At 64.8% G+C, this 225,825-nt stretch carries 204 protein-coding genes, 2 tRNA genes and 5 pseudogenes; 93 read left to right on the top strand and 118 right to left on the bottom strand.

Annotated features, from left to right (window positions below):
* Positions 1–175: 175 nt before the first annotated feature.
* From BRAD3257_RS01085 to xth, 7 genes are all read left to right on the top strand, one after another.
* Entirely contained in the window at positions 176–514 is a 339-nt protein-coding gene (locus BRAD3257_RS01085; RefSeq protein ID WP_008142813.1) for a P-II family nitrogen regulator, read from the top strand.
* A 37-nt stretch (positions 515–551) separates the two neighbouring features.
* On the top strand, positions 552–2,000 hold the full coding sequence (locus BRAD3257_RS01080) for an ammonium transporter (RefSeq protein ID WP_122400277.1): 1,449 nt from the start codon (positions 552–554) through the stop codon (positions 1,998–2,000).
* Between the two features lie 206 nt (positions 2,001–2,206).
* On the top strand, positions 2,207–2,611 hold the full coding sequence (locus BRAD3257_RS01075; RefSeq protein WP_122406312.1) for a GFA family protein: 405 nt from the start codon (positions 2,207–2,209) through the stop codon (positions 2,609–2,611).
* A 222-nt stretch (positions 2,612–2,833) separates the two neighbouring features.
* Positions 2,834–4,048: an aminotransferase class I/II-fold pyridoxal phosphate-dependent enzyme gene (locus BRAD3257_RS01070; protein WP_122400276.1), complete on the top strand. Its 1,215-nt coding sequence runs from the start codon at positions 2,834–2,836 to the stop codon at positions 4,046–4,048.
* A 9-nt stretch (positions 4,049–4,057) separates the two neighbouring features.
* Positions 4,058–6,535, top strand: a complete 2,478-nt coding sequence (locus BRAD3257_RS01065; protein ID WP_122400275.1) for a DNA translocase FtsK — start codon at positions 4,058–4,060, stop codon at positions 6,533–6,535.
* A 152-nt stretch (positions 6,536–6,687) separates the two neighbouring features.
* Positions 6,688–7,443: an outer membrane lipoprotein carrier protein LolA gene (locus BRAD3257_RS01060; RefSeq protein ID WP_122406311.1), complete on the top strand. Its 756-nt coding sequence runs from the start codon at positions 6,688–6,690 to the stop codon at positions 7,441–7,443.
* A gap of 132 nt (positions 7,444–7,575) precedes the next feature.
* On the top strand, positions 7,576–8,391 hold the full coding sequence (gene xth / locus BRAD3257_RS01050) for an exodeoxyribonuclease III (RefSeq protein WP_122400273.1): 816 nt from the start codon (positions 7,576–7,578) through the stop codon (positions 8,389–8,391).
* A 66-nt stretch (positions 8,392–8,457) separates the two neighbouring features.
* Here the strand turns inward: xth and BRAD3257_RS01045 are convergent, their stop codons facing one another.
* Together BRAD3257_RS01045 and BRAD3257_RS01040 are read right to left on the bottom strand one after the other, a co-directional pair.
* Positions 8,458–8,901, bottom strand: a complete 444-nt coding sequence (locus tag BRAD3257_RS01045; protein ID WP_122400272.1) for a cyclic nucleotide-binding domain-containing protein — start codon at positions 8,899–8,901, stop codon at positions 8,458–8,460.
* A 58-nt stretch (positions 8,902–8,959) separates the two neighbouring features.
* Positions 8,960–9,646, bottom strand: a complete 687-nt coding sequence (locus tag BRAD3257_RS01040) for a response regulator transcription factor (RefSeq protein WP_008142830.1) — start codon at positions 9,644–9,646, stop codon at positions 8,960–8,962.
* Between the two features lie 201 nt (positions 9,647–9,847).
* Here BRAD3257_RS01040 and BRAD3257_RS01035 point away from each other — a divergent pair, with 201 nt between their 5' ends.
* Positions 9,848–10,417, top strand: a complete 570-nt coding sequence (locus BRAD3257_RS01035; RefSeq protein WP_162500053.1) for a L,D-transpeptidase family protein — start codon at positions 9,848–9,850, stop codon at positions 10,415–10,417.
* 261 nt (positions 10,418–10,678) lie between these two features.
* Here BRAD3257_RS01035 and BRAD3257_RS01030 read toward each other — a convergent pair whose 3' ends face one another.
* Positions 10,679–11,368 carry a YggS family pyridoxal phosphate-dependent enzyme gene (locus BRAD3257_RS01030; RefSeq protein WP_122400270.1) on the bottom strand — a complete coding sequence of 230 codons (690 nt, stop codon included), beginning with the start codon at positions 11,366–11,368 and terminating at the stop codon, positions 10,679–10,681.
* Between the two features lie 107 nt (positions 11,369–11,475).
* Between BRAD3257_RS01030 and BRAD3257_RS01025 the strand changes: the two genes are divergently transcribed.
* A complete protein-coding gene (locus tag BRAD3257_RS01025) occupies positions 11,476–13,179 on the top strand; it encodes a diguanylate cyclase domain-containing protein (RefSeq protein ID WP_122400269.1) in 1,704 nt (567 codons plus the stop codon).
* Here the strand turns inward: BRAD3257_RS01025 and BRAD3257_RS01020 are convergent.
* Positions 13,176–14,222: a GGDEF domain-containing protein gene (locus tag BRAD3257_RS01020; protein WP_174221621.1), complete on the bottom strand. Its 1,047-nt coding sequence runs from the start codon at positions 14,220–14,222 to the stop codon at positions 13,176–13,178. The two genes, BRAD3257_RS01025 and BRAD3257_RS01020, sit on opposite strands and share 4 nt — an antisense overlap.
* 190 nt (positions 14,223–14,412) lie before the next feature.
* On the opposite strand from BRAD3257_RS01020, the gene leuS reads away from it, so the two are divergent.
* The 4 genes from leuS to BRAD3257_RS01000 all read left to right on the top strand — a co-directional run bounded on the left by leuS (position 14,413) and on the right by BRAD3257_RS01000 (position 20,014).
* Positions 14,413–17,037: a leucine--tRNA ligase gene (leuS, locus tag BRAD3257_RS01015; protein ID WP_122400268.1), complete on the top strand. Its 2,625-nt coding sequence runs from the start codon at positions 14,413–14,415 to the stop codon at positions 17,035–17,037.
* Positions 17,024–17,575: an LPS assembly lipoprotein LptE gene (gene lptE, locus BRAD3257_RS01010; RefSeq protein WP_122400267.1), complete on the top strand. Its 552-nt coding sequence runs from the start codon at positions 17,024–17,026 to the stop codon at positions 17,573–17,575. Before leuS ends, lptE begins: the two co-directional genes overlap by 14 nt.
* Before the next feature lie 126 nt (positions 17,576–17,701).
* Positions 17,702–18,730 carry a DNA polymerase III subunit delta gene (gene holA, locus BRAD3257_RS01005; protein WP_122400266.1) on the top strand — a complete coding sequence of 343 codons (1,029 nt, stop codon included), beginning with the start codon at positions 17,702–17,704 and terminating at the stop codon, positions 18,728–18,730.
* A 117-nt stretch (positions 18,731–18,847) separates the two neighbouring features.
* Positions 18,848–20,014, top strand: coding sequence for an IS110 family RNA-guided transposase (locus tag BRAD3257_RS01000; protein ID WP_122406309.1), 1,167 nt, complete (start codon positions 18,848–18,850; stop codon positions 20,012–20,014).
* Positions 20,015–20,564: 550 nt separating this feature from the next.
* Here the strand turns inward: BRAD3257_RS01000 and BRAD3257_RS00995 are convergent.
* The 7 genes from BRAD3257_RS00995 to hemJ form a co-directional block, all read right to left on the bottom strand.
* Positions 20,565–21,452, bottom strand: a complete 888-nt coding sequence (locus BRAD3257_RS00995) for a ParB/RepB/Spo0J family partition protein (RefSeq protein ID WP_162500052.1) — start codon at positions 21,450–21,452, stop codon at positions 20,565–20,567.
* Positions 21,453–21,596: 144 nt separating this feature from the next.
* Positions 21,597–22,463, bottom strand: coding sequence for a ParA family protein (locus tag BRAD3257_RS00990; protein WP_027574116.1), 867 nt, complete (start codon positions 22,461–22,463; stop codon positions 21,597–21,599).
* Between the two features lie 29 nt (positions 22,464–22,492).
* Positions 22,493–23,125 (bottom strand): 16S rRNA (guanine(527)-N(7))-methyltransferase RsmG, encoded by a 633-nt coding sequence (gene rsmG, locus BRAD3257_RS00985; RefSeq protein ID WP_174221620.1) that lies wholly within the window; start codon positions 23,123–23,125, stop codon positions 22,493–22,495.
* Positions 23,126–23,275: 150 nt separating this feature from the next.
* Positions 23,276–25,156, bottom strand: coding sequence for a tRNA uridine-5-carboxymethylaminomethyl(34) synthesis enzyme MnmG (gene mnmG / locus BRAD3257_RS00980; RefSeq protein ID WP_122400263.1), 1,881 nt, complete (start codon positions 25,154–25,156; stop codon positions 23,276–23,278).
* A 539-nt stretch (positions 25,157–25,695) separates the two neighbouring features.
* Entirely contained in the window at positions 25,696–27,054 is a 1,359-nt protein-coding gene (gene mnmE / locus BRAD3257_RS00975; RefSeq protein WP_122400262.1) for a tRNA uridine-5-carboxymethylaminomethyl(34) synthesis GTPase MnmE, read from the bottom strand.
* A gap of 305 nt (positions 27,055–27,359) precedes the next feature.
* Positions 27,360–28,625: a transcription termination factor Rho gene (gene rho, locus BRAD3257_RS00970; protein ID WP_122400261.1), complete on the bottom strand. Its 1,266-nt coding sequence runs from the start codon at positions 28,623–28,625 to the stop codon at positions 27,360–27,362.
* Between the two features lie 256 nt (positions 28,626–28,881).
* Positions 28,882–29,316: a protoporphyrinogen oxidase HemJ gene (gene hemJ, locus BRAD3257_RS00965; protein WP_122400260.1), complete on the bottom strand. Its 435-nt coding sequence runs from the start codon at positions 29,314–29,316 to the stop codon at positions 28,882–28,884.
* A gap of 458 nt (positions 29,317–29,774) precedes the next feature.
* On the opposite strand from hemJ, the gene BRAD3257_RS00955 reads away from it, so the two are divergent.
* Genes BRAD3257_RS00955 through dnaQ form a run of 4 tightly spaced genes read left to right on the top strand, consistent with a single transcriptional unit; the run spans position 29,775 to position 32,606 of the window.
* A complete protein-coding gene (locus BRAD3257_RS00955; protein WP_122400259.1) occupies positions 29,775–30,614 on the top strand; it encodes a pyruvate, water dikinase regulatory protein in 840 nt (279 codons plus the stop codon).
* Between the two features lie 8 nt (positions 30,615–30,622).
* The gene (locus tag BRAD3257_RS00950) at positions 30,623–31,231 is read left to right on the top strand and encodes a Maf family nucleotide pyrophosphatase (protein ID WP_122400258.1); all 609 of its coding nucleotides are present in this window, start codon (positions 30,623–30,625) and stop codon (positions 31,229–31,231) included.
* Between the two features lie 23 nt (positions 31,232–31,254).
* Complete coding sequence (coaE, locus tag BRAD3257_RS00945; protein ID WP_122400257.1) at positions 31,255–31,854, top strand: dephospho-CoA kinase; 600 nt, start codon at positions 31,255–31,257, stop codon at positions 31,852–31,854.
* The gene (dnaQ, locus tag BRAD3257_RS00940) at positions 31,854–32,606 is read left to right on the top strand and encodes a DNA polymerase III subunit epsilon (protein ID WP_283809979.1); all 753 of its coding nucleotides are present in this window, start codon (positions 31,854–31,856) and stop codon (positions 32,604–32,606) included. The genes coaE and dnaQ overlap by 1 nt, the downstream gene beginning before the upstream one ends.
* On the opposite strand, the gene secB is transcribed toward dnaQ, so the two are convergent.
* The gene (gene secB, locus BRAD3257_RS00935; RefSeq protein WP_122400255.1) at positions 32,597–33,082 is read right to left on the bottom strand and encodes a protein-export chaperone SecB; all 486 of its coding nucleotides are present in this window, start codon (positions 33,080–33,082) and stop codon (positions 32,597–32,599) included. The genes dnaQ and secB overlap by 10 nt on opposite strands.
* A gap of 397 nt (positions 33,083–33,479) precedes the next feature.
* Here secB and BRAD3257_RS00930 point away from each other — a divergent pair, with 397 nt between their 5' ends.
* Genes BRAD3257_RS00930 through BRAD3257_RS00920 form a run of 3 tightly spaced genes read left to right on the top strand, consistent with a single transcriptional unit; the run spans position 33,480 to position 36,281 of the window.
* Positions 33,480–34,187 (top strand): Tim44/TimA family putative adaptor protein, encoded by a 708-nt coding sequence (locus BRAD3257_RS00930; RefSeq protein WP_122400254.1) that lies wholly within the window; start codon positions 33,480–33,482, stop codon positions 34,185–34,187.
* Complete coding sequence (gene mltA / locus BRAD3257_RS00925) at positions 34,165–35,694, top strand: murein transglycosylase A (protein ID WP_162500051.1); 1,530 nt, start codon at positions 34,165–34,167, stop codon at positions 35,692–35,694. The genes BRAD3257_RS00930 and mltA overlap by 23 nt, the downstream gene beginning before the upstream one ends.
* Positions 35,691–36,281, top strand: coding sequence for a Smr/MutS family protein (locus tag BRAD3257_RS00920; RefSeq protein ID WP_122400253.1), 591 nt, complete (start codon positions 35,691–35,693; stop codon positions 36,279–36,281). Before mltA ends, BRAD3257_RS00920 begins: the two co-directional genes overlap by 4 nt.
* A gap of 83 nt (positions 36,282–36,364) precedes the next feature.
* On the opposite strand, the gene BRAD3257_RS00915 is transcribed toward BRAD3257_RS00920, so the two are convergent.
* The 5 genes from BRAD3257_RS00915 to hslV form a co-directional block, all read right to left on the bottom strand.
* Positions 36,365–37,489, bottom strand: coding sequence for a hypothetical protein (locus tag BRAD3257_RS00915; RefSeq protein WP_122400252.1), 1,125 nt, complete (start codon positions 37,487–37,489; stop codon positions 36,365–36,367).
* A 28-nt stretch (positions 37,490–37,517) separates the two neighbouring features.
* Positions 37,518–38,822, bottom strand: a complete 1,305-nt coding sequence (hslU, locus tag BRAD3257_RS00910; RefSeq protein ID WP_122400251.1) for an ATP-dependent protease ATPase subunit HslU — start codon at positions 38,820–38,822, stop codon at positions 37,518–37,520.
* A 49-nt stretch (positions 38,823–38,871) separates the two neighbouring features.
* Positions 38,872–39,489, bottom strand: coding sequence for a DUF2585 domain-containing protein (locus BRAD3257_RS00905; RefSeq protein WP_122400250.1), 618 nt, complete (start codon positions 39,487–39,489; stop codon positions 38,872–38,874).
* Positions 39,486–39,971 (bottom strand): GNAT family N-acetyltransferase, encoded by a 486-nt coding sequence (locus BRAD3257_RS00900; RefSeq protein WP_122400249.1) that lies wholly within the window; start codon positions 39,969–39,971, stop codon positions 39,486–39,488. Before BRAD3257_RS00900 ends, BRAD3257_RS00905 begins: the two co-directional genes overlap by 4 nt.
* A 91-nt stretch (positions 39,972–40,062) precedes the next feature.
* Positions 40,063–40,623 carry an ATP-dependent protease subunit HslV gene (gene hslV / locus BRAD3257_RS00895; protein WP_122400248.1) on the bottom strand — a complete coding sequence of 187 codons (561 nt, stop codon included), beginning with the start codon at positions 40,621–40,623 and terminating at the stop codon, positions 40,063–40,065.
* 191 nt (positions 40,624–40,814) lie between these two features.
* On the opposite strand from hslV, the gene hisB reads away from it, so the two are divergent.
* From hisB to BRAD3257_RS40670, 8 genes are all read left to right on the top strand, one after another.
* Complete coding sequence (hisB, locus tag BRAD3257_RS00890) at positions 40,815–41,408, top strand: imidazoleglycerol-phosphate dehydratase HisB (RefSeq protein ID WP_027561673.1); 594 nt, start codon at positions 40,815–40,817, stop codon at positions 41,406–41,408.
* A gap of 66 nt (positions 41,409–41,474) precedes the next feature.
* Positions 41,475–42,005 (top strand): DUF2628 domain-containing protein, encoded by a 531-nt coding sequence (locus tag BRAD3257_RS00885; RefSeq protein ID WP_122400247.1) that lies wholly within the window; start codon positions 41,475–41,477, stop codon positions 42,003–42,005.
* A complete protein-coding gene (gene hisH, locus BRAD3257_RS00880; protein WP_122400246.1) occupies positions 42,002–42,652 on the top strand; it encodes an imidazole glycerol phosphate synthase subunit HisH in 651 nt (216 codons plus the stop codon). The genes BRAD3257_RS00885 and hisH overlap by 4 nt, the downstream gene beginning before the upstream one ends.
* Positions 42,649–43,383 carry a 1-(5-phosphoribosyl)-5-[(5-phosphoribosylamino)methylideneamino]imidazole-4-carboxamide isomerase gene (hisA, locus tag BRAD3257_RS00875; RefSeq protein WP_122406307.1) on the top strand — a complete coding sequence of 245 codons (735 nt, stop codon included), beginning with the start codon at positions 42,649–42,651 and terminating at the stop codon, positions 43,381–43,383. Before hisH ends, hisA begins: the two co-directional genes overlap by 4 nt.
* A 10-nt stretch (positions 43,384–43,393) precedes the next feature.
* Complete coding sequence (hisF, locus tag BRAD3257_RS00870; RefSeq protein ID WP_100233257.1) at positions 43,394–44,167, top strand: imidazole glycerol phosphate synthase subunit HisF; 774 nt, start codon at positions 43,394–43,396, stop codon at positions 44,165–44,167.
* 89 nt (positions 44,168–44,256) lie between these two features.
* Positions 44,257–44,580: a phosphoribosyl-ATP diphosphatase gene (locus BRAD3257_RS00865; protein WP_122400245.1), complete on the top strand. Its 324-nt coding sequence runs from the start codon at positions 44,257–44,259 to the stop codon at positions 44,578–44,580.
* 36 nt (positions 44,581–44,616) lie between these two features.
* The gene (gene coaA, locus BRAD3257_RS00860; protein ID WP_122400244.1) at positions 44,617–45,573 is read left to right on the top strand and encodes a type I pantothenate kinase; all 957 of its coding nucleotides are present in this window, start codon (positions 44,617–44,619) and stop codon (positions 45,571–45,573) included.
* 106 nt (positions 45,574–45,679) lie between these two features.
* Complete coding sequence (locus tag BRAD3257_RS40670; RefSeq protein ID WP_244607846.1) at positions 45,680–46,057, top strand: cupin domain-containing protein; 378 nt, start codon at positions 45,680–45,682, stop codon at positions 46,055–46,057.
* Positions 46,058–46,106: 49 nt separating this feature from the next.
* Here BRAD3257_RS40670 and BRAD3257_RS00850 read toward each other — a convergent pair whose 3' ends face one another.
* The 3 genes from BRAD3257_RS00850 to BRAD3257_RS00840 form a co-directional block, all read right to left on the bottom strand.
* Positions 46,107–48,350 carry a PAS domain-containing hybrid sensor histidine kinase/response regulator gene (locus tag BRAD3257_RS00850; RefSeq protein WP_122400243.1) on the bottom strand — a complete coding sequence of 748 codons (2,244 nt, stop codon included), beginning with the start codon at positions 48,348–48,350 and terminating at the stop codon, positions 46,107–46,109.
* Positions 48,351–48,466: 116 nt separating this feature from the next.
* Positions 48,467–48,934, bottom strand: a complete 468-nt coding sequence (locus BRAD3257_RS00845) for a hypothetical protein (RefSeq protein WP_122400242.1) — start codon at positions 48,932–48,934, stop codon at positions 48,467–48,469.
* Between the two features lie 98 nt (positions 48,935–49,032).
* Entirely contained in the window at positions 49,033–50,535 is a 1,503-nt protein-coding gene (locus BRAD3257_RS00840) for a YifB family Mg chelatase-like AAA ATPase (protein ID WP_122400241.1), read from the bottom strand.
* Positions 50,536–50,798: 263 nt separating this feature from the next.
* Here BRAD3257_RS00840 and BRAD3257_RS00835 point away from each other — a divergent pair, with 263 nt between their 5' ends.
* A complete protein-coding gene (locus BRAD3257_RS00835) occupies positions 50,799–51,044 on the top strand; it encodes a PilZ domain-containing protein (protein ID WP_122400240.1) in 246 nt (81 codons plus the stop codon).
* 80 nt (positions 51,045–51,124) lie between these two features.
* Positions 51,125–51,910 carry a tetratricopeptide repeat protein gene (locus tag BRAD3257_RS00830; protein WP_122400239.1) on the top strand — a complete coding sequence of 262 codons (786 nt, stop codon included), beginning with the start codon at positions 51,125–51,127 and terminating at the stop codon, positions 51,908–51,910.
* Between the two features lie 19 nt (positions 51,911–51,929).
* Here the strand turns inward: BRAD3257_RS00830 and BRAD3257_RS00825 are convergent, their stop codons facing one another.
* From BRAD3257_RS00825 to rsmI, 7 genes are all read right to left on the bottom strand, one after another.
* Entirely contained in the window at positions 51,930–53,219 is a 1,290-nt protein-coding gene (locus BRAD3257_RS00825; protein ID WP_122400238.1) for a CpaE/TadZ family protein, read from the bottom strand.
* Positions 53,216–53,947, bottom strand: a complete 732-nt coding sequence (locus BRAD3257_RS00820; protein ID WP_122400237.1) for a CpaD family pilus assembly protein — start codon at positions 53,945–53,947, stop codon at positions 53,216–53,218. Before BRAD3257_RS00820 ends, BRAD3257_RS00825 begins: the two co-directional genes overlap by 4 nt.
* Positions 53,948–53,999: 52 nt before the next feature.
* Positions 54,000–55,514 (bottom strand): type II and III secretion system protein family protein, encoded by a 1,515-nt coding sequence (locus BRAD3257_RS00815; RefSeq protein WP_122400236.1) that lies wholly within the window; start codon positions 55,512–55,514, stop codon positions 54,000–54,002.
* A gap of 10 nt (positions 55,515–55,524) precedes the next feature.
* The gene (cpaB, locus tag BRAD3257_RS00810) at positions 55,525–56,343 is read right to left on the bottom strand and encodes a Flp pilus assembly protein CpaB (protein ID WP_122400235.1); all 819 of its coding nucleotides are present in this window, start codon (positions 56,341–56,343) and stop codon (positions 55,525–55,527) included.
* Between the two features lie 495 nt (positions 56,344–56,838).
* Positions 56,839–57,783: a glutathione synthase gene (gshB, locus tag BRAD3257_RS00805; protein WP_122400234.1), complete on the bottom strand. Its 945-nt coding sequence runs from the start codon at positions 57,781–57,783 to the stop codon at positions 56,839–56,841.
* A 10-nt stretch (positions 57,784–57,793) separates the two neighbouring features.
* Entirely contained in the window at positions 57,794–58,195 is a 402-nt protein-coding gene (locus BRAD3257_RS00800; protein ID WP_122400233.1) for a YraN family protein, read from the bottom strand.
* Positions 58,182–59,132, bottom strand: coding sequence for a 16S rRNA (cytidine(1402)-2'-O)-methyltransferase (gene rsmI, locus BRAD3257_RS00795; protein WP_122400232.1), 951 nt, complete (start codon positions 59,130–59,132; stop codon positions 58,182–58,184). The genes BRAD3257_RS00800 and rsmI overlap by 14 nt, the downstream gene beginning before the upstream one ends.
* 330 nt (positions 59,133–59,462) lie before the next feature.
* On the opposite strand from rsmI, the gene BRAD3257_RS00790 reads away from it, so the two are divergent.
* The gene (locus BRAD3257_RS00790; RefSeq protein ID WP_174221540.1) at positions 59,463–60,695 is read left to right on the top strand and encodes a penicillin-binding protein activator; all 1,233 of its coding nucleotides are present in this window, start codon (positions 59,463–59,465) and stop codon (positions 60,693–60,695) included.
* A 42-nt stretch (positions 60,696–60,737) separates the two neighbouring features.
* Here the strand turns inward: BRAD3257_RS00790 and hemW are convergent, their stop codons facing one another.
* From hemW to rph, 3 genes are read right to left on the bottom strand one after another with little or no spacing between them, the layout of a single operon-like run.
* Positions 60,738–61,892 carry a radical SAM family heme chaperone HemW gene (gene hemW, locus BRAD3257_RS00785; RefSeq protein ID WP_122400230.1) on the bottom strand — a complete coding sequence of 385 codons (1,155 nt, stop codon included), beginning with the start codon at positions 61,890–61,892 and terminating at the stop codon, positions 60,738–60,740.
* Positions 61,879–62,514, bottom strand: a complete 636-nt coding sequence (gene rdgB, locus BRAD3257_RS00780; RefSeq protein ID WP_122400229.1) for an RdgB/HAM1 family non-canonical purine NTP pyrophosphatase — start codon at positions 62,512–62,514, stop codon at positions 61,879–61,881. The genes hemW and rdgB overlap by 14 nt, the downstream gene beginning before the upstream one ends.
* 10 nt (positions 62,515–62,524) lie before the next feature.
* Entirely contained in the window at positions 62,525–63,238 is a 714-nt protein-coding gene (gene rph / locus BRAD3257_RS00775; RefSeq protein ID WP_122400228.1) for a ribonuclease PH, read from the bottom strand.
* A gap of 168 nt (positions 63,239–63,406) precedes the next feature.
* Here rph and hrcA point away from each other — a divergent pair, with 168 nt between their 5' ends.
* Together hrcA and grpE are read left to right on the top strand one after the other, a co-directional pair.
* A complete protein-coding gene (hrcA, locus tag BRAD3257_RS00770) occupies positions 63,407–64,495 on the top strand; it encodes a heat-inducible transcriptional repressor HrcA (RefSeq protein WP_122400227.1) in 1,089 nt (362 codons plus the stop codon).
* 96 nt (positions 64,496–64,591) lie between these two features.
* A complete protein-coding gene (gene grpE / locus BRAD3257_RS00765) occupies positions 64,592–65,212 on the top strand; it encodes a nucleotide exchange factor GrpE (RefSeq protein ID WP_122400226.1) in 621 nt (206 codons plus the stop codon).
* 116 nt (positions 65,213–65,328) lie between these two features.
* Here grpE and pncA read toward each other — a convergent pair whose 3' ends face one another.
* Together pncA and BRAD3257_RS00755 are read right to left on the bottom strand one after the other, a co-directional pair.
* Positions 65,329–66,051 carry a bifunctional nicotinamidase/pyrazinamidase gene (pncA, locus tag BRAD3257_RS00760; protein ID WP_122400225.1) on the bottom strand — a complete coding sequence of 241 codons (723 nt, stop codon included), beginning with the start codon at positions 66,049–66,051 and terminating at the stop codon, positions 65,329–65,331.
* 258 nt (positions 66,052–66,309) lie between these two features.
* Entirely contained in the window at positions 66,310–67,251 is a 942-nt protein-coding gene (locus BRAD3257_RS00755; RefSeq protein WP_162500050.1) for a hypothetical protein, read from the bottom strand.
* Between the two features lie 393 nt (positions 67,252–67,644).
* Between BRAD3257_RS00755 and dnaK the strand changes: the two genes are divergently transcribed.
* The 8 genes from dnaK to BRAD3257_RS00710 all read left to right on the top strand — a co-directional run bounded on the left by dnaK (position 67,645) and on the right by BRAD3257_RS00710 (position 75,039).
* Complete coding sequence (gene dnaK, locus BRAD3257_RS00750) at positions 67,645–69,546, top strand: molecular chaperone DnaK (protein WP_122400223.1); 1,902 nt, start codon at positions 67,645–67,647, stop codon at positions 69,544–69,546.
* 245 nt (positions 69,547–69,791) lie between these two features.
* The gene (gene dnaJ, locus BRAD3257_RS00740) at positions 69,792–70,928 is read left to right on the top strand and encodes a molecular chaperone DnaJ (protein WP_122400221.1); all 1,137 of its coding nucleotides are present in this window, start codon (positions 69,792–69,794) and stop codon (positions 70,926–70,928) included.
* A gap of 88 nt (positions 70,929–71,016) precedes the next feature.
* Positions 71,017–71,616 carry a class I SAM-dependent methyltransferase gene (locus BRAD3257_RS00735; RefSeq protein ID WP_122400220.1) on the top strand — a complete coding sequence of 200 codons (600 nt, stop codon included), beginning with the start codon at positions 71,017–71,019 and terminating at the stop codon, positions 71,614–71,616.
* A gap of 56 nt (positions 71,617–71,672) precedes the next feature.
* Complete coding sequence (locus BRAD3257_RS00730; RefSeq protein WP_122400219.1) at positions 71,673–72,251, top strand: NADPH-dependent FMN reductase; 579 nt, start codon at positions 71,673–71,675, stop codon at positions 72,249–72,251.
* 6 nt (positions 72,252–72,257) lie between these two features.
* The gene (gene pyrF / locus BRAD3257_RS00725; RefSeq protein WP_122400218.1) at positions 72,258–72,968 is read left to right on the top strand and encodes an orotidine-5'-phosphate decarboxylase; all 711 of its coding nucleotides are present in this window, start codon (positions 72,258–72,260) and stop codon (positions 72,966–72,968) included.
* Positions 72,969–72,992: 24 nt separating this feature from the next.
* Positions 72,993–73,304, top strand: a complete 312-nt coding sequence (locus BRAD3257_RS00720; protein WP_122400217.1) for a DUF1330 domain-containing protein — start codon at positions 72,993–72,995, stop codon at positions 73,302–73,304.
* Positions 73,305–73,483: 179 nt separating this feature from the next.
* Complete coding sequence (dapB, locus tag BRAD3257_RS00715; protein ID WP_162500049.1) at positions 73,484–74,299, top strand: 4-hydroxy-tetrahydrodipicolinate reductase; 816 nt, start codon at positions 73,484–73,486, stop codon at positions 74,297–74,299.
* Positions 74,300–74,415: 116 nt separating this feature from the next.
* Positions 74,416–75,039 (top strand): 2,3-bisphosphoglycerate-dependent phosphoglycerate mutase, encoded by a 624-nt coding sequence (locus BRAD3257_RS00710; RefSeq protein WP_122400215.1) that lies wholly within the window; start codon positions 74,416–74,418, stop codon positions 75,037–75,039.
* Positions 75,040–75,080: 41 nt separating this feature from the next.
* On the opposite strand, the gene BRAD3257_RS00705 is transcribed toward BRAD3257_RS00710, so the two are convergent.
* Together BRAD3257_RS00705 and BRAD3257_RS00700 are read right to left on the bottom strand one after the other, a co-directional pair.
* A complete protein-coding gene (locus BRAD3257_RS00705) occupies positions 75,081–75,977 on the bottom strand; it encodes a methylated-DNA--[protein]-cysteine S-methyltransferase (RefSeq protein ID WP_122400214.1) in 897 nt (298 codons plus the stop codon).
* A gap of 54 nt (positions 75,978–76,031) precedes the next feature.
* Positions 76,032–76,565 (bottom strand): DUF2244 domain-containing protein, encoded by a 534-nt coding sequence (locus BRAD3257_RS00700; protein ID WP_122406306.1) that lies wholly within the window; start codon positions 76,563–76,565, stop codon positions 76,032–76,034.
* A gap of 22 nt (positions 76,566–76,587) precedes the next feature.
* On the opposite strand from BRAD3257_RS00700, the gene nth reads away from it, so the two are divergent.
* From nth to BRAD3257_RS00685, 3 genes are all read left to right on the top strand, one after another.
* Complete coding sequence (nth, locus tag BRAD3257_RS00695; RefSeq protein ID WP_162500048.1) at positions 76,588–77,340, top strand: endonuclease III; 753 nt, start codon at positions 76,588–76,590, stop codon at positions 77,338–77,340.
* Between the two features lie 136 nt (positions 77,341–77,476).
* The gene (locus BRAD3257_RS00690) at positions 77,477–78,610 is read left to right on the top strand and encodes an HlyD family secretion protein (protein ID WP_122400212.1); all 1,134 of its coding nucleotides are present in this window, start codon (positions 77,477–77,479) and stop codon (positions 78,608–78,610) included.
* On the top strand, positions 78,597–80,225 hold the full coding sequence (locus BRAD3257_RS00685; RefSeq protein WP_122400211.1) for an MFS transporter: 1,629 nt from the start codon (positions 78,597–78,599) through the stop codon (positions 80,223–80,225). The genes BRAD3257_RS00690 and BRAD3257_RS00685 overlap by 14 nt, the downstream gene beginning before the upstream one ends.
* A 6-nt stretch (positions 80,226–80,231) precedes the next feature.
* On the opposite strand, the gene BRAD3257_RS00680 is transcribed toward BRAD3257_RS00685, so the two are convergent.
* The 3 genes from BRAD3257_RS00680 to BRAD3257_RS00670 all read right to left on the bottom strand — a co-directional run bounded on the left by BRAD3257_RS00680 (position 80,232) and on the right by BRAD3257_RS00670 (position 84,086).
* Positions 80,232–80,972: a sulfate transporter family protein gene (locus BRAD3257_RS00680; RefSeq protein WP_122400210.1), complete on the bottom strand. Its 741-nt coding sequence runs from the start codon at positions 80,970–80,972 to the stop codon at positions 80,232–80,234.
* Positions 80,973–81,134: 162 nt separating this feature from the next.
* Positions 81,135–81,581, bottom strand: a complete 447-nt coding sequence (gene nikR, locus BRAD3257_RS00675; protein ID WP_122406305.1) for a nickel-responsive transcriptional regulator NikR — start codon at positions 81,579–81,581, stop codon at positions 81,135–81,137.
* Positions 81,582–81,638: 57 nt separating this feature from the next.
* Positions 81,639–84,086: a heavy metal translocating P-type ATPase gene (locus BRAD3257_RS00670; RefSeq protein WP_162500047.1), complete on the bottom strand. Its 2,448-nt coding sequence runs from the start codon at positions 84,084–84,086 to the stop codon at positions 81,639–81,641.
* A gap of 74 nt (positions 84,087–84,160) precedes the next feature.
* Between BRAD3257_RS00670 and BRAD3257_RS00665 the strand changes: the two genes are divergently transcribed.
* Positions 84,161–84,436 (top strand): metal-sensitive transcriptional regulator, encoded by a 276-nt coding sequence (locus BRAD3257_RS00665; RefSeq protein WP_122400208.1) that lies wholly within the window; start codon positions 84,161–84,163, stop codon positions 84,434–84,436.
* A 273-nt stretch (positions 84,437–84,709) separates the two neighbouring features.
* Here BRAD3257_RS00665 and BRAD3257_RS00660 read toward each other — a convergent pair.
* Positions 84,710–85,675, bottom strand: a pseudogene (locus tag BRAD3257_RS00660) (YiiX/YebB-like N1pC/P60 family cysteine hydrolase).
* A gap of 192 nt (positions 85,676–85,867) precedes the next feature.
* Between BRAD3257_RS00660 and BRAD3257_RS00655 the strand changes: the two are divergent.
* A complete protein-coding gene (locus BRAD3257_RS00655; protein WP_122400206.1) occupies positions 85,868–87,256 on the top strand; it encodes a flavin monoamine oxidase family protein in 1,389 nt (462 codons plus the stop codon).
* Between the two features lie 56 nt (positions 87,257–87,312).
* On the opposite strand, the gene BRAD3257_RS00650 is transcribed toward BRAD3257_RS00655, so the two are convergent.
* The 5 genes from BRAD3257_RS00650 to rpmI all read right to left on the bottom strand — a co-directional run bounded on the left by BRAD3257_RS00650 (position 87,313) and on the right by rpmI (position 92,392).
* Positions 87,313–88,083, bottom strand: coding sequence for a sulfite exporter TauE/SafE family protein (locus BRAD3257_RS00650; RefSeq protein WP_122400205.1), 771 nt, complete (start codon positions 88,081–88,083; stop codon positions 87,313–87,315).
* Positions 88,080–90,488, bottom strand: a complete 2,409-nt coding sequence (gene pheT / locus BRAD3257_RS00645) for a phenylalanine--tRNA ligase subunit beta (RefSeq protein ID WP_122400204.1) — start codon at positions 90,486–90,488, stop codon at positions 88,080–88,082. The genes BRAD3257_RS00650 and pheT overlap by 4 nt, the downstream gene beginning before the upstream one ends.
* Complete coding sequence (gene pheS / locus BRAD3257_RS00640; protein ID WP_122400203.1) at positions 90,485–91,567, bottom strand: phenylalanine--tRNA ligase subunit alpha; 1,083 nt, start codon at positions 91,565–91,567, stop codon at positions 90,485–90,487. Before pheS ends, pheT begins: the two co-directional genes overlap by 4 nt.
* A 184-nt stretch (positions 91,568–91,751) precedes the next feature.
* The gene (gene rplT, locus BRAD3257_RS00635) at positions 91,752–92,111 is read right to left on the bottom strand and encodes a 50S ribosomal protein L20 (RefSeq protein ID WP_027550107.1); all 360 of its coding nucleotides are present in this window, start codon (positions 92,109–92,111) and stop codon (positions 91,752–91,754) included.
* A gap of 80 nt (positions 92,112–92,191) precedes the next feature.
* Positions 92,192–92,392, bottom strand: a complete 201-nt coding sequence (gene rpmI, locus BRAD3257_RS00630) for a 50S ribosomal protein L35 (RefSeq protein ID WP_008539890.1) — start codon at positions 92,390–92,392, stop codon at positions 92,192–92,194.
* Between the two features lie 272 nt (positions 92,393–92,664).
* Between rpmI and BRAD3257_RS00625 the strand changes: the two genes are divergently transcribed.
* On the top strand, positions 92,665–93,069 hold the full coding sequence (locus BRAD3257_RS00625) for a hypothetical protein (RefSeq protein ID WP_122400202.1): 405 nt from the start codon (positions 92,665–92,667) through the stop codon (positions 93,067–93,069).
* A gap of 65 nt (positions 93,070–93,134) precedes the next feature.
* On the opposite strand, the gene infC is transcribed toward BRAD3257_RS00625, so the two are convergent.
* Positions 93,135–93,674 (bottom strand): translation initiation factor IF-3, encoded by a 540-nt coding sequence (gene infC, locus BRAD3257_RS00620; RefSeq protein WP_122406304.1) that lies wholly within the window; start codon positions 93,672–93,674, stop codon positions 93,135–93,137.
* On the opposite strand from infC, the gene BRAD3257_RS39970 reads away from it, so the two are divergent.
* The 3 genes from BRAD3257_RS39970 (at position 93,579) to BRAD3257_RS00610 (ending at position 95,390) form a co-directional block, all read left to right on the top strand.
* Positions 93,579–93,806 carry a hypothetical protein gene (locus BRAD3257_RS39970; RefSeq protein ID WP_162500028.1) on the top strand — a complete coding sequence of 76 codons (228 nt, stop codon included), beginning with the start codon at positions 93,579–93,581 and terminating at the stop codon, positions 93,804–93,806. The two genes, infC and BRAD3257_RS39970, sit on opposite strands and share 96 nt — an antisense overlap.
* A 115-nt stretch (positions 93,807–93,921) precedes the next feature.
* Positions 93,922–94,710 carry an alpha/beta hydrolase gene (locus tag BRAD3257_RS00615; protein WP_122400201.1) on the top strand — a complete coding sequence of 263 codons (789 nt, stop codon included), beginning with the start codon at positions 93,922–93,924 and terminating at the stop codon, positions 94,708–94,710.
* A 212-nt stretch (positions 94,711–94,922) separates the two neighbouring features.
* On the top strand, positions 94,923–95,390 hold the full coding sequence (locus BRAD3257_RS00610; protein ID WP_162500046.1) for a nuclear transport factor 2 family protein: 468 nt from the start codon (positions 94,923–94,925) through the stop codon (positions 95,388–95,390).
* Between the two features lie 221 nt (positions 95,391–95,611).
* Here BRAD3257_RS00610 and BRAD3257_RS00605 read toward each other — a convergent pair whose 3' ends face one another.
* The 4 genes and pseudogenes from BRAD3257_RS00605 to BRAD3257_RS00590 all read right to left on the bottom strand — a co-directional run bounded on the left by BRAD3257_RS00605 (position 95,612) and on the right by BRAD3257_RS00590 (position 99,690).
* A complete protein-coding gene (locus BRAD3257_RS00605) occupies positions 95,612–96,409 on the bottom strand; it encodes an acyl-CoA thioesterase domain-containing protein (protein WP_122400200.1) in 798 nt (265 codons plus the stop codon).
* Between the two features lie 107 nt (positions 96,410–96,516).
* Positions 96,517–97,685, bottom strand: a pseudogene (locus BRAD3257_RS00600) (IS481 family transposase).
* A 188-nt stretch (positions 97,686–97,873) separates the two neighbouring features.
* Positions 97,874–99,049, bottom strand: a complete 1,176-nt coding sequence (queG, locus tag BRAD3257_RS00595; protein ID WP_122400199.1) for a tRNA epoxyqueuosine(34) reductase QueG — start codon at positions 99,047–99,049, stop codon at positions 97,874–97,876.
* Positions 98,998–99,690 carry a glutathione S-transferase family protein gene (locus BRAD3257_RS00590; protein ID WP_122400198.1) on the bottom strand — a complete coding sequence of 231 codons (693 nt, stop codon included), beginning with the start codon at positions 99,688–99,690 and terminating at the stop codon, positions 98,998–99,000. Before BRAD3257_RS00590 ends, queG begins: the two co-directional genes overlap by 52 nt.
* A gap of 169 nt (positions 99,691–99,859) precedes the next feature.
* Here BRAD3257_RS00590 and BRAD3257_RS00585 point away from each other — a divergent pair, with 169 nt between their 5' ends.
* Positions 99,860–100,666 carry an undecaprenyl-diphosphate phosphatase gene (locus BRAD3257_RS00585; protein WP_122400197.1) on the top strand — a complete coding sequence of 269 codons (807 nt, stop codon included), beginning with the start codon at positions 99,860–99,862 and terminating at the stop codon, positions 100,664–100,666.
* A gap of 460 nt (positions 100,667–101,126) precedes the next feature.
* Here the strand turns inward: BRAD3257_RS00585 and BRAD3257_RS00580 are convergent, their stop codons facing one another.
* On the bottom strand, positions 101,127–102,092 hold the full coding sequence (locus BRAD3257_RS00580) for a complex I NDUFA9 subunit family protein (RefSeq protein WP_122400196.1): 966 nt from the start codon (positions 102,090–102,092) through the stop codon (positions 101,127–101,129).
* A gap of 153 nt (positions 102,093–102,245) precedes the next feature.
* Between BRAD3257_RS00580 and BRAD3257_RS00575 the strand changes: the two genes are divergently transcribed.
* Positions 102,246–102,332: transfer RNA gene (locus BRAD3257_RS00575), tRNA-Leu, on the top strand.
* A gap of 1,520 nt (positions 102,333–103,852) precedes the next feature.
* On the opposite strand, the gene BRAD3257_RS00565 is transcribed toward BRAD3257_RS00575, so the two are convergent.
* Positions 103,853–105,124 carry an MFS transporter gene (locus tag BRAD3257_RS00565; RefSeq protein ID WP_122400194.1) on the bottom strand — a complete coding sequence of 424 codons (1,272 nt, stop codon included), beginning with the start codon at positions 105,122–105,124 and terminating at the stop codon, positions 103,853–103,855.
* Between the two features lie 521 nt (positions 105,125–105,645).
* On the opposite strand from BRAD3257_RS00565, the gene BRAD3257_RS00560 reads away from it, so the two are divergent.
* The 12 genes from BRAD3257_RS00560 to BRAD3257_RS00500 all read left to right on the top strand — a co-directional run bounded on the left by BRAD3257_RS00560 (position 105,646) and on the right by BRAD3257_RS00500 (position 118,319).
* On the top strand, positions 105,646–107,163 hold the full coding sequence (locus BRAD3257_RS00560) for a hypothetical protein (RefSeq protein ID WP_122400193.1): 1,518 nt from the start codon (positions 105,646–105,648) through the stop codon (positions 107,161–107,163).
* Between the two features lie 59 nt (positions 107,164–107,222).
* Entirely contained in the window at positions 107,223–108,689 is a 1,467-nt protein-coding gene (locus BRAD3257_RS00555; RefSeq protein ID WP_244607844.1) for a glycosyltransferase family protein, read from the top strand.
* A 148-nt stretch (positions 108,690–108,837) separates the two neighbouring features.
* The gene (locus BRAD3257_RS00550) at positions 108,838–109,452 is read left to right on the top strand and encodes a ribonuclease D (RefSeq protein ID WP_122400191.1); all 615 of its coding nucleotides are present in this window, start codon (positions 108,838–108,840) and stop codon (positions 109,450–109,452) included.
* A 143-nt stretch (positions 109,453–109,595) separates the two neighbouring features.
* Complete coding sequence (gene lptC, locus BRAD3257_RS00545; protein WP_122400190.1) at positions 109,596–110,327, top strand: LPS export ABC transporter periplasmic protein LptC; 732 nt, start codon at positions 109,596–109,598, stop codon at positions 110,325–110,327.
* A gap of 5 nt (positions 110,328–110,332) precedes the next feature.
* Entirely contained in the window at positions 110,333–111,040 is a 708-nt protein-coding gene (locus BRAD3257_RS00540) for an LptA/OstA family protein (RefSeq protein WP_162500045.1), read from the top strand.
* A gap of 222 nt (positions 111,041–111,262) precedes the next feature.
* Positions 111,263–112,273 (top strand): LPS export ABC transporter ATP-binding protein, encoded by a 1,011-nt coding sequence (gene lptB, locus BRAD3257_RS00535; RefSeq protein WP_122400188.1) that lies wholly within the window; start codon positions 111,263–111,265, stop codon positions 112,271–112,273.
* 90 nt (positions 112,274–112,363) lie between these two features.
* The gene (gene rpoN, locus BRAD3257_RS00530) at positions 112,364–113,995 is read left to right on the top strand and encodes an RNA polymerase factor sigma-54 (RefSeq protein ID WP_122400187.1); all 1,632 of its coding nucleotides are present in this window, start codon (positions 112,364–112,366) and stop codon (positions 113,993–113,995) included.
* Positions 113,996–114,076: 81 nt separating this feature from the next.
* Positions 114,077–114,682, top strand: a complete 606-nt coding sequence (hpf, locus tag BRAD3257_RS00525) for a ribosome hibernation-promoting factor, HPF/YfiA family (protein ID WP_122400186.1) — start codon at positions 114,077–114,079, stop codon at positions 114,680–114,682.
* Between the two features lie 218 nt (positions 114,683–114,900).
* Positions 114,901–115,362 (top strand): PTS IIA-like nitrogen regulatory protein PtsN, encoded by a 462-nt coding sequence (ptsN, locus tag BRAD3257_RS00520; RefSeq protein WP_008141251.1) that lies wholly within the window; start codon positions 114,901–114,903, stop codon positions 115,360–115,362.
* A 134-nt stretch (positions 115,363–115,496) separates the two neighbouring features.
* Positions 115,497–115,715, top strand: coding sequence for a response regulator transcription factor (locus BRAD3257_RS39560; RefSeq protein ID WP_122400185.1), 219 nt, complete (start codon positions 115,497–115,499; stop codon positions 115,713–115,715).
* Between the two features lie 274 nt (positions 115,716–115,989).
* The gene (locus BRAD3257_RS00505) at positions 115,990–117,282 is read left to right on the top strand and encodes an O-antigen ligase family protein (RefSeq protein WP_122400183.1); all 1,293 of its coding nucleotides are present in this window, start codon (positions 115,990–115,992) and stop codon (positions 117,280–117,282) included.
* Between the two features lie 14 nt (positions 117,283–117,296).
* Entirely contained in the window at positions 117,297–118,319 is a 1,023-nt protein-coding gene (locus BRAD3257_RS00500; protein ID WP_122400182.1) for a glycoside hydrolase family 5 protein, read from the top strand.
* Positions 118,320–118,741: 422 nt separating this feature from the next.
* Here the strand turns inward: BRAD3257_RS00500 and BRAD3257_RS00490 are convergent, their stop codons facing one another.
* The 9 genes from BRAD3257_RS00490 to BRAD3257_RS00450 all read right to left on the bottom strand — a co-directional run bounded on the left by BRAD3257_RS00490 (position 118,742) and on the right by BRAD3257_RS00450 (position 126,477).
* On the bottom strand, positions 118,742–119,050 hold the full coding sequence (locus BRAD3257_RS00490) for a type II toxin-antitoxin system Phd/YefM family antitoxin (RefSeq protein ID WP_122400181.1): 309 nt from the start codon (positions 119,048–119,050) through the stop codon (positions 118,742–118,744).
* 120 nt (positions 119,051–119,170) lie between these two features.
* Complete coding sequence (locus BRAD3257_RS00485; protein ID WP_035704148.1) at positions 119,171–119,443, bottom strand: BQ00720 family protein; 273 nt, start codon at positions 119,441–119,443, stop codon at positions 119,171–119,173.
* A gap of 50 nt (positions 119,444–119,493) precedes the next feature.
* The gene (locus tag BRAD3257_RS00480) at positions 119,494–119,919 is read right to left on the bottom strand and encodes an Hsp20 family protein (RefSeq protein ID WP_122400180.1); all 426 of its coding nucleotides are present in this window, start codon (positions 119,917–119,919) and stop codon (positions 119,494–119,496) included.
* A gap of 341 nt (positions 119,920–120,260) precedes the next feature.
* Positions 120,261–121,349 (bottom strand): sn-glycerol-3-phosphate import ATP-binding protein UgpC, encoded by a 1,089-nt coding sequence (locus BRAD3257_RS00475; RefSeq protein ID WP_122400179.1) that lies wholly within the window; start codon positions 121,347–121,349, stop codon positions 120,261–120,263.
* Positions 121,350–121,355: 6 nt separating this feature from the next.
* Positions 121,356–122,204 (bottom strand): sn-glycerol-3-phosphate ABC transporter permease UgpE, encoded by an 849-nt coding sequence (gene ugpE, locus BRAD3257_RS00470; protein WP_122400178.1) that lies wholly within the window; start codon positions 122,202–122,204, stop codon positions 121,356–121,358.
* A complete protein-coding gene (gene ugpA, locus BRAD3257_RS00465) occupies positions 122,204–123,085 on the bottom strand; it encodes a sn-glycerol-3-phosphate ABC transporter permease UgpA (protein WP_122400177.1) in 882 nt (293 codons plus the stop codon). The genes ugpE and ugpA overlap by 1 nt, the downstream gene beginning before the upstream one ends.
* A gap of 51 nt (positions 123,086–123,136) precedes the next feature.
* Positions 123,137–124,453: a sn-glycerol-3-phosphate ABC transporter substrate-binding protein UgpB gene (ugpB, locus tag BRAD3257_RS00460; protein ID WP_122400176.1), complete on the bottom strand. Its 1,317-nt coding sequence runs from the start codon at positions 124,451–124,453 to the stop codon at positions 123,137–123,139.
* Positions 124,454–124,673: 220 nt separating this feature from the next.
* Positions 124,674–125,876, bottom strand: a complete 1,203-nt coding sequence (locus tag BRAD3257_RS00455; RefSeq protein ID WP_122400175.1) for a CaiB/BaiF CoA transferase family protein — start codon at positions 125,874–125,876, stop codon at positions 124,674–124,676.
* 175 nt (positions 125,877–126,051) lie between these two features.
* On the bottom strand, positions 126,052–126,477 hold the full coding sequence (locus BRAD3257_RS00450; RefSeq protein WP_018645071.1) for an organic hydroperoxide resistance protein: 426 nt from the start codon (positions 126,475–126,477) through the stop codon (positions 126,052–126,054).
* Between the two features lie 158 nt (positions 126,478–126,635).
* Here BRAD3257_RS00450 and BRAD3257_RS00445 point away from each other — a divergent pair, with 158 nt between their 5' ends.
* Positions 126,636–127,097 carry a MarR family winged helix-turn-helix transcriptional regulator gene (locus BRAD3257_RS00445; protein WP_122400174.1) on the top strand — a complete coding sequence of 154 codons (462 nt, stop codon included), beginning with the start codon at positions 126,636–126,638 and terminating at the stop codon, positions 127,095–127,097.
* Positions 127,098–127,100: 3 nt separating this feature from the next.
* Here the strand turns inward: BRAD3257_RS00445 and BRAD3257_RS00440 are convergent, their stop codons facing one another.
* The 3 genes from BRAD3257_RS00440 to BRAD3257_RS00430 all read right to left on the bottom strand — a co-directional run bounded on the left by BRAD3257_RS00440 (position 127,101) and on the right by BRAD3257_RS00430 (position 128,115).
* Positions 127,101–127,337, bottom strand: coding sequence for a GIY-YIG nuclease family protein (locus BRAD3257_RS00440; RefSeq protein WP_122406301.1), 237 nt, complete (start codon positions 127,335–127,337; stop codon positions 127,101–127,103).
* 201 nt (positions 127,338–127,538) lie between these two features.
* Positions 127,539–127,614, bottom strand: a tRNA-Ala gene (locus BRAD3257_RS00435).
* Between the two features lie 96 nt (positions 127,615–127,710).
* A complete protein-coding gene (locus BRAD3257_RS00430; protein ID WP_122400173.1) occupies positions 127,711–128,115 on the bottom strand; it encodes a TIGR02300 family protein in 405 nt (134 codons plus the stop codon).
* A 158-nt stretch (positions 128,116–128,273) separates the two neighbouring features.
* Between BRAD3257_RS00430 and aroA the strand changes: the two genes are divergently transcribed.
* The 12 genes from aroA to BRAD3257_RS00370 all read left to right on the top strand — a co-directional run bounded on the left by aroA (position 128,274) and on the right by BRAD3257_RS00370 (position 140,422).
* Positions 128,274–129,611, top strand: a complete 1,338-nt coding sequence (aroA, locus tag BRAD3257_RS00425) for a 3-phosphoshikimate 1-carboxyvinyltransferase (RefSeq protein WP_122400172.1) — start codon at positions 128,274–128,276, stop codon at positions 129,609–129,611.
* Entirely contained in the window at positions 129,608–130,246 is a 639-nt protein-coding gene (gene cmk / locus BRAD3257_RS00420) for a (d)CMP kinase (protein ID WP_122400171.1), read from the top strand. The genes aroA and cmk overlap by 4 nt, the downstream gene beginning before the upstream one ends.
* Positions 130,247–130,515: 269 nt before the next feature.
* Positions 130,516–132,222: a 30S ribosomal protein S1 gene (rpsA, locus tag BRAD3257_RS00415; RefSeq protein ID WP_162500044.1), complete on the top strand. Its 1,707-nt coding sequence runs from the start codon at positions 130,516–130,518 to the stop codon at positions 132,220–132,222.
* A gap of 207 nt (positions 132,223–132,429) precedes the next feature.
* On the top strand, positions 132,430–133,410 hold the full coding sequence (gene sppA / locus BRAD3257_RS00410) for a signal peptide peptidase SppA (protein WP_122400169.1): 981 nt from the start codon (positions 132,430–132,432) through the stop codon (positions 133,408–133,410).
* Positions 133,411–133,582: 172 nt separating this feature from the next.
* Positions 133,583–133,888 (top strand): integration host factor subunit beta, encoded by a 306-nt coding sequence (locus BRAD3257_RS00405; RefSeq protein ID WP_008539997.1) that lies wholly within the window; start codon positions 133,583–133,585, stop codon positions 133,886–133,888.
* Positions 133,889–133,959: 71 nt separating this feature from the next.
* Entirely contained in the window at positions 133,960–134,352 is a 393-nt protein-coding gene (locus BRAD3257_RS00400; protein ID WP_122400168.1) for a lipopolysaccharide assembly protein LapA domain-containing protein, read from the top strand.
* Between the two features lie 63 nt (positions 134,353–134,415).
* Entirely contained in the window at positions 134,416–135,087 is a 672-nt protein-coding gene (locus BRAD3257_RS00395) for a phosphoribosylanthranilate isomerase (RefSeq protein ID WP_122400167.1), read from the top strand.
* On the top strand, positions 135,084–136,298 hold the full coding sequence (gene trpB / locus BRAD3257_RS00390) for a tryptophan synthase subunit beta (RefSeq protein WP_122400166.1): 1,215 nt from the start codon (positions 135,084–135,086) through the stop codon (positions 136,296–136,298). The genes BRAD3257_RS00395 and trpB overlap by 4 nt, the downstream gene beginning before the upstream one ends.
* Positions 136,295–137,131 carry a tryptophan synthase subunit alpha gene (gene trpA / locus BRAD3257_RS00385; protein WP_122400165.1) on the top strand — a complete coding sequence of 279 codons (837 nt, stop codon included), beginning with the start codon at positions 136,295–136,297 and terminating at the stop codon, positions 137,129–137,131. The genes trpB and trpA overlap by 4 nt, the downstream gene beginning before the upstream one ends.
* 111 nt (positions 137,132–137,242) lie before the next feature.
* Positions 137,243–138,184 carry an acetyl-CoA carboxylase, carboxyltransferase subunit beta gene (accD, locus tag BRAD3257_RS00380; RefSeq protein WP_122400164.1) on the top strand — a complete coding sequence of 314 codons (942 nt, stop codon included), beginning with the start codon at positions 137,243–137,245 and terminating at the stop codon, positions 138,182–138,184.
* Entirely contained in the window at positions 138,181–139,524 is a 1,344-nt protein-coding gene (locus BRAD3257_RS00375) for a bifunctional folylpolyglutamate synthase/dihydrofolate synthase (protein WP_122400163.1), read from the top strand. The genes accD and BRAD3257_RS00375 overlap by 4 nt, the downstream gene beginning before the upstream one ends.
* Before the next feature lie 157 nt (positions 139,525–139,681).
* Positions 139,682–140,422 (top strand): metallophosphoesterase family protein, encoded by a 741-nt coding sequence (locus tag BRAD3257_RS00370; RefSeq protein WP_122400162.1) that lies wholly within the window; start codon positions 139,682–139,684, stop codon positions 140,420–140,422.
* A gap of 64 nt (positions 140,423–140,486) precedes the next feature.
* On the opposite strand, the gene BRAD3257_RS00365 is transcribed toward BRAD3257_RS00370, so the two are convergent.
* From BRAD3257_RS00365 to ubiE, 12 genes and pseudogenes are all read right to left on the bottom strand, one after another.
* Positions 140,487–141,494, bottom strand: coding sequence for an ATP-dependent DNA ligase (locus BRAD3257_RS00365; RefSeq protein ID WP_122400161.1), 1,008 nt, complete (start codon positions 141,492–141,494; stop codon positions 140,487–140,489).
* A gap of 144 nt (positions 141,495–141,638) precedes the next feature.
* Positions 141,639–141,959: a thioredoxin gene (gene trxA / locus BRAD3257_RS00360; RefSeq protein ID WP_074121876.1), complete on the bottom strand. Its 321-nt coding sequence runs from the start codon at positions 141,957–141,959 to the stop codon at positions 141,639–141,641.
* 70 nt (positions 141,960–142,029) lie between these two features.
* Positions 142,030–145,538: pseudogene (gene addA / locus BRAD3257_RS00355) on the bottom strand (double-strand break repair helicase AddA).
* Entirely contained in the window at positions 145,532–148,678 is a 3,147-nt protein-coding gene (addB, locus tag BRAD3257_RS00350; RefSeq protein WP_122400160.1) for a double-strand break repair protein AddB, read from the bottom strand. Before addB ends, addA begins: the two are co-directional and overlap by 7 nt.
* Before the next feature lie 246 nt (positions 148,679–148,924).
* Positions 148,925–149,647 (bottom strand): nucleotidyltransferase family protein, encoded by a 723-nt coding sequence (locus BRAD3257_RS00345; protein ID WP_122400159.1) that lies wholly within the window; start codon positions 149,645–149,647, stop codon positions 148,925–148,927.
* Between the two features lie 119 nt (positions 149,648–149,766).
* On the bottom strand, positions 149,767–150,084 hold the full coding sequence (locus BRAD3257_RS00340; protein WP_122400158.1) for a PilZ domain-containing protein: 318 nt from the start codon (positions 150,082–150,084) through the stop codon (positions 149,767–149,769).
* An 87-nt stretch (positions 150,085–150,171) separates the two neighbouring features.
* The gene (gene tsaE, locus BRAD3257_RS00335) at positions 150,172–151,704 is read right to left on the bottom strand and encodes a tRNA (adenosine(37)-N6)-threonylcarbamoyltransferase complex ATPase subunit type 1 TsaE (RefSeq protein WP_122400157.1); all 1,533 of its coding nucleotides are present in this window, start codon (positions 151,702–151,704) and stop codon (positions 150,172–150,174) included.
* Positions 151,701–154,205 (bottom strand): sensor histidine kinase, encoded by a 2,505-nt coding sequence (locus BRAD3257_RS00330; RefSeq protein WP_122400156.1) that lies wholly within the window; start codon positions 154,203–154,205, stop codon positions 151,701–151,703. The genes tsaE and BRAD3257_RS00330 overlap by 4 nt, the downstream gene beginning before the upstream one ends.
* A gap of 275 nt (positions 154,206–154,480) precedes the next feature.
* Positions 154,481–154,939, bottom strand: coding sequence for a dUTP diphosphatase (gene dut / locus BRAD3257_RS00325; protein ID WP_122400155.1), 459 nt, complete (start codon positions 154,937–154,939; stop codon positions 154,481–154,483).
* Positions 154,936–156,387, bottom strand: coding sequence for a bifunctional phosphopantothenoylcysteine decarboxylase/phosphopantothenate--cysteine ligase CoaBC (gene coaBC, locus BRAD3257_RS00320; RefSeq protein WP_122400154.1), 1,452 nt, complete (start codon positions 156,385–156,387; stop codon positions 154,936–154,938). The genes dut and coaBC overlap by 4 nt, the downstream gene beginning before the upstream one ends.
* Positions 156,388–156,443: 56 nt before the next feature.
* Positions 156,444–158,018: a 2-polyprenylphenol 6-hydroxylase gene (gene ubiB / locus BRAD3257_RS00315; RefSeq protein ID WP_122400153.1), complete on the bottom strand. Its 1,575-nt coding sequence runs from the start codon at positions 158,016–158,018 to the stop codon at positions 156,444–156,446.
* Positions 158,015–158,776: a bifunctional demethylmenaquinone methyltransferase/2-methoxy-6-polyprenyl-1,4-benzoquinol methylase UbiE gene (gene ubiE, locus BRAD3257_RS00310; RefSeq protein ID WP_122400152.1), complete on the bottom strand. Its 762-nt coding sequence runs from the start codon at positions 158,774–158,776 to the stop codon at positions 158,015–158,017. The genes ubiB and ubiE overlap by 4 nt, the downstream gene beginning before the upstream one ends.
* A gap of 81 nt (positions 158,777–158,857) precedes the next feature.
* Between ubiE and mutM the strand changes: the two genes are divergently transcribed.
* Positions 158,858–159,739, top strand: a complete 882-nt coding sequence (gene mutM, locus BRAD3257_RS00305; protein ID WP_122400151.1) for a bifunctional DNA-formamidopyrimidine glycosylase/DNA-(apurinic or apyrimidinic site) lyase — start codon at positions 158,858–158,860, stop codon at positions 159,737–159,739.
* 504 nt (positions 159,740–160,243) lie between these two features.
* On the opposite strand, the gene BRAD3257_RS00295 is transcribed toward mutM, so the two are convergent.
* The gene (locus tag BRAD3257_RS00295; RefSeq protein WP_162500043.1) at positions 160,244–161,605 is read right to left on the bottom strand and encodes a serine protease; all 1,362 of its coding nucleotides are present in this window, start codon (positions 161,603–161,605) and stop codon (positions 160,244–160,246) included.
* A 123-nt stretch (positions 161,606–161,728) separates the two neighbouring features.
* On the opposite strand from BRAD3257_RS00295, the gene BRAD3257_RS00290 reads away from it, so the two are divergent.
* Positions 161,729–162,532: a HesA/MoeB/ThiF family protein gene (locus BRAD3257_RS00290; protein ID WP_122400150.1), complete on the top strand. Its 804-nt coding sequence runs from the start codon at positions 161,729–161,731 to the stop codon at positions 162,530–162,532.
* Positions 162,533–162,932: 400 nt separating this feature from the next.
* Here the strand turns inward: BRAD3257_RS00290 and BRAD3257_RS00285 are convergent, their stop codons facing one another.
* On the bottom strand, positions 162,933–163,934 hold the full coding sequence (locus tag BRAD3257_RS00285; RefSeq protein ID WP_122400149.1) for a 2-hydroxyacid dehydrogenase: 1,002 nt from the start codon (positions 163,932–163,934) through the stop codon (positions 162,933–162,935).
* Positions 163,935–164,258: 324 nt separating this feature from the next.
* Between BRAD3257_RS00285 and BRAD3257_RS00280 the strand changes: the two genes are divergently transcribed.
* Complete coding sequence (locus tag BRAD3257_RS00280) at positions 164,259–164,789, top strand: SH3 domain-containing protein (protein WP_122400148.1); 531 nt, start codon at positions 164,259–164,261, stop codon at positions 164,787–164,789.
* A gap of 112 nt (positions 164,790–164,901) precedes the next feature.
* Here BRAD3257_RS00280 and irrA read toward each other — a convergent pair whose 3' ends face one another.
* Entirely contained in the window at positions 164,902–165,393 is a 492-nt protein-coding gene (irrA, locus tag BRAD3257_RS00275; protein ID WP_122400147.1) for an iron response transcriptional regulator IrrA, read from the bottom strand.
* A 353-nt stretch (positions 165,394–165,746) separates the two neighbouring features.
* Here irrA and fabA point away from each other — a divergent pair, with 353 nt between their 5' ends.
* From fabA to fabI, 3 genes are all read left to right on the top strand, one after another.
* Complete coding sequence (fabA, locus tag BRAD3257_RS00270; protein ID WP_122400146.1) at positions 165,747–166,268, top strand: 3-hydroxyacyl-[acyl-carrier-protein] dehydratase FabA; 522 nt, start codon at positions 165,747–165,749, stop codon at positions 166,266–166,268.
* 39 nt (positions 166,269–166,307) lie between these two features.
* Entirely contained in the window at positions 166,308–167,531 is a 1,224-nt protein-coding gene (fabB, locus tag BRAD3257_RS00265; RefSeq protein WP_122400145.1) for a beta-ketoacyl-ACP synthase I, read from the top strand.
* A gap of 137 nt (positions 167,532–167,668) precedes the next feature.
* Positions 167,669–168,469 carry an enoyl-ACP reductase FabI gene (gene fabI, locus BRAD3257_RS00260; protein ID WP_122400144.1) on the top strand — a complete coding sequence of 267 codons (801 nt, stop codon included), beginning with the start codon at positions 167,669–167,671 and terminating at the stop codon, positions 168,467–168,469.
* A 113-nt stretch (positions 168,470–168,582) separates the two neighbouring features.
* Here the strand turns inward: fabI and BRAD3257_RS00255 are convergent.
* From BRAD3257_RS00255 to BRAD3257_RS00245, 3 genes and pseudogenes are all read right to left on the bottom strand, one after another.
* Positions 168,583–168,858, bottom strand: a pseudogene (locus tag BRAD3257_RS00255) (glutathione S-transferase N-terminal domain-containing protein); the annotation flags it as partial.
* Positions 168,855–169,319 carry a GNAT family N-acetyltransferase gene (locus tag BRAD3257_RS00250; protein ID WP_122400143.1) on the bottom strand — a complete coding sequence of 155 codons (465 nt, stop codon included), beginning with the start codon at positions 169,317–169,319 and terminating at the stop codon, positions 168,855–168,857. The gene BRAD3257_RS00250 and the pseudogene BRAD3257_RS00255, both read right to left, overlap by 4 nt.
* Positions 169,320–169,326: 7 nt before the next feature.
* Positions 169,327–170,253, bottom strand: a complete 927-nt coding sequence (locus BRAD3257_RS00245; protein WP_122406298.1) for a hydrogen peroxide-inducible genes activator — start codon at positions 170,251–170,253, stop codon at positions 169,327–169,329.
* A gap of 114 nt (positions 170,254–170,367) precedes the next feature.
* Between BRAD3257_RS00245 and katG the strand changes: the two genes are divergently transcribed.
* Positions 170,368–172,533, top strand: a complete 2,166-nt coding sequence (gene katG, locus BRAD3257_RS00240; RefSeq protein ID WP_162500042.1) for a catalase/peroxidase HPI — start codon at positions 170,368–170,370, stop codon at positions 172,531–172,533.
* A 118-nt stretch (positions 172,534–172,651) separates the two neighbouring features.
* On the opposite strand, the gene pnp is transcribed toward katG, so the two are convergent.
* The 8 genes from pnp to rimP all read right to left on the bottom strand — a co-directional run bounded on the left by pnp (position 172,652) and on the right by rimP (position 183,042).
* On the bottom strand, positions 172,652–174,814 hold the full coding sequence (gene pnp / locus BRAD3257_RS00235) for a polyribonucleotide nucleotidyltransferase (RefSeq protein WP_122400142.1): 2,163 nt from the start codon (positions 174,812–174,814) through the stop codon (positions 172,652–172,654).
* A gap of 376 nt (positions 174,815–175,190) precedes the next feature.
* Positions 175,191–175,460, bottom strand: a complete 270-nt coding sequence (rpsO, locus tag BRAD3257_RS00230; protein WP_008540131.1) for a 30S ribosomal protein S15 — start codon at positions 175,458–175,460, stop codon at positions 175,191–175,193.
* 2 nt (positions 175,461–175,462) lie between these two features.
* Positions 175,463–176,578, bottom strand: coding sequence for a tRNA pseudouridine(55) synthase TruB (truB, locus tag BRAD3257_RS00225; RefSeq protein ID WP_162500041.1), 1,116 nt, complete (start codon positions 176,576–176,578; stop codon positions 175,463–175,465).
* Entirely contained in the window at positions 176,575–177,006 is a 432-nt protein-coding gene (gene rbfA, locus BRAD3257_RS00220; protein WP_122400141.1) for a 30S ribosome-binding factor RbfA, read from the bottom strand. The genes truB and rbfA overlap by 4 nt, the downstream gene beginning before the upstream one ends.
* Positions 177,007–177,161: 155 nt before the next feature.
* The gene (infB, locus tag BRAD3257_RS00215) at positions 177,162–179,843 is read right to left on the bottom strand and encodes a translation initiation factor IF-2 (protein WP_122400140.1); all 2,682 of its coding nucleotides are present in this window, start codon (positions 179,841–179,843) and stop codon (positions 177,162–177,164) included.
* A 69-nt stretch (positions 179,844–179,912) separates the two neighbouring features.
* Positions 179,913–180,596, bottom strand: coding sequence for an RNA-binding protein (locus tag BRAD3257_RS00210; RefSeq protein ID WP_122400139.1), 684 nt, complete (start codon positions 180,594–180,596; stop codon positions 179,913–179,915).
* 77 nt (positions 180,597–180,673) lie between these two features.
* Positions 180,674–182,284, bottom strand: a complete 1,611-nt coding sequence (nusA, locus tag BRAD3257_RS00205) for a transcription termination factor NusA (protein ID WP_122400138.1) — start codon at positions 182,282–182,284, stop codon at positions 180,674–180,676.
* Positions 182,285–182,286: 2 nt separating this feature from the next.
* Positions 182,287–183,042 carry a ribosome maturation factor RimP gene (gene rimP, locus BRAD3257_RS00200; RefSeq protein WP_122400137.1) on the bottom strand — a complete coding sequence of 252 codons (756 nt, stop codon included), beginning with the start codon at positions 183,040–183,042 and terminating at the stop codon, positions 182,287–182,289.
* Between the two features lie 358 nt (positions 183,043–183,400).
* Between rimP and BRAD3257_RS00195 the strand changes: the two are divergent.
* A pseudogene (locus tag BRAD3257_RS00195) lies at positions 183,401–184,482 on the top strand (DUF2336 domain-containing protein).
* Between the two features lie 131 nt (positions 184,483–184,613).
* On the opposite strand, the gene trmB reads toward BRAD3257_RS00195, so the two are convergent.
* From trmB to murJ, 16 genes are all read right to left on the bottom strand, one after another.
* Positions 184,614–185,324: a tRNA (guanosine(46)-N7)-methyltransferase TrmB gene (gene trmB / locus BRAD3257_RS00190; protein WP_122400136.1), complete on the bottom strand. Its 711-nt coding sequence runs from the start codon at positions 185,322–185,324 to the stop codon at positions 184,614–184,616.
* On the bottom strand, positions 185,321–186,478 hold the full coding sequence (locus BRAD3257_RS00185; RefSeq protein WP_122400135.1) for a M20 family metallopeptidase: 1,158 nt from the start codon (positions 186,476–186,478) through the stop codon (positions 185,321–185,323). Before BRAD3257_RS00185 ends, trmB begins: the two co-directional genes overlap by 4 nt.
* A gap of 86 nt (positions 186,479–186,564) precedes the next feature.
* Positions 186,565–186,978, bottom strand: coding sequence for a helix-turn-helix domain-containing protein (locus tag BRAD3257_RS00180; protein WP_024338547.1), 414 nt, complete (start codon positions 186,976–186,978; stop codon positions 186,565–186,567).
* Positions 186,979–187,194: 216 nt separating this feature from the next.
* On the bottom strand, positions 187,195–188,808 hold the full coding sequence (gene lnt / locus BRAD3257_RS00175) for an apolipoprotein N-acyltransferase (RefSeq protein ID WP_122400134.1): 1,614 nt from the start codon (positions 188,806–188,808) through the stop codon (positions 187,195–187,197).
* Entirely contained in the window at positions 188,805–189,923 is a 1,119-nt protein-coding gene (locus BRAD3257_RS00170) for a hemolysin family protein (protein ID WP_162500040.1), read from the bottom strand. Before BRAD3257_RS00170 ends, lnt begins: the two co-directional genes overlap by 4 nt.
* A 1-nt stretch (position 189,924) precedes the next feature.
* A complete protein-coding gene (gene ybeY, locus BRAD3257_RS00165) occupies positions 189,925–190,434 on the bottom strand; it encodes an rRNA maturation RNase YbeY (RefSeq protein ID WP_122400132.1) in 510 nt (169 codons plus the stop codon).
* Positions 190,435–190,492: 58 nt separating this feature from the next.
* Complete coding sequence (locus BRAD3257_RS00160) at positions 190,493–191,488, bottom strand: PhoH family protein (RefSeq protein WP_122400131.1); 996 nt, start codon at positions 191,486–191,488, stop codon at positions 190,493–190,495.
* 64 nt (positions 191,489–191,552) lie between these two features.
* Positions 191,553–192,947: a tRNA (N6-isopentenyl adenosine(37)-C2)-methylthiotransferase MiaB gene (gene miaB / locus BRAD3257_RS00155; protein WP_122400130.1), complete on the bottom strand. Its 1,395-nt coding sequence runs from the start codon at positions 192,945–192,947 to the stop codon at positions 191,553–191,555.
* Positions 192,948–193,139: 192 nt separating this feature from the next.
* Positions 193,140–193,820 carry an HAD family hydrolase gene (locus BRAD3257_RS00150; RefSeq protein ID WP_122400129.1) on the bottom strand — a complete coding sequence of 227 codons (681 nt, stop codon included), beginning with the start codon at positions 193,818–193,820 and terminating at the stop codon, positions 193,140–193,142.
* A gap of 4 nt (positions 193,821–193,824) precedes the next feature.
* Positions 193,825–194,280 (bottom strand): Fur family transcriptional regulator, encoded by a 456-nt coding sequence (locus BRAD3257_RS00145; protein WP_027572387.1) that lies wholly within the window; start codon positions 194,278–194,280, stop codon positions 193,825–193,827.
* Between the two features lie 37 nt (positions 194,281–194,317).
* Positions 194,318–194,803: a ribosomal protein S18-alanine N-acetyltransferase gene (rimI, locus tag BRAD3257_RS00140; RefSeq protein ID WP_122400128.1), complete on the bottom strand. Its 486-nt coding sequence runs from the start codon at positions 194,801–194,803 to the stop codon at positions 194,318–194,320.
* Entirely contained in the window at positions 194,800–195,492 is a 693-nt protein-coding gene (gene tsaB, locus BRAD3257_RS00135) for a tRNA (adenosine(37)-N6)-threonylcarbamoyltransferase complex dimerization subunit type 1 TsaB (RefSeq protein WP_122400127.1), read from the bottom strand. Before tsaB ends, rimI begins: the two co-directional genes overlap by 4 nt.
* Before the next feature lie 157 nt (positions 195,493–195,649).
* Positions 195,650–196,219: a NifU family protein gene (locus BRAD3257_RS00130; protein WP_122400126.1), complete on the bottom strand. Its 570-nt coding sequence runs from the start codon at positions 196,217–196,219 to the stop codon at positions 195,650–195,652.
* 182 nt (positions 196,220–196,401) lie between these two features.
* A complete protein-coding gene (locus tag BRAD3257_RS00125; RefSeq protein ID WP_122400125.1) occupies positions 196,402–196,896 on the bottom strand; it encodes a universal stress protein in 495 nt (164 codons plus the stop codon).
* 82 nt (positions 196,897–196,978) lie between these two features.
* On the bottom strand, positions 196,979–198,031 hold the full coding sequence (gene trpS / locus BRAD3257_RS00120; protein ID WP_122400124.1) for a tryptophan--tRNA ligase: 1,053 nt from the start codon (positions 198,029–198,031) through the stop codon (positions 196,979–196,981).
* A gap of 110 nt (positions 198,032–198,141) precedes the next feature.
* Positions 198,142–199,677, bottom strand: a complete 1,536-nt coding sequence (murJ, locus tag BRAD3257_RS00115; protein ID WP_122400123.1) for a murein biosynthesis integral membrane protein MurJ — start codon at positions 199,675–199,677, stop codon at positions 198,142–198,144.
* A 126-nt stretch (positions 199,678–199,803) separates the two neighbouring features.
* On the opposite strand from murJ, the gene BRAD3257_RS00110 reads away from it, so the two are divergent.
* The 3 genes from BRAD3257_RS00110 to BRAD3257_RS00100 all read left to right on the top strand — a co-directional run bounded on the left by BRAD3257_RS00110 (position 199,804) and on the right by BRAD3257_RS00100 (position 203,284).
* The gene (locus BRAD3257_RS00110; protein ID WP_122400122.1) at positions 199,804–200,805 is read left to right on the top strand and encodes an adenosine kinase; all 1,002 of its coding nucleotides are present in this window, start codon (positions 199,804–199,806) and stop codon (positions 200,803–200,805) included.
* 494 nt (positions 200,806–201,299) lie between these two features.
* The gene (locus BRAD3257_RS00105) at positions 201,300–201,620 is read left to right on the top strand and encodes a hypothetical protein (RefSeq protein WP_122400121.1); all 321 of its coding nucleotides are present in this window, start codon (positions 201,300–201,302) and stop codon (positions 201,618–201,620) included.
* 170 nt (positions 201,621–201,790) lie between these two features.
* Positions 201,791–203,284 carry an NAD-dependent succinate-semialdehyde dehydrogenase gene (locus tag BRAD3257_RS00100; RefSeq protein ID WP_122400120.1) on the top strand — a complete coding sequence of 498 codons (1,494 nt, stop codon included), beginning with the start codon at positions 201,791–201,793 and terminating at the stop codon, positions 203,282–203,284.
* 51 nt (positions 203,285–203,335) lie between these two features.
* Here the strand turns inward: BRAD3257_RS00100 and BRAD3257_RS00095 are convergent, their stop codons facing one another.
* Positions 203,336–203,611 carry a hypothetical protein gene (locus BRAD3257_RS00095; RefSeq protein ID WP_122400119.1) on the bottom strand — a complete coding sequence of 92 codons (276 nt, stop codon included), beginning with the start codon at positions 203,609–203,611 and terminating at the stop codon, positions 203,336–203,338.
* A 219-nt stretch (positions 203,612–203,830) separates the two neighbouring features.
* The gene (locus BRAD3257_RS00090; protein ID WP_160118741.1) at positions 203,831–204,454 is read right to left on the bottom strand and encodes a helix-turn-helix domain-containing protein; all 624 of its coding nucleotides are present in this window, start codon (positions 204,452–204,454) and stop codon (positions 203,831–203,833) included.
* A gap of 304 nt (positions 204,455–204,758) precedes the next feature.
* Between BRAD3257_RS00090 and BRAD3257_RS00085 the strand changes: the two genes are divergently transcribed.
* Entirely contained in the window at positions 204,759–205,640 is an 882-nt protein-coding gene (locus tag BRAD3257_RS00085) for an NAD(P)H-binding protein (RefSeq protein ID WP_122400117.1), read from the top strand.
* 32 nt (positions 205,641–205,672) lie between these two features.
* Positions 205,673–206,083, top strand: coding sequence for a nuclear transport factor 2 family protein (locus BRAD3257_RS00080; protein WP_122400116.1), 411 nt, complete (start codon positions 205,673–205,675; stop codon positions 206,081–206,083).
* Between the two features lie 16 nt (positions 206,084–206,099).
* Here the strand turns inward: BRAD3257_RS00080 and BRAD3257_RS00075 are convergent, their stop codons facing one another.
* Both BRAD3257_RS00075 and BRAD3257_RS00070 read right to left on the bottom strand, forming a co-directional pair.
* A complete protein-coding gene (locus tag BRAD3257_RS00075; protein WP_122400115.1) occupies positions 206,100–207,014 on the bottom strand; it encodes a phosphoribosylaminoimidazolesuccinocarboxamide synthase in 915 nt (304 codons plus the stop codon).
* Positions 207,015–207,120: 106 nt separating this feature from the next.
* Entirely contained in the window at positions 207,121–208,038 is a 918-nt protein-coding gene (locus tag BRAD3257_RS00070) for a pirin family protein (RefSeq protein WP_122400114.1), read from the bottom strand.
* A gap of 362 nt (positions 208,039–208,400) precedes the next feature.
* Between BRAD3257_RS00070 and BRAD3257_RS00065 the strand changes: the two genes are divergently transcribed.
* Both BRAD3257_RS00065 and BRAD3257_RS00060 read left to right on the top strand, forming a co-directional pair.
* Complete coding sequence (locus BRAD3257_RS00065) at positions 208,401–209,456, top strand: AraC family transcriptional regulator (RefSeq protein ID WP_122406295.1); 1,056 nt, start codon at positions 208,401–208,403, stop codon at positions 209,454–209,456.
* Between the two features lie 195 nt (positions 209,457–209,651).
* The gene (locus BRAD3257_RS00060; protein ID WP_122400113.1) at positions 209,652–211,079 is read left to right on the top strand and encodes a serine hydrolase domain-containing protein; all 1,428 of its coding nucleotides are present in this window, start codon (positions 209,652–209,654) and stop codon (positions 211,077–211,079) included.
* Positions 211,080–211,321: 242 nt separating this feature from the next.
* Here the strand turns inward: BRAD3257_RS00060 and BRAD3257_RS00055 are convergent, their stop codons facing one another.
* Positions 211,322–212,689, bottom strand: coding sequence for an MmgE/PrpD family protein (locus tag BRAD3257_RS00055; RefSeq protein ID WP_122400112.1), 1,368 nt, complete (start codon positions 212,687–212,689; stop codon positions 211,322–211,324).
* Positions 212,690–212,807: 118 nt separating this feature from the next.
* Between BRAD3257_RS00055 and BRAD3257_RS00050 the strand changes: the two genes are divergently transcribed.
* Entirely contained in the window at positions 212,808–213,923 is a 1,116-nt protein-coding gene (locus tag BRAD3257_RS00050; RefSeq protein WP_122400111.1) for an FUSC family protein, read from the top strand.
* Between the two features lie 102 nt (positions 213,924–214,025).
* On the opposite strand, the gene BRAD3257_RS00045 is transcribed toward BRAD3257_RS00050, so the two are convergent.
* From BRAD3257_RS00045 to dnaA, 9 genes are all read right to left on the bottom strand, one after another.
* Positions 214,026–214,514: a DUF2867 domain-containing protein gene (locus BRAD3257_RS00045; protein ID WP_122400110.1), complete on the bottom strand. Its 489-nt coding sequence runs from the start codon at positions 214,512–214,514 to the stop codon at positions 214,026–214,028.
* Positions 214,511–215,905, bottom strand: coding sequence for an MATE family efflux transporter (locus BRAD3257_RS00040; RefSeq protein ID WP_122400109.1), 1,395 nt, complete (start codon positions 215,903–215,905; stop codon positions 214,511–214,513). Before BRAD3257_RS00040 ends, BRAD3257_RS00045 begins: the two co-directional genes overlap by 4 nt.
* 160 nt (positions 215,906–216,065) lie before the next feature.
* Entirely contained in the window at positions 216,066–217,361 is a 1,296-nt protein-coding gene (murA, locus tag BRAD3257_RS00035; protein WP_122400108.1) for a UDP-N-acetylglucosamine 1-carboxyvinyltransferase, read from the bottom strand.
* 367 nt (positions 217,362–217,728) lie between these two features.
* Positions 217,729–220,164, bottom strand: a complete 2,436-nt coding sequence (gyrB, locus tag BRAD3257_RS00030; RefSeq protein ID WP_122400107.1) for a DNA topoisomerase (ATP-hydrolyzing) subunit B — start codon at positions 220,162–220,164, stop codon at positions 217,729–217,731.
* Positions 220,165–220,472: 308 nt separating this feature from the next.
* Positions 220,473–221,216 carry a hypothetical protein gene (locus BRAD3257_RS00025; RefSeq protein WP_122400106.1) on the bottom strand — a complete coding sequence of 248 codons (744 nt, stop codon included), beginning with the start codon at positions 221,214–221,216 and terminating at the stop codon, positions 220,473–220,475.
* Positions 221,217–221,308: 92 nt separating this feature from the next.
* On the bottom strand, positions 221,309–222,445 hold the full coding sequence (gene recF, locus BRAD3257_RS00020; protein ID WP_122400105.1) for a DNA replication/repair protein RecF: 1,137 nt from the start codon (positions 222,443–222,445) through the stop codon (positions 221,309–221,311).
* 46 nt (positions 222,446–222,491) lie between these two features.
* Complete coding sequence (locus BRAD3257_RS00015; RefSeq protein ID WP_122400104.1) at positions 222,492–222,767, bottom strand: GIY-YIG nuclease family protein; 276 nt, start codon at positions 222,765–222,767, stop codon at positions 222,492–222,494.
* A gap of 64 nt (positions 222,768–222,831) precedes the next feature.
* Positions 222,832–223,950, bottom strand: coding sequence for a DNA polymerase III subunit beta (gene dnaN / locus BRAD3257_RS00010; RefSeq protein ID WP_122400103.1), 1,119 nt, complete (start codon positions 223,948–223,950; stop codon positions 222,832–222,834).
* 379 nt (positions 223,951–224,329) lie between these two features.
* On the bottom strand, positions 224,330–225,739 hold the full coding sequence (dnaA, locus tag BRAD3257_RS00005) for a chromosomal replication initiator protein DnaA (RefSeq protein WP_122400102.1): 1,410 nt from the start codon (positions 225,737–225,739) through the stop codon (positions 224,330–224,332).
* Positions 225,740–225,825 lie beyond the last annotated feature (86 nt).

The following is a 225,825-nucleotide window of genomic DNA, read 5'->3' as shown; positions in this document are numbered from 1 at the left end:
CGTCAACCGCGAAAACGCCCGTTTTCATAATCCGTTAGGCAATGAGGCTGATCTGGCACGGCATTTGATTCTAAGGGGTCCGGCTGTGCCCGCGTAGTGAAAATTCTCCCTCGTGGCGAACCAGTCGAGAAACGCCCGGCCACGTCCGGACCGGGCCCAAGCGGGGATAGGACCCATGAAAATTGTTATGGCGATTATCAAGCCATTCAAGCTTGAAGAAGTCCGTGACGCCCTGACCGCCATCGGCGTTCACGGTCTCACGGTGACGGAAGTCAAGGGATATGGCCGCCAGAAGGGCCATACGGAAATCTATCGCGGCGCCGAATATGCCGTGAGCTTCCTGCCCAAGATCAAGATCGAGGTCGCTGTCGCCTCCGACCAGGTCGACAAGACCATCGACGCCATCACGTCCGCGGCGAAAACCGGACAGATCGGCGACGGCAAGATCTTCGTCATCAATCTCGACCATGCGGTTCGCATCCGCACCGGCGAGGCCGATGCCGCGGCCCTCTGACTTCGCGCTCAACCTTATCCAATCAGGAGTAAACAATATGACGTTCAAGCGTCCCTATGGCGCGGGATTGGCGGCTCTCGCAGTCGGCCTGTTCGCTGCGACCGCAGCCTACGCCGAGCCAACGGTCAACAAGGGAGACAACGCCTGGATGCTGACATCGACAGTGCTGGTGCTGTTGATGACGATCCCCGGTCTCGCGCTGTTCTACGGCGGCCTCGTCCGTTCCAAGAACATGCTCTCGGTACTGATGCAGGTGTTCTACACCGTCTGCGTCGTCACCGTGATCTGGGCCGTGTACGGCTACAGCCTCGCCTTCACCGGCGGCTCCGACTTCATCGGCGGCTTCTCCAAGGCCTTCATGATGGGCGTCACCACCGACTCGAAGGCCGCGACCTTCTCGGTCGACGCCAACATCTCGGAGCTCATCTATATGTGCTTCCAGATGACCTTCGCGGCGATCACGCCCGCCCTCATCGTCGGCGCCTTCGCCGAGCGCATGAAGTTCTCGGCCATCGCTCTCTTCATTCCGCTCTGGGTCACGCTGATCTACTTCCCGATCGCGCACATGGTCTGGTACTGGCCCGGCCCGGACGCGATCCAGGATGCGGCCAAGGCGCTGGCTGCGGCGGGTGATGCGGCGGCGAAGACCGCGGCGCAGGCCAAGCTCGACGAGATCAACGCCGACGCCGGCTGGATCTTCAAGAAGGGCGCGATCGACTTCGCGGGCGGCACGGTGGTGCACATCAACGCCGGCATCGCAGGCCTCGTCGGCGCTCTCCTGATCGGCAAGCGCGTCGGCTACGGCAAGGAGCTGATGGCTCCGCATTCGCTGACCATGTCGATGATCGGCGCCTCGCTGCTCTGGGTCGGCTGGTTCGGCTTCAACGCCGGCTCCAACTTGGAGGCCAACGGCGGCGCTGCGCTCGCCATGACCAACTCCTTCGTCGCCACCGCAGCCGCCGCGCTGTCGTGGATGTTCGCGGAGTGGATCGTGAAGGGTCATCCGTCAGTGCTCGGCGTCATCTCCGGCGCTGTCGCGGGTCTCGTGGCCGTCACGCCCGCTGCCGGCTTCGCCGGCGTGATGGGTGCGATCGTCCTCGGCCTCGTCGTCGGCGTGGTCTGCCTGTTCTTCTGCACCGTCGTGAAGAACGCGCTCGGCTACGACGACTCCCTCGACGTGTTCGGCGTACACTGCATCGGCGGCATCGTCGGCGCCCTCGGCACCGGCATTCTGGTCAACCCGGCGCTCGGTGGTGCGGGCATCATCGACTACACCGCCATCCCGCCCAAGGTTGCCGATTACGACTTCGCGGCGCAGATGATCTCCCAGCTCTGGGGCGTCTGCACCACGCTCGTGTGGTCGGGCGTCGGCTCGGCGATCCTCTACAAGGTCGTCGATGTGATCGTTGGCCTCCGCGCCAATGTCGAGAGCGAGCGTGAAGGCCTCGACATCACCGAGCACACCGAGCGCGCCTACAACATGTAACCGTCTCCTCCCGGGCGCGGTCTCCTCTGGAAGATCGCGTCCACAACTACGGTTCGGGCACATACCCGGCAATGCCCTGACCGTTGAGGGGCTCCAGCGCAAGCTGGAGCCCCTTTCTTTTGATCGGCGCGTTGAAGAAAAAGATTGCCATTCCGCGAAGCCGGCGCAGAAATATCGACCTCAAGAACAACAATCGGGAGGTCGTCATGCGTTTGGAAGGCGGATGCTATTGCGGCGAGGTGCGCTATGTCGCCGAGGGCGACCCGATGATGCAGGCGCAGTGCCATTGCCGCGAGTGCCAATACATCTCGGGCGGCGCACCCAACACCTTCATCGCGATGCCGGCGGCAGGCTTCACCTACATCACCGGCCAACCGAAGCAGTTCAGGCGCAAGGATCTCGAACGCGCCGTCACGCGCGAGTTCTGCGCCGAATGCGGCACGCACCTCGTGACCAAGGTTCCAGGCCTGCCGGCCGCAGTCGTGAAGGTTGGCACACTGGACGAGCCGGAAAAATTCAAGCCGCAGATGGCGATCTACACCTGCGACATGCAGGAGTTCCACACCATCCCCGCAGGCATGAAGACCTTCGAGAAGCTGCCGGGGCACTAAGACCGAGCCGCGAAGGCGGTGCGCCCCCTCCCGCAAGCAAGCGGGAGAGGTGGGAGCCGCCATGCATCCCGTTGCAATCCGGTCCCATTATTCCCGCTCTGGACGGGAGCGGCGGCCGATGGTTAATCGCGTCTTAACCTCGCCCTATCTATGGTGAACTGAACCGCTTCCCGCCGGCGCCTATGGTAGCGACCGGCCGTTCCAAGAGTGCTGGCGTCAAGAATGGCTATGACCGCTTCATCCCGTGCGCCGCAGGCCAGTGGAAGCTCCGATTCCGAGCGCTCGCCTTTCGTCCGGTTGAATGAGCTTTTGGCCCCGCATCAGCCGGGCAAGCCCTTGATTTCGCTTGCGGTCGGCGAGCCCCAGCATCCCGTGCCCGACTTCGTCGGCCCAGTGCTGGCCAAGCACATCGCCGAATTCGGCCGTTACCCCGCGAACAAGGGCACCGACCCGTTCCGCCACGCCGCCGGCGCCTGGCTGTCGTCGCGATTCAAGCTGCCGCGGCCGCTCGACCCCGAGAGCGAGATTCTCGTCCTCAATGGCAGCCGCGAGGGGCTGTTCCTCGCCGCGATGGCGGCCGCGCGCTATGTCGGCCCGCGCCCCGGCAAGCCTGCGATCCTGATGCCGAACCCGTTCTATCCGGTCTATGGCGCCGGCGCGCTCGCAGCCGCTTGCGAGCCGGTCCATCTGCCGACAACGGTCGAGAACGGCTTCCTGCCCGATCTCGACGCCATCGATGAGGCGACGCTGGCGCGCACGGTGGCGTTCTATCTGGCCTCGCCCGCCAATCCGCAGGGCTCGGTCGCGAGGCCCGACTATTTCAAGCGACTGAAGCAGCTCGCCGATCGCTACGGCTTCGTGATCCTGAGCGACGAGTGCTATTCCGAGATCTACACCCGAGAGGCCCCCGGCAGCGCGCTGGAATGTGCCGGTCCCGGTTTCACCCGCGTCGTTGCGTTCCAGTCGCTGTCGAAGCGCTCCAACCTGCCGGGCCTGCGCGTCGGCTTCGCCGCCGGCGACAAGAAATTCATCGGCATGTTCCTCGAGCTGCGCAACATCGCCGCGCCCCAGGTGCCGGTGCCGCTCCAGCATGTCGCGACCGTCGCCTATGGCGACGCGGCGCATGTCGAGGAGAACCGCAGGCTCTACCGGATCAAGTTCGATCTCGCCGACCAGATCATCGGCAATCGTTACGGCTATCGCCGCCCCGATGCCGGCTTCTGCGTCTGGCTCAACACCTCAGAAGTCGGCGACGACGTGTCGGTGACACTCAAGCTCTTCAAGGAAGCAGGCGTGCGCGTGGTGCCCGGCAGCTTCTTGGCGCGACAGCAGCCCGACGGATTCAATCCCGGCGCGGGCTACATCCGCCTCGCGCTGGTGCAGGATGGCGAGACGACGGCGCAGGCGCTGCACCGTCTGGTCGAGACTCTGGGTTAGGCGGGGCCCGTGAGCATGTCGGCAATCGAACGTGTCATTCCACTGGTCGCTCATCTGCCGCCCTCGATCCGCGAGGGGCTGGCGCGGCGCATGCGCGAGCTTACCGGGCTTGGCATGATCGCGCTGGCAGGTGTCGCCTCGGCGGCGCTGATGACGTGGTCGGTGCAGGATCCCAGCCTCAGCCACGCCACCTCGCGGCCGATCCGCAACATTCTCGGCTATGCCGGTGCCATCGGCGCCGACCTTGCGATGCAGATCCTCGGGCTCGGCGCGATCATGCTGGTGCTGACGGTTGCGGTCTGGGGCTGGCGCATGATGACGCATCGCCCGTTCGACCGCGAGGCGCTGCGGCTCGGCTCCTGGATTCTCTGCACGGTGATCGCGGCGGGCTTCGTCAGCTGCTGGCCGCATGGCGGCGCATGGCCGCTGCCGACCGGACTCGGCGGCGTGGTCGGCGATGCCCTGGTGCGCGCGCCCGCCGTGATTTTCGGACCGGCCGGCACGATCTATCGCATGGTGCTGGGCACGATCCTGTTCGCCGCGATGGCCGCGACCTTCCTGATCGCCTGCGGCCTCGGCGCACGCGAGCACGACGACGAGCTTGCGGAGATCGAGAATGACGACAAGCCGCTCGACGAGGACGAGGAGAGCGATCGCGGCTCCGTGTCGCTGGGCTGGCTGTTCCATGCGCTGATGAGCACGAAGGCCCGGCTGATCTGGCTACTGGGCGCTGCCTACCGCGCGCTGGTCTCGAGCGGACCGAAGACCAAGGCCGCTCAGTTCAGCCGCCAGGAGCCGAATCTCGGCGGCGGCCGCGCCGCACCCTCGATCTCGCCGCAGGCCGAGGACGAGGACTACGAAGACGAGCACGAGGAAGAAGAGGTCGAGGAGGAGGAAGAGGAGGAGCCCGCCGCGCGCGCCCCGAAGAAGAGGGCTGCGACGAAGGCCGCTTCCAAGAAATCCTCCGACAAGTTCGATCTTCCGTCCGTCTCCATGTTGGCCGCGCCGAAGGCTGGCGATCGCCAGCCGCTGAGCAAGGCCGAACTGGAGACCAATTCCCGTTCGCTCGAAGGCGTGCTGCAGGATTTCGGCGTGCGCGGCGAGATCGTGAAGGCCAATCCGGGCCCCGTGGTCACGCTGTACGAGCTGGAGCCGGCGCCCGGCATCAAGTCCTCGCGCGTGATCGGTCTTGCCGACGACATCGCCCGCTCGATGAGCGCGCTCTCGGCCCGCGTCGCCGTCGTGCCCGGCCGCAACGCGATCGGCATCGAGCTGCCGAACGCGCATCGCGAGAAGGTTTACCTGCGCGAATTGCTGGTGGCGAAGGAAGCGACCGACACGGTCGCGAAGCTGCCGCTCTGCCTCGGCAAGACCATCGGCGGCGAGCCCGTCATCATCGACCTCGCCCGCACGCCGCACATGCTGATCGCCGGCACCACCGGCTCGGGCAAGTCGGTCGCGATCAACACCATGATCCTCAGCCTGGTCTACCGGCTGCGCCCTGATCAGTGCCGGCTGATCATGGTCGATCCGAAGATGCTCGAACTCTCCGTCTATGACGGCATTCCCCATCTGCTCACGCCCGTCGTGACCGACCCCAAAAAGGCGGTGGTCGCGCTGAAATGGGCCGTGCGCGAGATGGAGGAGCGCTACAAGAACATGGCCAAGCTCGGTGTGCGTAACATCGACGGCTACAACACGCGCCTGCTCGAATTGAAGGCCAAGGGCGAGGAGCCGACGCGCACGGTGCACACCGGCTTCGACAAGGAGACCGGCAAGGCGATCTACGAGGAAGAGAAGCTCTCGCTCGATCCGCTGCCCTACATCGTCATCATCGTCGACGAAATGGCCGACTTGATGATGGTCGCCGGCAAGGACATCGAAGGCGCGGTGCAGCGTCTCGCGCAGATGGCGCGCGCCGCCGGCCTGCACGTGATCCTGGCGACGCAGCGCCCGTCGGTCGACGTCATCACCGGCACCATCAAGGCGAACTTCCCGACCCGCATTGCCTTCCAGGTCACCTCCAAGATCGACAGCCGCACCATCCTCGGCGAGATGGGCGCCGAGCAGCTGCTCGGCCAGGGCGACATGCTCTACATGGCCGGCGGCGGCCGCATCAGCCGCGTGCACGGTCCGTTCGCTTCCGACGAGGAAGTCGAGAAAGTGGTGCGTCACCTCAAGACGCAGGGGCAGCCGGAATATCTCGAAGCCGTCACCGCAGAAGAGCCGACCGAGGACGAGGACGGCGCCGTGTTCGACGCCACCGGCATGGGCGGGGATGGCGGCGGCGATCTATTCCAGCAGGCGGTTGCGATCGTCAAACGCGATCGCAAGGCTTCGACCAGCTACATCCAGCGCCGCCTGCAAATCGGCTATAATCGCGCCGCGTCTCTGATGGAGCGCATGGAACTGGAAGGCATCGTCGGTCCCGCCAACCACGCCGGCAAGCGCGAGATTTTGGTCGAGGAAGAAGACAGCCATATGTGAGGCGAGGAGCCTCTGAAACCTAATTTCACGCAAAATCGATATCTGCTTTTGCCCGAAATCACGCTAAAAGGCGCCCAGCCATACAGGACGACGCGTTGATCAGACATCCGGACATTCGATTCGCTGCCCTCATCGCCGCGCGAAGCGCGCGCGTGGCCGGCGTGCTTCTCGTCACCGCCGCGATGGCGACCGGTGCGACGCTCGCGCAGACCGTGCCGGTGCCGAAGCCTGCGCCGAAGGGCCGCGATGGCGCTCCGGCCGGCGGTGGCCCAGCCGTCACCGGCGCGACGCAGACCCCGCCGAATCCGGTGATTCCGGATCCGCGGCGCAACGTGCCGAGCAGCATCTTCCAGACCTTCGATGCCAACCAGAAGGCACAGGCCGCCAAGGTCAGCGCCTATCTGTCGTCGCTTCAGACATTGGTCGGGAATTTCGTCCAGGTCGGCCCCGACGGCAGCAAGACGCAGGGCGATTTCTACATCCAGAAGCCGGGCAAGGTACGCTTCGAATATGACGCGCCGAGCCCGATCGACATCATCGCCGACGGTTCGTCCCTGGTGGTGCGCGATCGCAAGCTCGCGACCCAGGACGTCTATCCGCTGTCGCAGACGCCGCTGCGCTTTCTCTTGTCCGACCGCATCGACCTGATGAAGGACACCAACGTCGTCAACGTCTCGGCCGACGACGTCTATGTCAGCGTCACCATCGAGGAGAAGCAGGCGCTGGTCGGCACCAGCCGGCTGCTCCTGATGTTCGGTGCCAAGGACGGCCAGCTCAAGCAGTGGACCGTCACCGATCCGCAGGGCTATGACACCACGATCGCGGTCTACAATCTGGATTCGAGCAAGAAGCTCGATCCCAGCATGTTCAAGATCGATTTCACCAATTACGGCCCGTCGCCGGGTTGAGAGCTGATGGGTTGCTCCGACGGTCGTCATGCCCGGGCTTGTCCCGGGCATCCACGTTTTGGGTGCTACAAAAAGGCGTGGATGGCCGGGTCAAGCCCGGCCATGACGGATGGAGTTTGTTAGATCGTCCCCATGCGTCTTTCCCTGACAACCTGGAACATCAATTCGGTGCGGCTGCGCATCGATCTGGTCGCGAAATTTGTCAAGAGCGCGCGACCGGAGGTGCTGTGCCTGCAGGAGACCAAGTGCATCGACGACGCCTTTCCGATGAAGCGCTTCAAGCGGCTCGGCTACGAGCACGTCGCGCTGAACGGTCAGAAGGGCTATCACGGCGTCGCCATCGTCTCGAAGATTCCGTTCGAATCGAAGGACATCCGCACCTTCTGCGATAAGGTGGATTCGCGGCACATCTCGGTGTCGTTCGGCGAGAACGCGGGCATCGCAAAGCCGCTGGTGCTGCATAATTTCTACGTGCCCGCGGGCGGCGACATTCCCGATCCCGCGCTGAACGAGAAATTCGACCACAAGCTTCGCTTCCTCGACGAGATGACGGCGTGCGAGCCGCTGCATCCGCGCGGTGAGGATCGCCATATCCTGGTCGGCGATCTCAACGTTGCCCCGCACGAGAACGACGTCTGGTCGCACAAGCAGCTTCTGAAAGTCGTCTCGCACACGCCCGTCGAAACCGAGAAGCTGAAGGCGGCACTCGCCGCCGGCGAATGGGTCGACGTCGCGCGCGAGCGCATTCCGATGTCGGAGAAGGTCTATACGTGGTGGAGCTACCGCTCCGCCGACTGGACCGTCGGTGACCGCGGCCGCAGGCTCGATCACATCTGGGTCTCGCGCGCGCTGAAAGACGCGGTGCAGGATTTCAGGATTCTGCGCGACGCGCGCAGCTGGGAGCGGCCGTCGGATCACGTGCCTGTCACGGTGACGCTGGAGGTGTGAGGCCCTGTCATTGCGGGGCGCGCGGAGCGCGAGCTGTGGTGCGCCCGGAATGACGAGCGGAGAGAGCTACGACGTCAGCTTCGCGCCCGCCATCAAGATATCGCTGGCGATCTGGCTGGAGCGCACCGCGAATTCGTCGCGCAGGCGTACGGCCGCGGCGGGATCGCTTTCGAGCACACGCTGGAACAGGCTGCGCGCGACGCGGATGACGGAGGAATGCTCCAGCGCGATCGCGCTCGACGGCCGCTTCATCGGCACCACCAGCGCGAGCTCGCCGATCAGCGCGCCGGGACCTGCGATCATCTCGGCGCCGGCGCCGTCCTCAACCCGGAAGGCGCCGCGCTGGACCACGAAGCCGGCATCGGCGGCGTCGCCGAGATTGAACAGGACGTCGCCGCGGACGAAATCGCGCTGCTCGGAACCGATCGCCAGCATGCGCAACGAGGCGTCTCCCAACAGCCGCAGTGTCGGGACACGCTCGAGAAGCGCTACGTCGTCGTCGATTGACATTCAGGTCCGAGGCTCAAGGGCACGCCATCTAAAACGATTCGCGCGCCCCCGAAGCGTATCACGGCACCAGCTTGTAGCCACCGGCTTCCGTGACCAGGATTTCCGGGTTGGCCGCATCCTTCTCGATCTTCTGGCGAAGGCGGTAGATGTGGGTTTCCAGCGTATGGGTGGTGACGCCGGAATTATAGCCCCAGACCTCCTGGAGCAGGGTCTCGCGCGACACCGGCATCTGGCCGGCGCGGTAAAGGAAACGCAGAATGGCGGTTTCCTTCTCGGTGAGGCGGACCTTGCGCGCATTGGCCGCGGTCAGCATCTTCGAGCCCGGGCGGAAGGAGTAGGGGCCGACCGAGAACACCGCGTCCTCGCTGGCCTCGTGCTGGCGAAGCTGGGCGCGGATGCGGGCCAGCAGAACGGCGAAGCGGAACGGCTTTGCCACATAGTCGTTGGCGCCGGATTCCAGGCCCAAGATCGTGTCGGAATCGGTGTCATGCCCGGTCAGCATGATGATCGGCGCCTTGAAGCCGCCCTTCCGCAAGGAGCGGACAACCTCGCGGCCGTCGGTGTCGGGCAGTCCGACATCCATCAGGACGAGATCGGGAGAATTGGCTTTGGCGGCGCTCGCACCCTTAGCGCCGGTATCGACGGCGGAAGCCTCGAATTCTTCGTGTAGCGATAATTGCTCCACCAACGTATCGCGCAGATCGGTATCGTCATCCACGATCAGGATCTTGCGGGCATTGGCCATGGGGGGTCATCCTTTTAGGTCCGGCTCGGCGCGCATCCATGCCGCACCCAGCCGCGAGGGAAAGTTTAGGGTCGCCGTTATTATTATTGTTCGTGTTGAAGTAGTGGGCTGTTACCGATTCACAAGCCAGAACCACTCTAACTCAGAATATCAGGGCGTTTTGATGAATGTCCTGTAATGAATCCGACATTCCACGTTCACATGAAAAATAAAGCAGCATCAGTTGGTTACGCCAGGAATCGAAGCGCCAGGCCGCTCTCCGCGATCCGTGTTAGGCCTGCCGCCGGCAATCCGCGCAGGGGTTGGCTGACGGCCGGAGCACTGACCATCCCGGTGGCGCTGGGGCGGGGCGGCATTCTGGCCAACAAGCGCGAGGGCGACGGCGGCACCCCCAGGGGCAGCTTCCGTCCGATGCGGTTGTGGTGGCGGGGTGACCGGCACAGCCGGCCCCAGACGTTCTTGCCGACGCGGATGATCACCGGCGTGGACGCCTGGTGCGAGGATCCACGGGATCGTCACTACAACCGGAGCATCCGGCTCGGCGAGGGGCAGGGCGGTGACCGGCTCAAGCGGGCAGACCATCTCTACGACTTCATCGTCGAGATCGACCACAACACGCGACCACGCATCGCCGGCCGCGGCAGTGCGGTGTTCTTGCACCTCGCCCGCGACAATTTCGGCCCGACCGCGGGCTGCGTCTCCATGACCAAATCTGCGATGCTGCAATTGCTGCGGCGCTTGGGCCCGCGAACAAAAATCATCATCGGGTGAGGGGCATGCTCGACGAGGATCCACGGGATCGTCACGACAACCAGATGATCCGGCTCGGCGAGGGGCAGGGCGGTGACATTTGTGTAGGCGCGGCACACTCCGCCATCATTGCGAGCCCATCTCTCTCCACACGTCATTGCGAGGCGCCCTTGCGGCGAAGCAATCCAGAATCTTTCCGCGGAGGGACTCTGGTTTGCTTCGCTTCGCTCGCAATGACGAAATCGACAGAGTTAGGGCAACATCGGCCCTCGCCGACGGCAGCTACCGATGCCCGAAGATCGCGCTGCCGACGCGCACATGGGTAGCGCCCAACATGATGGCGGTCGCAAAATCCGCGCTCATGCCCATCGAGAGATTCTTCAACCCGTTGCGCGCGGCGATCTTTGCGGTCAGCGCAAAATGCGCCGCTGGCGGCTCGTCGACCGGCGGTATGCACATCAGTCCGGAGATCGTCAGCCCATAAGTGTCGCGGCAGCTTGCAAGGAACGCGTCGGCCTCGCCGGGCGCGACGCCGGCCTTCTGCGGCTCCTCGCCGGTATTGATTTGGACGAAGAGCTGCGGGTGCTTGTTCTGGGATTCGATTTCCTTGGCTAATGCTTGGCAAATGCTCGGGCGATCGACCGAATGGATGGCGTCGAACAGCGCGACCGCGTCTTTCGCCTTGTTGGATTGCAGCGGCCCGATCAGATGCAGCGCGATATCGGGGTAAACAGACGTTAACGCCGGCCACTTGCCTTTGGCCTCCTGCACCCGATTCTCGCCGAATACGCGCTGCCCGGCGGCGATAACCGGGGTAATTGCATCCGCCGCGAAAGTCTTGGACACCGCAATCAGCGTCACGGCAGCACGATCACGCTGTGCGTCCCTGCAGGCGCGTGCAATTTCGGCTTCAACCGCGGCAAGCGCGTTTGGTGAATGGCCGGTTACCGGCGCGGCATTGGCTTCTGTCATGACGTCTCTTGGCTGTTCGTAGCCCGGAGTTAAGTCCAATTTTACCGAGTTCAAGAAACAGTTTTTGAACCCTTCGCTTTACCTTAGCCCATGGGGTGGTAGCGAAGATGGCAAGCGTCAGTCTCAACCGCAAACGAGCGAAACTCAAGCAGGTTCTCGGAATCCGGGCGCGGCTCGCGTTGCTCGCGGTGATTCTTGTGGCGCCCTTGATGCTCGAGCGCATCCGTTCGCTCGAAAACACGCGCGCGCGGCAGATCGCGCAAGCTGCGGCCGAATTCACCACGGTGGCAAGGCACAGCGCCGATGCGCAGCGTGAGGTGATCTCGTCGGTCGAGACCATCCTGAAATCGGAAGCCTTCATCCGTGCCTCCGCCGGCGGCATCAGCAAGAGCTGCGACGTGCTGCGCGCTAGTCTGCCGTCGAACCTTCCCTGGATCCGCACGCTTCTGATCGCCGGCCAGGACGGGCGCATCCAATGCGCCACCAACAACATGTATGTCGGCCTCGATCTCAGTGACCGGCCGTACTTCCAGCAGGCACAGGAAACCGGCGGCTTCATACTGAGCGACTTCATCATGTCGCGGCCGGTGCCGTCACCGACGGTCATGGCGGTTTATCCGGTCTCCGCCTTCAGCGGGGTACCTGATGCCGTCGTGCTCGCCACCGTCAATCTCGACTGGATGTCGAAGGTCATGAGCAATCTGGGCGGTCGTGCCGGCATCATCGCGGTGCTGGTCGACAGCGCGGGCACCGTGCTGGCGGCTCCGGCCGATCAGCACAGCGCAGTCGGCCGTCCGCTCGACAACATGCCGCTGATGTCCGCGATCGCCGACAAGGCGCTGCGGTCCGACCAGGACGAGGGTTCACTGTCTTTCCTCGCCGCCGACGGCTCCCGCCGTGCGGTCAGCTTTATCCGCATCGCCGGAACCAATGCCCGCCTGATCGCCAGCATCGACGAAGACAAAGTGTCCGCAGCGGTCAGCCGCGACATCCGCACCGCGTATCTGCAGCTCGCTTTCGTCCTCATGTTCGTCCTGCTCGGCGCGCTGATCGCCGCCGAGAAACTGGTGATCAAGCCGATCGAGATGCTCGCCGACATGGCGAAGCGTCTCGGCGAGGGCGACCTGTCGGCCCGTGCGGCACGCAGTCGGCTGCCGGCCGAGTTCGTGCCTCTCGCCCGCGCGTTCAACGCGATGGCCGCCCAGCTCAGTCAGCGCGAGCGCGAGCTGATCGCGAGCAACGACCGCCTGACGGTGATGGCCTCGATCGACATGCTGTCGGGGCTTGCCAATCGCCGCGGCTTCCAGGGCCGACTCGATTTCGAGTGGATGCGCGCGCAGCAGTACGGCAGCGACCTCGCGCTCCTGATGATCGACGTCGATCATTTCAAGCTGTTCAACGATACCTACGGCCATCTCGAAGGCGATTCCTGCCTGACGCGGCTCGGCGAACAGCTGTCCGGCATTGCCGCCGACACGATGGGGTTTGCGGCGCGCTATGGCGGCGAGGAATTCTGCCTGCTGCTGCCGAACACCGACGTGACGCGCGCCGTTGAGATCGGCGAGCAGGTGCGCGCGGCCGTGCTGAAACTCTGCCTGCCGCACATCACCTCGAACCACATGATCGTCACGGTCTCGATCGGCGTTGCCGCGACAAAGCCGAATGAGACCCTGCGTCCCGGCGACCTGATCGAAGCCGCCGACGCCGCGCTCTACGCCGCCAAGCATCGCGGCCGCAACAACGTCGTCGAGCACGGCGTGCAGGCGATCGAGATCGGCCCGACTGAGATGATGCTGGCGGCTAACGCCTAACCCGCAGCCCCGGCCCGCTCGAGCTCGACCTCGGTCACCACGCGATTGCGGCCGCCGCCCTTGGCGAGATAGAGCGCGCGGTCGCAACGCTCGATCAGATCGGTAATCGCCTCGCCCGCTCGGTACTGCGCCACGCCGATCGACACGCTGATGTTGGGCAGGGTCTCGCCGGACGAGCGGCGCGTGATCGTACATTCGGCGATCGCGCGCCTGATGCGTTCGGCGATCCCGGTGCAAGTGGCGAGATCGGCGTCCGGCAGCACCGCGATCAGCTCCTCGCCGCCATAGCGGGCCGGCAGATCCTGCGCGCGAACCTTTTCGCGCAGCACCTTGGCCATCAGGCGCAGCACCTGGTCGCCGACGCCGTGGCCGAAATTGTCGTTGAAGGACTTGAAGTGGTCGATGTCGAGCAAGAGCACGCTGAGCGGCTCGCCCCATTCCGCAGTCGCCTGCGCCTTGCGCAGGAACTCATCGAGCGCCCGCCGGTTCGCCAGGCCCGTCAACATGTCGGTCCGGGCGCGCTGCTCGGACCTCGACAGCGAATCGCGGATCACGTCGAGCTCGCGGGTCTTTTCCGCGAAGCCTGCCTCCAGCCGTGTCGCCCTTGTGGCGGCCCGCGCCAGCTCGTTCATGAGCTGGGCGACCAGCAGTTTTGGATCGACGCCGGCCCTGCCCTGGTCGGCCACCTGGCTGATGACTTGCATCTGCGAATGATTGTCGGCGATCGCAGTCGCCAGAAACTCCTTCGCGGCCCCCATGAGTGCCTGCAGCCGCTCGGAGGTCTCGACCGCGACGGTACCCACCTGGGGCGCGACATAGGTCTCGAACAGACCCTGATTGGTTCGGGCGTCAAAGGGACGATTGTGGTCGATCAGGAAATCGACGGCGTTGCGAAGATCGTCTTGGGTGCCGGCGAAATACTGGAACCAGACGGCAAAATTGGCGGGGGTCGGTGCAATCCGCTGTTCGGCCATGCTCCGCATCGCCCGCCCGGCGACGGACGCGGCATAGTCGTAATCGGGATCGTCGAAGCTGGAATCCATCGCGTTCATGCGGCCTTGTCGGGCCGCAAATTGGCATCGACCCCTTAATCACACCCCAACGCCAGCCCTCGTAGTTATGCGGAGGCGTGGTCAAAGTTTCAAAACGCGGCAACCCATTGACCCCCTGAGGCCTTCTATGGCCTAGTCCGCCGTCTTTAGACGGCCGAACCCAAGAAAACCCAACGATTCCATGACCTCCGAACGCTATAACGCCCGCGACGCCGAACCGCGCTGGCAAGCTACCTGGGACCAGCAGGCGATCTTCGTCTCGAAGAACGACGACCCGCGGCCGAAATATTATGTGCTCGAGATGTTCCCCTACCCGTCCGGGCGCATCCATATCGGCCATGTCCGGAACTACACGCTCGGCGACGTACTGGCCCGCTTCATGCGCGCCAAGGGGTTCAACGTGCTGCATCCGATGGGGTGGGACGCGTTCGGCCTGCCGGCCGAGAATGCCGCCATCGAGCGCAAGGTCGCGCCGAAGGCCTGGACCTACGACAATATCGCCGCGATGAAGAAGCAGCTCCGCTCGATCGGGCTGTCGCTGGACTGGTCCAGGGAGATCGCGACCTGCGATCCCTCCTATTACAAGCACCAGCAGAAGATGTTTCTGGACTTCCTGCGCGCCGGTCTCGCCGAGCGCGAGAAGCGGAAGGTGAACTGGGACCCCGTCGACATGACCGTGCTCGCCAACGAGCAGGTGATCGACGGCCGCGGCTGGCGTTCGGGTGCTGTGGTCGAACAGCGCGAGATGAACCAGTGGGTCTTCAAGATCACGAAGTACTCGCAGGAGCTGCTGTCCGCGCTGGACGGGCTGGAACGCTGGCCCGACAAGGTGCGGCTGATGCAGCGCAACTGGATCGGCAGATCGGAAGGCCTCTTGATCCGCTTCGCGCTGGATGCGGCGACGACGCCGGCCGGCGAGAGCGAGCTGAAGATCTTCACGACGCGCCCGGACACGCTGTTCGGTGCGAAGTTCATGGCGATCTCGGCGGATCATCCGCTGGCACAGGCCGCTAGCGCGAAGAACCCGAAACTTGCGGAGTTCATCGCCGAGATCAAGAAGATCGGCACTGCCCAGGAGATCATCGACACCGCGGAGAAGCAGGGTTTCGACACCGGCATCCGCGCGGTGCACCCGTTCGACCCGACCTGGAAGCTGCCGGTCTATGTCGCGAATTTCGTGCTGATGGAATACGGCACCGGCGCGATCTTCGGCTGCCCGGCGCACGATCAGCGCGACCTCGACTTCGTCAACAAGTACAATCTCGGCAACACGCCGGTCGTGTGCCCCGAAGGCCAGGATCCCAAGTCCTTCGTCATCACCGACACCGCCTATGACGGTGACGGCCGTATGATCAATTCGCGCTTCCTCGACGGCATGACCATCGATCAGGCCAAGGAAGAGGTGGCGAAGCGCCTCGAGAGCGAGCTGCGCGGCAATGCGCCGGTCGGCGAACGTCAGGTGAATTTCCGCCTGCGCGACTGGGGCATTTCGCGCCAGCGCTATTGGGGCTGCCCGATTCCCGTCATTCACTGTCCGAAGTGCGATGTGGTGCCGGTGCCGGATGCCGATTTGCCGGTGAAGCTGCCGGAGGATGCGACCTTCGACAGGCCGGGCAACGCGCTCGATCATCATCCAAACTGGAAGCACGTCGCCTGCCCCAAATGCGGCGGCAAAGCGCAGCGTGAGACCGACACCATGGACACGTTCGTGGATTCGTCCTGGTACTTCGCGCGCTTCACCGATCCCTGGAATGAGGCCGCGCCGACGACGCCTGCGGTCGCCAACCGGATGCTGCCGGTCGATCAGTATATCGGCGGCGTCGAGCACGCGATCCTGCATCTGCTCTACAGCCGCTTCTTCACCCGCGCGATGAAGGCGACCGGACATATTGCGCTGGACGAGCCGTTCGCCGGCATGTTCACGCAAGGCATGGTGGTGCACGAGACCTACCAGAAGGCCGACGGCACCTACGTGCAGCCGGCCGAGGTGAAGGTCGAGGTCGGCGGCAACGGACGCCGCGCAACGTTGCTCACCACAGGCGAAGACATCCAGATCGGCCCGATCGAGAAGATGTCGAAGTCGAAGAAGAACACGGTCGATCCTGATGACATCATCGAGACCTACGGCGCCGACGTCGCGCGCTGGTTCATGCTGTCGGACTCCCCGCCCGACCGTGACGTGATCTGGAGCGACGAGCGCGTCCAGGGCGCCTCGCGTTTCGTGCAGCGGCTGTGGCGGCTGGTCAACGATTCCATCGAAGTCGGTAAAAGTGCGCCGGCAGCCCGGCCGGCCAGCTTTGGCCCGGACGCCACTGCCCTGCGCAAGGCCGCCCACGGCGCGCTGGACAAGGTCACCACCGGTATCGAGCGGCTGCACTTCAATGTCTGCCTCGCCCATATCCGCGAATTCACCAATGCGTTCTCGGAGGTGCTCCAGCGCCCCGGCCAGCCCCCGGCCGATCTCGCCTGGGCGATCCGGGAAGCAAGCCAGATTCTGGTCCAGCTGTTCTCGCCGATGATGCCGCATCTGGCCGAAGAGTGCTGGCAGATTCTTGGACACGAGGGACTGGTTTCGGAGGCCGATTGGCCCCAAATCGAACGCGATTTGCTGGTTGAAGACAGCGTGACCCTGGTGGTCCAGGTCAACGGCAAGAAGCGGGGTGAGGTCACAGTTGCAACAGCGGCCCAGAATCCGGAAATCGAGGCTGCCGTTTTGGCCCTCGATGCGGTAAAGCTGGCCCTGGATGGCAAGCCCGTCCGCAAGGTGATCATCGTTCCCAAGAGGATCGTCAATGTTGTCGGCTAGGATCCGTATCGCAGCCCGCTTGCTGGCAGTGGCCGCGCTGGCGGCGCTGACGGCCGGCTGCTTCCAGCCGATGTATGCCGAACGCACCGACGGCACCCCCGGCCTGCGCGAGAAGCTGATGGGGGTCGAGCTCCCGCCGATCAACAAGCCCAATGCATCCCGAGAGGCCCGCGTTGGCGTCGAAATCCGCAATGCGCTGGCCTTCAAGCTTTACGGCACGGCGACGGGCATGCCGCCGACCCACCGGCTGGACATCCGGTTCACCACCAGCCGCTCCTCGCTGATCGTCAGCGCCGCGACGGGACTGCCGACCAGCGAAAATCTCGGCATCGACGCCCAGTACAATCTGATCGAGGTTGCGACCGGCAAGTCGGTCATGACCGGCTCGACCTTCTCGCGCGTATCCTATGACATGCCGGGATCCTATCAACGCTTCTCGCGCACCCGCGCCGTGCGCGATGCCGAGGATCGCGCCGCCAACGAGATCGCCGAGAACATCACCACCCGGCTCGCCTCGTTCTTCACCGCGGGCACCTAGTTCATTTCCGTCGTTCCGGGGTGTCCGAAGGGCGAACCCGGAATCCAGAGATTGTTGATCGAGATTCTCAGGCGCGCGAACGCGCCGCAGTTCGCGCTTCGCGCGCGCCGGGATGACAGTTAGGCCATGGTCGCGCTGCGTGGAAAAGAGATCGACGCTTTCCTCGCCCGCCCCGATGCGGGCCGTCCGATCATCCTGCTCTATGGTCCCGATGCCGGCCTCGTGCGCGAGCGCGCCGATGCCCTGATCGCATCGGCCGTCGACGATCCCAATGATCCGTTCTCGCTGGTCAAGCTCGACGGCGACGAGCTTGCCGCCGAGCCTTCGCGTATCGTCGACGAAGCCATGACCGTGCCGCTGTTCGGCGGCCGCCGCGCCATCCGCGTTCGCGCCGGCTCGCGCAGCTTTGCTGGCGGAATCGACACGCTGGCCGAGATGAACGTGAAGGATTGCCGCATCGTGATCGAGGCCGGCGAGCTGCGCCCGGAATCGCCGCTGCGCAAGGCTTGCGAGCGCGCCAAGACGGCGGTCGCGATCGGCTGTTATCCCGACACCGAGCGCGACCTTGCCAAGCTGATGGAGGACGAGCTCCGCATCGCGAATTTGCGCATTGCGCAGGACGCCCGCGCGGCGCTGATGTCGTTCCTCGGCGGCGACCGCCAGGCTTCGCGCAACGAGCTGCGCAAGCTGACGCTCTACGCCCACGGCAAAGGCGAGGTCACGCTGGATGACGTGATGGCCGTTGTCGCCGACGCGTCGGAGCTGAAGCTCGACCCGATCGTCGACGGCGCCTTTGCCGGGCGACCCGACATCGTCGAGACCGAATTCGCCAAGGCCATGATCGCAGGCACCTATCCCGGCGTGATCATCTCCGCCGCCCAGCGGCAGGCTGCGTGGCTGCACAAATCCGCGCTCGCGATCGCCGACGGTACGCGGGCCTCCGCCGTGCTCGACGGCGGCTTTCCACGCCTGCATTTTTCGCGAAAGCCCGCAGTCGAAACCGCGCTGCGCAATTTCAGCCCGGCGCGGCTCGCCGCCATCATCGAGCAGCTCGCGACTGCCGCGCTCGACACCCGCAAGCAATCGACGCTAGCCGCCGCCATCGCCCAGCGCACGCTGATGGCGATCGCCGCGAATGCGAGGCGGCGGGGTTAGGCCTCCGATCGCTCGCCACGTCATTGCGAGCGAAGCGAAGATTCCATGGGGAGTGGATAGCGACCAGGTCTGAGGCCAGACTGAGGGTTGCTGAATCCATTCAACCTGGAGACGACGATGTTGCTCGATCATCCTTCCGACGGACTGGCCGCTATCCGCACGCAGTTTGGCGCAATTTTTGTGTCATTGGAACTGAGCCGTTCGACATGGCTGGTCACTTCGCTGTCGCCCTGCAAGGGCGAGAAGATGTCCAAACGCAGCATGAAGGCCGGCGACCTTTCGGAACTGTTGAAGCTGTTTGCGGAGCTGAAGCGCAAGGCGCAGGCGCGAACGGGTGAGAGCTATCCGCTCATCGCGATCCAGGAGGCGGGGCTGGACGGGTTCTGGCTTCACCGCGCCCTGCAGCAGGAAGGCATCGAGAGCCACGTAGTCGATCCGGCCTCGATTGCGACGCCGCGCCGGCGCCGGCGGGCCAAGACGGACCGGCTGGATGGCGAGACGCTGTTGCGGACGCTGCTGGCCTACAAGCGCGGCGAGGTACGGGTCTGCGCCATGGTCGTTGCGCCCTCTCCGGCAGAGGAGGACCGCCGTAGGCTGTGCCGCGAGCGAGAGACCTTGATCGCGGAGCGGATCGAGCATGTGAACCGGATCAAGGGTCTTCTGTTCGCGCAAGGGATCTTCGACTACGCGCCGCTGCGGCGAGACCGGCGGAAGCGGCTGGAGGCCTTGCGGACGGGCGACGGGCGCGCCTTGCTGGCGCATCTGAAGGCGCAGATCAGCCGCGAACTCGACCGGCTCGAACTGCTGCTCGACCAGATCACGGCGGTGGAGCGCGAGCAGGATGCGTTGCTGGCCGCGAGCAAGGCGGCGGGGGAGAAGACCGTATCGAACCCGGTGGCAATGCTGCTCGAACTGAAGAGCCTGGGCCCGAACTTCACGGCCGTTCTCTGGTCGGAGGCCTTTTACCGGCAGTTCGCCAACCGCCGCCAGATTGCATCCTATGCCGGCCTTGCAGCCACGCCATGGCGCAGTGGCGGCATCGAGCGCGAGCAAGGCGTGTCGAAGGCTGGCAATCCGCGCCTGAGAACCACGATGATCCAGCTCGCCTGGCTCTGGGTACGCCACCAGCCTCAATCGGCTTTGACCCAGTGGTTCAAGGTGCACAGCCAACGCGGCCGCAAGCGCGCGATCGTGGCGCTCGCGCGCAAGCTGCTCGTGGCCCTCTGGAAGTACGTGACCGCGGGCGTGGTGATCGAGGGAGCCGAGATAAAGGCCGCCGCCTGACACCACGCTCCTCAGCCTCAAAGCCAATCCGCCGAGATTGATCAGCCTCGGCCGATCCGGGTGGACGAACCGATGGATTGCATGGCTTCAAACGCCGTAACGAAGAATGGTCTCGTCCTCTCGAGCCTGCCCGCCGCAAGCGGAATGTTGGTGCAGCCGCCGCCGCGCGGCGACCGAATGTGAGTTTGATCTGGCAAGCAAACCAGATTGCAAAAACCGGCTCGACCCTTGGATCGCCTGACGAAAAGGAGTTATCCGCCCGCTGCCCCGACTGCCAAAGCCTGATGGCGTGCTCGCTCGAGTCAAGGCCAAGTCGCTTCGCGACGGCCCTACGGGCCGACCTTGACTCGATCTGCGCGCGCCATCCTACGTGCTCCACGGTCGGGACGAAGAGCTGGCCTGCAATCGAACAAAGAGCTGAACAAACCGCCTTGACACACCAAATCCCCATGTGAGCAATCCAGTATCCCTCCGCGGAGACAGTCTGGATTGCTTCGTCGCTGGCGCTCCTTCGCAATGACGCGAGGAGAAACTGGGGTCGAAAAAGGCGCTACAGCGCGCCCTTCGCCAGCCGCTTCATCACCTCATCGAGCTGATCGAGGTTGCGGTAGTTGATCTGCACTGAGCCGCCGGGATCGCGGTGATTGACCGTGACCTTGAGACCCAGCGCATCGCTGACGCGCTTTTCGAGATCGATCGTATCGGGGTCTTTTTGCTTGCCCCCGGTGGCGCGTGCCTTCTGCGGCTTGCGCTCCGGCACGCCTTCCTCGTGCGCGAGCGCCTCGGCCTGGCGGACGTTGAGGCCTTCCTCGACGATGCGCTTGGCGGCGGCGAGCGGATCGGGGACGCCGATCAGCGCGCGGGCGTGGCCCGCCGTCAATTCACCGGTCGCGATGAAGGCCTGCACCTCGGCCGGCAGCTTCGTCAGCCGCATCATGTTGGCGACGTGGCTGCGGCTCTTGCCGACGACTCTTGCGATGTCGTCCTGGCTGCGTTTGAACTCGTTGGCGAGCGCGTGATAGCCCTGCGCCTCTTCCATCGGGTTGAGGTCTTCGCGCTGCACGTTCTCGACGATGGCGAACTCCAGGGCATCGCTGTCGCTGATGTCGACCGGCACGATCGGCACTTCGTGCAGGCCGGCCATCTGCGAGGCGCGCCAGCGCCGTTCGCCGGCGATGATCTCGTAGCGGTCATGCGCGCCCTTCACCGGACGCACCACGATCGGCTGGATCACGCCATGCTGCTTGATGGAGTCAGAGAGCTCCTTCAGCTCCGCGTCGGAAAAGGTGCGGCGCGGATTGCGCGGATTGGCCTTGATGAATTCGATCGGCACCTTGCGCTGCGCGCGCGGACGATCGACATGCTGAGCCTCGCCGCCGACATCACCGATCAGACTTGCAAGACCCCGGCCCAGTCGCGAACGCGCTTCGTCGGCCATCGCCAGCTCCCTTGGATTCACGGTGCAACACTCCAGAACTGAATTTCAAATCGCAGGGTGGACAAAGCGAAGCGTGCCCACCAGTTGTTTATGTGCGGAAGATGGTGGGCACGGCGAAGACGCTTTGCTCACCCTAGGGCACCACTAATGCGTCGTGCGCAGCTCGCGCTCGCGCTGGATTACTTCGGTGGCGAGACGCAGGTAAGCTTCGCTGCCGACGCATTTGAGATCGTAGACCAGCACCGGCTTGCCGTAGGACGGCGCCTCGGAGATGCGCACGTTGCGCGGGATCATGGTCTTGTAGACCTTCTCGCCCATGAACTGGCGGACGTCGGCGACGACCTGGTTCGAGAGATTGTTGCGCGAGTCGAACATGGTCAGCACGATGCCGTGGATCGACAGATTCGGATTGAGCGTCGAGCGCACCTGCTCCACCGTCTGCAAGAGTTGCGACAGACCTTCGAGTGCGAAGAACTCGCATTGCAGCGGCACCAGGATCGCGTCCGACGCCGCCATCGCGTTCACCGTGAGCAGGTTGAGCGAGGGTGGGCAGTCGATCAGCACATAGGTGTAGTCGGCGTCCGGCGAGACGTTGTTGTTGAGCGCGGCGATGGCATCGCGCAGCTTGAAGGCGCGGCCCGGCGTGGTGCCGAGCTCGAGTTCGAGACCGGAGAGGTCCATGGTCGACGGCGCGATGTGCAGCCGCGGCACCGCGGTCGAGACCACCGCTTCACGCAAGGCCGCTTCCCCGACCAGCACGTCATAGGTCGAGCAGGAGCGGTTGCGGCGATCGATGCCGAGGCCGGTCGAAGCGTTGCCCTGCGGATCGAGATCGACGATCAGGACGCGCTCGCCGATCGCAGCGAGCGCCGTGCCGAGATTGATCGCTGTGGTTGTTTTCCCTACGCCACCCTTCTGATTCGCCAGCGCGAGAATGCGCGGGTGACCGTGCGGGACCTCATTGGTCTCCTGGGCGGCCTGTTCTGGCTGCGGCTCGTCAATCACGCTCATCGCAATTCCCCACTCACCCCCTGAACGCCTCAGCTGCGCCGTTCGACGGACGTCAGTTCCACGATCCATCCGTCTCCGGTTCGGCTCGGATGGAGTTGAGGCTGAATACTCCAATATTTAGCGGCTTCGGTCAATTCAGCCTCTACATCTTGACCCTTGAGAAATAGCGCCATTGCGCCTTGACGCATCAGCGGCTCCGCAAAGCCGATGAGTTGATGTAACGGAGCCAGCGCACGCGCGGTGACGCAATCGACAGGGCCAGTGATTCTATCCACATTATCCCCGATCTCAGCGAGATGTACGACTCCCGGAGACGCGGTGATGCGAATTGCTTCACGGAGGAACGCTGCCTTCTTGGCGATTCGCTCGACGAGATGGACGCTGGCGCCGGGCGTCTCGGCCATTGCGCAGGCGAGCACGACGCCGGGGAAACCGCCGCCGCTGCCGAGGTCGGCCCAGCGCTTTGCGGCCGGCGCGAGATCGACGAGCTGGAGCGAATCGGCGATGTGCCGGGTCCAGAGGTTTGGCAGGGTCGACGGCGCGATCAGATTGGTCTTGGCCTGCCACTCGCGGAGCAGCGCGATGTACCGATCAAGGCGGGCTTCCGTTTCATGTGAAACGGGAGCGAGCTTGAGCGCCGCAGCCTTGTCGGCGGCGATAATGGCGTCGAGCGATTGATCGTTGGCGCTTGCCTTGTCGACCTTCGGGCTGGCCGGTGCCGGCTCGCCTCGGCGCCCGCCGCGCTCGCCCGATCCGGATCGTCGCAACAGCGGTCTGTCTCCGCCCGGTCCGCGCTGTTTCACGTGAAACGCCTATGCGATTGCCTTGGAAGTCTTCCTCGCCTCGCGGCGGAGATAGGCCGCGAGGATGCCGAGCGCGGCCGGCGTCATGCCATCGATCCGGCCGGCTTGGCCGACGGTGAATGGCCGCGCCTTCTCCAGCTTGGCGCGGACTTCATTGGAGAGACCGGGGACCAGCTGGTAGTCGACTTCCGACAGCACCATCCCCTCGTCCCGCCGGAAGGCTTCGACGTCGGCGCTCTGGCGCTCCAGGTAGACGTCGTACTTGGCGTCGATCTCGAGGTGGGTGGCAATGATGGGATCGATGGCCGATAGCTCCGGCCAGATCGCACGGACCTGGCTCCAGCCGATATCAGGATAGGCCATCAGCTCGAAGGCGGAGCGGCGCTGGCCATCCCGATTCAGGGACAGCCCGTGCTTGATCGCCTCATTCGGGGTGATCGTCAGTGACTTCGAGAGCGCCCTCGCCGCATTCAGGGCTTCCATCTTGGCACGATGGTGCTGGGTTCGGGCACTGCCGATGCAACCGAGAGCGATCCCCTTCTCAGTCAGCCGCTGATCGGCATTGTCTGCCCGTAGCGTCAGCCGGTACTCGGCCCTGGAGGTGAACATCCGATAGGGCTCGCTGATCCCGCGGGTGACGAGGTCGTCGATCATCACGCCGAGATAGCCATCCGCCCGGTCGAATACGGTCGGCGCGGCGCCGCTGGCAGAGAGCGCCGCATTCAGACCGGCGACGATGCCCTGCCCGGCGGCTTCCTCATATCCGGTAGTGCCGTTGATCTGCCCGGCCAGGAACAGCCCCCGCAAACGCTTGGTCTGCAGGGTCGGATCGAGCTCACGGGGCTCGATGTGATCATATTCGATGGCGTAGCCGGGGCGGACCATCTTCACCCGCTCAAGGCCGGGAATGCTCGCGAGGATCGCGAGCTGGACCTCCTCGGGGAGCGAGGTGGAGATGCCGTTGGGATAGACGGTCGTATCGTCGAGCCCCTCCGGCTCCAGGAAGATCTGGTGGCCGTCACGGTCGCCGAAGCGGACGATCTTGTCCTCGATCGAGGGGCAATAGCGGGGACCGGAGCTCTTGATCTGGCCGGAGTACATCGGGGAGCGGTGGACATTGGCCCGGATCACCTCATGGGTCGCGGCCGTGGTCCGGGTGATCCCGCACTGGATCTGCGGGGTCGTGATCCGCTCGGTCAGGACCGAGAATGGCTCCGGGGGCTCGTCGCCAGGCTGCATCTCGACCGCGGACCAGTCGATCGTGGTGCCGTCCAGGCGCGGCGGAGTACCGGTCTTAAGCCGTCCAAGAGTAAAGCCGGCACGCTCGAAGGAGCTGGAAAGACCCATCGCGGGGGCCTCGCCGACGCGTCCGGCGGGCCAGTTTTTCTCGCCGAGATGGATCAGGCCGCGGAGGAAGGTCCCGGTGGTGACGACCACGGCCCCTGCCTGCAGCTCCCGACGGTCCGCCAGGCGAAGCCCGGTCACCCGTCCCTCGACCACGATCAGCTCATCGGCCTCGCCTTCGACGACGGAGAGGCCCTCAGTGTCCCGGATCGCGGCCTGCATGGCAGCGGCGTAGAGCTTGCGGTCCGCCTGGGCCCGCGGTCCCCGGACTGCGGGGCCCTTGCGGCGATTGAGGACGCGAAATTGGATGCCACCGGCATCCGCCACCCGGCCCATCAGACCATCGAGAGCGTCGACTTCGCGAACCAGATGGCCTTTGCCAAGGCCGCCGATGGCCGGATTGCAGGACATCGCGCCAACAGTCGAGAAACGGTGCGTCACCAGCGCCGTCGCCGCCCCCACCCGCGCAGCCGCAGCCGCGGCCTCGCAGCCGGCGTGGCCGCCGCCAATCACGATGACGTCGAAACTCTCTCGCTCTGTTCGCATGGGCGGACTTCTATCCCAGAGCGGAAAAAGCCGGAAGCGGAAACTCGGCGCGCGCGTGTTTCACGTGAAACAGCGAGGGCTTGCAGCTGAAAGCAATTTGCGAAAACAACCCCATGCACAGTAGGAGGCGCCCTGTTCCGCCTCGTGTTTCACGTGAAACGAGATCAAAGGCTCTCTTGCCACAATGGGATCAAACGGGTGCTACTAAGCCACTGTCTCGTTTACTGGAGGTACCGATTAGATGCGAGGCGGTCGCCCCACGCTCCGTCAATTGCGAGCGGGCGAAGCAATCCAGAATCCCTCTGCGGAGGCTGTCTGGATTTGCTTCGTTGCAAGGGCTCCTCGCAATGGCGAGATTGAGGCGCGGCGGCTGACTCAAACGCGCATCTGCCAGATCGGGCAATGGTGCCTAGACTGACTTAGCAGGGCCGCAGTTTCACCTGAAACCACCGGAACCCGCAAACAGGGACTGCAGGAACCGTCCCTGTTTCACGTGAAACAACGGAGTGGAACAAGAGCTTCCAATAAAGAACTAGCGCCTACTTTCCGATGCAGAACTTCTGGAAAATGGCCCCGAGGACATCCTCGACATCCACCCGGCCGAGCAGCCGGCCTAGGGCATAGGCGGCGGCACGCAGCTCTTCGGCCGCGAGCTCTTCGCCGTCTTCCACAAGCTCCAGACTCCGGCGCAAGCTGTCTGACGCCTGGCGCAACAAATCACGCTGGCGGGCTCGGGTCACCAATGCGCCCTCGGTCGTCCCGAAGAAATTGGCGGCGAATTTCACTAGTGCCTCGACCAGTTCGGGAATGCCGTCGCCCCGGCTCGCCGAGATCCCGAACTCGCCTGCCGGCTCGGTTGCCCCGGCTCCGCCAAGGTCGATCTTGTTGCGCACGATCCAGACCGAGCCGCCGGACTCATCACTTCCGTCTCCGGACGTCCACAGCGAGGGTCTTGCGTCGGGATCGGCAGCCTGCCCGCCCTCCACCAGCCACAGCACCAAATCGGCGTCCTCGGCTCGCGCCCGCGCCCGACGCACGCCCTCCTGCTCGACGGGATCATCGGTCTCGCGAATGCCGGCGGTGTCAATGACAGTGACGGGATAGCCGTCGAGATCGAGCTGCACCTCGATGACGTCGCGCGTGGTCCCGGCATGCGGCGAAACGATCGCGACCTCGCGGCGCGCGAGCTGATTCATCAGCGTCGACTTGCCGACGTTGGGCTCGCCGGCGATCGCAACCACCAGGCCGTCGCGCAGGCGTTCAGAATGTCCTTGTGCGGCAAGGACCTTTGCGATTTCGTCGTGCAGCGCTTTGATCGCCTTCACCGCCGGCGCCCTCAGCTCTGCCGGCACATCGCCTTCATCGGAAAAATCGATACCGGCCTCGATCAGCGCCGAGGCCTCGATGATGCGCTCGCGCCAGTCGCGCGCGCGATCGCCGAGCAGGCCCTGCAATTGGCGCAGCGCCTGACGTCGCTGCCGGTCGGTGTCGGCGTGGATGAGATCGTCGAGGCCCTCGGCCTCGGTCAGGTCGAGCTTGCCATTCTCAAAAGCGCGTCGGGTGAACTCTCCAGGCTCAGCCGCCCGTGTATTCGGAATATTAGAAATCTCAGAAACGAGCGCCGCCAGCACGGCTCGGCCGCCATGGACGTGAAATTCGGCGATGTCCTCCCCGGTCGCGCTGGCTGGTCCCGGAAACCAGAGCACGACCGCCTCGTCGATCGGCTCGCCCGCACTGTTGCGGAGCAGCCGGCGGCTCGCCTGCCGCGGCGCCGGCAGCTTGCCCGCGAGCGTCGTCAGTACCAGACTGGTCTGCGAGCCCGACACGCGCACCACGGCGATCGCGCTGGGCGCCCGGCCGGATGACAGCGCAAAAATGGTCTGGTCTCGCGGATGCATGGCCTATTTGTCCGGCTCGCGGCGAAAAGGCAAACATCCGTTGTTAGCTGCCGGGCTGCGGGATTTTGCTGCACCAGATCTCACAGTGATTAATGTTGCAGTGCAATAAACCTCCCAGCAATTTTGCTGCAAAAATGCACTCTCGCGCGGCGGATAGGCTGGCCAAAATTCAAGTATTACTTTTCTATATCAAAAGATTAAAAGACGTCCCGAATTCGGGTCGCTAGCCATGCTGCACTTCGCTGCAGCAAAGCCGCAACAAAAAGGGCGCCCGAAGGCGCCCTTTTTTCCTTGCTGCACTGCACTCATGTGTTCATGGAGTCGAAGAACTCCGAATTGCTCTTGGTCGAGCGCAGCTTGTCGAGCAGGAAGTCGATGGCGTCCATCGTACCCATCGGATTGAGGATGCGCCGGAGCACGTACATCTTCTTGAGCACCTGCGGATCGGTGATGAGCTCCTCCTTGCGGGTGCCGGAGCGCGAGATATCGATCGCCGGGAAGGTACGCTTGTCCGAGACCTTGCGGTCGAGGATCAGCTCCGAGTTACCGGTACCCTTGAACTCTTCGAAGATGACTTCGTCCATGCGGCTGCCGGTATCAACCAGCGCGGTCGCGATGATGGTCAGCGAGCCGCCCTCCTCGATGTTGCGGGCGGCACCGAAGAAGCGCTTCGGGCGCTGCAGCGCGTTGGCGTCGACACCGCCGGTCAGCACCTTGCCCGATGACGGCACCACGGTGTTGTAGGCGCGCCCCAAGCGCGTGATCGAATCGAGCAGGATCACCACGTCGCGGCCATGCTCGACCAGGCGTTTGGCTTTCTCGATCACCATCTCGGCGACCTGGACGTGGCGCACCGCCGGCTCGTCGAAGGTCGAGGACACCACCTCGCCCTTCACCGAGCGCTGCATGTCCGTGACTTCTTCCGGACGCTCGTCGATCAGAAGCACGATCAAATAGCATTCCGGATGGTTGTGCGTGATCGAATGCGCGATGTTCTGCATCAGCACGGTTTTACCGGTGCGCGGCGGCGCGACGATCAAGGCGCGCTGGCCCTTGCCGATCGGCGCAACGATGTCGATCACGCGCGCAGACAGGTCTTTTCGCGTCGGATCGTCGATTTCCATGCGGAAGCGCTGGTTCGGAAACAACGGCGTGAGGTTGTCGAAATTGACCTTGTGCTTGGCCTTTTCCGGGTCCTCGAAATTGAGCGTGTTGACCTTCAACAGCGCAAAGTAGCGCTCGCCCTCTTTCGGGCTGCGAATGTGGCCTTCGATGGTGTCACCAGTGCGCAGGCCGAAACGGCGGATCTGCGAGGGCGAAACGTAGATGTCGTCCGGGCCCGGCAGATAATTCGCATCGGGCGAGCGGAGGAAGCCGAAGCCGTCGGAGAGCACCTCGACGACACCTTCGCCGACGATATCGGTCTCGGCGAGCGAGAGCTGCTTCAGGATGGCGAACAGCAGCTCCTGCTTGCGCATGGTGCTGGCATTCTCGACCCCGTTCTCTTCCGCGAACGAGACGAGCTCGGCCGGGGTTTTCGTCTTGAGGTCCTGGAGTTTGATTTCCCGCATTGGGGTGGTCCTGTGGGGTAACCTGAAAAAGAGGGGGTGCGAGGAGGCTCTGAAATGCGGACGCGAGCAGGTGCAGGTAAGGTCCGCAGGTCTGGCAAGGTGAGTGCCGGTGAGGCTTCAAACCTGATGCGGTGTCCGGCCTCTGGAAAGCTCGGACACAACCACATCCGCCTGCGTTGGGTGGGATGTCGATAATATAGAAAATCGCCCTCCGCTCCGCAAGCCGAAGCGCTGAGCTAATCGTCGGGCCGCTTGCCTAGAACGGCTTCACGATCACCATGATGACGATGAAAATCATCAGGACGGTCGGCACCTCATTGATAATCCGATAGAATTTCTGGCTGCCGGGGCGCCGGTCGGCGGCGAAATCCTTGCACCAGCGGGAAAAAAAGCCGTGGACCGCGGACAGCACCAGCACCAGTGCCAGTTTTACGTGCAGCCAGCCGAACGTGAACCAATGGCCGGACCAGGCCAGATAGAGCCCGGCGAGCCAAGTGACGATCATGGCCGGGTTGATGATCGCCTTGAGCAGCCGACGCTCCATGATCTTGAACGTCTCCGACTGCTTCGAACCGATTTCGGCTTCGCAATGATAAACGAACAGCCGCGGCAGATAGAGCATGCCGGCCATCCAGGAGATGACGGCGATCACGTGCAGCGCCTTGATCCAGAGATAGACGTCTTCGAACATTTTCGCGGTCCGAATTCCTGACCATCTGAGAACGCTGGGGATAGTAAGAACTCATTAAGGTCTTACCCCGCACACATATCCGTCTGCAGTGCCTTCCTCAAATCTAGAATCTTAGATTCTTAAGGTTTGAGTCTTTGTGACCGTGGATTGGACTCACGCAATTCCGTCCGCGAGTTCACGCGCGCTTGTTCACAGCCATCCACATATCCCGGATGGCCTCTGCCGACGTCCGATAAGTCAGTCGTCTTCAAAGGCTTGCGCATTTCTATCGGCAGCTTATCAAGGGGGTTGTTCGCGCAATCCCGTTTCCGTCTCCGCAGGGTGCCGGACTTGTTCTGACGGGCCGCGGTGTGAAGAAAATCGGCACTTGTCCCGCCCCTGGTGTCGCACATCCCTTTCCGAGGGGTTAAGCTCCACAGAAATCCACAAACCGCCCCACCGAAATTCAAAGGGTTTTTGTGCCGACCTCGAACAATTATTTCCATCTGCACCTGGTCTCGGACTCCACGGGTGAGACGCTCATTACCGTGGCGCGCGCGGTCGCGGCCCAATACGCCAACGTGACGCCGGTCGAGCACGTCTATCCGCTGGTGCGCAGCCAGAAGCAGCTCGACCGCGTGCTCGACGAGATCGAGGAAGCGCCGGGAATCGTGCTGTTCACGCTGCTCGAGAAGGATCTGGTCGCGAGACTCGAAGGCAAGTGCAAGGAGATCAACGTTCCGAGCCTGTCGATCATCGGTCCGGTGATGCAGCTGTTCGAAGCCTATCTTGGCGCTGCGACCACAGGCCGCGTCGGCGCTCAGCACGTCCTCAACGCGGAATATTTCAAGCGCATTGACGCCTTGAACTACACGATGATCCATGACGATGGTCAGCATGTCGAGGGTCTCGACGAGGCCGACGTGGTCCTGGTCGGCGTGTCCCGCACCTCGAAGACGCCGACATCGATCTATCTCGCCAATCGCGGCATCCGTACCGCCAACGTGCCGCTGGTTCCGGGCATTCCGGTGCCCTCGCAATTGGAGACACTGACGCGGCCGCTGGTCGTCAGCCTGCACGCGACGCCGGAACGCCTGATCCAGATCCGCCAGAATCGCCTGCTCTCCATGGGCGCGGAGTCTGGCAGCGACACCTACACCGACAAGCAGTCGGTCACCGAGGAGGTCGCGTTTGCGCGCAAGCTCAGCGCCAAGCATGACTGGCCGCTGCTGGACGTCACGCGCCGTTCGATCGAGGAAACCGCGGCGGCGATCATGAAGCTCTATAGTGATCGCCAACGCAACCGGCCGTCGGAATAGCTTTTGCCATGACACTGTGGCGCGGCACATCCCCGTTGATCCTGGCCTCGCAGAGCAGCGCGCGCAAAATGCTGCTGGCCAATGCCGGGCTCGAATTCGAGGCCGTGACGGCCGATATCGACGAGCGCGGCATTCAGGCCGGCTCGAGACTTTCAAATCCGCGCGAGATCGCCTTGTTGCTGGCGCGAGAAAAGGCCAAGGCCGTTTCGGTGGGTCATCCGGGGAGCTACGTGATTGGGGCCGATCAGACGTTGGCTCTCGGGATGCGGCTCTTCAACAAGCCCGCGGGCCGTCCCCAGGCGATGGCGCAGTTGCGCGATCTCGCCGGCAACAGCCACGAGCTGAATTCGGCGGTGGCCGTGGCGCGTGACGGCAAGATTGTGTTCGAGGACGTTTCGGTCGCTCGCATGACCATGCGAGAGATGACCGACGCCGAGCTTTCGGCCTATCTCGACGCTGCCGGCGATGCCGTCACGACCAGCGTCGGCGCCTATCAGCTCGAAGGGCTTGGCATTCACCTGTTCGAACGGATCGAGGGCGATCATTTCACCATTCTCGGCCTGCCGCTGCTGCCGCTGCTTGCGTTCCTGCGGCGCGAAAGGCTAGTTGCGGTGTGAATGACAGAGATGGCTGGGCGTTGATGCGGATCCTCGGACTGACCGGCTCGATCGGGATGGGCAAATCCACCACTGCGAAGCTGTTCGCGGAGGCCGGTGTTCCCGTCTACGATGCCGACGCTGCCGTGCATCAGCTCTATGAGGGTGAAGCAGCCCCGGCGATCGAGGCGGCCTTCCCCGGCACCACCGTGAACGGCAAGGTCGACCGGCAAAAACTATCGGCGCGCGTCGTGCACGATCCTGCCGCGATCAAGCAGCTCGAGCAGATCGTTCATCCGATGCTTGGCGCCTCCCGGCAGAAATTCTTTGCTGACGCCGAGGCTGCCAAGGCGCCGGTGGTAGTGCTGGACATTCCGCTGCTGTTCGAGACCGGCGGCGAGAAGCGGGTCGACGCCGTCGTCGTGGTCTCGACCTCGCCCGAACTCCAGCGCCAGCGGGTGCTGGAGCGCGGCACGATGGACGAGGCCAAGCTCGACGCCATCATCGCCAAGCAGACGCCGGATGCCGAGAAGCGCAAGCGGGCCGATTTCGTGGTGGATACCTCACACGGACTCGACCCGGTGCGCGACCAAATCAAGCACATCCTGGCCGAGGTCGTTAAGATGCCGCAGCGGCGAGCCTGATTCGCCGTCTCACACGGCTTCTTGACGGCATGCGCGAAATCGTCCTCGACACCGAAACCACCGGCCTCGATCCGCTCCGCGGCGACCGACTGGTCGAAATCGGCTGCGTCGAGATATTCAATCGCATGCCGACGGGACAGAGCTTTCACGTCTACATCAACCCCGAGCGGGACATGCCGGCGGAAGCGTTCGCCGTGCACGGACTATCGTCCGAATTCCTGGCGACCAAGCCATTGTTCCACGAGATCGCCGACGAGTTTCTGGCGTTCATTGGCGATGCGCCGCTGGTGATCCACAACGCTTCGTTCGACATCGGCTTCATCAATGCCGAGCTCGACCGAATCAAGCGCGCCGCGATCCCGCGCGAGCGGCTGGTGGATACGCTGCTGCTGGCGCGTCGCAAGCATCCCGGCGTGTCCAACCGGCTGGACGATCTCTGCTCGCGTTACGCCATCGACAATTCGCACCGCACCAAGCACGGTGCGCTGCTGGACGCCGAGCTGCTGGCTGAGGTCTATGTCGATCTGGTCGGGGCGCGGCAGTCGCAGCTGCTGCTGGCTTCGGACGCCCAGGAGATTCGCGTCAGTGCGGCCGGCGATGCGCCGCGGCGGCAGCGCTTGGAGCCGCTTGCGCCGCGGATTTCGGAGGCCGAGCGCGAGGCCCATCGGGCCTTCATCGCAACGATGGGCGACAAGGCGATCTGGAACGAGTACCTGCCCGCTCCAGCCGCCGTGGCGGCCGCTCAGGCCTGACCAGCTTGACCCTGAGCGGCCATTTGCCGCTCCATGTTCTGGCGATAGAGACCGACGAAGTCGACCGGATCCAGCATCAGCGGCGGGAACCCGCCGTCGCGCACGGCCGTTGCGATGATCTCGCGGGCGAACGGGAACAGCAAACGCGGGCACTCGATCATGACCAGCGGATGCAGGTTCTCCTTGGGCACGTTGGCAATGCGGAACACGCCGGCATAGGCGAGCTCGAACGAGAACATCAGCTTGCTCGCGGCCTCGGCCTTGCCCTCGACCGACAACGTCACCTCGAACTCCTGTTCGCTGAGGTTGTTGGCGCTGACATTGATCTGGATGTTGATCTGCGGCGGTTGGCTCTGCTGCTGCAGCGAGCTCGGCGCGTTCGGATTTTCGAACGAGAGGTCCTTGGTATATTGCGCCAGCACGTTCAGCTGGGGAGCCTGGGCCGCCTCGGGAGGGGTGCCGTTACCGTTGGTCATGAAAGTCTCTCCTTACCCGATTTGGGCTGAATTTCGCGGCGGTTGGCTAACATAGGGCCGCCTCGTTCCACAAGGACGAACGGTCCCGGATCAAGGATTCGGGCCGCGCCCGGAGCTTTGACATTCATCCTGCCTTTTCCGCGAAATTGCGCCTTAAACGATTGAAGATGCGCGATTTCCGGGCAGGATCGGGTTTCCCCTTAAGCATAAAACGCGCTACACTCGGCGCTGTGCCAAAAGGCGCCATTGGCCGGGCAAGATTTCGTGCCTACATCCCGAGGACCTGATGTGGATCCAAAATGGTGATGTAGACTTGCCGTTTCCGCGAGGAACGGTCTACTGGCCGGATTGATTTTCCCGGCAACGACCCCTGAAAAGACCAGAAAGCGAATACGACGTGGACATCTACACCATCATATTCCTGGCGCTGGCAGTCTTCATCTTCCTGAGACTGCGTAGCGTGCTGGGGCAGCGCACCGGCAACGAGCGGCCGCCGTTCGATCGCACCGCCGCCCGCAATGCGCTGGGGGGTGCTCAGGACAACAACGTCGTGACCATGCCGGGCAAGGTGATCGACCAGGCCCCGCTGGCGCCGACGGCCGAGCCGACCGCGCCCTCCGATCGCTGGAAAGGGCTGGCCGAGCCGGGCACTGCGCTGGCGCAGGGGCTCGATGCCATCGTCGAGAAGGATTCCAGCTTCGACCCGCGCCATTTCCTCTCGGGCGCGCGCGGCGCCTACGAGATGATCGTGCTGGCCTTCGCCAATGGCGACCGCCGCGCGCTGCGCGACCTGTTGTCGTCGGAGGTCTATGAGAGCTTCGACGCCGCGATCAGGGAACGCGAGAAGAACGAGCAAAAGACCGAGACGCGCTTCGTTTCGATCGACAAGGCCGAGCTCGTCGGCGCAGAGCTGCGCGACCGCACTGCCCAGCTCACCGTGCGCTTCGTTTCGCAGATGATCTCGGCCACCCGAGACAAGGCCGGCAACATCGTCGATGGCAGTGCCGATACGGTCGCCGACATCACCGACATCTGGACTTTCGCCCGCGACACCTCCTCCCGCGATCCGAACTGGAAGCTGGTTGGCACCGGAAGCGCGAATTAAGCTTTTCCTGAAGACCGGCGCGACGGCGCTTTGCGCAGGTGCCGTCGCGCTGTCGTCGTTTTCGCTCGGCGCCGAGGCGGCGCGGCGCCACCATCGCGGTCAGCACCAGCATCTGTCGCACGTGCCTGCCGCTCCGCCGCGGCCCTTGCCCTATCCGCAGCTCTCCCTGCCGTTCGAAATTCCCGGCGCGCAATATCTGCCGCTGGCCTGGGCGGACGTGAAGGGTTGGGGCGCGGACGATCATCTCGCCGCCTACAAGACCTTCCGCGCCAGCTGCCGATCGATCAATGCGCAGAACGGCGCGGCCGAACCCAAGGCTTTGGGCGCCTCGCTGAGCGAGCCTTGCCGGGTTGCCAAAACGCTCGATCTCACCGACGACGCCAAAGCGAAGACCTTCTTCGAGGAGAATTTCGCACCGCTGCGGATCTCGCGCCTCGGCGAGCCCGATGGCTTCGTCACCGGCTATTACGAGCCGGTGCTGGAGGGATCGCGCACGCAGACCGACGTCTACAACGTGCCGGTCTATCGCCGTCCCTCGAATCTGTTCGTGCGCGGCTACAAGCAGGATTCGATCAGCCTGCCCAACAAAGGCCCGGTCTATCGCAAGATCGGCCGCCGCAAGCTGGTGCCCTATTACGACCGCGGCGAGATCGAGGACGGCAAGATCGCCGGTCGCGGGCTGGAGATCGCCTGGCTGAAGGACCCGACTGATCTGTTGTTCGCCCAGATCCAGGGCTCGGCGCGGATCAAGTTCGAGGACGGCAGCACGGTTCGGCTCAATTACGACGCCTATAACGGCTATCCCTACACGGCCGTCGGTCGCATCCTGATCGAGCGCGGCATCATCCCGAAAGAGGAGATGTCGATGCAGAAGATCAGGGAGTGGATGGCGCAGAACCCCGACGGCGCCAAGGAGCTGCGCCGCCAGAATCGCGCCTACATCTTCTTCCGCGAGGTCAACCTCTCCGACAAGGATGAGGCGATAGGCGCGCAGGGCATTCCGCTGACCGCGGGACGCTCGATCGCGGTCGACAAATCGCTGCATGTCTACGGCACGCCGTTCTTCATCGAGGGCGAGCTGCCGATCGAATCCGAACGCGCCAAGACGCCGTTCCATCGGCTGATGATCGCGCAGGACACCGGTTCGGCCATTATTGGACCTGCGCGCGCCGATCTGTTTTTCGGTGCTGGCCAGGAGGCAGGCCGTATCTCCGGACGGCTGCGCCACCCCATGCATTTCGTGATGCTGATACCGAAGAGCCTCGATCCCGGCCCGCGCGCCGCCAAGCTGCCGATACCTGACCCCAGGCCCTCGGAGAAGATCGCAAAACTGTTTCCGCAAACCGACCCGGCGAAGACGGGCACGCCTGCCGCCGCCGCGGCGCAAGGCAAGAACGAAACGGTTGCCATCGCCGGCCCCGTTCCGCTGCCGGTGCCGCGTCCCGCGATCGAGCCTGCCTCCGAACCGCGTCGACCGGTGAAGAATCGTCCTCATCGGCAGCAATGAAACGATCGTCCCGTCCGCCCGTGCTGGAGTCCCGCCCCTCGCCGCGCCGTCGCGCGCTGAGCGAGGAGGAGCGCGAGCTGTGGGATACGGTTGCAAAGCATGTCAAGCCGCTGAGGAAGCATCGCGTGGCGAAGGCACAGGCCGCGCCGCGCGCTGAGGCGACACCCGCTGTGCCTGCCATGCGACCCGCGTCATCGCAGCGACCCGTCGCCGCCGCGCCGTCGCCGCGTGTCGCAAAACCGTCCGTGCCGCCCTTGGCGCCGCTCGGCAAGCGCGAGCGGACGAAGCTCTCGCGCGGCCGCAGTGAGATCGAGGCGCGACTCGATCTGCACGGCATGACCCAGACGCGCGCCCATCGCGCGCTGTCCGGTTTCCTGCACCGCGCCCACCAGGACGGCCTGACCTTCGTGCTCGTGATCACCGGCAAGGGCCGCAGCGGCGGCGAGACCGGCGTGCTCCGCCGCCAGGTTCCGGAATGGCTGAGCCTGCCCGAATTCCGCGCCTTCGTCGTCGGCTTCGAGACTGCGCATATCGGCCACGGCGGCGAGGGCGCGCTGTATGTGCGGATCAGGCGGGCGAGAGGTTAGCGAGTCTACACCTCTCCCGCTCGCAAGCGGGAGAGGGAGCGCACCGTCTCCGGAGCTGGCCGATCGTCTCAGAGCTGATCGTCTCAGAACGGCCGGACGATTCCGACGCGCGGGATCAAGGTGATGATCAGCCCCAAGATGTTTGTCCTCTGATGCTCCGCCGGAATCAGCGCAGTCTCGCGCTTGGCCGGCAGCATCTTCACTGCATGCAGGATCAGGAACATGCATACCGCCCAGTTCGAGATCCAGCGCGAATAGTCGAACACCATCACGAACATCACGAGATAAGCGAGGCTGATCCCGATCAGCGCTGCGATGATGAGGCGGCGCTGCGTTTCGCTCGCGAGCGCGCCGATCAGGTTCGCAACATAGCGCCAAAGCGGCGTGTGCAGCCAGATCAAGAGTGCGAACACGGGCACGCCGAGGATATTGTGCGGCAGGCGGCCCCAAGTGTCGGCAACCTCCTTCGCCAGCGGCTGGTACCAGATGTAGGCGAATTGCAGCAGGTCGGCGCGCGATGGATCGGCCATCCGGCTCTTCAGATACGCGACGAAATCCGCTTCGGGGATCGGCATCGTTCCCTGGAATTGCGCCGCAAAGAACAATGCGGAGACGGCGGCGAGGGCGACGCTACCGAAAGCAATGTTGGTGCGATTGTAGCCATGGGTCAGGTAGTGCCTGATCACGACGATGGTGATGATCGTCGGCACATACATCAACAGATGAATGTGATGGATCAGCACGAGAATGATCGAGAACAGCGCGGCCGCGGCAACGAACAGCAACGAGCCTGCGGGCATCAGCAGCAGCACGATCGCCAGCGCGCAGCCATAAATGTCGAAATGGCCGAGCGTGTGCATGAAGTTCTTCAGGAAGAACGGCGAGCCTGCGGTGAAGACGAACAGCGGCAGCGTCTTCGCGCTGAAGCCGAACGTCTTCTCGAATAGCTTTGCGTACAGCCCCAGCGTCGCCAGCCACGTCACGCCGCCGAGCGCGAACACCAGCCATACCGGCACCTTGTTCGTGAACAGCGCGACGATCGCCCCGATCAGCGCGCGCTTGATGAAGCCGAAATGGTAGTCGACCAGGAGGTGGATATAGGGGACGTAAGGCGGCAGCTGGATCTTGTGGATGAAGACGCCGACGATGATCGCGGCGTTGATCGCGAGCAGGAGTCGCCAGGGATTTTGCAGGATGCGTACGGTCACGCCGCATCAATAGCGTGACCGGCCCGAATTACAAAATGAACCGGCTCAGATCCGCGTTCTTGGCGAGGTCGCCGATGTGCTTCTGCACGTAATCCGCATCGAGCCGGATGGTCTCGCCGTTACGGTCCGGGGCGGTGAAGGAGATCTCGTCCAGCACCCGCTCCATCACGGTCTGCAGCCGCCGCGCGCCGATGTTCTCGACGGTGGAATTGACGGCCACCGCAATGTCGGCCAGAGCATCGATGGCGCTGTCGCTGATGTCGAGCGTCACGCCCTCGGTCTGCATCAGCGCGACATATTGCTTGATCAGCGAGGCTTCGGGCTCGGTCAGGATGCGGCGCATGTCGTCGCGGGTCAGGGCCTGCAATTCGACTCGGATCGGCAGGCGGCCCTGCAATTCCGGCAGCAGGTCGGACGGCTTGGCGACGTGGAAGGCGCCCGAGGCGATGAACAGGATGTGGTCGGTCTTGACTGCGCCGTGCTTGGTCGAGACCGTGGTGCCTTCGATCAGCGGCAGGAGATCGCGCTGCACGCCCTCGCGCGAGACGTCGCCGCCGACGCGGCCGTCGCGGGCGCAGATCTTGTCGATCTCGTCGAGGAACACGATGCCGTTGTTCTCGACCGCGCTGATCGCTTCCAGCGTCAGCTGCTCGGTATCCAGGAGCTTGTCGGATTCCTCGTTGACGAGGATCTCGTGCGAGCCTTCCACGGTCAGCCGCCGCGTCTTGCTGCGGCCGCCCAGCTTGCCGAAGATGTCGCCGATCGAGATCGCGCCCATCTGCGCGCCCGGCATGCCCGGGATCTCGAACATCGGCATGCCTCCGCCGGACGATTGCGTCTCGATCTCGATTTCCTTGTCGTTGAGCTCGCCGGCGCGCAGCTTCTTGCGGAAGGATTCCCGAGTCGCCGAGCTGGAATTGGCGCCGACCAGCGCGTCGAGCACGCGCTCCTCGGCGGCAAGTTGGGCGCGCGCTTGCACGTCCTTGCGCTTTCTCTCGCGCACCTGCGCGATCGCAACCTCGACGAGATCGCGCACGATCTGCTCGACATCGCGGCCGACATAGCCGACCTCGGTGAATTTCGTGGCTTCCACCTTCAGGAACGGCGCATTGGCGAGCTTGGCGAGCCGCCGCGCGATTTCCGTCTTGCCGACGCCGGTGGGGCCGATCATCAAGATGTTCTTCGGCAGCACCTCTTCGCGCAAGGAGCCTTCGAGCTGTTGCCGGCGCCAGCGGTTGCGCAGCGCGATCGAGACGGCGCGCTTGGCGTCGTCCTGGCCGACGATGAAACGGTCGAGTTCGGAAACGATTTCGCGGGGGGAGAAGTCTGTCATGTCTGATTAGCTAGGGCGGGAGGCGGCCAAGGACAAGCCGCAATTTAGGTCAGATGATCGGCGGGCCGGATTGCCATTGTTTCACGGCCTCGAGCGGCTGGATCAGCATCAGGATATTGAGCGTCAGATTGTCACGAATGTGGAGCGCCAGCATGATTTCGAAGGCAAGTCCGAGCAGCACGGTCGCGCTGACGGGCAGCATGCGAGCGGCAAGGAACCCCAGGACCATGGCCAGATTGTCCGAGACCGAATTGACGATGCTGTCGCCATAGTAATCCAGCGAGATCGTGCCCGCGCGGTAGCGCTCGATGATGAAGGGCGAGTTCTCGACGATCTCCCAGGCGCCTTCGATCACCATGGCGATGATCAGCCGCGCCGGCCAGGACAAAGGCAGGAGCGGCAGCCGTGCGAACAGCAGCCAGGTCAAGCCGTAGAACAGGAAGCCGTGCAGCACGTGCGAAAAGCTGTACCAGTCGGCGATCTGCTGCGAATTCTCCGAGCTGTTCACCACGCCGTGCCAGAGCTTGATGGTGCCGCAGGTGCAGATCGGGACCCGCCCCATCGCAAGCAGGATCGAGGCCTGCAGCGCCAGCAGCAACAGCGCGAGGCCGGCCCAGGCGAGCGGTGGGACCGCGACCTTGCTCTCGCTCGCCTGCGCCAGCGTCACGGTTTGCGAACCATCAGCAGTGCCGGACCGTCCGGCGTCGCGACCATGCGGTCGCGGATGAATCCAGTCCTCTCGTAAGCGCGTATCGCGCGCAGGTTCAGCGGGTCCGGATCGGTGACCATGCGGGCCAGACCATGCCGCAGCTGTTCGTCGACGAATTGGCGGATGAACGCCGAGCCGTGGCCGCGTGCGATCATGTTGCCGTCGCCGATGAACAGGTCGATCCCACGCGTGCCCTCCGGTTGCGGCCCGAAGCCTGTATTCCAGGCGGTCAGGCGGTAGCACTGAAGATAGCCGAATGGCCTGTCGCCGGCCAACACGATGAACTGATCCATCGCGGGCTCATCGAGATCGCCGCTGACAAGCGCAAACTGTTCATCCGGATCGCCCCACCATTCCCGCACATGAGCCTCATCCAGCCACCGCCGGATCAGCGGCAGGTCGGCCGCGGTCATCGGATGGAAGGCATAGCTTGAGGTCATCTAGCAACCACGGCGGTGCTGCGCTCCCTCTGCCGCCTGCAAGCGGGAGAGGTTACACCGACTCTGGAGCTCCGCTGTTCGGTCAAAGCCCCTACCCGCTCGCCAGGCTCTCGATGGTCACATTCCGGTTGGTGTAGACGCAGATGTCGGCGGCAATGTCGAGGGAGCGGCGGACGATGGTCTCGGCGTCCTTGTCGGTGTCGAGCAGGGCCCGCGCCGCGGCCAGGGCGTAGTTGCCGCCGGAGCCGATCGCCATCACGCCGGCTTCGGGCTCGAGCACGTCGCCGGTGCCTGTCAGCACCAGCGAGACGTCCTTGTCGGCCACGATCATCATGGCCTCCAGCCGCCGCAGATAGCGGTCGGTGCGCCAGTCCTTGGCGAGCTCCACGGCCGCCCGGGTCAGCTGCCCCGGATATTGCTCGAGCTTGGATTCCAGCCGCTCGAACAGCGTGAAGGCGTCGGCGGTGGCACCGGCGAAGCCGCCGATCACGTCGCCCTTGCCGAGCTTGCGGACCTTCTTGGCGTTGGCCTTGATCACGGTCTGGCCGATCGAGACCTGGCCGTCACCGCCGACCACCACCTTGCCGCCCTTGCGGACCGTCAAAATCGTGGTGCCGTGCCAGTGAGGTGAGCTGTTCTGGGAATCCTGCATGAAATACCTCGTTGTCCGGCCTGATTTAGGCGGTCAGAGCTGAGGGTACAACGGGCCGTTTCGGGCTCAATTTCGCTCACCATAGGCAGAAGTAGAGGCCCGGCCGGCCGTTCCCGCAGTAGCGAAGGTGTCATTTGGCTGTTAATAGACTGGCGTTTTCGGCTCAAAGCTAGAATGGAAACCGCATTTCAATGCGCACCGCGACGATCAAGCGCAAGACCAAGGAAACCGACATCGAGGTCTCCGTGAACCTCGATGGCACCGGCGTGGCCAATATCGCGACCGGCATCGGCTTTTTCGACCATATGCTCGATCTTCTCGCCCGCCATTCCCGCATCGACCTCACGGTCAAGGCCGTGGGCGATCTGCACATTGACTATCACCATACCACCGAAGACACCGGCATCGCACTCGGCCAGGCGGTCAAGCAGGCGCTCGGCAACATGGCGGGTATCACCCGCTATGCCGGCGTGCACATGCCCATGGACGAGACGCTGTCGCGCGTGGTCATCGACATCTCGGGCCGCCCGTTCCTGGTGTTCAAGGCCGACTTCCCCCGCGACAAGATCGGTGAGTTCGACACCGAGCTGGTGCGCGAATGGTTCCAGGCCTTCGCCATCAACGCCGGCGTGACTCTCCACGTCGAGACCCTATATGGCGATAACAGCCACCATATCGCCGAGTCCTGCTTCAAGGGTCTGGCGCGGGCGCTGCGCACCGCCGTTGCGATCGATCCGAAGGCGGCGGGTGAAATCCCCTCCACCAAGGGCTCGCTGGGCGGCTGACATCTCCGTCTCGCGGCGAACGCGAGCCGGCGGTATCACTGAATTTTCGAGAACGGGGGCATCACCATGCCTGTCTACACAGTTCATGCTCCCACCCCAGGCGGGGCCGATCTGCGCGCGGCGGACAAATTCGTCTTCGTGCGCGACGGCTTCCATTTCTGGGCGATGATCTTCGGCCCGTTCTGGCTGCTGTGGAATCGGCTGTGGCTGGTGCTCATCGGCTGGCTGATTTTCATGGCGGCATTCCATGCAGGCCTCTCCAGCCTGGGTCTCGGCCGGAGCTCGATCTTCTTCGCCGACATCGTCGTCGCGCTGTTGACGGGGCTTGAGGCTCCCAGCCTGCGGCGCTGGACGCTATCGCGCGGCAAGTGGCGGCAGCTCGACATCGTCGTCGCCGAGGACCGTGACACCGCCGAGCGTCGCTTCTTCGAGCGCTGGAGCCAGAAGCAGCACGGCATCGTCAACGATCAATGGGCCGTCGATCGCGGCGGCCCGCCGCCGACCCGCGGCGTGCCGGGTCAGCAATTCTCGAACCCGCCGCCGCTTCCGGCCGGCGGCATCATTGGATTGTTTCCAGAACCGGGACGGTCAAGATGAGCGTCGCCATCATCGATTACGGTTCCGGCAATCTGCATTCCGCCGCCAAAGCGTTCGAGCGCGCTGCGCGCAGTCTGGAGAGCCCGCAAAAGGTCTTCGTCACCAGCGATCCGGACCAGGCCTACGAGGCTGACCGCCTGGTGCTCCCAGGCGTCGGCGCCTTCGCTGATTGCCGGCGCGGCCTTGATGCCGTCAACGGCATGGTCGAGGCGATCACCGAAGCGGTGCGCGTCAAGGCGCGGCCGTTCTTCGGCATCTGCGTCGGCATGCAGCTGATGGCGAGCCGCGGCAAGGAGCACGTCATCACCGAGGGCCTGAACTGGATCGGCGGCGACGTCGAGAAGATCACGCCGCGCGATGAAAGCCTGAAGATCCCGCACATGGGCTGGAATACGCTCGAGGTGCTCAGGGAGCATCCGGTGCTGAACAAGCTGCCGCTCGGCCCCAAGGGCCAGCACGCTTATTTCGTGCACTCCTACCACCTCAACGCCGCCAATGAGGCGGACGTGCTCGCGCGCGCCGATTACGGCGGGCCTGTCACCGCGATCGTCGCGAAGGACACCGCCATCGGTACCCAATTCCACCCCGAGAAGAGCCAGCGTTTCGGCCTGGCTCTGATCTCGAACTTCTTGCGATGGAAGCCGTGATCCTCTTTCCCGCGATCGACCTCAAGAACGGCCAATGCGTGCGCCTCGAGCAAGGCGACATGGCGCGCGCGACCGTTTTCAATCTCAATCCCGCAGCCCAGGCGCAGAGCTTTGCCGAGCAGGGTTTTGAATATCTCCACGTCGTCGACCTCGATGGGGCGTTCGCCGGCAAGCCGGTGAATGCTGAGGCCGTCGTGGCGATGCTGAGGACGATCAAAATCCCGGTGCAGCTCGGCGGCGGCATCCGCGATCTCGCCACCGTCGAGGCTTGGCTCGACAAGGGCATCAGCCGCGTCATCATCGGCACCGCCGCGGTGCGCGATCCCGAGCTGGTGAAGTCAGCGGCGAAGAAATTCCCCGGCCGCGTGGCCGTGGGCCTCGATGCCCGCGACGGCAAGGTCGCGGTCGAAGGCTGGGCCGAGACCTCGCAGGTGACCGTGCTGGAGATCGCCAAGCGCTTCGAGGATGCCGGCGTTGCTGCGATCATCTTCACCGACATCGCGCGCGACGGCCTGCTCAAGGGCCTGAACCTCGACGCGACGATCGCGCTGGCCGATGCCATCTCGATCCCTGTGATCGCCTCCGGCGGTCTCGCCTCGATCGAGGACGTCAAGGCGATGCTGACGCCGCGTGCGAGAAAGCTCGCCGGGGCGATCGCGGGCCGTGCGCTCTATGACGGCCGGCTCGATCCCGCCGCCGCCCTCACCTTGATCCGCAATGCGCGCGCGTAGGAGCTGACCCATGTTCAAGGTGCGCGTGATCCCCTGCCTCGACGTCAAGGACGGCCGCGTCGTCAAGGGTGTCAACTTCGTCGATCTGCGCGATGCCGGCGATCCCGTCGAGGCCGCGATCGCCTATGATGCCGCCGGCGCCGACGAGCTGACCTTCCTCGACATCACCGCGACCCATGAGAACCGCGGCATCATGCTGGACGTGGTCCGGCGCACGGCGGAGGCCTGCTTCATGCCTGTCACCGTCGGTGGCGGGGTGCGCGAGGTGAACGACATCAAGACGCTGCTGCGCGCCGGCGCCGACAAGGTCTCGATCAACAGCGCCGCGGTGGCGCGGCGGGAGTTCGTCAAGGAAGCCGCCGAAAAATTCGGCGAACAGTGTGTGGTGGTTGCGATCGATGCCAAGCGCGTCAAGCGCCCTGGTGGCGACCGCTGGGAGATCTTCACCCATGGCGGCCGCAACTCCACCGGTATCGATGCCATCGAATATGCCCAGGAAGTGGTCGCGCTCGGCGCCGGTGAAATCCTGCTCACCTCGATGGACCGCGACGGCACCAGGCAAGGTTTCGACATTCCGCTGACCCGCGCGATCGCCGACAGCGTTCCCGTTCCCGTGATCGCCTCGGGTGGCGTCGGCAATCTCGACCATCTCGTCGACGGCATCCGCGACGGGCACGCCACGGCTGTGCTGGCTGCCTCGATCTTCCACTTCGGGGAATTCACCATTCGCGAAGCCAAGGAGCACATGGCGCGGCGTGGGCTGCCGATGCGCCTGGATGCCTGACGACTCCGGTTCATAACAATGCTACATTGGCGGACGGGAATGGCCGCCGTGGCCAAATGTATTGCCAAGCGTGTTTCCGAGTAAGTCCGATGCCGCGTTTCACGATCCATGATCTGGCCGAGACCATCGACGCCCGCGCGGCTTCCGGGGGCGAGGCCTCCTATACCCGCAAGCTCCTCGACAAGGGCGCCGAGCATTGCGCCAAGAAGTTCGGTGAGGAAGCAGTCGAAACCGTAATCGCTGCAGTCGAAAACGATCGCGCGCATCTGATCGCCGAGAGTGCCGACCTGCTCTATCATTTCCTTGTCTTGCTCAAGTCCCGCGGCGTAAAGCTGGAGGAGGTCGAAGCCGCGCTGGACAAGCGGACGAACATGTCAGGGTTGGAAGAGAAGGCGTCGCGCAAGGGCGGCTAGGCAAGGGCGAATAGATCGCAACGGGAAGACGACGTCATGGATATCCGCGCACCCGAGCAGCAGTATAATCCGTACCGCGTCTATACGCGCGAGCAGTGGGCGCGCCTGCGGGACGATACGCCGATGACGCTGGAGCCGGGCGAGTTCGACCGGCTGCGCTCGCTGCACGATCGCCTCGACCTGCAGGAGGTCGAGGACATTTATCTTCCGCTGTCGCGCCTCTTGTCGATCTACGTCGATGCGACGCAGCGGCTGTATTACGCGGAGCGCCAGTTCCTCAACATCAGGGATCGCAAGGTGCCCTATATCATCGGCGTCGCCGGCTCGGTTGCGGTCGGGAAATCCACCACGGCACGCGTGCTCCAGGCGCTGCTGGCGCGCTGGTCGCCGCGGCCGAAAGTCGAGCTGATCACCACTGACGGATTTCTCTATCCCAACGCGGTGCTCGAGCGGCACGGCATGATGCAGAAGAAAGGTTTTCCGGAGAGCTACGATCTGCCGCTGCTGCTCAGCTTCCTCTCCGACATCAAGGCCGGCCGTCGCCATGTGCGCGCGCCGGTCTATTCGCATCTGACCTACGATATCGTGCCGAACCAGTGGGCCGAGATCGACCAGCCCGACATCCTGATCGTCGAGGGCGTCAACGTGCTGCAAACCGGCAAGCTGCCGCGCGACGGCAAGGCGGTGCCCGTCGTTTCCGACTTCTTCGATTTCTCGGTCTACATCGACGCCGAGGAAGCGGCGCTGCGGCAATGGTACATCAAGCGCTTCCTGGCCTTGCGCGACACCGCATTCACCGATCCAAAATCCTACTTCAACCGCTACGCGCTGCTGTCGGATGAGGAAGCCACCGCCACTGCGATTGCGATCTGGGAACGCACCAACCTCGCCAATCTCGAGGACAACATCCTGCCAACCCGCCCCCGCGCGACGCTGATCCTCAAGAAGGGCGCCGACCACACGGTGGAGAGCGTGGCGCTGCGGCGGCTGTAATCGCGCCGGTGAGCGTCGCCTTAGACGAATTTAGAAGCTGAGGGTCTTTTGTTGCGGACCAACGAGGGGTATTGGGTTATGGCCTTCGAAAACGCGAGGGCACACCATGGTTGATCGTCTCAGAAGCGCTGCGGAGCAGCTGGAAGCACCGATCTGTCCGGACTGCCACATCGAGATGAAGTGGTTCCGCTCGGAACTGCTCGCAGACGAGCCGACCCCGATCATCGCGCATCTCTTCTTGTGCCCGCATTGCAAGCGCGCGGCTCAGGCGGACACCGTTTTCAAGAGCACCCAAGCGCCGCCGGGCAAGCGCGCGGCGCCGCGTTTTCTTGCTCGTGCCGAAGAGTGGATCGTCCCGCCAGTCGGCCCCAAGGTCCGCTCTGCCCCCGACCTGCCCCGCGCCATCGCTGGTGCGAGCCAGGGACGCGCGGCTCAAGCGCGTTCATGCGCAAATCCTCTATTGCAGATGCGCCGAGGATGGTGATGCGCAGCGCGATCGACTTCAATTGCCAATTGCCTATTGCCGGCTGAACTCAGGTTCTCGTGAGGTTAGGGACGGCCAGATGTCGGGATGCGGCCAACCCGGCCAGCGCCTCTTCCAGTTTCTCGCGGTCGAGCGGCTTGATCAGAAACCCGTTCATGCCCGCCTCGAAGCAGGCATAGCGATCTTCCACCAGCGCGTTGGCGGTGAGCGCCAGGATCGGCGTGTGGTGGCTGCCGCTGGCCGCCTCATGTGCGCGGATGCGCTTGGTCGCTTCGATGCCGTCGAGCTGCGGCATCTGGATGTCCATCAGCACGAGATCGTAGGGCGTGCCGGCGGATGAGGCAGCGAGCCAGGATTCCAGCGCGGCCTCGCCGTGGACGGCGATGACGACGCGGTGGCCGAGTTTCGTCAGCAGCGAGTGCATCAACAGCGCGTTGATCTCATTGTCTTCGGCGACGAGGATCGAGAGGCCTTTCGATGGTGCTGTGCCGGCGGATGCAGCCGGCGGCTCCGGCGCGAGATCGGGAGAAGCGACCTCCGGCGTCCGGGCGAGGCGTGCGGCGAGCGAGGCCGCGCGCAGCGGCTTCACCAGAAAGCCGGTGAAGGCCGGCGACAGCTTCTCGTGGCGCGAGCTCGACGTCAGCAGCACGAGGCGCTGCAATGCATGCGCGCGGGCTGCGTCACCGAGATGGTCGGCGACGGCGGGACCGATCGCGCGATCGATCAGCACCGCGTGCCACGAGCGTTCCGGCAGCAATGCTTCGGCGACGGCCGCGTCGGCAACCATGCAGGTCTGGCCGCCCCAGCGCTCGAGGCGCCGCGCGATCAACGAGGCTTCGATGCCGTCGGCGACGAGGAGCATCGACTTACCGGTGAGATCGGGGCTCGGAAACTGCGTCTGTCCGGCGCCGGCTTGCGACGGCGGAAGCGGCACCGCGACCTCGAAGGTCGAGCCCTTGCCCGGCTCGCTCGTGAGCGTGATCCGGCCGTCCATGCGCTTGACGATTCGCTCGCTGATGGCAAGGCCGAGCCCGGTGCCGCCATAGGTGCGGGCGACGCGCTCGTCGGCCTGCTCGAACTCGCGGAAGATGCGCTGCTGTGCTTCGGCGGCAATGCCGATGCCGGTATCGCGGACCAGGAAGCTGATCTCGTTCGGCCAGATGCCGGGCTCGACGATCAGCGCGACGCCGCCCTTGCTTGTGAACTTGATGGCGTTGCCGGCGAGGTTCAGCAGCACCTGGCGCAGCCGTGCGGCGTCGCCGACCACCTCGAGCGGCAAGCGCTCGTCGACATAGGCGGCGATCTCGAGCGCCTTCGCCTGCGCGCGCGGCGCGAGCAGCTCGGTGATCTCCTCGACCAGGGTCGAGAGCGCGAAGGGACGCTGATCGAGATCGAGCTTGCCGGCCTCGATCTTGGAATAGTCGAGCAGCTCCTCGATCAGCGCCATCAAGGCTTCGCCCGAGGTCTTCACCGCCCTGGCATAGGTCGCCTGCTCCGGCGTCAGCGTGGTGTCGAGCAGGAGGCCGCCCATGCCGATGATGCCGTTCAGCGGCGTGCGGATCTCGTGCGAGGCCATCGCGAGGAAGCGCGATTTGGCGCGGTTGGCGGCATCGGCCTGATCACGTGCGTCGGAGAGGGCGCGTTCGGTCTCAGTGCGATCGGTGACGTCGCGGCCCACGCTCTGCAATTCGGCGGGTTGTCCGGCGTCGACGCGGACATAGCCCTCGCGCCAGGCGATCCAGCGCGCGCCAATCGGGGTTGCAATCTTCTGGTCGTGGATGCGCGTGCCGTTGCTCTCGCGGGCGCTTTCGCCCTGCTCCAGCACGTCGAAGTCGAAGCGCGTGCCGACCAGCGCGCTGCGCGTCTGTCCTGCGAGTGCGCAATAGGCCTCGTTGGCAAAGGTGATGCGGCCGCTCGTGTCGCGCAGCACGATGAGGTCGCCCTGCTGCTCGAACAGGCTGCGGGCGCGTTCTTCCGCTTCCTTCAGCTCCCAATTGCGGTCGATCAGCGCTTCGTTGTGGGCTGCGAGCGTCCGCAGCCGCTTGTTGACGAAACGCAGGCGCATGCTCAGCGTCGCAAGGCCGAGGCAGGCGAGCGCGAACAGGAAGCTCGCACCGATCGCAAAGGCGTGCGGATCGTAGCCGGAATTCTCGGCCCGGCTGCCGGTCACGAAACCATAGGCGCCGCCGAAGGTCGCCGAGAAGATCATGAAGGAGCGGATTGCGAAGGCGACCCTGGGATGCTGCCGCCTGAAGCGGCGCATGCGCACCTTGATCCGGAACGTCCGACCCATCGCCTCCGACCCTTGCCTGAAACCCCGCTGCCGCGAGCGACGATGGCCTGCCGACCTTGCGAACAGCTTGATGCTTCGGCGCTGCCTCCAAACAGGGTTGACGGGGCCTTAACGGTTCAGAGCGAGGCGGCCTGGAAATGGCGCTGGCCGCCGCGGGCGCCGACGATCAGCGCCGCCGCCTCGCGCTGCGAGAACGTCTTAGAGCGCACATAGATGCGGTAATCCGCAGGTCCTTCGCCGGAGAGATAGATCACCTGGCCGCCATCGACCGGCTGCGCGGCAATCGAGACAAGGCGCGTCGACGGATTGGCCTGGCAGGAGTCCGGCTCGTCGCCGAGGCCGTCGTCGACCACGGCGAAATCCGCAGCGCCCGCATCGTCGGTGATCTGGACCCGCACCGTGGCCCGCGCAGGATCATCGGTGAAGGCGACATGCACGCCGGCGGTCCAGAATAGGGAGGTGAGCTCGACCGATGTTTCGCCCAGCGCGATGCAGGGATGCGAAACCGATCCGATCTCGGTGCGGGCGAACACCGCAGCCGCCAATACAGGAACAACCGAGGCCAGGACCTTGAAACGCAACATGACGCTCTACTCGCCGGGCCCTGGGGAGAACTCGTTGGGCCTTATGGTTTGCAGAGCGTAAAGGAAACTCGTTACCGCCGGGTTGACGCGCGCGGCGCTTACGCGATCTGCCGCACATCCTCCGCGAGTGCGCGGTAGGAGAGCGCTTCGGCGAGGTGCAGCCGGCCGATCTTGTCGGCATGGTCTAGGTCGGCCAGCGTGCGCGCCACCCGCAGCACGCGGTGATAGCCGCGCGCCGACAGGCGCATGGTCTCGGCGGCATCCCTCAACAGCTTCTGGCCCTGCGCGTCCGGCTTCGCGATCTCCTCCAGTACCGAGGCTGGCGCCTCGGCATTGGTGCGGACATGGGGCAAGCCTGCATCCGCATAGCGCGCGAGCTGGATGTCGCGCGCCGCCGCAACGCGCGCGGCGACCTCGGCAGAGCCCTCCGCGGGCGGTGGCAGGATCAGGTCGGCGGCGGTCACCGCCGGCACCTCGATGCGCAGATCGATGCGGTCCATCAGGGGACCGGAGATGCGTGCCTGGTAATCGCCGGTGCAGCGGTCGATGCGCCCCCGCTTGCAGGCATAGCCGGGCTCGAACGCATTGCCGCAGCGGCAGGGATTCATCGCCGCGACCAGCATGAAGCGGGCAGGGTAGGTGACGCGGTGATTGGCACGCGACACCGCGACCTCGCCGTTCTCCAGCGGCTGGCGCAGTGAATCCAGCACGCGCGGATCGAACTCCGGCAGCTCGTCGGCGAACAGCACGCCCTGATGCGCCAGCGAGATCTCGCCGGGCTTGGCGCGCGCGCCGCCGCCGGTGAGCGCGGCCATGCTGGCCGAATGATGCGGCGAGCGGAACGGGCGCCGCGCCGTCAGTGCGCCGCCCTCGATCTCGCCGGCGACGGACGCAATCATCGAGACTTCGAGCAGCTCGCCCGGCGACAGCGGCGGCAGGATCGAGGGCAGGCGCGCGGCCAGCATCGATTTGCCGGCGCCGGGCGCGCCGATCATGAGCAGATGATGCCCGCCAGCGGCCGCGATCTCCAGCGCGCGCTTGGCGCTCTCCTGGCCCTTGATGTCGCGCAGATCGAGCGTGGAGGCGGCGGCCTCATGCACCCTAGGCGAGGGCCGCGACAGCACCTGCGTGCCCTTGAAATGGTTGGCGATCTGGATGAGCGAGCCAGCCGCAATGATCTGGATGTCCGGGCTCGCCCACGCCGCTTCGGAGCCGCAAGACGCAGGGCAGATCAGTCCTTCCTCGCGCATATTGGCGCCGATCGCGGCCGGCAGAACGCCGGCCACCGGCGCGATCGAGCCGTCGAGGCCGAGCTCGCCGAGCACGGTGAAGCCGGCCAGCGCATCCGGCGGGATCGCCCCGATCGCCGCCATCAGCCCGAGCGCGATCGGCAGGTCGTAGTGGCTGCCTTCCTTCGGGACGTCGGCCGGTGCCAGATTGACGGTGATCCGCCGCGCCGGCAGCGCCAGCCCCGAGGCGAGCAGCGCCGAACGCACCCGCTCGCGCGCCTCCGACCCCGCCTTGTCCGGAAGGCCGACGATGGCGAAGGCCGGCAGGCCCGGCGCGACCTGCACCTGCACGTCGACCGCGCGGGCCTCGATCCCCTCAAAGGCGACGGTAGAAACCCGTGAACCATGCCCGAACCAGCCTGCCCTTTCCTACAATTAGGGGTAGCAGAGGGCGGCCGTTTTCGCAAGAACAATACAGGAACAATGCTCAGAGCCCGCGCAAGTCCTAATCAGTCGTAAACGCGACGCTGAGACTACGTCTCGAATGCCGGTTTCCGTCCTCAGCACATTCCAACGAATGTCCGCTACTCCTGGGCTCGCGGGATGGGCCGTGATCTAACAAGTGAAGAAGCAAGATGCTGGTAAATCGCCGGAGAAGCGAACGTCGGGTGTGCAGCCGGCTCGCCAAGATCCATCTTGGGGCGGGCTCGCTGCCGCGGGATTGCACGATCACGGATATTTCGGATGGCGGCGTGAAAGTGGTGGCGGAATTCCTGGAAGTGCCGCCGCAATTCACCATCATCTTCGCGCCTGATTATTCCCGCCAATGCCGCCTGCGCTGGCGCATCGGCTGCGAATTCGGTGCCGAATTCGTCGACTGAACCTCAACAGGCGCGCCTCCTTAACGGGACTTTAGCGTTAATGGGTAAGCATCTCTGATCAGTTGCCGAGTGATCAGAGTATGTCCAAGCGTTCGTTCCTCGCTTTTCCCCCGGCGAGATATCTGTGTTCCGCCGTACTGATCCTTGCCCTCGGCGGCTGTCAGACCACCGGCATCGAGGACGTCACCGGTGCGCTCGGCGGCAAGCAGGCGTCCATCGCTGAGGCCGACAGCAAGGCCGACGCCAGGCCGGAGATGGACGCACTTCGCGAGCGTTATCGTGCCAAGCCCAGCGATCCCGCAATCGCGATCGAATACGGCAAGGCGCTGCGCGACAGCGGCCAGCGCGCGCAGGCGGTCGCGGTGCTCGAGCAGGCCGTGCTCGCCCATCCCGGCAACAAGGCGCTGCTCGCCGGCTATGGCCGCGCACTCGCCGACAACGGCAATTTCCAGCAGGCCTTCGACGTTCTCGGCCGGGCGCATTCGCCGGAGGATCCCGATTGGCGCATTCTGTCGGCGCAGGGCGCGGTGCTCGATCAGCTCGGCCGCAACGAGGAAGCCCAGCAATATTACGCCGCGGCGTTGAAGATCGTGCCGAACGAGCCGACCGTGCTGTCCAATCTCGGATTGTCCTATATGCTGCAAAACAATCTGTCGAAGGCCGAACAGGTGCTCGGCCGCGCTTATCAGCGCAATCAGAACGATGCGCGGGTCCGCGCCAATCTGGCCCTCGTGCTGGGATTGCAGGGGCGCGAGGCCGAGGCCGAAATCCTCGTGAAGGCAGATTTGCCGCCGGACCAGGCAGCGGCCAAGGTCGCGGCGCTGAAGCAGCTGCTGGCAAAGAAGCAGCAGCGGGCGGACAAGTAATCCGCCCCTCTGATGTACCCTACGACGCCTTGCGATGCGGGGCCGAGCCGCGCCCTGACCTGCCCTTCAGCTTCTTCAACAGCGGCTCGAGCAGCGAGCGCTTCGGCTTCTTCACGTCGCCGCGGCCGGCGAGGCGGTTCGCCATGTTCTGGAACAGGAGGGTGGTGCGGTGGGTCTTGGAGACCTCCGCGATCATCTGGCCGTTGTTGGCCGCGGTCGAGAACAGTTTCGAATCGAACGGGATCACCGCGATCGGCTGGCTCTCCATGGTCTTGGCGAACGCCTTGACCTCGATCTCCGCGCGCCGGTGCATGCCGACCTGGTTGAGGCAGTACAGCGGCGGCCGGTCGTTCGGCCGCGCTGTCTTCAGAACGGTCAGCATGTTCTTGGTGTTGCGCAAGTTGGCGAGATCGGGCTCGGCCACGATGACGATATCGTCGGCGTTCACCAGCGCGCGTCGCGTCCAGCCGGACCATTGATGGGGAACGTCGAGCACGATGCACGGCGTGGTCATGCGCAACGTGTCGAACACCGCGTCAAAAGCTTCGGCACCGAAATCGTAGACGCGGTCGAGCGTGGCGGGCGCCGCCAGCAGGCTGAGGCGATCGGTGCATTTGGCGAGCAGGCGCTCCATCAGCGCCGTGTCCGGCCGGTCCTGCGACAGCACCGCGTTGGCGATGCCCTGCACCGGGTCCTGGTTGTAGTCGAGACCCGCCGTGCCGAAGGCGAGGTCGAGATCGATCACGACGGAATCGAGCGAAAGGTCTCGCGCGATGGTCCAGGCCAGATTATGCGCGACGGTGGACGCGCCGACGCCGCCCTTGGCGCCGACCACCGCGATGACGCGGCCGGTGATGATGGCCTCGGACGCCGAGAACAGGCTGCAGATCGAGCGGACCACGTCGAGGGTTTCGACCGGTCCGACCACGTAGTCGTTGACGCCGCGGCGCACCAGCTCGCGATAGGGCGCGGTGTCATTGGGGCTGCCGATCACGACCACGCGGGTGCCGGGATCGCAGACGCCGGCGAGGTCGTCGAGTCCCTCCAGGATGTCGCGCGTGCCGTCGGACTCGATGACGATCACGTTCGGTGTCGGCATCGATTCATAGGCTTCGATCGCTGCAGCGAGGCCACCGTCCTTGGCGGTGAGGTGGGCCTTGGCGAGCCGGCGATCCTGGCCCGCCGCGGTCACTGCCTTGAGCGTCTGCTCGGTCTCGCAAAAGGCTTGCACCGAAATGCGAGGAACCGGCGCGATATGTTCGTCGGGGTGCAGCGGATCGTCCGCGTCTTCTTCGTCAAGCCGTGTCATTTGCCGGTATCGCTGAGTTTGGCCTTGTCGGATTCGGGCGAGGGCGTCGCGATCGGCGTGCCCTTGCGGTAACGGTCGAAGGCGATGTCGCGCCGTGCGGTATAGGCGGGTGTCTCGGCGCGCGGCTGCTCGAGGTCGGCCGGGTTGTCGATCATCGCGGCGAGATTGCGCTGGCTGGCGCAGCCCAGATTGAAATAAGGCCGGTTCTCGTTGTAGCCGGGGTCGAGGATGGAGGGGCCGACGTCTTCCGGCCACAGCCCGCACGGCCCGGCGACGGCCGCGATCTTCGAATAACTCAGGCGAATGGTCGGCAGCAGCCCGGGATCCTCAGGACGGTAGGGATGCTGGACGATGGCGCGCGAGGGCACGCCGCCGGACGTGAGCACGGAGCGGATCTCCTGATAGGTCGCAGCAGCCGCGCGCGAATTGGCGGTGTCGGCGGGCACGTCGACGACGACGGAGCCGGTGCCCTCGCGCACCCAGTCCCGCGCGATGCCCGCGACGTCCACATGCTGTGCAGCCGAGAGGCCGCCGCGCGCCTTGCCGACGAAGATCACGATCGACTTCTTGCCTTCCTGCACCGCGATCGGGTGGCGCTGGCGATAATCGGTCGGCACCGTCTGGGTGACGATCTCCGTGGTGTTGCAGGCGCCGAGCATGACGGAGAGCCCCGTCAGTGCCAGCGTGATCCGCAAATTGCGACGTCGATCGGCTGATGTTGTCGTCATCGCCTGGTCCCCTTTGCCCCCGTTTCGCGCCCCGGTCCCCAAACCGTTCGTCTCAGTCGATGATGAAGCCGAAATCACCGGGCGTGCCGGCGACCGGATCGACACGGGTCGCGATGCCGTAGAGGCGATTGACCCGGCCGAGCAGCGCCCTCTGCGCGTCCGAGGCCGGCGCGAAGCCGTCGTCGGGCCGCGACAATTCCTTCTGAGCGACCGCGCGCACCACATAGGGCGTCACGATCACCATCAGCTCGGTCTCGTTGTTGACGAAGTCCTGGCTGCGGAACAGCGCGCCGATGATCGGCACCTGGTCGACACCAGGCAGCCCGTTGATCGCCTGCTTGGTCTGTTGCTGGATCAAGCCGGCCATCGCCATCGAACCGCCCGAGGGAATTTCCAGCGTGGTCTCGGCGCGGCGGGTCTGGATCGATGGAATGGTGATCGAGTTGTTCGCGAACGAGGACACGGCCTGCGTCAACGTGATCGAGTTGGTGTTCGACAGCTCCGAGACCTCCGTCATCACGCGCAGGCTGATACGGCCTTCGCTGAGCACGACCGGCGTGAAGTTCAGGGAGATGCCGAACTTCTTGTAGGTGACCTGGGTGGTGCAGACGTGAGTGACCGGATCGCAGGCATAGCCCCCGGGGATCGGGAATTCGCCGCCGGCGACGAAAGTGGCGGATTCGCCCGAGATCGCGGTCAGGCTCGGTTCGGCCAGCGTGCGCATGACACCGGCGCTCTCCATCGCCCGCATGGTGGCGTTGACGGTGGCAACGCCCTTGGCGAGCCCGGAGACGCCGAGCCCATTGCTGCCGACGATCGGCCCGCCGGAGACCGAGAACGGGTTGGAATTGTTGAAATTCACCACGGCGGTGCCGGCGTTCAGGCTGGCGCTGAGATCGACGCCGAGCTGCTTGACGATATCGCGGCGGACCTCGCCGACCACGACCTTGAGCATCACCTGATCGCGGCCGCGCACCACGATGTTGTTGACGACCTTGTCCGAGCCGCCGACGAGCTTTGCGGCGACGTCGCCGGCCTGCTGAGCCTCGACCGGGCTCGACACCGAGCCGGTCAGCATCACGCTGTCGCCGACGCCTTCGATCTGGACGCCCGGCAGCGACTGGCGCAGAGCGGCGCGCATGCCGTTGAGGTCGCGCTTCACCGCGATGTCGTAGGAGGCGACCTGCTGGCCGTCGGCGGCGAAGAACACGACGTTGGTCTGGCCGACCTGGCCACCGATGATATAGGCGCGCTGGGCCGAGCGGATCACCGCATTGGCGATCTTGGGGTCGGCCACCAGCACGTCCTTGACCTCGCGCGGCAGGTCGATGACGACGGACTTGCCGATGCCGAGCGACAGAAAGCGCGTCCGCGCCAGTGCGATCGTCGCCACCGACGACACGCCGAGATCCGACGCCTGCATCGGCTCCTGGTCGCCGACCGGCGCGTCCGCAGCACTGAGCACGCCGGGGGCCGCGAGCCCCAGAATCAATATCGTCCCCGCCAGGAGCGCGCGCGCGCGCTTCCCCCGAATGCGCAGGCCGGTCCGATCACCCCCGTAGTTCATGCTGTCCCCATCACCTCTGTGACGTCAGTTGCCGTGCCGGCACGCCATAACGGATCACGTTCACGCCGCCCGGGCGCTTGATCGCCTGGTCCTCGGGTGTGCCGTCGACCGCGTTGGCATCGACGATGCTGCGCAATGCGAGTGTCAGAGTGCCGCCCTGGCGTGCGGCCGAGAGCGTGGCGACCTGGTCGGGCCGGAGCTCGAGCGTGACGGTCTTGCCGATCACGGCGTTCTGGCCGTCCTTCTCCTTCGGCGCCTGGTCGATCGCGAGCACGCGGATGTTGGTCAGAATGACCTCGGACAGGACGAGATCGTTGCCGCCGGTCGGACCGTTGGTGTTACCGTCGGGATTCTTCAGGCGGCGGGTCAGGACGATGTCGACGCGATCATTCGGAAGGATGAAGCCGCCGGCCCCGGTTTCGGCTGAAATCTCGGTGGAGACGGCGCGCATCCCGGAGGGCAGGATCGCGGCCATGAAGCCGGAGCCTTCGGCCTTGACCAGCTTCTGCTCGCGGATCGGCTCGCCCTGCATCAAGGGCACGCGCGCGATCGAGCCGGCGATCTGGATCTGCGCCTCGGGCCGGCTGTCGCGGCGAATGAAGGCGCTGCTCGCAGTCGCCGCCGGCCAGGCCTGCCATTGCAGGTCGTCGGGCTTGACGGCTTGGCCGAGCTGGATGTCGCTCTTCGCGACAAGGACCTCGACCGTCGGCAGCTTCTCGGCGGCCGGCAGGGCGGGCGCGGGTGCATTCTGATAGCCGCTCGCCAGATACGCAGCGACGCCGCCGGCGCCGAGAGCGATGACGAGAACGACGATGCGTGCGGTATTCATACGCTTCTACTCTTACGCGGGGCACTCGAACCGCACCTGGCGTGTTCCCCCGCGTCGATGAGTAGGGAGTAAAAGTATAAGGGGTGTTGCGAGGCCGAACGCGATCGCCGGCCAGCGATGCTGGTTTTCGGCAGATGGTGAACGTCGCGTTATCTGAGGCCACGCGGCTCCGTAGATTCACGCATCCCGACGCGCGCATTTGGATGAGACGCGGGGCGTCATGGTGAACGGGTGGTTAGTGAAAGGGCCTGCCTGAAGCCGCGTGATTGTACCGGCGAGACGGCAGCAAGGCACCACAACATCGGTGTCGTCCCGGCGAACGCCGGGACCCATACCGCGTGATATCTCGGCTGTAAAAGATAGAAGTACCAACGGCGAGTTTTCGCCACACCACGTCCTGTGGGAATGGAACCGGATCGGCGCTCCGCTTCGCTGCGCTTGTCCGGGACGGCGTTGGAGAGAGATCATACGCTCTCGCAGCAGCGTGCGCGGAAGCTACTTCTTCCGCTTCTGCTCGATCACGTCCCAGATCTTCGCCGCGACATCAGGGCCGCCGAGCCGCGAGATGGCGCGGATGCCGGTCGGCGAGGTGACGTTGATCTCGGTGAGGTTGCCGTTGATGACGTCGATGCCGACGAACAAAAGGCCGCGCTCGCGCAGCGCCGGGCCGAGGGTGGCGCAGATCTCGCGCTCGCGCGGGGTGAGCTCGGTCTCCTGCGCCGCGCCGCCGCGCACCATGTTGGAGCGCAGGTCGTCGGTGGCCGGCACGCGATTCACCGCGCCGGCGAACTCGCCGTTGACGAGGATGATGCGCTTGTCGCCGTGCTTCACCTCGGGGATGAACTGCTGGATCACCCAAGGCTCCTTGAATGTGACCGAGAACATGTCGAACAGCGAGCCGAAATTCATGTCCTGCGGCATCACGCGGAACACGGCCGCGCCGCCGTGACCGTGCAGCGGCTTCATCACGACGGCGCCGTGCCTGTCGCGAAACGCGTTGATCTCATCCAGGTCGCGCGAGATCAGCGTCGGCGGCATCAGCTGCGGAAAATCCATCACGAACAGCTTTTCCGGCGCGTTGCGCACGGAGGCAGGATCGTTGACGACCAGCGTCTTCGGATGGATGCGCTCCAGGAAATGCGTCGAGGTGATGTAGGCGAGGTCGAACGGCGGGTCCTGGCGCAGCAGCACCACGTCAAAACCGTTCAGCGCTTCGCGCTTGGGCTCGCCCAAGGTAAAGTGGTTGCCGGGCTCGTCGCGCACGGTCAGGAGCTGAACCGGAGCGACCAGCTCTTCGCCGACCATGGAGAGCTTGTCGGGCGTGTAATAAGACAGGCCATGGCCGCGCCGCTGCGCCTCCAGCAGCAGCGCAAAGGTGGAATCGCCCTTGATGTTGATGCGGGCGATGGGATCCATCTGGACGGCGACGTTCAGTTTCATGATCTGCCTTTCAGGTCGAGGCGTCGAATGCCGCCAACACATGGCGCGGAAGCGAGCGCGGCGCAATCAGCATGGCGTCGAATCGCAATTCGAATTCAGCATGCTCGGGATGCGCTACGAGCCAGCCTTGCGCCGCATCGATGATGCGCTGCTGCTGGCGCGGCGTCACGGCGAAAGCAGCCTCATCCAGGCTCGCCCGCGCCTTGACCTCGACGAATGCGATCAAATTGCGGCGGCGCGCCACGATGTCGATCTCGCCATACGGGGTGCGGTAGCGTTTGGCGAGGATGCGATAACCCTTGGCCATGAGGTATGCGGCGGCGCGGCTCTCCGCGGAGATGCCGGTGCGGAACGCGGCGACGCGCTCGGGCGAGGCGACCTTCGGTTCCGCCGGAGGGTCAGTCTTCGCCATCGCCGCCTCGCAGGTCCTTTGCGAGCTCGAGCGCGCGGGCATAGACCTCGCGGCGCGGCCGGCCCGACAGTGCCACCGCATGCGCCACGGCATCCTTGACGCTGTTGGCGGCAAGCTGCTCGCGCAAGAGACCGTCGAGCGCATCCGATGCCAGCACGTCGGCGTCGGCTGCAGGCGGACCGATCACGAGAACGAATTCGCCGCGCGTCTCCGGCGCGTCGGCTTGCCGCGCGAACTCGGCGAGGGGGGCACGCCTGACCTCCTCGTGCAACTTGGTCAGCTCGCGGCAGACCGCGGCCTCTCGTTCACCCATGATTTCGGCGAGATCGGTCAATGTGGCCTGCATGCGATTGCCCGATTCGAACATCACCAGCGTCGCGTCGATGCGCGCAAGCTCGGCCAGGCGTGCGCGGCGCGCTGCCGATTTCGCCGGCAAGAAACCCTCGAAGAAGAAGCGATCGGTCGGCAATGCAGCGACCGATAGAGCTGCCAGCACCGAGGATGGGCCGGGCAGCGCATACACCGGATGGCCCGCAGCGCAGACCTCGCGCACCAGCTTGAAGCCGGGGTCGGAGATCAATGGCGTGCCGGCATCCGACACCAGAGCGACCGAGCCGCCTTGCGCCAGCACTTCAAGAATCTTCGGGCGCGCCGCTTCCGCATTGTGCTCGTGATAGGGCTTGAGCTGCGCCGCAATCGCATAGCGTTCGGTCAGGCGGCGCGTGATGCGGGTGTCCTCGCAGGCGATGACATCGACGCCGGCGAGCGTCTGAAGCGCCCGCAGGGTGATGTCGCCGAGATTGCCGATTGGTGTCGCCACCAGATGGAGGCCCGGCGCGACCTTCGGCGCGGCAAACCGATGGGCATCGATGGAGAAGCCGCGCATGGCGGCGTCTTGAGCTTCAGGCGTATTTATCGGGGCCGGCTTTGCGCGCATAATGAGGTCAACTTAGGCACGATCCGCAGGGCTGGGAACCGGCTGGCGGAAAAAGATCGTGCGGAGGTGAGGGGCGGGGAACGGACGGGAATGTGGATCACGTTGAGAGGTAATCAGGGCGCTTGCGCCATATTCACGACGGAAACGCCGCCTTGATGCTGAATGAGTGATGGCGAACAGCTGCCGGGACGGGGAGGCGGCCGTGTTAAGCGGTTGTTATCCTTTTGTTTTGGTTAACCATTTGCCGACAATATGCCTGAATCCGCGGGCTTGTGCCGCGGAAGCAATGTCATGACCGGCCGGCGCCGGCCGGTCAGAAGAGAAGCTGCCATGGTGGGCCCGCGTCATCCAAAGTCTCCCATTCCGGGGTCCCGATTGTCGGGAGCGACCCGCCGGAGTGCGCTTGGCCTGTTGCTCGGTGCGCCTGTGCTGTCGGCCTGCGCCGGCGTGCAGCAAAGTCTCAGCCAGTTCTCCAACCCGTTCTCAAGCTCCACACCGCCGGCCCAGCCGGCGGGTCCCCAGCAGCAGGCGACGACCGCCGGCACCGGCGGCGTGAAGGTCGGTCTGATCTTGCCGCTCTCGGCCGCCGGCAATGCGGGCCTCGCCGCGCAATCCATGCGCAATGCCGCCGAGATGGCGCTGGCCGAGTTCCAGAACCCGAATATCCAGCTGCTGATCAAGGACGACAATGGCAGCCCGCAAGGCGCACAGGCCGGCGCGCAGCAGGCGGTCGACGAAGGCGCCGAGATCATTCTCGGGCCGCTGTTCGCGCAGTCGGTGCCGGCGGTGGCACAGGTCGCGCGCACGCGCGGCATTTCCGTCCTCGCCTTCTCGACCGATTCCAGCATCGCCGGACGCGGCGTCTATCTGCTCTCGTTCTTGCCGGAGTCCGACGTCAACCGCATCGTCGAATATTCCGCCAGCATCGGAAAGCGCTCCGTGGCCGTGCTGGTACCCGACAATGCCTATGGCAATGTCGTCGAGGCCGCCGTGAAGGCGGCCGTGCCGCGGCGCGGCGGACGCATCGTCGCCTTCGAGAAGTACGGCGCCGATCGCGCCACGCCGGCGCGCACCGTGGCGCCGCAACTCGGCAGCGCGGATGCGCTGTTCATCGCCGATGATGGCGATGCCGTCGTGTCGGTGGCAGATGCCATGACCGCGGCGGGCGCGAACCTGCGCAACATCCAGCTGCTCGGCACCGGCTTGTGGGACAATCCGCGCGTCTATGCCAGCGCGGCGTTGCAAGGCGGCCTCTATGCCGCGCCCGACCCGGCCGGCTTCCGCGCCTTCTCCGGCCGCTACCGCACCAAATATGGCGGCGAGCCGGTGCGAACCGCCACGCTCGCCTATGACGCGGTCGCCCTCGTCGCCGCGCTCGCGCGCACGCAGGGCGGCCAACGCTTCTCCTCCGATGTGCTCACGAATCCTTCTGGCTTCGCCGGCATCGACGGCCTGTTCCGCTTCCGCGCCGACGGCACGAATGAGCGTGGGCTCGCAGTGATGAAGGTGACGCAAGGCGGCGGCGTTGCGGTCGCGGGCTCGCCGAAGAGTTTTGGGGCGTAGCCGGTTCTCCGCCGTCGTCCGGGACGACGACGGGGAGAGAGCTCAGGCCGCCAGATCCGCTACCACGGCGTCCAGCACCGGAAATCCGCTGCTGGTCACGCGCAGCCGTCCCGTTGCATCGACCGTGATGGCGCCCTCCTCGCGCAGGAGCGCGATGCGGCGGGGATCGAGCGGGCGGCCAGAGAGTGCCCTGTAACGCTCGGGGTCGATGCCTTCGGCGAGACGCAATCCCATCAGCAGGAATTCGTCGGCGCGTTCCTCGCTGTTGAGCAGCTCGTCGGTGACGATGCCATCGCCGTTGGTTTCGACCCGCATCAGCCAGGCCTCGGGACGCTTCTCGGTGGCGGTGGCGTGCCTGATGCCGTCGATGTCGAGGCGGCCATGCGCGCCGGGGCCGATGCCGGCATATTCCTCGCCACGCCAGTACACCAGATTGTGCCGGCACTCGGCGCCGCGCCGCGCGTGATTTGAAATCTCGTAGGCGGGCAGGCCGAGCTTGTCGCAGGTCTCCTGCGTGACATCATAGAGCGCGCGTGCGGCGGCTTCGTCCGGCGTCTTCAATTTGCCGGCCTGGTGCAGGCCGAAGAACGGCGTGCCTTCCTCGATCGTCAATTGATAGAGCGACAGATGCTCGGCCGCTTCATCAATGGCGTGCCGCAGTTCGTCGGCCCACATCGCCGGCGTCTGGTCGGGGCGAGCGTAGATCAGGTCGAACGAATAGCGATCGAACGAGCGGCGCGCGATGGCGACGGCATCGAGCGCCTCGCGGGCGCTGTGCATGCGGCCGAGCGCCTTCAGCGAGGCGTCATCGAGTGCCTGCACGCCGAGCGAGACGCGGTTGACGCCGGCAGCGCGATAGCCGGCAAAGCGCGTGGCTTCGACGCTGGTCGGATTCGCCTCCAGCGTGACCTCGACGTCGCCGGCGACGGTCCAATGCTTGCCGATCGCATCGAGCACCGCGCCGACGGTTGCAGGCTGCATCAGCGACGGCGTGCCGCCGCCGAGGAAGATCGAGGTCACCTCGCGGCCCGGCGCACGCCCTGCGGTCGTTTCGATCTCACGTCCGAAGGCGGAGGCGAAGCGCGCCTCGTCGATCGCGGCGTGGCGGACATGGCTGTTGAAGTCGCAATAGGGACATTTCGACAGGCAGAACGGCCAGTGCACGTAGACGCCAAAGGCTTCCTTAGCGCGGCTCAAGGCAGATCTCCGCCAGTTTCACGAAGGCGCGGGCGCGATGCGACAGGCCGAGGCCGAGCGGTGGCAGGCCGTGCTTCTCGACGCTTTCCATCTCGCCGAAGGTACGGCTGTGGCCATCGGGCAGAAACATGGGATCGTAGCCGAAGCCGGCATTCCCGCGCGGCGGCCAGACCAGCGTACCGTCGACGCGCGCCTCGACCTGTTCGAGATGATCGTCGGGCCAGGCAACGCAGAGCGCGGAGACGAAATGCGCTCTTCGGCGGTCGGGCGTGGTGGCGCCGCGCTCCTGCAACAGCCGCTCGATCTGCGCCATCGCCGCCGCGAAATCCTTGTTTGGGCCGGCCCAGCGCGCCGAGAAAATGCCGGGCGCGCCGTCGAGCGCGTCGACGACGATACCGGAATCGTCGGCGAAAGCAGGAAGCTTGGTCGTCCTCGCCGCGGCGCTCGCCTTGATCGCGGCATTGCTACGGAAGTCGTTTCCGGTTTCCTCGGGCTCGTCCAGACCGAGTTCACCGGCCGACACCGCCTCGATCCCATACGGCGCAAGCAGCTCCTTCATCTCGGCGAGCTTGCCGGGATTGTGGGTGGCGATGACGAGCTTGTCCGTGATTCGGCGGTGCATGGCCTATTGACTACGCCACGGCCAGTTTCTGCAAGTCCACCAGACGCGCGACGCCCTTGCGCGCCAGCGCCATCAACGCCAGGAACTCGGTTTCGGTGAACGGCTCGCGTTCCGCGGTGCCCTGCACCTCGATGATGCGGCCATCGCCGGTCATGACGAAATTGGCGTCGGTCTCGGCCTCGGAATCCTCGGCATAGTCGAGATCGAGCACCGGCGTGCCGTTGTAGATGCCGCAGGAGATCGCGGCGACGTTGTCGCGCAGCACGTTGGCCTTCACCATGTTGCGCGCCTTCATCCAGTTGACGCAATCGGCGAGCGCGACCCAGGCGCCGGTGATCGAGGCCGTGCGCGTGCCGCCGTCGGCCTGGAGCACGTCGCAATCGACCGTGATCTGGCGTTCGCCGAGCGCTTCGAGATTGATGATGGTGCGAAGCGAGCGGCCGATCAGGCGCTGGATCTCGACGGTGCGGCCGCTCTGCTTGCCGACTGAGGCCTCGCGGCGGGTCCGTTCCGAGGTCGCGCGCGGCAGCATGCCGTATTCGGCGGTGACCCAGCCGCGCCCCTGGCCCTTCAGCCAGGGCGGCAGGCGGTCCTCGAGCGTGGCGGTGACCAGCACATGGGTGTCGCCGAATTTCACCAGGCACGAGCCTTCCGCATATTTGACCACGCCACGCTCCAGCGTCACGGGGCGCAATTCGTCGGGCGCACGGCGGCTTGGCCGCATGGGAAATCCTCCAAAACTCACGGGAAAAGGCTGTTCGCGGTGCTTGTAGGTGGGGCAGGGGTGGGCGGCAAGGTTTTTTCACCCCTCGCCTTCGAGGCCGCAAACGCCCCGCTTGTCAGAACCGCCCTGGATGGACAAATTATGAGCATCTGAGAGGAGTTACCGTCTGTGGCCCATCACGATCCGATCCATCTGATCGCGCCGCGCGCAGGCCTCGCCCAGCTCAACGAGCGTTCCCGCGACATCTTTCGTCAAATTGTCGAAAGCTATCTCGCGACCGGTGAGCCGGTGGGCTCGCGCAATATTTCGCGCCTGATCGCGATGCCGCTGTCACCGGCCTCGGTCCGCAACGTCATGGCCGATCTGGAACAGCTCGGCCTGATCTATGCCCCGCACACTTCGGCGGGCCGGCTGCCGACGGAACTAGGCTTACGCTTCTTCGTCGATGCCCTGATGCAGGTCGGCGACCTCAATGAGGCCGAGCGGCAGTCGATCCAGAGCCAGCTCTCCTCCGTCGGCGAGGCGCAGTCGGTCGAGGCGGCGCTGGACCAGGCCCTGATGCGGCTCTCCGGCCTGACCCGGGCCGCCGCTGTCGTGTTGACACCAAAATCCAATGCGCGGCTCAAGCACATCGAATTCGTCCGCCTGGAACCGGAGAGGGCGCTGGTGATTCTGGTCGGCGAGGACGGCCAGGTCGAAAACCGCGTGCTGACGCTGCCGCCCGGAGTTCCCTCCTCGGCTCTGATCGAGGCTGGCAATTTCCTCAATGCGCGAATCCGCGGCCGCACGCTGGCCGAGGCGCGGCTCGAGCTCGAAACCGCGCTCGCCGAGGCCCGCGCCGAGCTCGATCAGCTGACGCAAAAGGTGATCTCGGCCGGCATTGCCAGCTGGTCCGGCGGCGAGAACGAGGACCGCCAGCTCATCGTTCGTGGCCATGCCAATCTGCTCGAAGATCTGCATGCGCTGGAGGATCTGGAGCGGGTGCGCCTGTTGTTCGACGACCTCGAGACCAAGCGGGGCGTCATCGACCTGCTCGGCCGGGCCGAAACCGCCGAGGGCGTACGCATCTTCATCGGCAGTGAGAACAAGCTGTTTTCCCTGTCGGGGTCCTCCACCATCATCGCGCCCTATCGGGATGCCGCCGGCCACATCGTCGGCGTTCTCGGCGTGATCGGCCCGACGCGGCTGAATTATGCCCGCGTGATCCCGACCGTGGACTACGCCGCCCGTATCGTCAGCCGCCTGCTGGGGGGCTGACCGGCGTTTCCGCCGATCACGGGCGCTTGATTTTCGTGGCCTCAGGCACGATATCCGGGCCAACAATCCCTGGAAACGAGTTCGAGAATAGAGCCGATGACCGAGCAAGACCGGCAACCCGAAGACACGACTGCAGCGACCGGCGAGCCCGTGGTGTCAAAACCCTACATCATGCCCGACGATCCCGAGCCCGGCTCGGTCGAGACGTTGCAGAAGGAGGCCGCCGAGGCGCGGGACCGCATGCTGCGGACGCTGGCCGAGATGGAGAATTTGCGCAAGCGGACCACCAAGGAGGTCGCTGACGCCCGCCTCTACGGCATCACCGGCTTTGCGCGCGACGTGCTCGACATCGCCGACAATCTCCAGCGCGCGCTCGACGCCGTTCCGGCCGAAGCCCGTGCCGCGGCCGATCCCGGCCTGATCTCGCTGATCGAGGGCGTCGAGCTCACCGAGCGCTCGCTGCTCAACGCGCTGGAAAAGCACGGCGTGAAGAGATTCGATCCGCAGGGCCAGAAGTTCGACCCGAACTTCCAGCAGGCGATGTTCGAAGTGCCCGATGCCTCGGTGCCGGCGGGCACCGTGGTGCAGGTCGTGCAGGCCGGCTACACAATCGGCGAGCGCGTGCTGCGCCCGGCGCTGGTCGGTGTCGCCAAGGGCGGCGCGAAGGCGGCGACCGCGGCCAACAACAACAACGAGTCGAGCGGCGCGCCGAACTGAGCGGTAAGCGACGAGTCATTCCGGGGCGGCTCGCAGAGTCGAACCCGGAATCCGGTGCGCAATTGCGCACCGGAGTTCGATGCTTTGCATCGAACCGGAACGACTGATCGTAAATCTTACGCGCTCACCGCGATATCCGCAGACTGAATCCGCTTCACGCCGGCCTTGGCCATGTCGGCCCAGGCCTTTGCCAGCGAGCCCTGGGTGTCGATGCCGCGGCAGGCGTCTTCCACCACATAAACCTCGAAACCCGCCTTGCGCGCGTCGAGCGCGGTCCAGGCGACGCAGAAGTCCGTCGCGAGCCCTGCAACGAAGACGCGCTTGATCTTGCGTCCCTTCAGGTAGCCGGCAAGCCCCGTCGAGGTCTTGCCGTCGGCTTCGAGGAAGGCCGAGTAGCTGTCGACGTCCTTGTGAAAACCCTTGCGGATGATGAGCTCGGCGTGCGGGATCGACAGGTCCTTCGACAGCGAAGCGCCATCGGTGCCCTGCACGCAATGGTCGGGCCACAGCACCTGCTTGCCGTAGGGCAGGTCGATGGTCTCGAACGGCTTCTTGCCTGAATGAACCGACGCAAACGAAATGTGGCCGGGCGTGTGCCAGTCCTGTGTCATCACCACGTTGGAAAACGCCTTCGCGATTCTGTTGATGACGGGCACCACCTGCTCGCCTTCCTTCACCGCGAGGCTGCCGCCCGGCAGGAAGCAGTTCTGCACGTCGATCACGAGCAGGGCTGATGCGTCGTCCGGCTTGATCGACGCGGCCGCGAACAGCGCACTTGGCGCGAGCGTCGCCAGTGCCGTCGTTCCAAGCATTGCCAAGACGTGTCGCCGATCCAGCATCGTTCGCCTCCCCTTAGGATGATCCAACGGAGGGGAGCGTAGTTCCGTTCGTATACGAACAGAAGCCCGAAAATGCAGCCGGTCTTGGTGAGGGGTTGGGCTCGCGGCGTGCTCGGCGCACCTCTCCTTGCGGGCCCTTGCGGGAGAGGTCGCTGCGCTTGCAGAGCGCGGTCTCGATTGCGGAGACACCCTCTCCCCGACCGCCCGCCCGCGGGTGGGGGCGGGTGGGGAGGGAGCGCATCTCGCGCGTGGACGCGCCTACCCCTTCGGCTGAATCCCGTCGCGCACCGCGCGGAAACGGGTGAAGGCGGCTTGCCATCTGTCGCGCGGGGCGCTGGCGATGATGCGCAATGATGCGCCGCCACTCGAGAAGCGGATCCACTGCACCACGGTCACGGGGACCTTATCCTTGCCGCTGACGCCGTCGATCCGGGTCTCGAAACCCTGCTGGCCGTTGATGCGGATCGGCTCGGACATGGTGATGCGCGACTCGCGCACGCCAGGAATCTGGAGTGCCGCCTCCTGGGCGAAACGGGCGCGGTCGTCGGCGGCTTGCGGGGTGGCGCCAATCAGGCCGAGGATCATGAACGGCCGCGACTCGTAGCCCGTGCTCTCGTCGCCGTCGGCCAGGATGATGCTCGAGCCCGGCGCCAGGGTCCGGATGTCCTTGAAGTCGGCAAGATCGGTGATCTTGAACGGCATCAGCGCGATCTGCTCTTCGGCCGAGACCTGCCTGCGGGTGGTGGCGCTCGCAAACATCTGCCGCACCGCTTCATCGGTGTAGATCTTGGTCGCATTCTCCGGGATCTGCACCGCGACATAGCCGGAGAAGCCGGCACCGGGCACGATCATCGAATAGCGCTTCACCGGGGTGTCGTCGGCCTTGCCGCTTTCGGTCGTGAAATAGGCAAGGCCCGCGGGGGTCTCGATCTTGTCCTGCTTGACGCCATTGGCCCCGGCAGGATTGGAATTGAACGCGCTCACGACCTCGCCATAGGCCGCCGGCGGCAGCTCGGTGATCAGCACCTTGACGCTGCCGTCCTCGCTCTCGAAGCCCGGAAAGGTTTTCGCCGTGCTGAGGCCGACCAGGGGCACCATGCCGAGGCGCAAGCCAGGTGGGAAAACGGCGTCGGCGGCGTGGGCCGGAAACGCGGAGACGGCGAGGAGGGCGAGTGCGGCGAGGGGGCGGATCAGCGTCATGGGCACTCTGATTGGTTCACATTGAGGCCGTTCGATGGTCGGCCGCCGGGCGCTTTGTCGCGCGAAGCAGCTGCGCCGGCTGTCCGGCCGGTCAGCCTTTTAGCGGGTTTGGCCCTGCCGCAACAGGGAGGGGCCGCTCGCGGAAGCGGGGGCTTGCCGAAGCGCGAACCTGTTAATAATTCCTCACCCGCAAGGGCGGTGGAGCCCGGATATGATCTTCCAAAACCCAATGTTTTCGCGGCAGAAACGTAGCCTCGGTCCTTGCGGGCCCCTCCCCCCCTCCTATATGAGCCTCAATCATCGCAATATCGCGGATGTTTGATCTTAGGGGGTTTCGGTTCGGGTGCCTTCTGGGCCCAGCCAACCTGCCGCAAAAAGAAGGATATCAGGACCATGGGAAAGGTCATTGGGATCGACCTCGGCACCACGAACTCGTGCGTCGCCGTGATGGATGGCAAGAACGCCAAAGTCATCGAGAATTCCGAAGGCATGCGCACGACGCCTTCGATCGTCGCCGTCACGGATGACGGTGAGCGCCTCGTCGGCCAGCCGGCCAAGCGCCAGGCCGTCACCAATCCCGAGCGTACCTTCTTCGCAGTGAAGCGCCTCATCGGCCGCCGCTACGACGACCCGATGGTCGAGAAGGACAAGAAGCTCGTCCCGTACAAGATCGTGAAGGCTTCCAACGGCGACGCCTGGGTCGAGGCCGACGGCCAGACCTACTCGCCCTCGCAGGTCTCGGCGTTCATCTTGCAGAAGATGAAGGAGACCGCGGAAGCCCATCTCGGCCAGAAGGTCGACCAGGCCGTCATCACCGTTCCCGCCTACTTCAACGACGCCCAGCGCCAGGCGACCAAGGACGCCGGCAAGATCGCGGGCCTCGAAGTGCTGCGCATCATCAACGAGCCGACCGCGGCCGCGCTCGCCTATGGCCTCGACAAGACCAAGGCCGGCACCATCGCGGTGTACGACCTCGGCGGCGGCACCTTCGATATCTCCATTCTCGAGATCGGTGACGGCGTGTTCGAGGTGAAGTCGACCAATGGCGACACCTTCCTCGGCGGCGAAGACTTCGACATGCGCCTGGTCGGCTATCTCGCCGACGAGTTCCAGAAGGAGCAGGGCATCAACCTGCGCAACGACAAGCTCGCCTTGCAGCGCCTGAAGGAAGCCGCTGAAAAGGCCAAGATCGAGCTGTCCTCGACGACGCAGACCGAGATCAACCTGCCCTTCATCACCGCGGATCAGACCGGTCCGAAGCATCTGACGATGAAGCTCACCCGCGCCAAGTTCGAGGCGCTGGTCGACGACCTCGTGCAGAAAACCATCGAGCCCTGCCGCAAGGCGCTGAAGGACGCGGGCGTCACCGCCGGTGAAATCGGCGAGGTGGTGCTGGTCGGCGGCATGACCCGCATGCCGAAGGTCCAGGAGGTCGTGAAGCAGCTGTTCGGCAAGGAGCCGCACAAGGGCGTCAACCCGGACGAAGTCGTGGCGATCGGTGCCGCGATCCAGGCCGGCGTGCTCCAGGGCGACGTCAAGGACGTGCTGCTGCTCGACGTGACCCCGCTGTCGCTGGGCATCGAGACGCTGGGCGGCGTGTTCACCCGCATCATCGATCGCAACACGACGATCCCGACCAAGAAGAGCCAGGTGTTCTCGACGGCTGAAGACAATCAGAATGCCGTCACCATCCGCGTCTTCCAGGGCGAGCGTGAAATGGCGGCCGACAACAAGATGCTCGGCCAATTCGACCTGATGGGCATTCCGCCGGCCCCCCGCGGCATGCCCCAGATCGAAGTGACCTTCGACATCGACGCCAACGGCATTGTCAACGTCTCGGCCAAGGACAAGGCCACCGGCAAGGAGCAGCAGATCCGCATCCAGGCCTCGGGCGGCCTGTCGGAGGCCGACATCGAGAAGATGGTCAAGGACGCCGAGGCCAATGCGGCGGCCGACAAGAAGCGCCGCGAGGCGGTCGATGCCAAGAACCATGCGGACGCGCTGGTGCATTCCACCGAGAAGGCCCTCGCCGAGCACGGTTCGAAGGTCTCCGAGACCGAGCGCCGCGCCATCGAGGATGCCGTCAGCGACCTCAAGGAGGCGCTGAAGGGCGACGATGCCGAGGCGATCAAGGCCAAGACCAACACCCTGGCCCAGGCTTCGATGAAGCTCGGCGAGGCCATGTACAAGCAGCAGGCCGAGGCCGACGCCAAGAAGGACGCGGCCAAGGACGACGTCGTCGACGCGGAATTCACCGAGGTCGACGACGAGAAGAACAACAAGAAGTCTGCATAAGCCCGAGAGGGTGGCGATGCGGACGGCTTGGACCCCACACGCGCTACCGGCCTCCTCCCTCGCGGGGGAGGCCGTCGTGTCGGGCTCCACGGGCAAGGCGCCCGTTACCATCGATCAATTCCCAGCCGTTATTCTCAGCGCTGCCAGGCTGCCCTCTGCCGCGAGGCGGAAGGGCGCTTATATTGCTGCGTGGCAACGCTGTTTCGCCCCAACTTGAAATCGCGATTGGATAGACCGAGCTGAACATGTCCACGTCCACCAAGCGCTGCTATTACGAGACCCTCGAAGTCGATCGCGACGCTGACGAATCCAAGCTGAAATCGTCGTTCCGCAAGCTGGCGATGAAATTCCATCCCGACCGCAATCCGGGGGACCAGACCAGCGAAGTCAAATTCAAGGAGATCAACGAGGCCTATGAGGTCCTGAAGGACAAGGACAAGCGCGCCGCCTATGACCGCTATGGTCACGCCGCGTTCGAGCAGGGCGGCGGCTTTGGCGGCGGCCCCGGTTTCGGCGCGGGCTTCGCCTCCTCTTTCTCCGACATTTTCGAAGACCTGTTCGGCATGGCCGGACAGCGCGGCCGCGGTGGCCGCGAGCGCGGCGCCGATTTGCGCTACAATATGGAGATCACGCTCGAGGAAGCCTTTGGCGGCAAGACTGCGCAGATCGAGATCCCGGTCTCGGTCACCTGCGAGGCTTGCTCGGGCATCGGCGCCAAGGCCGGTACCAAGCCGAAGACCTGCTCGACCTGCGGCGGCGCGGGCCGTGTGCGGCAGTCGCAGGGCTTCTTCACGCTCGAGCGCACCTGTCCCGGCTGCCAGGGACGCGGCCAGATGATCGAGGACGCCTGCCCCTCCTGCGCGGGCCAGGGCCGCGTCACGCGCGAGCGCACGCTGTCGGTCAACATTCCGCAAGGCGTCGAGGATGGCACCCGGATCAGGCTCGCCGGCGAGGGCGAGGCCGGGGTCCGCGGTGGTCCGCCCGGCGATCTCTACATCTTCCTGTCGCTGGCCCAGCACCAGTTCTTCCAGCGCGATGGCGCCGATCTGCACTGCCGCGTGCCGATCTCGATGGTGACGGCCGCGCTCGGTGGCGAATTCGAGGTGCCGACCATCGACAAGGGCAAGGCCAAGGTGAAAGTGCCTGCCGGAACCCAGTCCGGCCGCCGATTCCGCATCGCATCAAAGGGCATGCCGGTGTTGCGGTCGCGTCAGATGGGCGACATGTATGTCCAGGTCGTGGTCGAGACCCCGCAGAACCTCACCAAGAAGCAACAGGAATTGCTGGCCGAGTTCGACAAGCTCTCCTCCGGCAACACCCAACCGGAATCCGAGGGTTTCTTCGCCAAGGTCAAGGACTTCTTCGGTAATCGGGCGAATTGACTCGTCTTGACCGTGCCGTCTTCGGCCTATACGTCTTTATGACCATTTTCTGACACGCCGCGGTCCTGCGGTCCCGTCCGGTCCCGACATGCCATTGCCATCGTCTGCGCGTGCCTTGAAGAAGCCTCGTCTTGACGACGAGGTGCGCTTTCTCAGGTCGTGGATCGAAAAGCCGCTGCACATGGGCGCGGTGATGCCGTCGGGCAAGCTCTTGGCCCGGACCATGGCTCATTATGTCGATCCGGAGTCCGATGCGCCGGTGGTGGAGCTCGGGCCCGGCACCGGCGCGATCACCTCCGCGCTGATCGAGCGCGGTGTCGACCAGAAGCGTCTCGTCCTCGTCGAATACAATCCCGGCTTCTGCGCGCTGCTGCGCGACCGCTACCCGCAGGCCAAGGTGGTGCAGGGCGATGCCTATCGCCTGCGCGACACGCTCTGGAACGTCCTGAGCGCGCCGGCTAGCGCGGTCGTCTCGGGCCTGCCGCTCGTGACGAAACCGATGCTGACGCGGCTGCGGCTCATTCGCGATGCCTTCACCGCGCTTGCGCCCGGCGCGCCCTTCATCCAGTTCACCTATGCGGTGGTGCCGCCGATCCCGAAATCGCTGCCCGGCGTGTCGACAGAGGCCTCGGAACGGATCTGGATGAACCTTCCGCCGGCCCGCGTCTGGGTGTATCGCAAGGACTAATTCCGCCCGCTCTTCTTTTGCGCGGCGGGCTCGTTTCGCCGAACGCATGGGATTGGATGTCCGCACCCAAAATCCTGATCATTCCCGGCTCGCTGCGCACCGGCTCGCACAATGTGAAGCTTGGGGCGCTGGCGGCCTACGAATTCGCCCAGGCCGGCGTGGACGTCACCCGCATCTCGCTCGCGGATTTTCCGCTGCCGATCTACGACGGCGATCTCCAGGCCAAGTCCGGCGTGCCCAAGCACGCCATCAATCTCAAGCGCATGATCGGCGCCCATCACGGTGTCCTCATCGTCTCGCCCGAATACAATGCCTCGGTGCCGCCGCTTCTCAAGAACGCGATCGACTGGGTCAGCCGCGTGCACGAGCTGCACGAGGCGCGCGGCGAGGTGTTCCGCAACCGCGTCTTCGCGCTCGCCGGCGCCTCCCAGAGCCGGCTCGGTGCCGCCCGCGCGCTCCAGGCCTTGCGGCTGATCCTCTCCTCCTGCCACGCCAACGTGATTGCCAGCCAGCTCACGCTCGCCTTTGCCGACCAGGCCTATGACGATATGGACAGGCTGAAGAACGAGGGTGATATCGCCGCGTTGAAAGAGCTGGTAGCGCAGCTGATCGACGTTTCCCAACGCATGATGTGAGGTGACATGACGCCAGCCGAGATCGCCCCGAAAGACCGCCTGATCGTTGCGCTCGATCTGCCGAGCGTTGATGCTGCGGAGGCGATGATCGCGAAGCTCGGCGACAGCGTCTCGTTCTACAAGATCGGCTATCAGCTCGCTTATGCCGGCGGCCTGCCGTTGATCGGAAAGCTCGCCGACAGGGGCAAAAAGGTCTTTGCCGATCTGAAGATGCACGACATCGGCAATACGGTGAGGCGTGGGGTGGAGAGCGTCGCCAAGCTGGGTGCGACCTTCGTTACCGTCCACGCCTATCCGCAGACCATGAAGGGCGCCGTCGAGGGCCGCGGCAGTGCCGGCCTGAAGATCCTCGCCGTCACGGTGCTGACTTCCTACAACGACGACGATTTGCATGCGGCGGGCTATCGGCTCAGCGTGTCGGAGCTAGTTGAGGCCCGCGCGCAGCAGGCGCAGGTGATCGGCGTCGACGGTCTGGTGTCCTCGCCAGAGGAAGTCGGTGCGTTGCGCAAGATCGTCGGCCATCAGATGAGCCTGGTCACCCCCGGCATTCGTCCGGCGGGCGCCGCCAGCGGTGACCAGAAGCGCATCATGACGCCAGGCCGCGCGATCACCGCGGGCGCGGATTATCTCGTTGTCGGGCGCCCGGTGGTGGAAGCCGCCGATCCGAAGGCTGTCGCCGACGCCATCCACGCTGAGATCGCGCAAGCTCTCGGCTGACCACACACAACAGGGAGAACAACAATGGCAAAAGGCTACTGGATCGGGCGTGTCGACGTGAGCAATGACGAGGGCTACAAGCCCTACGCCGTCGCCAACGGTCCGATCTTCAAGAAATGGGGCGGCCGTTTCGTCGTCCGCGCCGGCAAGTTCACTACCGTTGAAGGCGCCAGCCGCAACCGCAACGTCGTGATCGAATTCCCGGACTACGAAACCGCGCTCGCCTGCTACAACTCACCGGAATATCAGGCCAACATCAAGGTGCGCCAGCCGCACTCGATCGCCGATCTCATCATCATCGAGGGCTATGACGGCCCGCAGCCGCAGGACGGCTGACGCCCGTCATTCCGAGGCGAACTATGGTGCGCAATTGCGCACCTGAGAATCTCGGGATTCCGGGTTCGGCTCTGCGAGCCGCCCCGGAAATGACGGTGAACGTGGCGTCACTGCCCCCGATCCCCTCGGTTGCCGGAACTGCGTCCCCCCGCTACAACGGCTCCGAAGAGGATCACACCATGTCCGACATGCGCTTGATTGTTGCTGGGGCCGGCGGCCGGATGGGCCGCGCGCTGGTACGGGCGATTGCCGAGAGCAAAGGCGCGGTGCTGGCGGGCGCGCTGGAGGCGCCGGGATCCGATCTGCTCGGCAAGGATGCCGGCGTGCTCGCAGGCCTGCCGGCCAACGGCATCAGGCTCTCCGCCGATCTCTGGGCGATGTCGAAGGATGCCGACGGCATCCTCGATTTCACCGTGCCGGCGGCGACCATCGCCAACGTCGCGATCGCCGCCCAGCGCGGCCTCGTGCATGTCATCGGCACCACCGGACTTTCCGGCTCCGACAACGCCGTGATCAAGAGCGTCACCAACCGCGCGGTGGTGGTGCAGTCAGGCAATATGAGCCTCGGCGTCAACCTGCTCGCCGCCGTGGTCAAGCGCGTCGCCAAGGCGCTCGACCAGACCTTCGACATCGAGATCGTCGAAACCCATCACCGTATGAAGGTCGATGCGCCCTCGGGCACGGCGCTGATGCTGGGCCAGGCCGCAGCCAGCGGCCGCGGCGTCACCCTCGATGACCATTCCGAGCGTGGACGTGACGGCATCACCGGCGCACGCCGGCCGGGCAATATCGGTTTCGCTTCGTTACGCGGCGGCACCGTCGCCGGCGACCACAGCGTCAGCTTCCTCGGTCCGTTCGAGCGCCTGACGCTGTCGCATCAGGCCGAGGACCGCATGCTGTTCGCCCACGGCGCGCTCAAGGCGGCACTGTGGGCCCATGGCAAGGCGCCGGGGCACTACACCATGGCCGACGTGCTCGGCCTGTCCGATATCTGAGTCAACGGAATGATTGCCCGTTTCAACTGCAGGCTCCCTTCACCTCTCCCCAACGGGGAAAGGTTGGGCACCGCCGATGCAGCAACCATCAAGCTTAGTTTCATACGGAAGGTAAAATGAGCGAACGTCTTCTCGTGCTCGTGCGCCATGGCCAGAGCGAATGGAATCTGAAGAACCTGTTCACGGGCTGGAAGGATCCTGACCTCACCGAGCTCGGCGTGAGGGAAGCCAAGGAAGCCGGCCGCAAGCTGAAGGCACAGGGTCTCGTATTCGACGTCGCCTTCACCTCGGTCCTGACGCGCGCGCAGCACACGCTCGATCTCATCCTCGCTGAGCTCGGCCAGACCGGTCTGCCGACCTCGAAGAACCTCGCACTCAATGAGCGCGATTATGGCGATCTCTCCGGTCTCAACAAGGACGATGCGCGCAAGAAATGGGGCGAGGAGCAGGTACACGTCTGGCGCCGCTCCTACGATGTGCCGCCGCCCGGCGGCGAAAGCCTGAAGGACACGCTCGCGCGCGCATTGCCCTATTACGTGCAGGAGATCCTGCCCGGCGTGCTCAACGGCAAGCGCACGCTGGTTGCCGCTCACGGCAACTCGCTGCGTGCGCTGATCATGGTGCTGGAGAAGCTCTCGCCCGAAGGCATCCTGAAGCGCGAGCTCGCCACCGGTGCGCCGATCATCTACCGCCTCAATGCGGATTCGACGGTCGCCTCGAAGCTGGACCTGGCGGGCTGAGTTTCTTCGCCTCTCCCCGCGTGCGGGGAGAGGGAGATCAATCACTGCATCCCCAGCTGCCCGGCTTCCCAGCCCAGCATCGCCTGCTTGCGGGTGGTGCCCCAATGATAGCCGGTGAGCGTGCCGCTCTTGCCGAGCGCGCGGTGGCAGGGCACGACGAAGGAGACCGGGTTCTTGCCAACCGCGGCACCGACGGCGCGAGAGGCCTTCGGATTATTGATGTTGCAGGCGATGTCGGAATAGGACACCGCGCGTCCCATCGGAATTTTCAGCAGCGTCTCCCATACCCGCACCTCGAAATCGGTGCCGATCAGGACCACGCGCAGCGGCTGATCCGGCCGCCACAGCTTTGGGTCGAAGATGCGCGCTGCGAGCGGCGCGGTGCCTTTGTGATCTTCCACGTAAGTGGCGTTCGGCCAGCGCCGCGTCATGTCGGCGAGTGCGATCTTCTCTTCGCCGTGATCGGCGAAGGCAAGTCCGGACAAGCCGCGATCCGTGGCGATCACGATCGCGGTGCCGAATGGCGAGGGGTGGAAGCCGTAGCGCAGGGTGAGACCGGCACCGCCGTTCTTCCACTCGCCCGGCGACATCGCTTCGTGGGTGACGAAGAGATCGTGCAGCCGGCCCGGCCCGGACAGGCCGGAGTCGAGCGCCGCATCGAGAATGCTGGCGGAATCCCTGAGCAGATTCCTTGCGTGGTCGAGCGTGAGCGCCTGCATGAAAGCCTTCGGTGTGATCGACGCCCAGCGGCGGAACAGATGGTGCAGCTCATCCGGCGTGACGCCGGCGGCATCCGCCATCGCCTCGATGGTCGGCTGCGCGCGCCAGTTCGCCGAGATGAACGCAATCGCCCGCCGCACCGAATCATAGTCGCGCCACGCGGCGTTCTGGGTGCCCGGCTTGGCCAGGCGCTGGTCATGTATCGCGAGGGTCATCATGTCCGGAAATGTAGGAGAGAGGCGGGTCTGAAACCACCCGATTTCCGACTGGAATCAGCTGATCGGATTGTAGGTCGGTCCACGCTTGGCGGCGTTCAATGCCTCGACCAAGCCATTGTAAAAACTTGCCTTTTCCTCAGGCCCTAAGAACCTCGCGATCTGGATCTGATGACCGCGCGAGATCAGATAGAGATGCTCGATGCCGAAGTCCTCGTCGACTTCCATGTCGAGGCGGACCCAGAGCGGATTGAAGGTCCATTCGGCGACCTGGCCGCGATGGCTGATGCGCCTCACGCGCAGCTCGGAGGTCGTAACGGTGATCTCCTCGCGCGCCCGGGCGCTGCGGAAATTGACTTTGAAGGCCCACCAGACCACGAGCACGTCGAGACCAAAAAAGCCGAACACCGGCCAGGCGCCCATCATCAGGAAAGCGAGGCCCGTGACGAAGCTGACCACGCTCAGGAACAGCATCACGGCGAGGAAGCCCGTACGGTTCAGCGAGCGGTGCGGCGTCAGCAGCGCGGAGAAGATCTGCACCTCGCGCTGATCTTCAAAGTCCTTGCGCTCAATTTCGTTGCCTGTGCTCATCGTCCCTCAGTATATCCCGATCATGGCGAAAATCACCCGCAAGCCGGTCTCCCGCAAAGCGGCGGTGCCGAAGAAAAAGGCAAAGCCGGTCGCGGCCAAACCGAAATCCTCCGCGAAAAAACCACTCAAGGCCACCAGGCCCTGGACGCCGGCCGAGGTCCGCGAGGTCTTCAGCCGTTTCCGCAAGGCCAATCCGGAGCCGAAGGGCGAGCTCGAGCACGTCAATCCGTTCACGCTGCTGGTTGCCGTGGTGCTGTCGGCGCAGGCGACCGATGCCGGCGTCAACAAGGCGACGCGCGCATTGTTCGAGGTCGCCGACACCCCGCAGAAGATGCTCGATCTCGGCGAGGAGCGTCTGCGCGAGTACATCAAGACGATCGGACTCTACCGCACCAAAGCCAAGAATGTGATCGCACTGTCGGCCAAGCTGCTCAGCGAATTCGGCGGCCAAGTGCCGCGCACGCGCGCCGAGATCGAGTCGTTGCCCGGCGCCGGGCGCAAGACGGCCAATGTCGTGCTCAACATGGCCTTCGGCGAGCACACCATGGCGGTCGATACCCATGTTTTCCGTGTCGGCAACCGTACCGGACTTGCGCCGGGCAAGACGCCGCTGGAGGTCGAGCTCGGTCTCGAAAAGGTGATCCCGGCCGAGTTCATGCAGCATGCCCATCATTGGTTGATCCTGCACGGCCGCTATACTTGCCTCGCCCGCAAGCCGCGCTGCGAGGTCTGCCTGATCAACGATCTCTGCCGGTGGCCGGAGAAAACGGTGTGAGCAAGTAATCAACGTCTTTCCGGGGCGATGCGCGGCATCGAACCCGGAATCTCGAGATGCCGGGTCCGTTGTTCGAACCGTCCCGGAAATGACAGCAGTGAGATTTGCGTTCGGACAAGCGCTTTTGGGGGCATCCGTGAGTCAACAAGAACGAGTTCCGTCACCGCCTGCCGCCGCACCTGTCCCGCCGCCCAAGTCAACACAACGGCCGGCCTCACCGCTCTGGAGCCGGCTCGCGATCCCGCTGTTTGCGGTCATCGTTGCGCTCGGCTTCGTCGCGCTGGCGACGCTGCGCTTCGACGAATGGGTCGGCAATGCGGTGATCCAGACCACCAATGACGCCTATGTGCGGGCGGAGCTGACGCGGCTTTCGAGCCGCGTCTCGGGCGAAGTGCTCACCGTAGGCGTCACCGATTTCCAGCGCGTGAAGGCCGGCGACCTCCTGATCCAGATCGATCCGGCCGACTACGAGGCGCAGGTCGCACAGGCCGAAGCCAATGTCGCTGCTGCGCAGGCCACCCTCGACAATCTCGCCAATCAGATCGAGCTGCAATATGCCACGATCGCGCAGGCGCAGGCCGCGCGGCTGTCCGCGGAGGCCATGGAGGTGGAGGCGCGGCAGGAGCAGGAGCGTCAGCAGTCGCTGTCGCAGACCGATGCCGGCACGCGCCAGCGGCTCGAGCAGGCGGTGGCCGCTTATGCCAAGGCGCAGGCCGACGTGCGGGCGAGCCGCGCCGTGATCGCAGCCCAGCAGCACCAGCTCGAGGTCCTGCAAGGCACCAGGAAGCAACGCGCCGCCGATGTCGAGGCAGCCAAGGCGACGCTGGCGGGTGCGAAGCTCAAACTTGGTTACACGAAGGTCACCGCGCCGTTTGACGGCGTTGTCGGCGAGCGGCAGGTGCAGCCCGGCGATTACGTCAATATCGGCACCAATCTCATCAATGTGGTGCCGCTGCCCAACGTCTATGTGATTGCGAACTACAAGGAGACCCAGCTCACGCACGTCGCACCGGGCCAGCCGGTCGAGATCACCGTCGACAGTTTCCCTCGTGAGAGGCTGCACGGCAAGGTCGAGCGCATTGCGCCGGCGACCGGCGCACAGGTGGCGCTGCTGCCGCCCGACAACGCAACAGGCAACTTCACAAAGGTGGTGCAGCGCATTCCCGTGCGCATTCAGTTCGACGACAATCAACCGCTGCTGGCTCGGCTGGTGCCGGGCATGTCGGTGGTCACCAGCATCGATACCAAGGCTGCGAATGGCGGAAAATGACGCTGCCAGCCGCGAGCCGGTCTCGCGCGGCGGCATCGCGCCGCAGCCGCTGTTCGCCGTCGCGGCAGTGATGCTCGGCTCGTTCCTCGCCAATTTCGATAGCCGGCTGACCACGGTCGGCCTGCCCGACCTTCGCGGCGCGTTCTCACTCGGCTTCGACGAGGGCGCCTGGCTCTCCACGGCCGGCATCGGCTCGCAGATCTTCATCGCGCCTGCGGTGGCCTGGCTTGCTACCGTGTTCGGCCTGCGCCGCGTGCTCGGCATCCCCAGCATCGTCTATGCGGCCGTCTCTTTCATCATTCCATTCGTGCACGACTATCCGACATTGCTTGCGCTCAGCGTCGTGCACGGCCTGTTGCTCGGCACCTTCGTGCCGGCGACGCTGATGATCGTGTTCCGCAATTTGCCGATCCGCTGGTGGCTGCCGGCGATCTCGATCTATGCGATCCGCGTCGGCTTCGCCTTGGACACGTCGACCTCGCTGGTCGGCTTCTATGTCGACCATCTCGGCTGGCAATGGCTGTACTGGCAAGGCGTGGTGATCGCGCCCTTGATGGGCCTGATGGTCTATCTGGGCACGCCGAACGAGCCGGTGAACCGTGCGCTGCTGCGCGACGCCGATTGGGGCGGCATGCTGCTGCTCGGCGCCTCAGTCTCGATGATTTATGCCGGGCTCGACCAGGGCAACCGGCTGGACTGGCTCGGCTCCGGCACGGTGATGGCGCTGCTCGCCAGTGGCGCGGTGCTGTTTCTGGCCTTCCTCGTCAACGAGTCCCTGGTGCGGCAGCCCTGGGCACATGTGAATGTGCTGTTCTCGCGCAACATCGGCTTGGGGCTGGTCCTGATCCTGCTCTACACACTGACCAGCCTGTCCAACGCCTCGCTGGTGCCGAACTTCCTCGCAACCATCGCGCAGCTCAGGCCCGAGCAGAGCGGCCTCTTGCTGCTCACCTATGGCGCGTTGCCGATGTTCGTGCTGGTGCCGGTCTCGATCTGGCTGCTCAGGCATTTCGATACACGCACGGTGCTCGTTCTGGGCTTTGCCTGCTTCGCCGCGGCGAATCTCTGGGGCACGCAGCTCACCCATGTCTGGGCGCGCGAGGATTTCATCGGCATCGTGCTGCTGCAGGCGATCGGGCAGTCGCTGACCCTGCTGCCGCTGATCATCACGCTGCTCTCCAACTCCGATCCGAGCCGCGCCACCTCGTTTGCCGCCTATATCCAGATCATGCGGCTCGGCGGCGCCGAGATCGGTGTGGCGTTGATGGGCACCTGGCTGCGCGTCCGCGAGCAGGTCCATTCCTTCTATCTCGGCCAGAACCTCGCGGTCGGCGATGTCGATGTGGTGGAGAGACTGAAGCAGCTCGCCGACCATTTCGCCGCCCATGGCATGGGATCGGCGCAGGCGCGCGCGGTCGGCACGGTGGCGGGCATCGTCCAGCGCGAGGCCAATGTGCTCGCCTACATCGACGGCTTCTGGCTGTGCTTCTGGCTCGCGATGGCCGCACTCGGCGTCGTCGCGCTGGTCACCCGCGCGCCGACGGGCCCATTCACGCCGGCGCCGTTCGGCTTCGCCAAGACGGTCCTGCGCAAATGCGGAATGCCTGTGGCCTGAGCCGGGTTACCGCGCCTGCCGCGCCGGCTCGATCAGCTCGGGCCGCGGGCCTGACAGGCGCTTGTGCATGTGGACCATGAAGGCCATGCCGAAGATCGGCGTCGCCAGGTTGACGATCGGGATCGAGACGAAGGCGGCGATGAACAGGCCGGCGGTGAAGATGGTCGCGGCATTGTCGCGCCGCATCGCCTTGGCTTCCTCCGGCGGGCGGAAGCGCATCGCCGCGAGCTCGAAATATTCGCGGCCGAGCAGCCAGGCGGCGGCGAGGAAGAAGATCAGGAAACCGGCGCCGGCGAACAGCACCAGCGGCAGCGCGGCGAGATAAACCACGATGGTCAGCAGCGCGGTCTTGATGCCCTCGAACGTCGCCTGGGTGAACGGCAGCGCCGTGCCGGGTCGTTCGGCTGGATAATGCTCGCGCTCGACGATGTTGGCGACGTCGTCGACGAACAGGCTCGCCACCAGTGAGGTGATCGCAGGCATCAGGAAAATGCCGCCGAACACGACACCGAGGCCCGCCGCGATCGAGACGATCCAGGACAGGATTTCGAGCGATGAATGCCAGCCCGGTCCAAGCAGGCCTTCCAGCCACACCTCGCCGGAGGTTGCAAACCAGCTGAGCAGCCGCTGCAAGCCGATCGCCAGCACGGTGATCAGCACCAGCGCCAGCCCGATCGATCGCCACAGGATCGAGCGCATCGGCGGCGACATCATTTGCGACAGCGCCTTGATCGCGGCATCAAGCATGGGGCACCCTTTCACGAGACGACCCGCGAGAGGTAGACATGCAGGGCGATTTCGGCAAGGGAGGCTGGCCTGCTGTGGCCAGCGGCTTGACGGTCTCGTGTCCCGGATGCGGCGCTCCGCTGAAGGAGCGCTGCGCCGCGTCCGGGGCACGAGAGCTACTGTCTACCCATGCCGATGTCCGTGCTTGCGCGCCCTCGCCTGCTTCCCTTCCCCGGTCGGGATCATCACCACGCGGCCGTAGCGCACGCCGCGTTCGGCGATGATGTGGTCGGCGAAATGCCTCACCTCGGAGGCCGCGCCGCGCAGCGCCGTCATCTCCATGCAATTGTTGTCGTCGAGGTGGACGTGCAGCGTTGCCAGTGCGAGATCATGGTGGCCGTGGAATTCCTGCACCAGCCGCTTTGATAGATCGCGCGCGGCGTGGTCGTAGACATAGACGAGGCCCGCGACGCATTGGCCGGTCTGGGCGGTGTCCTCGGTGGATTGCTGAAGCCCGGCGCGCGCGAGGTCGCGGATGATCTCGGAGCGGTTCTGATAGCCGCGCGCTTCCGCCGCGGCATCGATCTCCGCCAGGAGGTCGTCCTCGATCGTGATCGTAATCCGCTGCATCAGGTCCCCTCCGCGCATCTCGCCGAATGGACCCCTTCTACACGGATTTTGCGACCCTCACAGCCGCATTGCACGAAGCCGCAGCGCATTGCCGACCACGCTCACCGAGGACAGCGCCATCGCCGCTGCCGCGATGATCGGGGAGAGCAACAGACCGAACGCCGGATAGAGGATGCCGGCCGCGATCGGAATGCCGGCGGCGTTGTAGATGAAGGCGAAGAACAGGTTCTGGCGGATGTTGTTCATCGTCGCCTGCGACAGCTTTCGCGCGCGCACGATGCCGATCAGGTCGCCCTTCAGCAGCGTCACGCCGGCACTCTCCATCGCCACATCCGTGCCGGTGCCCATGGCGATGCCGACTTCGGCCGCTGCCAGTGCCGGCGCGTCGTTGACGCCGTCGCCGGCCATCGCGACGCTGCGGCCGCCCTTTTGCAGCTTTGTCACCACCGCGCTCTTCTGGTCCGGCAGCACCTCGGCCTCGACCTCGGCGATGCCGAGCCGGCGCGCCACGGCCTCCGCCGTCGTGCGATTGTCGCCGGTCAGCATGATCACCTTGATGCCTTCATCGGCCAGCGCTTTCAGCGCCTCCGGCGTCGAGGCCTTGACCGGATCGGCGATCGCGAACAGGCCGGCCAGCCGGCCATCGACGGCCATGTTGATCACGGTCGCGCCGTCGCCGCGCATCCGTTCGGCTTCGGTGTCGAGCGTCTTGGTCTCGATGCCGATGGAGCTCAGATATTTGGCATTGCCGAGCACGACGGTCTTGCCGTCGACCTTGCCGGTCGCACCCTTGCCCGTCGGCGAATCGAATTGCTCGACCTGGCCAAGGGCGAGCTGCTTCTCCTTGGCCGCGCGCACGATCGCATCAGCTAGGGGATGCTCGCTGGCGCGTTCGACGGTGGCCGCAAGCCGGAGGATGTCGTCTTCCGCAAAGCCGGACGCCGGCACGATCGCGACCACCTTGGGCTTGCCCTCGGTCAGCGTGCCGGTCTTGTCGACCACCACCGTGTCGATCTTCTCCATCCGCTCCAGCGCCTCCGCGTTCTTGATCAGCACGCCGCCTTGCGCACCGCGGCCGACACCGACCATGATCGACATCGGGGTCGCCAGGCCCAGCGCACAGGGGCAGGCGATGATCAGAACGCTGACCGCCGCGACCAGGCCGAAGGCGAGCCGCGGCTCCGGTCCGAACCACGACCAGGCGGCAAAGGCGGCGATAGCGACGACGATCACCGTCGGCACGAACCAGCCGGCGACCTGGTCGGCCAGGCGCTGGATCGGTGCGCGCGAGCGCTGCGCGTCTGCGACCATCTGCACGATCTGCGACAGCAGCGTCTCGCGCCCGACCTTGTCGGCACGCATGATGAAGCTGCCCGATTGGTTCAGCGTGCCGGCAATGACCTTGGCGCCGGTGTCCTTGGTGACCGGCATGGATTCGCCTGTCACGAGGGATTCGTCGAGCGAGGAGCGCCCCTCCAGGATGGTGCCGTCCACCGGCACCTTCTCGCCGGGACGGACGCGCAAGCGGTCGCCGGCATGGAGCGTGTCGATCTCGACCTCATGCTCGCTGCCGTCAGCGTCAACGCGGCGCGCGGTCTTGGGCGCAAGCTGGAGCAGCGCCTTGATCGCGCCCGACGTCGCATCCCGGGCGCGCAGCTCGAGCACCTGACCGAGCAGCACCAGCACGGTGATGACGGCCGCCGCCTCGAAATAGACCGCAACCGCGCCTTCATGGCCGCGGAAGGTGGTGGGGAAGATCTGCGGCGTGACGGTGCCGAGGACGCTGTAGACATAGGCAACGCCGGTGCCCATCGCGATCAGCGTGAACATGTTGAGGTTGCGCGTCAGCAGTGATTGCCAGCCGCGAACGAAGAACGGCCAGCCCGCCCACAGCACTACGGGTGTGGCGAAGACGAGCTGGATCCAGTTCGACAGCGTCGGATCGATCCAGTGCGGACCTGCGAGATGGCCGCCCATCTCCAGCACCACCGCCGGCAGCGCCAGCACGCCGCCGATCCAGAACCGCCGCGTCATGTCGGCGAGCTCCGGATTGGGACCTGTCTCCAGGCTTGCGATCTCCGGCTCCAGCGCCATGCCGCAGATCGGGCAGGTGCCCGGGCCGACCTGACGGATCTCGGGATGCATCGGGCAGGTATAGATCGTGCCTGCGGGCATCTCAGGCTCGGGTGCCTTCTCCTTCGCGAGATATTTTGCGGGATCGGCGGCGAATTTGGTGCGGCAGCCGGACGAGCAGAAATGAAAGATCTCTCCGTGATGCTCGAAGCGATGCTTCGAGGTCGCGGGATCGACCGTCATGCCGCAGACGGGGTCTTTCACCTTGGTTGCTGCTTCACCGTGAGGATGGGGATGGCCGGCATGATCGCCGTGGCCGCCACAGCACGCGGAGGCCTCCGGCTTGGCCGCCGGCGGTGTAGCCTTCGTGGAACAGCCGCATCCGGAATGCGTTTCCGCGTCGTGACGATGCTCGTGTGCGTTGTTGTTCATTGCCATGCTCCGGCCTTTTACGCGGGCTCGTTCCTGGGCTTGTAACCTATACCCGGTAGGGGTATATAGAGCCCATGCGCAAGGACATCAAGACATCTGTCGGAAAACGTCTCGGCCGGATCGAGGGCCAGGTTCGTGGCCTCTCGAAAATGGTAGAGGAAGACCGCTACTGCATCGACATCGTCACGCAGATCTCGGCGGTGCGTGCCGCGCTGCGCCGGGTCGAGGAAGAGATCCTGAAAGACCATGTCGCCCATTGCGTCGAGCACGCCATCGCGAGCGGCGACAAGGCCGATCAGCGCGAGAAGATCGCGGAGCTGATGGCGGTGATCGGACGGGCGGAGCGATAGCGCGCGCTCTCTCCACCGTCATTGCGAGGAGCTCTTGCGACGAAGCAATCCAGACTACCGCCGCGGTAACAGTCTGGATTTGCTTCGCTGCGCTCGCAATGACGGTGAAGAGGCGAGATCATCGCGCTACACCCCAGCGGTCGTCCCGGCGCAGGCCGGGACCCATAACCCCAGGGAGGGTTTTGGCGAAGACTGGCTGTTCGATACCGCTATCGCCCGTACTCGATGGATCACGCGGTATGGGTCCCGGCCTGCGCCGGGACGACGGTGGGGCTACGCCGCGATCCCCCGCTCGCGCGCGCGGTAGATCGCGAGCTCGCACAGCAGCACGAAACGCTCGGAGAACGCGGCGGTGATCTCCGCGGGCTATGCGTTCACTTCTTCAGCCGAAATCTCAGCCGACGCCTCTTCGTCAATCGCCTCAGGAACGAGCGGCGGCGCACGGAGCGTTTCTGGAAACACACTGAAAGTGCCCGCCACCTCCTCGAGCGGCTTCTGCTTGTCGGCCCAGTGCAGGGCGGTGTAGTCGAACCCGTGCACGATGGTGGGTTTGACGACTTCGAAATAGGGCGAGATGTCGAAGTCGCGGGGCATGTAGAGCGAGGAATCGCGGATGTGCAGGATCTCGCGACGGGCGGCGCGGCTGCCTGCTTTGGTGATCTTCGGCAGGATCGGATAGCGCACGGCGTCGAAGGCCTGCGCGATCAGCGCCGAGCAGATGATCTTGGTCGGATCGCCCGAGCCGATCGCGATCATGCGCCGACGCCAACGCTGCGGTATCGGCAGCGGGAACAGGTAACGCATGAGATCAATGATGTTCTTGGTATCGTAGCCGAAGCCGATGCGGTTGATCGCATAGCGGCAGACCGTGGTGCGGTCCTCATGGGACAGCCCGACCGGGCGGCAGATGCGGGTGTGATAGGGGAAATATTTCGACAGCGGCGCGGAGGTGACGCCTTCGCCGATATTGGCTTCGATCAGCACATGCGGCTCGCCCTTGGGCTCCTCCGTCCCCTCGATCGGGCCGACATAGAGCGCGGCATGCGACCAGGTCGACTGCGTCAGATATTTGATGATGCCGGAGATTCGGTTGTTGCCTTCGACCAGCAGCACGTCGCCGGGCTCGATGACGCCGCGCAGATGCTCCGGGTCGCTCGGCGTGAACGGCTCATAGCCCGGCACCTCCTTTGAGAGGTACGCGGCAATCAGCTTGCCGACTGAATCCAGGACCGTCCCCATGTCGAACTCCCCCCACGACCTTCCCCGGCCGTCTTTTTCCCTTCTCTATCATGGTCGAAACGTGTTGCAATTCGGTTCATCACTCTGCGAGATCAAGCATGATTGATTCACCATGATGGTTGCTGCGCAACATCAGATACGGCAAGGTTCGCGGGCTGTTCCCGTTCGCCGCAAGTCCCCGGAAACCATGACATGACAATCACGCGCCGCGGTTTCCTTTCGGCGTCGGCGGCTTTTGCGGCGATGCCGGTGCTGCGCGCAACCGCCGCACCCCTGCCACGTGAGGTCGACATCGTCGTGATCGGTGCGGGAGCTGCGGGAATTGCCGCGGCGCGGCGCATCATCGCGGTGGGCCGCAAGGTCGTCGTGGTGGAAGCGGCATCGCAAGTCGGCGGCCGCTGCATCACGGATAGTACGACGTTCGACACGCCGTTCGACCGCGGCGCGCGCTGGATGCACAATCCCGACACGAACCCGATGATCCGGCTGGCGCGCAGTGTCGGGCTCGACGTGCTGCCGGCGCCATCGGGCCAGAAGATGCGCATCGGCCGCCGCAATGCGCGCGCGGGCGAGACGGAGCAGTTCCTGGCGGCGCTGGTGCGCGCCAACCGCGCCATCGACGAGGCCGCGCGCGGCAAGCTGGATACATCCTGCGCGTCCGTGCTGCCCAAAGATCTCGGCGATTGGGCCGGCGCGGCCGAGTTCATGCTGGGCGCGAGCTTCGCCGGCAAGGACCTGAAGGAGCTGTCCGCGATCGACAAGGGGCGCGCGCAGGACCGCAACGCGGCGATCGCCTGCCGTCAGGGCCTCGGCACGCTGATCACCAAACTTGCCGAGCAGGCGCCGGTGGCGCTGTCGACGCCGGCGAGCCGCATCGCCTGGAGCAACCGCGACGTCAGCGTGGAGACGCAAGCCGGCAAGATCGCCGCGCGCGCCGCCATCGTCACGGTCTCGACCAATGTGCTGACATCGGGAGCGATCAAGTTCGCACCCGATATCCCCAAGCGGACGTTGGACGCGGCATCCAAGCTCAGCCTCGGAAGCTACGATCGGATCGTGCTGCAATTGCCGGGCAATCCGCTCGGCCTGTCGCGCGACGACATCCTGATCGAGCAGAGCGATTCGATGCGCACGGCGCTGATGTACGCGAATATCGGCGGCTCCTCGCTGTGCTCGATCGATGTCGGCGGCTCCTTCGGCCGCGATCTCACCGAGCAGGGCGAGAAGGCCATGGTCGCTTTCGCCAAGGAGTGGATCACAAAGCTGTTCGGCAGCGAGGCCGCGGCCGCCGTGCAGAAGACCAGCGCCACGCGCTGGAATGCCTCGCCCTTCGTGCTGGGCGCGATGTCGGCGGCTTCGCCGGGCGGTCAGCTCTCGCGGAAAACCTTGGCCGAGCCGATCGGCAACATGTTCCTCGCCGGCGAAGCCACGCACGAGACGCTGTGGGGCACTGTCGACGGTGCCTGGGAAAGTGGCGAGCGTGCTGCGGATGCAGCCTTGCGCAAGATCGGCGCGCTCAGGGACGAGCCGGCCGACGTGCCGACGCAGTCGACGAAGAAGCGGCGCGTGCCGCGGCAGTAGGGGCAACCAAGCCGCAACAAACTGCGCCGTCGTCCCGGACAAGCGCGGTTGAGATTTCAGCGCAACACCCCGTCCAGCGCTGGCAGCCCCGCAATCACCGCCAGCGCGATCAGCCCGTAACAAATGCCGCGAAACACCTTTTCGCTCGCGCGCCCGAACAGCGAAGCGCCGAACGCGACCCCGAGCGCGTAGACGGGGCCGACGATCAGCGAGAGCACCAGCGATTCGCGACTGATCAAACCCGTTGTCGCATAGCTGATTATCGAGAAGAAATCGGACGCGCCGAAGAACAGTACGATGTTGGCGCGCGCGACGATCGGGGCGATCGGACGGCCGAGCCAGTAGCCGACGATCGGCGGGCCGCCGGTCTGCGCGAGGCCGCTGCAGAAGCCGGAGAGGCTGCCGATGCCGACCGAGAGCCAGGTGTGGTCCTTGCCGCGATAGCGCCAGCCCGACAGCAGCAGAAGCAACAGCGCTGCGACGAAGCAGGAGATGATCCAGCGCGTGGTGACGGGCTCGAGCACGCTGAGAAAGTATGTGCCGGCGGGCACGCCGATCAGGGCACCCAGCACGATCACGGCGGTAGCCTTGCGGTCCGCCTTGCGCCATGCGTCAGGCAGCAGCGGCGCTGCCGCGACGAAATCGATGACGAGCAGCAAGGCGGCAACGAGCCGCGGCGCCGCGATGCTGCTCGCCAGCGGCATGAAAATCAGCGCCGAGCCGAAGCCGGAAAAGCCGCGGGCGGTGCCCGAAACGAAAGCGACGGCGCAGAGCGCCATCGCAATGGTGAGGCTGACGTCCTGCGGGAGAAAGCCGGCGAGACTCATCCCCGCAAGGTGCCACCGGTCTTCTTCGTGACCTCGGCCACGATCTTGGCACCGACGGCCTCGATCTCCTGGTCGGTCAGGGTCTTCTCACGCGGCTGGATCGTCACCGCGATGGCGATAGACTTCTTGCCGTCTTCGATGCCCTTGCCCTCGTAGACGTCGAAGACGTTGACGCCAGTGATCAGCTTCTTGTCGACGCCCTGCGCCGTACGCACGATGTCGCCGGCCTTCACCGTGCGCTCAACGATGAAGGCGAAGTCGCGCGTAACAGGCTGGAACGCCGAAAGCTCGATCAGCGGCTTGGCGCGGGTCGGCTTCTTCTTCGCCTCCGGGATGCGGTCGAGGATCACCTCGAACACCATCAACGGACCGTCGGCGCCGAGCGCCTCGAGCGCACGGGGATGCACCTCGCCGAAACTGCCGAGCACGTTCTGCGGTCCGATCTGGATCGTGCCGGAGCGGCCCGGATGCAGCCAGCCGGGACCGCCGGCGACGATCTGCAGCGCCTGCATCGGCGCGCCGGCCGCAGCCAGCACCGCCAGCGCATCGGCCTTGGCGTCGAACACGTCAGCCTGGGCGGAGCCGGTCCAGTGCCGTCCGAGACCTTCGGACGAAGCAAGGCCGCGGCGCACGCCGCTCGCCGCCATGAACTGGTCCTGCGGGCGATCACCCTTGAACACCTGACCGACCTCGAACAGTGCGACATCGCCGAAGCCGCGATCGGCATTGGTCTGCGCGGCCGCGATCAGGCCCGCGAGCAAGGTCGGACGCATGTCGGAGAGATCAGAGGCGATCGGATTGGCCACTTCGAGCTCGCGCTGACCGCCGCCGAACAATTTTGCCGCAGGCTTGGCGATGAACGACCAGGTCACGGCCTCGACCATGCCGCGGCTCGCCAGCGCGCGCCGCGCGCGGCGGGTGCGCAGCTGGAGCGGCGTCAGCACGGATTTGCGCGCGTCCTCGCCGCGCTCGAACGGCGTCATCGGCACCTTGTCGACGCCGAAGATGCGCACGATCTCCTCGACGATATCGGCCTTGCCGTGCACGTCGGAGCGCCAAGAGGGGACTGCCACCTTCACCACCGGGCCGGGGCCCGCCATCATGAAGCCGAGATGGGTCAGGATACGCTTCATCTCGACCTGAGGCACTTCGATGCCGGACAGGCGCTTCACTTCCGTGACCGGGAAGTCGATCACGCGGTCGTCGGCGAAGGATTTGCCGACCGCGACAGTCTCGGACGGCGTGCCGCCGCACATCTCCATCACCAGCCTGGTCGCGAGCTCCAGCCCCGGCACCATGAAGGCCGGATCGACGCCGCGCTCGAAGCGGTAGCGTGCATCCGAATTGATGCCGAGCTTGCGGCCGGTCTGGGCAATGTTGATCTCGTTCCACAGCGCCGATTCGATCAGCACGTCGGTCGTGGTCTCGTCGCAGCCCGAGGCTTCGCCGCCCATGATGCCGGCGAGCGATTCGACGCCGCGCTCGTCCGCGATCACGCAGATGGCGGGATCGAGATTGTAGGTGCGGCCGTCGAGCGCGAGCAGGCTCTCGCCCTCGCGTGCGCGGCGCACGACGAGATTGCCCTTCACCTTCTTGGCGTCGAACACGTGCAGCGGCCGCGCGCGGTCGAAGGTCATGAAGTTGGTGATGTCGACCAGCGCGTTGATCGGGCGCAGCCCGATCGCGGTCAGCCGCTTCTGCAGCCATTCCGGCGAAGGCCCGTTCTTGACGCCGCGCACGAGGCGCAGTGCGAAGCCCGGACACAGCGTTGCGTCCTCGACAGTGACCTTCACCGGGCACGGGAATTCGCCCTTGATCGGCTTGATCGTCGGGTCCTTGAACTTGCCCATGTCGGCGGCGGCAAGATCGCGCGCGATGCCGTGCACGCCGGTGCAGTCCTGCCGGTTCGGCGTCAGGTTGATCTCGACCACGGGATCGCCGAGGCCGGCCCATTCGGCATAAGCCGCGCCGATCGGTGCATCCGCCGGCAGTTCCATGATGCCGTCATGGTCATTCGAGATCTGGAGTTCAGCCGCCGAGCACAGCATGCCGCGGCTCTCGACGCCGCGAATGGTGCCGACGCCCAGCGTGATGTCCTTGCCGGGAATGTAGGTGCCGGGCGGCGAGAACACGCTGATGAGCCCGGCCCGCGCATTCGGCGCGCCGCACACGACTTGCACCGGCGCGCCACCGTCACCGGTGTCGACCATGCAGACCCGCAGCCGATCGGCATTCGGATGCTGCTCGGCCGAGATCACCCTCGCAATGGTGAAGGGCTTGAGCGCCTTCGCCTTGTCCTCGATGTTCTCGACCTCTAGCCCGATCATGGTGAGCTTGTCGGCGAGCTTTTCGAGCGGCTCGTCGGTGTCGAGATGGTCCTTCAGCCAGGAGAGGGTGAATTTCACGAGCTCAGCCCTCCGGCAAGCGTTGGCACTTCGAGCGGCTTGAAGCCGTAATGGGATAGCCAGCGGACGTCGCTGTCGAACAGCTGGCGCAGGTCGGCGATGCCGTATTTCAGCATGGCGATGCGGTCGATGCCCATGCCCCAGGCAAAACCCTGGTACTCGTCGGGATCGATGCCGCAGGCGCGCAACACGTTCGGATGCACCATGCCGCAGCCGAGGATCTCGAGCCAGTCCTCCCCCTCGCCGAAGCGGATCTCGCCCTTGTCGCGGCGGCACTGGATGTCGACCTCCAGCGACGGCTCGGTGAACGGGAAGAACGAGGGGCGGAAGCGCATGTTGATGTGATCGACCTCGAAGAACGCCTTGCAGAACTCGTGCAGGATCCATTTGAGGTGGCCGAGATGCGAGGTCTTGTCGATGACGAGGCCTTCGACCTGGTGGAATTGCGGCGTGTGGGTCGCGTCCGAATCGATGCGATAGGTGCGGCCCGGGCAGATCACCCGGATCGGCGGCTTTTGGCTCAGCATGGTGCGCACCTGCACCGGCGAGGTGTGGGTTCTGAGCAGCATGCGCGAGCCGTCCTCCTTCGGATGGAAGAAGAACGTGTCGTGCATCTCGCGCGCCGGATGGCCTTCCGGGAAATTCAGTTTTGTGAAGTTGTAGTCATCGGTCTCGATGTCAGGGCCTTCGGCCACCGAGAAGCCCATGTCGGCGAAGATGGTGGTCAGCTCGTCCCAGACCTGGCTCAGCGGATGGATGCGGCCGGTTTCCGCTGCGGCATCGCGCAGCGGCAGGGTGACATCGACGGTCTCGGAGGCGAGCCGGGCTTCGAGCGCTGCCGACTTCAGCACGTCGCGTCGCGCGGCGAGCGCCTGGCCGACTTCGTCCTTGGCCTGATTGATCGCGGCGCCTTGCGTCTTGCGTTCGTCCGGCGACATCTTGCCGAGGGTGGCGAGGAGCGCCGAGATCGAGCCCTTCTTGCCGAGGGCTGCAACACGCACGGCTTCCAACGCAGCCTCGTCGGAGGCGGCGGCGATATCGGCGATGATCTGGGCTTTGAGCTGGGCAAGATCGGTCATGGCAATCCCTTTTGGCCAGGATGCTGAGCCGATGATCCTAGCCCGTCACGCCCGGCATTGTGCCGGACATCCACGTCGGAGAAGTGTATTGGCGCGACAGGTGACGGCCGGGGCAGTAAAGCGCGAGGCGCGCCCCTGACCGGGCCATCACAAGCTGAACGCTGCGAGCACAGTGCAAGACGGCTTACGCCGCCAGCGCGGCCTTGGCCTTCTCGGCGATCGCCTGGAACGCGGCGGGCTCGCGGATCGCGAGATCCGACAGCACCTTGCGGTCCACGGTGATGCCCGACTTGGCGAGGCCGTCGATAAATCGGCTGTAGGTCAGGCCGAACGGACGGACGGCAGCGTTGAGGCGCTGGATCCAGAGCGCGCGGAAAGTGCGCTTGCGACGCTTGCGGTCGCGGAAGGCGTATTGCTGGGCCTTCTCCACGGCCGGCTTGGCGGCGCGGATGGTGTTCTTGCGGCGGCCGTAGAAACCCTTGGCGGCCTTGTAGACCTTCTTGTGCTTGGCGTGGGCGGTCACACCGCGTTTGACGCGAGACATGACGAAATCCTTCAGAGATGACTTTGGTTATCGGATTGCCGCGGGATGCGCGGCGAGGCTGGCAGTGATCGTGGACGCGATCAGGCGTTCGGCAAGAAGTATTTCTTGACGTTGTCGCCGTCGGTCTTGAACAGCACGCGGGTGCCGCGGAGCTGACGGATCTGCTTCTTCGTCCGCTTGATCATGCCGTGACGCTTGCCGCGCTGGGCGTGCATCACTTTGCCGGTGGCAGTCACCTTGAAGCGCTTTTTAGCGCCCGATTTGGTCTTCAGCTTGGGCATTTGGCTCTCCTAATGGCCATAGAGATTCGCCCGCGAAGGCGGCTGGCCGTCAAAAATGCTCGTTAGAGCGTTGATTGTGCTCAGGTTTTACGAACAAGCGCGAAACCCGCACGAAACACCGCCACGGCAGCCCTTAATCAGCCGGGCGATGAAGGCTGGGCTTATGACAGAGGACAAGCCAATTGGCAACGATGAACCGCCGAAACCTGCCCGCCGACTATTGGAGGTTGCCACCCCTCATCTCCAAGCCTTGTGCCTGAAGCAGGACCAAAATGGCCCCTTTCCCGCAATTTCTCTCTTCGCTGGCGAATTTCGCCCGGCCCCGCCATCTGGCGCCGTTCGCCGTGCTCGCCACGGCTGCGCTGCCACAGACCGCCGACGCCCGCGCCCGCGGCTATGACGGCATCTGGAACGTCACCTTCGCCACCACCCGCGGCAATTGCAGCTCGGGCTACAGCGTTCCCTTCGTCGTGACAGGCAGCCGCGTCTCGTCCGCCGGCGGCGGCCGGGTCTCGGGCCGGGTCAACCACTCCGGGGCCGTCGCCGTCCAGGTTTCGGTCGGCGCCTCCCATGCCAGCGGCGGCGGCCGGCTCGCGGGCCTGAACGGCGCCGGTTCATGGAAGGGCGTCATCTCCGGCGACCGGTGCAGCGGCACCTGGCATGCGAGGAGGATCTGACACACAAACGGCCCGCCGGAGATCCGGACGGGCCGCTGAATTCTCAGTCCCCAAAGCGCTTCGCGTCAGCGCGGCGCCAGCACCATGACGACCTGGCGACCTTCGAACCGCGCGTCCTGTTCGACCTTGGCGAGCTCGGCGACGTCGGTCTTGATCTTGTCCAAAAGCTTGGTGCCGATCTCCTGGTGCGCCATTTCGCGGCCACGATAGCGCAGCGTGATCTTGACCTTGTCGCCCTCTTCGAAGAACCGCTGCATGGCGCGCATCTTCACGTCGTAATCGTGGTCGTCGATCATCGGGCGGAGCTTGATCTCCTTGATCTCGACCGTCTTCTGCCGCTTACGAGCTTCCGCGGCTTTCTTCTGCGCGGAATACTTGTACTTCCCGTAGTCCATGATCTTGCAGACGGGAGGGCTGGTATTCGGCGAAATCTCGACCAGATCCATGCCGACTTCCTGAGCCATCCGGATGGCGACGACGGTCTCGACCACTCCTTTGTTGTCACCGGTTTGGTCGATCAGCTGGATCTGCGCATTGCGGATATCATCATTGATGCGTGGCCCGTCTTTGCTGGCAGCGGGCGGAGCTTTATTAGGACGGCGAATGGGTGGTTCTCCAAAGTTGTGAAGGAAGCGGCTATTTTGAAGCAAGATGCGTTTGCCGGCAAGCAAGTCGCTCGTGCGAAACGCGAAAAACCCTCAAATGCGAGGCATTTTGGTCACGCCTGGGCGCGCTGACGACATAGACACCTTGCATCTGTTCCGCAAGCGTCCCAAAGGGCAATGCCGCCACCGAATTGAGCTGCGGGACGCGTCCAAACAGCTCAAACCGCACAGCCAGAGTAAACGTTCCATGTCCGACATAATTCCTGATGCCATGCTCGACTTCATCGATGTGGGCGAGGGCCTGTCCGCACGCAGGATCGCGGTGCGCAGTCGGCGTGGACAGGGACCCGGATTGGTCTGGCTCGGCGGATTCAAATCGGACATGCAGGGCAGCAAGGCCTTGGCGCTGGACGCCTGGGCCCGGGATCACGGCCGCGCAATGGTCCGGTTCGACTATTCCGGCCACGGCGAGTCCGGCGGCGATTTCGCCGACGGAACCATCGGACGCTGGCTGGAGGAAAGCGTCGCGGTGTTCGAGCGGTTTTGCGACGGCCCGCAGGTCCTGATCGGCTCGTCCATGGGCGGCTGGATGGCGCTGCTGCTCGCGCGCGAGATCAAGAAGCGTCCTGGCAAAGCGTCGCTGGCCGGTCTCGTCCTGATCGCGCCGGCGCCCGACTTCACCGAGGAGCTCATGTGGAAGAATTTCTCGCCCGCGGTGAAGAAAGAGATCGAGACCAAAGGCGTCTGGCTTCGGCCCTCGGAATACGGCGACGGCTCACCCTATCCGATCACGCGGAACCTGATCGAGGAGGGCCGCAATCACCTCGTGCTCGGCAGCGCCATCGATCTCGGCTGCCCCGTCCGCATCCTGCAAGGCGCGCAGGATCCCGACGTGCCCTGGCAGCACGCGTTTGCGCTGACCCATCGCCTGCCGGCCGACGACGTCGTCCTGACCATGATCCAGGACGGCGATCACCGCCTGTCGCGTCCGCAAGACATCGCGCGCATTCTTGCCGCGGTGGCCGAGATCGGGTGAAACTGCTGCCCAACATTCGGTGTCATCGCTCGACTTGACAGGGCGATCCAGTATTCCAGCCACGGCTGTGCTTGAACCGAGAAGCCGCGGCGTACTGGATACCCGGTCCCGGCTCCGCCAAGGCTCCGCCGGGGCCATAAGGGTGCTCGGCCGCCGAAGCTTTAGCGAAGGCGGCAAGCCGGGGCATGACGGAGAAATTGGGAGATGCGCCAATGACCACCACCGCCATGCTGCGCGCTTTCTGCGATGCCGTCGAGCAGCGCAACGGCCGTGCCTTCGCCGAGCTGTTCACCGAAGACGGGGTCTATCACGACGTGTTCTACGGCGCCTTCGCCGGCCGCGCGAAGATCGCCGCGATGATCAATGACTGGTTCTATCGTACGGCGACCGATTTCCGCTGGGACATGCACGAGCCCGTCACCGACGGCACCACGCTCTATGCGCGCTACACCTTCAGCTACAAATCAACCCTGCCGGAAGCGAACGGTGCGCGGGCGATGTTCGAGGGCGTTGCCGTCATGACGCTGCGTGACGGCAAGATCGCGAGCTATCACGAGGTCGCCAATACCGCGCCGGCGTTCGTCGATTTGAAGTTCGCACCCGAAAGAATCGCGAAGATCGCGGCCAAGCAGGGCGCCGAGCTGAAGGCGCGCCCCGAGATGCGGCGGCATCTCGTCTAAAGCATGATCCGGAAAAGTGCGAAGCGGTTTTCCGGAAAGATCATGCGTAAACAACAAGCTAAAGCGCGATGACGATTATCCAAATCTCATCGCGCTCTAGCCGTCATTCCGGGGCGCGCGGAGCGCGAACTACGGTGCGTAATTGCGCATCAGAGAATCCAGAGATTGTTGAGCGGGATTCCGGGGTCATCGCTGCGCGATGCCCCGGAATGGCAGCGTGGCTACGGCGGCGGCGCTTTTGCCATCGGCTTGCGCTGGGCCAGCGCTGCGACCGTCGCGGTGCCGATCGGGCCCTGTTCGTCATAGAGCCAGCATTCGCCGATCGCGACGCCGTCGGTGGCGTGGTGGTTCACCACCTCGAAGCCGATCCACTTCGTCACCGGCAGGCGGTGCAGATAGATCGTGACGTCGCTGTTGATGTAGCCGAGTCCCTTGTCGCCGGCGTTGGCAAACGGGCTGGCGAAATCGGCACCAACGGCGACATGGACGAACGGCGTCATCGGGGCGCCGGCGACGAGCTCGCGCACCTCGCTCATCCACAGCCGGCGCGGCCCGAGCGAGCCCATGTGGCCGACGATGGGGCGCGTGGTCCATTTGCCGTTCATGCCGAGCCTGGGATCGGTCGGTTTCGGAATGTCTGATGGCTTCGGCACCTCCCAGTTCGGCGGCGACCAGACATTGCCCTCCGGATTCTGCGTCTTGCGCAGCAGCTGGCAAGAGGCGCGCGCCATGCTGACGCCGCCGGAGACGAATTCCGCCTCGACCACGCGGATGCGCAGACCGTCACGCACGAGGCGTGTCGTCACCTGAATCGGTTTGTCGATCGTCGGCAGCCGAAACATGTCGACCGTGAGCCGCGCCGGCACGAATTCGGGCCCGGAATGGCGTTCCTCGATCGCGAAGCCGAGCAGGCCGACGATGACGCGGCCGTGCAGCGATGTCGGATCCCATGGACCATTGGCGACTTCCGTCGGATGGAATGTATCGCCGTCGCGCGTGAAGAAAGGCATGTTTGTCATGCGCGCGAGATTGCGGGAATGGGTGAGGAAATCAAGGGTGGGCGTCGTAAGAGTGAGGGGGCAAAAGCTCTTGCCAAAATAGCAGGTGTCATCGCCCGACTTGATGTTCAGCCCGGGGACATGACCGACGGGTGTTCGGGGACATAGCCGACACATTCTCCGCTCGCCAAGTCGATGATAGCGACTTGGTGGGCGGCAAAGAAGATCCCGTATTGCGCATCGTTTGCCGAGGGGCGGATGGCGAGGCGCTCGCCACGGAAGGCCTGTGGCACTTTCCAAAGACGTCCCTTGAAGCTGACATAGGCTTTGGTCGTGGAGACGCGGCGCACGATCTCATGGCTGTCGTATTCGACCTGTGGCAATCGATCGGGCATTGGTCGCTGGCTGGGCCGATATCGACTGGCCGGGACCTGTTGTCCGAGCGCCTCGTGTGGCCGTTCGAAGTTGTAGACTTCCCGCCAGGCGTCGAAGGCACGCTGCGTCTCTGCGAGATCGCGGAACTGTCGCAGTGCGAACACCTCAGCCGCGAGGGTGCGGTGGAATCGTTCATTCTTGCCGCGGCTTTGCGGGTGATATGGGCGGCTGTGGATGACGGCGACGCCAAGCTTGAGCAGCCACACCGAGAACCGTGTCCATCGCTCGCCGGAAGGATCACCCCAGGGCGAACCATTGTCGACGAAGAAAGCCTCCGGGAGCCCGTAGTGGCGAAAGGTCTTCTCCAAGCGGCTGCGCACGGTATCTGTGCGTTGATCGGCACAGGCCTGCAGGCACAGATCATAGCGGGAGTGGTCATCCACCACCGTCAGAGGATGGCACTGGGTATCATTGCCGAGCCGAACCCAGCCTTTGAAGTCCATCTGCCACAACAGATTGGGGGCCGGCATCTCGAAACGCTGGCTTGCCGTCGGGCCGCCGATCGGAGGCTTGATGCGGCCAGACCGACGCAAGATCTGATGAACTGTTGAGACTGCTGGCGAACGCAAGCCATTGCGCTCCAGGCAGTGAGCTATCTTGCGAGCTCCCCATGCCGGATGGGCATCGCGTACCGCGAGAATACGTGCCTCAAGCTCGCAATCGGTCTGTCCCGGGCTCGCATGCGGTCGGCGCGAGCGGTCGTCGACATTCTGATCCGCTTGCCATCGTGCAAGCCATTTGTAGCCCGTGTCGGGATGGATATTGAACCGCCGGCAGAGCTCCCGCCGGTCGCTCCCTCCTGCATCGCAAGCCGCACGAACTCCCGCCGCTGATCCATCACCGACACCTCTCGCCAGGGCATGGACTTGGCCTCCTTTACTGCCAAATCCCTGCACTATGATGTGTCGGCTATGTCCCCGAACACCCGTCGGTCATGTCCCCGGGCTGAACACTTGATCGGGCGATCCAGTATGCCGAGACGGCAGTGATTGAGCCGAGAAGCCGCGGCGTACTGGATGGCCCGATCAAGCCGGGGCATGACAGCGAAAATTAGGAGGCGAGCTGCCACTCCTCGCGCACGCTCTCGTCTTGCTCGTCGGCAATCGCATTGGCCCTCATCGCATCAAACTCCTCCCGCGACACCAACTGCGCCAGCGCCCAGACCGCAGCTCCGCGTACCAGCGGGTTGGCATCATCCAGCAATCGCCGCGCCTCTTCCGCCAGGGCAGCTTCGCCCGAGTTGCCGATCGCAATCAGCACGTTGCGCAAGAACCGGTCGCGGCCGATGCGTTTGACCGGTGATTTCGTGAACAGCGCACGGAATGCGGCATCGTCGAGCCGCGCGAGTTCGGCGAGAGAAGGCGCGCGCAATTCGTCGCGCGCGGCGAGCTTTGCCTCGCGCCCCTCCCGCGCAAACTTGTTCCACGGACAGGCCGCGAGGCAATCATCGCAGCCATAGATGCGGTTACCGATCGCCTTGCGGAATTCCTGCGGAATCGGACCCTTGTTCTCGATGGTGAGATAGGAGATGCAGCGCCGCGCATCGAGCTTGTAGGGCGCGGGGAACGCCGCCGTCGGGCAGATGTCGAGACACGCCCGGCACGAGCCGCAATGGTCGATCTCGGCAGCATCGCGCGGCAGATCGAGCGTGGTGTAGATCGCGCCGAGAAACAGCCATGAGCCGAACTCGCGCGAGACCAGATTGGTGTGCTTGCCCTGCCAGCCGAGATGCGCGGCCTGCGCCAGCGGCTTCTCCATCACCGCGGCGGTGTCGACGAACACTTTCACCTCTGACGGGGCGGTCGCGACCAGCCAGCGCGCCAGCGCCTTCAGCCGCTTCTTGATGAGGTCGTGATAGTCGTCGCCTTGCGCATAGACCGAGATCGCCGCGCGCGCGCGCTGCTTCAGGATCGCCAGCGGATCTTGGTCGGGGCCGTAATTGACGCCGAGCATGATCACGCTGCGCACGTCCTGCCACAGTCCGCGCGGATCGACCCGGCGCTCCGGCTGCGCCGCGAGCCAGTCCATGTCGCCATGGCCGCCTGAGGCGATGAATTCGAGGAAGTGTTTCCCGGCGCTCTCGATCGTGCCCGGCACGGTGATGCCGACGCAGTCGAAGCCGAGCGCGCGCGCCTCGCGTTCGAGCGCCGCCTTCAGTTCAGTCGGATCGGAGTTCAGAAATCCAGGTCCACATAGGTCCGCGACGCCGGCACGCCGGCCAGCCATTCGCTCAGCAGCGGACGGAACGACGGGCGGGATTTCACCCGCGCGTACCACGCCTTTGCTGCGTCGTCCTCGCTCCATGGCACGTCGCCCAGATAGTCGATCGCCGAAAGGTGCGCCGCGGCTGCAAGATCCGCGTAAGTGAGCCGGTCGCCGGCGAGGAAATTGCGCGTCTGCGCCAGCCAGCCGATATAGGCCAGATGATAGCGCACATTGGCTTTCGCTGCGCGCATCACGTCGGCCGAAGGCGGGCCGCCGCCGTTCTCCTCGCTCATGAAACGTTTGTAAATGCGCTCGGTGACGAGGGGATGCGAGACTTCCTCGAAGAATTTTTCGTTGAACCAGGCCATCAGCCGGCGCACCTCGACGCGCTCGAAGGTCGTCTCCGGCATCAGGCGCTTGGGTCCCATCCCGGCGCCATAGGCCTCGTCGACATATTCGGCGATGATGGCCGCGCCCGGGATCGGCGGCTGCTCCTCGTCCACCAGAACGGGCGTCGTGCCCGCCGCATTGAGCAGCAAAAACGCCTCGCGCCGCTCCCAGCTGCGTTCCTCGACCAGCTTCAGGTCAAGCCCGTATTCGCCCGCGATCAGGCGGATGAAGCGCGAATGCGGACAGAACGGATGATGAAACAGCGTAAACATGAAACCTTTGACTATTTGATGGTGCTTAAGAATCCATCAATGTTTGTGCGGCGCCACACTAGTCCCTCAAAACCGCGAAGCAAGCGCGTGATTTCGCATTTTGCGATTGCAGCATTGGGGGGAATAGGCGAGAAGAGCCCCGCTTTTCCAGCCGAAATGGACCGTAAATATGTCAGACGCAATACGGGCAGTGATCCTCGGCATCATCGAGGGTGTGACCGAGTTCCTTCCCGTATCCTCGACCGGCCACCTCTTGCTCGCCGAGCGCTTCTTCCATCTCGGTGAAGGCGCGTTCTGGGATTCGTTTACGGTTCTGATCCAGCTGGGTGCGATCCTCGCGATCGTCGGACTGTATTTCAAAAAGCTCTGGGACGTCGCGATCGGCATGTTCACGGGCGATGCCTATGCGCGCCGTTTCGTGATCGGCGTGCTGGTGGCGTTCCTGCCGGCCGTCGTCGTCGGCCTCGTTGCCGGCAAATACATCAAGAGCGTACTGTTCAATCCCTGGGTCGTCTGCTTCACGTTGATCGTGGGCGGCGCCATCCTGCTCTGGGTCGACAAGCTCGACCTCAAGCCGCGCGAGCACGACGCCACCAAATTTCCGCTGCTGATGTATCTCTATATCGGCATCGCGCAGTGCGTGGCGATGATCCCGGGCGTGTCGCGTTCCGGCGCCAGCATCGTCGCCGCGATGCTGCTCGGCGCCGACAAGCGCGCGGCGGCGGAATTCTCGTTCTTCCTCGCCATTCCCACCATGATCGGCGCGTTCGCCTACGATTTCTACAAGAACCGCGCCGAGATGACGATGGACCATATGAACATCGTCGCGATCGGCTTCGTGGTCTCGTTCATCACCGCCGTCATCGTGGTGAAGACATTTTTGACATACGTCACCCGCCACGGCTTCGTGCTGTTCGCCTGGTGGCGAGTCATCGTCGGCACGCTCGGCCTGATCGCGCTGGCGCTCGGTCGTTAAGCTCTACCGCCCGGGCTTCAACGCCATATGAGTTTTGGCACGCGCTTCGTTTCGATCGGCGCGTCATCGCGGCCGACATGCACGGCAAGAACCATCACTGCTAAAGCGCGATGAGATTTGGATGAATCGTCATCGCGCTTTAGCTTGTTGTTTACGCATGATCTTTCCGGAAAACCGCTTCGCACTTTTCCGGATCATGCTTTAGGGCGTTTTCGGCCGCGATGTCGACAGCCTCACGTCGTTACGGTGAAGCCTGGCCGGAGGCGGTGTTCAAGAAGCTGAAGCTTTGACGCCGTTGCCGCACGTTCGGTGCGCTCCCTCGCCCGCTTGCGGGAGAGGGTTGGAGAGAGCGTGTCTCCACAGCGAGGTCCCGATGACGAGAAAGCCCTCACCCGCCGCGCGGGACGATGCTTCGCATCGCCCGGACGCGGCGACCTCGCAAGCGGGAGACGTAAGAACCTCACACGCTCATGCGCTGGAATTGTCCTGCCGCGCGGAAGCGCCACAGATATTGCGGGGCAATCGCTTCCAGCGAATCGGGCGTGATGCCGAGGCCTTCCAGCGTCAGCCCGGCCGCCTTCGCCGCCTCCGACACCACATTGTCGCGCTCGAGCAGCGTGACCTGGTCCGGCGTCAGCTTGAACGCGCCCGGCGCGAATTGCAGGAAGTGAGCCTGGAAGCGGGCGAGGCCGAACGGCAGCGAGATCAGCATCCGCTTCCGGTCAGTGATGTCGAGGATGGTCTGGATGATCTCGCGCATCGTCAGCACCTCCGGCCCGCCGAGCTCGTAGGTCGCGCCCGTCCTGGCCTTGCCGTCGGCAGCATCCGCGATCGCGGTGGCGACGTCGCCGACATAGACCGGCTGCATCCGGGTACTCCCGCCGATCAGCGGCAGCACCGGCGACATCCGGGCCAGCGCGGCAAAGCGGTTGGTGAACTGGTCCTCGGGGCCGAACATCACCGAGGGGCGGAAGATCGTGGCTGAGGGAACCGCAGCCAGGACCGCGGCTTCGCCCGCCGCCTTGGCTCTGGCATAGCGCGAGGGCGATTCGGCGTCGGCCCCGATCGCGGAGACATGCACCAGCTGGGCTCCGGCGGCGGCTGCCGCTTTGGCGACGGTCTCGGCGCCCTTGGCCTGGACGGCATCAAAAGTCTGCGCGCCAGCCTCGGTGAGGACGCCGACGAGATTGATCACGATGTGCGAATCACGCAGCGCCGCCTCGACCGAGGCCGGATAGCGCAGATTCGCCTGCACGGCGTGGACCTGCCCGACCCGGCCAAGCGGCTGGAGGTATCCGGCGAGTTCCGGCCGCCGCACCGCGACCCGGATCCGGTAATCCCTCTTGCACAGGGCGCGGACGACACTGCGGCCCAAAAACCCCGATCCGCCGAAAACCGTGACGAGCGTGTCCAGATTCGATGCCATAGGGGGGTCCATTCCTGCGGAAAGAGTGCGTCTTGTCAGGCTTTTATCGGCCTGGTTTGCGATGCGCAATCGGCATCCCGAACCGGGCTTCAAGCATGAATTGACAACGGCGTCACCGAACCGTAGTAACCCCCTCCGTGCCCCAAACGGCATGCCCAGGTGGTGGAATTGGTAGACGCGCTGGCTTCAGGTGCCAGTGGCTTAACGGCCGTGAAGGTTCGAGTCCTTTCCTGGGCACCATCGCTCCGCGATGTCCTCGATTTCGCTGAAGTCCCTGATACTCAAGGGTGATCGACCGTCTCAACTGGTACACAGAGACGGTACACATGCTTCTGCGAATGGCCTCTCCTATCCGCCGCGACGGCTCCTCCGTTCATTACCTCCGAAAGCGCGTCCCCGCTGACCTGACCGATAAGGCCGCGGGCTTGGTGCTGCGCGTTCCCGTGGGTATGAGACGGCGACGGTGAAGGTCGGTGGCACCGGCACGATCAAAGTGTCGCTGCGCACACATGACCCTCGGGAGGCCAAAGCATGGCAAGCCAAGGCGCTCGCCTATCTCGATGACGCCTGAGGGAACGCGGTGGGTTGTGGCGATGTTCTAAGGGAGTGTGGCCGAGCAGAACTCGGGCGGCTTCCTCTTCCCCGACGGGCAACCTATTGCTCACCGCGCGGCACGGTGCCTGATCGTTTCATCACGTTGATGGTTGCCGATCGTAGATAGTCCACGAACGGCAGAGGGCTTCTACCTCGCACAGGTTCGCAAGGTGGTGGTCGATCATGTCCGCTCAGCCAACAGGAGCGGCGCAATAGCGGACGCGCCAAGATCGACGCGACGGGCCACACTGCGACATTGGGACAAGCCAGGCCACTGAGGCATTTGAGAAACCGCCACAAGCATCGCGCGCAGCCAAATTCGTTCTTCAAATGTGAAGGGCGATGAGTCCGGGAAAGGAACCAGGCGCCTGCAAAAAGTATTTCCACTTCGTGCAGGGCCGAAGCTACGGAACGTATCAGGGCTGGAATGACGCTCCGTCTCCAAACACGAGATGGAACCATACTCCGGCGGGCGGCGAAGCACATTTCTGAGATTTTTGTCTGAGATTTTTGCAGTGCGCCGATCGAGGAGCCTACAGAGAAGCAGTGAGGCCCTAGCTGGTTCCTGAGCGAAGAAAGGACACAATGATGGAAACCTGCACCGAGAAGCATCACGCCAATCATCCCCACAAGCATGGCCCCAACTGCGGGCATACCAGGATCCGTCATGACGGCCACGTGGATTATCTTCACGACGGCCATCTCCATCACATGCACGGGGATCACGTGGACGAACATGTCATTCCGGTCAGCGCAGCAAATCCCGTGAAGTGCACGCCTCAAGTCCACTGTTCACACGTACACGGTCCAAACTGCGGACATGAACAGGTGCCGCATGGCGATCATGTCGACTATCTCGTGGACGGTCGGCTGCACCATCCGCATGGTGATCATTGCGATGACCACGGGCCCGTTCAGTTGGCCTGACAGGCACGACCGTGATCGAATCTCATTAGCCTAGCTGCTGTCTGATCCGGGTCATCCGAAGCTCTCGAGCGCTTCGCCCAGATCAGCACTCACCGCCATGCGATTCTTCCATGCGGTCTAGCTGACCAATAACTATTGTTGATCGGCATTCCTTTTCAATGCGGTCTGAGTCAAACGGCTGCGGACCGTGGTGGGTCGAAGCTGAGCTTGACCATCGGTCGCGATAAGGTGAAGCACCCTCACACCACCCGCCTCCCCGCCGGCTCCGCCACCGCCTTCTGCACGAAATACATCATCACCAGCGTGACGATCGTCGTTGTCACGACGACGTAGCCGATCCGGTCGAAATGGATCAGCGCGCCATCCGGCGCTTGCGCGATGATCGCGCCGGCGAACACGGAGCCGAGCCCGCCGGAGAGCTGCTGGAGCGAGGCGCTGACCGCGCTGAACGAGCCGCGCTGGCTCGGCTCCGGGATCGCCGACATCAGCGCCTGCGATGGGATCATGCGCGAGAAGATGCCGACGAACAGCAGCACGTTGACGGTGATCGCAGTCACCAGCGAGACATGGCCGAGATGGGTGTAGATCAGCACCATGAGGACGGTCATCGCGCAGCCGAACACGAAGGTCGGATACTTGCCGAACGCGTCGCTCGCCCTGCCGACCAGCGGACCCGTGACGATGCTGAACAGGCCGGAGACGAGATAGATCGTCGGCAGATGCGTGATGTCGATGCCGAGATTGTGCACGGTGTAGGCGCTGGAGAACGGCATCAGCATGTAGCCGCCCGTCGCCAGCAGCGTCGTGACGGCGAAGGCGGGCGTGTAGCGCGGCTGACTAATCGTCGCGATCAGATGATGGAACGGGTTTCTGTCCTGCTTCAGCTTCAGATGTGCGTCGACCGGCTCCATCGCGAAGGCGATGACCGCGATTGCCGCGATCGACAGGACGACGATCGCGACGAAGCAGACATGCCAGTTCCAGTGATTGGCGAGAAACAGCCCGGCGGGAATGCCGAGCACCTGGCTCGCGGCGAACGCGGTCTGAATGAAGCCCATCACGCGGCCGCGCATCTGCAACGGGAACAGGTCGGTGACGATGGCGAGCACGACCGAGCCGATCACGCCGCCGAACAATCCGGTCACGATCCGGCCGAGCAGCAGGATGTGATAATTCTGCGCGGCGGCGCAGAGCAGGGTGCCGAGCGTGAAGCCGACATAGAAGAACAGCAAGAGGCGCTTGCGATCGAAGCGATCGGCGAAGCCGGCGGCGAGGATGCCCGATACTCCCGCACTGAATGCGTAGGCCGACACCGCGACGCCGAACTGTCCCGCCGTGATGTTGAGCGATGGCATCAGGATGGCGCCGAGCGGCGACATGATGATGAAGTCGAGGATGATCGTGAACTGCGTGAATGCGAGCAGCGCGATGAGGAGCGCCTGGTAGCGCGAGATGCCGCGCTGGCGTTCCCGTTGGTCGTCGATTGGCGCAGCGAGCGTCTGTTCGGTCATGGCATCCGATTCGGGATGAGCAGGGCGGGGCGCGAGAAAATGGGAGATAAGGTCGGCTGAAGGCGATTTGCAGGGGGCGTGTCTGAAAAACCGGGGCTTGCCTCGGCGGCCTCAGGCCCGCGTGCGATTGCGACGTCCAGGATGGCCGATCGCACCTCGCGCTCCCGCATCAGCCGCATCCTTCGAGTAGCACCTCGCAGCTGGAAGGGGGGTGGGCGGCGCGAAGGCGACGAGTTCGTTCACCACGTTCTCGGTCGTCCTCCCAAATCAGCGCTGACAGCGCCATGTCGGCCGCTCCATCGTCAGCTGCCGTTGGGCGGGAAATATCACGTAAAAACAACCGCTTGGACGTTACACAAGCTCCGGTGCCCTCAGCTTTTCGCCGGCCAAATCCCCTCGATTGCAGCGTCCGGATTTACTCCACTTTAGATAACTTGCCTCTAAGTCAGCGGCGAAGCTCGCATCCGGCGACCAGGCGGGCACGCAAGAGCCCTTGGGGCTCGCTTCGTCGTGAGGGATCGGTGGATCAGCACCAAGTCTGGCGCGAGCCGAAATTCGACAAAGTTGCGAATGCGATCAGCCCGTTCGCGCTGAGGTCGGGAATCTATCTGTTCCTGATCTCGTTCATGTCCCTGTTCTACGTCCTGAACGCGCCGGTCCTGCTCGGTCACTACGATCTCGGCTGGCATCTGGCGGCCGGAGATCTGATCCGGACGAGCAGCAACATCCCCTTGCAAGATCCCTGGTCTTTCACCCACGGCGACAAGACATGGTTCAACCTGTCCTGGCTCTGGGACGCGCTCGCCAGCGTCACGTTTCAATATGCAGGCCTTGGCGGGCTCGTCGTGTTAGCAGTGGCGTGTGGCGCGGCGATCGTCGGCTATCTCACATCCGTCTGTGTCGGCACCGGCGCATCGCCGGTCGCGGTGTGCATCGCCGTGTTCTTGGCGTGCCTGCTCTATCCCCTCTACGAGGCCTCGCCGAACGTATATCTCGCGGTGTCGCCCAACACCTGCACGATGTTGCTCTGCGTCGTGTTCTACCGGGAATGCCTGCGACGCTCGCGATGGTTCCTGCTTCCGCTGCTGATGGTGCTCTGGGCCAATTTGCACGGGGGCTTCCTGCTCGGCTTCTTCGTCATCGGCGTGTTCTTCGCCGTAGCCTTGCTCCGCGGTGCCTGGGCTGATCTCAAGATTTTCGCATGCGCCGGCATCGCGTGTCTTGCTGCGACACTCGTCAATCCGCTCGGCTGGAACATCTACGCCGGCACCGCCGCGACGATGGGGCACTTCGTGCAGGACAATATTGGCGAGTGGCTGTCCTACTATCACAACATGGAAATGCCGGGCAGCATTCCCGGCATTCTTTACATGCTGGCCTTCGTCGTGCTCGAGCTGCGCTTCCGGAATTCAAGGCCGATCCCGCTCGAACCACGATTGATGTCGTGGCTGTTCCTGATCCTGGGCCTGTATCAGTTCAGGTACATCGCATTCTTCTTCATGTTCTCGGCGGTACCGATGGCGCTGCACGTCAGCCGGCTGCTGCCTGAGCGGTTCACCAATATCGACTTCAAGGGACCGCTGCTCGCGGCCGGCATCGTCGGTCTGTGCACCTTGCCGATGGTCTTCCTGCGCGCCGCTCCGGCGTTCGCGATGCCGGACATGTTGTCGAACGAAGACGCCAGCTATTTGCAAAAGAATCTTGCCGGCGCGCGGGTCCTGAACAACTGGAATGTCGGCGGCTACCTGATCTTCAAGGCGCACGGCACCGTCTCACCGTTCGTCGACGGCCGTGCCGCCACCGCCTATCCGGACGATCTGCTGCACGACTATTTCAAGCTGGTGAGCTGGGAAATCGACGAAGCGGCTTGGGACATGGTGCTCGACAAATACCGGATTGACGCGGTGCTGTGGGTCAGGACGCATGAGCAGCTACGGCGGTTTCTGGTTGAGCGGCGTGGCTGGCGCGAGCAATACAGTGGGGCCTATGAAACCGTTTACGTCAGGCCCGATTTTGCCGGCGAGGCCAAGAAACAATGACGGATAGTGCCGCAGTTCTGTTCGTTCCCGCCAGCGCTCCCGCCGGCGAATCCAAAAGCTTGGCAGCGCGATACGGCGTCCTGTGTGCGTTGCTGCTGGTCGCCGCGGCCATCCGGCTGCCGCTCGCCTTCTGGCCGAACATCAATCACAACGACGAGATCTATCAATATCTGGAGCCGGCCTGGCGCCTGCTCGGTCATCAGGGCGTCGTCACCTGGGAATGGCGTGACGGCATTCGAAGCTGGTTCTTGCCGACCTTGTTCGCAGGCCCGGTCGCGCTGGGCGACTGGCTTGCACCCGGCGGCTGGGGTGCCTTCGTCGCGCCTCGCCTGCTCGTCAGCCTTGCGTCGCTGTCGATCGTCGTAACCGCCTGGCATTTCGGCGCGCGGATCTCGCGCGCGCATGCCATCGTCGCGGCGCTTGCCGCCGCAGTCTGGTTCGAGCTCGTCTATTTCGCGCCTCACACGCTGAGCGAACCGCTGACGACGGCCCTCATCCTGCCGGCAGCCTTGCTGCTGACCGGAGAACCCTCGCGCAACCGCCTCTTTGCCGGCGGCGCATTGCTCGGGCTCGCCTTCGTCTGGCGCTTCCAATATGCGCCGGCCTGCGCCGTGTTCGTGCTGGGCGCCTGCTGGCGGGATCTGCGCAACGCAATTGCCCTGATTGCCGGCGGATGCGCCGCTCTGGCGGTCGCGGCTGGCGTCGACCTCGCCAACGGCTCGATTCCGTTCGCGTGGCTCGTCCTCAACATTCAGCAAAATCTCCTGCATGACAGGGCGTCGGAATTCGGCGTCGCGCCGCCGATGGCTTACATCCAGCTGATGTCTATCCTGTGGTCGGGAGCGATGCTGCTGATGCTGATGGCGCTCCGGCGTGGCTGGCAACATGCCCCGCTGCTGATCGTCGCGGCGATCGTGAACGTCGCATTTCACAGCATGATCGCGCACAAGGAATATCGCTTCATCTTCCTGTCGATCCCCTTGCTGATCATCGCTGCGGCGCTTGGCTCGGCGGATTGGGTCCAGTTGATGCGCCAACGCCCTGGGTGGCGGCACTGGAGCCTTCCCGTCGTCTGCGCGGGCTGGGTGCTGCTGTCGCTGGGATTGTCAGGCGCGACCTACACGATGCGCCACAACTGGATGCTCGGCACGGCCGAGGCGAAATTGGCGACGGACCTTGACGTCGATCCGGAATTCTGCGGTCTCGCCCTGTACGGCATGCACGACCCGTTCCTGCCGGGCCGCGGGCAACTCGCGATCGGTCGTCCGGTCTATTCCTTCTATCAGGACGATCCTCTGGCCAATGGACAGCTTCCGGCGCTGGTGCAAAAGCACCAAAGCGAATTCAACCGCATCATCGCCCCGGCGTCGCTGGCCGGAGAACTGCCCCCGGACTTTTCCAAGCGAACCTGTGCCCTCGCGAGCCATGACATCAACACCTGCGTCTTCGTCCGGCGTGGCGCTTGCGATGCGTTCACGACCGGCCCCTTCGGGATCAACGACGTCCTGGTGCGTCTCAATGACTGACTGCGACTGACGCTTGCGCGGTCCGCCGCCAGCAGATAAACGCGGCCGCGGCCGGTTCGCATGGTCTCGTCGGAAAACCGCTTCGCACTCTCCGGATCGTGCTCTAGCCTGCAAAATGCACCGATTCGACCCGAGGTTTTGACCCGCCATGACCGTACGCCTGCACCGCGGCGACCTGCCCGACCTGTCCCGCTACACCGGAGCGGTGGCGATCGATACCGAGACCATGGGGCTGAACCCGCACCGTGACCGGCTCTGCGTGGTGCAGCTCTCGCCCGGTGACGGCAGCGCCGACGTGGTGCAGATCCCCAAGGGGCACACCGACGCGCCGAACCTGAAGGCGCTGCTGGCCAATCCGGCGGTCACGAAAATCTTCCACTTCGCGCGGTTCGATATCGCGGTCCTGTACCAGACCTTCGGCGTCATGACCGGACCGATCTATTGCACCAAGATTGCCTCCCGCCTGACCCGCACCTACACCGACCGCCACGGCCTCAAGGACCTCGTGCGCGAGGTGCTCAACATCGACCTCTCCAAGCAGCAGCAGTCCAGCGACTGGGGTTCCGACAGCCTCAGCGAGCCGCAGCTCGCCTACGCCGCCTCCGACGTGCTGCATCTGCATGCCTTGCGCGAGCGGCTCGACGCCATGCTGGTCCGGGAAGGCCGCGCCGCGCTGGCGCAGGCTTGTTTCGATTTCCTGCCGACTCGCGCTCTTCTCGACCTCCAGGGCTGGGCGGAAGAGGACATTTTCGCGCATTCCTAAGGGGCTCTCGCTGCGATTGGCCAGGGGTTGCCGCCCCGTTTCGGACACTTTCGTAACGGCCTGTCGCCGGCTGCATATTTGGGCGGCGCCGGATAGAATGGGGCCGAGCGATAGTTCAGGAGCCAAGGTAAGTAGGAGCCCAGGTGAATTCGGCCCAGAATCCCACCTACGACGCCGCGCTTGCGGCGAAGTTCGCCAGCGCGGCGCGCCACAGCCGCCTGGTGCGGATTCTGCGCATCGCGGTACCGGGTGCGGTGCTGCTGTCCATGGCTGCCATCGTCGGCGTCTCGATCTTCAATCCGTTCCGCATGCTGATGCCGAAGCTGCCGCTCGATTCCGGAAATATGGTGGTGTCCGGCACCAGGATCACGATGGAGACGCCGCACCTCGCCGGTTACACGCCGGACCAGCGGCCTTACGAGCTCTGGGCCAAGACCGCGACGCAGGACATCACCGATCCCGATCATGTCGATCTCTCGGATTTGCGGGCGAAGGTGCTGATGGAGGATCAATCGACCTTGTTCCTCGACGCCCGCACCGGCCGCTTCGACAACAAGCAGCAGCAGCTCGATCTGCACGAGGACATCTTCCTGCGCACCTCGACCGGCTATGAGGCGCGGCTGAACTCGGCCTTCGTCGACATGGGCAAGGGCACGGTCACCTCGGACGAGCGCGTCGACGTCAAGCTGACCAATGGCACGCTGAGCGCGGATCGCCTGCGAATTACCGAAGGCGGTGACGTCATCCGCTTCGAGGGCAATGTGGTGATGCATCTGGACAAGCTGGACGAGCCCGCTGCCGCCCAGCCCGTTCCATCCGAGCCCGCGCCGGCGAAGACACGCACGCCTCAGAACAAGCCTGCCAATTCAAAGTGATTTTCATGATGAACCGTTTTTCGCGCAACGCTGTCGTCGGCAAGGCCGCGCTCGCCGTCGGCCTCGCGCTGCTCGTCACGGGTGCGGCCATCGCGCAGGGCGCGATGCAAGGCGTGCCCAACGCGATGCAGGGCTTTTCGCAGAACCGCGATCAGCCGATCCAGATCGAGGCCGCGTCGCTGGAAATGCGCGACAAGAAGAAGGAGGCGACCTTCGCCGGCAATGTGAAGGTCGTGCAGGGCGACACCACCATGACCTCGAAGACGCTCGTGGTGTTTTACGATTCGGGCGGCGACAAGCCGGCCACGCCGCAGCCCGCACCGGCGAAGGGCGCGAAATCGGCGCCGATGCAGTCGGCGACGCCAGGACCGAGCGGCAGCTCCTCGATCAAGCGGTTGGAGGCACGCGGCAATGTCGTGGTCACCCAGAAGGACCAGGTGGTGACAGGCGAGACTGCCATCTTCGACACCCGGACCAATCTCATCACCATGCTCGGCGGCTCGGGCCAGGTGGTCCTGACGCAGTGCAAGAACGTCATGCGCGGCGACCGCTTGACCGTCGATATGACCACCGGCGTGTCGCGCGTGGAATCTGACAGCGGACGGGGAGTCCAGGTCCTGATGCCGCAGGGTGGCAGCAATGATTGCGGCCAGGGCGGCAAATCCGGCGCGGCGCCGCCCTTGCAGCTGCCCGGCGCAAGCAAACAAAAGTAAATTCAATCACTTGGCTCGGGTGCTCCCGATCCGAGGTTGAAGCCTGCGCGGCGAGACTGTATCTAGCGCGCAGGGCTTTCGAAGCGGGGTTCGCCGCTTTTCGGGCGTGTTTCACTGGGCATGAGACATCCCTTCACTCATGCTGCGTCAGCGAATCGGTCTGGCTGGCGTGGCAGATCACGCGAATTTCGCGCACGAAACGCGCAAGGCTAGAAGGCGGGGATGGTCGATCTCTTCAGCATGTTCCGTCGGCGCCCCGCCAAACGTGGCCGGCCTGGATTTGCGCGTCAGGACATCACCGCACTCGGTGACAACGTCGGCGGCCTCATGGCCAGTCCCGTCAGGGACGCGCCGCCGATCACCCGGGAGCAGCCGATGCGTGCGCCCGACCAGTTCCAGGCGGACTACCAGGCCGACTATCAAGTCGAGCCGCCGCGGCCGCAGCCGGTCCACCCGGTCAGGGCCGCCAGCAAATCCAATGGCGCAGGCGGGCCGCAGCTGCTGAAGCGGCCCGGCTTCCTGGCTGTGCATAATGTGGAAAAAGCCTTCGGCAGCCGCCAGGTGGTGCGCGGCGTCAGCATCTATGTGCGCCGAGGCGAAGCGGTCGGCCTGCTCGGCCCGAACGGCGCCGGCAAGACCACCGTGTTCTACATGATCACCGGCCTGATCAAGGCCGACCGCGGCGCGATCGAGCTCGACGGCCATGATGTGACGAAGCTGCCGATGTATCAGCGCGCGCGGCTCGGCATCGGCTACCTGCCGCAGGAAGCCTCGATCTTCCGCGGCCTCACCGTCGAGCAGAACATCCGCGCCGTGCTCGAAGTGGTCGAGCCCTCGCGCAAGAAACGCGAGCAGCAGCTCGATTCGTTGCTCGACGAGTTCAACATCACGCGCCTGCGCAAATCGCCGTCGATCGCGCTGTCCGGCGGCGAGCGCCGCCGCGTCGAGATCGCACGCGCGCTGGCGACGCGGCCGAACTACATGCTGCTCGACGAGCCCTTCGCCGGCATCGACCCGATCGCCGTCGGCGACATCCAGGACCTCGTCCGCCATCTCACCAATCGCGGCATCGGCGTGCTCATCACCGACCACAATGTCCGCGAGACGCTCGGTCTCACCGATCGCGCCTATATCGTCTATGCCGGGGAAATCTTGACCGAGGGGACGCCGGATGAGATCGTTGCTGATCCGGACGTGCGCCGCCTTTACCTTGGCGAGGAGTTCCGCCTCTAGCCCTTTTTTCCAATCCGTCAAGACGTGTACATCGGGCTCGGACTAGGATAAGCAAAAATCGGACCAATTTTTGGGAACGGTTCTTGCTTCATGGCGCTCACGCAGAGATTAGAGTTCCGGCAATCGCAGTCGCTGGTCATGACGCCGCAGCTGATGCAGGCGATCAAGCTGCTGCAATTGTCCAATCTCGATCTCACCACCTTCGTGGAAGAGGAGCTTGAGCGTAACCCCCTCCTGGAGCGGGCCAATGACGAGGCGCCCGCGGGCGAGGCCTCGGCCGAGGCCGGCCAGTACGGCGATGGCGACGATTCCGGTGGTCAAGGTGACGGTGTTGGCGACGACGGCTTCGGCGGCAGCGGCGAGGCCTTCGAGCCGGGCCAGGAAGAATGGATGAGCAAGGATCTCGGCACCCGCGCCGAGATCGAGCAGACCCTGGACACCGGCCTCGATAACGTCTTCTCCGAGGAGCCGGCCGAGGCTGCGGCGCGCAACGCCCAGGATGCCGCGCCGACCACCTATACCGAATGGGGCGGCGGCGCCTCGGGTGACGAAGACTACAATCTCGAAGCTTTTGTCGCGGCCGAGACAACGTTGTCGGATCATCTCGCCGAGCAGCTCTCGGTCGCCTTCACCGCCCCCGCCCAGCGCATGATCGGCCAGTACCTGATCGATCTCGTCGACGAGGCCGGCTATCTGCCGCCCGATCTCGGCCAGGCCGCCGAGCGTCTCGGCGCAACGCAGCAGGAGGTCGAGGACGTCCTTGCCGTGCTGCAAAAATTCGACCCGCCCGGCGTCTGCGCGCGGTCCTTGAGCGAATGCCTGGCGATCCAGCTGCGCGAGCTCGACCGCTACGACCCCGCGATGCAGGCCCTGGTCGAGCATCTCGATCTCTTGGCCAAGCGTGACATCGTTGCCTTGCGCAAGATCTGCGGCGTCGACGACGAGGACATCGCCGACATGATCGGCGAGATCCGCCGCCTCAATCCCAAGCCGGGCATGAAGTTCGGCTCGGCGCGCCTGCAGACCATGGTGCCCGATGTCTATGTCCGTCCGGGCCCCGACGGCGGCTGGCATGTCGAGCTCAATAGCGACACCTTGCCGCGCGTGCTGGTCAACCAGACCTACTATTCCGAGCTGTCGAAGAAGATCGGCAAGGACGGCGACAAGTCGTATTTCACCGACGCGCTGCAGAACGCGACCTGGCTCGTGCGCGCGCTCGACCAGCGCGCCCGCACCATCCTGAAGGTTGCAACCGAGATCGTGCGCCAGCAGGACGGCTTCTTCACCCATGGCGTCGCGCACCTGCGGCCGCTCAATCTGAAGGCCGTCGCTGATGCCATCCAGATGCATGAATCCACGGTGTCGCGCGTCACCGCCAACAAATATATGGCGACCAACCGCGGCACGTTCGAGCTGAAATATTTCTTCACGGCCTCGATCGCCTCGGCCGACGGCGGTGAGGCGCATTCGGCGGAAGCCGTGCGTCACCACATCAAGCAGCTGATCGATTCGGAGGAGCCCTCCGCGATCCTGTCGGATGACACCATCGTGGAACGCTTGCGCGCCTCGGGCATTGATATTGCCCGCCGCACGGTCGCGAAGTACCGCGAAGCCATGCGCATACCCTCCTCGGTGCAACGCCGCCGCGACAAGCAGAGCGCTCTTGGTAACGTCCTCTCCACCGCCTTGTCCGATCGCTCCCGCAACCCCGAACTGGCCTGATTGCGCCGGAGCGAAATCGCGCTACTCTCGATTCCCCATCGAGACCGATCCAAGCTGGGCACCAACCAAGCGAGGCATCACATGACTCTCAGAATCTCGGGAAAGAGCATCAGCGTCGGCGAGGCCCTGCGCGGTCGCGTCGCCGACCGAACCGACGAGGTGCTGCGCAAATATTTCGACGGCAACTATTCCGGCCACATCACGCTGAGCAAGGACGGCTTCGGCTTCCGCACCGATTGCGCCCTGCATCTCGATTCGGGAATTACGCTGGAGGCCGATTCGAACGCGCCGGATGCTTATGCCAGCGCTGACCAGGCGCTGCTGATGATCGAGAAGCGGCTGCGTCGCTACAAGAACCGGCTCAAGGACCGCTCCGCCCGCAAGGCCCATGCCGCCTCCGAGGCGATGGCTGCGCTCGATGCCACCAGCTATGTGCTGGAAGCGCCTGGGGAGGGTGAAGAGGAAGTCACCGGCTACAGCCCCGTCATCATTGCGGAGCAAACCACGGCGCTGAAGCGGCTCTCGGTCAGCGAAGCTGTCATGGAACTCGACCTCAGCGGGGCACCCTGCCTGGTGTTCCAGCATGGTTCGTCCGGCCGGGTGAACATCATTTACCGCCGGGCGGACGGCAATGTGGGCTGGATTGACCCGCCGGGTGCGAAGGTCGACGGCCGGTCGGATGGTTAGGCCTGGGACGGGGCCCGTAGCATTCCGGCCCCTTAACAATGACGGGGGCAAAGCCGCATGCGGGAGTTGGCACCGGGATTGCGTTGGAGTAGAAGCCCCCCACATCTGAACCGGGGCTAAGTCCGCCTCCTGCTTCATGTTATTGACGCCGGCTCAGTTTGGTCTATCAAGCTGGCCAATTCGGAACCTGACGGTTTAATTCACCTCGGAAACCCTCCATGCCGATTACCGATCTGGTCGCACCCGAGGCGATTCTCCCGGCATTGAAGGTCAACAGCAAGAAGCAGGCCCTGCAGGAGCTCGCAGCCAAGGCCGCCGAGCTGACCGGGCAGAACGAGCGCTCGGTATTCGAGGTGCTGCTGCAGCGGGAGAAGCTCGGCACCACCGCGGTCGGGTATGGCGTCGCCATTCCCCACGGCAAGCTGCCCAAGCTGGAAAAGATCTTTGGCCTGTTCGCGCGGCTCGATCGCCCGATCGATTTCGAGGCGATGGACGGCCAGCCGGTCGACCTGGTCTTCCTGCTGCTCGCCCCCGAAGGCGCCGGCGCCGATCACCTCAAGGCGCTCGCTCGCATCGCCCGTCTCCTGCGCGATCAGGACATCGCCAAGAAGCTCCGCGCCTCGCGCGACGCCCAGGCGATCTATTCGGTGCTCGCTCTGCCGCCCGCGACTGCGGCGTAAAGCTCGCGCCAAGCCGTCGTTATCGCGTCCAACTGCCGCGGCATTTTCGGCGACTCCATGCAAGGCTTGCGGCAGGGCCGTTCAAGAGGATACCTGTCTCTGATCGGCGCTTGATTGGCCTTAAGGGGGCAGGAGTGAACAAAGTGCCAGATCTCCGCTTCGGAGATCTGATCCTTGACGAGACGTGCCTGTTCGCGCGCCGCAATGGGCAGACGATCAAGTTCGCCAGAAACGAGCGCGCGCTGTTGCTCGCCCTCACCCGGAATCCGCATCGCCTCATGCGCCGCGGCCGTCTGCTCGATGAGGTTGCTTCGGAATCCGACATATCCGGCGCAGCATCGACTTTCTGGTGAACAGGCTGCGGACCAAGCCTGGCGACAGCGCCAAATCGCCAAAGTACATCGCCACACAATATGGCGAGGGCTATGTCTGGATCGCCGCATCGCCTTCGGCGGCGTTCACAAAGCTGCAAGCCTCCTGTCGGTCTCGAATCCATCGTGGCTGGGATCTGCTTCACATCGGCGATATGACCTTCGCCGAAGGTTTGCCCTGGGGCCGCCGACCGCGCGAAGGGGTCGCGATGCAACCTTAAGGGAAATATTAACCGTGCTTTCGGAAGGTCGGCTCATGGCCAGCCTGCACACCGTAGCGGATTCCGAGGCATACGACAGCGCGATCTGGAAAGCGCCCGGCGCCGGCGTGGAAACGCTTGCCAGAAACGTGATCCGCATCTCGATCACCGTCAACGTGATCGCGTCGATGGGCGTTTTCCACCCCGCATTGCTCCCCGCAGAGTGGAGCTATGTGCAACAGGCCGTCGCGCTCTTGATGTGGGTCATCCTGATCTACGCCAGCGTCTTCGTACGTCCACGCGTGCGCGTGCAGCCCAATCCCGATCTCATCACGCTGGTCGCATTCTATACTCTCGCTGCCGTTTCCGTTCTCTGGACCAGCCTCGCCACCGCAGCGATCATGAAGAGCGCGGCACTTGTGGTGACGACCTTCGGTGCTTACTGCCTCATCACGCGTATCGACATCGACGAGATCGTCGGATCGACGGCGCTGGGGCTCTTCATCCTGGTCGCCGCCTCGGCCCTGTGTGCGGTCTTCGTGCCCGAGATCGGCGTTGACCAGAGCTGGATGCACAATGGCCAGTGGCAGGGAATATATGAATCGAAGCAGACGCTCGGCTTCATCAGCGCCTATCTGATGTTTTTCGCCTGTTATCAGAAGATGACGGGCCAGGGGTGGATCGCTTTCCTCTCGACCTTTCTCCTGGCATCGACCTGCGTCATCGCCTCGGGATCTCGTGGTGCCGGTGCCGTTGCGCTTGCCGCGGGCGGACTGCTCGTGACTTCGATGTGGTCGATCCGCTGCATGAGAGTCTACGCGGTGCTGCCGTTCATCATGTGCATCCTGGCCGCCCTGCTGATGCTGTATTTCTATGTGACGGGGTACGATTCCATCCGTATCGGCGAATCGACCATCGATTTCACCGAGCGGACCTTCATTTGGCAGTACGCCATCAGCCATTTCAACGACGCGCCGCTGCTGGGCTTCGGCATCAACGGATTCTGGACGCGGCCTTCGATTTACGACTATTTCAATCAGAACCATGGCTGGGTGCTCGACAATTATCACAGCGGTTACGTCGCGGTGGCGATTGAAACCGGATTTCTGGGATACGTTCTGTTCGTTGCGAGCGTCTATCTGTTCTCGGAAAAGGTCCTGTATTTGATCGCCACTCGCTCGATCGATCGTTGCCACTGCGCGCTCATCATCGGATTCGTCGTCCTGAGCTTTCAATCGAATTTCACCGAGACGATGTTGCTTCGCTCGACGATGTTCACGTCGGTGCTTCTCGTCGCATTCTTCTTCGCAGTGTGCAGGCCGGTGCCGCAGCAACCCCTGCAGCAATGATGGGGGCAAGCAGGATGAAGGCCATCTGCGCCCGCTGGCCGGTCACTTTAGGTCTCGCCTTGGCGATATCCGTGCTTGCGATCTGCCGTCACGCCGAGGCAGCCGGGCAGGGCACCGCGCCTGCTCTCCCGAGATTGGGGCGCGGCATCAACATCCTCGGGTACGACGGTATCTGGGAGGGCGGCCGGAACGCGCCATTCCGCCTGGACAACCTCACTGCGATCAGAAACGCCGGGTTCTCGCACGTTCGGATCAATTTCTTTGCCTTCAAGTTCATGGGCCCCGGGAATTTGCTGGATGACATCGTCTTGCGCCGGCTCGATGCCGTTATCGAGGAAGTGCTCGCCCGGAATCTCATCCCCGTCCTCGACGAACACGATACCGATGTTTGCCAGCGCGACGTGTCCGGATGCGCCGAGAAGCTGAAAGCGTTCTGGATGCAAATCGCCGCGCGCTATGCCGGAAAATATCCGAGGCTTGTCTTCGAGGTTCTCAACGAGCCGGGCGGGCAGATGACGTCTGCCGCCTGGAGCGCCCTTCTGAATGAGTGTCTCGGCGTCATCCGCGCCACCAATCCCCGGCGGGCAGTGATCGCTGCGGTTCTCAACATCGATGACATCCCTGTCGAGGACCTGGTCCTGCCGTCAGATGACCGAAACCTCATCGTCACGTTTCACTATTACGCGCCGATCCGTTTCACTCATCAGGGCGCACCGTGGTCCGAAACGTTTTCGCGAGTAGGGCCACTTGATTGGGGCACTCTGGAGGACGAACGGAAGGCTCTCGCCAATTTCGAGAAGGTGCGTATCTGGTCCGAGCGGGAAAAGCGCCCGATCTATCTCGGCGAGTTCGGCGTGTACGAGGCCGCTCCAGCCGAAGCTCGGACGAGATACCTGTCGTTCGTGGCGCGAACTGCGGAGCGGCTTGGCTGGGCATGGGCCTACTGGCAGTTCGACCATGATTTCGCTGCGTTCGACAGCGCGCGTCAAAGCTGGAAGCCGGAGATCATGCGGGCGCTGATCCCGGCGGGGCGTTGAAGTTTGAAACTTTCGCGACCTGAGCCGGACGCGCGCCTCGACGAATTCGTCGACATCGCGTGTAACCACGATCAGGTCCTGTGAAGCCGCGATGGCCGCGATGAACAAATCCGGTTGTCCGAACGTGTGGCGGCGCTTGCGCCCTTCGGCGACCATCGTTCTCCATCGCACGATCACGTCCTCCGTGATGCCGAGAACCCGCCCCGCGAACAGCGGCCGAAGCGTGTTATCCAGCCACGATCGAAGATCCGCTCGCCTGGCGGGTCGGAGAGTTGCTCGATGCCATAGACGATTTCGGCAAATGTGACCTCCGTGACATAGAGGTCGTCGCCGGTTTGGCCGGCGACAAAATTCGCTACATCAGGATTGGGTTTCGGCCTGCGTAGTTCCGAAACCACGTTTGGTATCGAGCAGCCATCCCCTCAAAGCTCGACGTCCCGAACCTTGGACTTGATCGTCAGGCGTTCGAACTCCAGGTCGCCCAATGGAGACTTGGCAAGGGCGACAGCGATATCGCGGCCGCTTACGGGCCGCTGAAGGCGGTCAAATTCCTCTGCCGCGACAATCACCGCGGCGTCCTTCCCGTGCAGCGTCACGCGCTGTGGTCCAGAGCGTTGGGCCTCTCTGACGATGTGGCTCAGATGCGTTTTCGCATCCTGAAGGCTCCATCGTCTCGATTGAAGACCCTTCTTCGAAGAGGGGGGCTTTGAAGAGGGGGGCTTTGCCGCCATGTTGCGCTTTCTGGTCGGATCAACCAGATTTTAGAATATCCGAATTCGTCGTCAAAGTGAAACGGGCACGCCTTCGTGCGAAGGCATGCCCGTCAAAACTCTATTCTGCGACGCGCGTGCTCAGTGCACGCTCACCGCTTGCAGCTCGTTGCTCCAGGCGTTGGCGATTGCGGCTTCGCGGCTGTCGGTCAACATGATCGGCGTGCCGTCGGCGGCGTGGAGCGCGAACAGCTTGAGACCCGGCGCAATCTTGGGCGCCTCGGGGAACAGGTCCGGCACGTCCTCGGAGCGGATCTGCTTCACATAGGCGATATGGCCTTCGCCCAGGGTCGCCAGCGTCTCCGGAGAGACGTTCTTGGCTTCGTATTCGAACGCAACGTGACCTTCACTCATGGTCTCGACTCCTCTGGAACACTAAGCGGTCGAGTCCGCTACTCGTTCCATTATTCGTGCTCATTGATAGCGATTGTCTTAACGATCCGCTCCGGTTCAGGCCGGGCCAGATCGATCGACAACAGCCCGTTCTTCAGATCCGCCCCCAGCACCAGCATCCCCTCAGCCAGCACGAAGGTGCGCTGGAAGTGGCGCGCGGCGATGCCGCGATGGATGTATTGCCGGGTCTTTTCGTCCTGCTGCCGCCCGCGGATCACGAGCTGGTTTTCCTCAATGGTTACATCGAGTTGGTCGCGCGTGAATCCGGCAACCGCCAGCGTGATGCGCAAACGCTCGGGCTGGCCGTCCGTGCGGTCACACCTCTCGATATTGTAGGGAGGGTAGCCGTCGGCGCCTTTGACGACGCGGTCGAGCACGCGCTCGATCTCGTCGAAGCCCAGCAGGAAGGGACTGGAGAGCGTTGGAACACGAGACATAGTTTACAAAGTCCTCGCAGAAGCGACTTTGGTGTTTCAGGGCCCGTCAAGGCACCCCTTGGTCAGCAATATGGGCATATCCATGTGTGGGTTCAAGGACGTAGCCGGGGCCTGTGGATGGGCCGACGCCACCATCGTCAGGCCCAGAGCATCGCATTAGGCGTCATGGCCGGGCTCGTCGCGGCCATCCACGACCTTCCTCGCGGCACCAAGAATGTGGATGCCCGGGACAAGCCCGGGCATGACGAATCTGCCGCCGAATTTCCCCAACGAAAACAAAGCCCCTTCTACTGTGCATGGGGTTGTTTTCACGGTTTTGATCTGACTCCTTTCGGAACCCGTCAGGCCTCGATCCGCTTCCGCCCGTCGCCGCTGAACAAATGCAGCTTGCTCTGCACCGCCGCGACGCGGATTTTCGCGCCGATGGCGGGGGCTTCGGTTCCGGGAATGCGGACGATGACTTCGCCGGGCGGCAGCTCGCCGGGCGTGGCGGCGACGCGCTGGTCTTCCTGCTGGCGCGAGCCGTAGACGAAGGTTTCGGCGCCGACGCGCTCGATCGCTTCCACGGTGAGCGGCAGGGCGACGCCGCCGGCGGGCGTCTCGTCGGTGATGACGAAATCCTCCGGGCGGATGCCGAGGATGCCGGCGTCGGCCGCAGCGCTGCCGGCGAGCTGCGACCGGATCTCCTCGGGCCGCGTCGACATCAGATTCATCGGCGGCGCGCCGATGAAGGAGGCGACGAAGGTGGTCGCCGGCTTCTCGTAGATCGCCAGCGGGTTGCCGACCTGCTCGACCTGGCCGCCGTTCATCACGACGAGAATGTCGGCGAGCGTCATCGCCTCGAGCTGGTCGTGGGTGACGTAGATCGACGTCGTGTTGAGCCGGCGCTGCAATTTGCGGATCTCGACCCGCATCGCGATGCGCAGCTTGGCATCGAGATTGGAGAGCGGCTCGTCGAACAGAAACACTTTCGGCTGGCGCACGATGGCGCGGCCCATGGCGACGCGCTGGCGCTGGCCGCCGGAGAGCTGGCGCGGCTTGCGCTCCAGCATGGCGGACAATTCGAGCACGCGCGCGGCTTCCTCGACGCGCGTCTTGATCTCGGCTTCCGCCATGCCGCGGTTGCGCAAGCCATAGGCCATGTTGTTGTACACGCTCATATGCGGATAGAGCGCGTAGTTCTGGAACACCATCGCGATGTCGCGGTCGGCGGGCTCGATCTGGTTGACGACGCGCCCGCCGATGTCGATCTCGCCGCCGGTGACGGTCTCGAGCCCTGCGACCATGCGCAGCAGCGTGGACTTGCCGCAGCCGCTTGGTCCGACCAGCACGCAGAACTGTCCGTCGCCGACATCGACGTTGACGCCTTTGATGGCCTCGAAGCCGCCGGTGTAGGTCTTGCGGACGTTGCGCAGGGTGACGTTAGCCATAAATCTCTACTTCTCCGTCTCGACGAGGCCGCGCACGAATAGCTTCTGCATCACGACGACGACGAACACCGGCGGCAGCATGGCGAGCACGGCGGTTGCCATCACGATCGGCCATTCGGTCAGCGCGTCGGTGGTGGTGATCATCTTGCGGATGCCGATCTGGATCGTCTGCATGTCGTCGCGCGTGGTGATCAAGAGCGGCCAGAGATATTGATTCCAGCCGAGGATGAACAGGATCACGAACAGCGCGGCCATGTTGGTGCGCGACAGCGGCAGCAGCGTATCCCAGAAGAAGCGCAAGGGACCTGCGCCGTCGATGCGCGAGGCCTCCAGCAATTCGTCCGGCACCGTCATGAAGAACTGGCGGAACAGCAGCGTCGCGGTGGCCGATGCGATCAGCGGCAGCGACAGGCCGGCATAGCTGTCGAGCATATGCAGATCGGCGACGATCTTGTAGGTCGGATAGATGCGCACCTCGACCGGCAGCATCAACGTGATGAAGATGAGCCAGAAGATCGGCATCCGGAACGGGAAGCGGAAATACACGATCGCATAGGCCGAGATGATCGAGATCGCGATCTTGCCGACCGCGATCAGCAGCGCCGTTATCAGCGAGTTCAGCATCATGTTGCCGACGGGCTCGCGGGTCGAGCCGCTCGTGCCGACGAAGATGGTCTGATAGTAAGTCTCGAAGAAGTGGCCGCCGGGCAGCAGCGACATCTGCCCGTTCGCGATCAGCGCGTTGTCCTGGGTCGAGGCGACGATCGCGATGTAGACGGGGAAGGCGACGATCGCGATCCCGATCCAGAGGATGACATGCGCGACGTAGCGCCGAAAGCCTTCTTCCTCGACCATCAGTAGGTTACCTTGCGTTCGACGAAGCGGAACTGGATGCCCGTCAGCACGATCACCATGATCATCAGGATCACCGACTGCGCCGCCGAGCTGCCGAGATTGCCGCCGAGCAGGCCGTCGGAATAGACCTTGTAGACCAGCGTTTCCGTCGACTTGCCGGGACCGCCGCGGGTCATGGTGTCGATGATGCCGAACGTGTCGAAGAAGGCGTAGACGATGTTGACGACCAGGAGGAAGAAGATGGTCGGCGACAGCAGCGGGAAGGTCACGGTCCAGAACCTGCGCATCGGGCGCGCGCCGTCGATCGCGGCAGCCTCGAGCACGCTTCTCGGGATGCTCTGCAGGCCGGCGAGGAAGAACAGGAAGTTGTAGGAGATCTGCTTCCAGGCGGCGGCGAGGATGATCAGCGCTGCGGCCTGGTCGCCGTCGAGCAGCGGATTCCAGTCGATGCCGAGGGCGCGCAAATACCGCGAGAGCACGCCGAGCGAGGGATGCAGCATGAAGATCCAGAGCACGCCGACGACCGGCGGCGCCACCGCATAGGGCCAGATCAGCAGCGTCCGGTAGAGCAGCGAGCCGCGCAGCGGCTTGTCCGCCATCACGGCGAGCAGCAGCGCAAACGACAGCGACGACACCGCGATCGCGAACGAGAAGAAGAAGGTGCGGACGATCGCCTCGAAATAGGCGCGCTCCCTGAACAGCTCGAGATAGTTGTCGAACCAGACGAAGCTGCTCGACAGGCCGAAGGCGTCCTGGAGCAGGAAGGACTGGATCAGCGCCTGCAAGGCCGGCCAGTAGAAGAAAATCAGGACGATCGCGAGCTGCGGCGCAACCAGCGCATAGGGCAATAGCTTGGATTGGAAAATGGCTTGCTTTTGCATGATGCCCGCGGGGGGCGGCAGGCCGGGTTGACCGGCCTGCCGCTCGTCGCCTTACTTCACGGCGGTCTTTTCGAACTGGCGCAGCATGGTGTTGCCGCGCTCGACGGCCGCGTCCAGCGCCTGCTTGGCGGTCTTCTTGCCCGCCAGCGCCTGCTCGATCTCTTCCGCCCAGACGTCACGGAGCTGCACCATGTTGCCGAGGCGCAGGCCGCGCGAATTCTCGGTCGGCTCCTTGTTGGTCAGCTCGAGCAGCGGCGTCTCCAGATACGGCTGGTCCTTGTAGAAGCCTTCCGCCTTCGCCTTCTCATACGCCGCCTTGGTGATCGGCAGATAGCCCGAAGCCTTGTGGATGTAGACCTGGCGATCGGTATCCGAGAGGAAGGTGAGGAATTTTGCGACGCCCTTGTATTCGTCAGCCGACTTGCCGCCCATCACCCAGAGCGAGGCACCGCCGATGATCGAGTTCTGCGGCGCGCCCTTGACGTCGGGATAATAGGGCATCGGCACCGCGGTGAAGGCGAACTTGGCCTGCGCCTTGACGTTGCCGAAGAACGCCGACGAGGTCAGGTAGAGCGGGCATTCGCCCGACGTGAAGCGGCCCTCGCCGGTGTTGGTGCGGCCGGCATAGTCGTAGGTCTTGTCCTTCTGGAGCTCGACCAGGTTTTCGAGATGCTTGACCTGGAGAGGTCCGTTGAACTCCAGCACGGTGTCGAAGCCGTCGAGCCCGTTGGCCTTCGTCGACAACGGCACGTTGTGCCAGGCGGAGAGCTGCTCGAGATTGACCCAGGTGACCCAGGAGTTGGAAAAGCCGCAGGTGGCGTGGCCGGCCGCCTTCAGCTTCTTGGCGGCGTCGAACACTTCGGGCCAGGTCTTCGGAATCGCGACATTGGCCTTCTTCAGCTCATCGAGGTTGACCCACATCACCGTCGACGACGAGTTGAAGGGGAAGGACAGCATCTCGCCCTTCGAGGTCGAGTAATAGCCGGTGATCGCGGGCAGATAGGCCTTCGGATCGAACTTCTCGCCGGTCTCGGCCATCAGCTTGTACACCGGCTTCACGGCGCCGGTCGCGGCCATCATGGTGGCGGTGCCGACCTCGAACACCTGCATGATGTGCGGCGCGTTGCCGGCGCGGAACGCGGCGATGCCGGCGTTCATCGTGTCGGCGTAGTTGCCCTTGTAGGTCGGGATCACCTTGTAGTCGCTCTGCGCGGCGTTGAAATCGTTGGCGAGCTTGACGATGACGTCGTTGTTGGCGCCGGTCATCGCGTGCCACCACTGGATTTCGGTCACGGCGAGTGCCGGCGAGGAGCCGAGACCAACCGTGAGTGCAACAGCAGCAGCCGCGCCAATATGTCGAAGAGCCATCAAGAAAACCTCCCTTGCCCGTCACTAAAGAAGCGCTTGCGCTAGCAGCGCCATATGACGTTCACATGACTGTGTAAGCGGGAGAAACGAAAGCAGCAAGCGCTGCCAAATGGGAAGTCGTCAAATAGGCGAAGACGGATCGGGCAGCCTCGTCCGTTCGCGGTGCACTATCGTGCCCGCGCCGCACTGCGGCATCATTCGTTGACGGAGGAGGTGGCCGCTAGCGCTTGCGCTCGGGACCGCAAACGGTGCCCTTCTCGACCATCGCGTCGATCTCGGCCTTGGAGTAGCCGAACTCACCCAGCACCTCCGCGGCGTGCTGGCTGAATTTCGGCGGCACGCGCCGCAGGCTCGGCTTGCTGCGGTCGAGCCGGATCGGCGAGGCCACGCCCTTGTACCAGTCCTTCTCGATGATATCGCCGCGGTAGATCGTGTGCGGATTCGTCAACGCCTGATCGATCTTCTGCACCGGACCTGCGGGCAGGCCGGCCGCGAGCAGGCGATTGCACAGCGGCTCGGCCTCGTGCTGACTGAACACTGCGGCAAGCTCGGCGCGCAGCGCCTCGCGATTGGCGATGCGGTCCTTGTTGCGGGCAAAGCGCGGGTCGGTGCCGAGCTCGGGTTTGCCGATCTCTTTCGCCAGCTTGCGGAAGGTGCCGTCATTGCCGACGCCGATGAAGATGTCGTCGGTCTTGGTCGGGAAAATCGCGTAAGGCACGAGGTTGGGATGCTCGTTGCCGGTGAGACCAGGCGGCTTGCCATGCATGAAATAATTCGCGGTGTGCGGATGCATGATGGCAAGCCCGGTCTCATACAGCGTCGTCTCGAGGAACTGGCCCTTGCCCGAACGCTGACGTTCCGACAGCGCCATCAGGATGCCGATCGCCGCATAAAGTCCCGTGGTGATGTCGACCAAGGGCACGCCGATCCGCATCGGCCCGCTCTCGGGCGATCCGGTCGCCGCGATCATGCCGGTCATGGCCTGGATGATGGCGTCATAGCCCGGATTGCCGCCACGCGGGCCGTCGGCACCGAAGCCGCAGATCCGGCAATGCACGAGTCGCGGAAATCTTTCGCGCAACACCTCGTTGCCGATGCCCCATTTCTCCAGTGTGCCCGGCTTGAAATTCTCGATCAGGACGTCGGCCGTCTCCAGCATCTTCAGCAGCACGACGCGGCCGCCCTCGGAGGCGAGGTCGAGGCCGATCGAGCGCTTGTTGCGGTTGATGCCGACGAAATAGGCCGCGTCTTCCTCATGGAAGGGAGGGCCCCATTCGCGCACCTCGTCGCCCGCGGGCGGCTCGACCTTGATGACGTCGGCGCCGTGGTCGGCGAGGATCTGGGTGCAGTAGGGACCTCCGAGCACGCGCGTGAGATCGATGACGCGCAGTCCGCTCATGGCACCCGTTGCCGCTTCAGTCATGCCTTCGCTTCTCCTGTATCGACGTTTGATCACAGGCCTAGCGAGGTTTTTTTGCGCCCGCAATGGCGCCGCACGTAGGGCCGCATGCACCGCCGCCGCGCAATCCCGCGATGTGGGAAATCAACGGAAGCGGCCGGCCCGAGGGAATCCCGGGCCAGCCCATCCGCCCTTTCGATCAGACGACCGTCAGGCGAACGTCGACATTGCCGCGCGTGGCATTGGAGTACGGGCACACCTGGTGCGCTTTCGCGACCAGCGCCTCAGCCTCCGCGCGGGCAAGGCCCGGCAGCGAGACGGCGAGATCGATGTCGAGGCCGAAGCCGCCTTCGGAGCGCGGGCCGATGCCGACGGTCGAGGTGACGGAGGCGTCGGCGGGAACCTTGGGGCCGCCCTGCGAGGCCACGAATTTCATCGCACCGATGAAACAAGCGGCATAGCCGGCAGCGAACAGCTGCTCGGGATTGTTGCCGGCGCCGCCCCCGCCGCCGAGCTCCTTCGGCGTGGTGAGCTTGACGTCGAGCGCGCCGTCGAGGGTGGCGGCATGGCCGTCGCGACCGCCGGTCGCCTTGGCGCTGGTCTTGTAGAGGACGTTCACGGACATTTTCGTCTCCTCGGGTCTTTCCGGGTTGGGGTGCGATCTTTTATTGCAGGCAATTAGATTGTGTGCAATTGAAATTGCCAGGCCTCACATTTAATTGTTCGCAATTGAATGTCGTGCCGCGCGGTCCCACAATGGGGCAATCCTCGTGAGATTCCCCCATGGCCCGGAAACCATCGGCAGCGGACGCGCCGCTGCGGCTCGACAACCAGATCTGCTTCGCGGTCTATTCCGCCGCGCACGCCTTCAACCGCGTCTACAAGCCGCTGCTCGACCGGCTCGGCCTGACCTACCCGCAATATCTGGTGATGCTGGTGCTGTGGGAGCGCGACGACGTGCCGGTCAAGGAGATCGGCGAGAAGCTGTTCCTGGATTCGGGCACGCTGACGCCGCTGCTCAAGCGGCTCGAGGCCGCCCATCTCGTCAAGCGCACCCGCTCGAGCGAGGACGAGCGTCAGGTGCTGATCGCGCTGACGCCGCAGGGCCATGCGCTGAGGGAGAAGGCGCGCAGCGTGCCGCAGTCGATTCTGGCGGCGACGGACTGCTCGGTGCCGGAGCTGGTCGCCATGAAAGACGAGATCGTCGCGCTGCGCGATCGGCTGAATGCGGTGATCGGGGATTAGGGGTTAGAGGCGCTTCTTGGCGAAGGCGCGGCCGGGTGCCGACTTCAGGTGCTTCTCGAATGCGATGGCCTGCTTCTCGTTGCTAAACGCGATGTAAGTCTTGAGACGCCAAGGCCCATACTTCGAGGTGTGAGGCACCTCGCCAGCATTGTGCTTTGTCAGTCGGGCGCGCAGATCATCGGTGATCCCGACGTGGAAATGAAGGGAATTAAGGCTCTCAAGGATGTAGACGTACTTCAGGGCACACTCCTCGGTTGTCGAGGAGAGCTTACACCCGCTTTTGTCCTGCAAAAGCCTGGCTTCGCCGTGAAGCGCTTGCGGAGCCGAAGTTCGCGAACTGAAGGCTTGCGAATAAAGCCCGGCTTCGCCCTTCGGGCTACGCCGCGGCAGCCCTCGCTACATAGGGCTTGCCGAGCCGAAGCTGGCGAAGCCAGCGAAGGCTGGTGGAGCCAGGCGGGATCGAACCGCCGACCTCTTGCATGCCATGCAAGCGCTCTCCCAGCTGAGCTATGGCCCCTTAGTCCTTAACCGGGGTGAACCTGGTTGATCCCCCGGACCGGCGAGCCCTTGGCGACTCGCGCGGTGCACCCTTTTTCACAGATCAGGGCTGATCTCAAGTCTCTTCATCACCTCCGACATCACCAATGATGTCTGTCACGTCCTCATCGCCCTCTTCCTCGTCGGCAATGAAGGTCGAATCATCGTCATCGTCGTCGTCGAGGGTCTCATCGACCTCGATATCGTCCTCGGATTCGGGCACGACAGCCTTGACCTTGCCGGTGCTCTCCTCGGCATCGGCCTCCTCGAGCGAGACCAACTCCTCGGCCTCGGCCGGCTCCGGCGCGGTGTCCTGGGCCATGTTGCGGGTATCGCCGCCCCGTGCGCGCGCGGGCGCAATCGGCGCAATCGGCACCACCTCGCCGGTATAGGGCGAGATCACCGGATTCTTGTTGAGGTCATAGAACTTCTTGCCCGTGGTCGGGCAAATACGTTTGGTTCCGAGTTCGGACTTGGCCACGGCAGGAATCCTGGGAATGTCTGAAAAGCGGTGCTTCACTTGGCTAGTTGGCGGCCGGCTGTCAATAGCGCATTACGAGAGAAAGACATGCTCGTGACGGGGCTCGGACCATGTGGTAGGTGCGCCCAGCCCCATAGGGCCTATTCAAGGACACAATCTTGACCCATTCCGACCAACCGAGGCCGCTCCAGTCTCGTGCCAGCGGTGCCCTGACCGGGAAAGTACGGGTGCCCGGCGACAAGTCGATCTCCCATCGTGCCCTCATCCTGGGTGCGCTCGCGGTCGGCGAGACCAGGATTTCGGGCCTCTTGGAGGGCGAGGACGTCCTCAACACCGCCAAATCCATGCAGGCACTCGGTGCCAGCGTCGAGCGGACCGGGGATTTCGCCTGGAAGGTAAACGGGGTCGGAGCCGGGGGATTTGCCCAGCCCAAGGCGCCGCTGGATTTCGGCAACTCCGGCACCGGCTGCCGCCTCGTCATGGGCGCCGTTGCCGGCTGCCCGATCTCGGCGGTGTTCGACGGCGACGCCTCGCTGCGCAGCCGCCCCATGCGCCGGATCCTCGATCCGCTCGAAAAGATGGGTGCGAAGGTTGTCTCCGGCGGCGAGGGCGGGCGTCTGCCGCTGACCCTCCAGGGCGCGCGCGATCCGCTTCCGATCACCTACAAGACCCCGGTCGCCTCCGCCCAGATCAAGTCGGCCGTGCTGCTGGCGGGCCTGGCTGCGCCGGGCACCACGACCGTGATCGAGACCGAGGCCAGCCGCGACCACACCGAGCTGATGCTGAAGCATTTTGGCGCGGACATCACCTCGGTGCAGGAAGGTCAGCACGGCCGCCGCATCACGCTGGTGGGTCAGCCCGAGCTGCATGGCGCCAATGTCGTCGTGCCCGCCGACCCCTCATCGGCCGCCTTCCCAATCGTTGCAGCGCTGATCGTCGAGGGCTCCGACATCGTGCTGTCCGACGTCATGACCAATCCGCTGCGCACAGGCCTGTTCACGACGCTACGCGAAATGGGCGCCTTCATCGAGGAGAGTGAAGTGCGCGGTGATGCCGGCGAGCCGATGGCGCGCCTGCGCGTGCGCGCGTCAAAGCTGCGCGGCGTCGAGGTGCCGCCGGAGCGCGCGCCGTCGATGATCGACGAATATCTGGTGCTGGCAGTGGCGGCATCCTTCGCCGAAGGCACGACGATCATGCGCGGCCTGCAGGAGCTGCGCGTCAAGGAATCCGACCGCCTGGAGGCCACCGCAGCCATGCTCCGCGTCAACGGCGTCAAGGTCGGGGTCTCCGGCGACGATCTTATCGTCGAGGGCCGCGGCCATGTCCCCGGCGGCGGCACTGTCGCCACCCACATGGACCATCGCATCGCGATGTCCGCGCTGGTGATGGGCTGTGCCTCCGATCAGCCGGTGACCGTCGACGACACCGCCTTCATCGCCACCAGTTTCCCGGACTTCATTCCGATGATGCGTTCGCTAGGGGCCGAGTTTTCATGATCATCGCCATCGACGGGCCCGCAGCCTCGGGCAAGGGGACGCTCGGCAAGCGCCTCGCCCACCATTACGGCTATCGTCATCTCGATACCGGGGTCATCTATCGCGCCGTGGCTTACGAGCTGATGCAGTCCGGTCACGATCTCCGCGATGAAGCGGCGGCGGTGGCGGCAGCGCTGGAGCTCGATCCCGAAAAGTTCGGCAATCCGGTCCTCAAGACCCAGAAGGTCGGCGAGGGCGCCTCGATCGTCTCGGCGATCTCGCGGGTCCGCGAGGTCCTGGTCAATTTCCAGCGGCAATTCGCTGCCGATCCGCCCGGCGCCGTGCTCGATGGCCGGGACATTGGAACCGTGATCTGCCCCCATGCCGACGTGAAGATATTCGTCGTCGCCGATCCCAAGGTCCGCGCCCATCGCCGGACCATGGAGGCCAGGGCGAGGGGGGAAGAGGCCGATGAGGCGGCCGTGCTCGCGGACATCATCCAGCGCGACGAGCGCGACAAGAACCGGCCGGTTGCGCCTTTAAAACCGGCCCCGGATGCTTACTTGCTAGATAACTCCCAACTGGATATAGAAGGCGGCGTCCGGGCCGCCATCGACATTATCGAGGCCGTCCGAGCGGGCCGGTCGCGGGGTTAAGCCGCAGCCGTCATTGGAGGAAGCGCCCGCTCCCGTCTCTTTGATGTCGATACCTTCGGTCCCCTCGTTTCGGGGCCGGCGCGATCCAGGCTCCGGACAAAGATTTCCACGTATCGAACGCGCGGGCCTCAGCCGGCCCGCCTCCGCTGTTCCGCTGCAAAGCCGGAGCAGCGAGCGGTCGCTCGAAGGTTTTGCGGACCTTCCGACACTGCGTGTGCGATGCGCCCATGAACCCAACGGCCGGCAAGACATCCGCAACTGGAGAACAAATGGCTTCGACTTCTGCTGATACCTATAGCCCCTCGCGCGACGATTTCGCCGCGATGCTCGACGAGTCCTTCGCAGGCGGCAACCTGCAGGAAAGCTCCGTCGTCAAGGGCAAGGTGGTTGCAATTGAAAAGGACATGGCCGTCATCGACGTCGGCCTGAAGACCGAGGGCCGCGTTGCCTTGCGCGAATTTTCCGGCCCCGGCCGTGAGAGCGACCTCAAGGTCGGCGACGAGGTGGAAGTGTTCCTCGATCGCATCGAAAACGCCCTCGGCGAAGCCGTGCTGTCGCGCGACAAGGCGCGCCGCGAAGAGAGCTGGGGCAAGCTCGAGAAGGCGTTCCAGAACAACGAGAAGGTCAACGGCGTCATCTTCAACCAGGTCAAGGGCGGCTTCACCGTCGACCTCGACGGTGCCGTGGCGTTCCTGCCGCGCTCGCAGGTCGACATCCGTCCGATCCGCGACGTTGCGCCGCTGATGAACAACTCGCAGCCGTTCCAGATCCTCAAGATGGACCGCCGCCGCGGCAACATCGTCGTGTCCCGCCGCACGGTGCTGGAAGAGACCCGCGCCGAGCAGCGCCAGGAGCTGGTGCAGAACCTCGAAGAGGGTCAGGTCATCGACGGCGTGGTCAAGAACATCACCGATTACGGTGCGTTCGTTGACCTCGGCGGCATCGACGGCCTGCTGCACGTCACCGACATCGCATGGCGCCGCGTCAACCATCCGACCGAGGTGCTCTCGATCGGCCAGACCGTGAAGGTCAAGATCATCAAGATCAACCACGAGACGCACCGCATCTCGCTGGGCATGAAGCAGCTGCTGGACGACCCGTGGCAGGGCATCGAAGCCAAGTACCCGCTGGGTGCCCGCTTCACCGGCCGCGTCACCAACATTACCGACTACGGTGCGTTCGTCGAGCTCGAGCCGGGCATCGAAGGCCTGATCCACGTCTCCGAGATGTCGTGGACCAAGAAGAACATGCATCCCGGCAAGATCGTCTCGACCTCGCAGGAAGTCGACGTGCAGGTGCTGGAAGTCGATTCCGTCAAGCGCCGCATCTCGCTCGGCCTCAAGCAGACCATGCGCAACCCCTGGGAGGTCTTCGTCGAGAAGCACCCGACCGGTTCGGTGGTCGAGGGCGAGGTCAAGAACAAGACCGAGTTCGGTCTGTTCCTGGGCCTCGAGGGCGACGTCGATGGCATGGTCCACCTCTCCGACCTCGACTGGAAGCTTCCGGGCGAGCAGGTGATCGACAACTACAAGAAGGGCGACATGGTGAAGGCCGTGGTGCTCGATGTGGACGTCGAGAAGGAGCGCATCTCGCTCGGCATCAAGCAGCTCGAAGGCGACCCCTTTGCCGAGCCGGGCGATGTCAAGAAGGGCGCGGTCGTGACCTGCGAAGTGCTCGAAGTGAAGGAGAGCGGCATCGAGGTGAAGATCGCCGGTACCGACTTCACCACCTTCATCAAGCGCTCCGAGCTCGCGCGTGACCGCAACGACCAGCGCGCCGAACGCTTCGCTGTCGGCGAAAAGGTCGATGCCCGCGTGATCCAGTTCGACAAGAAGGCCCGCAAGGTCCAGGTGTCGATCAAGGCGCTCGAAGTCGCCGAAGAGAAGGAAGCCATCGCGCAGTACGGCTCTTCCGATTCGGGTGCGACGCTCGGCGACATCCTGGGCACCGCGCTCAAGAACCGCGAGAACAAGTAAGCGAAACGTTCGTTTCGCTGCATCGAAGCCCCGGCGCGAGCCGGGGCTTTTTTGTTTGGCTTGGCGGCCGTATTGTCCGTTACCCCATCTACCAGGGCTCCCAAGCCTTCATTTCTTCAAATTGCGCCCCAATTGATGTATCCAGATAAGCCGTTGGTCACGCTGTGACGGCACAACGCGCCCAGCCTTTCATTTGGAGACATTCCGATGTCGCTTGATTCGGACATCATCGTCGATCGCCGCAGGATCCGCCGTAAGCTGACGTTCTGGCGCGTGATGGCCGCGCTGATCGCGATCGCGGCGATTGCGAGCTTCGCGCTGATTGCGACACCCGGAGCACGCGGCACCTTTGCATCCGCCGGCTCGATCGCGCGCGTTCATATCGAGGGATTGATCCGCAGCGATTCCGATCGCACGCAGGCGCTGGAGCGGCTGGAGGATTCGCAGGCCGCTGCCGTGATCGTTCATATCAACTCACCGGGCGGAACCACCGCCGGCTCCGAGCAGCTCTATGACTCGCTCGTGCGGCTGAAGGCGAAGAAGCCGCTCGTCGTCGTGGTCGAGGGCCTCGCCGCCTCCGGGGGCTACATCACGGCGATCGCGAGCGATCACATCGTCGCCCAGCAGAGCTCGCTGGTGGGCTCGATCGGCGTGCTGTTCCAGTACCCCAACGTCTCCGAGCTCTTGAAGACGATCGGCGTCAAGGTCGAGGAGGTGAAGTCCTCGCCGCTGAAGGCGGCACCCAACGGATTCGAGCCGACAAGTCCCGAAGCGCGCGCGGCGCTCGATGCGCTGGTGAAGGACTCCTATGCCTGGTTCAAGGGCCTCGTGAAGGAGAGGCGTGGCATGGATGACACGCAGCTCGAAAAAGTCGCCGATGGCCGCGTCTTCACCGGCCGCCAGGCGATCGATCTCAAGCTGATCGACCAGATCGGCGACGAGAAGACGGCCGTGACCTGGCTGGTCGAGCACAAGAGCGTCAAGAAGGGGCTTCCCGTGCGCGACTACAAGCTCGAGCCGCGCTTTGGCGATCTGTCGTTCCTCAAGACCGCGGCCGCCGTGACGCTGGAAGCGCTGGGTTTGGGCTCGATTGCGCATCAGATCGGGCAAACCGGCGTCGCGCAGGCGGTCGATCGGCTCGGAATGGATGGAATGCTGGCGTTGTGGCAGCCGGCGGCGTCAAACTGAGCGGAGACAGGCGAGTTCCGTAAGTTTTTCCCGTTTGACGCGTGCCGGCGCAGCCCGCTTTTTCGGCATTTGTCACGCATTTTCACGACGCTCAACCTTGATTTAGCGTCTTGACAGATCACGGTATTTTCACGGAAATGGTCATCCGCACGCTTCCGGGTCCTATCTCTCGATGATCAAATCCGAACTTGTTCAGCGTATCGCCGAGCACAACCCGCATCTGTACCAGCGGGATGTCGAGAACATTGTGAATGCGATTCTCGAGGAGATCGTAGCGGCGCTTGCACGCGGCGATCGCGTCGAGCTGCGCGGCTTCGGTGCATTCTCGGTCAAGCATCGCCCTGCGCGCGCAGGGCGCAATCCACGCACCGGCGCCCATGTACCCGTCGATCAGAAGAGCGTTCCGTTCTTCAAGACCGGCAAGGAAATGCGCGAGCGGCTGAACCGCGACCATCCGGATCCCGGCGCGGCGGACTGAGGCCGGCGCCAGGGTTTTCCGCGGTCGCTCGGCATGCGGCCGGAAGCTGGATTCAAGGCGAGCGAAGCGAGATGCGAAAGTTCCTGACCGCGCTGATCGTGATTCCGCTGGGCCTCATCATGGTGACCTTTGCGGTGGCCAACCGGCAATTCGTCACGGTCTCCTTCGATCCCTTCGTCTCCGACGACCCCTCGTTCTCGGCTACGATGCCGCTGTTCCTGCTCCTGATCCTGGCTGCGGGGCTGGGCGTCGTGGCGGGCGGCTGTGCGGTCTGGTTCGGCCAGCGACACTGGCGGCGCGCCGCGCGCCGGCATGAGGCCGATGCCCGGGCTGCGCGGGGCGAACTCGCCGATCTGCGGGCCCATGCGGCGGCGGCACGGCCCGAGGCGCAGCGCCTCCCCGTTCCCTCCGGGACAGGCCTTTACGGGCCCATCGGGCGAGACAAGCAGCGCGCGACGTTGTAGAAGCGGCCCGACCGAAAAACCCTGCGTTCCGGCCGCCTTGCGGCCTCCATTTGCTTTGAGATCATGTCCCTGCTCGTCAAGATCTGCGGCCTGTCCACGCGCGAGACGCTTCAAACAGCGCTCGATGCCGGCGCCGACATGGTGGGGTTCGTGTTCTTTCCGCCGTCGCCGCGGCACCTCTCGCTGGAACTTGGCCGTGACCTCGGTCGCCTGGTGAAGCAGCGCGCGCTCAAAGTGGCACTCACGGTCGATGCCGACGACGCCACGCTCGACAACATCATGGACGCGCTGTCGCCGGACATTTTCCAGCTCCACGGCCAGGAAAGCGTCGCTCGGCTGCGCGATATCAAGCAACGCTTTGGCCGCCCCGTGATGAAGGCGGTGCCGGTCGCAACAGCAGCCGATCTCGCCGTGCTGCCCGGCTACGCCGCGGTCGCCGACCGCATCCTGTTCGATGCGCGTGCGCCGAAGGACGCGACGCGGCCCGGCGGCTTAGGAGAGCCGTTCGACTGGCACCTGCTCGAAAATCTCGATCTGAAGCTGCCCTACATGGTCTCGGGCGGGCTGCACGCCGATAACCTGGCCGAAGCCCTCCGTGTCACCGGCGCCGGCGGCGTCGATGTGTCCTCGGGCGTCGAGAGCGCCCCCGGCATCAAGGATCCCGAGATGATCCAGGCCTTCATCCGCGCCGCGCGCGCCACCCAAGATGCAAGTCAAGAGTTGAGCGTCCGATGAACATCGCCAAACCGAATTCCTATCGCAGCGGCCCCGACGAGCGCGGCCATTTCGGCATTTTCGGTGGCCGCTTCGTCGCCGAAACGCTGATGCCGCTGATCCTCGATCTGGAGAAGGCCTACACCGCCGCCAAGGCCGACCCGGCCTTCCAGGCCGAGATGAACGGCTACCTCAAGAACTATGTCGGCCGGCCCTCACCACTCTATTTCGCCGAGCGCCTCACCGAGCATCTCGGCGGCGCAAAAATCTACCTCAAGCGCGAGGAGCTCAACCACACCGGCTCGCACAAGGTGAACAACGTGCTCGGCCAGATCATGCTGGCACGGCGCATGGGCAAGAAGCGCATCATCGCCGAGACCGGTGCGGGCCAGCACGGCGTCGCCACCGCAACGCTGTGCGCGCGCTTTGGCCTGGAATGCGTGGTCTATATGGGCGCCGTCGACGTCGAGCGGCAGCAGCCCAATGTCATCCGGATGGAAATGCTGGGCGCAAAGGTGTTTCCGGTGCAGTCGGGTACGCGCACGCTGAAGGACGCCATGAACGAGGCGCTGCGCGACTGGGTCACCAACGTGCACAACACGTTCTACTGCATCGGCACGGTGGCGGGTCCGCATCCCTATCCGACCCTGGTGCGCGACTTCCAGTCGGTCATCGGCAACGAGACCAAGGCGCAGATGCAGGAGATCGAAGGCCGCCTGCCGGATTCGCTGGTCGCCTGCATCGGCGGCGGCTCCAACGCGATGGGCCTGTTTCATCCGTTCCTCGATGATCCCAGCGTCGAGATCTTCGGCGTCGAAGCCGCTGGCCACGGATTGACGCAGCTGCACGCGGCCTCGATCGCGGGTGGCCGTCCCGGCGTGCTCCACGGCAACCGCACTTATCTCTTGATGGATGCCGACGGCCAGATCCAGGACGCGCACTCGATCTCGGCCGGCCTCGACTATCCCGGCATCGGCCCCGAGCATTCCTGGCTGCACGAGGTCGGCCGCGTGAACTATCTCTCCGCGACCGATGATGAGGCACTCGCCGCATTCCAGCTGCTGTCAAAGCTCGAAGGCATCATCCCCGCGCTCGAGCCGGCGCATGCCATCGCCAAGGTGATGGAGCTCGCGCCGAAGCGGCCTAGAGATCACCTGATGGTCGTCAATCTCTCCGGTCGCGGCGACAAGGACGTTCCGCAGGTCGGCGACATCCTGAGGGGCAAGAAGTGACCACGCGTATCGACACCCGTTTTGCCGAGCTGAAACGCCAAGGCCGCGCGGCCTTCGTCACCTATGTGATGGCAGGCGATCCCGATCCTGCGACCTCGCTCGAGATCGTCAAGGCGCTGCCGAAGTCCGGCGCCGATGTCATCGAGCTCGGCATTCCCTTCACCGATCCGATGGCGGATGGTCCCTCGATCCAGGCTGCAGGCCTGCGCGCGCTCAAGGTCGGCATGACCCTGAAGAAGACGCTGGAGCTGGTGCGCGACTTCCGCAAGGGCGACAATGTCACGCCGCTGGTGCTGATGGGCTACTACAATCCCATCTACATCTACGGCGTCGACAAGTTTCTGGCTGATGCCAAGACGTCAGGCGTCGATGGCTTGATCATCGTGGATCTGCCGCCGGAGGAAGATGACGAGCTCTGCATTCCCGCGCTGAAGGCGGGGCTGAACTTCATTCGCCTGGCGACCCCGACCACCGACGATAAGCGCCTGCCCGCGGTGCTCGCGAACACGTCAGGCTTTGTCTATTACGTCTCGATCGCTGGCATCACCGGTGCGGCGGCGGCGGACGCCAATGTCGTCGGCGAAGCTGTCGCGCGCATCAAGCGGCATACCGGCTTGCCGATCTGCGTCGGTTTCGGCATCCGCACCCCGGAGGCCGCGCGCGCCATTGCCGAGAAGGCCGATGGCTCGGTGGTCGGCACGGCGCTGGTCGATGCGCTCAAGAACAGCCTCGATGCCGAGGGGCGGGCGACCGCCAAAACCGTTAATGCCGTCGCCGAATTGACGGCGGCCCTGGCCCAGGGCGTCAAGGGCGCACAGCAGGCGGCGGAATAGGCCATAATTCCGCTTTGGAGCGGGCGGCACGGCGGCTTGCCGGGGAGAGGCCCGGGCGCCATATAACCCTTCAGGCGATCCGCGAGGCGGGATCGCACATCGGAGCAAACCATGAACTGGCTTACCAACGTGGTCCGGCCGAAGATCCGCAACATGCTGCGGCGGGAGACGCCGGAGAATCTTTGGATCAAGTGCCCGGATTCCGGGCAGCTCGTGTTCTACAAGGACGTCGAGGCCAATCAGTTCGTCATTCCCGGCTCGAACTACCACATGCGCATGGGCGCGGTGGCCCGGTTGAAGTCGATCTTCGACAACGAGACCTGGTTCGATGTCGCGTTGCCCGAGGTCACGCCCGACCCGCTCAAGTTCCGCGACGAGAAGAAATATGCCGATCGTATCAAGGACGCGCGGGCGCGGACCAATCTGAATGACGCGGTCAAGGTCGGCTACGGCAAGCTCGAGGGCGCTGCCGTCGTCGTTGCCGTGCAGGATTTCGACTTCATGGGCGGCTCGCTCGGCATGGCCGCGGGCGAAGCCATCGTGCGCGGCATGGAGCTCGCTGTCGAGAAGAAGTCGCCGTTCATCGTGTTCGCCGCATCGGGCGGCGCGCGCATGCAGGAGGGTATCCTCTCGCTGATGCAGATGCCGCGCACCACCGTGGCGGTGCAGATGCTGCGCGAGGCGAAACTGCCCTACATCGTCGTCCTGACCAATCCCACGACCGGCGGTGTCACCGCGTCCTACGCGATGCTGGGCGATGTGCAGATCGCCGAGCCCGGCGCGCTGATCGGCTTTGCCGGCGCGCGCGTGATCGAGCAGACCATCCGCGAGAAGCTGCCCGAGGGTTTCCAGCGCGCCGAGTACCTCAAGGAGCACGGCATGGTCGACATGGTCGTGCACCGTCACGAGCTGCGCCCGACGCTCGCCCGGCTCTGCCGCCTGCTGACCAAGGCGCCGGCGCAGGAAGGCGCTTCGAAGCCGGCGCAGCCGGTGACGAGTCCGGCGCAGATCGTATCGGCCGCCGAGACGGCGCCGGCCGCGCCGCACGCGTGAACGCCTCCCCTGACACTGCAAAGACACCGCTCGGTGAATTGATCGGGCGGCTGTCGGCCCTGCATCAGAAGCGCATCGATCTCGGGCTGGAGCGGATGCACCGCCTGCTCGAACGGCTCGGTCATCCCGAACGCAAGCTGCCGCCGGTGATCCATATCGCCGGCACCAACGGCAAGGGCTCGACGCTCGCTTATCTGCGCGCGACGCTGGAAGCTGCGGGCTTGCGGGTTCACGCCTACACCTCTCCCTATCTCGTCCGCATCAACGAATGCTTCCGGCTCGGCCGCGTGGGCGGCGGCGTGCTCGCCGGTGACGACGAACTGCGCGCTGCACTGGAAGAGGTCGAGCGCGTCAATGCCGGCGAGGCCGCGACCGTCTTCGAGCTGAAGACCGCCGCCGCTTTCGTGCTGTTCGCGCAGAATCCGGCCGACGTGGTGCTGCTCGAAGTCGGCCTCGGCGGCCGGCTCGATTCGACCAACGTGATCGATGTGCCGGCGGCCTGCGTGATCACGCCGGTCAGCATGGATCACGTGGATTTTCTCGGCGATACGTTGGCGTCGATTGCCGGCGAGAAGGCCGCGATCATCAAGCGCGGCGTGCCCGTGACTTGCGCCGAGCAGATGCCGGAGGCGATGGCCGTGATCGAAGCGCAGGCGAGGCGCATGCGTGCGCCGCTGTTTGCCGCAAACGAGAGCTGGCACGTCAATGTCGAGCGCGGGCGACTGGTCTTTTCCGACGATCGCGGCTTGATGGATCTGCCGGCGCCGCGCCTGTTCGGCCGCCACCAATTCGCCAACGCCGGGCTCGCGATCGCGACTCTGCGCGCGATTCCGACCTTCAAGATCCCTCACGCCGCGTTCGAGGCCGGCATCGTCGGCGCCGAATGGCCGGCGCGGATGCAGCGCCTCACCTCGGGTGAGCTGCAGTCCTGGGGTCCGCAGGGCTCGGAGATCTGGCTCGACGGCGGCCACAATGCCGAAGGCGGGCGCGTTGCGGCCGCCGCGCTCGGCGATCTCGAGGAGCGCGTGTCGCGGCCGCTGGTCGTGATCGCGGGCATGATGGCCAACAAGGACGCGCAAGGCTTTCTCGCCAACTTCGCCGGCCTCACCCGGCACATCATCGCAGTGCCGATTCCCGATATCGAAAACGCGATGCCGGTCGACCGCCTTGCGGATGCCGCGCGCAGCCTCGGCATGCGCGTCGAGCCCGCGCCCTGCATCGAGGCCGCCCTGCGCGCCTTGGCGAAACTCGCCTACGAGGTGCCGCCGCGCATCCTGATCACGGGCTCGCTGTATCTCGCCGGCCACGTGCTGGCGATCAACGGCACGCCTCCTGCATGAGTTTCCGTGTCCCGGACAAGCGCAGCTCTTGGCAACGCGTAGCGTTGTCCATGGCGGAGCGCTGATCCGGGACTCAGAAGGCCGTAGCATGGGCCCGGCTCAGCAGCACCACTGCGCGCTGCGCTCGGTCCGGGGCACGAGAGTGGGGAGCACAACGATGCGTTTCGCCGCGATTGCCGATATCCACGGAAACTACCTCGCGCTGGAATCTGTCCTTGCCGATATCCGCGCGCTGGGGATCACAGACATCGTCAATCTCGGCGACATGCTGAGCGGTCCGCTCGATGCGCGCCGAACCATCGAGATCCTGATGACGCTCGACGCCGTGCACGTGCGCGGCAATCACGACCGCTATCTGCTCGACCGCCCACCCGAGAAGATGGGCTCGTGGGATCGCCCGGCTCATGCGCAGCTCAACGCCGCACAACTCGACTGGCTGCGCGTGCAACCGATGACGCGCGTGTTCCGAGACAGGGTCTTCCTCTGCCACGCGACGCCCGGCAGCGACGAGGTGTACTGGCTCGACACCGTGCATGCGGACGGCGCGGTGGCGCTGTCGCAGCCTGACCGGATCGAGCAATTCGCGGAAGACATCACGCAATCGCTGATTCTCTGCGCCCACACCCATCTCGCCCGTGCCGTGCGCTTGCGCGATGGCCGGCTGATCGTCAATCCCGGCAGCGTCGGCAGTCCTGGTTTTCGCGATAAGCATCCATTCCCGCATGTCGTCGAAGCCGGCACGCCGCACGCGCGTTATGCGATCCTCGAGTTTGTGAGCGGTGTTTGGCAGGTCACGTTCCGCCACATCGCGTATGATCACGAGGCCATGGCGGCGCTGGCCCGTCGTAATGGGCAGCCTGAACTGGCGAACGCGCTCGCGACGGGATGGATTGCGTAGTCATGCCTCGTGTCCCGGCTCTGCGGTGCATCGCTTGCGCGCTGGCGGGACGCGAGAGCGAACCTCACCCGAGCAGCTTCATCGGCTCGGCCGCCTTCTGCTTCAGCTGTTCAAATGTGCATTGCCTCGGCGCCTTGTCCGGGCGCCAGCGCAGGATCGAGGTGCCGTGGCGAAAACGCTCGCCGCTGAAATGGTCGTAGCAGACCTCGATCACCAGCTTCGGCTTCAGCGGGCACCATTTGGCCGAGCGCTCGGTCGACCAGCGGCTCGGTCCGCCCGGCGCATTGCCGGTGAAGCCCGGCTCGCCAATCAATGCTTCGAGCCGGCCGGTCAAGGCTGGCTTCTCCTCAGCCTTGATCGCGGAGGTGAAGCCGACATGGTGCAGAAGACCCTTGTCGTCGTAGAGACCGAGCAGCAGCGAGCCGACGACTTTCCGGCCGGCCATCTTGTTGGTGGCATAGCGGAAGCCGCCGACCACGCAATCGGCGCTGCGGAATTTCTTGATCTTCTGCATGCCATCGCGCGTGCCGGCCTGGTAGGGCAGGTCGATGCGCTTGGCGATGACGCCGTCCGAGCCGCCGCCGGATTGCGCCAACCATTTTTTGGCCGTGGCGTAGCTGGCCGTTGCCGGTGAGAGCCGGAAGATGCTGCCCTCGAGGTTGGCTTTCGCAAACGTCTCCAGCGCCGGCCGGCGCTCGTGCAGCGTCCTCTTGGCCAGATCTTTCTGCCGGGACGTCGCGAGCAAATCGAACACAAGATAGAGCGCCGGTGTTTCTTCCGAGAGCTTCTTCACGCGGCTCGCAGCCGGATGAATGCGCTGCAGGAGCGCGTCGAAGGAAAAGCTCTTTCGGTGCGGCACGACGATCTCGCCGTCGAGCGTGAAGCGATCTGCTTTCAACTTCAGCGCAGCGGCAACGATCTCAGGAAAATAGCGCGCAAGATCCTCACCAGACTTCGAGCGCAGATCGACGCTGCTGCCGTCGCGCGACAGCAGGCAGCGGAAGCCGTCCCACTTGGGTTCGTATTGCCAGTGCTTGCCGCGCGGGATCTCGTCGACCGAGCGCGCCTCCATCGCAACGAGAGGGGACGATCTTCGATCGCGCTTTCGGGGAGAGGCTGGCAAGGGCGGGACTCGTCATACGCGGAACATGTCCCATCAACGCAAACGGCCGGCATTTCGCCGGCCGTTGTCGAAAATAAATGGATGCAGCGCGGATCAGACCGCGGAGGTGATCCACTGCTGCAGCTTCGCCTTCGGCGCGGCGCCGACCTGACGCGAGGCCATTTCGCCACCCTTGAAGATCATCAGGGTCGGGATCGACATCACACCGTACTTCGACGCGGTCTTCGGGCTCTCGTCGACGTTGAGCTTCACGATCTTGACCTTGTCGCCCATCGCACCGGCGATCTCGTCGAGAGCGGGCGCGATCATGCGGCAGGGGCCGCACCATTCGGCCCAGAAATCGACGACCACGGGGCCGTTCGCCTTGAGCACTTCGGTTTCGAAATCGGCGTCGGAAACCTTGCTAACGGCCATTGGGAATACCTCACTCGGTTGAAAGAGAATCGGCGCGACCTGGAATCGCGGCCGGGATCATGCGGTCAACCTATGAACGGCTCCTTGCCGGGTCAAGGATGCTCACACCGAGATGATGGATGCCAGCGCCGCGTCCAGCGCGGGGGCCGAAATCTCCATATATTCAAGGACCTCGGTCCAGAGCAGCACGGCGCGGATGGGCTTTTGGGGATAAAGCCGCGTCAGCACCGCCCGGTAAAGCGCAAGCTGGCGGACATAGGCGGCGGGCGCCTCAGCCGCGCTCTTGGGAGCCGCCTGGTTGGTCTTGAAATCGACGATCAGGACCTCATCGGGGCCCACGACCAGCCGATCGATCTGCCCCGACACCAGGGCCGGGGTGCGGCCCGGCCGCTCCAGCCGGCCGGCGATGGCGACCTCCGCCCGGCTGCCGGCGGCAAACACCGGGCCGAAACGCGGGTCAGCGATCAAGGTGAGCACCTTGTCGGCCAGTGCGGTGCGGTCGGCCTCCGGCCAGTCCGAGGCGTTGCGCGCCATGAAACCGAGCGCGGCCTCGCGCCGGCGCTCAATGGCGATGTCGGGCAGGGATTGCAGCAGACGGTGCACCAGCGTGCCGCGCTGCAGCGCCAGCGCGCGCGACTGGATTGATTCGCCTGATCGTACGCTGCGGCCCTCTTCGGCTGACTGGCCCGATGGTCGCACGGGATCGTCGTCGATGGTCTCGCGCGGAGCCGGTGTTCGCAGCCAGTCCGGCAACGCGATGGTCTGCTGCACCGACGTCGCGGGCGTGCCCAGAGCCGCGACATCCTCCGGCCGAGCGAAGCGGGTGACCTTGCCGAGCGGCGTCTCGATCACCTGCTTGTCGAGGCCTGAGCCGGCGAGCCCGGTGCCGATGAGGTCGTACCAGCTCAGCTTGCGCACCGTCTTCATGTTGCCGGGCATGCAGCCGCCGACGATCAGCCGGTCCGCCGCGCGTGTCATCGCGACATAGAGCAGGCGGCGGTACTCGTCCTCTGTCTCCTCGATCATGGTTTTGCGCGCCTCGGCGACAGGCTTGGGATCGTCTGCCTTGCGGCCGGCCCAGACCACGACCTCGCCGCCGTTGCCGCGCGGCACCTGGATCAGCCGCAGCCGCTGCGAGTCCGCCGGCGACGACGTGGTGTCGACCATGAACACGACGGACGCCTCTAGGCCCTTGGCCCCGTGCACGGTCATCACGCGCACCTCGTCGCGCGAGATCTCCATATCGCGCTTCACCTCGGTGTCGGCCGAGCGCAGCCAGGCCATGAAGCCCTGCAGCGAGGCCGGCGCCTTGCGCTCGTAGTTCAGCGCCAGCTCCAGGAATTCGTCGAGCGCGTCATTGGCTTCATGGCCTAGCCGGCGCAGGATGCGGGCACGGCCCCCGTCGCCCCCTAACAGCCAGGCGTAGAAGGCGAACGGCGTCTCCTCGCGCGCACGAATCTCGCAGGCTTCAAGGCGCCGCAGCGCGGCGGCGAACTTACCGCTTGTGCCTGCATGCTCGCCGAGCGCGCGGCGCAAGGATCCCTTGCGGTCCCAGGCAAGCTGGAACAAATCGTCGTCATCGAGCCCGAATAGCGGACTCTTCAGCGCCACCGCCAGCGCGAGATCGTCCTGCGGCAGCAGCAGCGCATCCGCAAGGTTCATCAGATCGATAATGGCGATGTGCTCGGTGAGCTTGAGCCGGTCGGCGCCGGCGACCGGAATGCCGGCGTGCTTCAGCGCCTGGATCACGGCGTCGAACGCGTTGCCGCGCCGGCGCACCAGGATCAGCATGTCTCCATAACGCAGGGGGCGACGTTCACCCTCGTGCCCCGTCAGCGTGCCGCTCTCGACCAGCCGCTTGATCTCGGCCTGGATGCGGCGCGCAAGCTTGACCTCGGGGCTGGTGACGGCGACGCCGTCGAACGGCGCGCGCCAGCCTTCGATGTCTTGCCTGTCGTCGGCTTCAGCGAGATCCCACAACTCGATCACGCTCGGACCGGCATCGGCGAGCGCGTTGTGCAGGGGATGGCCGATCTCGACCGAATGAATGCTCTTGTAGATCGCGGGGTCACGGAAGACGTGATCGACAGAATGCAGGATCGTCGCGCCCGAACGGAACGAATAGGTGAAGGCGACCGGATCGAACTTCAGCCCGGCCGCGGTGAACTTGCGGTGCAACTCGCGCCGGCGTGCGTCGAACTCGTGCGGAGCCGCGCCCTGGAACGAGAAGATCGATTGCTTCTCGTCGCCGACGGCGAAGATGGTGCGGCTCAGCCCTTCGCGCGCGCCTTCGCCGGCGGTGAATTCGGAGATGATGTGCGCGACGATGTCCCATTGCCGAGGGCTGGTATCTTGCGCCTCGTCGATCAGCACGTGATCGACGCCGCGGTCGAGCTTGTAATGCACCCAGCCTGAGGCGACGCGATCCAGCATCGCGAGCGTCTTGTCGATCAGATCATCATAATCGAGCAGCCCGCGCTCCTGCTTCTCGCGCCGGTAGTTCGCGGCAGCGGCGGTCGCGATCTGCAGCAGGGCCGCGGTGCGGTCGCGAATCGTCACGGCGCGACGCTTTTCGATCAACCCACCGAGCCGCTGCGCCTCGGCCTCGAACAGGCGGGCGACGGACGGATTCTGGTCGCAAAACTTCTTGGTCAGCACCGCCTTGCGCGGCAGCTTGTCGTCGGTGAGGAAGACGCAGAGATAGGCGTCGACCTGGGCGCTGCCGGAAAACACCTTCGCCTCGCGGAGCCGGCCAGCCTGGTCATTGTCGGATTTGCTGCCATCCTCCAGCGCGAATGCGATCTCGTCCCAGCGCGAGCGCGGCAGGAACGGGCCATCCAGAATGTCGGTCTCGACGTCCTCGATGCGGTCGCTGACGTCAACGCCCAGCACCGCAGCCATCTGCGCCGCGGCGGCTTCCGCGTTGCCGGCCTCGTCGGTCCAGGCCATGAAATGATCACGGCTGAGACACGCCTCGCGCACGACCTCCTTGAAGGTGACATCGGCGGCGCTCGCCATCGCCGTCAGCAGCGCGCAGCCGGTGACGCTGTCAGGATCTCGCGCGGCGTCCAGCAGCACCTTCAGATTGGCGCGCTCCATCATGTCGGTCTGGTCGCGCTCATCGAGCACGGCAAAGCGCGCCGGCACGTTGGCCTCGAACGGGAACTGCTGGAGCAGGCGCGTGCACAGCGCGTGGATGGTCTGCACCTTCAGCCCGCCCGGCGTCTCCAGCGCACAGGCGAACAGTTTTCGCGCTTCGCGGCACAGCTTCGCGCTGGGGTGCGGGATGCCGACAGCGACAATCGCCTTCTTGAGCGCATGATCATCCAGCGTCACCCAGTGCCCGAGCGTGGTGAACACGCGCTCAGCCATGTTGGCGGCGGCGGCCTTGGTGAAGGTGATGCAGAGAATCTTCTCCGGCGGCACGCCCGACAGCAGCAGGCGGATCACGCGCTGCACCAGCACGTGGGTCTTGCCCGAGCCGGCATTGGCCGACACGAAGGCCGACGCGGTCGGATCGGACGCACGCGCCTGCCGCGCGCGCACCTCGTCGGGGATGGGACGTGGCAGCTTCACCATTCCTCGATTCCCAGGCCGCCGGCCGCGGACCATTCCTTGATCCGGGCGAGGTCGTCATAAGTGCCGTAGCGGTTCGCCCACATCGGCAGGTTCAGCGAGGTGTAGGGCTGGTTCTCGTCCTCGAAGGCCCGGATCAGCGCTTCCAGCTTGGCGCGCGCCTCCGCGGCTGCGGCATCCGGCGGCTGCGGCTCGTCGCCCTGCTTATACTTGAGCTCTAGGATACGCTCCTCGCCCGGCGGATTGTTGCCGCTGAGCCGGACATAGACGAGCTGGCTCACGGAGGAGCCGGCATCGATATCGGGAAAACCGCCCTCGCGCAGGATCGCGGCTTCCAGCGTGAGCTGCGGCGACAGGCCCATGCGGACCTGCTTGCCGGTCGGCGGCTGGCCGGTCTTGTAGTCGAGGATGGCGTAGCTGCCGCCCTGGCGCCGCTCGATGCGGTCGGCGCGCGCGGAGAGACGGAAGTTGCGCTGATGATCAAGCATGATCGAGATCTCGCCATGGGTCTCCGCGACGATCGCCTCGATTGCATCGCGCCGTGCCGTCTCCCATTCGCCGAACCAGCGCGCGATGCGCTGAAAGCGCGGCCACCACAACGCGCGGGCCTCGGGCCGCTCCATCAGCGGCGCAAAATGCTTCTCGCCAATCGCGCGCAGCACGCGCGCGGGATCGTCGGGCAGGCGCGTAGCATAGGTTTCCGTGAATTCGCCGATTGCCTCGTGGATCGCCGAGCCGCGGTCGGCGGCCGACAGCGGCATGTCGACGGGGTCGAGCGCATCGAGCCGCAAAATGTATTTGGCGTAGATCGTGTAGGGATCGCGCAGCCAGTCCTCGATCGCGGTCACGGACATTTTCAGCGGCCGCGTCGCGCGCGGCGGGCGCGGCTCGGGCTGCTTGATCGGCCTGACTTCGTCGGGCTGGTCCAGCGCGCCTGCGAACTGCACGTATTTCTCGCCGGCGCGAACGGCCGCCTTCCAGAGCTCGTCGCCGGCAACCGCTTCCAATCGATGCAGGAAGCGCGAGGCCACCGCCGGCGCGCCGCCGGCCTTCGCCGAATGGGTGAGGATCACCTCGTCGCCGCCGAGCAGCTGCGCGAAGTCATGTGCGGAAAGGCCGATGCGGCGCTCCGGCAGATCGAGCCCGAGCTCGTGCCGCATCGGCCGGCTGAGCCAGGGATCGATGCGCGGCGCCGGCGGCCAGACGCCTTCGATCAGGCCGCCGATGATGATGCGGTCGGCCTGCATCAGGCGCGATTCCAGCGGGCCGTAGATCTGCAAGCGTGCGCCCGGCCTGTCGCGACGACGTACCGCGCGGTCACCGAAGGCGGTCTGGAACACGTCTGGATAGTCAGGCAGCGGCACCATCAATCCGCTGGTCGTGCCGCCGCGCAGGAGATCGTCGAGGACGCTGGCGAGCGCGAGGCCTTCGCGCTCCTCGAAGGCGAGCGGAATGCCCAGCTCGTCGCGCGACAGCTCGATCATGATCTCGCGATGCCGGTGCGCGAGCTCGGCGAAATCATATGGCTTCGACGTCGGAAGGCTCTCGATCGGCGCCAGTGCCTTCTGCAAAGCACTGATCAGCGCCTGGATGCGATCGAGATCCTCGGCCCTGAGACGTGCTCGGGGCTCGGCCTTGTGGAGCGCGGAGAGCTCGCTGCGCCACAGCTTTGCCAGCTCGTCGCGAAAGCGGTTGAACTCGCGCAAGAGGCCGGCTGTGCCCGGCGGTGGGCGCGTGCCGCGCAGCACCGCCAGCTCCAGGCCTTCGATCGCCGCTCTCCACGCGCCGGGCGCACGGCCGAGCCGGCACAGCGGATGCTTCAGCATCGCGAGCAATGTCGGCGGCTCCAGGCCCTTGGTCGCGGCCTCTGCGGCAAGGCGCGCAAAAACGCCGGCCGAGGTTTCCATCAAGACGTCGCCGCCGGAATCGTCGAAGGCGAGATCCCATCGCGTCAGCGCCGCCATCACCCGCCGCGCCAAAGCGCGATCCGGCGTCACCAGCGCCGCGGATTTGTCGAGATGCCGCGCCTCACGCATCGCAATCGCGATCGCGAGGGCTTCCATCTCGGGATTGGGAGCCTCGACGACTGCGAGATTTCTCATGCCGCCCGCGATCTTTGCGGCGACTTCGGGCTGCTTCAGCCGGTCGTGCCAGACTTCCGTCTTGGCCGACGGCCGCATCGACTCCGACGCGAGCAGGTCGCGGCCGCCTTCCGCCGGCGGCTGAAGAATCTCGACATCGCTGCGCTTGATGCCCAAGCGCTGCAGCAGGGCGTGCATGGCATATTGCGGATGGTTCGAGGCCGGATGCTCGGCGAACTTGCCGAGCGAATCGCGCACGCCGCCGATGCTGCGCCAGGCGTCGTCGTCGAGATCGGTGTCGAGGCCCGGCAGCACCACCGCACCATGCGGCAGCGCGGCGACCGCGTGCAGGAACTTTGCGGTGGCCGGCATCGAGCCGGTCGAGCCGGCCGCGATCACCGGCCCGTTCGGATGCGTGGTCAAGCGCCTCGCTTCCGCAGCGATCAGGAGATCGCGCCGCGCCGCGGGCTCGATGCGGTTGATCTCGGCGAGATGATTGGGCCAGGCGATGCGCGCGATGCGCAGGAATTCGAGCGAGTGCTGCCAATAGCGATCGAGGTTGTCAGGCACCAGAGCGTCGAGCGCGCTCCAGTCGACGCCGCGCGTCACCATGTCATCGATCAGGCGCGCGAGGTCGCCGGCAAGTGCCAGCGTCGAGGCGGGGCCGCCGACCACCAGCGGCGCCAGCACCGGGCCCTTGGCCCAGGCCGCGACGAGCTGCGCCAGCGTCAGCCGCCGCTCCAGCTCGCCGAGCCGCGGTGGAATGTCGAGCGGGGCGGCGGTCGAGAACTGCTCGTCCTCGTCGGCGAAAGCGAGCTCGTCCTCATCGATGTCGCCGAGCGCGACGATGCGCGGCAGCATCACGGCATCTGCCTTCATCTCGTCGAGGAAGATCTCGCGCACGACGCGCATGGCGCGCCTCGTCGGCAGATAGAGCGTGGCGTCGGCCAGCCGCGCCGGTTCCTTGCGCGCCTCGAACCCCTCGACCAGCCGGCCGTCGAGCAGGGCGGTGACGACCGTGCGCAGGAACGGAACTGAGATGGGAACGCTGAAAACGCGCATGGGCTGCCTGATTCGGGAATCGGGGCAATATAGGCAGGCGGACTCGAACGGTCATGGGTGCAAATGAGGTCTTTCCCCGCTGTTTGCTACACATCCGCTCTCGTGGCCCGGACGCAGCGCAGCACGTAGTGATGCGCTGTTGAGCCGGGGCCCAGATTACTTCGTTCCGCAAGTGAGGATGGACTGGGTCCCGGCTCTGCGGAGGGGCACCTTGTGCCGCACCGCGCCCGGGACACGAGAGCGGACCTACGCCACGCTCTCCAGGAACGCCTCTTCCGCCGCATGCACGGCATCGGGTGTGCCGACATGCATCCAGACGCCGTCGAGGCGAAGGCCGAACAGCCGCTCCTGCTCGTTGGCGCGGTCGAACATTTTGGTCAGCGAGAACTCGCCCTTGGGGGCATCGGCGAAGATCGACGGCGACATGATCGCCGCGCCGGCATAGACGAACGGAACGACCTCTTTTTCCTTGCGCTTGCGCAGGGCGCCGTCGGGCAGCATGCCGTAATCGCCGCGGCCGCTATAGCCAATGCTGGTCGCGGTCGGCGCCATCAGCAGCAGGATATCCATGCGCGCCGGGTCGAAATTTTCAGCCAGCCGCGTCAGATTGGAGCGCACGCCATCGATCCACAGCGTGTCGGAATTGACGTGGAAGAACGGCGCGTCGCCGAGCAGCGGCAGCGCCTTGACCACGCCGCCGCCGGTGCCGAGCACCTGGTCGCGCTCGTCGGAGATGATCACGCGCGGAGATTGACGTGATGCGGTGTGGTTGATGATCTGGTCCGGCAGATAGTGCACGTTGACCACTGCTTCGGTCACGCCGGCCTGACCGACCTTGTCGAGCACGTGGTCGAGCAGCGGCTGGCCCGCCACCGGCACCATCGGCTTCGGCATCTTGTCCGTCAGCGGACGCATGCGCAGGCCGAAGCCCGCAGCGAGCACCATGGCTTTGGTCGGTTTGACGGACATCCTTCGCTTTCTCAGACCTCTCGCGTTCGCAGCAAATCCTAGCACGAGGTTCGATCAGCCGCACCGCATCTGAACCGCCTTAACCACTCGCCGTGACGGTTGTACGACGGGTGTTGCCGTTACGCCCCAACGGTCGCGGAACGGACCTTTTTCTTTTTGTCGCCGAGCTTGAGGAAATTGACGCCGATCTGGTCGCCATTGACCCAGGCGAGTTCGCAGCGCCGGTACGCCAAGCCGGTGGACGACAGCAGGAGAAAGAATTCCTTCAGGTGCAGGCCCTCGACCGAACCGTCGATGGTCAGCTTGGCGCCGGTCTCGGAGACGTCCTCCATGGTGCACTCGCGCCGCCAGGTGCCGTCGATTCCCATCATCTGGGCCGGAATCCCGCGTTCGAAAACAACCCGGTTGTTGACGCGCTGATCCGCTTTCGCCGCCATCTGCCTCGCTCCAGCCCCGTATTTATCCGGCTGTCTCTCCGCCAGAATAGCGGAGTTTTGGCTAACAGGCGGTAAATCGAGCCCGGATCAGGCTTGTGGCGGGCGTTGGGGCGGCGGCACGTTGGCGAGATACCAGTCGCGCAAAGCGCCGAGCGCGGGATGTGCCAGCGAGCGCTGGAGATAGGTCCAAATCCGCGGCTGATGGCGCAGATAATGCGGCTTGCCGTCGCGGCGGTTGAGCCGGGCGAAGGTGCCGAGCAGGCGCGTATTCCGCTGCGCCGACATGATTGCATAGAGCTCGGCGAAGCCGGCGGCGTCGAAGCTGGTGTCCTGCGCGCGCCGCGATTTGATGTAGCGCGACAGCAGCGTCAGCTCGAGCGTCTCCGGCACGTCGATGCGGGCATCCTGCAGCAGCGACACCACGTCGTAGGATTGCGGACCGAGCACGGTGTCCTGGAAATCGATCACGCCGACACGTTCGATACCGCTGCGATTGCCGAGCCAGATCAGGTTCGGCGAGTGATAGTCGCGGATGATCCACGTCCGCGGCGCCGCCAGCGGCTTCTTCAGCAGCTCGCGCCACATCGCGAAAAACTCGGTGCGCGCTGCTTCGCTCAGCGGCGCGTTGCGGTCAGGCAGATACCATTCCGGCATCAATCCGATCTCGGTCAGCAGCGCCTCGATGTCGAAAAGGGGGATCTCGTAGGTCTGCCCGTCCAGCGGCAGCGTCTCCGGCAAGGCTCTGCCGTGCAGCATCGCCAGCACATCGGTGGCGGCCTCGTAGCGCTCGGCGATCGGGCGCGGCGGATCGCCTTCGATCACGCCTTCGCCGCCGAAGTCTTCGGTGATCAGGAAGCCGTGGTCCAGATCGGAATGATGGATCGCGGGCGCGGAGATTCCCTGCGCGCGCAGGCCTTCGTCGATCGCGACGAACGGCCTTACATTTTCGGCGAGGTGCACGGCGGCACTGTAAGATTTTCCATTGTAGAGGGCCGCGCCGTCGGGCCGCTGCGGAAAATTCATGAGGATGACGATCTCGTCGTCGCGCAGCAGCCGGGCATAGGAACGCGTCGAGGCGTCGCCATTCATACGCCGTCGCGTCGCGTCGATATAGCCGGATGCGTCGAGGAATTCGCGCAGCGCCTTCAGCCGCGCGACCTGCGCGGCGCACTTGCCATGACCGGTGATGTCGGCGGCGCGCGCATTCGAGCCCAGTGCCGGCCGGTGCGTCAGCGCGATGTCGATCCGATCCGCGGGCATGGCCGACGGCGCACGCTCCGGCCATTCGATCAGAACCAGCGTGGCGTCCGGCAGCGGCGACAGCCCGATCTCCTCTAGCTCGCTCTCGTCCTCGACGCGGTAGAGGTCGGCATGCAGCACCGGGAAGGGCGGCAGCTCGTAGCCCTGCACCAGGGTGAAGGTCGGGCTCGGCACTTCCAGCGCCTCGTCGCCAGCGAGGTAGCGGATCAGCGCGCGTGCGGCAGCCGTCTTGCCGGCGCCGAGATCGCCGGTGAGGGTGATGACATCGCCGGGTCCGACCAGCAGCGCGAGATCGGCCATCAGCTGGGCAGTGGCCGTCTCGTTGTGAAGCGCGACGGAGAATGTGGTGGGCGCTGTCATTCTGCGGCGTCGCGGTGCGCCGCCTGGTCGGTCGGGAAGTCGCAGATCACGACCGTGCCCCGGCCGACGATCGAATCCACCCGCACCTTGCCGCCATGCAGCTCGACGAAGGAGCGCACCAGCGACAGGCCGAGCCCGGCGCCGCGGTGACGCGAGCCCTGCGAGCGGCTTTCGAACCAGTTGAACACCTTGTCCTTCATGTCGGCAGGTATTCCAGGTCCGGAATCTGTCACAGTGAAGACCACGCTGCGTTCGGTGCGCCGGGCGCTGATTCCGACGGTGGAATCCTGTGGAGAAAACCCGACGGCGTTGGCGAGGAGGTTATAGAGCACCTGCACCACGCGCTTCTCGTCGCCGATGAAGCTGCCGACATCGGGCGCGATCTCGACCTTGAGGCGGATGCGGTCGGTGGCGAGCCGGTCCTGGATGCCCTCGGCGGCGAGCTCGATGGCCTTGCTGACATCGACTTGCCCGAGTTCCAGCTTCATCGCGCCGGCGTCGATGGTGGCGAGATCCAGGATGTTATTGGTGAGCGCGAGCAGTGCGTTGGTCGACTTTGTGACGTAGTCGAGATACTCGGCCTGTTTCGGCGTCAGCGGCCCGGTCGAGGGATCGCTGAGGAAATGCGCGAAGCCGATGATGGTGGTGAGCGGCGAGCGCAGCTCGTAGGAGACGTGGTGGACGAAATCCACCTTCATCTGGTCGGCGGCTTCCAGCGCCTCGTTACGCTCGCGCAGCGCGCGCTCGACATTCTCGGTATCGGTAATGTCCTGGAACGTCAGCATGGTGGCGCCGTCGGGCAGCGGCCGGATCATGCCATCGAGCACGCTGCCGTCCTTGCGCTCCAGCTTCAGCGGCACATCGGCGCGGTTCTCGATCGAGGTGATGGCCTCGCGGATCTGGCGCCAGACCGCGGGGTCGTCGAACAGCTGATGGCACCAGCCTTCCACCGTCTGGATATGCGGTTCGTCGCGCATGGCGTCGCTCGACAGCTTCCACATCCGGACGAAGGCCGGATTGAATAGCTGCGCCTTGCCGTTGCTGCCGAACACCGCGACGCCCTCGGCGAGGCTGTCCAGCGTCTCGCGCTGGACCCGGATCAGGCCGTCGAAGCGGCGGGCGAGGTCGAGGCTCTCGGTGACGTCGTCGAACAGATAGGTGACGCCACCTTCCGGGTTCGGCGTGGTGACGACCGAGAGCGCGCGGCCGTCAGGCAGGAACCAGGTGTCCTTGGCGGTTTCGACCGCGCGATAGGCTTCGTGCAGCTTGGCTTTCCAGGCGCGGAAGTCCGGCTGCTCCGGCAATTTGCGCGCGGCGCGGAGCTGGTCGAGTATGCTGGAATCGTCGGGATTGGCGTCGAGGAAGTTGCGGTCGAGGTCCCACAGCCGCCGGTAGGAATCGTTGTAGAAGGCAAGGCGCCGGTGGCCGTCGAACACGGCGACGCCGGAGGAGAGCTGGTCCAGCGTGCGGCGATGCGCCTCCGCCATGCGCACCAGCGCCGCGCTCAGCGCATCCGCCTCGCTGGCATCGATGGCGACGCCGACGCTGCCGCTGCCGACATTGACGGCCCGCACGTCGTAGATGCGCCGCTCGCCGCCGATCACGATCGGCAGCCGCGACGTGAAATTGGCCGTGTCCTTCAGCCCCCGCTCCATCGCACTGCGGTCGGCGCTGTCGAGCAGCTCGAGCTTGCGCTCCTGGGCATCGGTGACGCTGGTCGCCTCGGTGGCCCGGACATAGGCCGGATTGGCGTAGGTCAGCGCGCCGTTCGCGCCCTTGGCCCAGATCGGCCAGGGTGCGGCGGCGGCAAAGCCGCGCAGCATCTCGGTCTCGTAGCAGAGCGCGTTGTAACGCAGATTGGTTTCGGCCAGTTCACGCCGCAGTCCGGAAAGTTCACGAATCCGGACAATGGCCTGGCCGCCGATGGCACGACCGATAGCCTCCAGCGTGTGGCCGTGCGCCGTTGTCAGCGTCAGCTGGAACCCGTCGCCGCGGTCGCGCAGCGCATCGACCGCATGGTCCATCTGCAGCGCGGGTTCCGGCGGCAGCCAGGTTCCGAACGCCAGCACGCGCTGCGGCGAGGCGTCGCGCGGCAGCACCATCGAGATGTCGCCGGAAATCTGGGCGCGATTGTCGCCGGCGGGCCAGGAGATCAGGATCTGCGGCTCGGCGAACAGCAGCGCGCCGAAGCGGTCGGCCTGGAGTTGCAGTTCACCGATCCGGGTGCGCAGCTGCGCCTCGTTGTTCGCCGTGCGCACCCGCGTGCGCATCAGCAGGATCGCGGCGACCACGGAGAAACCGAGCAAAGCCAGCGCGGTGGCGAGCACCGCGAGTTCCTGCCGGTTGAAATCCAGCATGATGGAGAGGGTGTCGACGAGATCGGCGGCCTTGGCCGGCGCAGCCGGCAGCAGCGCTGCGAAAGCGCCTCCTATCAAGCCGTTGCGCGCCAGCGATGTGCACGACAGCAGCGTCCGACGCATCGACACGATCACGCCTGACATAGTTGCCCCAAGACCGCACGAATCTACGCGCGGCGACCCCCGTCGCGCGCGAATCAAGAGACAATACCCTCACCGCGACTCCACCGGTAAGAGTCCAGATCGTGAACGCAAAGCGGCCCCACAAAAATGCCGGGGGCACGCGGTTCTGGAGTCACGTAATTCTTCGGGTGATTCGGCAGGAGCTGTCGTATGTTAGCGGCAATGAAGATTTGGGCGAGATCGCCACGCGAGCGGGGGCGTTCCCTCCCCCGCTTGTAAACGAGAGAGGTAAGACGCTAACGGCCGGTGGAACCAAAGCCGCCGGCGCCGCGATCGGTCACCGACAAGGTGGCCACCGGAACCAGGGCGGCCTGCACCACGGGCGCGATCACCATCTGGGCGATGCGTTCGCCGCGCTTGATCACGAAGGGCGCCGCGCCGTGATTGATGAGGATCACCTTGATCTCGCCGCGGTAGTCGGCGTCGATGGTTCCCGGCGAGTTCAACACGGTGACGCCGTGCTTGGCCGCCAGCCCGGAGCGCGGCCGCACCTGCGCCTCGTAGCCGGGCGGCAGGGCGATCGCCAGGCCCGTCGGCACCAGCGCATATTGGCTAGGTGCGAGCGTCAACGGCTCGCTGTCCGGAACGGCTGCCATCAGGTCGAGGCCGGCGGCCTCGCTGGTCTGATAGGCCGGCAGCGCCAGGCCGTCAGCATGGGCGAGGCGTTGCAGTTCGACGGTGACCTTCGTGCTCAAGATGCCGGCTCCCGGGATTTATCGGTCACGCTTCTGGCGATGTGCGCGACCAGTTCGATGGCGACCTGTTCCTTGGTCATCACCGGCCAGGAATCAACTGCAATCTCGCCATCCTTCGCGCCGTTCTTGCGGCTGAGGAGGTGGACCGTGTTGCGGTCGCCGCCCATCACGCCGGTGGCGGGCGAGACGTCGTTGGCGACGATCCAGTCGCAGCCCTTGCGTGCGAATTTTGCCTTGGCGTTCTCGATGAGATGCTCGGTCTCGGCGGCAAAGCCGATCACCAGCGGCGGGCGCTTGTCGGTCAGCTTCGAGATCGTGGCGAGAATGTCGGGGTTCTCGACCAGTTGAAGCTGTGGCATGCCGGCCGCGGTCTTCTTCAGCTTCTGCTCGCCCTCATTGGCGACGCGCCAGTCGGCGACCGCAGCGGCGAAGATCGCGACGTCGGCGGGCAGCGCGGCCTGCACCTGCTCCAGCATTTGTCGCGCGGATTCCACATGCTTGACGGTGACACCAGCGGGATCGTCGAGATCGACCGGGCCGCTCACCAGAATCACGTCAGCGCCCGCGGCCTGTGCGGCGGCGGCAATGGCAAAGCCCTGCTTGCCGGAGGAACGATTGGCGATGTAGCGCACCGGATCGATCGGCTCGTGCGTGGGGCCTGCGGTGATCAGCACGCGCTTGCCGGCGAGCGGCTTCGGCATGGGCGGTCGCAGCAGCCGTTCGGCGGCGTTGGCGATCTCGATGGCTTCCGACATACGACCGACACCGGCTTCGCCGGCTTCGGCCATCTCACCCGAGTTCGGGCCGATCAGCACCACGCCGTCGCGCTGGAGCTGCGCGACGTTGCGCCGCGTCGCCGCATTGCTCCACATCAGCGGATTCATCGCCGGCGCCAGCAGGATTTTTCGATTGGTGGCGAGCAGGACGGCGCTGGCGAGATCGTCGGCATGGCCGTTCGCCATCTTCGCCAACAGGTCGGCCGTCGCCGGCGCCACCACGATCAGGTCGCAGTCGCGCGCCAGGCGAATGTGGCCGGCGTCGAACTCGCTCTGCGGGTCGAACAGGTCGGTATAGACGCGCTCATGGGAGAGTGCGCTCACCGCCAGCGGCGTCACGAATTGCTGTGCCGCCTTGGTCAGCACGCAGCGGACCTCGATGCGGCGCTCCTTGAGTCTTCTGATCAGGTCGAGCGACTTATAGGCCGCGATCCCGCCGCCGATGATCAGGGTGACGCTGGCCTCAGGGAGGGCACCGGTGCGCTGGGGCGTCGGGGCGGTGGATGGAGCGGGCGGCGCCGAAAACGGCGTCAGCGGCTCCTCGCGGCCCTCGATCAGCTCCCTCAGGATGACCCGGACCTCTTCCTCGACCGACCTGCGGTTCCTGGCCGAGCGCAGCCGCAAATAGGTTTTGACGGCGTCGTCGAGCTTGCGGATGGTCAGGCTTGCCATGACGCTCTCCAGCACGAAATGATAGCGATGCTATCATTCACGTGATTGCAGTGCAATCAAAGATTCCGGACGGCAACCAGGATCCCGATAAAGGTCGCGGCGATGATCCAGAGCGCCACGGTGCGCCAGCGGTTCTTGCGGCCCTCGCTGCGCCCCATGGCCGCGATGCTCTCCGGCGACAGGCCTATGCCCTCCCGCGTCATGGTCTCGAGCTGCTCGAGGACCTTCACCGATCGCTCCGCGATCTCCGGCAGGCGCATCAGCACGCGCGCGATGTCGCCGGTTCCGGCAAGTGCGCCCTGTACCCGGCCTAGGGGTCCGAGATTGCGCTCGATCCATTCGCGCACCACGGGGTCGGCGATCTTCCAGATGTCGAGCTTGGGATCGAAGCCGCGCGCCACGCCCTCGACCACCACCATGGTCTTCTGCAGCAGGATCAGCTCGGGCCGCGTCCTCATGTCGAACAGGCCGGTGACCTCGAGCAGCAGGGTCAGCAGCCGCGCCATCGAGATCTCCTCGGCGGTACGGTTGTGAATGGGCTCGCCGATGGCACGGATGGCTTGGGCGAAATTCTCGACCGAATGGTGCGCGGGCACATAGCCCGCCTCGAAATGCACCTCGGCGACGCGGCGGTAGTCGCGGGTGATGAAGCCGAGCAGGATCTCGGCCAGGAAGCGCCGCTCCTTCATGCCGAGCCGGCCCATGATGCCGAAATCGACCGCGACGAGACGGCCGGTATCATCCAGGAACAGATTGCCCGGATGCATGTCGGCGTGGAAGAAGCCGTCGCGCAGTGCATGGCGCAGAAAACTCTGGATCACCTTGCGGCCGAGATCTGGCAAATCGACCTGGGCCTCTGCGAGGCCCTTGTGATCGTTCAGCGCGATGCCGTCGATCCACTCCATGGTCAGCACGTTGTGCGTGGTGCGATCCCAGTCGACGGCCGGCACGCGGAAATCAGGATCGCCCTGCGTGTTCTCGGCCATCTCGGATAGCGCCGCTGCTTCCAGTCGCAGGTCCATCTCCATCGCGACCGAGCGCGACATGGTGTTGATGACTTCGATCAGACGCAGGCGCCGCGCCTCGGCCGAATAGGCTTCGGCCTTGTGCGCGACGAAGAAGAAGTCGGAGAGATCGCGGCGGAAACGTGCGGCGACATTGGGCCGGAGCACCTTGATCGCGACCGGCTTGCGGATGCCGTCGCGCAACACCTCGCCGCGATGCACCTGCGCGATCGAGGCGGCCGCGACCGGCGGGCCGAAGCTCGCGAATACGTCGCTCAGCGGTCGTTCCAGTGACGTCGTGATCGCCGCTTCGGCTTCGGCTTGCGAGAACGGCGGCAGGCGATCCTGGAGACTTTCGAGATCGCGCGCCATGACGACGCCGACCACGTCGGGGCGCGTCGCCAGGAATTGCCCGAGCTTGAGATAGGCCGGGCCCATTCGCGTCAGCGCGCGAGAGATCCGCGGACCGTGCTTGGCGCTGCGCCGTTCGACGAGGCGCGCGAGCTTCAGCGCAAGCTGGCCCGGTGGCGGCACCAGGCTCGGATCGACCGAGCCGAACACGCCCTCGCGCGCAAAGACGAACGCGGCGCGGATCAGGCGCGCAATGTGGGTGATGGCAGAGATCACAAACGCCAGCCCGAATGCAGTGCGACGATGCCGCCGGAGAGTGTCTGCCAGCTGACGCGGGAAAAGCCGGCCTCGCGGATCATGTCGGCGAAGACGGCAGGCTTGGAAAACTTGCGGATCGATTCGACGAGGTATTGGTAGGACTCGGCGTCGCCCGTGACCATGCGGCCGAGCGGCGGGATCACCTTGAACGAGAACAAGTCATAGAGCTTGTCGAGCCCCGGCATCTCGACGGTGGAGAATTCCAGGCACAGGAAGCGGCTGCCGGGCCTGAGCACGCGATAGGCCTCGCGCAGTGCAAGGTCGATTCGCGGCACGTTGCGAATGCCGAAAGCGATCGTATAGGCATCGAAGCTGCGGTCGGCGAAGCCAAGCGATTCGGCATTGCCTTCGACGAAATCGACCTGGGTCTCGAGATGCTGCTTGGCGGCGCGTTCGCGGCCCACAGCCAGCATATCGGTGTTGATGTCGCAGACCGTGGCATGGAAGCCGGGACCGGCCGCCCTGGCGGCGCGGAAGGAGATGTCGCCGGTGCCACCGGCGACATCGAGCAGCGCGAACGGCCGGTCGCCCCTCGGCGGGTCGAGCGCGGTGATCATGATGTCCTTCCAGACCCGGTGCAGACCTCCGGACATCAGGTCATTCATCAAATCATAACGCGACGCCACGCTGTGAAACACGTCGTTCACCAGCGTCTGCTTGTCCCCGAGGGGAACGTCCCTGAAGCCAAAATGCGTGGTTTCGCCCGGCCGATCCATTACTCTACTCCGCATGGCGGACCATAGCGCGGCCGCCGCAATGGCGCTATCACACCGCCCTCATAAGGTGAATGCCCGACGATGCCCGAATTGCCCGAAGTCGAGACCGTCCGCCGCGGCCTTCAGCCCGTCATGGAGGGTGCAAAAATCCTCAATGCGGAGGCCCGCCGGCCGGATTTGCGCTTTCCGTTCCAGCCGGACTTCGTGGCCCGGCTCAAGGGGCAGGTTGTCACGGGCCTCGGCCGCCGTGCAAAATATCTCATGGCCGATCTCGCCTCGGGCGACGTGCTGCTGATGCATCTCGGCATGTCGGGTTCGTTCCGTGTCATCAAGCCGGACAACGACGTGCAGCCTGGCGCGTTTCACCATCCGAAGGCCAAGGATTCCGCGCACGATCATGTGCTGTTTCGGATGTCCTCGGGCGCCGACATCGTGTTCAACGATCCGCGCCGTTTCGGTTACATGAAAGTGATTGCGCGCAACGCGCTCGAGGAAGAACCGCTGCTGCGCGGGCTCGGACCCGAGCCGCTCGGCAACGAATTCGATGCCGCGATGCTGGCGCGCTCCTGCGAAGGCAAGACCACGAGCCTGAAGGCCGCGCTGCTCGACCAGCGCGTGGTGGCGGGACTCGGCAACATCTATGTCTGCGAGGCGCTGCACCGCTCGCATCTGTCGCCGCGCCGGATCGCCGCGACGCTATCGACCAAGAAGGGCGAGCCGACCGATCATGCCAAGCGATTGGTCGGCGCGATCCACACCGTGCTGAACGATGCGATCAGGGCTGGCGGCTCCAGCTTGCGCGATCACCGCCAGACCTCGGGCGAACTCGGTTATTTCCAGCACTCGTTCAAGGTCTACGACCGCGAAGGCGAGACATGCACCACGCCGCGCTGTGGCGGCACGATCAAGCGGTTCACGCAGAATGGTCGGTCGACCTTCTGGTGTCCGAAATGTCAGAAGTGACCATCAGGCTTGTTGCCGAGAGGCCGTGAGGCTTGGTGAGGGCGACGACAGCACCGCGCCCGCCAATGACGAGTGGATGGAACGTCTGGAACCGCGAAGCGAAGCAATCCGGCCGGCTGCCAGTGTCGTGGTCTCGTCCGCCGCAAGCTCGGCGGCGACGTTCAGCATGTCATGCGCGGGCGACATCACCTGATCGATCAGGGCATCGTTCGGAGCTTCGAGCTCGAGCCGGGTCTCGATCCAGTGCCCTCGGCGAGGGTGTTGGCGGCGTCATCGATGCGCTGGCCGCGGATCGGGGTCCGTACCATTACCGGACCCGTAGTCGCACGTGGGATGGATGCGCAACCGTGCCCCGGACGAAGCGCAGCACATAGCGATGCGCTGCAGAGCCGGGGCCCGGAAAGCCCCAAGTGCGACTGTTGGTGACATGGGTCCCGGCTCAGCGGCGCGGCGTTTCACGCCGCACCGCGTCCGGGACACGATAGCGCGTAGTTGTTGGCGAGCCTACTTCCGCACGCAGATCACGCGCACGACAGCGGCTTTCGCATCCATCGATGAGCCATTCGCAGTGATGCCATTCGCCTTCAGGAAATCGCGCACCGTCTCCGCGGAGACCATCACCGCCTGCGAGGCCGGCACCGACGTTGCAGGTCCTGCAACCATTGCCGGCTTCAGCAGCGCAATGCCGGCGAACTTGCCGTCGGCATCGATGGCCGGGCTGCCGGAAAAACCCGCCGACGGTGGAGGCGACAGCGCGGAGTCGCTCGCTGTCACAGGCGCCAGCGCCGCCTTCACGCTCGACACGCGGGCCGCACCGCCCTGACCCTGTGGGTCTGTGATGCCGATCACGTCGACATTCGTCTTCGCCGCGCCGCTCGCGATGCTGAGCGGCCTCAGGCCGCGCGCGCCGTAGATGTGCAGCAGCGCGAGATCGTGCTCCTTGTCCTCAGCGAGGCGGTCGGCGCTGCCATGACCGCCGATCGTGATCGCGAGGCAGCCATCGGTGACGAGGCGGTCCGTGACGATCGCGCCGTCGTCGCTGACGACGATGCCGGTGCCGTATTCGACAGTCTTGCGCGGCGGCGGTCCGGCCATCGGGCTGGACGGAAACGGGTTGAACGCGCTCGACATCGCGATCACAACCGGCTCGACCGTGTTCTCCATCGCCTGGTCGTAGAGGACGGTCATGATGCGGACCTCATCGCCTTTGAAGGTGCCGCGCACGTAGAATTTCTTGAGGCCCTGAAGCCCGGACAGCACGAAGAAGTCAGGCTTCACCACGGTGTAATCGACCTTGCGGCCGGCGGGCTCCTTCTTCTCGGCCTCCGCGATCTTCGCGGTGGTCGGGTTCACCTCCTTGCGGCGGCTGAGCAGCACCTGCACGGTTCCGGTCGGCGAGGTCCATTTCGAGCCGTTGGCGTCGCTCGCCTGCTGCGGCACAAGCTTACCGGGGATGCCGAGCCGCGCACCGCTGGTCGGCTCCATCACGATCTTCCAGCCGACACTGTCTTGTTTCCGCCTTGCGGTCTCGGCGAGCGCCGCGCGCTCCTGCGGATTGAGCACGCCGGTCGGCTTGCCGCCCTTGGCCTTCTGGTATTCCTTGATGGCGTTGACCATGCGCTCGCTGACGTCGCCGGTGATGGCCCCGTTATATTGGCCGACCCAGGCGAGATCGGATTGCAGCGACAGGCGCTCGGCCTGTGCCATGGCATCGGCTGTTTCCGATGCCGTCTGAACGGTTGGCGGGCGAATCGGAACGGTCTGGACCGTTTTCGGCTTGGTGCTGGGGACCTGTGGCGGCGTCATCTGGGCGTTCGCAGCCGTGGCCGCCGCAAACATCAGTGTTGCCGCAAGCATCGATCTCATGACAAATCCAGCCAGCCCATTGAACGCAATGCCATTGAAGCACATCTCGTTGGTCGCGAACAATGTTGGGCTGGTTCAGGTGTTGATCCTCATCACCATGAGGGTTGAGAGGAACGAAGAACGATGCTGAGCCCCGACGAACTCGAACGCTATGCCCGCCATATCGTGCTGCGCGATGTCGGCGGTCCCGGCCAGGCTGCGCTGAAACGAGCCTCCGTGCTGGTGATCGGTGCCGGCGGGCTCGGTGCGCCCGCTCTGATGTATCTGGCTGCTGCCGGCGTCGGCACACTCGGCGTGGTCGATGACGATGTGGTGTCGCTGTCCAATCTGCAGCGCCAGGTGATCCACGCCACGCCCGATATCGGCCGGCACAAGGTCGAGAGCGCCGCCGAGCGGATCGCGGCGCTCAATCCGCATGTCCGCTTTGTCGGTCACGCCACCTGGCTCAACGCCGACAATGCGCTCAGCCTGATCGGCGATTACGACCTCGTGCTCGACGGCTCCGACAATTTCTCGACGCGTTACCTCGTTTCCGATGCCTGCTTCTTCGCGAAGCGGCCGCTGATCACGGCGGCGCTCGGCACCTTCGACGGCTCGCTCACCACCATCCGCGCGCATGAGAGGAACGAGCAGGGCGAGTTCAATCCGACCTACCGCTGCCTGTTTCCGGAAGCGCCGCCGCCTGGGACCGTTCCGGCCTGTGCCGAAGCCGGTGTCATGGGCGCATTGGCGGGCGTGCTCGGCTCGATGATGGCGCTGGAGGCGATCCGGGAGATCGTCGGCTTCGGCGACGGCCTCGTCGGCCGCCTCCTGATGATCGACGCGCGCGCGATGCGCTTCGAGACGTTGCGCTACGCCCGCGATCCCGCCAATCCGCTCAACGGCGATGGGCCCGTGATCGAGGATCTGAGCATCCATCGCGACTAGGACAGCGGCCCAAAATTCGGGCGGCACCGAGAGCACTATGCGAACAGTAGAACTCGACGCAAGTAATTGGAAAACAGCTCAGGATCTTCGATCAGGTCTCAAGGCAGCAATAGAGGCACCGGAGTGGCATGGCGACATGGTGGCTGCCTTTGGATTCCATCTTCGGGGGCGGAATGAACGCACTCAAGCCCCCTTACATCATCAACATCGAAAATACGTCTAGCCTGGCGCCAGACGTTATGGAGCTGATCCGAGATCTTTCGTCACGCATGGAGGAGACGCGAATACGTCGACCTGCACGTACAGGTGAGGACGTGGCGGCTAGTCTTGAAATCGCGAGCTAGGTTCAATTTGCCCGGGGGCAGATCGGGTACACCATCCGTCCGCCGGAGCACAGACACTACAGCATGCTCGGCAGCACGCGATCCGGTGGCTTGTGGGCGTCGAGGAAGGTGCGGATGTTGATGATCACCTTCTCGCCCATCTCGACGCGGCCCTCGATCGTGGCCGAGCCCATATGCGGCAGCAGCGTCACCTTGCCCGCCTTGGCGAGCCGCACCAGTTTCGGGTTCACCGCCGGCTCGTGCTCGTAGACGTCGAGGCCGGCGCCGCCGATCTCGCCGCCCTCGATCAGCTTGATCAGCGTGTCCTCGTCGGTGACCTCGCCGCGCGCGGTGTTGACGATATAGGCGTCCTTGCGGATCAGCTTCAGCCGTCGCGCCGAAAGCAGGTGATAGGTCGCCGGCGTGTGCGGACAGTTCACCGAGATGATGTCCATCCGCGCCAGCATCTGGTCGAGGCTTTCCCAATAGGTCGCGCCCAGCTCTTCGGCGATGACGGGCGCGACGGGACGGCGGTTGTGATAGTGGATCTGCAGGCCGAAGGCGCGGGCGCGGCGCGCCACCGCCTGGCCGATGCGGCCCATGCCGATGATGCCGAGACGCTTGCCCCCGATGCGATGGCCGAGCATCCAGGTCGGCGACCAGCCCGCCCAGAGCTTTCCTTCGGTCAGGATCGAGGCGCCTTCGATCATTCGCCTGGGCACCGCGAGGATCAGCGCCATGGTCATGTCGGCGGTATCTTCGGTCAGGACCTTCGGCGTATTGGTGACGGTGATGCCGCGGGCATGGGCGGCTGCGACGTCGATATTGTCGACGCCGTTGCCGAAATTGGCGATCAGGCGGAGCTTGCAGTCGGGCTGGTTCACGACATCGGCGCTGATGTGATCGGTCACGGTCGGAACCAGCACGTCGGCGGTGCGCGCGGCTTCCGCGATCTGATCGGCCGACATCGGCGTGTCATCGAGATTGATCCGCGCATCGAACAGCTCGCGCATTCGCGTTTCGATCGAATCCGGCAGCTTGCGCGTCACCACGACGAGGGGCTTTTTCTTCACCGACATGTCCTGCTCTCATGAGGCACAGCAAGCCGCCTCTGTCGCCAAAGGCCGGTCGTTGAGGCCTCATTAACCCGGTTGTTCGACACTGCCCTTGCCGTGTCCGTCCCCGGCGTTTCCTCCAAGCTCTCCCGACATTTCCGGCCGGAAAATCGGGGCAAACTGGTTGTTCAAGTGCTCGTCCTCTCTAGCAGAAGGCCGGGCCAAGACAAGAACCACGGGCCGAGGGTTGGAACCCGCGTGGGGCGGGAAGCAGGGGCAGACGCGGCAGGGTTTTGGAATTTGCAGTGAGGATCCGGCTTGGCCGGGTCTTCGACAGGAGACGGGTTGATGGCGTTGGGGCGTTTTTGTTCGGTGATGGCGCTCGTTTGCACCTGGTTGAGCGCCTCGGTCGGCCCCTCGCATTCGGCGAAGGATAATACTCCGCAGACCGCCAGCGGGTTGCCGGTACCGCGCTATGTCAGCCTCAAATCGGACCACGTGAACGTCCGCGCCGGCCCGACCAAGGACAATGACGTCGCCTGGGTCTACACCCGCGCCGGCCTGCCGGTCGAAATCACCGCCGAATTCGAGAACTGGCGCCGGGTGCGTGATTCCGAAGGCGCCGAGGGCTGGGTCTATCACTCGCTGCTGTCGGGCCGCCGCACCGCTGTCGTCACCATGAAGCACAAGGACGACCTCGCCCCGATCTATGACCGGCCCGATCCCGACAGCGCGGTTGCGGCAAGGCTCCAGGCTGGCGTCGTCACGCAGGTGAAGAAGTGCGCCGCAAGCTGGTGCCGCGTCATCGGCAACGGCTTTGACGGCTGGATCCAGCAGGAGCGCCTCTGGGGCGTCTACGCGGACGAGCAGGTGAATTGACGCCGACAGGCGTCATCCCGGAGCGATGCGTAGCATCGAATCCGGGATGACGGGAAAAAGGAAATGGCCGGGACAAGCCCGGCCATGACGATCTCAGCAGTTTAAGACGATCTCAGCGCTTCTTGCGCAGGCGCACGACCATGTCGATGCGGGAGATCTCATAGCCCTCGGGCACCTCCGGCATCTTCGACAGCGCCAGATGCGGATCCTCGATGTCGACCAGCTCGTGGCTGTTCTCGAGATAGTAGTGATGATGGGTGGTGACGTTGGTATCGAAATAGGTCTTGGTGCCGTCGACGCTGACCTGGCGGAGCAGGCCGGCATCGGTGAGCTGATTCAGCGTGTTGTAGACGGTCGCCAGCGATACCGGGACCTTGGCCAGCGTCGCTTCCTCGTAAAGCATTTCGGCCGTGAGGTGACGCGCGCCCTTGCCGAACAGGAGCCAGCCGAGCGCCATGCGCTGGCGCGTCGGACGCAGCCCCGCGGACTGGAGCATTTCGTTAACGTCGTGCCAGGGACAGCCGGTCAAGGCCGGCTGGCGGCCGGACAGGAGGGCCGCGGCATGGGCGTCATCGTCGTGATGGGGCGCGGTATTCTCGCTCATTTCCAGATTTCGGGCACGCGTGAACAATATCTCCCAGTAATATAAGAACAGAAAGATGCAGATGCAAGTTTCTCGCAACTAGAGAGGTTCTAATCAGGCTTGGAACCGGCCTGGGGAGCGCGTCATTTTACCTTCATCGATGCGCTTTGCCACCCGAAATAGCCTGTGTTAGAGAGCGCGCGGTTCCGCTTAGCCGATTTTGGCGCAGCCGTGCATGAAAGCTTGGGCGCAGTCCATTCGGGGCTTGCGCGAGTCGCGGCCGGCGGTGGCAATTGGCGTTGCTCTCCGATCGAGACGGGGCCCATTTCGCCAGAAAAACGCCGCTCAACCGGGATTTGAACAGAGGCTCGTGAATGCTGAACAGGCGCAACGGTTACGAATACGAAGATCTGCTGGCCTGTGCCCGCGGCGAGATGTTCGGCCCGGGCAATGCCCAGCTGCCGCTGCCGCCGATGCTGATGTTCGACCGCATCACGGAAATCAACGACAATGGCGGTGAGTTCGGCAAGGGTCTCGTGCGCGCCGAGCTCGACGTGAAGCCCGACCTCTGGTTCTTCGGCTGCCACTTTAAGAACGATCCAGTGATGCCGGGTTGCCTCGGCCTGGATGCGCTGTGGCAAATGGTCGGCTTTTACCTCGGCTGGATCGGCGGCGAAGGCCGGGGCCGGGCGCTCGGTCTGAGCGAACTGAAGTTCGGCGGCCAGGTGCTGACTGACGCCCGCAAGGTTGTGTACAACGTCGATATCAAACGCGTGATGCGCTCAAAGCTCGTGCTCGGGATTGCCGACGGGTGGCTTTCGGTCGATGACCAGATTATTTATCGCGCCAAGGATCTGAAGGTCGGCCTGTTCAAGCAGGGCACGAGCCTGGGCTGAGCGCATTATCCAAGAAGACAACGACGAGGCGAGGCTGACATGAGGCGGGTTGTGGTCACCGGAATGGGCATCGTTTCGTCCATCGGAAACAACACCCAGGAAGTGCTTGCGAGCCTTCACGAGGCGAAATCGGGCATTTCGCGGGCTGAGAAATATGCCGAGCTCGGCTTCCGTTCGCAGGTGCAAGGTGAGCCCACGCTCGATCCCTCGACGGTGGTCGATCGCCGCGCGATGCGTTTCCTCGGCCAGGGCGCGGCGTGGAATCACATCGCGATGGAGCAGGCGATCCAGGATTCCGGCCTGTCGCCCGATGAAGTCTCCAACATCCGCACCGGCATCATCATGGGTTCCGGCGGTCCCTCGGCGCGCACCATCGTCGAAGCCGCCGACATCACCCGCTCCAAGGGACCGAAGCGGGTCGGCCCGTTTGCGGTGCCGAAGGCGATGTCCTCCACGGCTTCCGCGACGCTTGCGACCTGGTTCAAGATCAAGGGCGTGAACTATTCGATCTCCTCGGCCTGCGCGACGTCGAACCATTGCGTCGGCAATGCCTATGAGACGATCCAGATCGGCAAGCAGGACGTCATCTTCGCCGGCGGCTGCGAGGAGCTGGACTGGTCGCTGTCGGTGCTTTTCGACGCCATGGGCGCGATGTCCTCGAAGTACAACGATACGCCGGCCACGGCCTCACGTCCCTACGACCTCAATCGCGATGGTTTCGTCATTGCCGGCGGCGCCGGCGTGCTGGTGCTGGAAGAGCTCGAGCATGCCAAGGCGCGTGGCGCACGCATCTATGGCGAGGTCGTCGGCTACGGTGCGACCTCCGACGGCTACGATATGGTCGCGCCATCGGGTGAAGGCGCCGAGCGCTGCATGCGCATGGCGATGTCGACGGTGAAGACAAAGGTCGATTACATCAATCCGCACGCGACCTCGACACCGGCCGGCGATCCGCCGGAGATCGAGGCCATCCGCAAGGTCTTTGGCGTTGGCGAGAAGTGCCCGCCGATCTCCGCGACCAAGGCGCTGACCGGCCACTCGCTGGGCGCCACCGGCGTGCAGGAAGCGATCTATTCGCTGCTGATGATGAACAACGGCTTCATCTGCGAGAGCGCGCACATCCAGGAGCTCGATCCCGTGTTCGCCGACATGCCGATCGTGCGCAAGCGCATCGACAACGCCAAGATCGGCACCGTGCTGTCGAACTCGTTCGGCTTCGGCGGCACCAACGCCACGCTGGTGTTCAGCCGGCTGGATACGTGACGACGTTGTCGACGCGTTCGTGATTTCTCGTCATGGCCGGGCTTGTCCCGGCCATCCACGTCTTAGGTTCTGGCTGCAAAGGGCGTGGATGCCCGGGACAAGCCCGGCCATGACGCAGAGCGGAGAGTAGTTTCGCAATGGAAGGATTGATGAAAGGCAAGCGCGGTCTGGTCATGGGCATCGCCAATGATCATTCGATCGCCTGGGGTATGGCGAAGACGCTGCATGCCCACGGCGCCGAGCTCGCTTTTACCTTCCAGGGCGAGGCCCTCGGCAAGCGCGTCAAGCCGCTGGCTGAATCGCTTGGCGTGGATCTGGTGCTGCCTTGCGACGTCGAGGACATTTCCAGCGTCGATGCCACCTTCGCTGCGTTACGCGAAAAATGGGGCAAGCTCGACTTCATCATCCATGCGATCGGCTTTGCCGACAAGAACGAGCTCAAGGGCCGCTACGCCGATACCAGCCGCGAGAATTTTTCGCGCACCATGGTGATCTCCTGCTTTTCGTTCACGGAAGTCGCAAAGCGCGCCGCCGAGCTGATGACCGAAGGCGGCAGCATGATCACGCTGACGTTCGGCGCCTCGGAACGCGCGATGCCGAACTACAACGTGATGGGCGTGGCCAAGGCGGCGCTGGAAGCCTCCGTGCGCTATCTCGCCGCCGATTTCGGCCCGCGCGGCATCCGCGTCAACGCGATCTCCGCAGGCCCCATCCGCACACTTGCCGGCTCCGGCATCGGCGAGGCGCGGGCGATGTTCGCCTTCATGCAGAAGCACGCGCCGCTCCGCCGCGGCGTCACGCTGGACGACCTCGGCGGCTCGGCGCTGTATCTGTTGTCGGATCTCTCCGGCGGCGTGACCGGCGAGATCCATTATGTGGATTCCGGCTACAACGTCATCCTGATGCCGAGGCCGGATGATCTGAAGGTGTCGGAATAGGATGCCTTCGTAGAGTGGGCAAAGCGAAGCGTGCCCACCTCTTCCTCACTGTCGTCGAGAGACGGTGGGCACGGCGCAAGAGCGCCTTTGCCCGCCTACCAATCTCCCATCTAGCGCGCGCGGCGCGGATCGGTCACAGCGGGCGCGAGCTTGGTCTCGGGATAGCGATCGGCAATGTAAGCGCAGATCGCCGCGGCTTCGCCGAGCGCAGCATCGCCGTCGGTCAGCGCCGGCACCTTTCCCATCGGGTTGATCTTGAGAAAGTCCGGCGCCTTCTGCGCGCCGGTCGAGATGTCGGTCAGCACGCGCTCATAGGGCAGGCCGCTCTCCTCCATCAGCCAGAGCGTCGTGAACGAGCGTGAGCGAGGCGACCAGTAGAGCTTGATCATGGGGCATTTCCTTCGTTCTTCCACCGGTAATACTTCATCACGAAACCGTTCGACGGTTCGGTCTCTTCCTTTTCGAACACGAAACCTTCGCGTTCGTACCAGCGCCAGGCCTTCTCGTTCTCGCGGACGCAGCGCAGGCAGATTTCGTCGGGCAGCTGCGTGCGCGTGAAGGCGAGCAGCTGCCGGCCGAGCGATTGGCCCTGATAGGCGGGCGCAACGAAGAGCATGTCGAGATCGAGCTTGGGCAGATGCAGCGCCAGCATGGCAGCGATGGTGCCGTTGTCGTCGGCGACGAACAGGCTCCAGCCGTTCTCGATCTCGCGCCTGATGCGCGCACGCAAATTGGCGAGGAGGAAGTCGCTCGTTTCGGCAAGCCCAGTCGAGACCCAGCTCTCCATCCAGACACGGCCGATCTCATCATACTCCTCTGGGCAGGCGGGGCGGATGATCGGATGCGACATACGCCGCTCAAACCCGCTGGCTGCGCACGGATTGCCGCGCGCGCACCTTGCCGGCCGACAGGCACACCACCTCGGAAATCTGCAGCAGCTGCCGCGCCAGCGGGCTGGTCTTGCGCCAGACCATGCCGATGGTACGGGAGGGCTCGGGGTCGCGGAAGCGCGCCAGCGAGACCGAGGCCGATCGCGTCTCCACCGGCACCGCCATCTCCGGGATCAAGGTGACGCCGATACCGGCGCTGACCATCTGCACCAGCGTCGAGAGTGAATTCGCATCCAGCATCTCGCGCGGAGGTGCCGATTGCATGTTGCAGAACGAGAGCGCCTGGTCGCGGAAGCAGTGCCCCTCCTCGAGCAGCAGAAGCCGCATCTCGCGCATCATCTCGCGCGACGGCACCGGTGTGCCTTCATCCGCACCCGGCCGCACCAGCAGAAATTTCTCCTCGAACAGCGCGACCTCGGTGAGCGAGGGCTCCGACACTGGCAGTGCCACGATGGCGGTGTCGAGCCGGCCTTCCACCAGTTCCTGGATCAGCCGCGGCGTCATGGTCTCGCGCACGCGGATGTCGAGCTCCGGATGCATGCGCGTGAGATTCTTGGTGATCTTGGGCAGCAGGTAAGGGGCGATGGTCGGGATCATGCCGATGCGCAGGCGGCCGGCGAAGCGGTCCTGGGACGCCCGCGCGAAATCGCCGAGCTCGTCGACCGAGCGCAGGATGTCGCGGACCCGCTGAGCGAGCTCCTCGCCGAAACGGGTCAGCGCCACTTGCCGTGCGCTGCGCTCCAGCAGCAGGCCGCCGAGCGTCTCCTCCAGTTCCTTGATTTGCATCGACAGAGCCGGCTGCGAGATCGAGCAGGCCTCGGCCGCGCGGCCGAAATGGCCGTGACGGGCCAGCGCATCGAAATAGCGGAGCTGGCGCAGCGTCAGATTCATCATCAGAAAATCCTATCGCAGCGATCATTAAAGTCAACTTCACCTGATAGGACCTGGCGCTTAGAGTGGCTCTACCTGGTCAAATGGCGCCGTCGGACGCCACCAGAGGAGGTAATCATGGATGACACTTCGAAGTGCCCGTTTTCGGGCGGAAAACCCACGCGCGTGAACCGCGACTGGTGGCCAACCCAGCTCAGCATCGAGATGCTGCACAAGAATTCCGACCTGTCCGACCCGATGGGCAAGGAATTCGACTACGCCAAGGAATTCAAATCGCTCGACCTGAACGCGGTCATCAAGGACCTGACCGCTCTGATGACGGATTCGCAGGAATGGTGGCCCGCCGACTTCGGTCATTATGGCGGCCTCATGATCCGCATGGCCTGGCACAGCGCGGGCACCTACCGCATCACCGATGGTCGCGGCGGCGCCGGCGCCGGTCAGCAGCGCTTCGCGCCGCTCAACAGCTGGCCCGACAACGCCAACCTCGACAAGGCGCGCCGTTTGCTTTGGCCGATCAAGCAGAAATATGGCCGCAAGATCTCCTGGGCCGATCTGATGGTGCTGGCCGGCAACGTCGCGCTGGAATCGATGGGCTTCAAGACCTTTGGCTTTGCGGGCGGCCGCGCCGACGTCTGGGAGCCGGAAGAGCTCTATTGGGGCCCCGAAGGCACCTGGCTCGGCGATGAACGCTACAGCGGTGAGCGCCAGCTCGCCGAGCCGCTCGGCGCGGTGCAGATGGGCCTGATCTACGTCAATCCGGAAGGCCCGAACGGCAAGCCGGATCCGATCGCTGCGGCCAAGGATATCCGCGAGACCTTCTTCCGCATGGCGATGAACGACGAGGAAACCGTCGCGCTGATCGCCGGTGGCCACACCTTCGGCAAGACCCATGGCGCGGGCGATCCCTCGCTGGTCGGCCCGGAGCCGGAAGCGGGCGCGCTCGAGGATCAGGGCCTCGGCTGGAAGAGCAAGCACGCGTCGGGCATCGCCGGCGATGCCATCACCAGCGGCCTCGAGGTGACCTGGACGCAGACCCCGACGAAGTGGAGCAACAACTTCTTCGAGAACCTGTTCAAGTACGAATGGGAGCTGACCAAGAGCCCGGGCGGTGCGAACCAGTGGGTGGCCAAGGGCGCCGAGGCGATCATTCCCGACCCCTTCGACAAATCGAAGAAGCATCGGCCGACGATGCTGACGACGGACCTCTCGCTGCGCTTTGATCCAGCCTATGAGAAGATCTCGCGTCGTTTCCTCGAGAACCCGGATCAGTTCGCGGACGCCTTCGCCCGCGCCTGGTTCAAGCTGACCCACCGCGACATGGGACCGATCCAGCGCTATCTCGGCCCGCTGGTGCCGAAGGAGACGCTGATCTGGCAGGATCCGATTCCGGCCGTGAACCACGAGCTGGTCAGCGAGCAGGATATCGCCTCGCTGAAGACGAAGATCCTCGCTTCGGGACTCTCGGTGCCGGAGCTGGTCTCGACCGCCTGGGCGTCGGCCTCGACGTTCCGCGGCTCGGACAAGCGCGGCGGCGCCAATGGCGCGCGCATCCGGCTTGCCCCGCAGAAGGACTGGGAGGTGAATCAGCCGGCTCAGCTCTCGAAGGTGCTCGGCAAACTCGAAGCCATCCAGAAGGAGTTCAACGCATCGTCAGGTGCGAAGAAGGTCTCGCTCGCGGACCTGATCGTGCTCGGCGGCACCGCCGCGGTCGAGAAGGCCGCCAAGGATGCCGGCGTCGACGTGAAGGTCGGCTTCACGCCGGGCCGCATGGATGCCTCGCAGGAGCAGACGGATGCGGCCTCGTTCGCACCGCTGGAGCCGCGCGCCGATGGCTTCCGCAACTATGTCGGCAAGAAGCATCAGTTCCTGCAGCAGGAAGAAGCCCTCGTCGATCGCGCGCAGCTCTTGAGGCTCACCGGCCCCGAGATGACGGTGCTGGTCGGCGGCCTGCGTGTGCTCGGCGCCAACGCGAACGGTTCGAAGCACGGCGTGCTCACCGCGAAGGTGGGAACGCTGAGCAACGACTTCTTCGTCAACCTGCTCGACATGAGCACGCAGTGGACGCCCGTCGCCGACGGCAGCTACGAGGGACGCGACCGCAAGACCAATGCGGTGAAGTGGACCGGCACGCGCGTCGATCTGATCTTCGGCGCACACTCCCAGCTCCGCGCCTTCGCCGAGGTCTATGCGACCTCGGACTCCAAGGAGAAGTTCGTCAAGGACTTCGCCAAGGCCTGGACCAAGGTGATGAACCTCGACCGGTACGACATCGCGGCGTGAGGCCGATTCACCTCTCCCCGCTGGGGAGAGGTGAAGATCAGCGCGCTGCCCGATCGAAGCCACAAACAAAAAGGGCGGCCTTTCGGCCGCCCTTCGTTTTTCCGGACCCTAGCGAGATTTACTCGCCCGCCGCTTCGCGCGGGGCCTTCTCGCCCTCTGCGGCCTTCTCCTTGGCCTCGAGGTCTTCGCCGGTGGTCTGGTCGACCGCCTTCATCGACAGGCGGGTCTTGCCGCGGTCGTCGAAGCCGAGCAGCTTGACCTTGACCTTGTCGCCTTCCTTGACGACGTCGGAGGTCTTCTGCACGCGATTGGCCGCGAGCTGGCTGATGTGGACGAGGCCGTCCTTGGAGCCGAAGAAGTTCACGAAGGCGCCGAACTCCATCACCTTGACGACGGTGCCGTCGTAGATCTGGCCGACTTCCGGCTCGGACGCGATCGACTTGATCCACTTGATCGCGGCCTTCATCGCCTCGCCGTCGCTGGAGGCGACCTTCACGGTGCCGTCGTCCTCGATGTTGACCTTGGCGCCGGTCTTCTCGACGATCTCACGGATCACCTTGCCGCCGGTGCCGATCACTTCGCGGATCTTGTCGGTCGGGATCTTGAAGCTCTCGATGCGCGGCGCGTATTCGCCGAGCTCGGCGCGGGCCGCGTTCAGGGCCTTGGCCATCTCGCCGAGGATGTGGATGCGGCCTTCCTTGGCCTGGCCAAGGGCGACGCGCATGATCTCTTCGGTGATGCCCTCGATCTTGATGTCCATCTGGAGCGAGGTGATGCCCTGTTCGGTGCCGGCCACCTTGAAGTCCATGTCGCCGAGATGATCCTCGTCACCAAGGATGTCCGAGAGAACCGCGAAGCGCTTGTCTTCGAGGATCAGGCCCATCGCAATGCCCGCGGTCGGCCGCTTCAACGGCACGCCCGCATCCATCAGCGCCAGCGAGGCGCCGCAGACCGAGGCCATCGAGGAGGAGCCGTTGGACTCGGTGATCTCCGAGACCACGCGCACCGTGTAGGGGAATTCATGGTGCGGCGGCAGCACCGGATGGATCGCGCGCCAGGCCAGCTTGCCGTGGCCGATCTCGCGGCGCTTGGTGCCGCCGAGGCGGCCGGTCTCGCCGACCGAATAGGGCGGGAAGTTGTAGTGCAGCAGGAACGTCTCCTTGTACGTCCCCGACAGCGCGTCGATATACTGCTCATCCTCGCCGGTGCCGAGCGTGGTCACGACCATCGCCTGGGTCTCGCCGCGGGTGAACAGCGCCGAGCCATGGGCGCGGGGCAGCACGCCGACCTCGGCGATGATGTTGCGCACGGTCTTGACGTCGCGGCCGTCGATGCGCTTGCCGGTGTCGAGGATATTCCAGCGAACGATCTTGGCTTCCAGCTCCTTGAACACGCCGGCGACACGGAGCTTGTCGTATTTCGGCTCCTGGCCCTCCGGGAAGTAGTGGGCCATCACCTTTTCCTTGGCGACGCCGACGGCGGCATAACGCTCCTGCTTGATCGGGATCGCATAGGCGGCGCGCAGCTCCTGCTCGATCAGGCCGAGCATTTCCTTCTCGAGCGCCGAATTGTCGATCGCGGTGACTTCGCGCGGCTCCTTCGCGGCCTTCTCGGCGAGCTCGATGATGGCGTTGATGACCGGCTGGAAGTGGCGGTGACCGAACATCACGGCGCCGAGCATCACGTCTTCGTTGAGCTCCTTGGCCTCCGATTCGACCATCAGCACGGCGTCGGCGGTGCCGGCGACGACGAGGTCGAGCTGGGTGTCGACCATCTCGTCGAGCGTCGGGTTGAGGACGAATTCGTCATTGGCGAAGCCGACACGGGCCGCGCCGATCGGCCCCTTGAAGGGCACGCCGGACAGCGTCAGGGCGGCGGAGGCCGCAACCATCGCCACGACATCAGGATCGTTCTCCATGTCGTGCGACAGCACGGTGACGATCACCTGGGTCTCGTTGCGCCAGCCGTCGACGAACAGCGGGCGGATCGGACGGTCGATCAGGCGGGAGACCAGCGTCTCCTTCTCGGTCGGACGGCCCTCGCGCTTGAAATAGCCGCCGGGAATGCGTCCCGCAGCGTAGGCCTTCTCCTGGTAGTCGACGGTCAGCGGCAGGAAGTCGACGCCTTCGCGCGGCGCCTTGGCCGCAACGACGGTGGCGAGGACCACGGTCTCGCCATAGGTGGCGACGACGGCGCCGTCGGCCTGGCGGGCGATCTTGCCGGTTTCGAGCTTGAGTGGGCGTCCGCCCCAGTCGATCTCGACTGAATGCTTATTGAACATGGAGGTCTTCTTTCATGGGTTCTCGAAAGAAGGGACGGCTCTCGAAAAACAAAAACCATGCGCAAGATTGCGGGGCGCTGATCGGAGCGGATTATCAGCGTCCTGCGATCCTGCCATGGTCTTTGGATGTCGGATGGCGTCCATCCTTTCGGTCATACGGGCGCCTTGCCCGTTGTGCCCAGCCGCCGGATTGCTGCTGGACTGTCAGTCGGCACGAACGCGAACACCGAATCGCGGTCTTCGCTCTTCATGCCCGGATGCGAATCCTCAACGACCCGCATCCGACGCGCACGCAGCCTCGATCAAAAACTTTAAGGAAGCGCTTTCGTTCGAAACCACGCGCAAAAACGCGCGCCGGTGGCGCGCGCAGGAACCGTTAACGACGAATGTTGTGCTTCTCGAGCAGCGCCTTGTACCGCGCCTCGTCCTTCTTCTTCAGGTAGTCGAGGAGCGAGCGGCGGGTCGAGACCAGCTTCAAGAGGCCGCGACGCGAATGGTTGTCCTTCACGTGGGTCTTGAAATGGTTGGTGAGGTTGTTGATGCGTTCCGACAGGATCGCGACCTGAACCTCGGGCGAGCCGGTGTCGCCGGCCTTGGTGGCATTCGTCTTGATGACTTCCGCTTTGCGTTCTGCGGCAATCGACATCGTCAATTTCTCTCGTTGCGACCGGGGCTGGCAGTCAGGCCGGTCAGGTTGAACACACGCTTGGGGATGATTTCGCCATTGCCGACTTCGGCAAGCGCCAAAAGACGGCCTGCCACCGTGACATAGACTGTGCCGCTACAAGTGGGCGCATCCCGTCCGCGCAACAAAACGGCCTGGCCCCGATGGAGCCTTGCCGCATCAGCCCGAGTGACGGCCAGTGCCGGGATGTCGTCCAGCGCGGTCTCAACGGGCAAAAGCGCGTCGGCGAGGCTGCCCTCGCCGGACGCGGCTCTATGGCACAAAGCCTCCAACTGATCCAGCGGAATCATGTCGTTCTCGCCAAATGGACCGACCAGGGTCCGCCTGAGCGCGCAGATATGGCCATAGGTGCCGAGAAGCCGGCCCATGTCGCGGGCCAGCGCCCGGACATAGGTGCCCTTGCCGCATTCGGCCTCGAACACGGCCCGGTCATTATCCGGTTGATCTACAAGGGTTAAATGGTGAATCTCGACCGGGCGGGGCGCCAGTTCCACGACTTCCCCGTCGCGGGCGAGGTCATAGGCGCGCTCGCCTTGGACCTTGATCGCGGAATAGCGCGGTGGGATCTGCTCGATCACCCCGGTGAAGCGAGGCAGCAGGGCCAGGATCGCCTCCCGCGTCGGGCGCTGGTCGGAGGTCGCGGTCACCCGGCCCTCGATATCGTCGGTGTCGCGCTCCTCGCCCCAGCATACCGTGAACTGATAGCGCTTGCGGCCGTCCATGACGAAGGGAACGGTCTTGGTGGCCTCACCGAGCGCGATCGGCAGCCCGCCGGAGGCGAGCGGATCGAGCGTGCCGGCGTGCCCGGCCCGCTTGGCGTTGAACAGGCGCTTGAGCACGGCGACCGCCTGTGTCGAGGTCATGCCGATCGGCTTGTCGAGCACGACCCAGCCATGGACGTCGCGCCGGTCGCGGCGAACCTGGTTGCCCTTCTGCTTGGCACGCGGATCGTTGTTGACGCGGCGCGGCTCCTGATGCGGCCGGGCATCGCTCTCCAGATCCGCAAAATTATTTTTCTGCACGTCGCGCTGATCGGCATCATTGCCGCCGATCGTGCCGTGAGCCGGGTTCATCGTCATTGCTCTTCTTCCCGATCCGAAGCCGGATCCTGTTCCAGGTCCTTCTGCACCGCAGGTGTTCGCAAAAGCTTCTCGATCCGTTCCGCCTCGTCGAATCGCTCATCGACGCGGAAGCGAATGTCAGGTGCAAATTTCAGGTTAACGCGCCGCGCGACTTCGCCGCGCAGGAATTTCTTGTTGCGCTCGAGCGCAGCGATCACGACCTCGGTGTCGCGGCCACCGAGCGGCATCACGTAGACCGTCGCGAGCTTCAGGTCGGGCGACATCCGTACCTCCGGCACGGTGATGATGTGACCTTCGAGATCCGCATCATGCACATTGCCTTGCGCCAGAATATCGGCCATCGCGTGGCGAACCTGCTCGCCGACGCGCAACTGACGCTGCGAGCCGCCGGGCGCGGAACTCTTCTTCTGATGATGCCGTGGCATTTGTCGAAAATCACCTCGTCATGCCCGTGCCTGGGACACGGGCATTGTCATTTGTCCCGTTGAAACGAAGTGGGGTGGATGGCCGGAAAAATCCGGCCATCGCACTCCCGCAATCTCAGTTCAAAAAAATCCGAACGCTTCGGTAAGATTTGGACTTACAGGGAGCGCTGGATCGTCTCCACGCGATAGCACTCGATGACATCGCCTGCGCGCATGTCGTGGTAGTTCTCGAAGGCCATGCCGCATTCCTGACCGGACTGGACTTCCTTCACTTCGTCCTTGAAGCGTTTCAGCGTCGACAGCTTGCCTTCATGCACGACGACGTTGTCGCGGATCAGGCGCACATTGGCGCCGCGTTCCACGGTGCCGTCGGTGACGCGGCAGCCGGCGACCTTGCCGACCTTGGAGATGTTGAAGATCTCCAGGATCTCGGCATTGCCCAGCATGGTTTCGCGCAAGGTCGGCGCGAGCAGACCGCTCATCGCCTTCTTCACGTCGTCCACGAGGTCGTAGATGATGTTGTAGTAGCGGATCTCGATGCCGTTGCGCTTGGCGGCCGCAGCGGCTTCCTTGTTGGCACGAACCGAGAAGCCGATGATCGCGGCGTTGAAGCCTTCAGCCAGCGTCACGTCGGATTCCGAGATGCCGCCGACGCCGGCATGCAGGATGCGGGCGGCGACTTCGTCGGTGCCGAGCTTCTCCAGCGAGCCGAGGATCGCTTCCAGCGAGCCCTGCACGTCGGCCTTAACGATCAGCGGGAATTCCTTGCGGCCCGCCGTCTTCAATTGCGACATCATCTGCTCGAGCGAGCCGCGCATGCCGGAGATCGAGGCTGCCGCGTTCTCGCGCTTCTGGTGCGCGCGGTAGCTGGTGACCTGACGGGCGCGGGCTTCGTTCTCGACCACCGCGAGCCGATCGCCGGCCTCCGGCGGACCGTTGAAGCCGAGCACTTCGACCGGCACCGAGGGACCGGCCTCCTGCACCGTCTCGCCCTGATCGGAGATCAGCGCGCGGACGCGGCCCATTTCGGCACCAGCGACGATGATGTCGCCGACACGGAGCGTGCCGCGCTGCACCAGCACGGTGGCGACCGGACCGCGGCCGCGATCGAGCTTGGCCTCGATCACGGTGCCTTCGGCCGGACGCTGCGAGTTGGTCTTCAGGTCGAGGATTTCGGCCTGCAGCGCGATCATCTCGAGCAGCTTGTCGAGATTGGTCTTGTTCTTGGCGGACACCTCGACGTCGACGACCTCGCCGCCGAAGGACTCCACCTGCACCTCGTGCTGGAGCAGTTCGGTGCGCACGCGCTCGGGCTTGGCGTCGGGCTTGTCGATCTTGTTGATGGCAACGATGATCGGCACCTTTGCCGCCTTGGCGTGGTTGATGGCTTCGACCGTCTGCGGCATGACGCCGTCATCGGCCGCGACCACCAGCACGACGATGTCGGTGACCTTGGCGCCGCGAGCGCGCATCGCGGTGAACGCGGCGTGGCCGGGCGTGTCGATGAAGGTGATCTTCTTGCCGCTTTCGGGCGACACCACCTGATAGGCGCCGATGTGCTGGGTGATGCCGCCGGCCTCGCCGGAGACCACGTTGGCATGGCGGAGCGCGTCGAGCAGCGAGGTCTTGCCGTGGTCGACGTGGCCCATCACGGTCACCACAGGCGAACGCGTCTCGGTATCGGTGGAATCGTCGACGGTGTCGAACAGGCCTTCCTCGACGTCCGATGCGGCGACGCGCTTGACGGTGTGGCCCAGTTCTTCGGCGATCAGCTGGGCGGTGTCGGCGTCGATCACGTCGGTGATCTTGTGCATCGCGCCCTGCTTCATCAGCAGGCGGATGACGTCGACCGCGCGCTCGGACATGCGGTTGGCGAGTTCCTGGATGGTGATCGCTTCCGGGATCGTCACCTCGCGGACCAGCTTCTCCTTCGGCTCGTTCGAGGCGTGGCCCTTCAGGCGCTGGGTGCGGCGGCGGAACGAGGCGATCGAGCGCTCGCGCACGTCATCGGCATTGAGCGCCGTGACGACGGTGAGGCGGCCGCGTTCCTTCTGAGGGCCGGGCTTGTGTGTGGTCTTCGGGGCTGCCGCGGGACGCATCGCGCCGCCGGGGCCGCGACGAACCTGGCGCGGAGCCTCGTCTTCGTCCGGCTCGGCCGCAACAGCGGGGCCGCGACCGGGGCCACCCGGACGCTGCGCGGTCGTCGTTGCAGGCCGCGCCGGCGTTGTTCCCGGGCGTGCCGTCGTGGTGCCGGGCCGCGGCGCAGGCGCGGCCGGTGCCGCGGTTGTGGGACGCGCGGCGGCCGGCTGCTCGCCTTCCCCAAAGCGCTTCTTGGCCTCGGTCTCGGCCTTCCGCTTGGCTTCGTCCTCATGGCGATGCCGCTCTTCCTCGGCCTTGCGACGGGCTTCGGCGGCTTCGCGCTCGGCGCGTTCGGCGGCCTCGCGGGCGGCGCGACGCTGGGCCTCTTCCTCGGCCTGGCGGCGTTCCTCGATCTCGCGCAGCTTGGCATCGGCCAGTGCGCTGGCGCGGGCGGAACGCTCGTCCTCGGTCAGGGTGCGCAGCACCACGCCGGAACCGGCGTTGCGGGGCGGGGCGGGCGGAGCCGGACGCGACGGAGCGGCGGGTGCGGCCGGCGCGGGCTTTGCAGTCACCTCGGGCGCGTGCGGCTCGGGGCCGTCGCCAATGCGGCGCTTGCCGCGCTTCTCGACCACGACCTGCTTGCTGCGGCCATGGCTGAAGCTCTGGCGCACGGTGCCCGTTTCGACGCGCGGCTTGAGCGATAGCGTCTTGCTCGGAACGCTCAGCTTCTTGTCGCCAGGGGTCTTGGTATCAACCATTCAGCAGTCCTAATCCTGATTTGTCAGTGTTGTGCGTTGCCGCACCGTCCTATCGGGTCGTCTTGTCTCTCAGAAATCCTGGCCGGGCTTGTCGGCAGTCTTGTCATCGTCCGCCATCCGGTATCGGACCAGCATCTGGCTACGTGACAGGAATGACTTGCTCGCCGGGCCCGCGAGCAGGGCAGCATGTATCACATTTGACCGGGTCAGTGCCAAATCCAATTCTAATGATTTCAGTGCGGTGACGACGGGAATCTGCGGCTTGGCGCCGCGATTTCCGGCATTTTGACGCGCCAGCATGTCCAATTTGCGGATTCCGTCCGCGGCCCCGTCGCTGGCATGGATCAGGACCTCGACCGTTCCTTCCCGAAGGGCGCTCTCGACCTTGCCGAAGCCGGCCACGACCTGGCCCGCCTTGGCGGCGATCCCAAGGGCTTCCGTCACGCTCCGAACCAGGAGCGCCTCGATGTCAGTGGGAAGCGTCTGAGGGACGCGCAGATCGCGCTTGAAGGCCTTGCTGAATTGGTGACGCCGCACGGCTTCCGCAACCACCTTGCGTGAGGCGGTGACCCACATGCCGCGTCCGGGCAGCTTGCGCTTGAGATCGGGAACTATTTGACCGTCAGGCGAGATGACGAAGCGGATCAGCTCGTCGATCGGCCGGACCTCGCGGCTGACCGCGCACATGCGCATGGTCGCGGACCTTTCGGTCCGCGGCCCATGGTCGAGTTCGCTGTCAGTGCTGGCGAGCATCCGGGCGACATCCTCCTTGGCCTTCTAGATCGCGTGATCTTTACGCAAAGCCGGTCTCCACTTTTGCCAAACACGCCTTAGGCCGGCTGGTCTTCGGTCGCCTCGGTCTCTTCGGCCGGCTTGGCGAGATCGGCCTCGGTGATCCAGCCGGCCTTGACACGGGCCTGCATGATCATCGCTTCGGCATCGTCACGGGAGATGTCGATGCCGTCGAGCGCGCCGGCGTGCTTGGTCGGCTCGCCGCCTTCCTTGCGCTCGGTCCAGCCGACCAGATCGTCGGTAGCGCAGCCGGCGAGGTCGTCGACGGTCTTGATGTCGTTCTCGCCGAACTTCACCAGCATCTTCGAGGTCACGCCGGGCACGTCCTTGAGGGCGTCCTCGACGCCAAGCTCCTTGCGCCTGGCCTCGAGCTCGGCTTCCTGCTGCTCCAGATATTCGCGAGCGCGGTTCTGCAGCTCCTGCGCGGTCTCCTCGTCGAAGCCTTCGATGCCGGCGAGTTCCTTGACGTCCACCATCGCGAGTTCCTCGACCGAGGTGAAGCCTTCGGACGCCAGCAACTGGCCGACCACCTCGTCGACATTGAGCGATTCCATGAAGACGCGGGTGGAGTTCTCGAAGTCGGCCTGGCGGCGCTCCGATTCCTCCTGCTCGGTCAGGATGTCGATGTCCCAGCCGGTGAGCTGCGAGGCCAGACGCACGTTCTGGCCGCGACGGCCGATCGCCAGTGAGAGCTGGTTGTTGGTGTCGGGCACGACGACCTCGATGCGCTCGCGGTCTTCGTCGATGACGACCTTGGACACTTCCGCCGGCGCCAGCGCGTTGACGACGAAGGTCGCGATGTCGGGCGACCAGGGAATGATGTCGATCTTCTCGCCCTGCAGCTCGTTCACCACGGCCTGCACGCGCGAGCCGCGCATGCCGACGCATGCGCCGACCGGATCGACCGAGGAATCGCGGGAAATCACGCCGATCTTCGCGCGCGAGCCGGGATCGCGGGCCACCGCCTTGATCTCGACGATGCCGTCATAGATCTCCGGCACTTCCTGCGCGAACAGCTTCGCCATGAACTGCGGATGGGTGCGGGAGAGGAAGATCTGCGGACCTCGCGTCTCGCGGCGGACGTCGAAGATGTAGGCGCGGACGCGGTCGCCGTTGCGGAACACTTCGCGCGGCAGCATCTCGTCGCGGCGGATGATGGCTTCGCCACGGCCGAGATCGACGATCACGCTGCCATATTCGACGCGCTTGACGACGCCGTTGACGATGTCTCCGATGCGGTCCTTGAATTCCTGGTACTGCCGGTCACGCTCGGCCTCACGCACCTTCTGCACGATCACCTGCTTGGCCGATTGCGCGGCGATGCGGCCATATTCCAGCGGCGGCAGGGTGTCGGCGATGGTGTCGCCGACCTGGGCGCCGGGATTGGCGCGCTGCGCGTCGACCAGCGAGATCTGGTTGGCATGGTTCTCGACCTTGTCGACCACCAGCATGTGGCGCGACAGCCGCAGCTCGCCCTTCTTCGGGTCGATCTCGGCATGAACGTCAGTCTCGCTGCCGTAGCGTGCCCTGGCGGCCTTGGCGATGGCGTCCTCCATCGCCGCGATGACGATGCCGCGGTCGATCGATTTCTCGCGAGCGACGGCATCCGCGATCTGAAGCAATTCAAGTCGGTTGGCGCTGACTGCCATGGCTAGTCTCCTTGGTCAGGCTCGGTCTCGCCGCGCCGCGCGCGTTCGGCGGCAAGGCGATGTTTCTTCGTGTTGGTCGGGGCCGGCTTCTTCTTCGGCTTGGTGTTCTTGGTGGTCTTCTCGCTGATCTTGGCGTGTGGCGCCTGCGGCGGCTCGAGACCGAGATTGCGGCGCATCTCGCGCGCCTCGGCCTTGCCGCGACGCATGGATTCGGCGATCAACTCGTCGGTCAGCACGAGGCGTGCCTCGCCGATATCCTCCATGGTCAGGAGAACGTCCGCATCGTCGCCCGCCTTGACGTCGTCGCGATGCAGATGCACGCGGTCGCCTTCGACCGCGCCGAGCGTGCCGCGGAAACGCTTGCGCCCCTCATGCGCGACCGCCATCTCGATCTTCACCAGATGTCCGGAATAGCGCTCGAAATCGGAGCGGCGCACCAGAGGACGGTCGATGCCCGGCGAGGAGATCTCGAGGCGATAGGCGCGATCGATGGGATCGGCGACGTCGAGCACGGGCGACAAGGCCCGCGAGATCGCCTCGCAATCCTCGATCTGCATCGAGCCGTCCGGCCGCTCGGCCATGATCTGCACGGTGCAGCCTGCCTCTCCGGAAATGCGGATTCGAACCAGGCGGTAGCCCATGCCCTGGAGCACGGGCGTCGCCACCGCCGACACCCGTGCCGCGACGCCGGGCTCGACCACGAGCCGCGGCTCGGCCAACAATTCGGCATCCGTGGAACCAGGGGTCGGTTCGGTCATGTCCAGGGTCAGGGCGCTCGATGGTTAAGGCTTGGTTACGACGTCAAAGCCCGTTTCGGAACTTTCCCGACGACGCGTCGGGCCGCATCTTCCGCCAAGCCGCGTTCAGGTAATAAAAAAGAGCGGGTCCTTGCGGGCCCACTCTCACTACGCGGATCGTATGAGAAGATGAATTGGCGCTGATATAGCGCTTTCCCAGCTCCCGGACAAGGCCCATTGCAGCCGGAACGGGCCTTTTTGCGCCGATCCGCGGGCCCCGCGCAACGCTTCCTTCATCAAGCAGGCCTAGATTGCCGGATTGTGGGGCGGCTTGAACCAAGGGCGCACCCGCGGCGTGCCCCGTTCGAGTTGCGTATTCATGGCCGTTGCCACGTCGCTCATTCCTGGACTGGACGATATCGTCAAACGCGGCGATCCGCGGCGACGCGGCGAGATCGCGCGTGCCATCGCCCAGCTGTTCTTCCAGGGCGCGGAGAAGCTCCGCCCCGAGTTGATCGATCTCTTCGACAATCTCCTCATCGATCTCGTCCCGCATGCCGAGCTCGCCTCGCGCATCGATCTGGCCGAGCGCTTCTCGCGCCTGAACAACGCGCCGCCGCACCTCGTCAATCAGCTCGCGCGCGAAAACGAGATCATGGTGGCCGGTCCCGTGCTGCGCCGCTCGCCCGTGCTCGACGACGCCGCTCTGGTCGAGATCGCGCGCTTGAAAGGGCAGGGCCATCTCCTGGCGATGACCGAGCGCCTCGCTCTGTCTGCCGTCGTCACCACGTGCTCGTCGAGCGCGGCGATCGCGACGTGGTGCGGCGCGCCGCAGCCAATGCCGGTGCGGTGTTCTCGCCAAGCAGCTATTCCGAGCTGATCAAGCGCGCGGCGCAGGACGGCGTGCTGACGCTCAAGATCGGCCAGCGCAATGATCTCTCAGGCGAGAACCTGAAGCGGCTGCTCGACGGCACGCTCGACGTCATCCGCCGCCGCCTCTCCACCGTGGTCAATCCCGCGCGCCAGGCCGAGATCAAGCGCGCCATGTCGGCGATGGACGAAGCTGCTCGGCCGCCGGGGCCGCGGCGCGATTTCTCCGCGGCACAGCGCACCGTGCTGACCCTGCATCGCGAGGGCCATCTCGGCGAGAGCGCATTGCTCGGCTTCGCCAAGGCGAACAAATCCGAGGAATCGATCGCCGCGCTGTCGGCGATGTCCGGCGTTCGCCTCCAGGTCCTCGACCGCCTGATCGGGGGCGACCGCTACGATCCGCTTCTGATCCTGGGCCGCGTGCTGAACCTGGGCTGGCCCACGGTGCGCGCGCTGATCCTGCTCTGGTACGGATCGAACCGTACGCCCGCCGATGCCGACATTGAGGCCGCACGCCTGAACTTCACGCGCCTGATGCCGGCGACCGCCGAACGGGTCGTGAATTTCTGGCGCAACCGGCAGACGATTTAATCGAGGTTCAGGTCTTCGCCGTCATGGCCGGGCTTGTCCCGGCCATCCACGTTCTTCGTGCCACCGAAAGAAAGTGCGTGGATGCCCGGGACAAGCCCGGGCATGACGACCGCGGATGGGCCGCGCGAAATCTACACCCGCTTGAACCGCAAGTAAGCCGCCTTGCGTCCTTCGCGCGCGGCCTTCCGGCCGTAGCGCGTCATGGTGTAGCCCGGCCACGGCCGCCGGAAATCGTCGGCGCGCTCGGCGAGCCAGACGAAGTCCGGCGAGCGCGCAAGATGCGACAGCGTCCAGGCGCAGTAATCGTCGATGTCGCAGACGAAACGGAATTCGCCGCCGCTTCTGAGCACGCGCGCCATCGCGGCGATGGTCCGGTCCTGCACGAAGCGGCGCTTCCAGTGCCGCCGCTTCGGCCAGGGATCGGGATGGATCAGGTCGATCCGCGACAGCGAAGCCTTCGGCAGCCAGGCCAGCAGTTCGGCGGCATCGCCCGCGAACAGGCGGATGTTGCCGATGTTGGCAGCCTCGATCTGCGCGAGGATCTTTGCCATGCCGTTGACATAGGGCTCGCAGCCGATGAAGCCGGTCGTGGGGAAGCTCTTCGCTTCGGCCGCGAGATGCTCACCGCCGCCGAATCCGATCTCGAGCCTGACATCTTCGGCTGCCGGGTCGAAGAGTTCGCGGGCGTCCGCCGGCGCCTCACGGTCGATGTCGAGCGCAAGATGCGGCAGCAGCTGCTCGATCAATCCGGCCTGGTGTTGCCTGAGCTTGTGGCCCTTGCGGCGCCCGAAGAAGGCGCGCTCGCTGTCCTCGCGATCGGGATCTGATTTGCGTTCGCTCATCGCAGCGTCTGATACAGGCGATGGAGCAGCCGCGCGCGCGGCGCGAGCGACGAGACGTAGAGCTGCTCATAATGGGTATGCGCGCCTTTGCCGTCGACGCCGAGCCCGTCGAGCGTTGCGGTGTGCGCGGCGGTGAAATTGCCGTCCGAGCCGCCGCCGGTGTGGGTATCGATCAGCTCGAAGCCGATCTCGCTGGCGAGCGCCTTCGCATGCTCGTACAGCGAGGCGCCTGCATTGCTCTTCTCGTAAGGCGGTCGATTGAGCTCGCCGGTGACCTCAACGGTAACGCCGTCGGTCTTCGATCTCAGAGAGAGAATCTTGCCGACGAACTCGTCCGCATCCTCGAGGCTCACGACGCGCAGATCGACTTCGGCATAGGCCGCTTCCGGCGTGACGTTGGGGCGCGTGCCGCCGCGCACCACGCCGACATTGACGCTGACGCCGCGCGTCAGATCGTTCATCCCTTCCAGCTCCAGGATCACGTTGGCGAGCTCGCGAACGGCACTGCGGCCGTCCTCGGGACGCGTACCGGCATGTGCGGGCACGCCTGTGATGAACACCTGGAAGCGTCCGACGCCCTTGCGTCCGGTGACGATCTTGCCGCCGTCACGCGCCGGCTCGGTCACCAGTACATATTTGGCCTTGCGTCCCTCCCGCTCGATCAGCGCGCGCGAGGTGGGGCTGCCGATCTCCTCGTCGGAGGTGAACATGTGGGTGATGCCGAGCGGCGAACCGTCGCCGGTGGCGCAGAGTGCGCGAAAGGCGTGATGGGCGATGTAGGCGCCGCCCTTCATGTCGTAGATCCCAGGGCCGAACGCGACGTCGCCTTCGACCTTGAACGGCAGGCGCTCGATGAATCCGATGGGATGAACGGTATCGAGGTGGCTCAGCACCAGGATGCCTGGCCGATCCTGCCCCCAATTCGTGCGCGCCACGAGATGATCGCCACAGCCGTCCACGCCGGCGATGCGCTCGAGCGTGACGGGCAGGTCGCGATATTGCTCCGCGACCAGGGAGACCAGCTTGTTGACCTGTTCAGGTGCTTCGGTCGGCGTCTCGATCTCCACCCAGCGGCGGATGCCATCGAGAATAGTTTGTGAGTCGAACCAATTGGAGTCAGTCATGGACGCATCTGTGCCTTTGAATCGCATCATCGAAGCGGACGCGCATCAAAGCGCGGTCGTAAATGACGACATAGGCCAGATTTGATGCAGTCTCAAATCGCCATGCAGATGGCGCTTCAGCGCTTGTCGGGACCTTCGCGGGCCGCAATCTGCTCGACGAGATCGACGATCGAACGGCGCATCTTTGAATCGGTGATTCGCGTGAAGGCCTTGGTCAAGGCGAGCCCTTCGGAGGTCGCGAGAAAGTCCGAGACGTAGGAGGGCGAGGCGCCTTCGCTGAAGCCTTCCGGACCCGGCACGCCGCTCGGGCCGCCCTCGAACAGGAATGACACCGGCACCTGCAGAATCTCGGCGATCTGCTGGATGCGGCTCGCGCCGACCCGGTTGGTGCCCTTCTCGTATTTCTGGATCTGCTGGAAAGTCAGGCCCAAAGCTTCACCGAGCTTCTCCTGGCTCATGCCCAACATGATGCGGCGCATGCGCACGCGACTGCCGACATATTTGTCAACAGGGTTGGGCGCTTTCGACATTTCCTCAGCCCTCCAAACATCACCTTCGGCGCAATCATCACGCCTGCCTCGGGTGCAAACTCGTCAAAATCGAACCCTGTTATTGGGAAACATTGCGGAGAAATTTAGCAATGCGCCGCTGTCTTTCGCAGCCGGTGCAGAATGGGGAGCCCGCGTGCAGTCTGTCAACCGTGGGACTACGGTTGTCAAAGGATTCTGGCCGCGGCGGCGGCGCGATCAGGGCTGACGCTTGCCGACGCGTCGGCGGACCGCCAGGAGCACGGCCACCGCGACGAGCAAGGCTGCGGGCGCATCACCCACCCGTGCATAGACGGTCGGTGGAATCGCGGCCGGCAGGTTCGCGTCCAAAATGCCTTCGATGCCGAGACCGAGGCTCGCGACCATGCGCCCGACCGGATCGATCACTGCGGAGACTCCGGTATTGGCGGAGCGGACCAGTGGCAATCCGAGCTCGATCGCGCGCATCCGCGACTGCTCCAGGTGCTGATGGGGGCCGGTCGAGATGCCGAACCAGCCGTCGTTGGTGAGGTTCACGATCCAGCCCGGACGTTCATTGCGTCCAGCCACTTCGCCGGGAAAGATGGCTTCGTAGCAGATCAGCGGCAGCGCAGGCGGCGCGCTGGGCACCGTCAGTGCATGCCGCACGGTGCCGGGAATGAAGCCGCCGCGCACACGCGTCAGTTGCTCGAAACCGAGCTTCTCCATCAGCGCCTGGTAGGGGAGAAATTCTCCGAACGGGACCAGATGCAGCTTGTCGTACACTGCGAGCACGCTGCCGTCGTGATCGATCACGTAGATCGAGTTATAGGCGCGCGTGATCGGCGTGCCCCGCGGCAGGTCGGGCGCGCGGACCGATCCCGTGATCAGCACGGTGCCCTTCGGCAGCAGGTCCGCGATTTGCGCCATCGCGTCGGCTTCGCGGGTCAGGAAGAACGGAAAGGCGGATTCCGGCCAGATCAGGATGGTGGCATCGCGCACGCCGGTTGATTGCGGGCCGGAGGCGCGGTCCGACAGTGCGAGATACGTCTTCATCACCTCCGCCTTGGCGGCGTAGTTGAATTTCGCGTCCTGCTGCAGGTTCGGCTGCATCAGGCGCAGCTTGGCGCCGGACACCATCGTGGTCGGATGCAGCGACAGGCGGATTGCGCCGAAGATGCCCATGGCCACCAGAAGCGCGACGGCGGCCGCCGGCACGCGCCATTGCAGGCGGCGATCGGCCGTGCGGTCGATCAGCGTCGCTGGGCTTGCGAAGATCGCAACCGTCAGGAACGTCATGCCCCACAGGCCGATCAGCGAGGCCGTCTGCGCCAGCGGCAGTGGCTCGGAGAGCGCATAGCCGAACGCGTTCCAGGGAAAGCCGGTCAGCGCATGACCGCGCAGCCATTCGCTGATGGTGAGGCTCGCCGCGAGCGCAAGCACGCGCGTGGCGTTCTTGGTCCACAGCAGGCGCGCCACCGCAAAGCCGATCGCCGTGAAGATCGACAGATAGGCCGGCAGGCCCAGCACGGCGAACGGCGTCAGCCAGGCGAACATGTCGGCGTCGACGAAGAAGGCGTAGCCGATCCAGTAGAGGCCGGGCACGAAATAGCCGAGCCCGAACCAGTAGCCGGTCAACGCGGCGGTGGGGACGCCGCCATAGCGTCCGCCGCCGGCGCCGTCGATCAGCCATACCAGCACCGGGAAGGTGACGAACAGCACCGGGAAGAGATTGAACGGCGCCAGCGCCAGCACCGACAGTGCCCCGGCCGCCATGGCGATGACGGCGCGCTGCCATCCCCAGGTGAGGATGATGGCGAGCGCAATCTGCCGAAGTCGCTGCGATGGACTCACTGCGGGCCGGCCCCGTCGCTCGGGGGCGGCGTGGGTGTGTCGCTGGCCGGCGGTTGTCCGCTCTCGGGCGTGGCTTCACGGCGCCGGCTCTCGCGCTGGGTGCGCGGCGCCGGACGCTCCTTCCGCGTCGAGATGCGCAGCCGCTTGACACGGCGCGGATCGGCATCGAGCACCTCGACCTCGTAGGTGCCGGGACCCGAGATCACCTCGCCGCGCACCGGCAGGCGTCCGACGAAGCTCACGAGATAGCCGCCCAGCGTCTCCACCTCCTCGCCGGCCTCGCCGGTGACGAAGTCTTCGCCGATCACCGAGCGGACGTCGTCGAGGCTGGCGCGGGCATCGGCGATGAAGGCGTTGTCGGGCAGGCGCACGATCGAAGGCGGCTCGTCGCTGTCGTGCTCGTCGTCGATCTCGCCGACGATCTGCTCGACGATGTCCTCGATCGAGACCAGCCCGTCGCTGCCGCCATATTCGTCGACCACCAGCGCCAGATGGATGCGCGAGGCCTGCATCTGCGCGAGCAGGTCGATCGCCCGCATCGAGGGCGGCACGTAGAGCAGCTTGCGGATGATGTGCGCGTCATGAAGCGGCAGCGCGAGATCGACGGTGCGCAAGTCGAGCCCGGCCGGCAGCGGCTTCTTGCGCTTGGTCTTGGTGGCTTCCGGCACGCGGGCGCGTGCGGTCATGAAAGCGAGCAGGTCGCGGATGTGGACGATGCCGACGGGATCGTCGAGCGTCTCGTTGAAGACCACGAGGCGGGAATGGCCGGCGCTCTCGAAGCGGTCCATCAATTCCCCGAGCGGGATGTCGCGCTTCACTGCGACGATGTCGGCGCGATGCACCATGACGTCGGCGATACGACGCTCGTGCAGGCCGAGGATGTTGCGCAGCATGGTGCGCTCGACGGCCGAGAAGCCGGTGTCGTCGGGTGTCGTCGCGTCCAGCACGACCTGCAGGTCATCGCGGACCGATCCCGCCTTCCAGCCGAACAGCGTCCGGATGGCGCGCAGCAGCCAGTTGTCCGCCGTCGGGCGCATCACCTCGCCTTGCGTCACCACGGCCGGCAAATTGGCGGTGTTGCGCGGATTGTCTTGGATCGGATCGGAATCCGGCATCTCAATGCGTCCCCGGGCGGTCTGCATAGGGATCGGGTATGCCGAGATGAGCTAGGATCTCACGTTCGAGCGCTTCCATCTCCTCGGCGTCGCCGTCGTTCTCATGGTCGTAACCGATCAGGTGCAGGAATCCATGCACGGCGAGATGGCTCAAATGATGGTCGAACGGCTTTTCTTCCTCGTCCGCCTCGCGCCGCGTGGTCTCATAGGCGATGGCGATGTCGCCGAGCATGCGCGGCGCATCGCCCGGTTTCCATTCGCCTTCCGGCTGGAGCGCGGGGAACGAGAGCACGTTGGTGGGCTTGTCGATACCGCGCCAGTTGCTGTTGAGGGCACGGATGCCGGCGTCATCGGTCAGCATCACAGCCACTTCGGCGTCGGCAACGTCGTCTTCGACGCTCTCGGCGGCGGCCGCCATGGCGCGCTGGATCACCGCTTCGGAATCAGGCTCGCGCTGCCAGCAATCGGCGACGACGAGGACCTCGGTCATGGGAAGATTGGGATGGGACATTGTGCTGTCTGGGACGAAAGGCGCCGTGTTCGCGCCCTTTGGGTCCGGTGTTGCCTCGTCAGGATTGACCGCTGGCCGGCCGCTGCGGCGGCCCTTCGTAGGCGGCGACGATCCGCGCCACCAGTTCGTGGCGGATCACGTCCTCGGCCTTGAAATGAACCTGGGCAATTCCCTCGACGCCGTTCAAGAGGCGGGTCGCCTCGGCCAGGCCCGAGGTCTGGCCGTTGGGCAGGTCGATCTGCGAGGGATCGCCTGTCACGATCATGCGGCTGTTCTCGCCGAGACGCGTCAGGAACATCTTCATCTGCATCGACGTGGTGTTCTGGGCCTCGTCCAGGATGATGGCGGCATTGGTCAGCGTGCGGCCGCGCATGAAAGCGAGCGGCGCGATCTCGATCTCTCCGGTCTGCAGCGCGCGCTCGACGATGCGCGCATCCATGAGATCGTAGAGCGCATCATAGATCGGCCGCAGATAAGGATCGACCTTCTCGCGGAGATCGCCGGGCAGGAAGCCGAGCCGCTCGCCGGCTTCCACCGCCGGACGCGACAGGATGATGCGATCGACCTCCTTGCGCTCGAACAGCTGCGCGGCATGGGCGACGGCGAGCCAGGTCTTGCCGGTGCCGGCGGGACCAATGCCGAACACCAGCTCATGCCGCTTCAGCGCGCGGATGTAGGAGTCCTGTGCAGCCGTGCGCGCACGCACCGGGCGTTTGCGCAGATTGATGCTGTCGAACGTCGATTTGGCCGATTTGGCGTCGAACTCGAACAGTGAGCCCTGCGCGATCACGGCGCGGATTGCGCCTTCGACCTCGCCCTGGTCGAGATCCTGCCCCTTCACCGCTTGCGTGTAGAGCATCTCCAGCACGCGGCGCGCGGCGTCGCAGCCGTCGCGGGTGCCGCCGATGGTGATGTGGTTGCCCTTGGAATCGACGATCACGCCCAGCCGCCGCTCGATCTGCGCCAGATGCTGGCCGTACGGGCCGACCAGCGCGGAAGCGGCGCGGTTGTCGTCGAAATCGATGACGACCTGGGTTTCGGGCGGAACTTGCATGTCGCGGTCAAATTTGCGGCTGGGAGCGAACGAAGACGAATCCGATGCGCTTTTTGGCAAGGGTTCAGGCTCCAGTGGCTTGCGATAAAGCGGGCTCGCGCGCGCCATGCGGCGTCATGAGCTCACCGAGAAAGCTGTAGCGCTCGAGGCTGTCGATCCGCACCGGCAGGATTTGTCCGATGATGTCGATTGATGCCATCACATGGGCGGGCTGCAGGTAGGCGGTGCGGCCCACGATCTGGCCTTCCTTGCGCGCCGGACGCTCGAACAGCACGTCGACCGTTGAGCCAATCGCGGCCTTGTTGAAGGCCGATTGCTGGCTGTCGATCAGTTCCTGGAGCCGCTCCAATCGCTGGTCCATCTCGGCGGGGGACACCGTCTCCTGCATGTCCGCGGCCGGCGTTCCCGGCCGGGCGGAGTATTTGAACGAATAGGCCGCAGCGTAGCCGATTTGCGTGACAAGCGCGAGAGTGGCGCGAAAATCTTGCTCGCTCTCGCCAGGGAAGCCGACGATGAAATCCGATGAAAAAGCAATGTCTTGGCGTGCACTGCGGAAACGGTCGATGACGCGGCGGTAATCATCGGCGGTATGTTTGCGGTTCATGGCTGCCAGAATCCGGTCCGAGCCCGATTGCACCGGCAGGTGCACGAACGGCATCAGGGCACCGAGATCGCGATGGGCCGCAATCAGGCTGTCGTCGACGTCGCGGGGATGGCTGGTCGAATAGCGCAGCCGCGCGATGCCGGGAATCGCCGCCATATGTTCGAGCAACCGGCCGAGCGGCCAGATTTTTCCGTCCGGCCCTTCGCCGTGATAGGCGTTGACGTTCTGCCCGATCAAGGTGAGCTCGCGCACGCCGTTGTCGGCGAGCCGCTTCACGTCCTCGACGATCTTCGCTACGGGGCGGGAGACTTCCGCGCCGCGCGTGTAGGGCACGACGCAGAAGGTGCAGAACTTGTCGCAGCCTTCCTGCACCGTGACGAAGGCGGAAATGCCGCGCGCGCGGATCGCATCGGGCTTCGGCTGGGCCAGGAAGCCGAACTTGTCGGCCGCGGGAAACTCGGTCTCGATCGCACGGCCCTCGTCGCCGGCGCGCTTCAAGAGCTCCGGCAGATGATGGTAGCTCTGCGGTCCCACCACGACGTCGACGACAGGCGCCCGGCGCACGATCTCCTCGCCCTCGGCCTGCGCCACGCAGCCCGCGACCGCGATCTGCATCGTCCGGCCCCCACGCGCGGCCTCGTCCTTGGCGAGGCGCAGCCGACCGAGCTCGGAATAGACTTTTTCCGAGGCCTTCTCGCGGATATGGCAGGTGTTGAGGATGACGAGGTCGGCATCCTCTGCGCTCGCCGTCTCCACGAATCCTTCCGGCGCCAGCGTATCCACCATGCGCTGGGCATCGTAGACGTTCATCTGGCATCCATATGATTTGATGTGCAGCTTGCGCGGCGGCGACATGGAACCCGAAATTGAGGTGGAGGACGGCCCTCAGATATAGGCTGGAGAGGCGGAAATCCAGCGAATGCGGGCTTTTAGGTCGTCATTCCGGGGCGCAGCACAGTCGCGAACCCGGAATCCCGCGCCAAAACCTCCGGATTCCGGGTTCACGCGCGTCGCGCGTGCCCCGGAATGACGGCAAGACGACAACAATCAGCCCGCCAGGACGTCCGTCTCGACCCGCCGGACCAGCTCCGGCAGCTGGTGCATGTCGGCAAAGAGCAGGTCGGCGCCGGCCTCGCGCAACGTCTCGGCGTAGCCGTCGCGGCAATGGCTGCCCCCGTAGAAGCCGAATACGGCCATGCCGGCCGCCCGGGCGCCGGCGATGCCGGCCAGACTGTCCTCGATCACGACGCAGCGCTCGGGCGGCACGCCCATTTCGCTCGCCGCGAACAGGAACAGGTCCGGCGCCGGCTTGCCGTTCTTCACCTGCGAGGCCGAGAAGATATTCGGCGCCAGGCGTTCGTAGAGACCGGTGCTTCCCAGGCTCACGCGCATGCGCTCATGCGAGCCGCTCGAGGCGACGCAGACGCGCTGGGTGACGACATCGAGCACATCATGGATGCCGCGGATCGCTTCGAGGTCGGCCTCGAACGAGCGGAACAGCTCGTCCTGAAGATCGCCGTGATAGGCCTCGGGCAGCTTGCGGCCGAGTTCGGTCTCGATCTCGAGATTGGCCTGGCGCGTCGAGCGGCCGAGAAAGCGCTCGAACACCTGATCCGATGTGATCGGGTAGCCGTGGCGCGTCAGCACATCCGCATGCGCGCGACAGGAGATCACCTCGCTGTCCACGAGCACGCCGTCGCAGTCGAAGATGATGAGGTCGATGGGCACTAAATCAATTCGTCGGCTTGTCGTCGTCGAGCGGGACGCAATAGAGCTCGAGCCGGTGATCGACGAGCTTGTAGCCGAGCTTGCGGGCGATCTCCGCCTGAAGCTTCTCGATCTCGTCGGAGGTGAACTCGATCACCTTGCCGTCGCGCAGATTGATGAGATGGTCGTGATGGCTGTCGCGCATCTGCTCGTAGCGCGCGCGGCCCTCGCGGAAATCGTGACGCTCGATGATGCCGGCATCCTCGAACAGTTTCACGGTGCGATAGACGGTCGAGATCGAGATCTTGTCGTCGACCGCAACGCAGCGCCGGTACAGTTCCTCGACATCGGGATGATCGATCGCTTCCGCGAGCACGCGGGCGATGACGCGGCGTTGCTCGGTCATGCGCATACCCGTGGCGGCACAGCGCGACTCGATATCGGACGCCTTGGATGCAGAGGAGGATTTCAGTGTGGTCATAGCGTTGTCTGCCTGGCGGGGCTTTCTGTCACCAATGTTACGACAAGTCACGTCGCATCAGAAGGGCGTTCAATTGTTCCCCGTCAGGCTGCTTATAGTAGCGATCGCGGCGTCCGACCACCACGAATCCGCATCCGGCGTAGAGCCGCCGCGCCGGCTGGTTATTTTCCTCGACTTCGAGAAATATTGTGCGCACGCCGCGCCCGGCGAGGTGGCCGAGATGGGTCATCAGCAGCGTGCGGGAGAGACCGCGGCCGCGATAGGCCCCGTCCACCGCAATCGAGAGGATTTCCGCTTCGTCCGCGCCGATCCGCGACACCGCAAAGCCGATCGTCTTGCGGCCGAGACGCAAGCGATGCACCAGCGTGTTGCGCTCGCTGATCATGCTCTCGAACTCGCCTTCGCCCCAGCCGCGCGCGAAGGAGGCGCCGTGCAGCTGCGCCAGCCGTGCGGCATCGTGCATGGAAGCCGGCTCGACGGCGGCCGTGCCGCCGCGCCACCATTCCGACAGCCATCTCATCACGAGCTCGCGGCTTGGGCGAGCGGCGGAGTTGCGGCCGGCTTTGCGTCGGGCGCCTTCAGATAGAACGGCCGCGCCGGGTTCGTCTCGGGATCGGCTGCGGCTCCGAGCCATGCGACCCAGCCGATGTCGGGCGCGGGCTGCGCGTCGACCGCAACAGGTTGCGGTCCATCCTTCGGCCAGCGATCGGCGAGGATCTTGGCGGCATTGCCGACCAGATGCGGCGCACCGAATTGCGAGGCCGCGATCGCCTCGTCGATGGACGCGACGCCCGGCCGTACCAGCTGGCTGCCGTCGCCGGCGACGATCTGGAAATAGACGTGATCGTGCCGTGCATCGATTGCAGAGATCACGGGTGCCGACTTGCGCTGGCAGACGACGGCGGCCGCATAGGCCGACAATGTCGTCGACCCCACGGCCGGCTTGCCGGCTGCGAGCGCAAGGCCGCGCGCCGCGGAAATGCCGACGCGCAAGCCGGTGAAGCTGCCGGGGCCGACGGTGACCGCGATGCGGTCGATCGAGGTGAAAGCGAGATCGGCGGATTGCATTACGCGCGCGATCACCGGCATCAGCGCCTCGGCATGGCCGCGCTTCATGAGCAGCGATTCCTGCGCGAGCAGCTGGCCGGCCTCGGTGTCGAGCACGGCGGCCGCGCACGCTTCCAGCGCAGTATCGATGGCAAGGATCAGCATGGCCTGATCATAGCATTGCCGATCGGATGATGCCCAAGCTTCTTGCCGTCATGGCCGGGCTTGACCCGGCCATCCACGACTTTGCAGCCTCAAAAACGTGGATGCCCGGGACAAGCCCGGGCATGACGGAGAAAAATCGGTGCGCAGACCGCGCAATTCACATCGGCCGGACTTCGACCACGTCGGGCACGAAGTGCTTGAGCAGGTTCTGGATGCCGTGCTGGAGCGTCGCGGTCGATGATGGGCAGCCGGAGCAGGCGCCCTTCATGTTGAGATAGACGATGCCGTCCTTGAAGCCGCGGAAGGTGATGTCGCCGCCGTCATTGGCGACCGCCGGCCGCACCCGGGTCTCGATCAGGTCCTTGATCATGTCGACCGTCTCGGCATCGGCCTCGTCGAAGAACTCGTCCTCGTCGTCGAGATCGACGTCGCTCGTGGCCGTGCCGTCGGCAAGCAGCGGCGCGCCGGACATGTAGTGCTCCATGATGGCACCCAGGATCGCGGGCTTGAGCTGCTGCCATTCACCGCTCGCCTTGGTCACGGTGATGAAGTCCGATCCGTAGAACACGCCGGTGACGCCGGGTACGTCGAACAGCTTTTCGGCGAGCGGCGAACGGCCGGCGGCTTCGCGGCTCGAAAACTCCACCGGGGTGCCCTCGACCACGACGCGGCCCGGAATGAATTTCAGCGTGGCGGGATTGGGGGTGGCTTCGGTTTGAATGAACATGGTTTTCTCCAGACGTCGCCGGTTCAAGGCCGGCGCGTGCTCTATCCCTAGCAGATGGCAACGGCGAACGCACGATCAAGGGGGTTGGAGTGCATTTCCTTATTAGATCAGTAGGTTAGGCTTCTCCTTCCCTTCTCGCCGCTGGCACCCGCTTGCGGGGAGAGGCGAAAGGCGCACACCGGCTACGACAGCGAATCCACGCTTTGGTCGCTTAGCGCGCCCGAGATGATCGTCACCGGCACGGGAAACGTGCCCAGCTCATGCGCGAGCAGCGTGACCAGAGGTCCGGGACCCTCGGCGCCGGGATTGGCGGCCAGCACCAGCACGGCGATGTCAGGATCCTCATCGATCACCGCGAGCAGTTGTTCCATCGCGGCGCCTTCCCGAATCACCCGTTCCGGCGTGATCGCGGCGATGCCGTTGGCTCTCCCGGCGGCACGGTCGAGCGCGGCCTCCGCTGCCTCCTGCGCCTCGGCGCGCATGATATCGGCGACCCCCAGCCATTCCTGGCTCTGCGGTTCGGGCTTGATGATGCGCAGCATCACCACCCCGCCGCCGGCGCGGATCGCCCAGCGGCTGGCGTAATAGACCGCGCGATCCCATTCGGCGCTGTCGTCGACGACGACGAGGCATTTGGGCTTGTGACCCGGCTCGTAGCAAAGTCGCTTGCTGGTCATGCATGTCCCGGCGTGCGCATGGCCGCATGCTGCCACACTCCCTCCCGCTTGGGGAGAGGAAGCGCGGCCGGCACCTCGGCGCCTAGCGCCGGCGGATGAAGCCGACGATGTCCTTGGAGAGCTTCATCGTCTCGTCGGCGATCGCGCGCGCGCGGTCGGACCCCTCGTTCAGAATCGCGTCGATATGGCCGGGGTCGGCGACGAGGCGCTTCATCTCGCCGGCGATCGGCGCGAGCTTGGTGACGCACAGCTCCGCCAGCGCGTTCTTGAAGCTGGAGAACTGGCCGCCGCCGAAATCCCTGAGCACGTCGGCCTTGGAGCGGCCGGAGAGCGCGGCGAAGATGCCGACGAGATTGTCGGCTTCGGGGCGCGCTTCCAGGCCCTTTTCCTCCGTCGGCAGCGGCTCCGGATCGGTCTTCGCCTTGCGGATCTTCTGCGCGATGGTGTCGGCATCGTCAGTCAAGTTGATGCGCGAATTGTCCGAGGCATCCGACTTGGACATCTTCTTGGTGCCGTCGCGCAGGCTCATCACGCGCGTCGCCGGGCCCGTGATCAACGGTTCCGGCAGCGGGAAGAACAGGCCGTCATTGTGTCCCTGCGCGCGAATGGAATCGCCGAAATCGTTGTTGAACTTCTGCGCGATATCGCGCGAGAGCTCGAGATGCTGCTTCTGGTCCTCGCCGACCGGAACGTGGGTCGCGCGATACAGCAGGATGTCGGCCGCCATCAGCACGGGATAATCGAACAGCCCGACGGAGGCATTCTCGCGATCCTTGCCGGCCTTCTCCTTGAACTGGGTCATGCGGCCGAGCCAGCCCATGCGCGCGACGCAGTTGAAGATCCAGGCGAGCTCGGCATGGCCCGAGACCTGGCTCTGGTTGAACACGATGTGCTTCTTGGGATCGATGCCGGCCGCGATGAACGCCGCTGTGACCTCGCGGGTGTTGCGCGTGAGCTCGGCCGGTCCGCCCCAGACGTCGACGCCTTGCGTGATCGCGTGCATGTCGACGACGCAATAGATGCAGTTGTGGGTTTCCTGCATCTTCACGAAGTTGACGATCGCGCCGAGATAATTGCCGAGATGCAGATTGCCCGTCGGCTGGACGCCCGAAAAGACCCGTTCAACGAATGGCATGGTCAGCTTTCCTGGAAGACACGGCCGTCGTTTCCAACAGCGGCGCTCCCCCGTCAAGGGCAATTCCACCTCTCCCATCGGGAGAGGTGAAGAGGCCGGCGCCGAGCGCTCTAACGACCCGGTCGTTTCAAGGCGTTAACCGCTTCGCGCCAGGAGGCTGCGCCGAGGATTTGCAGCAGCAGGCCGTAGACGGCGATTCCGGCGGCGATCTGCACGCCCAGCGCGACGAATTTGATGACGCCATGGGTCTCGACAGGCACCAGACCCGTGGTCAGCCAGAGCAGGGCCCCCATGGCGATCGCGGCCAGCACGATCCGTGGCAATCGCGTGCGGGCGGCCGCATCGACCGAGAAGCCGAACTCGCTCGTGCCCTTCCGGAGCAGCGAAAGTGCGCTGCTCCAGGCGCCGGCCGCGATGCTCATCGCAATCCCGCTGGCGCCGAAGACATGGCCGAGCAGCAGCGCGAGCACCACAGCGACCACGAAACCTATCGCGGTTGCGAGCAGCGGCGTCATCGTGTCGCTGCGGGCATAGAACGCTGGCGATAGCGCCTTGATCAGCACATGCGCCGGCAGGCCCAGCGCCAGCCACATCAACGCATGCGCGGTGGCGGTGCTGTCCTCCGCGCCGAAGGCGCCATGCTCGAACAACAGCCGCACGATCGGCTCCGCCAGCATGATCAGGCCGAGCGTCGCCGGCAGCGCCAGCCCGGTCGCAAGCTCCAGCGCGCGTGATTCGGCATGCGCCACCGCGTCGCGATCGCCGCTACTCACGGAGCGCGTCAGCTCCGGCACCAGCACCGTGCCCATGGCGACGCCGACGATGCCGAGCGGCAGCTCGATCAAGCGGTTGGCGAAATAGAGCCAGGACACCGCGGACGGCGTCGCCGAGGCGATGATCGCGCCCGCGACCATCAGCCATTGCGGGCCCGAGCTTGCGATCATGCCGGGGATCGCCTTGGCGAAGAAGCCGCGCATCTCCTTGTCGAAACTGGCGCGCAGCGGCGTCGCAAGACGCGCGCTTCGCTGCGACAGCAGCATCAGGAGCTGCAGCAGGCCGGCGATGCCGACGGTGGCCGCCAGGATCCACGCAGCGAAACTGGCGTCAGCATGCCAGACGAGCAGCGCCGCGATCGCGGCGATCAGCGCGATGTTGAACAGCAGCGGTGAGAACGCCGTCAGCGCGAAGCGGCCCTGCGCATTGAGCAGCCCCATCAGCACAGTGACGGGACCGGCGAAGGCGAGATAAGGCAGCATCAGCCGCGCGTTCTCCACCGCGCGATCGAGCGTGCCGCTGCCAAGGAATCCCGGCGCGATGACCGCGATGATCACCGGCATCAGAAGCGCAATGACGATCGAGATCGCGATCAGAGCGGCGCTAACCGTGCCGAGCACGCGTCCGGCGAATGCCGATGCGGCCGCGGCCCCGTCGCGATCGCGGGCGCGCAGCCAGGCCGGGATCAGCGCCGCGTTCAGCGCGCCCTCGCTGAGCAGCCGGCGTACCACGTTGACGAGCTGAAATGCCGCCAGAAAGGCGTCCGCCACGGCGCCGGTGCCGAGCAGTGCCGCGATCAGGGAATCGCGGGCAAAACCCAGCAGCCGCGAGGCCAATGTTCCCGTCGACACGGTGAGGAAGGAGCGGATCATTGCCGTCGAGATTACCGTTGCTTGCCCGCCAAGGCCCGGTCGTGATAGGCCGCGAGCTCAGATTTTCAGGCCGACAGGAAGCGGATTTCCGCAGGGATCGCAATCCGCCAAACAGGATCAAGGTGAATGGCTGACGTGAAATATGACGTTCTCGGCATCGGCAACGCGCTCTTTGACGTGCTGGTCAGGACCGACGAGGCCTTTCTGGCCAAGCATGGCATGACCAAGGGCAGCATGTCGCTGATCGACGAGGCGCGTGCGGCGGCCATTTACAAGGACATGGGCCCGGCCACGGAAGTCTCGGGCGGATCTGCCGCTAATACCATCGTCGGCATCGCCAGTCTGGGGGCACGCGCCGCCTATGTCGGCAAGGTCAAGGACGATCAGATCGGCAATCTCTATGTGCACGACATCCGTGCCGCCGGCGTCGCCTTCAACACGCCCGCCGCCAAGGATGGCCCCGCCACCGGTTGCTCCTACATCCTGGTCACCGGCGACGGCGAGCGTACCATGAACACCTATCTCGGCGCGGCGCAGGACCTGTCGCCCGCCGACATCGACCCGGCCGAGATCGCCGGCGCCGCCATCGTCTATCTCGAAGGCTATCTCTGGGACCCCGAGAACGCCAAGGATGCGTTCGTCAAGGCGGCCAAGATCGCACATGATGCCAAGCGCAAGGTGGCGCTGACGCTGTCGGATTCGTTCTGCGTCGACCGCTATCGCGACGAATTTCTCTCGTTGATGCGCAACGGCACGGTCGACATCGTCTTCGCCAACGAGTCCGAGCTGCATTCGCTCTACATGACTTCGGATTTCGACACCGCGCTGAAGCAGCTGCGCAACGACGTCAATCTCGGCGTCGTCACCCGCAGCGAGAAGGGTTGCATGGTGGTGTCGTCGGAAGACGCCATCGCGGCGCCCGCCTCCCCGGTCGACAAGGTGGTCGACACCACCGGCGCTGGCGATCTTTTCGCTGCAGGCTTCCTGTACGGCCTGGCGCGCAATTTCGGCTACAAGCAGTGCGGCGAGCTCGGCGCGCTTGCCGCCGCCGAAGTGATCCAGCACATCGGCGCGCGTCCGCTTGTATCGCTGAAGGAGCTCGCGCAGCAGCGCGGGTTGACGGCTTAAGGCGCGGCTCGTTCCCCGTCATTGCGATGTGGATCGATGCTCGCGCTTCATGCTTGGTCGTCATGCCCGGCCTTGTCCCGGGCATCCACGTGCCACGTCTCGCGCCGCTAAGACTTGGATGGCCGGGACTGTGCTTGGCTTTGCATGGGGTTTCCTAGGGTTTGATTATTGTTGGAAGTGATCGATTGTCCTCCTGCATGCCCGGCGCGGCCAGCGCATCTATGGTCCTGCGCCGGTCGCGATGTCGTGACTTGACGGTCTTGGTCCCACGCAGGACGACAACGGGCTGAACGGTGATGCGCCCTCACAATCTGTGGTGGATTGCCGGAATTCGCTCTCACCTGAGACGGGCTGCAGGCGTATGTTTCGTGAGTTTTCGGACACCTGAAACATTTCGCGAGCTGCCGCGTTCAGCACCCGGTCCGATCCATGGGCCGATTAAGACTTGATGCAAAATGTTGCCGGCCGCAGATGGGCGGCGAGGGGGACCTCAGATGATTTCGACCTGGAGCGAATGGAAGCGCTATCCCCGTCCGGGGCGCGGCGAGAACCTGGAGGCGCCGATTTCGCCCGGCATTTACGAGGTCCGCATCGCCGGCACCGGCGCACTCTATTCCTTCGGCGCCGTCGACAATCTGGCGCAGGCGCTGGCGCTGCTGCCGGTCGGCTCAAAATCCTGGTTCGGCCGTCGGGATACCTCTCATGTGCCTGATCTCGAATACCGGACATGCGCGACCTCCACGAAGGCGGACGCCAAGGCCGCGGCCGAGCGCATGATCGGTCGCCGCGAGACCTATATCAGCGGCGCGGCCTGACTGCTTGCTCGATCGCGACGCCGCACCTCTCCCCGGTCTGAACAGGGGGAGAGGCAAGGGACCCACGGCTCTCAGTATAATTCCCGGCAGATGTGCGTTGCCGGGCGGTGCATTGCGCGCCACCTGTCCCTATATTCCGGGCCGATCCGATCGTCTCAGGGAGTAACGCCATGACCTCGACTGCCGCTGCACGTGCCCCGCAAGCCACCGCCTCCCTGCGCGACCGGTTGAAGGACCCCTCGTTGTTGAAGGAGGCCTGCTACATCGACGGTGCCTGGGTCGGCACGCCGGTTTTTGCCGTCAATAATCCCGCCACCGGCGTCGAGCTCGCAAAGGTTCCGCAGCTTGGTGCTGACGATACCACCAGGGCGGTCGAAGCCGCCCAGCGCGCCTTTCCGGGCTGGGCCAAGCACACCGCCAAGCAGCGCTCCAACATCTTGCGCAAATGGTTCGAGCTGATCGTCGCCAACCGCGAGGATCTCGCGCTGATCCTCACCTCCGAGCAGGGCAAGCCACTCACCGAGGCGCTGGGTGAGGTCGATATCGGCGCCGCCTATATCGAGTTCTTCGCCGAGGAAGCTCGCCGCGTCTATGGGGAGACCATCCCGACGCAGCGGCCCGATGCGCGCCTGCTCGCGATCAAGCAGCCGATCGGCGTCTGCGGCGCGATCACGCCGTGGAATTTCCCGAACTCCATGATCACCCGAAAGGTCTCGCCGGCGCTGGCGGCCGGCTGCACCGTGGTGCTCAAGCCCGCCAACGAGACGCCGCTCTCGGCGCTGGCGCTCGCCGTGCTCGCCGAGAAGGCCGGCATCCCCAAGGGCGTGCTCAACATCATCACCGGTGACGCGCCGCCGATCGGCAAGGTGCTGTGCGAGCATCCGGCGGTGCGCTTTGTCGGCTTCACCGGCTCGACCGCGGTCGGCAAGATCCTCTATCAGCAGGCCTCGGTCGGCGTGAAGCGGCTCGGCCTCGAGCTCGGCGGCAACGCGCCGTTCATCGTGTTCGACGACGCCGACATCGATGCCGCGGTCGAAGGCGCGATCGTCTCGAAATATCGCAACATGGGCCAGACCTGCGTCTGCGCCAACCGCATCTACGCCCAGGACAGGATCTACGACGAGTTCGTGCAGAAACTGTCGAAGAAGGTCGCGGCGATGAAGATCGGCGACGGCACCGAGAGCGGCGTCACGCAAGGGCCGCTGATCAACATGAAGGCGGTCGACAAGGTCGAGCGCCATATCGCCGACGCGGTGAAGCGCGGCGCAAAGGTCGTCACCGGCGGCAAGCGCAGCGAGCTCGGCCGCTCCTTCTTCGAGCCGACGGTGCTCGCCGACGTCAAGCCGGACTCGCTGGTCTCGCAGGAGGAGACCTTCGGCCCGCTCGCACCCGTGATCCGCTTCAAGGACGAGGCCGACGTCATCGCGATGTGCAACGCCTCGCCGTTCGGCCTCGCCTCGTACTTCTATTCCCGCGATCTCGGCCGCGTCTGGCGTGTCGCCGAAGCGCTGGAGTCTGGCATGGTCGGCGTCAACACCGGCCTCATCACCACCGAGGTCGCCCCCTTCGGCGGCGTCAAGGAAAGCGGCCTGGGCCGCGAAGGGTCGCATCACGGCATGGATGAATATGTCGAGATCAAATACGTGATGATGGCGGGGGTCTAAGCGGCAATCGAGATGCGCGCCGGCGATTTGAGTGTGCCGGCGCGAATCGCATCAGCGGCAGACGTAGGCGCCGTTCACATAGACACGGACGCATGCCGCGCCGGCAGCCGCCGCACCCACCGCCGCTCCCCCCACGACCGCGCGTCGCGTGGTTCGACGGGCGACGCCAGCAACGCTCACGGGGGTTGCCGGCGGGCCGACCCTGGCTTCAACGCTCGGAACGCCGAGCGCGATGCCGGCGTCGTTTGACCAGTTGGTCGAGCCGAAAATTCCGCAGCTCAGGACGGCTGCAAAAAGTAACATTCGCTTGGTGCCGACCAGCGTCATGGCGATCTCCCTCGTTGTTGTATCAAGCCGAGGTGATCAGCTTTCTCTTATCGTTGGCTCCCGGTTTGATCTGGATCAATGGAGGCGATATCGCAGGGTCGCGCAAAGCGCCTCCGCGTCAAGGAAAGCAGCCTTGGCCTCGAAGGCTCGCGTCACGGTATGGAAGAGTATGTCGAGATCAAATACGCGATGATGGCGGGGTCTAGGGGCCTCGCTCGATCAATTCCTGCTTCGACGCAGTTCGCTGGGGCTATATCCGAGCTCGTGCCGCATCCATTTCGCCAGATGAGACTGGTGGGCAAAGCCGGCTTCGGCGGCAATATCGCTTAGTTTGCGGTTGCCTTGAAGGAGAAGCCGACGTGCGTGCTCCACTCTCCTTCTCAGGATGTAGCGATGGATCGTGACATCCATCGCCGCTTTGAACCAGGTCCGCAGATGTGAGTTGCTGACGCCGGCCTCGCGGCTGAGAATGTCAATGGTGAGCGGCTGGTCGAGATTTGCGTCGATATAGGCGAGGACTCTCTGGAGCTGCGCGTCCGAGAGGCGGATGGGGTCACCTGGCGGATCGTTCGCCAGGTTGAGCAATTCGACCGCCAGGGCCATGCCAACGTTTTCGGCAAATAGCGGGCCGCTCGGCGAGCCTGCCCTGATGTCGCTTTCGAGGGCCTGTCCAAGCAGAACGATGCGGTCATTCCGCAGCATGTGATGATGCGCGAGGCGGGCAGATGCCGGCTGCCGGCTCCTTGCTGCAGCATGGTCGAGCATGCTCGGCGCCAGCCGAATCTGAAGCGACTGGTAGGGTGTCTCGGCGACGAAGCCGCCGAACGCACCAGAGGGAATCACATCGATGTCGCCGGCCTGACGCAGGAACTCGTCCCCGGTCTCGATGCATAACGAGCGCGTCGCGGGGCTGAGATGGATGATGATCCGATGGTCGCCGATCGGCTCGAGCGCAACGGCATCAGGCTCGGTCCGCCTGGCAGCGGCGGCGACGCCGGCTGATGTTGGCGCCGAACTCGGTCTCGCTCGCATGGGCCGGGCTCCAGATCTTGGCGGAACGTGTTCGATATTTGGCGCATCGTGCGCGATTTTCAACCGCGCCGACGGCAAAGAACTCATCCGTCATTCGTGACAATGAGGATGCCAAGTGAGTCATTACGTGATCGTCGGAGCCGGCCCTGTCGGGCGCGAAACCGCGCGCCTTCTGGCGGAGGAAGGGCATAGTGTCATCCTGACCAGCAGGAATGCCGGATCGCTCGATGCCGGAGACGTCCGAACGGTTTCGTGCGACGCCACCGACGCCGCGAAACTGGCGGCTCTCGGCAAGGGTGCGGATGCGATCTTCATGTGCGCTATGGCGGCCTATCATCGATGGCCAACCGATTTCTTCCCGATCATGGACGGAACCGTCAAGGCGGCCGAGCAGGTTGGCGCCAAACTGCTCGTAGTCGGGAATGTCTATGGCTATGGCGCCGCGGCCGCTAGTCCTCTCACTCCGGAGCTCGAGCCGGACCCGACCAGCCGCAAGGGCACGACCCGGCACATCATGTGGCAGCGTGCGTTGCGATCGAACGTTCCCGCCATCGAAGTCCGCGCGAGCGACTATCTGGGCAAGGATGCGGTTGCGTATTTCTCGCTGCTGGCCCTGCCGTCGCTGCTCAGGAACGAGCCGGTATCTTTCCTCGGCGATCCCGATGTGGCCCACGCCTGGACGTTCACCAAGGACACGGCGAGGACGCTGATCGCGGCGTCGCGCTTCACCGGAGAATGGGGCCGCGCCTTTCACGTGCCGTCGCAGTCCGCGTCCGTGCGCGAGCTCGTGCGAAGATTCGCGGTCGCGCTGAAGATTGACGTTCCGGATTTGCTTCGGCTCACCGCGACCGATCTGGAACGCATCGGCTTCGGCGAAGGGATCGAGATGGCCTATCTGTTCGAAAAGCCGCTTCTGCTCGATGCCGGGGAGACCGAGAAACTGCTGGGCGTCACCGCGAGCAGCCTGGACACGATGGTTCGTGACACACTTTCGTAGGTGGCACGGCATGGATATGGAAAGAAAGTAACATGAGCGCGCAGGTGACAAAACTCGTTCAGGACTACATCGCGGTGTGGAACGAACGAGATGCCGGGAAACGCCGGCGGCTGATCGATTCGGTCTTCAACGATGCCTGCGCCTATATCGATCCGAATGACTCGGTCGCAGGAAAGAACGCAATCGAACACTTGGTGGAAGCCTTGCAAGCGAGGGTCCCGGACCTGCGCTTCACGCTCGCAGGTCCCGTGAACGCGCATCACGATCAGGTCTTGTTCGGCTGGAGGCTGGCAGCGCCGGGGGCTACAACACCCGCTGCCACAGGCATCGAAATGGCGGTGCTGGATGGCGGCCGCATTGGGCGGCTCCACGGATTCGTAAATCCGCGAGCGGAAACAGCCTGGATTGCTTCGTCGCAAGGGCTCCTCGCAATGAAGGAGTGAGTGACGACAGCCGGACCTAAATCTTCAGCTCTTTGCCCGTCACGCGCCGATACGCTTCCAGATACCGCTTGCTGGTCGCCTCGACCACGCTCGCCGGCAGTGGCGGTGGCGGGGCGTCGCCGTTCCAGCGGCCGGCGCGGCGCTCGACGTCGAGATAGTCGCGCAGTGGCTGCTTGTCGAAGCTCGCCTGCGGCTGGCCGGGCTTGTAGGAATCGACAGCCCAGAAGCGCGAGGAATCCGGCGTCATCACCTCGTCGATCAGGATGATGCGGCCGTCCTTGTCGCGGCCGAACTCGAACTTGGTGTCGGCGATGATGATGCCTTGCTCGCGGGCGAGCTCCTCGCCGAGCGTGTAGATCGCCCGCGTCATGCTCTCCAGCGTGTAGGCAACCTCGTCGCCGACCACCGCGCGCATCTTCGCGATGGTGATGTTCTCGTCATGGCCGGTCTCGGCCTTGGTCGCCGGGCTGAAGATCGCCGGCTCCAGCTTCTCGCTCTCGACGAGGCCGGCCTTCAGCTCCTCGCCCGCCAGCGTGCCGCTGGCGGCATATTCCTTCCAGGCGGAGCCCGAGAGGTAGCCGCGGATCACGCACTCGATCGGAAACACGGTGGTCCGCTTGCACAGCATGGCGCGGCCGAGAATCTCGGCGCGATGCGGTTTCAACGCCGGCACGGCCGCAACGATCTCGTCGGTATCGGCGCTGATCATGTGATGCGGCACCACTCCCTCGAGCTCATTGAACCAGAACGCGCTGATTTGCGTCAGCACCGCGCCCTTCATCGGAATGGTCTCGCCCATCACCACGTCGAAGGCGCTGATGCGGTCGGTGGTGACGAGCAGCAGGCGGTCATCATCGACGGCGTAGATATCGCGCACCTTGCCGCGTCCGATCTTGGGCAGGGGCAGGTCGCTGGAGAGCATGGTGGTCATCGGCAGATCTTTCGCAGGCAAGTCTTTGCAGGCAAGTCTTTGCAGACATGGCCTTCGGGCAGAGAGTCCGGACGCGCCGGATGGCGCAGCCGGAAACCGGATTAGCCTATTCCGGCAGCGGAATGAACTCGTGTTCCTGCGGAACTGCGGCGAAGCGGCCGGTTTTCCAGTCCTGCTTGGCCTGCTCGATCCGCTCCTTGCTGGAGGAGACGAAATTCCACCAGATGTGGCGCGGGCCCTCCAATGCATCGCCGCCGAGAAACATCATCCGCGTCGCCTCGAGCGCCTTCACGGTGATGCGATCGCCGGGTCGGAAGATCAGGAGCCGCGGCCCCTCGTAACGTTCGTTCGCGATCTCGACCTCGCCGTCAACCAGATAGATCGCGCGCTCCTCATGATCAGGGTCGAGCGGCACCGTCGCGCCCGCGACCGCCGTGACTTCGGTGTAGAACCAGGGCGAGACCATCGACACGGGCGAGGCGATGCCGAAGGACGAGCCCGCAATCACGCGTGCGGTAAAATCGCGCTCGGAGATCATAGGCAAGTCGCCCGCCGCATAATGCTGGAACGACGGCGCGATCTCTTCCGATCCGGCCGGCAGCGCGATCCAGCTTTGCAGTCCCAGCATCTTCTGGCCCGAGGCGCGCTGTGCATCCGGCGTGCGCTCGGAATGCGCGATGCCGCGCCCGGCCGTCATCAGGTTCATCGCGCCAGGCTGGATCTCCTGGACGTTGCCCTCACTGTCGCGATGCATGATCGCGCCGTCGAGCAGATAGGTGACGGTGGCAAGCCCGATATGCGGATGCGGCCGCACGTCCATGCCCTTGCCGGAGACGAACTGGACCGGGCCGAAATGGTCGAAGAAGATGAAGGGCCCGACCATTTGCCGCTTGCCATGCGGCAGCGCGCGCCGCACCGCAAATCCGTCGCCGAGATCGCGCGTGCGAGGCACGATGACCAGATCGAGCGCATCGCAGGACATGGGATCGCCGAGCACGGGGTCGTTCGAGGGCTGCCAGCTCATGGGTGGACTCCTTTTTGACTTTGTTGAGCGGGAGCCTAGCAGGGTTTCGCATCGTCGTCGCGGCAAAGGTCGCTCCTCAAATTCCGCTGTCATGCCCCGGCTTGCCGTCTTCGCTGAAGCTTCGCCGGCCGAGCGCGTGTAGGCCCGGCGTAGCTTGGCGGAGCCGGGACCGGGGCATCCAATACGCCGCAGCCATCGATTCAATCACTGACGTGTCGGAGTACTGGATCGCCCGGTCAACCAAGCCGGGCGATGACAGCGGTGGATGCCGCTACAACAATGGCATGCGGATGGTCCTTGAAAAACCGGGCACAACGAACGATGTTCGGCTGCTTCCAACCACGTCAAAATCGAACCATCCGATGACCCTTGCCGCAACCGAGCTCGCCTTTCGCGCTGCCAGCGTCGCGCTGCTGCTTGTGCTGGCGGTGTCATTGCTCTCCGATTTCCGCAACGTGCTGGCAGCCCGCCTCGGCGCGGCCTTCGCGCTCGGCTCGGCGGCGCATGCGGCGAGCTATTCCATCGGCGTGTCGTCGCTCGTTCCGGTCTGGCACGCGCCGCTGATCGCGCTGTCGACCGGCAATATCGTCGTGTTCTGGCTGTTCACGCGTGGGCTGTTCGACGAAGCCTTTCGGTTGCGCTGGTGGCACGGTTTGATCTGGGCTGCGGTAACCGCCTTCAGCTTGGTCGGGTGTCTGTGGATCGCGCCCGGCGGGAACGCGCGGTTCTCGGTGACGGTCGTCAATCTGATCGTGCTCGGTTTCATCGCGCTCGCGGTGGCGCAGACCATCCGATCGTGGTCCGCCGATCTGGTCGAGCGTCGCCGTCGCGTGCGCGCCTTCATCGTGTGCGCCGCCGCGCTCTATGGCGGGCTGAACGCGCTGCTTCAGATCCTTGCTGCCGGCAGTGCAGGCGATGTCGCCAACACGATCAACGCCGGTGTGCTCGCCTGCATCGTTGCGGCCATTGCCTGTGCGATGATGCGCATCGACGGCGCCGATCTGTTTCCGGCGTCAACGTCCGCGCCGGCAATTTTTCCTCAACCCGCGAGGGGCGATGAATCCGCCGACCAGAAGCTCATCGATGCCCTGATGCGGCTGATGGCGGAGGAGCGCGTCTATCGCCAGGAGAACATCACCATCGGCGTGCTTGCGACCCGGCTCAAGATTCCCGAATACCGGTTGCGCCGGCTGATCAACCAGCGGCTCGGCTATTGCAATTTCAATGTGTTTCTGAACAACCACCGGATCGAGGAAGCCAAGGCCGCGCTCGCCGATCCCGCCCAGGCCGAAGTCCCAATCATCACCATCGCCATGGATGCCGGCTTCCAGTCGCTGGGTCCATTCAACCGTGCCTTCAAAGCAGTCACCGGCGTGACACCGACGGAATACCGGCGGCTCAAGGTGAATGCGGCGTGACGCGCCCGCTTCGCCTCTCCCCGGGGAGGCCACCGCAGCTGCGGCGGCATTTTTCGTATTACTCTGAAATAACTGACTTATTCCAGAACCGGCCAGTCTCGTTCAGTTTTAGGCCAGCCCATTTTCCGAATCCGGCGAGAGTCCACCGCCCGCCTTCCGCTTCCTCCCGCCATACGCCCCAGCCGGAGAAAGCCTGTGACCCGCCGCCGCAAGATCGTCCTCCTCGCCACCACCATTGCCGCAGCCGGCCTTGCGCTCGGCGCCGCCCGGGCCCGCGACTTGCCTGAGGTCGCGACCGGCTTCGTCGCTGACATTCTCTGCTCCGAGACGTTCGTCTCCGGCCTCGATCCCCAACGCAACTTCGCCGAGACCACCGATGCCATGCCCGGGACCAGCCTGATCAGCTGGGCGATGGACTACAGGGTCGATAGCGTCCGCAAGGACGTCACGGTGACGCTGTTCGGCCTCGGCCGCAGCCACGCCGTCTACCGCGAGGGACTCGGCTGCACGCTCGAACATGGCGCTGGCATGACTGCCGTCGAACGGTTGCCTGACGACAAACGGCCGGCGTTGCTACCCGAGATCGCCGGTCCCGCGATCGTGCCGCCGCAAAGCCCCTCACTCGCCGCCGCGCTCGACCGTGCCTTCACCGAACCCGCAGAGCCGCCCTACCGCCGCACCCGTGCCATCGTCGTGATGAAGGACGGCCGTATCATCGCCGAGCGCTACGCGGATGGCATCGGGCCGGAGACGCCGCTGCTCGGCTTCTCCATGACAAAGTCGGTGATATCGGCGCTGATCGGTGTGCTGGTGCGCCAGGGCAAGCTGAAGCTCGAGGGGCCTGCGCCGATCGCAGCCTGGAAGAACCCCGATGATCCGCGCCATGCCATCACCGTCGATCAGCTGCTGCGTCACACCGCGGGCCTTGCGCTCGGCAGTTCGTTGCAAGCCTCGCTCGGCTCGGCCTTCGAGCCCGTCAACCGGATGAAGTTCGTGGAGACCGACATGGTGGCCTATGCCGAGACCATTCCGCTCGAGACCGCACCGGGCGCGGCGTGGAATTACCACGATGGCAATATGCTCATCCTCTCGCATCTGATCCGTGCTGCGGCCGGCGGCAGTCCCGCAGATGCGCTTGCCTTTGCGCGCCGCGAATTGTTCGCCCCGCTCGGCATGCGTCGTGTCGTGCTCCAGCTCGACGGCGCCGGCACGATCGAGGGATCGAGCGAGATGCTGGCCTCCGCACGCGACTGGGCGCGCTTCGGCCAGCTCTATCTCAATGGCGGCGTCGCCGGCGGCAAGCGCATCCTGCCGGAAGGGTGGGTGAACTATTCGTCGAGGGCCACGCCGAATGCGTGGGTCGGCATCGGCGCCGGCTTCTGGACCAACCAGGGCGACAGCTTTGGCGCAAATTTTCGCGTCGAGCACGGCTGGCCGCGCGATGCCTTCTTCGCCAAGGGCACGATCGGGCAATACACCATCGTGATTCCGTCGGAGCAGCTGGTGATCGTGCGCATGGGGCGCTCGCCGAACTGGCCGCCGCAAGCCGACGGCGTGTTCGATCTCGTGCACGATGTGGTCGCGGCGACACGCGAGAAGGGGAAGCTGGCGGGGGCGGATTGAGAAGAGCGGACCGCGCCGCTTCTTACCCTCCCCTGGAGGGGACCTGGAGGGGGAGGGTCGATCGCGCGCAGCGCGAGCGGGGTGGGGTGACGGTCTCTCCGCGACGAACAGTGCCCGAGTGGAGGGATCACCCCACCCCGTCACGCAATCTCGCTTCGCTCGATCGCGTGCCGACCCACGGGCGAGCTACGCTCGTCCCGGACCCCTCCAGGGGAGGGTAAGATGCGGCTGCGGCTTAGCTTCTACCTCCCCAATTCCGTCGCCTTCGCCACGCGATCAAATCGCTCCAGCGTCATGATCGCATCCGCAAACTTCTCCGCGCGTGCGTTCAGCACCGGGCGGGCCAGTGTCAGGAATTTCTGCTGCATCGCCTGGGTGTCCGGGAACGAGGTCGGCTCGCCCGACGGATCGGCATAGAGCCGCTCGTGAACGCCGTCGTCCGTCGTGATGCTCACGCGCGCGCCGAACGGATGGGTGCGGCCGATCTCGAGCCGGTCGTCCTGCACCACGTCGAACTTGTCGGCGAGCGCGTCGATGGCGGCATCGCCGAGGCGGTTGTAATCGTCCCAGCCGAACGAGCCCTGGTCCAGCGCGAGCGCGCCGGTGAAGAACATCGAGAACTGGCCGCCGACGATCGAGCGCGGATGCCGCTTGGTCGCGGCATCGCCGGTCAGCGTGATGCCGTTGCGATGCAGGCCGATCTCGACACGCTTGACCTGATCGGGCGTCAGATTGTGCTCGCGCCGCATGGCGATCAGCGCGTCGATCGCGGCATGGGTGTAGCGGCAGCTCGGATAGGGCTTTACGCCGATCTTCATCGTTTCATAGGTCTTGCCGAGATCGGCCACCGCCTTTTGCGGATGGGCGTCGTCGGTGTAGCCGGCGAGCAGGCCGTGCTTGCCCTCAACTGACTCGGTCGCGCCGACGAAATCGTTGCGTGCCAGGGTCGCTGCGATCACGCCGTTCATCGCGGCCGCGCCGACCTGGTAGCGCTTGTTCCAGGCGCCGTTGACCAAAAATTGCAGCGAGCCCGCGGCCTGGCTGCCGGAAACGCCGAACGCGGCGATCAGCTGCTTCTCGCTGAGGCCGAACAGCTTTCCTGCCGCGGCAGCGGCGCCATAAGTGCCGGCGGTCGCGGTCGGGTGGAAGCCGCGCGCGTAATGCGAGGTCGGGTCGAGCGCGTTGCCGAGCCGGCAGCAGACCTCATAGCCCACGACGATCGCCGTCAGCACGTCGCGTCCCGACGCCCCGACCATCTCGCCGACGGCGAAGGCGGCCGGCACCACGGGCGCGCTCGGATGCAGCGAGGAATCGGCGTGGGTGTCGTCGAAATCGAGGGAATGGCCGAGCGCGCCGTTGAGCAGGGCCGCGACCGCCGGCGTCCAGGTCTTGGTGTCGCCGAACACGGTGGACTCGCCTTTGGTGTCGAGCGCCAGCGCCTCCAGCATCTTCAGCATCGACGGGGTCGATTCGGCCTGGCGCCGAGCCCGTATCGCGCTGCCGAGGAAGTCCAGCGTCAGCACCTTGGCGCGCTCCAGCACCTCCGCCGGAATATCCTGGTATTTCAGGTTGAAGACGTACGCGGCGAGCGTTGCAGTTTCGTGGGCCATCGTGTTTCCTCGTTTGGCGCGCAAGTTAAGCGGGCTGATTTGGCCTTTCAAGCGGCCTTGCGGCCGCGGGCATCAGCCATGCTTTTGCTTGGCTTCAAGAGGATCGAGACTTCCGCCGATGGCATTCGCAAAAGCGCTGTTCGCTCGCATCCGGTCGCGGCGGACCCAGCTGGGATTGGCGATCCGGGTCACGGTGGCCGCGACAGCCGCCTATGCGATCGCGACCGCCCTGCATCTGTTGCTGCCGCTCTGGGCGGTGCTGACCTCGCTGATCGTGACCCAGATGAGCGTTGGCCGCTCGCTGAAGGCAACGCGCGACTACATGCTCGGCACCATCGGCGGCGCCGTCTATGGCGGTGCCATTGCGATCCTGATCCCCTATTCCAGCGAAGCCGGCCTTCTCGGCCTCCTCGTGCTGTCGGTCGCTCCGCTCGCCTTCATCGCTGCGATCAATCCGAGCCTCAGCGCGGCCACGGTCACCGCAGTGATCGTGCTCCTGGTTCCGACCATGCATCACTCCGATCCCATGACCTCGGCGATCGATCGGGTCAGCGAGGTCGCGGTCGGTGCCATAACGGGTCTGCTGGTCTCCTTCCTGGTGCTGCCCTCGCGCGCGGTGCGGCAGATCCGCGCCAGCGCGGCGACGCTGCTCGAATTGATCGCTGATGCCTTCACCGAGCTGCTCGCGGGTCTCACCCGTGGTCGCGACAATGACGCGCTGCATCGGATCCAGGACGGCATCGGCACGGCCATGGTCAGCCTCAATGCGATCGGCTCCGAAGCCGAGCGTGAGCGCGCCGCGCGCCTGTCGAGCGGCCCGGACACCGGCCCGTTGCTGCGAACGATCCTGCGGCTGCGCCATGACGTCGTGATGATTGGCCGAGCGACTGTCGTGCCACTGCCGATCGAGGTGCAGACGCGCCTATCGGGCCCGCTCACGGAAGTCTCGACCGTGATCGCGCGCTTCCTGCGCTCGGCCGCTGCCGCCTTGCGCGAAGGCGCCGGCGCGCCGCCGATCCATCCCGTCCACCTCGCGCTCCAGCATTACGCCGAAGCGGTCGCCTCTGTCCGCCAGGACGGCCTGATCCGCGGCCAGCCCGGCGACACCGCCGAGCGCTTCTTCGCCCTCGGCTTCTCCCTGGAGCAGATGCACCAGAATCTGTGCGATCTCGATCGCGTCGTCGGCGAATGGTCGGAGGCGTCGCGCAACAAGTCCGCGCGGGTGGCGGAGTAAGCTAAAGCATGATCCGGAAAAGTGCGAAGCGGTTTTCCGGAAAGATCATGCGTAAACAACAAGCTAAAGCGCGATGACGATTCATCCAAATCTCATCGCGCTTTAACGGGCCGGCTCCACGATCCGTCCCATCATGCCGCGGACCACGAGCTTGTGGAAGGGCGTGATGAGGGCGAGGTAGGTGCGGCCGAGCAGATTGTGCGTGCGCACCAGCGTGGTCGAGGTCACCCGGCGGCTCGCGGCATCGCCCGTCACGTCGACGACGAGGCGGAAGTCGAGATGAGAATCGTTGAAGCCCGCGACGAGCCGCTCCGGCGTCTCGCTCACCACCGGAAAAAGGCCGATCAGGCCGTGCGGCGCCGGCGCGCCTTCGCCCGAGGTCTTCAGCCCGAACGGCGTCACCAGAATGTTGCGCAGGTGCACCAGACCGTCGACCCAGCGCGGCCCGTGCAGCACCATCCGGACGCAGGCCTGGCGGGCATCGACCGCCGCCGCGCCGATCTCGACGCGAAACGCGTCGATGAACTGCGCGCCGGGCAGCAATGCATTGGCATCGACCTCAGGCGTGACTTCGTGGACCGTCCCCTTCATTCCACCAATCTGCGCGTCAGCATTCGGAAGCGCAAGACCGGGAGCCCGGCATAGACGAATGTGCCGATCGAGAAGCCGATCCAGACGCCGATCGCGCCCAACCCTGCGTGGAACGCGAGCATCCAGCCTGTGGGAAAGGCGACGCCCCAATAGCCGATCGCCGCGAACAGCAGTGTCATCCTGGTGTCGTTGATGCCGCGCAGCGCGCCGCCCATGATGGTCTGCAGGCCGTCGGCGATGAAGAAGGTGGCGCCGACCAGGAGCAGCGTCCCCGTCAGTTCGACGGTGGCCGCGCTTTCGCTGGCGCCGCCGAAAAACAGCCGGCCGAGCTGATAGCGCCCGATCACGATGGCGATCGTCAGCGCGAAGACCAGCGCGACACCGAGAACGGCTGCGGCGAGCCCTGCGCGCCTCACCGCCGCCGGATCACGGCGGCCGAAGGCATGACCGACCCGCACCGTCGCAGCCATGCCGATGCCGAGTGGCACCATGAACAGCACGGCGGTGACCTGGAGCGCGATCTGGTGCGCGGCGAGCGCCGTGGTCGAGATCAGCCCCATCAGCAGCGCGGCCGAGGAGAACAGGCCGTATTCCAGCAGCAGGGAAAACGAGATCGGCGCGCCGACCGCAACCAGCTGACGCATCAGCGGCCAGTCGATCCGCCAGAGATGGGCGAGGGGATGATAGCCGGCGAAGGGTTTTCGCCATGCCGCGATGGCGAGCGCAGCGAGGAAGGTGCCGAGATTGACCAGCGTGGTCGCAAGCCCCGCGCCGAACAGGCCGAGCTCCGGCAGGCCGAACAGGCCGTGGATCAGGGCGTAGACCAGCGCGGCGTTGACCGGGATCGCCGCCACCGTGATCCAGAGCGGCGCCTGCGGCCGGTTCACCGCGCTCATCATGCTGCGCAGCGCGATGAAGCCCAGCGCCGGCGCGATTCCCCAGGCGAGGCCGTTCAGGTAGCGCTGCGCCAGCGCGGCGGATTGTGGCACTTGTCCGAGTGCGAGCAGGATCTGCTCGCCATAGAGCGGCGAGGCCATCATCGGCAGCGAGATCAAGAGCGCGGCCCAGAGGCCGACGCGCAGGGAGCGGCGGATGCGCCTGATATCGCCGGCGCCGAACGCCTGCGCGGCCAGCGGCGACACCGCGGACATCAGTCCGAGCCCGAAGGTGAAGCTGACGAAATAGACCGTATGCGCCAGCGCCGCCGCGGCCACTGCGCTCTCGCCGAGGTGGCCGATCATCGCGAGATCGGTCGTGATCATCGCGATCTGCCCGAGTTGCGTCAGCATCATCGGCACGGCGAGGCGCAGCGTCTGGACGAACTCTTCGGCGAGATGATTTGGCGGCACGCCGGCCTGCGGCTGCGAATGATGTTGCACGGTGTCGAGCATCGCCGGTCAATAGCACGGCCACACGTCGAAAACATGGCCCACGTGTCCCGGACGCGCGAAGCGCGAGCCGGGACCCAACAGGAGTCACCGCCCATGGAATCTACGATATTGCGCGCTTCGCGCCACCTTCTCCCACAGGGGGAGAATGAAGAAAGAGCCTTCAGCTCTTCCTTTCCGGCACGCGCTTGATCTTCGCGCCCAGTGCATTCAGCCGTTCCTCGATGCGCTCGTAGCCGCGCTCGATCTGGTCGGCGTTGTTGATGGTGGAGGTGCCCTCGGCGCAGACGGCGGCGAGCAGCATCGCCATGCCGGCGCGGATGTCGGGCGAGGTCATCGGCGCACCACGCAGGCGGCTGGGGCCGGCGATGATGGCGCGGTGCGGGTCGCAGAGCACGATGCGCGCGCCCATCGCGATCAGCTTGTCGACGAAGAACATCCGCGATTCGAACATCTTCTCGAACATCAGGATCACGCCCTCGCATTGCGTGGCGGTGACGATCGCGATCGACATCAGGTCGGCCGGGAAGGCCGGCCAGGGCTGGTCCTCCAGCTTGGGCACATGGCCGCCGAAATCGTCCTGGATCTTCAATGTCTGATTGGAGGGCACGATGAGGTCATCGCCCTCGATTCGGCAGACGATGCCGAGTCGCTCGAAACCCATGCGGATCGAGCGCAGATGCTCGACACCGGCGCGCGTGATGCGCAGCGGCGAGCGCGTCACCGCGGCCAGTCCGATCAGCGAGCCGACCTCGATGTGGTCGGGCTGAATCCTGTAGCTCGCTTCCCCCAGCGTCGCCGCGCCATGGATGGTCATGGTGTTGGTGCCGATGCCCTCGATTTTCGCGCCGAGCGCGACCAGGAAGTTGGCGAGGTCCTGCACATGCGGTTCGGAGGCGGCGTTGCGCAAGTAAGTGACGCCTTCGGCAGCGACCGCTGCAACGAGCGCGTTCTCGGTCGCGGTGACGCTCGGCTCGTCCAAAAACACGTCCGCGCCGGCGAGCTTTGGCGCGCGGAACTCGAGCCGGTCGGTCGCGGTGACCTTGGCCCCCAGTTGCTCCAGCGCCAGCACATGGGTGTCCAGACGGCGGCGGCCGATGACATCGCCGCCCGGTGGCGGCAGCATCACCTCGCCGCAGCGCGCGAGCAGGGGCCCCGCGAGCAGGATCGAGGCACGGATGCGCACGCACAGCTCGGGATCGAGATCGGCGGCGCGGATGCTCTTGGCATGGATGTGAAGCGTATTGCGGGCAGTCCATTCCGCCGATGCACCGACCGAGCGGATCAGCTCGACCAGTGTTTCGGTGTCGCGGATCCGCGGCACGTTCTCCAGCGTGACCGGATGCTCGGTGAGCAGGGCGGCGGCGATGATCGGAAGCGCCGAGTTCTTGTTGCCGGACGGCTCGATCGAGCCCGAGAGCCGGTGACCGCCCTCGACGATATATTGGATGGGCGCCAAATGGATTCTCGCTGTCCTGATGGAGTGGGGAGGGCTGTTTCGGGCGGAAACTACAGAGATTTGAGCGCCGGAGCAATTGTGCTGGGCGGTGGTTCGTAGCCGATCCGTGAGCCCAGGCGAAGCTGCTGATCCCTCATGGTGAGGAGCGCGGAACGCGCGTCGCGAACCATGCAGGCCCCTATTCGCCTGTGGCCATCCTTCGAGATGCCCGCTTTCGCGGGCTCCTCAGGATGAGGATGAAGCTTGTGGAAGCGGCCCTCAAAACAGCCCGACGATATTCCCGATCACATAGAGGGTCGCGATCAGGATCAGCGCGCCGATCAGGTGATCTGCATCCGTGGTTGGCTCCGACCAAGCCAACCCGGCCTCAAATATCGATCGTCGCGCTCAGCGAGTGTTCCTGGATGAAGTCGCGGCGCGGCTCCACCACGTCGCCCATCAGTTTGGTGAAGATGTCGTCGGCCTCGTCGACCTCCTTGACCTTCACCTGCAAGAGCGAGCGTGCCTCGGTGTCGAGCGTGGTCTCCCAGAGCTGCTCGGGGTTCATCTCGCCGAGGCCTTTGTAGCGCTGCAGCGTGATGCCTTTACGGCCAGCGTCGGTCACGGCTTCGAACAGATCGACCGGGCCGTGGACCACGTGCTCGTTGTCCTTGCGCCGCAGCTTGCCGGAGCGGGCGTAAACGTCCTGGAGCCTGGTCGTATATTCGTCGAGCTTGCGCGCCTCGGCCGAGCCGAGCAGCGCATCGTCGATCACAGCCGCTTCCTTGACGCCGCGCACGGTGCGCTCGAACACGAAACCCTGGCCCTCGACGAATTGTCCCACCCAGCCGCGCTCGACCTCCTCGGCCTGGTTGTCGAGCCGGCTCGCGATGTATTGCGCGGCCGCAGCGGCCTTCTCGGGATCGCCGTAGATGTCCTTGTTCAACACGCCGGTGATGGCGGCCTGCTCGACCACCTTTCGGTTATAGCGGCTGTGAAGGTTGCGCAGGATGCTGCGGACGACGCGGGCGTCGTCGACCAGCGCGCGCAAATCGCGCCCGGAACGGTCGCCGCCGGTGCCGGGGATGTACACGCAGTCATCGAGACCGGCGTCGATCAAATAGTCTTCCAGCGCTCGCTCGTCCTTCAGGTACTGCTCGGACTTGCCGCGTGAGACCTTATAGAGCGGCGGCTGGGCGATATAGAGATAGCCGCCGTCGATGATGTCGCGCATCTGCCGGTAGAAGAAGGTGAGCAGCAGCGTGCGGATGTGAGCGCCGTCGACGTCGGCGTCCGTCATCACGATGATCTTGTGATAGCGCAGCTTCTCGACCGAAAACTCGTCGCTGATGCCGGTGCCGAGCGCGGTGATTAGGGTGCCGATCTGCTCCGACGACAGCATCTTGTCGGGACGGACCCGTTCAACGTTGAGGATCTTGCCGCGCAGCGGCAGCACCGCCTGGAATTCGCGGTTGCGGCCCTGCTTGGCGCTGCCGCCTGCCGAGTCGCCCTCGACGATGAAGAGCTCGGATTTGGCTGGATCCTTCTCCTGGCAGTCGGCGAGCTTGCCGGGCAGCGAGGAGACTGAAAGCGGGCTCTTGCGCGTCAGCTCGCGCGCCTTTCGCGCAGCTTCGCGGGCAGCGGCGGCCTGGATCACCTTGCCGACGATCATCTTGGCCTCGGAGGGGTGCTCCTCGAACCAGGCCTGGAGCGCCTCGTTGAGGACGTTCTCGACCACGGGACGCACTTCCGAGGACACCAGCTTGTCCTTGGTCTGCGACGAGAATTTCGGATCGGGCACTTTCACCGACAAAACGGCGGTGAGGCCTTCGCGGCAGTCGTCGCCGGTCAGCGCGATCTTTTCCTTCTTGGCATTGGCCTCGGCATAGCCGTTGACCTGGCGCGTCAGCGCGCCGCGGAAACCGGCAAGATGGGTGCCGCCGTCACGCTGCGGGATGTTGTTGGTGAAGCACAGCACGTTCTCGTGGTAGCTGTCGTTCCACCACAAGGCGGCCTCGACGCCGATGCCGTTGGCTTCCGAACGCACCATGATCGGCGTGGGCACCAGCGCCTTCTTGTTGCGGTCGAGATATTTGACGAACTCCTCGACGCCGCCGGAATAGTACATCTCCTCGCGCTTCTCGACCGCGTGGCGCATGTCGGAGAGGGCGATGTGCACGCCGGAATTGAGGAAGGCGAGCTCGCGCAGGCGGTGCTCGAGGGTAGCGAAATCGTACTCGATGTTCTTGAAGGTCTCGGTCGAGGCGAGGAACGTCACCTCGGTGCCGCGCTTGCCCGGTGCCTCGCCGACCACCTTGAGCGGTGCGACGGCGTCGCCATGGGCGAACTCGATATAGTGCTCCTTGTTGTCGCGCCAGATGCGAAGCATCAGCTTGCTCGACAGCGCGTTGACGACGGAGACGCCGACGCCGTGCAGGCCGCCGGAGACCTTGTAGGAGTTCTGGTCGAACTTTCCGCCGGCGTGCAGCTGGGTCATGATGACCTCGGCCGCCGAGATGCCTTCGCCCTTGTGGATGTCGACGGGAATGCCGCGGCCGTCGTCGCGCACGGTGACGGAATTGTCGGCGTTGAGGATCACGTCGACGCGCGTGGCATGACCCGCGAGCGCCTCGTCGATCGCGTTGTCGACGACCTCGTAGACCATGTGGTGCAGGCCCGAGCCATCGTCGGTGTCGCCGATATACATGCCCGGACGCTTGCGGACGGCGTCGAGACCCTTGAGCACGCGGATCGATTCCGCGCCGTATTCGCTCGCGGTGGAGGGCTCGTTTTCGGCAGCATGCTGCCGAGCAGGTTCTGTCATGAGAGGCCTTCGAGATGTCGCCCGAATCAGCGGCGCAAAAGGCGCTGATTTGCGAGGTTATTTGTGCCATGAAAGACCGCTTGCGCCTAGCGCAAAGTATCTTCCGGCAACCCTTTGAGCAGATAGGGTTTTTGGGCCGGTTTTCAAGGCTTTTGGAGGGCGGTTTCCGGCACTGCAAAAAGCGCGATTCGAGGGCCCGTTCGGGGCCTCGAAAGGGCGTGGATTTTGCGGGGCTGAAGGCTGGTTCCGCGCCCCCGGGGTGAGAGATTTCACGCTGCGCGTCTCACTGCCCGCGGATCGAGACGGGCTCAATACAGATGCAGCGGCGACCACGCATCGCCGTCGCGTCCGACCGTGAGCTCCCAGATGTCGCCGGCCGCGATGACGAGGGTGTTCGTATGGGCGGGATGCCCGGGCACGTTCACTTCGTAGGGATATTTGCCGGCCGGCAGGTCCAGCGCGACGGCATTGGCGCCGCGGGCGCGGATGATGGTCCGCTCGTCGATGGTGAGCGCGGCCTCCGTCTCGCCGATATTGCTGAACACCACCTTGGCCTGGCCGGGTTCGGGCATGACGTTCGCCTTTGTCGCCGTATCCGAATTCTTCTGCACGAGCTCGATCGCGGTGCTGTTGTCCTTGCGGTGGAGCTCCAGCCGCGCCGGTCCGAGCGGTGAGGCGAAGGCAAGCTCGACGTGATCGGCGGCGATCACCGCGCCGTCAGGCTTTTCCTGCCAGCCGAGCTTGCCGAGTTCGGCGCGGTAGAAGGCGAGCACGTCGCCGAGATCGAAGGGGACGGTCGCTTCCAGCCTGGTACGGAGCGGCGCTTCGATGCCGCTCACCACGGTGGTGTGGATTCCCCTGTAGCTGTAGCGGGTCGGCGCGGGCAGCTTGGTCGCGGGATCCGGCGTGAGCCCGGCCGAGAACAGCGGCGGCAGCTGCGACACCCAGGCTCCGGCGCTCGCCGCGAGCATGCAGATCGCGAGAAAGCAGAGGCCGCACCCAAACGCCAGCCATCGTGCCGGGGCTTGCGCCCCGGTCATTACCGTCCGCATCTTTCTCTCCACGATATCGCGCGCGACGCCATCGCCGCCGCGCGCTCAAAAAACTAGTCGCGGCCGCAAACGGGCGGGTTCAAGGCGGCGGTCTAGCTTCGGGCCGAGACTCGTCCGCTCTCGACGTCAAAGACTTCGCCCCCTGCGCCGATCTCGGTGAAGGCGGCAGGATCCGCGCCGGTCAGCCACACCTGCGCGCCGAGCTTCTTCAGCTCCTCGAACAGCGCCGCGCGGCGGTTCGGGTCGAGATGCGCAACCACCTCGTCGAGCAGCAGCAGCGGCACGATGCCCGTCATCTCGGCGACCAGCGTCGCATGCGCGAGCACGAGGCCGATCAGAAGCGCCTTCTGCTCGCCGGTCGAAGCGTCGCGCGCGGGCATGCTTTTCGGCGCGTAGACGACCTGCAGGTCGGTGAGATGCGGACCGTCGGTGGTGCGACCGGCGATCGCATCGCGCGGGCGGTTGTCGCGCAGGATCTGGCGGTAGCGGTCCTCGACCGACGTGGCGGTCTCCTGGAGCAGCGCGTTCTCCATCCAGCCGTCGAGCGCGATCTGCGCCGACGGGAACGCCGATTCTTGCGCGCGTGCGTTGAGCATGCCGGTGAGCCTTGCCGCGGTCTGGCCGCGTGTTGCCGCGACTGCGACGGCCAGCTCGGCGGTCTCGCGCTCGATCGCGTCGCACCAATGGTCGTCGTAATTGCGCGTCTCCAGCAGGCGGTTGCGCGAACGCAGCGAGCGCTCGAGTGCGTTGATCCGGCTGGAATGCTCGCTGTCGATGGCGAGCACCAGGCGGTCGAAGAAGCGCCGCCGCTCGGACGCAGCCCCCATGAACAGCCCGTCCATCGCCGGCGTCAGCCACACCATGCGGATGTGGTCGCCGAAGGCGCTGGCCGACCCCACCGGCTCGCGGTCGATGCGGCAGCGCCGGCTGACCGGCCCATCTGCGCGCGGCGCATCGATCCCGGTGCCGAGCGTGGCGAGCCCCAGCGCGCCCTCGACCTGCGCCGACACCGCCCAGGAGCCGTCGCCCTGGTTGTCGGCGACGTCCTCCAGCGTCGCGCGGCGCAGACCGCGGCCCGGCGACAGGAACGAGATCGCTTCGATGCAATTGGTCTTGCCCGCCCCGTTCGGCCCGACCAGCGCCACCACGTCAGCCGTCGTCTCGAGCCCCGCCGCCCGATAATTGCGAAAATGCGTCAACGTCAGGCGATGAATGCGGGAGGGGGTCATCTCAACTCGTCATTGCCGGGCTTGACCCGGCAATCCCTCGCCCGCGTCAGCGGGCAATTTCATCATATAGGTCTTGCCAGGTGGGATTGCTCTTCACAATCAGATCGATCTTCCACTCACGGGACCAGTGCTTCATGTTCTTTTCGCGCTGAAGGGCAGCGGTGATCGTGTCATGCGCCTCGAAATAGACCGAAGCCTTCACGCCGTAACGTTTGGTGAAGCCATCGGCCAGACCCTCGCGATGTTCATAGACGCGGCGGACCAAATTGTTCGTGACGCCTATGTAGAGTGTTCCACAGGGCTTGCTGGCGAGGATGTACACCCAGGTCGTTTTGTTCGACGGCTGGCCGGGTCAAGCCCGGCCATGACAAGAGGAGAAAATAGCCTCACACCCGCATCGGCATCAGCACGTACAGTGCGCTCTTGTCGTCACGATCCTGCACCAGGGTTGGTGAGCCCGGATCGGCGAGGCGGAGGGTTGCGACGTCGCCTTCGATCTGGGCGGCGATGTCGAGCAAATAGCGGGAGTTGAAGCCGATATCGAGGGCGTCGGCGGCGTATTCGACCTCGAGCTCCTCGGTCGCGCTGCCCGAATCCGGATTGGTCACCGACAGCACCAGCTTGCCGGCCGACAGCGACAGCTTCACCGCCCGCCCGCGCTCGCTGGAAATGGTGGAGACGCGGTCGACCGCGTTCTCGAAGTCCTTCTTGTCGACGACGAGCTCCTTGTCGTTGTTCTGCGGGATGACGCGGCCGTAGTCGGGGAAGGTGCCGTCGATCAGTTTCGAGGTCAGCACGACGTTGCCGATCGTAAAGCGGATCTTGGCCTGCGACAGCTCGATCGTCATCTCGGCCTCGGTGTCCTCGATCAGGCGCTGCACCTCGCCGACGGTCTTGCGCGGCACGATCACGCCCGGCATGCCCTCGGCGCCCCTGGGCTGCACCAGGTCGAGCTGGGCGAGGCGGTGGCCGTCGGTGGCGACGCCGCGCAGGGTGGCGGCCTTGGCCGTGCCGGCCGCGTGCAGATAGATGCCGTTGAGGTAGTAGCGCGTCTCCTCCGTCGAGATCGCGAACTGGGTGCGGTCGATCAGCCGCTTGACGTCCTTGGCCGCGAGCGAGAACGAGTGGGACATGTCGCCGGCGGCGAGATCCGGGAAATCATTCTCCGGCAGCGTCTGCAGCGTGAAGCGCGAGCGGCCGGCGCGGATCGCGAGCACCGCCCGGTCGCCGTCGGCCTCCAGCACGATCTGCGAGCCGTCGGGCAGCTTGCGCACGATGTCGTAGAACATGTGCGCCGGCACGGTGGTGGAGCCCGCGGTCGCGGTTTCCGCCGGCAGCGTCTCCGTCACCTCGAGGTCGAGGTCGGTCGCCTTCAGGGACAATTTGGCGTTTTCGGCGCGGACCAGCACGTTGCCGAGGATCGGGATCGTGTTGCGGCGCTCGACCACGCGGTGGACATGGCCCAGCGACTTCAGGAGTTGCGCGCGTTCGACCGTAACCTTCATTGCACTACTCGCCCGATCCCCAAGGAAAACTCTGAGTTGGAAGAAGCCCGGCAGCCGAAAAGCGCCACGGCACCGAAGACCCCGGAAGGCCGGGTCATCGAGCCGATATGACCAAAGCCGTCAGGGTCGCGCAAGGTGGCGCGGATGGCGCTGGGATTCAAGGCATTGGGGGGCAGTTCCCCACGATTTAACGGCAAACCGGCGCCGGCAGCCGGGTGCAGGTGCGCTCCCTCGCTGGTGGGGGTAGCGATCGTCCCCACAGCGTCATGGCCGGGCTCGTCCCGGCCATCCACGGCTTGCCTAAGGAGCCCAAAGAACGTGGATGCCCGGGTCAAGCCCGGGCATGACGGCCTCTGCTGAAGGCGAAACAAATAGGCCTTTATTCCTGAAGCTGGCGCTTCAGCGACTCGACCTCTTCCAACAGCGCGGTGTCCTTGGAGACCAGCGCCTCGATCTTGCGTACCGCGTGCAGCACGGTGGTGTGGTCGCGTCCGCCGAAGCGGCGGCCGATCTCGGGCAGCGAGCGCAGGGTCAGCGTCTTGGCGAGATACATCGCCACCTGGCGCGGGCGGACCACGTTGGCGGTGCGGCGCGAGGACAACAGGTCGGAGCGGCTGACATTGTACTGCCGCGCCACCACGCGCTGGATGTCCTCGATCTTGATCCGCTTGGGCTCCTGCGGCCGCACCAGGTCGCGCACCTCGTGCTCCGCCATCTCCAGCGTCACCGGCCGGTTGTTGAGCTTGGAATGCGCGAGCAGACGGTTGATCGCGCCTTCGAGATCGCGGCCATTATGGGTGATGGTGCGCGCCAGATATTGCAGCACCTCCTCGGGCACCTCGAACGTCGCATGATGGGCGCGGGCCGCGGCGACGCGCGACTTCAGGATGCCGTGGCGCAGCTCCTCGCCGAGCGAGCCCATCTCGACCACGAGCCCGCCGGCGAGCCGCGAGCGCACGCGGTCGTCGAGGCTTTCGAGGTCGGACGGCGGACGGTCGGCCGCGATCACGACCTGGCGGCCGGCGTCGATCAGCGCGTTCAGCGTGTGACAGAACTCGGCCTGCGTCGACTTGCCCTGGAGGAATTGCAGATCGTCGATGACGAGCACGTCGATGCCGCGCAGCGCTTCCTTGAAGGCCAGCGCCGTCTGCGTCTTCAGCGCAGCGACGAAGCCGTACATGAATTTCTCCGCCGTGAGATACAGCACCTTGCGCTCGTTGCCGGAATTGCCGGCCCAGGTCACCGCCTGCAGGAGATGCGTCTTGCCGAGGCCGACGCCGGCGTGAATGTAGAGCGGGTTGAACATGACGGGATCGCCGCGGCGTCCTTCGGCAACCTGGCGCGCGGCGGCATGTGCCAGCGTGTTGGAGCGGCCGACGACGAAGCTCGCGAAGGTCAGGCGCGGATCCAGCGGCGAGCCGCCGAGCGCGTCGTGATTGGCCGAGACCGGCGCGGTCGCGGTCGAGCGCAATTCCGGTGTCGGCGCGCGGCGCGCCTCGACCGGCGCGGGCGCTTCCTTCGGGTGCGCCGCCGGACGCACGGCGGAGCGGACCGTGAGGTCGATGCGATGCACTTCCGGCATCTCGGCCTGCCAGCACGACAGCACGCGCTCGGCATAGTGGGCCTGGATCCAGCTCTTCAGGAACCGCGTCGGCACCGAGAGCCGCACGCTCTCGTCCTGCACGCCTTCGAGATCCATGCGTGCAAACCAGCTCGTGTAGACGTCCTCGCCAACGCTCGAGCGCAGCCGACCCTTCACGCGTGACCAGCGATCCTGTTCCATTGTCATCGTCAGAAAACTTCTCTTGAGAGATATAGTTGCGTTGTGAGCGCCATGCAGGGGTCCTGCCCGGTCCCTGAAGTGGCGCGACCTCG

It is taken from the genome of Bradyrhizobium vignae, assembly GCF_900324035.1.
Classification (GTDB): domain Bacteria; phylum Pseudomonadota; class Alphaproteobacteria; order Rhizobiales; family Xanthobacteraceae; genus Bradyrhizobium; species Bradyrhizobium vignae.
This window is presented reverse-complemented; position numbering and strand designations above follow the sequence as displayed.

What these genes read in the sequence shown, in the direction of transcription:
- BRAD3257_RS01085 (WP_008142813.1), top strand. Translation starts at nt 176, where the DNA reads ATGAAAATTGTTATGGCGATTATCAAGCCATTCAAGCTTGAAGAAGTC.
- BRAD3257_RS01080 (WP_122400277.1), top strand. Translation starts at nt 552, where the DNA reads ATGACGTTCAAGCGTCCCTATGGCGCGGGATTGGCGGCTCTCGCAGTC.
- BRAD3257_RS01075 (WP_122406312.1), top strand. Translation starts at nt 2,207, where the DNA reads ATGCGTTTGGAAGGCGGATGCTATTGCGGCGAGGTGCGCTATGTCGCC.
- BRAD3257_RS01070 (WP_122400276.1), top strand. Translation starts at nt 2,834, where the DNA reads ATGGCTATGACCGCTTCATCCCGTGCGCCGCAGGCCAGTGGAAGCTCC.
- xth (WP_122400273.1), top strand. Translation starts at nt 7,576, where the DNA reads ATGCGTCTTTCCCTGACAACCTGGAACATCAATTCGGTGCGGCTGCGC.
- BRAD3257_RS01045 (WP_122400272.1), bottom strand. Translation starts at nt 8,901, where the DNA reads ATGTCAATCGACGACGACGTAGCGCTTCTCGAGCGTGTCCCGACACTG.
- BRAD3257_RS01040 (WP_008142830.1), bottom strand. Translation starts at nt 9,646, where the DNA reads ATGGCCAATGCCCGCAAGATCCTGATCGTGGATGACGATACCGATCTG.
- BRAD3257_RS01035 (WP_162500053.1), top strand. Translation starts at nt 9,848, where the DNA reads ATGAAAAATAAAGCAGCATCAGTTGGTTACGCCAGGAATCGAAGCGCC.
- BRAD3257_RS01030 (WP_122400270.1), bottom strand. Translation starts at nt 11,368, where the DNA reads ATGACAGAAGCCAATGCCGCGCCGGTAACCGGCCATTCACCAAACGCG.
- BRAD3257_RS01025 (WP_122400269.1), top strand. Translation starts at nt 11,476, where the DNA reads ATGGCAAGCGTCAGTCTCAACCGCAAACGAGCGAAACTCAAGCAGGTT.
- BRAD3257_RS01020 (WP_174221621.1), bottom strand. Translation starts at nt 14,222, where the DNA reads ATGGATTCCAGCTTCGACGATCCCGATTACGACTATGCCGCGTCCGTC.
- leuS (WP_122400268.1), top strand. Translation starts at nt 14,413, where the DNA reads ATGACCTCCGAACGCTATAACGCCCGCGACGCCGAACCGCGCTGGCAA.
- lptE (WP_122400267.1), top strand. Translation starts at nt 17,024, where the DNA reads ATGTTGTCGGCTAGGATCCGTATCGCAGCCCGCTTGCTGGCAGTGGCC.
- holA (WP_122400266.1), top strand. Translation starts at nt 17,702, where the DNA reads ATGGTCGCGCTGCGTGGAAAAGAGATCGACGCTTTCCTCGCCCGCCCC.
- BRAD3257_RS01000 (WP_122406309.1), top strand. Translation starts at nt 18,848, where the DNA reads ATGTTGCTCGATCATCCTTCCGACGGACTGGCCGCTATCCGCACGCAG.
- BRAD3257_RS00995 (WP_162500052.1), bottom strand. Translation starts at nt 21,452, where the DNA reads ATGGCCGACGAAGCGCGTTCGCGACTGGGCCGGGGTCTTGCAAGTCTG.
- BRAD3257_RS00990 (WP_027574116.1), bottom strand. Translation starts at nt 22,463, where the DNA reads ATGAGCGTGATTGACGAGCCGCAGCCAGAACAGGCCGCCCAGGAGACC.
- mnmG (WP_122400263.1), bottom strand. Translation starts at nt 25,156, where the DNA reads ATGCGAACAGAGCGAGAGAGTTTCGACGTCATCGTGATTGGCGGCGGC.
- mnmE (WP_122400262.1), bottom strand. Translation starts at nt 27,054, where the DNA reads ATGCATCCGCGAGACCAGACCATTTTTGCGCTGTCATCCGGCCGGGCG.
- rho (WP_122400261.1), bottom strand. Translation starts at nt 28,625, where the DNA reads ATGCGGGAAATCAAACTCCAGGACCTCAAGACGAAAACCCCGGCCGAG.
- hemJ (WP_122400260.1), bottom strand. Translation starts at nt 29,316, where the DNA reads ATGTTCGAAGACGTCTATCTCTGGATCAAGGCGCTGCACGTGATCGCC.
- BRAD3257_RS00950 (WP_122400258.1), top strand. Translation starts at nt 30,623, where the DNA reads ATGACACTGTGGCGCGGCACATCCCCGTTGATCCTGGCCTCGCAGAGC.
- coaE (WP_122400257.1), top strand. Translation starts at nt 31,255, where the DNA reads ATGCGGATCCTCGGACTGACCGGCTCGATCGGGATGGGCAAATCCACC.
- secB (WP_122400255.1), bottom strand. Translation starts at nt 33,082, where the DNA reads ATGACCAACGGTAACGGCACCCCTCCCGAGGCGGCCCAGGCTCCCCAG.
- BRAD3257_RS00920 (WP_122400253.1), top strand. Translation starts at nt 35,691, where the DNA reads ATGAAACGATCGTCCCGTCCGCCCGTGCTGGAGTCCCGCCCCTCGCCG.
- hslU (WP_122400251.1), bottom strand. Translation starts at nt 38,822, where the DNA reads ATGACAGACTTCTCCCCCCGCGAAATCGTTTCCGAACTCGACCGTTTC.
- BRAD3257_RS00900 (WP_122400249.1), bottom strand. Translation starts at nt 39,971, where the DNA reads ATGACCTCAAGCTATGCCTTCCATCCGATGACCGCGGCCGACCTGCCG.
- hslV (WP_122400248.1), bottom strand. Translation starts at nt 40,623, where the DNA reads ATGCAGGATTCCCAGAACAGCTCACCTCACTGGCACGGCACCACGATT.
- hisB (WP_027561673.1), top strand. Translation starts at nt 40,815, where the DNA reads ATGCGCACCGCGACGATCAAGCGCAAGACCAAGGAAACCGACATCGAG.
- BRAD3257_RS00885 (WP_122400247.1), top strand. Translation starts at nt 41,475, where the DNA reads ATGCCTGTCTACACAGTTCATGCTCCCACCCCAGGCGGGGCCGATCTG.
- hisH (WP_122400246.1), top strand. Translation starts at nt 42,002, where the DNA reads ATGAGCGTCGCCATCATCGATTACGGTTCCGGCAATCTGCATTCCGCC.
- hisF (WP_100233257.1), top strand. Translation starts at nt 43,394, where the DNA reads ATGTTCAAGGTGCGCGTGATCCCCTGCCTCGACGTCAAGGACGGCCGC.
- BRAD3257_RS00865 (WP_122400245.1), top strand. Translation starts at nt 44,257, where the DNA reads ATGCCGCGTTTCACGATCCATGATCTGGCCGAGACCATCGACGCCCGC.
- coaA (WP_122400244.1), top strand. Translation starts at nt 44,617, where the DNA reads ATGGATATCCGCGCACCCGAGCAGCAGTATAATCCGTACCGCGTCTAT.
- BRAD3257_RS40670 (WP_244607846.1), top strand. Translation starts at nt 45,680, where the DNA reads ATGGTTGATCGTCTCAGAAGCGCTGCGGAGCAGCTGGAAGCACCGATC.
- BRAD3257_RS00850 (WP_122400243.1), bottom strand. Translation starts at nt 48,350, where the DNA reads ATGGGTCGGACGTTCCGGATCAAGGTGCGCATGCGCCGCTTCAGGCGG.
- BRAD3257_RS00845 (WP_122400242.1), bottom strand. Translation starts at nt 48,934, where the DNA reads ATGTTGCGTTTCAAGGTCCTGGCCTCGGTTGTTCCTGTATTGGCGGCT.
- BRAD3257_RS00835 (WP_122400240.1), top strand. Translation starts at nt 50,799, where the DNA reads ATGCTGGTAAATCGCCGGAGAAGCGAACGTCGGGTGTGCAGCCGGCTC.
- BRAD3257_RS00830 (WP_122400239.1), top strand. Translation starts at nt 51,125, where the DNA reads ATGTCCAAGCGTTCGTTCCTCGCTTTTCCCCCGGCGAGATATCTGTGT.
- BRAD3257_RS00825 (WP_122400238.1), bottom strand. Translation starts at nt 53,219, where the DNA reads ATGACACGGCTTGACGAAGAAGACGCGGACGATCCGCTGCACCCCGAC.
- BRAD3257_RS00820 (WP_122400237.1), bottom strand. Translation starts at nt 53,947, where the DNA reads ATGACGACAACATCAGCCGATCGACGTCGCAATTTGCGGATCACGCTG.
- BRAD3257_RS00815 (WP_122400236.1), bottom strand. Translation starts at nt 55,514, where the DNA reads ATGAACTACGGGGGTGATCGGACCGGCCTGCGCATTCGGGGGAAGCGC.
- cpaB (WP_122400235.1), bottom strand. Translation starts at nt 56,343, where the DNA reads ATGAATACCGCACGCATCGTCGTTCTCGTCATCGCTCTCGGCGCCGGC.
- gshB (WP_122400234.1), bottom strand. Translation starts at nt 57,783, where the DNA reads ATGAAACTGAACGTCGCCGTCCAGATGGATCCCATCGCCCGCATCAAC.
- BRAD3257_RS00800 (WP_122400233.1), bottom strand. Translation starts at nt 58,195, where the DNA reads ATGGCGAAGACTGACCCTCCGGCGGAACCGAAGGTCGCCTCGCCCGAG.
- rsmI (WP_122400232.1), bottom strand. Translation starts at nt 59,132, where the DNA reads ATGCGCGCAAAGCCGGCCCCGATAAATACGCCTGAAGCTCAAGACGCC.
- BRAD3257_RS00790 (WP_174221540.1), top strand. Translation starts at nt 59,463, where the DNA reads ATGGTGGGCCCGCGTCATCCAAAGTCTCCCATTCCGGGGTCCCGATTG.
- rdgB (WP_122400229.1), bottom strand. Translation starts at nt 62,514, where the DNA reads ATGCACCGCCGAATCACGGACAAGCTCGTCATCGCCACCCACAATCCC.
- rph (WP_122400228.1), bottom strand. Translation starts at nt 63,238, where the DNA reads ATGCGGCCAAGCCGCCGTGCGCCCGACGAATTGCGCCCCGTGACGCTG.
- grpE (WP_122400226.1), top strand. Translation starts at nt 64,592, where the DNA reads ATGACCGAGCAAGACCGGCAACCCGAAGACACGACTGCAGCGACCGGC.
- pncA (WP_122400225.1), bottom strand. Translation starts at nt 66,051, where the DNA reads ATGCTGGATCGGCGACACGTCTTGGCAATGCTTGGAACGACGGCACTG.
- BRAD3257_RS00755 (WP_162500050.1), bottom strand. Translation starts at nt 67,251, where the DNA reads ATGACGCTGATCCGCCCCCTCGCCGCACTCGCCCTCCTCGCCGTCTCC.
- dnaK (WP_122400223.1), top strand. Translation starts at nt 67,645, where the DNA reads ATGGGAAAGGTCATTGGGATCGACCTCGGCACCACGAACTCGTGCGTC.
- dnaJ (WP_122400221.1), top strand. Translation starts at nt 69,792, where the DNA reads ATGTCCACGTCCACCAAGCGCTGCTATTACGAGACCCTCGAAGTCGAT.
- BRAD3257_RS00735 (WP_122400220.1), top strand. Translation starts at nt 71,017, where the DNA reads ATGCCATTGCCATCGTCTGCGCGTGCCTTGAAGAAGCCTCGTCTTGAC.
- BRAD3257_RS00730 (WP_122400219.1), top strand. Translation starts at nt 71,673, where the DNA reads ATGTCCGCACCCAAAATCCTGATCATTCCCGGCTCGCTGCGCACCGGC.
- pyrF (WP_122400218.1), top strand. Translation starts at nt 72,258, where the DNA reads ATGACGCCAGCCGAGATCGCCCCGAAAGACCGCCTGATCGTTGCGCTC.
- BRAD3257_RS00720 (WP_122400217.1), top strand. Translation starts at nt 72,993, where the DNA reads ATGGCAAAAGGCTACTGGATCGGGCGTGTCGACGTGAGCAATGACGAG.
- dapB (WP_162500049.1), top strand. Translation starts at nt 73,484, where the DNA reads ATGTCCGACATGCGCTTGATTGTTGCTGGGGCCGGCGGCCGGATGGGC.
- BRAD3257_RS00710 (WP_122400215.1), top strand. Translation starts at nt 74,416, where the DNA reads ATGAGCGAACGTCTTCTCGTGCTCGTGCGCCATGGCCAGAGCGAATGG.
- BRAD3257_RS00705 (WP_122400214.1), bottom strand. Translation starts at nt 75,977, where the DNA reads ATGATGACCCTCGCGATACATGACCAGCGCCTGGCCAAGCCGGGCACC.
- BRAD3257_RS00700 (WP_122406306.1), bottom strand. Translation starts at nt 76,565, where the DNA reads ATGAGCACAGGCAACGAAATTGAGCGCAAGGACTTTGAAGATCAGCGC.
- nth (WP_162500048.1), top strand. Translation starts at nt 76,588, where the DNA reads ATGGCGAAAATCACCCGCAAGCCGGTCTCCCGCAAAGCGGCGGTGCCG.
- BRAD3257_RS00685 (WP_122400211.1), top strand. Translation starts at nt 78,597, where the DNA reads ATGGCGGAAAATGACGCTGCCAGCCGCGAGCCGGTCTCGCGCGGCGGC.
- BRAD3257_RS00680 (WP_122400210.1), bottom strand. Translation starts at nt 80,972, where the DNA reads ATGCTTGATGCCGCGATCAAGGCGCTGTCGCAAATGATGTCGCCGCCG.
- nikR (WP_122406305.1), bottom strand. Translation starts at nt 81,581, where the DNA reads ATGCAGCGGATTACGATCACGATCGAGGACGACCTCCTGGCGGAGATC.
- BRAD3257_RS00670 (WP_162500047.1), bottom strand. Translation starts at nt 84,086, where the DNA reads ATGAACAACAACGCACACGAGCATCGTCACGACGCGGAAACGCATTCC.
- BRAD3257_RS00665 (WP_122400208.1), top strand. Translation starts at nt 84,161, where the DNA reads ATGCGCAAGGACATCAAGACATCTGTCGGAAAACGTCTCGGCCGGATC.
- BRAD3257_RS00655 (WP_122400206.1), top strand. Translation starts at nt 85,868, where the DNA reads ATGACAATCACGCGCCGCGGTTTCCTTTCGGCGTCGGCGGCTTTTGCG.
- BRAD3257_RS00650 (WP_122400205.1), bottom strand. Translation starts at nt 88,083, where the DNA reads ATGAGTCTCGCCGGCTTTCTCCCGCAGGACGTCAGCCTCACCATTGCG.
- pheS (WP_122400203.1), bottom strand. Translation starts at nt 91,567, where the DNA reads ATGACCGATCTTGCCCAGCTCAAAGCCCAGATCATCGCCGATATCGCC.
- rplT (WP_027550107.1), bottom strand. Translation starts at nt 92,111, where the DNA reads ATGTCTCGCGTCAAACGCGGTGTGACCGCCCACGCCAAGCACAAGAAG.
- rpmI (WP_008539890.1), bottom strand. Translation starts at nt 92,392, where the DNA reads ATGCCCAAGCTGAAGACCAAATCGGGCGCTAAAAAGCGCTTCAAGGTG.
- BRAD3257_RS00625 (WP_122400202.1), top strand. Translation starts at nt 92,665, where the DNA reads ATGGCCCCTTTCCCGCAATTTCTCTCTTCGCTGGCGAATTTCGCCCGG.
- BRAD3257_RS00615 (WP_122400201.1), top strand. Translation starts at nt 93,922, where the DNA reads ATGTCCGACATAATTCCTGATGCCATGCTCGACTTCATCGATGTGGGC.
- BRAD3257_RS00610 (WP_162500046.1), top strand. Translation starts at nt 94,923, where the DNA reads ATGACCACCACCGCCATGCTGCGCGCTTTCTGCGATGCCGTCGAGCAG.
- BRAD3257_RS00605 (WP_122400200.1), bottom strand. Translation starts at nt 96,409, where the DNA reads ATGACAAACATGCCTTTCTTCACGCGCGACGGCGATACATTCCATCCG.
- queG (WP_122400199.1), bottom strand. Translation starts at nt 99,049, where the DNA reads ATGGCTGGCCGGCGTGCCGGCGTCGCGGACCTATGTGGACCTGGATTT.
- BRAD3257_RS00590 (WP_122400198.1), bottom strand. Translation starts at nt 99,690, where the DNA reads ATGTTTACGCTGTTTCATCATCCGTTCTGTCCGCATTCGCGCTTCATC.
- BRAD3257_RS00585 (WP_122400197.1), top strand. Translation starts at nt 99,860, where the DNA reads ATGTCAGACGCAATACGGGCAGTGATCCTCGGCATCATCGAGGGTGTG.
- BRAD3257_RS00580 (WP_122400196.1), bottom strand. Translation starts at nt 102,092, where the DNA reads ATGGCATCGAATCTGGACACGCTCGTCACGGTTTTCGGCGGATCGGGG.
- BRAD3257_RS00565 (WP_122400194.1), bottom strand. Translation starts at nt 105,124, where the DNA reads ATGACCGAACAGACGCTCGCTGCGCCAATCGACGACCAACGGGAACGC.
- BRAD3257_RS00550 (WP_122400191.1), top strand. Translation starts at nt 108,838, where the DNA reads ATGACCGTACGCCTGCACCGCGGCGACCTGCCCGACCTGTCCCGCTAC.
- BRAD3257_RS00540 (WP_162500045.1), top strand. Translation starts at nt 110,333, where the DNA reads ATGATGAACCGTTTTTCGCGCAACGCTGTCGTCGGCAAGGCCGCGCTC.
- lptB (WP_122400188.1), top strand. Translation starts at nt 111,263, where the DNA reads ATGGTCGATCTCTTCAGCATGTTCCGTCGGCGCCCCGCCAAACGTGGC.
- rpoN (WP_122400187.1), top strand. Translation starts at nt 112,364, where the DNA reads ATGGCGCTCACGCAGAGATTAGAGTTCCGGCAATCGCAGTCGCTGGTC.
- hpf (WP_122400186.1), top strand. Translation starts at nt 114,077, where the DNA reads ATGACTCTCAGAATCTCGGGAAAGAGCATCAGCGTCGGCGAGGCCCTG.
- ptsN (WP_008141251.1), top strand. Translation starts at nt 114,901, where the DNA reads ATGCCGATTACCGATCTGGTCGCACCCGAGGCGATTCTCCCGGCATTG.
- BRAD3257_RS00505 (WP_122400183.1), top strand. Translation starts at nt 115,990, where the DNA reads ATGGCCAGCCTGCACACCGTAGCGGATTCCGAGGCATACGACAGCGCG.
- BRAD3257_RS00500 (WP_122400182.1), top strand. Translation starts at nt 117,297, where the DNA reads ATGAAGGCCATCTGCGCCCGCTGGCCGGTCACTTTAGGTCTCGCCTTG.
- BRAD3257_RS00490 (WP_122400181.1), bottom strand. Translation starts at nt 119,050, where the DNA reads ATGGCGGCAAAGCCCCCCTCTTCAAAGCCCCCCTCTTCGAAGAAGGGT.
- BRAD3257_RS00485 (WP_035704148.1), bottom strand. Translation starts at nt 119,443, where the DNA reads ATGAGTGAAGGTCACGTTGCGTTCGAATACGAAGCCAAGAACGTCTCT.
- BRAD3257_RS00480 (WP_122400180.1), bottom strand. Translation starts at nt 119,919, where the DNA reads ATGTCTCGTGTTCCAACGCTCTCCAGTCCCTTCCTGCTGGGCTTCGAC.
- BRAD3257_RS00475 (WP_122400179.1), bottom strand. Translation starts at nt 121,349, where the DNA reads ATGGCTAACGTCACCCTGCGCAACGTCCGCAAGACCTACACCGGCGGC.
- ugpE (WP_122400178.1), bottom strand. Translation starts at nt 122,204, where the DNA reads ATGGTCGAGGAAGAAGGCTTTCGGCGCTACGTCGCGCATGTCATCCTC.
- ugpA (WP_122400177.1), bottom strand. Translation starts at nt 123,085, where the DNA reads ATGCAAAAGCAAGCCATTTTCCAATCCAAGCTATTGCCCTATGCGCTG.
- ugpB (WP_122400176.1), bottom strand. Translation starts at nt 124,453, where the DNA reads ATGGCTCTTCGACATATTGGCGCGGCTGCTGCTGTTGCACTCACGGTT.
- BRAD3257_RS00455 (WP_122400175.1), bottom strand. Translation starts at nt 125,876, where the DNA reads ATGACTGAAGCGGCAACGGGTGCCATGAGCGGACTGCGCGTCATCGAT.
- BRAD3257_RS00450 (WP_018645071.1), bottom strand. Translation starts at nt 126,477, where the DNA reads ATGTCCGTGAACGTCCTCTACAAGACCAGCGCCAAGGCGACCGGCGGT.
- BRAD3257_RS00445 (WP_122400174.1), top strand. Translation starts at nt 126,636, where the DNA reads ATGGCCCGGAAACCATCGGCAGCGGACGCGCCGCTGCGGCTCGACAAC.
- cmk (WP_122400171.1), top strand. Translation starts at nt 129,608, where the DNA reads ATGATCATCGCCATCGACGGGCCCGCAGCCTCGGGCAAGGGGACGCTC.
- rpsA (WP_162500044.1), top strand. Translation starts at nt 130,516, where the DNA reads ATGGCTTCGACTTCTGCTGATACCTATAGCCCCTCGCGCGACGATTTC.
- sppA (WP_122400169.1), top strand. Translation starts at nt 132,430, where the DNA reads ATGTCGCTTGATTCGGACATCATCGTCGATCGCCGCAGGATCCGCCGT.
- BRAD3257_RS00405 (WP_008539997.1), top strand. Translation starts at nt 133,583, where the DNA reads ATGATCAAATCCGAACTTGTTCAGCGTATCGCCGAGCACAACCCGCAT.
- BRAD3257_RS00400 (WP_122400168.1), top strand. Translation starts at nt 133,960, where the DNA reads ATGCGAAAGTTCCTGACCGCGCTGATCGTGATTCCGCTGGGCCTCATC.
- BRAD3257_RS00395 (WP_122400167.1), top strand. Translation starts at nt 134,416, where the DNA reads ATGTCCCTGCTCGTCAAGATCTGCGGCCTGTCCACGCGCGAGACGCTT.
- trpB (WP_122400166.1), top strand. Translation starts at nt 135,084, where the DNA reads ATGAACATCGCCAAACCGAATTCCTATCGCAGCGGCCCCGACGAGCGC.
- accD (WP_122400164.1), top strand. Translation starts at nt 137,243, where the DNA reads ATGAACTGGCTTACCAACGTGGTCCGGCCGAAGATCCGCAACATGCTG.
- BRAD3257_RS00370 (WP_122400162.1), top strand. Translation starts at nt 139,682, where the DNA reads ATGCGTTTCGCCGCGATTGCCGATATCCACGGAAACTACCTCGCGCTG.
- BRAD3257_RS00365 (WP_122400161.1), bottom strand. Translation starts at nt 141,494, where the DNA reads ATGGAGGCGCGCTCGGTCGACGAGATCCCGCGCGGCAAGCACTGGCAA.
- trxA (WP_074121876.1), bottom strand. Translation starts at nt 141,959, where the DNA reads ATGGCCGTTAGCAAGGTTTCCGACGCCGATTTCGAAACCGAAGTGCTC.
- addB (WP_122400160.1), bottom strand. Translation starts at nt 148,678, where the DNA reads ATGCGCGTTTTCAGCGTTCCCATCTCAGTTCCGTTCCTGCGCACGGTC.
- BRAD3257_RS00345 (WP_122400159.1), bottom strand. Translation starts at nt 149,647, where the DNA reads ATGTCCGTCAAACCGACCAAAGCCATGGTGCTCGCTGCGGGCTTCGGC.
- BRAD3257_RS00340 (WP_122400158.1), bottom strand. Translation starts at nt 150,084, where the DNA reads ATGGCGGCGAAAGCGGATCAGCGCGTCAACAACCGGGTTGTTTTCGAA.
- tsaE (WP_122400157.1), bottom strand. Translation starts at nt 151,704, where the DNA reads ATGACAGCGCCCACCACATTCTCCGTCGCGCTTCACAACGAGACGGCC.
- BRAD3257_RS00330 (WP_122400156.1), bottom strand. Translation starts at nt 154,205, where the DNA reads ATGTCAGGCGTGATCGTGTCGATGCGTCGGACGCTGCTGTCGTGCACA.
- coaBC (WP_122400154.1), bottom strand. Translation starts at nt 156,387, where the DNA reads ATGGCAAGCCTGACCATCCGCAAGCTCGACGACGCCGTCAAAACCTAT.
- ubiE (WP_122400152.1), bottom strand. Translation starts at nt 158,776, where the DNA reads ATGGATCGGCCGGGCGAAACCACGCATTTTGGCTTCAGGGACGTTCCC.
- mutM (WP_122400151.1), top strand. Translation starts at nt 158,858, where the DNA reads ATGCCCGAATTGCCCGAAGTCGAGACCGTCCGCCGCGGCCTTCAGCCC.
- BRAD3257_RS00295 (WP_162500043.1), bottom strand. Translation starts at nt 161,605, where the DNA reads ATGAGATCGATGCTTGCGGCAACACTGATGTTTGCGGCGGCCACGGCT.
- BRAD3257_RS00290 (WP_122400150.1), top strand. Translation starts at nt 161,729, where the DNA reads ATGCTGAGCCCCGACGAACTCGAACGCTATGCCCGCCATATCGTGCTG.
- BRAD3257_RS00285 (WP_122400149.1), bottom strand. Translation starts at nt 163,934, where the DNA reads ATGTCGGTGAAGAAAAAGCCCCTCGTCGTGGTGACGCGCAAGCTGCCG.
- BRAD3257_RS00280 (WP_122400148.1), top strand. Translation starts at nt 164,259, where the DNA reads ATGGCGTTGGGGCGTTTTTGTTCGGTGATGGCGCTCGTTTGCACCTGG.
- irrA (WP_122400147.1), bottom strand. Translation starts at nt 165,393, where the DNA reads ATGAGCGAGAATACCGCGCCCCATCACGACGATGACGCCCATGCCGCG.
- fabA (WP_122400146.1), top strand. Translation starts at nt 165,747, where the DNA reads ATGCTGAACAGGCGCAACGGTTACGAATACGAAGATCTGCTGGCCTGT.
- fabB (WP_122400145.1), top strand. Translation starts at nt 166,308, where the DNA reads ATGAGGCGGGTTGTGGTCACCGGAATGGGCATCGTTTCGTCCATCGGA.
- fabI (WP_122400144.1), top strand. Translation starts at nt 167,669, where the DNA reads ATGGAAGGATTGATGAAAGGCAAGCGCGGTCTGGTCATGGGCATCGCC.
- BRAD3257_RS00250 (WP_122400143.1), bottom strand. Translation starts at nt 169,319, where the DNA reads ATGTCGCATCCGATCATCCGCCCCGCCTGCCCAGAGGAGTATGATGAG.
- BRAD3257_RS00245 (WP_122406298.1), bottom strand. Translation starts at nt 170,253, where the DNA reads ATGATGAATCTGACGCTGCGCCAGCTCCGCTATTTCGATGCGCTGGCC.
- katG (WP_162500042.1), top strand. Translation starts at nt 170,368, where the DNA reads ATGGATGACACTTCGAAGTGCCCGTTTTCGGGCGGAAAACCCACGCGC.
- pnp (WP_122400142.1), bottom strand. Translation starts at nt 174,814, where the DNA reads ATGTTCAATAAGCATTCAGTCGAGATCGACTGGGGCGGACGCCCACTC.
- rpsO (WP_008540131.1), bottom strand. Translation starts at nt 175,460, where the DNA reads ATGTCGATTGCCGCAGAACGCAAAGCGGAAGTCATCAAGACGAATGCC.
- truB (WP_162500041.1), bottom strand. Translation starts at nt 176,578, where the DNA reads ATGACGATGAACCCGGCTCACGGCACGATCGGCGGCAATGATGCCGAT.
- rbfA (WP_122400141.1), bottom strand. Translation starts at nt 177,006, where the DNA reads ATGCCACGGCATCATCAGAAGAAGAGTTCCGCGCCCGGCGGCTCGCAG.
- infB (WP_122400140.1), bottom strand. Translation starts at nt 179,843, where the DNA reads ATGGTTGATACCAAGACCCCTGGCGACAAGAAGCTGAGCGTTCCGAGC.
- BRAD3257_RS00210 (WP_122400139.1), bottom strand. Translation starts at nt 180,596, where the DNA reads ATGCTCGCCAGCACTGACAGCGAACTCGACCATGGGCCGCGGACCGAA.
- nusA (WP_122400138.1), bottom strand. Translation starts at nt 182,284, where the DNA reads ATGGCAGTCAGCGCCAACCGACTTGAATTGCTTCAGATCGCGGATGCC.
- rimP (WP_122400137.1), bottom strand. Translation starts at nt 183,042, where the DNA reads ATGACCGAACCGACCCCTGGTTCCACGGATGCCGAATTGTTGGCCGAG.
- trmB (WP_122400136.1), bottom strand. Translation starts at nt 185,324, where the DNA reads ATGAGCGAACGCAAATCAGATCCCGATCGCGAGGACAGCGAGCGCGCC.
- BRAD3257_RS00185 (WP_122400135.1), bottom strand. Translation starts at nt 186,478, where the DNA reads ATGATGCGATTCAAAGGCACAGATGCGTCCATGACTGACTCCAATTGG.
- BRAD3257_RS00180 (WP_024338547.1), bottom strand. Translation starts at nt 186,978, where the DNA reads ATGTCGAAAGCGCCCAACCCTGTTGACAAATATGTCGGCAGTCGCGTG.
- BRAD3257_RS00170 (WP_162500040.1), bottom strand. Translation starts at nt 189,923, where the DNA reads ATGCCGGATTCCGATCCGATCCAAGACAATCCGCGCAACACCGCCAAT.
- ybeY (WP_122400132.1), bottom strand. Translation starts at nt 190,434, where the DNA reads ATGTCCCATCCCAATCTTCCCATGACCGAGGTCCTCGTCGTCGCCGAT.
- BRAD3257_RS00160 (WP_122400131.1), bottom strand. Translation starts at nt 191,488, where the DNA reads ATGCAAGTTCCGCCCGAAACCCAGGTCGTCATCGATTTCGACGACAAC.
- miaB (WP_122400130.1), bottom strand. Translation starts at nt 192,947, where the DNA reads ATGTCGCCGCCGCGCAAGCTGCACATCAAATCATATGGATGCCAGATG.
- BRAD3257_RS00145 (WP_027572387.1), bottom strand. Translation starts at nt 194,280, where the DNA reads ATGACCACACTGAAATCCTCCTCTGCATCCAAGGCGTCCGATATCGAG.
- tsaB (WP_122400127.1), bottom strand. Translation starts at nt 195,492, where the DNA reads ATGCTGATCCTTGCCATCGATACTGCGCTGGAAGCGTGCGCGGCCGCC.
- BRAD3257_RS00130 (WP_122400126.1), bottom strand. Translation starts at nt 196,219, where the DNA reads ATGTTCATTCAAACCGAAGCCACCCCCAATCCCGCCACGCTGAAATTC.
- BRAD3257_RS00125 (WP_122400125.1), bottom strand. Translation starts at nt 196,896, where the DNA reads ATGACCAGCAAGCGACTTTGCTACGAGCCGGGTCACAAGCCCAAATGC.
- trpS (WP_122400124.1), bottom strand. Translation starts at nt 198,031, where the DNA reads ATGCCATTCGTTGAACGGGTCTTTTCGGGCGTCCAGCCGACGGGCAAT.
- murJ (WP_122400123.1), bottom strand. Translation starts at nt 199,677, where the DNA reads ATGATCCGCTCCTTCCTCACCGTGTCGACGGGAACATTGGCCTCGCGG.
- BRAD3257_RS00110 (WP_122400122.1), top strand. Translation starts at nt 199,804, where the DNA reads ATGGCTGACGTGAAATATGACGTTCTCGGCATCGGCAACGCGCTCTTT.
- BRAD3257_RS00105 (WP_122400121.1), top strand. Translation starts at nt 201,300, where the DNA reads ATGATTTCGACCTGGAGCGAATGGAAGCGCTATCCCCGTCCGGGGCGC.
- BRAD3257_RS00100 (WP_122400120.1), top strand. Translation starts at nt 201,791, where the DNA reads ATGACCTCGACTGCCGCTGCACGTGCCCCGCAAGCCACCGCCTCCCTG.
- BRAD3257_RS00095 (WP_122400119.1), bottom strand. Translation starts at nt 203,611, where the DNA reads ATGACGCTGGTCGGCACCAAGCGAATGTTACTTTTTGCAGCCGTCCTG.
- BRAD3257_RS00080 (WP_122400116.1), top strand. Translation starts at nt 205,673, where the DNA reads ATGAGCGCGCAGGTGACAAAACTCGTTCAGGACTACATCGCGGTGTGG.
- BRAD3257_RS00075 (WP_122400115.1), bottom strand. Translation starts at nt 207,014, where the DNA reads ATGACCACCATGCTCTCCAGCGACCTGCCCCTGCCCAAGATCGGACGC.
- BRAD3257_RS00070 (WP_122400114.1), bottom strand. Translation starts at nt 208,038, where the DNA reads ATGAGCTGGCAGCCCTCGAACGACCCCGTGCTCGGCGATCCCATGTCC.
- BRAD3257_RS00065 (WP_122406295.1), top strand. Translation starts at nt 208,401, where the DNA reads ATGACCCTTGCCGCAACCGAGCTCGCCTTTCGCGCTGCCAGCGTCGCG.
- BRAD3257_RS00055 (WP_122400112.1), bottom strand. Translation starts at nt 212,689, where the DNA reads ATGGCCCACGAAACTGCAACGCTCGCCGCGTACGTCTTCAACCTGAAA.
- BRAD3257_RS00050 (WP_122400111.1), top strand. Translation starts at nt 212,808, where the DNA reads ATGGCATTCGCAAAAGCGCTGTTCGCTCGCATCCGGTCGCGGCGGACC.
- BRAD3257_RS00045 (WP_122400110.1), bottom strand. Translation starts at nt 214,514, where the DNA reads ATGAAGGGGACGGTCCACGAAGTCACGCCTGAGGTCGATGCCAATGCA.
- BRAD3257_RS00040 (WP_122400109.1), bottom strand. Translation starts at nt 215,905, where the DNA reads ATGCTCGACACCGTGCAACATCATTCGCAGCCGCAGGCCGGCGTGCCG.
- gyrB (WP_122400107.1), bottom strand. Translation starts at nt 220,164, where the DNA reads ATGACAGAACCTGCTCGGCAGCATGCTGCCGAAAACGAGCCCTCCACC.
- BRAD3257_RS00025 (WP_122400106.1), bottom strand. Translation starts at nt 221,216, where the DNA reads ATGCGGACGGTAATGACCGGGGCGCAAGCCCCGGCACGATGGCTGGCG.
- recF (WP_122400105.1), bottom strand. Translation starts at nt 222,445, where the DNA reads ATGACCCCCTCCCGCATTCATCGCCTGACGTTGACGCATTTTCGCAAT.
- dnaN (WP_122400103.1), bottom strand. Translation starts at nt 223,950, where the DNA reads ATGAAGGTTACGGTCGAACGCGCGCAACTCCTGAAGTCGCTGGGCCAT.
- dnaA (WP_122400102.1), bottom strand. Translation starts at nt 225,739, where the DNA reads ATGACAATGGAACAGGATCGCTGGTCACGCGTGAAGGGTCGGCTGCGC.